This is a genomic window from Pseudomonas sp. PGPR40, from assembly GCF_022014505.1.
GTDB lineage: Bacteria > Pseudomonadota > Gammaproteobacteria > Pseudomonadales > Pseudomonadaceae > Aquipseudomonas.
The window spans coordinates 230289-416020 of the sequence record NZ_JAKLSP010000001.1 but is presented as its reverse complement, the minus strand read 5'-3'; the positions used below and the strand labels follow the sequence as shown (position 1 = coordinate 416020).

151 protein-coding genes, 1 tRNA gene and 13 pseudogenes are annotated in these 185732 nt (G+C 54.3%); 86 read left to right on the top strand and 79 right to left on the bottom strand.

What is annotated here, in order from left to right:
- Positions 1–955 (bottom strand): annotated as a pseudogene (locus MEB48_RS01830) (lipase family protein); the annotation flags it as partial.
- A 243-nt stretch (positions 956–1198) separates the two neighbouring features.
- On the bottom strand, positions 1199–2047 hold the full coding sequence (locus MEB48_RS01825; protein ID WP_237881301.1) for a hypothetical protein: 849 nt from the start codon (positions 2045–2047) through the stop codon (positions 1199–1201).
- 255 nt (positions 2048–2302) lie between these two features.
- Here MEB48_RS01825 and selA point away from each other — a divergent pair, with 255 nt between their 5' ends.
- The 13 genes and pseudogenes from selA to MEB48_RS01760 form a co-directional block, all read left to right on the top strand.
- On the top strand, positions 2303–3733 hold the full coding sequence (gene selA / locus MEB48_RS01820) for an L-seryl-tRNA(Sec) selenium transferase (RefSeq protein WP_237881299.1): 1431 nt from the start codon (positions 2303–2305) through the stop codon (positions 3731–3733).
- Positions 3730–5649 (top strand): selenocysteine-specific translation elongation factor, encoded by a 1920-nt coding sequence (gene selB / locus MEB48_RS01815; RefSeq protein ID WP_237881297.1) that lies wholly within the window; start codon positions 3730–3732, stop codon positions 5647–5649. Before selA ends, selB begins: the two co-directional genes overlap by 4 nt.
- Before the next feature lie 6 nt (positions 5650–5655).
- A tRNA-Sec gene (locus MEB48_RS01810) sits at positions 5656–5751 on the top strand.
- Positions 5752–6412: 661 nt separating this feature from the next.
- Positions 6413–7822, top strand: coding sequence for a circularly permuted type 2 ATP-grasp protein (locus MEB48_RS01805; RefSeq protein WP_237881295.1), 1410 nt, complete (start codon positions 6413–6415; stop codon positions 7820–7822).
- Between the two features lie 3 nt (positions 7823–7825).
- Positions 7826–8776 (top strand): alpha-E domain-containing protein, encoded by a 951-nt coding sequence (locus MEB48_RS01800; protein WP_095053949.1) that lies wholly within the window; start codon positions 7826–7828, stop codon positions 8774–8776.
- Entirely contained in the window at positions 8773–9570 is a 798-nt protein-coding gene (locus MEB48_RS01795) for a transglutaminase family protein (RefSeq protein WP_237881293.1), read from the top strand. The genes MEB48_RS01800 and MEB48_RS01795 overlap by 4 nt, the downstream gene beginning before the upstream one ends.
- A gap of 316 nt (positions 9571–9886) precedes the next feature.
- On the top strand, positions 9887–10852 hold the full coding sequence (locus MEB48_RS01790; protein ID WP_237881291.1) for a tripartite tricarboxylate transporter substrate binding protein: 966 nt from the start codon (positions 9887–9889) through the stop codon (positions 10850–10852).
- A gap of 1 nt (position 10853) precedes the next feature.
- Entirely contained in the window at positions 10854–11345 is a 492-nt protein-coding gene (locus tag MEB48_RS01785) for a tripartite tricarboxylate transporter TctB family protein (protein ID WP_237881289.1), read from the top strand.
- A gap of 24 nt (positions 11346–11369) precedes the next feature.
- A complete protein-coding gene (locus MEB48_RS01780; RefSeq protein ID WP_237881287.1) occupies positions 11370–12878 on the top strand; it encodes a tripartite tricarboxylate transporter permease in 1509 nt (502 codons plus the stop codon).
- A 450-nt stretch (positions 12879–13328) separates the two neighbouring features.
- Positions 13329–13955 carry a hypothetical protein gene (locus MEB48_RS01775; protein WP_237881285.1) on the top strand — a complete coding sequence of 209 codons (627 nt, stop codon included), beginning with the start codon at positions 13329–13331 and terminating at the stop codon, positions 13953–13955.
- A complete protein-coding gene (locus MEB48_RS01770; protein ID WP_237881283.1) occupies positions 13955–14398 on the top strand; it encodes a phage holin family protein in 444 nt (147 codons plus the stop codon). Before MEB48_RS01775 ends, MEB48_RS01770 begins: the two co-directional genes overlap by 1 nt.
- Entirely contained in the window at positions 14395–15225 is an 831-nt protein-coding gene (locus tag MEB48_RS01765) for a DUF3618 domain-containing protein (RefSeq protein WP_237881281.1), read from the top strand. Before MEB48_RS01770 ends, MEB48_RS01765 begins: the two co-directional genes overlap by 4 nt.
- A gap of 113 nt (positions 15226–15338) precedes the next feature.
- Positions 15339–15611, top strand: a pseudogene (locus MEB48_RS01760) (hypothetical protein); the annotation flags it as partial.
- A 45-nt stretch (positions 15612–15656) separates the two neighbouring features.
- Here MEB48_RS01760 and MEB48_RS01755 read toward each other — a convergent pair.
- Positions 15657–16214, bottom strand: coding sequence for an ATP-dependent Clp protease proteolytic subunit (locus tag MEB48_RS01755; RefSeq protein WP_237881277.1), 558 nt, complete (start codon positions 16212–16214; stop codon positions 15657–15659).
- A gap of 287 nt (positions 16215–16501) precedes the next feature.
- Here MEB48_RS01755 and MEB48_RS01750 point away from each other — a divergent pair.
- Positions 16502–16660, top strand: a pseudogene (locus MEB48_RS01750) (general stress protein); the annotation flags it as partial.
- A 329-nt stretch (positions 16661–16989) separates the two neighbouring features.
- The gene (locus tag MEB48_RS01745; protein WP_237881275.1) at positions 16990–17331 is read left to right on the top strand and encodes a hypothetical protein; all 342 of its coding nucleotides are present in this window, start codon (positions 16990–16992) and stop codon (positions 17329–17331) included.
- Between the two features lie 153 nt (positions 17332–17484).
- Here MEB48_RS01745 and phaC read toward each other — a convergent pair whose 3' ends face one another.
- The 3 genes from phaC to phbB all read right to left on the bottom strand — a co-directional run bounded on the left by phaC (position 17485) and on the right by phbB (position 21255).
- Entirely contained in the window at positions 17485–19185 is a 1701-nt protein-coding gene (phaC, locus tag MEB48_RS01740) for a class I poly(R)-hydroxyalkanoic acid synthase (protein WP_237881273.1), read from the bottom strand.
- An 87-nt stretch (positions 19186–19272) separates the two neighbouring features.
- On the bottom strand, positions 19273–20451 hold the full coding sequence (locus MEB48_RS01735; RefSeq protein ID WP_237881271.1) for an acetyl-CoA C-acetyltransferase: 1179 nt from the start codon (positions 20449–20451) through the stop codon (positions 19273–19275).
- 57 nt (positions 20452–20508) lie between these two features.
- Positions 20509–21255: an acetoacetyl-CoA reductase gene (gene phbB / locus MEB48_RS01730; protein WP_237881269.1), complete on the bottom strand. Its 747-nt coding sequence runs from the start codon at positions 21253–21255 to the stop codon at positions 20509–20511.
- Between the two features lie 258 nt (positions 21256–21513).
- Between phbB and MEB48_RS01725 the strand changes: the two genes are divergently transcribed.
- Positions 21514–22551: an AraC family transcriptional regulator gene (locus tag MEB48_RS01725; protein ID WP_269137348.1), complete on the top strand. Its 1038-nt coding sequence runs from the start codon at positions 21514–21516 to the stop codon at positions 22549–22551.
- Here MEB48_RS01725 and MEB48_RS29305 read toward each other — a convergent pair.
- Positions 22500–22619 (bottom strand): hypothetical protein, encoded by a 120-nt coding sequence (locus MEB48_RS29305; protein WP_442969045.1) that lies wholly within the window; start codon positions 22617–22619, stop codon positions 22500–22502. The genes MEB48_RS01725 and MEB48_RS29305 overlap by 52 nt on opposite strands.
- A 351-nt stretch (positions 22620–22970) precedes the next feature.
- Here MEB48_RS29305 and phaP point away from each other — a divergent pair, with 351 nt between their 5' ends.
- Positions 22971–23540, top strand: a complete 570-nt coding sequence (gene phaP / locus MEB48_RS01715; RefSeq protein ID WP_237881265.1) for a TIGR01841 family phasin — start codon at positions 22971–22973, stop codon at positions 23538–23540.
- A gap of 35 nt (positions 23541–23575) precedes the next feature.
- Here the strand turns inward: phaP and phaR are convergent, their stop codons facing one another.
- The 6 genes from phaR to MEB48_RS01685 form a co-directional block, all read right to left on the bottom strand.
- On the bottom strand, positions 23576–24088 hold the full coding sequence (gene phaR, locus MEB48_RS01710) for a polyhydroxyalkanoate synthesis repressor PhaR (protein WP_237881263.1): 513 nt from the start codon (positions 24086–24088) through the stop codon (positions 23576–23578).
- A gap of 178 nt (positions 24089–24266) precedes the next feature.
- Entirely contained in the window at positions 24267–25535 is a 1269-nt protein-coding gene (locus tag MEB48_RS01705; protein WP_237881261.1) for an OprD family porin, read from the bottom strand.
- Positions 25536–25664: 129 nt separating this feature from the next.
- On the bottom strand, positions 25665–27437 hold the full coding sequence (locus MEB48_RS01700; RefSeq protein WP_237881258.1) for an acyl-CoA dehydrogenase C-terminal domain-containing protein: 1773 nt from the start codon (positions 27435–27437) through the stop codon (positions 25665–25667).
- Positions 27438–27501: 64 nt separating this feature from the next.
- Positions 27502–29172 carry a cation acetate symporter gene (locus MEB48_RS01695; protein ID WP_237881256.1) on the bottom strand — a complete coding sequence of 557 codons (1671 nt, stop codon included), beginning with the start codon at positions 29170–29172 and terminating at the stop codon, positions 27502–27504.
- Positions 29172–29498 (bottom strand): DUF485 domain-containing protein, encoded by a 327-nt coding sequence (locus MEB48_RS01690; protein WP_237881253.1) that lies wholly within the window; start codon positions 29496–29498, stop codon positions 29172–29174. The genes MEB48_RS01695 and MEB48_RS01690 overlap by 1 nt, the downstream gene beginning before the upstream one ends.
- A gap of 123 nt (positions 29499–29621) precedes the next feature.
- Complete coding sequence (locus MEB48_RS01685; RefSeq protein WP_237881252.1) at positions 29622–31244, bottom strand: acyl-CoA synthetase; 1623 nt, start codon at positions 31242–31244, stop codon at positions 29622–29624.
- Positions 31245–31473: 229 nt separating this feature from the next.
- Here MEB48_RS01685 and MEB48_RS01680 point away from each other — a divergent pair, with 229 nt between their 5' ends.
- The 3 genes from MEB48_RS01680 to MEB48_RS01670 all read left to right on the top strand — a co-directional run bounded on the left by MEB48_RS01680 (position 31474) and on the right by MEB48_RS01670 (position 35773).
- Entirely contained in the window at positions 31474–33750 is a 2277-nt protein-coding gene (locus MEB48_RS01680; protein ID WP_237881249.1) for a PAS domain-containing sensor histidine kinase, read from the top strand.
- Positions 33751–33754: 4 nt separating this feature from the next.
- Complete coding sequence (locus tag MEB48_RS01675) at positions 33755–34390, top strand: response regulator transcription factor (RefSeq protein ID WP_095053974.1); 636 nt, start codon at positions 33755–33757, stop codon at positions 34388–34390.
- A gap of 198 nt (positions 34391–34588) precedes the next feature.
- On the top strand, positions 34589–35773 hold the full coding sequence (locus MEB48_RS01670; RefSeq protein WP_237881322.1) for a patatin-like phospholipase family protein: 1185 nt from the start codon (positions 34589–34591) through the stop codon (positions 35771–35773).
- Between the two features lie 9 nt (positions 35774–35782).
- Here MEB48_RS01670 and MEB48_RS01665 read toward each other — a convergent pair whose 3' ends face one another.
- Positions 35783–36433: an MliC family protein gene (locus MEB48_RS01665; RefSeq protein WP_237881247.1), complete on the bottom strand. Its 651-nt coding sequence runs from the start codon at positions 36431–36433 to the stop codon at positions 35783–35785.
- Positions 36434–36674: 241 nt separating this feature from the next.
- Here MEB48_RS01665 and MEB48_RS01660 point away from each other — a divergent pair, with 241 nt between their 5' ends.
- From MEB48_RS01660 to MEB48_RS01650, 3 genes are read left to right on the top strand one after another with little or no spacing between them, the layout of a single operon-like run.
- Positions 36675–37130: a YMGG-like glycine zipper-containing protein gene (locus MEB48_RS01660; RefSeq protein WP_237881245.1), complete on the top strand. Its 456-nt coding sequence runs from the start codon at positions 36675–36677 to the stop codon at positions 37128–37130.
- A gap of 51 nt (positions 37131–37181) precedes the next feature.
- The gene (locus MEB48_RS01655; protein WP_237881242.1) at positions 37182–38645 is read left to right on the top strand and encodes a DUF3300 domain-containing protein; all 1464 of its coding nucleotides are present in this window, start codon (positions 37182–37184) and stop codon (positions 38643–38645) included.
- A gap of 26 nt (positions 38646–38671) precedes the next feature.
- The gene (locus MEB48_RS01650) at positions 38672–39559 is read left to right on the top strand and encodes a DUF2950 domain-containing protein (RefSeq protein ID WP_237881240.1); all 888 of its coding nucleotides are present in this window, start codon (positions 38672–38674) and stop codon (positions 39557–39559) included.
- 25 nt (positions 39560–39584) lie between these two features.
- Here the strand turns inward: MEB48_RS01650 and MEB48_RS01645 are convergent, their stop codons facing one another.
- On the bottom strand, positions 39585–40592 hold the full coding sequence (locus MEB48_RS01645; protein WP_237881238.1) for an AraC family transcriptional regulator: 1008 nt from the start codon (positions 40590–40592) through the stop codon (positions 39585–39587).
- A 121-nt stretch (positions 40593–40713) separates the two neighbouring features.
- Here MEB48_RS01645 and MEB48_RS01640 point away from each other — a divergent pair, with 121 nt between their 5' ends.
- Entirely contained in the window at positions 40714–42465 is a 1752-nt protein-coding gene (locus tag MEB48_RS01640) for an alpha/beta fold hydrolase (RefSeq protein ID WP_237881236.1), read from the top strand.
- A 137-nt stretch (positions 42466–42602) separates the two neighbouring features.
- On the opposite strand, the gene MEB48_RS01635 is transcribed toward MEB48_RS01640, so the two are convergent.
- Positions 42603–47435: a M10 family metallopeptidase C-terminal domain-containing protein gene (locus MEB48_RS01635; protein WP_237881234.1), complete on the bottom strand. Its 4833-nt coding sequence runs from the start codon at positions 47433–47435 to the stop codon at positions 42603–42605.
- A 665-nt stretch (positions 47436–48100) separates the two neighbouring features.
- On the opposite strand from MEB48_RS01635, the pseudogene MEB48_RS29210 reads away from it, so the two are divergent.
- Positions 48101–48157 (top strand): annotated as a pseudogene (locus tag MEB48_RS29210) (DUF4823 domain-containing protein); the annotation flags it as partial.
- Between the two features lie 150 nt (positions 48158–48307).
- On the opposite strand, the gene MEB48_RS01625 reads toward MEB48_RS29210, so the two are convergent.
- Positions 48308–49111 carry a helix-turn-helix transcriptional regulator gene (locus MEB48_RS01625; RefSeq protein WP_237881320.1) on the bottom strand — a complete coding sequence of 268 codons (804 nt, stop codon included), beginning with the start codon at positions 49109–49111 and terminating at the stop codon, positions 48308–48310.
- Between the two features lie 68 nt (positions 49112–49179).
- On the opposite strand from MEB48_RS01625, the gene MEB48_RS01620 reads away from it, so the two are divergent.
- From MEB48_RS01620 to MEB48_RS01590, 7 genes are all read left to right on the top strand, one after another.
- Positions 49180–50664, top strand: a complete 1485-nt coding sequence (locus tag MEB48_RS01620; protein WP_237881230.1) for an MFS transporter — start codon at positions 49180–49182, stop codon at positions 50662–50664.
- 309 nt (positions 50665–50973) lie between these two features.
- Positions 50974–51645 carry a dTMP kinase gene (locus MEB48_RS01615; protein ID WP_237881228.1) on the top strand — a complete coding sequence of 224 codons (672 nt, stop codon included), beginning with the start codon at positions 50974–50976 and terminating at the stop codon, positions 51643–51645.
- A 633-nt stretch (positions 51646–52278) separates the two neighbouring features.
- A complete protein-coding gene (locus MEB48_RS29205) occupies positions 52279–54126 on the top strand; it encodes a Mu transposase C-terminal domain-containing protein (protein WP_237881226.1) in 1848 nt (615 codons plus the stop codon).
- A 197-nt stretch (positions 54127–54323) separates the two neighbouring features.
- A complete protein-coding gene (locus tag MEB48_RS01605; RefSeq protein WP_237881224.1) occupies positions 54324–55274 on the top strand; it encodes a TniB family NTP-binding protein in 951 nt (316 codons plus the stop codon).
- Positions 55265–56083, top strand: a complete 819-nt coding sequence (locus MEB48_RS01600; RefSeq protein ID WP_237881323.1) for a hypothetical protein — start codon at positions 55265–55267, stop codon at positions 56081–56083. The genes MEB48_RS01605 and MEB48_RS01600 overlap by 10 nt, the downstream gene beginning before the upstream one ends.
- Before the next feature lie 1032 nt (positions 56084–57115).
- Complete coding sequence (locus MEB48_RS01595) at positions 57116–57712, top strand: hypothetical protein (protein WP_237881222.1); 597 nt, start codon at positions 57116–57118, stop codon at positions 57710–57712.
- Between the two features lie 30 nt (positions 57713–57742).
- Positions 57743–57982, top strand: a complete 240-nt coding sequence (locus tag MEB48_RS01590; protein WP_237881221.1) for a hypothetical protein — start codon at positions 57743–57745, stop codon at positions 57980–57982.
- 411 nt (positions 57983–58393) lie between these two features.
- Here MEB48_RS01590 and MEB48_RS01585 read toward each other — a convergent pair whose 3' ends face one another.
- Positions 58394–58861, bottom strand: coding sequence for a helix-turn-helix domain-containing protein (locus MEB48_RS01585; protein ID WP_237881219.1), 468 nt, complete (start codon positions 58859–58861; stop codon positions 58394–58396).
- A 318-nt stretch (positions 58862–59179) separates the two neighbouring features.
- Between MEB48_RS01585 and MEB48_RS01580 the strand changes: the two genes are divergently transcribed.
- The 4 genes from MEB48_RS01580 (at position 59180) to MEB48_RS01565 (ending at position 61290) form a co-directional block, all read left to right on the top strand.
- Complete coding sequence (locus tag MEB48_RS01580; protein WP_237881217.1) at positions 59180–59668, top strand: hypothetical protein; 489 nt, start codon at positions 59180–59182, stop codon at positions 59666–59668.
- A 17-nt stretch (positions 59669–59685) separates the two neighbouring features.
- A complete protein-coding gene (locus tag MEB48_RS01575; protein WP_237881215.1) occupies positions 59686–60414 on the top strand; it encodes a metallophosphoesterase family protein in 729 nt (242 codons plus the stop codon).
- Between the two features lie 66 nt (positions 60415–60480).
- Positions 60481–60882 carry a DUF6957 family protein gene (locus MEB48_RS01570; protein WP_237881213.1) on the top strand — a complete coding sequence of 134 codons (402 nt, stop codon included), beginning with the start codon at positions 60481–60483 and terminating at the stop codon, positions 60880–60882.
- Positions 60883–60933: 51 nt separating this feature from the next.
- Positions 60934–61290 carry a hypothetical protein gene (locus MEB48_RS01565; RefSeq protein ID WP_237881211.1) on the top strand — a complete coding sequence of 119 codons (357 nt, stop codon included), beginning with the start codon at positions 60934–60936 and terminating at the stop codon, positions 61288–61290.
- Positions 61291–61651: 361 nt separating this feature from the next.
- Here MEB48_RS01565 and MEB48_RS01560 read toward each other — a convergent pair whose 3' ends face one another.
- On the bottom strand, positions 61652–61993 hold the full coding sequence (locus tag MEB48_RS01560; RefSeq protein WP_237881209.1) for a hypothetical protein: 342 nt from the start codon (positions 61991–61993) through the stop codon (positions 61652–61654).
- A gap of 340 nt (positions 61994–62333) precedes the next feature.
- Between MEB48_RS01560 and MEB48_RS01555 the strand changes: the two genes are divergently transcribed.
- Both MEB48_RS01555 and MEB48_RS01550 read left to right on the top strand, forming a co-directional pair.
- A complete protein-coding gene (locus MEB48_RS01555) occupies positions 62334–62831 on the top strand; it encodes a 3'-5' exoribonuclease domain-containing protein (protein WP_237881207.1) in 498 nt (165 codons plus the stop codon).
- A 232-nt stretch (positions 62832–63063) separates the two neighbouring features.
- Positions 63064–63312, top strand: a complete 249-nt coding sequence (locus MEB48_RS01550; RefSeq protein ID WP_237881205.1) for a type II toxin-antitoxin system PrlF family antitoxin — start codon at positions 63064–63066, stop codon at positions 63310–63312.
- A gap of 95 nt (positions 63313–63407) precedes the next feature.
- Here MEB48_RS01550 and MEB48_RS01545 read toward each other — a convergent pair.
- Positions 63408–63706, bottom strand: a pseudogene (locus tag MEB48_RS01545) (DUF4113 domain-containing protein); the annotation flags it as partial.
- Between MEB48_RS01545 and tnpB the strand changes: the two are divergent.
- The 4 genes from tnpB (at position 63690) to MEB48_RS01525 (ending at position 73527) form a co-directional block, all read left to right on the top strand.
- Positions 63690–64052, top strand: coding sequence for an IS66 family insertion sequence element accessory protein TnpB (gene tnpB, locus MEB48_RS01540; RefSeq protein ID WP_269137347.1), 363 nt, complete (start codon positions 63690–63692; stop codon positions 64050–64052). The pseudogene MEB48_RS01545 and the gene tnpB sit on opposite strands and share 17 nt — an antisense overlap.
- A 295-nt stretch (positions 64053–64347) precedes the next feature.
- Entirely contained in the window at positions 64348–65373 is a 1026-nt protein-coding gene (locus MEB48_RS01535) for a hypothetical protein (RefSeq protein ID WP_237881203.1), read from the top strand.
- Between the two features lie 346 nt (positions 65374–65719).
- Positions 65720–66724 carry a hypothetical protein gene (locus MEB48_RS01530; RefSeq protein ID WP_237881201.1) on the top strand — a complete coding sequence of 335 codons (1005 nt, stop codon included), beginning with the start codon at positions 65720–65722 and terminating at the stop codon, positions 66722–66724.
- Between the two features lie 167 nt (positions 66725–66891).
- Entirely contained in the window at positions 66892–73527 is a 6636-nt protein-coding gene (locus tag MEB48_RS01525) for a DUF3320 domain-containing protein (protein WP_237881199.1), read from the top strand.
- Positions 73528–74136: 609 nt separating this feature from the next.
- Here MEB48_RS01525 and MEB48_RS01520 read toward each other — a convergent pair.
- The 3 genes from MEB48_RS01520 to MEB48_RS01510 form a co-directional block, all read right to left on the bottom strand.
- Positions 74137–75285 (bottom strand): flavin monoamine oxidase family protein, encoded by a 1149-nt coding sequence (locus MEB48_RS01520; RefSeq protein ID WP_237881197.1) that lies wholly within the window; start codon positions 75283–75285, stop codon positions 74137–74139.
- Complete coding sequence (locus MEB48_RS29200) at positions 75282–75956, bottom strand: cupin domain-containing protein (protein WP_237881195.1); 675 nt, start codon at positions 75954–75956, stop codon at positions 75282–75284. Before MEB48_RS29200 ends, MEB48_RS01520 begins: the two co-directional genes overlap by 4 nt.
- Before the next feature lie 75 nt (positions 75957–76031).
- Positions 76032–76805, bottom strand: coding sequence for an SDR family NAD(P)-dependent oxidoreductase (locus tag MEB48_RS01510; RefSeq protein WP_237881193.1), 774 nt, complete (start codon positions 76803–76805; stop codon positions 76032–76034).
- Positions 76806–76989: 184 nt separating this feature from the next.
- Here MEB48_RS01510 and gcvA point away from each other — a divergent pair, with 184 nt between their 5' ends.
- Together gcvA and MEB48_RS01500 are read left to right on the top strand one after the other, a co-directional pair.
- Complete coding sequence (gcvA, locus tag MEB48_RS01505) at positions 76990–77901, top strand: transcriptional regulator GcvA (protein WP_237881191.1); 912 nt, start codon at positions 76990–76992, stop codon at positions 77899–77901.
- Between the two features lie 325 nt (positions 77902–78226).
- The gene (locus tag MEB48_RS01500) at positions 78227–78592 is read left to right on the top strand and encodes a histone-like nucleoid-structuring protein, MvaT/MvaU family (RefSeq protein ID WP_237881189.1); all 366 of its coding nucleotides are present in this window, start codon (positions 78227–78229) and stop codon (positions 78590–78592) included.
- A gap of 53 nt (positions 78593–78645) precedes the next feature.
- On the opposite strand, the gene MEB48_RS01495 is transcribed toward MEB48_RS01500, so the two are convergent.
- Positions 78646–79524: a LysR family transcriptional regulator gene (locus MEB48_RS01495; protein ID WP_237881187.1), complete on the bottom strand. Its 879-nt coding sequence runs from the start codon at positions 79522–79524 to the stop codon at positions 78646–78648.
- A gap of 99 nt (positions 79525–79623) precedes the next feature.
- Here MEB48_RS01495 and MEB48_RS01490 point away from each other — a divergent pair, with 99 nt between their 5' ends.
- The 4 genes and pseudogenes from MEB48_RS01490 to MEB48_RS01475 form a co-directional block, all read left to right on the top strand.
- Positions 79624–80793, top strand: coding sequence for a mandelate racemase/muconate lactonizing enzyme family protein (locus tag MEB48_RS01490; protein WP_237881185.1), 1170 nt, complete (start codon positions 79624–79626; stop codon positions 80791–80793).
- Positions 80794–80895: 102 nt separating this feature from the next.
- Positions 80896–82203: a C4-dicarboxylate transporter DctA gene (gene dctA / locus MEB48_RS01485; protein WP_237881183.1), complete on the top strand. Its 1308-nt coding sequence runs from the start codon at positions 80896–80898 to the stop codon at positions 82201–82203.
- Between the two features lie 123 nt (positions 82204–82326).
- Complete coding sequence (locus MEB48_RS01480; RefSeq protein ID WP_237881181.1) at positions 82327–83199, top strand: isocitrate lyase/PEP mutase family protein; 873 nt, start codon at positions 82327–82329, stop codon at positions 83197–83199.
- Positions 83200–83222: 23 nt separating this feature from the next.
- Positions 83223–83774, top strand: a pseudogene (locus tag MEB48_RS01475) (NAD(P)-dependent oxidoreductase); the annotation flags it as partial.
- Between the two features lie 243 nt (positions 83775–84017).
- Here the strand turns inward: MEB48_RS01475 and MEB48_RS01470 are convergent.
- Positions 84018–85067: an EthD domain-containing protein gene (locus MEB48_RS01470; protein ID WP_237881179.1), complete on the bottom strand. Its 1050-nt coding sequence runs from the start codon at positions 85065–85067 to the stop codon at positions 84018–84020.
- Positions 85060–86256: an MFS transporter gene (locus MEB48_RS01465; protein WP_237881177.1), complete on the bottom strand. Its 1197-nt coding sequence runs from the start codon at positions 86254–86256 to the stop codon at positions 85060–85062. The genes MEB48_RS01470 and MEB48_RS01465 overlap by 8 nt, the downstream gene beginning before the upstream one ends.
- A gap of 139 nt (positions 86257–86395) precedes the next feature.
- Between MEB48_RS01465 and MEB48_RS01460 the strand changes: the two genes are divergently transcribed.
- Positions 86396–87322, top strand: a complete 927-nt coding sequence (locus MEB48_RS01460) for a LysR family transcriptional regulator (RefSeq protein ID WP_237881175.1) — start codon at positions 86396–86398, stop codon at positions 87320–87322.
- Between the two features lie 29 nt (positions 87323–87351).
- Here the strand turns inward: MEB48_RS01460 and MEB48_RS01455 are convergent, their stop codons facing one another.
- Positions 87352–88056 carry a substrate binding domain-containing protein gene (locus MEB48_RS01455; RefSeq protein WP_237881173.1) on the bottom strand — a complete coding sequence of 235 codons (705 nt, stop codon included), beginning with the start codon at positions 88054–88056 and terminating at the stop codon, positions 87352–87354.
- Positions 88057–88530: 474 nt separating this feature from the next.
- Between MEB48_RS01455 and MEB48_RS01450 the strand changes: the two genes are divergently transcribed.
- From MEB48_RS01450 to MEB48_RS01415, 8 genes and pseudogenes are all read left to right on the top strand, one after another.
- Complete coding sequence (locus MEB48_RS01450; protein WP_237881171.1) at positions 88531–89490, top strand: MBL fold metallo-hydrolase; 960 nt, start codon at positions 88531–88533, stop codon at positions 89488–89490.
- Positions 89491–89943: 453 nt separating this feature from the next.
- Positions 89944–91236: a homogentisate 1,2-dioxygenase gene (hmgA, locus tag MEB48_RS01445; protein ID WP_237881170.1), complete on the top strand. Its 1293-nt coding sequence runs from the start codon at positions 89944–89946 to the stop codon at positions 91234–91236.
- A 20-nt stretch (positions 91237–91256) separates the two neighbouring features.
- Positions 91257–92555: a fumarylacetoacetase gene (gene fahA, locus MEB48_RS01440; RefSeq protein WP_237881167.1), complete on the top strand. Its 1299-nt coding sequence runs from the start codon at positions 91257–91259 to the stop codon at positions 92553–92555.
- Positions 92552–93190, top strand: coding sequence for a maleylacetoacetate isomerase (gene maiA / locus MEB48_RS01435; RefSeq protein ID WP_237881166.1), 639 nt, complete (start codon positions 92552–92554; stop codon positions 93188–93190). The genes fahA and maiA overlap by 4 nt, the downstream gene beginning before the upstream one ends.
- A gap of 51 nt (positions 93191–93241) precedes the next feature.
- Positions 93242–94603, top strand: coding sequence for an MFS transporter (locus tag MEB48_RS01430; protein WP_237881164.1), 1362 nt, complete (start codon positions 93242–93244; stop codon positions 94601–94603).
- A 477-nt stretch (positions 94604–95080) separates the two neighbouring features.
- Complete coding sequence (locus tag MEB48_RS01425) at positions 95081–96427, top strand: OprD family porin (protein ID WP_237881162.1); 1347 nt, start codon at positions 95081–95083, stop codon at positions 96425–96427.
- Between the two features lie 247 nt (positions 96428–96674).
- A pseudogene (locus MEB48_RS01420) lies at positions 96675–96863 on the top strand (histone-like nucleoid-structuring protein, MvaT/MvaU family); the annotation flags it as partial.
- A 412-nt stretch (positions 96864–97275) separates the two neighbouring features.
- A complete protein-coding gene (locus tag MEB48_RS01415) occupies positions 97276–97902 on the top strand; it encodes a TetR/AcrR family transcriptional regulator (protein WP_237881160.1) in 627 nt (208 codons plus the stop codon).
- Positions 97903–97945: 43 nt separating this feature from the next.
- Here MEB48_RS01415 and MEB48_RS01410 read toward each other — a convergent pair whose 3' ends face one another.
- The 6 genes from MEB48_RS01410 to MEB48_RS01385 all read right to left on the bottom strand — a co-directional run bounded on the left by MEB48_RS01410 (position 97946) and on the right by MEB48_RS01385 (position 103878).
- Positions 97946–98512, bottom strand: coding sequence for a c-type cytochrome (locus MEB48_RS01410; protein ID WP_237881158.1), 567 nt, complete (start codon positions 98510–98512; stop codon positions 97946–97948).
- Entirely contained in the window at positions 98499–99800 is a 1302-nt protein-coding gene (gene soxC / locus MEB48_RS01405) for a sulfite dehydrogenase (RefSeq protein ID WP_237881156.1), read from the bottom strand. The genes MEB48_RS01410 and soxC overlap by 14 nt, the downstream gene beginning before the upstream one ends.
- A 222-nt stretch (positions 99801–100022) precedes the next feature.
- Positions 100023–100910 (bottom strand): DMT family transporter, encoded by an 888-nt coding sequence (locus MEB48_RS01400; RefSeq protein ID WP_442969044.1) that lies wholly within the window; start codon positions 100908–100910, stop codon positions 100023–100025.
- 304 nt (positions 100911–101214) lie between these two features.
- Positions 101215–101919, bottom strand: coding sequence for an OmpW/AlkL family protein (locus MEB48_RS01395; RefSeq protein ID WP_237881154.1), 705 nt, complete (start codon positions 101917–101919; stop codon positions 101215–101217).
- A 164-nt stretch (positions 101920–102083) separates the two neighbouring features.
- On the bottom strand, positions 102084–102857 hold the full coding sequence (locus MEB48_RS01390; protein WP_237881152.1) for an SDR family oxidoreductase: 774 nt from the start codon (positions 102855–102857) through the stop codon (positions 102084–102086).
- A 109-nt stretch (positions 102858–102966) separates the two neighbouring features.
- Positions 102967–103878: an alpha/beta hydrolase gene (locus MEB48_RS01385; protein ID WP_237881150.1), complete on the bottom strand. Its 912-nt coding sequence runs from the start codon at positions 103876–103878 to the stop codon at positions 102967–102969.
- A 65-nt stretch (positions 103879–103943) separates the two neighbouring features.
- Between MEB48_RS01385 and MEB48_RS01380 the strand changes: the two genes are divergently transcribed.
- A complete protein-coding gene (locus MEB48_RS01380; protein ID WP_237881148.1) occupies positions 103944–104588 on the top strand; it encodes a TetR/AcrR family transcriptional regulator in 645 nt (214 codons plus the stop codon).
- A 266-nt stretch (positions 104589–104854) separates the two neighbouring features.
- Here the strand turns inward: MEB48_RS01380 and metC are convergent, their stop codons facing one another.
- Positions 104855–106045, bottom strand: a complete 1191-nt coding sequence (gene metC, locus MEB48_RS01375) for a cystathionine beta-lyase (RefSeq protein WP_237881146.1) — start codon at positions 106043–106045, stop codon at positions 104855–104857.
- A 381-nt stretch (positions 106046–106426) separates the two neighbouring features.
- On the opposite strand from metC, the gene MEB48_RS01370 reads away from it, so the two are divergent.
- The 7 genes from MEB48_RS01370 to MEB48_RS01340 all read left to right on the top strand — a co-directional run bounded on the left by MEB48_RS01370 (position 106427) and on the right by MEB48_RS01340 (position 112353).
- Complete coding sequence (locus MEB48_RS01370) at positions 106427–107911, top strand: amino acid permease (RefSeq protein ID WP_237881144.1); 1485 nt, start codon at positions 106427–106429, stop codon at positions 107909–107911.
- A 106-nt stretch (positions 107912–108017) separates the two neighbouring features.
- A complete protein-coding gene (locus MEB48_RS01365; RefSeq protein ID WP_237881142.1) occupies positions 108018–108581 on the top strand; it encodes a TetR/AcrR family transcriptional regulator in 564 nt (187 codons plus the stop codon).
- A 385-nt stretch (positions 108582–108966) separates the two neighbouring features.
- Entirely contained in the window at positions 108967–109521 is a 555-nt protein-coding gene (locus MEB48_RS01360; RefSeq protein WP_237881140.1) for an OsmC family protein, read from the top strand.
- A 96-nt stretch (positions 109522–109617) separates the two neighbouring features.
- Positions 109618–110391 carry an SDR family NAD(P)-dependent oxidoreductase gene (locus tag MEB48_RS01355; protein WP_237881138.1) on the top strand — a complete coding sequence of 258 codons (774 nt, stop codon included), beginning with the start codon at positions 109618–109620 and terminating at the stop codon, positions 110389–110391.
- Between the two features lie 175 nt (positions 110392–110566).
- Positions 110567–111190 (top strand): TetR/AcrR family transcriptional regulator, encoded by a 624-nt coding sequence (locus MEB48_RS01350; protein WP_237881136.1) that lies wholly within the window; start codon positions 110567–110569, stop codon positions 111188–111190.
- A 65-nt stretch (positions 111191–111255) separates the two neighbouring features.
- The gene (locus MEB48_RS01345; RefSeq protein WP_237881134.1) at positions 111256–111951 is read left to right on the top strand and encodes a DsbA family oxidoreductase; all 696 of its coding nucleotides are present in this window, start codon (positions 111256–111258) and stop codon (positions 111949–111951) included.
- 72 nt (positions 111952–112023) lie between these two features.
- Positions 112024–112353 (top strand): thioredoxin family protein, encoded by a 330-nt coding sequence (locus MEB48_RS01340; RefSeq protein WP_237881132.1) that lies wholly within the window; start codon positions 112024–112026, stop codon positions 112351–112353.
- Positions 112354–112390: 37 nt separating this feature from the next.
- Here MEB48_RS01340 and kefC read toward each other — a convergent pair whose 3' ends face one another.
- The 6 genes and pseudogenes from kefC to MEB48_RS01310 form a co-directional block, all read right to left on the bottom strand.
- Complete coding sequence (gene kefC / locus MEB48_RS01335) at positions 112391–114217, bottom strand: glutathione-regulated potassium-efflux system protein KefC (RefSeq protein WP_237881130.1); 1827 nt, start codon at positions 114215–114217, stop codon at positions 112391–112393.
- Position 114218: 1 nt separating this feature from the next.
- Positions 114219–114740: a glutathione-regulated potassium-efflux system oxidoreductase KefF gene (gene kefF / locus MEB48_RS01330; RefSeq protein WP_237881128.1), complete on the bottom strand. Its 522-nt coding sequence runs from the start codon at positions 114738–114740 to the stop codon at positions 114219–114221.
- A gap of 164 nt (positions 114741–114904) precedes the next feature.
- Positions 114905–115123: a tautomerase family protein gene (locus MEB48_RS01325; protein ID WP_019579167.1), complete on the bottom strand. Its 219-nt coding sequence runs from the start codon at positions 115121–115123 to the stop codon at positions 114905–114907.
- Positions 115124–115649: 526 nt separating this feature from the next.
- A pseudogene (locus MEB48_RS01320) lies at positions 115650–115922 on the bottom strand (hypothetical protein); the annotation flags it as partial.
- Positions 115923–116209: 287 nt separating this feature from the next.
- Positions 116210–117334, bottom strand: a complete 1125-nt coding sequence (locus tag MEB48_RS01315) for an alkene reductase (protein ID WP_237881126.1) — start codon at positions 117332–117334, stop codon at positions 116210–116212.
- Positions 117335–117378: 44 nt separating this feature from the next.
- Complete coding sequence (locus tag MEB48_RS01310) at positions 117379–117711, bottom strand: carboxymuconolactone decarboxylase family protein (protein ID WP_237881124.1); 333 nt, start codon at positions 117709–117711, stop codon at positions 117379–117381.
- Positions 117712–118025: 314 nt separating this feature from the next.
- Between MEB48_RS01310 and MEB48_RS01305 the strand changes: the two genes are divergently transcribed.
- A complete protein-coding gene (locus tag MEB48_RS01305; protein WP_237881122.1) occupies positions 118026–118610 on the top strand; it encodes an acyl carrier protein phosphodiesterase in 585 nt (194 codons plus the stop codon).
- Between the two features lie 103 nt (positions 118611–118713).
- Here MEB48_RS01305 and MEB48_RS01300 read toward each other — a convergent pair whose 3' ends face one another.
- On the bottom strand, positions 118714–119028 hold the full coding sequence (locus MEB48_RS01300; RefSeq protein WP_237881120.1) for an EthD family reductase: 315 nt from the start codon (positions 119026–119028) through the stop codon (positions 118714–118716).
- 25 nt (positions 119029–119053) lie between these two features.
- Entirely contained in the window at positions 119054–119929 is an 876-nt protein-coding gene (locus MEB48_RS01295; protein WP_237881118.1) for a TauD/TfdA dioxygenase family protein, read from the bottom strand.
- 288 nt (positions 119930–120217) lie between these two features.
- On the opposite strand from MEB48_RS01295, the gene MEB48_RS01290 reads away from it, so the two are divergent.
- A complete protein-coding gene (locus tag MEB48_RS01290; protein ID WP_237881116.1) occupies positions 120218–121816 on the top strand; it encodes a phytoene desaturase family protein in 1599 nt (532 codons plus the stop codon).
- A gap of 21 nt (positions 121817–121837) precedes the next feature.
- Here the strand turns inward: MEB48_RS01290 and MEB48_RS01285 are convergent, their stop codons facing one another.
- Positions 121838–122932 carry an AraC family transcriptional regulator gene (locus MEB48_RS01285; RefSeq protein ID WP_237881114.1) on the bottom strand — a complete coding sequence of 365 codons (1095 nt, stop codon included), beginning with the start codon at positions 122930–122932 and terminating at the stop codon, positions 121838–121840.
- Between the two features lie 481 nt (positions 122933–123413).
- Positions 123414–124427, bottom strand: coding sequence for an AraC family transcriptional regulator (locus MEB48_RS01280; RefSeq protein ID WP_237881112.1), 1014 nt, complete (start codon positions 124425–124427; stop codon positions 123414–123416).
- 223 nt (positions 124428–124650) lie between these two features.
- Here MEB48_RS01280 and MEB48_RS01275 point away from each other — a divergent pair, with 223 nt between their 5' ends.
- The gene (locus tag MEB48_RS01275) at positions 124651–126321 is read left to right on the top strand and encodes a GMC family oxidoreductase (RefSeq protein ID WP_237881110.1); all 1671 of its coding nucleotides are present in this window, start codon (positions 124651–124653) and stop codon (positions 126319–126321) included.
- Positions 126308–128800, top strand: coding sequence for a flavin-containing monooxygenase (locus MEB48_RS01270; protein ID WP_237881108.1), 2493 nt, complete (start codon positions 126308–126310; stop codon positions 128798–128800). Before MEB48_RS01275 ends, MEB48_RS01270 begins: the two co-directional genes overlap by 14 nt.
- Here MEB48_RS01270 and gorA read toward each other — a convergent pair.
- From gorA to MEB48_RS01215, 12 genes and pseudogenes are all read right to left on the bottom strand, one after another.
- Entirely contained in the window at positions 128797–130155 is a 1359-nt protein-coding gene (gene gorA, locus MEB48_RS01265; protein WP_237881106.1) for a glutathione-disulfide reductase, read from the bottom strand. The genes MEB48_RS01270 and gorA overlap by 4 nt on opposite strands.
- Positions 130156–130564: 409 nt before the next feature.
- Positions 130565–131197 (bottom strand): response regulator, encoded by a 633-nt coding sequence (locus MEB48_RS01260; protein ID WP_154862804.1) that lies wholly within the window; start codon positions 131195–131197, stop codon positions 130565–130567.
- Positions 131198–131281: 84 nt separating this feature from the next.
- The gene (locus tag MEB48_RS01255) at positions 131282–132037 is read right to left on the bottom strand and encodes an alpha/beta hydrolase family protein (protein WP_237881104.1); all 756 of its coding nucleotides are present in this window, start codon (positions 132035–132037) and stop codon (positions 131282–131284) included.
- A complete protein-coding gene (locus MEB48_RS01250) occupies positions 132034–132192 on the bottom strand; it encodes a DsbA family protein (RefSeq protein WP_105347569.1) in 159 nt (52 codons plus the stop codon). Before MEB48_RS01250 ends, MEB48_RS01255 begins: the two co-directional genes overlap by 4 nt.
- A 71-nt stretch (positions 132193–132263) precedes the next feature.
- On the bottom strand, positions 132264–133607 hold the full coding sequence (locus MEB48_RS01245; protein ID WP_237881102.1) for a 2-hydroxycarboxylate transporter family protein: 1344 nt from the start codon (positions 133605–133607) through the stop codon (positions 132264–132266).
- 14 nt (positions 133608–133621) lie between these two features.
- Positions 133622–133878: pseudogene (locus tag MEB48_RS01240) on the bottom strand (oxidoreductase); the annotation flags it as partial.
- 70 nt (positions 133879–133948) lie between these two features.
- On the bottom strand, positions 133949–134281 hold the full coding sequence (locus MEB48_RS01235) for a carboxymuconolactone decarboxylase family protein (protein WP_237881100.1): 333 nt from the start codon (positions 134279–134281) through the stop codon (positions 133949–133951).
- A gap of 198 nt (positions 134282–134479) precedes the next feature.
- On the bottom strand, positions 134480–134659 hold the full coding sequence (locus MEB48_RS29300; protein ID WP_442969043.1) for a DUF7693 family protein: 180 nt from the start codon (positions 134657–134659) through the stop codon (positions 134480–134482).
- Positions 134660–134681: 22 nt separating this feature from the next.
- On the bottom strand, positions 134682–135284 hold the full coding sequence (locus MEB48_RS01230; protein ID WP_237881098.1) for a hypothetical protein: 603 nt from the start codon (positions 135282–135284) through the stop codon (positions 134682–134684).
- A gap of 378 nt (positions 135285–135662) precedes the next feature.
- The gene (locus MEB48_RS01225) at positions 135663–136148 is read right to left on the bottom strand and encodes a hypothetical protein (RefSeq protein WP_237881096.1); all 486 of its coding nucleotides are present in this window, start codon (positions 136146–136148) and stop codon (positions 135663–135665) included.
- Positions 136149–136232: 84 nt separating this feature from the next.
- A complete protein-coding gene (locus MEB48_RS01220) occupies positions 136233–137027 on the bottom strand; it encodes an NYN domain-containing protein (RefSeq protein ID WP_237881094.1) in 795 nt (264 codons plus the stop codon).
- A gap of 214 nt (positions 137028–137241) precedes the next feature.
- A complete protein-coding gene (locus tag MEB48_RS01215) occupies positions 137242–138591 on the bottom strand; it encodes a hypothetical protein (protein WP_237881092.1) in 1350 nt (449 codons plus the stop codon).
- Positions 138592–139094: 503 nt separating this feature from the next.
- Between MEB48_RS01215 and rmuC the strand changes: the two genes are divergently transcribed.
- The gene (gene rmuC / locus MEB48_RS01210) at positions 139095–141209 is read left to right on the top strand and encodes a DNA recombination protein RmuC (protein ID WP_237881090.1); all 2115 of its coding nucleotides are present in this window, start codon (positions 139095–139097) and stop codon (positions 141207–141209) included.
- Between the two features lie 154 nt (positions 141210–141363).
- Here the strand turns inward: rmuC and MEB48_RS01205 are convergent, their stop codons facing one another.
- From MEB48_RS01205 to MEB48_RS01180, 5 genes are all read right to left on the bottom strand, one after another.
- Positions 141364–141573, bottom strand: coding sequence for a hypothetical protein (locus tag MEB48_RS01205; RefSeq protein WP_237881088.1), 210 nt, complete (start codon positions 141571–141573; stop codon positions 141364–141366).
- A 41-nt stretch (positions 141574–141614) separates the two neighbouring features.
- On the bottom strand, positions 141615–142520 hold the full coding sequence (locus tag MEB48_RS01200; protein WP_237881086.1) for a plasmid partitioning protein RepB C-terminal domain-containing protein: 906 nt from the start codon (positions 142518–142520) through the stop codon (positions 141615–141617).
- Positions 142517–143428 carry a ParB/RepB/Spo0J family partition protein gene (locus MEB48_RS01195; RefSeq protein ID WP_224790381.1) on the bottom strand — a complete coding sequence of 304 codons (912 nt, stop codon included), beginning with the start codon at positions 143426–143428 and terminating at the stop codon, positions 142517–142519. The genes MEB48_RS01200 and MEB48_RS01195 overlap by 4 nt, the downstream gene beginning before the upstream one ends.
- Positions 143425–144918, bottom strand: a complete 1494-nt coding sequence (locus MEB48_RS01190; RefSeq protein WP_237881314.1) for a recombinase family protein — start codon at positions 144916–144918, stop codon at positions 143425–143427. The genes MEB48_RS01195 and MEB48_RS01190 overlap by 4 nt, the downstream gene beginning before the upstream one ends.
- Positions 144919–146003: 1085 nt before the next feature.
- A complete protein-coding gene (locus tag MEB48_RS01180) occupies positions 146004–146969 on the bottom strand; it encodes an endonuclease (protein WP_237881084.1) in 966 nt (321 codons plus the stop codon).
- Between the two features lie 151 nt (positions 146970–147120).
- Here MEB48_RS01180 and MEB48_RS01175 point away from each other — a divergent pair.
- Positions 147121–148339 (top strand): annotated as a pseudogene (locus MEB48_RS01175) (IS3 family transposase).
- Positions 148340–148592: 253 nt separating this feature from the next.
- Complete coding sequence (locus tag MEB48_RS01170; protein ID WP_237881082.1) at positions 148593–148958, top strand: hypothetical protein; 366 nt, start codon at positions 148593–148595, stop codon at positions 148956–148958.
- A gap of 525 nt (positions 148959–149483) precedes the next feature.
- Here the strand turns inward: MEB48_RS01170 and MEB48_RS01165 are convergent.
- A complete protein-coding gene (locus MEB48_RS01165) occupies positions 149484–150350 on the bottom strand; it encodes a patatin-like phospholipase family protein (protein WP_237881080.1) in 867 nt (288 codons plus the stop codon).
- A gap of 409 nt (positions 150351–150759) precedes the next feature.
- On the opposite strand from MEB48_RS01165, the gene MEB48_RS01160 reads away from it, so the two are divergent.
- A complete protein-coding gene (locus tag MEB48_RS01160; protein WP_237881079.1) occupies positions 150760–150975 on the top strand; it encodes a hypothetical protein in 216 nt (71 codons plus the stop codon).
- 504 nt (positions 150976–151479) lie between these two features.
- On the opposite strand, the gene MEB48_RS01155 is transcribed toward MEB48_RS01160, so the two are convergent.
- Positions 151480–152100: a LysE family translocator gene (locus MEB48_RS01155; RefSeq protein WP_237881077.1), complete on the bottom strand. Its 621-nt coding sequence runs from the start codon at positions 152098–152100 to the stop codon at positions 151480–151482.
- 164 nt (positions 152101–152264) lie between these two features.
- Here MEB48_RS01155 and parS point away from each other — a divergent pair, with 164 nt between their 5' ends.
- Positions 152265–152711: a type II RES/Xre toxin-antitoxin system antitoxin gene (gene parS, locus MEB48_RS01150; RefSeq protein ID WP_237881075.1), complete on the top strand. Its 447-nt coding sequence runs from the start codon at positions 152265–152267 to the stop codon at positions 152709–152711.
- A 158-nt stretch (positions 152712–152869) separates the two neighbouring features.
- Here parS and MEB48_RS01145 read toward each other — a convergent pair whose 3' ends face one another.
- The 3 genes from MEB48_RS01145 to MEB48_RS01135 form a co-directional block, all read right to left on the bottom strand.
- Positions 152870–153097, bottom strand: coding sequence for an AbrB/MazE/SpoVT family DNA-binding domain-containing protein (locus MEB48_RS01145; protein ID WP_237881073.1), 228 nt, complete (start codon positions 153095–153097; stop codon positions 152870–152872).
- 77 nt (positions 153098–153174) lie between these two features.
- Positions 153175–153456: a hypothetical protein gene (locus tag MEB48_RS01140; protein ID WP_237881071.1), complete on the bottom strand. Its 282-nt coding sequence runs from the start codon at positions 153454–153456 to the stop codon at positions 153175–153177.
- A 287-nt stretch (positions 153457–153743) separates the two neighbouring features.
- A complete protein-coding gene (locus tag MEB48_RS01135) occupies positions 153744–154199 on the bottom strand; it encodes a VOC family protein (protein WP_237881069.1) in 456 nt (151 codons plus the stop codon).
- A 270-nt stretch (positions 154200–154469) separates the two neighbouring features.
- Between MEB48_RS01135 and MEB48_RS01130 the strand changes: the two are divergent.
- A pseudogene (locus MEB48_RS01130) lies at positions 154470–154914 on the top strand (hypothetical protein); the annotation flags it as partial.
- A 77-nt stretch (positions 154915–154991) separates the two neighbouring features.
- On the opposite strand, the gene MEB48_RS01125 reads toward MEB48_RS01130, so the two are convergent.
- Both MEB48_RS01125 and MEB48_RS01120 read right to left on the bottom strand, forming a co-directional pair.
- Positions 154992–157160, bottom strand: coding sequence for a hypothetical protein (locus tag MEB48_RS01125; protein WP_237881067.1), 2169 nt, complete (start codon positions 157158–157160; stop codon positions 154992–154994).
- 85 nt (positions 157161–157245) lie between these two features.
- Positions 157246–157428, bottom strand: a complete 183-nt coding sequence (locus MEB48_RS01120; RefSeq protein WP_237881065.1) for a hypothetical protein — start codon at positions 157426–157428, stop codon at positions 157246–157248.
- Between the two features lie 886 nt (positions 157429–158314).
- On the opposite strand from MEB48_RS01120, the gene MEB48_RS01115 reads away from it, so the two are divergent.
- Together MEB48_RS01115 and MEB48_RS01110 are read left to right on the top strand one after the other, a co-directional pair.
- Positions 158315–158545, top strand: a complete 231-nt coding sequence (locus tag MEB48_RS01115; protein WP_237881063.1) for an AbrB/MazE/SpoVT family DNA-binding domain-containing protein — start codon at positions 158315–158317, stop codon at positions 158543–158545.
- A 126-nt stretch (positions 158546–158671) separates the two neighbouring features.
- Positions 158672–159106 carry a hypothetical protein gene (locus tag MEB48_RS01110; protein WP_237881061.1) on the top strand — a complete coding sequence of 145 codons (435 nt, stop codon included), beginning with the start codon at positions 158672–158674 and terminating at the stop codon, positions 159104–159106.
- 410 nt (positions 159107–159516) lie between these two features.
- Here the strand turns inward: MEB48_RS01110 and MEB48_RS01105 are convergent.
- A pseudogene (locus MEB48_RS01105) lies at positions 159517–159692 on the bottom strand (endonuclease); the annotation flags it as partial.
- 204 nt (positions 159693–159896) lie between these two features.
- On the opposite strand from MEB48_RS01105, the gene MEB48_RS01100 reads away from it, so the two are divergent.
- Both MEB48_RS01100 and MEB48_RS01095 read left to right on the top strand, forming a co-directional pair.
- Positions 159897–160196, top strand: coding sequence for a hypothetical protein (locus MEB48_RS01100; RefSeq protein WP_237881059.1), 300 nt, complete (start codon positions 159897–159899; stop codon positions 160194–160196).
- Positions 160197–160210: 14 nt separating this feature from the next.
- A complete protein-coding gene (locus MEB48_RS01095; RefSeq protein ID WP_237881057.1) occupies positions 160211–161695 on the top strand; it encodes a hypothetical protein in 1485 nt (494 codons plus the stop codon).
- A gap of 393 nt (positions 161696–162088) precedes the next feature.
- On the opposite strand, the gene MEB48_RS01090 is transcribed toward MEB48_RS01095, so the two are convergent.
- Complete coding sequence (locus tag MEB48_RS01090) at positions 162089–162406, bottom strand: DUF7693 family protein (protein WP_442969040.1); 318 nt, start codon at positions 162404–162406, stop codon at positions 162089–162091.
- Positions 162407–162813: 407 nt separating this feature from the next.
- Here MEB48_RS01090 and MEB48_RS01085 point away from each other — a divergent pair, with 407 nt between their 5' ends.
- Genes MEB48_RS01085 through MEB48_RS01070 form a run of 4 tightly spaced genes read left to right on the top strand, consistent with a single transcriptional unit; the run spans position 162814 to position 166186 of the window.
- The gene (locus tag MEB48_RS01085) at positions 162814–163353 is read left to right on the top strand and encodes an AAA family ATPase (protein ID WP_237881053.1); all 540 of its coding nucleotides are present in this window, start codon (positions 162814–162816) and stop codon (positions 163351–163353) included.
- Between the two features lie 3 nt (positions 163354–163356).
- Complete coding sequence (locus MEB48_RS01080) at positions 163357–165036, top strand: adenylosuccinate synthetase (protein ID WP_237881051.1); 1680 nt, start codon at positions 163357–163359, stop codon at positions 165034–165036.
- Between the two features lie 3 nt (positions 165037–165039).
- Entirely contained in the window at positions 165040–165690 is a 651-nt protein-coding gene (locus MEB48_RS01075; RefSeq protein WP_237881049.1) for a DUF7002 family protein, read from the top strand.
- Positions 165644–166186: an NUDIX hydrolase gene (locus MEB48_RS01070; protein ID WP_330932682.1), complete on the top strand. Its 543-nt coding sequence runs from the start codon at positions 165644–165646 to the stop codon at positions 166184–166186. Before MEB48_RS01075 ends, MEB48_RS01070 begins: the two co-directional genes overlap by 47 nt.
- A 489-nt stretch (positions 166187–166675) precedes the next feature.
- Here MEB48_RS01070 and MEB48_RS01065 read toward each other — a convergent pair whose 3' ends face one another.
- The 7 genes from MEB48_RS01065 to MEB48_RS01035 form a co-directional block, all read right to left on the bottom strand.
- Positions 166676–167599: a Kiwa anti-phage protein KwaB-like domain-containing protein gene (locus tag MEB48_RS01065; RefSeq protein WP_237881047.1), complete on the bottom strand. Its 924-nt coding sequence runs from the start codon at positions 167597–167599 to the stop codon at positions 166676–166678.
- 3 nt (positions 167600–167602) lie between these two features.
- Entirely contained in the window at positions 167603–168181 is a 579-nt protein-coding gene (locus tag MEB48_RS01060; RefSeq protein ID WP_237881045.1) for a hypothetical protein, read from the bottom strand.
- 662 nt (positions 168182–168843) lie between these two features.
- Complete coding sequence (locus MEB48_RS01055) at positions 168844–169653, bottom strand: hypothetical protein (protein WP_237881043.1); 810 nt, start codon at positions 169651–169653, stop codon at positions 168844–168846.
- A 170-nt stretch (positions 169654–169823) separates the two neighbouring features.
- The gene (locus MEB48_RS01050; protein ID WP_237881041.1) at positions 169824–170258 is read right to left on the bottom strand and encodes a hypothetical protein; all 435 of its coding nucleotides are present in this window, start codon (positions 170256–170258) and stop codon (positions 169824–169826) included.
- 181 nt (positions 170259–170439) lie between these two features.
- Positions 170440–172800 carry an RNaseH domain-containing protein gene (locus MEB48_RS01045; protein ID WP_237881039.1) on the bottom strand — a complete coding sequence of 787 codons (2361 nt, stop codon included), beginning with the start codon at positions 172798–172800 and terminating at the stop codon, positions 170440–170442.
- The gene (locus MEB48_RS01040; RefSeq protein WP_237881037.1) at positions 172778–175918 is read right to left on the bottom strand and encodes a hypothetical protein; all 3141 of its coding nucleotides are present in this window, start codon (positions 175916–175918) and stop codon (positions 172778–172780) included. Before MEB48_RS01040 ends, MEB48_RS01045 begins: the two co-directional genes overlap by 23 nt.
- Positions 175906–176940 (bottom strand): restriction endonuclease-related protein, encoded by a 1035-nt coding sequence (locus MEB48_RS01035; RefSeq protein ID WP_237881036.1) that lies wholly within the window; start codon positions 176938–176940, stop codon positions 175906–175908. The genes MEB48_RS01040 and MEB48_RS01035 overlap by 13 nt, the downstream gene beginning before the upstream one ends.
- 417 nt (positions 176941–177357) lie before the next feature.
- Here MEB48_RS01035 and MEB48_RS01030 point away from each other — a divergent pair, with 417 nt between their 5' ends.
- The 3 genes from MEB48_RS01030 (at position 177358) to MEB48_RS01020 (ending at position 182314) form a co-directional block, all read left to right on the top strand.
- A complete protein-coding gene (locus MEB48_RS01030) occupies positions 177358–179427 on the top strand; it encodes an ATP-dependent nuclease (protein ID WP_237881034.1) in 2070 nt (689 codons plus the stop codon).
- Positions 179424–181427 carry a UvrD-helicase domain-containing protein gene (locus MEB48_RS01025; protein ID WP_237881032.1) on the top strand — a complete coding sequence of 668 codons (2004 nt, stop codon included), beginning with the start codon at positions 179424–179426 and terminating at the stop codon, positions 181425–181427. Before MEB48_RS01030 ends, MEB48_RS01025 begins: the two co-directional genes overlap by 4 nt.
- 77 nt (positions 181428–181504) lie before the next feature.
- The gene (locus MEB48_RS01020) at positions 181505–182314 is read left to right on the top strand and encodes a hypothetical protein (RefSeq protein WP_237881030.1); all 810 of its coding nucleotides are present in this window, start codon (positions 181505–181507) and stop codon (positions 182312–182314) included.
- Positions 182315–182659: 345 nt separating this feature from the next.
- On the opposite strand, the gene MEB48_RS01015 is transcribed toward MEB48_RS01020, so the two are convergent.
- Together MEB48_RS01015 and MEB48_RS29295 are read right to left on the bottom strand one after the other, a co-directional pair.
- A complete protein-coding gene (locus MEB48_RS01015; protein WP_237881028.1) occupies positions 182660–183958 on the bottom strand; it encodes a tyrosine-type recombinase/integrase in 1299 nt (432 codons plus the stop codon).
- A gap of 1249 nt (positions 183959–185207) precedes the next feature.
- Positions 185208–185728, bottom strand: a pseudogene (locus MEB48_RS29295) (cupin domain-containing protein).
- Positions 185729–185732 lie beyond the last annotated feature (4 nt).

The following is a 185732-nucleotide window of genomic DNA, read 5'->3' as shown; positions in this document are numbered from 1 at the left end:
TGATGATTTTTTGACCCGTATGAAATTTATCCAGATAACGCAAGACGAACGCTTTCATCGCCTGAAACGCACTGTAAAAACCCTGATGGACGCTCCCGACACCTTCCTCGAACGGAACCTGAAGCGCGTGCACATCACGTAATGCATCTTTCAGACTGGCCGTGCCGCGCACCGAAATCAGCACGACTTCGTCGTGATGACACATGAACGCCTGGGTATCGCCGCCATCTTCCTGATCATCGAAAAAATGCTGGTTGGCCGGGTGTTCCTGGTCCTTGCCTTTGTCCGGGTGATTTTGCTGATACAGCGTCGGGTCGAACGGCAGGATTTCCAGCCGCTTTGAATAGGGCACGTCTTCGTACAGCGGGTAAAACCTTTGGGTTTGGCTCCTATCGATTCGCCAGTTCTCCCGATAGCTGGCCAACGCCTCGCCGAACAGGTTGCCGATGCTCGGGTCCTCAGGAAAGCGCACTTTATCCAGCGGCTTTTCGCGCGGGTCCTGGGCGAAGTCGGTGTAACTCAAGGTCGCCATCAGGGCCAGTTGATAGAGATTCAGCGCACAGAATTTGTCATCGGTGGACAGCAGGGGCCGCAAGGCGCGCATCGGCCGCACTTCCAGCACATTGTGTTGGTTGGGGCTCAGCGCAATGCCGAACGAATGCTCGGGGCCGAAACCCAGTTCGCTCATGGCCCGAAGCAGTGTGCTTTGGGGTTGGTAGAAGCGCTGGACCACCGGTGGCAAATGCGCGCCATCACGGACCAGGTCCCGCACCTCGACCTGGACGAAGACATCGGCGTCCTTGATGGCCGGGTTGTGTTCACGACGAAATCCATCTTCGTGGAAGAAACGGGTTTGTTCGGCGCGGTACTGGAGTTCGGTGATGGGGAGGGGGTAGTGAGTCCGATCCATCAGGCGAACATACAGTTCGTTAATCCGGGAATGCGGCGCGTCCATCGTTAACACCATAGGACCACGGTAGTGATTGTCCAACCTGGTAAAACCCTCACCATTCAACCTTCCGGTGTATTCCTGACCCACGCTATCTCGAAGGGTGTAAGGCAAGCCGCCATAGGGTTTTCCGTCGCCAAATTCATCCACCAATCGAAAACTCGTCCAATGCCCTCGCAGCGGACAGACCAGTATTTTTCCGCTGAAACAGCTGTCGTCTTGTTCCTTGATTGTCACGTTGTAGCTCCCTTATTCAGTGCAGTTGGGGTAGACGGTGCAGCTTCTGCCATCAGGCAATTTGAAATCCGTAAATTGAGCAGGCTCCATGCACCACTCTTCGTTGTTAGTTCCCCAACGGCCTGTGCATGGTTTCCAGCCATTGGGTGTTTCTAACCACCATCCGCGGTAATACGGTTGCTCCTGCTCCGCCATCCCGAACACCATCCTCACCGTCCTGCCCGGCAACTGATCGCGCTGCAACACCCCGCCTGCCATGCGTTTCACCATCTGTCCACTCGCGTCGACGGCCCGACAGTGCAGGATTTTCCGAATATTGCGTTTGGGTCCCACAGTGCGAAACAGCCACTGGCATTGCCCTTGAAATGCCTGAATACCGGAGGCTGGAAAACCTGGGGGGACATCTGCAAGTTCGTCGTAAAAGGACAGGCTGGCGAAGTCGCCGCCAATGTCAGACCAGCGCGTTCCCCACTTCGCGTCGAGATTCAGTTTCAAGCTACTCAACACCAACGGACAGCCGCCCGCGCGCGTCGTCAGTGGGATCTGAAACTCCGCCGTGCGCGCAACCATCTGGTATTCACTGGTGAAAAACTTGCGATTCGGCGCCACTTTTCCGCGCTGGCGCGGCGGCGCCTCACAGGTTTCGCCGCTGGCCGGCTCGTAATAGGCATCGGCCTTGACCCTGAAATCGGCCGGGACTTCGGCCTGCAAGGTAAAGCTCTCGGCCGGTGCAAAAACACAACCGCCCGCGGCAAGCGCCAGCGCAATGATTGTCAGTACGCGAGCAAATGGCCGACTCGCAAAACACGACGATGGACCGTTATTGAGAACTGGCTTATCCCATTCCTGGCGTGCCGTCACTTGATGCTCCTGCCAACTGACTCCGTAGAAAACGAAGTATCAACAGAGGTATAGCCGTCATCCAGAACGGTTTGAGGGGCCAGGAAGCGTTTGGGACCGCGCCTACGCCAATCTCTGAAATATCTGACATTTGCAGCCATGCCGGAAAGATATGCAGATACCGACGCACATGGAGGCAACTGAGCTTATCCCTTCGAGCAATGAGCCCAGCGGCTACACTCAGACGCGACGGTCAATCGCTTCCGGGAGCCTCTGATGCCCGCAACCTCCGCCAGCCAAACCCTGCGGCTGCCCTCCATCGACAGCTTATTGCGCCATCCCGCCTGCCAACCGCTGGCCGAGCGTTACGGGCATGACGCGCTGCTGACTGGCCTGCGGCAACTGCTCGATGACTTGCGCGAATCGGTGCACAAGGGCGAACTCAATGCCATTGAAATCGCCCCCGACGTATTGGCGGGCAGGGCGGGCGAGCGTCTGGCGATCCAGCATCGCAGCCAGATCCGTCGGGTATTCAATCTCACCGGCACAGTGCTGCACACCAACCTCGGGCGCGCGTTATTGCCAGAGGAAGCCATTGCCGCCGTGGAACTGGCCGCCCGCTATCCGCTCAACCTGGAATTCGACCTGCACAGCGGCAAGCGCGGCGACCGGGACGACCTGATCGAAGGCCTGATCCGCGAGCTGACCGGCGCCGAGGCAGTGACCGTAGTCAACAACAACGCCGCCGCCGTGTTGCTGACACTCAACAGCCTGGGCGCGCGCAAGGAAGGCATCATTTCCCGTGGTGAACTGATCGAAATCGGCGGCGCTTTTCGCATACCCGACATCATGGCCCGTGCCGGGGTGCGGCTGCGCGAAGTGGGCACCACCAACCGCACCCATGCCCGGGATTACGAGGCCGCTATCGGTCCGCGCAGTGGTCTGGTGATGCGTGTACATGCGAGCAATTATTCCATTGAAGGCTTCACCGCCCGGGTGCCGACGGCTGAATTGGCAGCACTGGCTCACCGCCACGGGTTGCCGCTGCTGGAAGACTTGGGCAGCGGCAGTCTGCTGGACCTGACTCGCTGGGGCCTGCCCGCCGAACCGACGGTGCGTCAGGCACTGCTCGAGGGTGCGGACATCGTTACTTTCAGCGGTGACAAACTGCTCGGCGGTCCCCAGGCCGGGTTGATTGTCGGCCGCAAAGACCTGATCGCAAAGATCAAGAAGAATCCGCTCAAGCGTGCGCTGCGGGTCGACAAACTGACCCTCGCCGCCCTCGAAGCTGTATTGGCGCTGTACCGCAATCCTGATCGGTTGGCCGAGCGTCTGCCGAGTCTGCGCCTGCTGACCCGGCCTCAAGCCGACATTTTCGCCCAGGCCGAACGCCTGCAACCGTCACTGGCGCAGGTGTTGGGCGATGGCTGGAACGTCAGCGCGGTGCTGGCGCTGGGCATGATCGGTAGCGGCAGCCAACCGGTGGCTCGACTGCCTAGTGCGGCGTTATGCCTGCGACCGAACGTTTCCAAACGCCTGCGTGGACGAACATTGCATGCCTTGGAAGCTGCAATGCGCGCACTGCCGATACCCGTGCTTGGGCGCATCGACGGCGATGCGCTTTGGCTGGACGTGCGCCAACTCGATGACGAAGCTGCCTGGTTGGCGCAACTCGATCAATTGCAGGAGGAGGGCCGGGACGGGTGATTGTCGGCACGGCGGGGCACATCGATCACGGTAAAACCTCCTTGCTCCAGGCACTGACCGGCCAGGCCGGCGACCGTCGCCGGGAAGAACGCGAACGCGGCATGACCATTGACCTGGGCTATATCTACGCGGCGCTGGAACCAGGCGCCGCCCTGACCGGTTTTATCGACGTACCCGGCCATGAGCGCTTCACCCATAACATGCTGGCCGGGGCTCAGGGCATTGATCTGGTGTTGTTGGTGGTGGCGGCGGATGACGGTGTCATGCCCCAGACCCGTGAACACCTGGCGATTGTCGAGTTGCTGGGCATCCCTCGGGCACTGATCGCAATCAGCAAGTGCGACCGCGTCGATCCTGCTCGTGCGCAAGCCGTTCGGGAACAGATCGAAGCATTGCTGGCACCCGGTCCTTATGCCGACGCGCCGCAAATCGCGCTGTCGAGTGTGACCGGCGAGGGGATCGAGACACTGCGTCAATCTTTGCTGGATGCGCAACATGAGGTGCTTCAACGCAGCGCCAGCGGTGGTTTTCGCCTGGCGATTGACCGGGCCTTCAGCGTGGCCGGCGCGGGTATCGTAGTGACCGGCACCGCGTTGTCCGGCCAGATTGCTGTGGGCGATACGCTGATCTTGAGTCCGCTGGGCAAACCGGTGCGGGTGCGCGGCCTGCATGCACAGAATCAGGCGGCTGACAGCGCAACGGCCGGGCAGCGAGTCGCGCTGAACCTGAGCGCCGACCGTTTGGCCCTGGAGCAGATTCACCGGGGCCACTGGCTGTTGGCCGAATGGCTGCACGCGCCGACCCAGCGTCTGGATATCGAGATGACCTTGTTGCCCAGCGAGGCGCGAAGCTTCGAGCACTTTCAGCCAGTGCACGTGCATCTCGGTACTCAGGACGTGACCGGGCGAGTGGCTTTGCTGGAAGGCGCCAGTCTCGCGCCGGGTGAGCAGATGTTCGCGCAACTGTTGGTGAATGCGCCGGTGCTGGCGGTGAAGGGCGACCGTTTGATCCTGCGCGATCAAAGCGCTCAGCGCACCCTCGGCGGTGGCCGCGTGCTCGACCCGTTCGCCCCGGCCCGACACCGCCGCAGCCCCGAACGATTGGCGCAGCTACAAGCGCTGGCCACCACGAACAGCCTGGAAGACGCACTGCCGGCGCTGCTGGCCAACAGCGACACCGGGCTCGACCCGCAACGTCTGGAGCGCCAGTTCAACCGTCCGCGCGAAACTTGGGAGCTGCCCGACGATGTTCGGCTGGTTGAAACGCGGAAAGGGCCGTTGCTGTTCAGCGCTGCCCGCTGGGAAGCCCTGAAAGCGCCGCTGCTGGAACACCTCGCACGCTTTCATCAACTCGAACCGGATCAAATGGGACCGGACAGGGATCGCCTGCGGCGCTTCGTCGGCACCGCGCTGGATCGGCCGACCTTTATCAGCCTGCTCGACGAATTACTGGCCAGCGGTGCGATCGTCGCCAGCGGCCCCTGGCTGCATTTGCCCGATCATCAAGTGCGGTTGAGCGAGGACGACGAAGTCCTGTGGCAGCAATTGCAGCCGCTGTTCGAACAGGCGGGTTTCGATCCGCCATGGGTGCGTGATCTGGCTAAAGTGACGGGCCATGAAGAGGCCACCGTGCGCCTGCTGCTGCGCAAGATGGCGCGCTTGGGGCTGGTGCATCAAGTGGTTCGTGATCTGTTTTACACCGACACGCTGCTGCGCCGATTGGCGGCTATGCTGGTGCAACTGACAAGCGACAATCCGGTGATTCAGGTCACCGCGTTTCGCGATGCCGTGGGCCTGGGGCGCAAGCGCAGCATTCAGATTCTTGAATACTTCGACCGGGTCGGCCTGACCCGACGCTTTGGCGATCGGCGCCACCTCCGGCTCGACAATGCACTGGCTCAACAGACAACAGACTGAGTTCAAGGAAGGCAATCGCGCCCGGTGGCGCGGCCGGGCTTCAAACCCGGTTGGGGACGGCATCCGTTCCCGGGCAGGTTCGACTCCGGCTGCCTTCCGCCATTTTTTCTCGCGATATTCCTTTGCATCACTACTTGGCATTTTCGTGTCGTATGAAGTCCTTTGGTGCATTTTGTTGAGCATTAATAGTGCGCCAAACATTAACTGACGCACCAAGCAGGGTGCTTTGTATTACAAGGGCAATAAAAAGTAATGAGTAGAAATTTCACGCTTATAGGGCAAAAAACGTACATGAGTTGCTAATCGCACCATTTTTGTTCGCTCCAGAATTGGGCAAGTTACAAGTGGAGGAAATGTTTATATATTTTTGTCGATTTAAGTCTCAAAAATGAAAACAAATGTCGCTCAGGTGTTTTTCTCGTAGCGATTTCGGTTATTTGCCCTTGGTAACAAGAGTGGGCACAGCCCTTGCAAAAGTACTTTCAAACCACCGAAGTGTGGTTTTAAACGAAAAAGAATAACGGGGAACGTTATAAATTGGGGCGCCAGACATCAAACCGCAAAGGCCAGACTTCTGGCGTCGGAACGCGTCAAGCGATTGCCGAAATCATAAGGAATTTAATTCCGAATGTAACAGGAAGTTAACGACGCACACTGAGGTGCTCAACAGAAACAGTACTCACTAAAACAACGTAAGGCCTGAATGTATTGAAATAGCGAAGTGATAAGAAAATGCCGTCTGTATCGCGGCAAGGAGTAGGGTATGTCCCGAGCTTTTTTTAACGAAATGTATGATGCGAGTGGTGGCTGCCGCCCACATTACCAGGAGTTCGCGCGTTGGTTGGCGGACACCCCTCTGGAGTTGCTGGATCAACGTCGTCGCGAAGCCGACCTGTTGTTCCATCGAGCCGGCATCACCTTCACCTTATACGGGGACGAGCAGGGCACCGAGCGGTTGATTCCGTTCGATATCATTCCACGCAGCATCACAGCCTGCGAATGGCAAACGGTCGAGCGTGGCTGCATTCAACGGGTCCAGGCCTTGAACATGTTCCTGGCCGACATTTACCACAGCCAACACATCCTCAAGGAGGGCATCATCCCGGCCGAACAGGTTCTGGCGAACGAGGGTTATCAGGTCGCCATGCAGGGCCTGAATCTGCATCGCGGCATCTATGCCCACATCTCCGGAGTCGATCTGGTCCGCGACGGCGATGGCAGCTACTACGTACTGGAAGACAATCTGCGCACCCCCAGCGGCGTCAGCTACATGCTCGAAGACCGCAAGATGATGATGCGGTTGTTCCCTGAACTCTTCGCCGCCCAACGTGTGGCGCCCATCGATCATTACCCCAACCTGCTGCTGGACACCCTCAAGAGCTCCAGCCCCCTGGACAACCCCACTGCCGTGGTGCTGACCCCGGGTCGCTTCAACAGTGCTTACTTCGAACACGCGTTCCTGGCCCGTGAAATGGGTGTGGAGCTGGTGGAAGGCGCCGACCTGTTTGTCCGCGACGATCACGTCTACATGCGCACCACCGCCGGCCCTAGACAGGTGGATGTGATCTATCGCCGTCTCGACGATGCGTTCCTCGATCCGCTGTCCTTCAACCCGGACTCCATGCTCGGTGTGCCCGGCCTGATCGCCGCTTACCGCTCGGGCAATGTGGTGCTGGCGAACGCCGTCGGCACCGGTGTGGCCGACGACAAATCGATCTATCCCTATGTCGACGACATGATCCGCTTCTACCTCAGCGAGGAACCGATCCTCAAGAACGTGCCGACCTGGCAATGTCGCAAACCCGAAGAGCTGTCCCATGTGCTGGCTCATCTGCCCGAACTGGTGGTCAAGGAAACCCAAGGCTCCGGCGGCTACGGAATGCTCGTCGGCCCGGCCGCCACGGCGGCGGAAATCGAGGACTTCCGCCGCCGTCTCAAGGCCCGCCCTGAAGCCTATATCGCCCAGCCGACGTTGTGTCTGTCGACGTGCCCGACTTTCGTCGAAAACGGCATCGCTCCACGCCACATTGACCTGCGCCCGTTTGTGCTGTCGGGCAGTGAAACCCGTCTGGTGCCCGGTGGCCTGACCCGCGTGGCATTGCGCGAAGGCTCGCTGGTGGTGAACTCGTCTCAGGGCGGCGGCACCAAAGACACTTGGGTAGTGGAGGAGTAAGACATGCTTTCAAGAACCGCTTCGGACCTCTACTGGATGTCCCGTTACCTGGAGCGCGCCGAAAACCTGGCGCGCATGCTCGAAGTCAGTTACTCGTTGTCGCTGATGCCCCACGCCGGGCGCACCGACGGCCGCGCCGAGCTGGCGATGTCGCTATTGGCCGCCGGCACGCTGGACGACTACAACGAACGCTACGGCGAACTCAATACCGAGCACATGCTGCATTTCTTTGCGCTGGACGAAACCAACCCCGGCAGTATCTATTGCTGCTTGCAAGCCGCGCGGGCCAATGCGCACGCGGTGCGAGGACGCATCACCGCCGACATGTGGGAGAACATCAACGCCACCTGGCTGGAGATGCGCAACATCGCCAGCAACGGTCTGGGCCGTTACGGCATCAGCCATTTCTGTGAATGGGTCAAGGAACGCTCGCATCTATTCCGCGGGGCGACCTCGGGCACGATCATGCGCAACGATGCCTATAGCTTTATTCGTCTGGGCACTTTCCTCGAACGCGCCGACAACACTCTGCGCCTGCTGGATGCGCGCTATGAAATGTTCGGCGAAGAGTCGGAGGAGGTCAGTGATAACTCGGCCCGCGGCTACTATCAGTGGAGCGCGTTGTTGCGGGCGCTGTCGTCGTTCGAGGCATTCAACGAGATCTACCGCAATGCGCCCTGCGCCAAACAGGTTTCCGAGATGCTGCTGTTGCGCGCCAACGTGCCGCGCTCGCTGCACGCCTGCGTCGAGGAGCTAGACCAAATCCTCGCCAGCCTGCCGGGCAATAACGGCCGGCCGGCCCAGCGCCTGGCTGCAGAACTGAATGCGCGGCTGCGTTATACCGGGATCGACGAGATTCTCGGCTTGGGTCTGCACCTGTGGCTGACTGATTTCATCTCCCAGGTTCGCCATCTCGGTCAGACTGTTCACGAGTCCTATCTGGAGGTCGTATGAAACTGTCCATACGCCACGACACCACTTACAGCTACGCCGACGAAGTCTGCACCAGCATCCAGTTCCTGCGTTTGACGCCCAAGAACACCGAGCGTCAGCACATTCTGGAATGGCACCTGGAGTTGCCGCGCCTGGTGCGCAGCCAGCTCGATCCTTACGGCAACGTCCTGCATGTATTGACGATGGACGAGCCCCACGGCGCTCTGGTATTGACGGCCTATGGCCAGGTTGAAATCGATCAGACGATGGACGTGGAGCACGACACTCAGTCGCCGCTGCCGTTCTTGCGCACCAGCCATCTGACCAAGACCGATGACGCCCTTAACGCTTTCGCCCTGCAACACTGCGGTACGCGGCGTGATCGAGGGGCGCTGATCGACCTGATGAATGGCCTGGCAGAGCACATGGTCTACAGCCCGGGGGCGACCTCCGTGGACACTACTGCTGCCCAGGCCTTTGCCGCCGGGGTTGGGGTCTGTCAGGACCACACTCACGCGTTCCTGGCGTGTGCCCGCAGCCTGGGGATACCGGCGCGTTATGTCTCCGGTTACCTGTGCACCGAAGATGAAAGTCATCTGGCCAGCCACGCCTGGGCCGAAGCCTGGCTCGATGATGGCTGGTACAGCTTCGACGTCACCAACCGACTGGCCCGCCCCGAGCGTCATTTGAAACTGGCGGTGGGCCTCGATTACCTCGACGCCTGCCCGGTACGCGGGATGCGGCGCGGTGGTGGGGCCGAGCAGATGCTGGCACAGGTACAGGTGACATCCCTGTTTCAGATGCAGCAGCGATAGACCGCGCGCCTACATACAGTTAACGATTCACCTCTTGTTCAGCACCGCCCGATTCAAGGGCGGTTTGCTGGCTGCTGCCCGACTTGACCTCAGGCGCGAAGAAGTTTCGGGTCTGCGCGACCAACAAACACAACTATGACCTACGCTTATTCCCAGACGCATGTTCAACGAGCAGAGGCTACGCCTAATGCCGTAGGAGCCAGGCTTGCCGGCGAAGGCGTTCTTAAGAGCGCCTTCGCCGGCAAGCCTGGCTCCTACTGGCATCAGGGCTTGCCCCTGATCCAAAACAACAAGAACAGCTATCCGGAGACGACTCATGTTTGCATTGGCCCGTCGATTCAGCAGCAACCTCGCCGTTTTAGTTACCGCCGCCGCGCTCGCCTCACCGGTTTTTGCGCTGGACACCGTCAAGTTCATGGCCCCGGGTTCGGTCGGTGGTGGTTATGACCAGACTGCCCGCGTCCTGGGCAAAGCCATGGTCGAGGCCAAAACGGCGAAATCCGTCACCTTCGAGAACAAGGGTGGCGCAGGTGGCACCTTGGGGTTGGCGCAATTTGCCAACGGCACCAAGGGCGACCCCAATGCCCTGATCGTCGTCGGCGCGATCATGGTCGCGGCCATCGAGCAGAACAAACCGCAAATCACCTTGAAGGACGTGACACCGATCGCCCGGCTGTTCACCGAATACAACGTGATTGCCGTGCGTGACGACTCACCGTACAAAACCCTGGACGACTTGCTCAAAGACTTCAAAGCCAACCCGTCCAGTATCAAGTTTGGTGGCGGCTCCAAGGGGTCGATCGACCACATTGGCATCGCCGAACTGGCGAGCAAAATGGACGTCCCCGTCAACAAGGTGAATTACGTCGCCTTCGCTGGTGGCGGCGAAGTCGTCGCCGCGACGCTGGGGGGCCATATTACGGTGATTACCGGCGGCTACGCCGAGCTGGCCAAATACGTCCAGTCCAAGCAATTCCGCTTGCTCGCCATCGGCGCGCCCAACCGCGTTGAAGGCATCGACGCACCGACCCTCAAAGAGGCTGGCTACGACGTGACGATCGGTAACTGGCGTGGCGTATACGGCGCAGGGGGCCTGACGCCTGAGCAGCGCAAAGAGCTGACCGAAGCCGTCTTGACCGCGACCAAAAGCAACGTTTGGCAAGAAAATGTAAAAACCAATGCATGGTCACCGAGCATTCTGACCGGGGATGACTTCGGCAAATTCGTCGAGGAAGAACATGGGCGCCTGCGTGCGATGCTGGTCAAGGTCGGGCTGCTTTGAGATGGCCGGGCGGTGGAAAGTCATGCCGGCCCAACTGGCGATTGCCATAGGTGTAGTCGTCATCAGCGCGGTATTGGCGTTCGGCGCCTCGCGGTTTCCGCCCGAGATGGGCTTCGTCATCATGGCGGCCTACGTTTATCCCTATGCTGTCGCGGTGTTTCTGGGCGCCGTCGGCCTGTTGATGTGCTATCAGGCGCTCACCGGTGGTTTTCGCAACCTGCCCGATGACCACGAGACCACCCAAACTCAGCCTGGCGGCAAGGCCGGGGCGACCTGGGTCACCGCGGGGCTGGTGGGGGTTGCCTTGCTCATTTCCTACATCGGTTTCGTCTTGGCAGCCTCATTGCTGTTTGCCTGTTCGGCACGCGGGTTTGGCAGTCGTAGCCCGATGCGGGACCTGGCCATCGGCATCGCCCTGACGTTGCCGATTTACTGGCTTTTCACTGCCGGGCTAGGGGTTTCCCTTCCGCCCTTGATCAACGCCTGGATCTGATCCGGGCTGAAGGAGGTCGACAAGGTGGACATTCTCTCGAGTCTGGCAACCGGCTTCGGCGCCGCGTTGGCGCCGATCAATCTGATGTGGGGTTTTATCGGCTGCCTGCTGGGTACCGCGATCGGTGTTTTACCGGGGATCGGGCCGGCGCTGACCGTCGCCTTGCTGCTGCCGATTACCGCCAAGGTCGATCCTACCGGGGCGCTGATCATGTTCGCCGGCATCTATTACGGCGCGCAGTTTGGCGGCTCGACCACCTCGATCCTGCTCAACACCCCCGGGGAGTCGTCCTCCATGGTCACGGCCCTGGAAGGCAACCTCATGGCGCGCAACGGGCGGGCAGGCCCGGCGTTGGCGACGGCCGCGATAGGTTCATTCGTGGCCGGAACCATCGCGACGATTTTGCTGACCCTGTTCGCCCCCCTCGTTGCGACGCTGGCGCTGAAGTTCGGGCCAGCGGAGTATTTCGCGATTCTGGTACTGGCCTTCACCACAGTGTCGGCGGTGCTCGGTGCATCGATGTTGCGCGGCTTCGCCTCGTTGGGGATCGGGCTGACCATCGGCTTGATCGGTCTCGATTCGACCTCAGGCATTGCCCGCTACACCTTGGCGGTTCCCGAGCTGGTCGATGGGATCGAAGTCGTGCTGGTGGCAGTCGGCTTGTTTGCCGTCGGTGAAGCTTTGTACAGCGTGCTCTACCAGAAGGAAGAAACGGCCCGTCGACACCGCTTGACCTCGCTGTGGATGACCCGCGCCGACTGGAAACGCTCGGTTCCCGCGTGGTTGCGGGGCACCTTGATCGGCTTTCCCTTTGGCTCGATTCCGGCCGGTGGCGCGGAAATTCCGACGTTCCTTTCGTATTCGACCGAACGCAAACTCAGCAAGTACCCGAAAGAGTTCGCGGCCAGCAAAGGCGAGGGCGCCATCGAGGGTGTCGCCGGCCCCGAGGCGGCCAACAACGCCAGCGCCACCGGTTCGCTGGTGCCGCTGCTGACGCTGGGCATACCGACCTCAGCCACAGCGGCGATCCTGTTGGCCGCGTTCCAGAACTACAACCTGCAACCGGGGCCGCTGCTGTTCCAGACCTCGGGCGAACTGGTCTGGACGCTGGTGGCCTCGCTGTACATCGGCAACGCCATCCTGCTGGTGTTGAACCTGCCGTTGGTGGGCCTGTGGGTCAAGCTCCTGCAAATCCCCCGGCCGTACCTGAACGCCGGCATTCTAGTGTTCGCAACCATCGGCGTGTACGGCATGCGCCACTCAACGTTCGACCTGTTTCTGATGCTGGGCATCGGCTGGGCAGGGGTGTTGATGCGGCGTTTCGATTTCCCCGTCGCCCCGGTGATTGTGGGCATGCTGCTGGGCCCGATGGCGGAAAAACAACTGCGCAACGCCTTGTCCATCAGCCAGGGCGACTGGATGGTGTTTGTGACACAACCCATTGCGGCCTCGCTCCTGGTGCTGACGCTGTTGGTGTTGCTGGTTCCGTACGTGCTGCATAAACGCGGTATCAAATTGCATGAGGATGATTGAGTGCTTCCCGAGCCGGTTTGATGATGCTTTGCCCTAGGAGCATGGCTCAAGAATCCCCACGTAGATCGTTCCCATGCTCCGCGTGGGAATGCCTCAACGGACGCTCCGCGTTCGGCTCCGGAAGGGACGCGGAGCGTCCCTGGCTGCATTCCCACGCAGAGCGAGGGAACGATCATCGAGCTACCACAAAATTTTCGGAAGTGATTCAGGCTCGGGTGTTGCAGCGGGAGGAGGGGTTCAAGACTGCTGTTTAGCGATGTTTGATCTGACGCTATCGCGAGCAGGCTTGCTCCCACAGGTTCCGCCCCGCGAGTCCCACCGCTGCGCTTTTCATCACTTCATCATCTGCTTGGAACTCCCTGCCAGACGCCTCGTCATCTGCAATGAAGCACCACCGCGGGCATGCCGCGGCCACTTCCTGACGTATTCACTACGAAGGCGAGGGATGACATGACTATTCCAGACAGCAGAACCGGACAACCGGATGCCCCTCGGGATCCCGCAGGCTCCGAACAAAACTTTCAGCATATAAAGGAGGAGGTTACCGATGCGATAGGCGGTGCCCGGCATCAGGCCGACGAGCAATTCGGCCAGTATCGCGATACCGCAGCGGATCAGATTGAAGCGTTGGCCAGAGGCGCCCAATCGGTCGTTTCCGAGATCAGGACGAACGATACGTTTGGGATGTCCGACTACCTGGCGGACATGGCCGACAGCATGAGCAACCTGGCCGGAAAACTGCGCAGCAAAAGTGCCGAAGAGCTTTTGCACGATGGCGCTGATCTGGCACGCGACAATCCAGGGTTGTTCATTGTCGGCAGCATCGCGGTGGGGTTCGGTCTGTCGCGGTTCCTGAAAGCGGGCACGGCCACCCTGCCGACAACGACCGCTCAGAGCAGCACACCCACATTCAGTGGCGATGGCTCGCAAGGACTTTATGAAACGTCGATGCCGCAAGGAGGCGATCTATCGCCCGGTTTGGCCACCGGCATTACGCCGTCCTCGCCGAGCGCGCCCGACCATCGTGGCGATGGTTCCTCAATGCCGGGGTCCACCCCCTTCTCAGGAGAACGGTGATGAACAGAGACAATCCAGAACTGCAACGCACCCCACCCGTCACACCGTCTGTCACGACGGTTGATCATGACGCTTCCGTGGTCGGTTTATTGCGGCAGTTAGCCCGCGAAGTCCCGGCGTTATTCACCAAGGAGCTGGCGTTGGCCAAGGTGGAATTGCAGGCCAGCCTGACGACATTGAAAGCAGGGATTGCCGGGGTCGCCGGTGGCGCCATTGTGTTGCTCGCCGGGTTCATCATGCTGCTGATGGCTGTGGTCTATGCCTTGAGCCTGGTGATGGCGCCCTGGCTGGCCGCGCTGATTGTCGGCGTCGTGGTGATGGTCATCGGGTTCGTGATGTTGCAGGCAGGCAAAAAACAATTCGAGCCTTCCCACTTCAAGCCTGATCGCACCCTGGACGCGTTGAACAAAGACCAGGAAGCCCTGCGGAGGAAAGTGTCATGAACCGTGAGTTCAAAACCGAAGCGACCAAGAGCCCGGAAACCATCGAGCGTGAAATCGATGCACAACGGGAGAACATCGGGCATATCGTCGACGCGCTGGAAAGCAAATTTACCCCCGGCCAGATGTTCGATCAGGCGCTGTTGCTGATGCAAAGCAACGGCTCGACTTTCATGACCAATCTGGGCACCAGTGTGCGCAACAACCCCGTGCCTGCGGTGCTGACCTCGGTCGGGCTGATGTGGTTGATGATGAGTCAGAATCGGCCACCGACGCCCAGGGAATATCGCGTCGAACCGGAGCAGGATATCGACTGGACCGATGATTTGGGCGAAGGGCTCTCCGAGAGTCTGGACAGCGCCCGTCAGCGTCTTCACACCACCACCGATTCGCTCAAGGACAGTTATCAGGCGGTCAAGGGCAAGGCGGCGCACCTGGGCGACAGCCTGCACGCGACGACCGATCACCTCAGTCGCACGGTCCATGACACCAGTGATCGCCTGGCGCGCAGGACTCATGAAATGGGCGACCGGTTCAGTCATCTGCTCAAGGAGCAACCACTGATGATGGCTGCGGTCGGTGTCGCGGTGGGCGCGTTGCTGGGCGCGGCGTTACCGACCACTGCGACGGAACGCCGTTATCTGGGCAGGACCAGCGCAAGCCTCACTGGAAAGGTCAAACAGCAAGCACGGGAGGGCTATGAGGCGGTGCGCGAAAAGGTGATGGAAACCACGGAGCCCCACGAGTCAATCGCGGGAGAAACGGGCGAGATGCGCAGGACCGCGTCCGAACCCCCAGCCGATCTGTCGCGTGGCCTGGGGACTTCTTGACAGGTATCAGGGCAAGGCGGGAGGTCTGAGGCACAGACGTCCCGTCGAGCCCGGTTTGTCGACGCCTTGAAACAGGCAGGGCGCCAAGATCAGGCAATGACGAGGTACGCAGCATGATTGATGAATCCACAGGAATGACCCCCGGCGTGCGCTACGAAATCGAGAATCGGGAAAGGGTAGAACCGTTTGCCGGTTTCTTTCTGGATGGCAAATATTACCTTACGCCTGAACTGCAAACGGCCATCGGCTGGCTCGAGGGCAACCGCTTTATCTACGATGAACTTGATCCCGAGGGCGAACCGGTTTTCAAAGAGCGTGTGGCCGGCACTATCAGGGATTTGAAACTCACGTTGAGTGATGGAATGACGCTGGAGATTCACCCCATTGCTGGCACTTGATTCATTGGTAGCGAAACCGTCTCGGAACAGGCGTCAACCGCCACTGATTTTCCAGTGTTTGACGTTATCGGCAAACACCATCTGATGCATTTCGTGGGCGATTCCATAGGCCAGGGATTCATGCGCCGCGATTACTTTCTCTTCCGCTGAAAGGCAATGGAAAATATCCAGTTTGGTATCCGCGTGGGCAGTTTCCAGGGCAAAAATTTGCACGTAGCGCGCGAGGTCGTTATCCAGGCTCAAGAGGTATTCGCGCAGGCGTTGATGGTCGACCGAGCTTTGGGGGAAGTACCAATTCATGGGGTGAATCAGAAACCGCGAATGGGGCGCGGTGATCCGTCGGCCGGCGGCCAGGTACATGATGATGCCCATCGACTCGATGTTGCCGGCATTAATCGCGCACAGTGGCACCGGCAGGGATTTAAGGAAGGTGTAGAGGGCGAAGCCAAAGTTGGTGCTGCCGCCGCTGGTGGAGAGATTCAGCAGTAAGGAGGAGGCGCCCTGGTCGATGGCGTCGAGGCAGCAGTCCCTGAAGCGTTCCATCGTGCCCTGATCAATCTGGCAATGAAAGTGGACGATGTGCTCTGTCATCGACGTACCTCCATACGGGATAAATTAGAGAGCTGATCGCTCGGCGTACCTGCTTGAATGATGCCAGACCTCAACGCGCTTTTCTTTGATGAATTTGTATAAGCGCAACCCATTTTATATTCGTTTGATTCACCCCCCATTAGTCGCCGCGTCAGGAGTTTTCTGGAACTAATCATCCCAATCCGCCTGTCGCAAGAACGATGGATCAGTTCAAACTTTCAACCGCAGAAACCCTCGGAATTAGACGGGCCGACAAAGGTTCGTGAGTAACACTGAGGAGAACGAAAATGGCTAACACCGGAAACAAGAACCCAGGCAATTTTGCCAATGACCCTGAAAAAGCCTCCGAATCTGGCAAAAAAGGCGGGCAGTCGGGCGGCGGGTTCATGAATGATCCGCAACGGGCCTCCGAAGCCGGCAAAAAAGGTGGACAGGCTTCTGGGGGACGTCAATCCAGCGATACCAATCGTCCCGGCAGCGGACAAGGAGCAGGGCGCCAAGGCAACTCTGTCGAAGACAGAGAGAGAATGTCTGATGCAGACAAAAAAGGAGGAGGGCAAACTCCCGGCGGTGGGCGTAAACCCTGATGCCGTGTGAAATACATCAAGCCCCGCTTCTGGCGGGGCTTGTTTTTCGATAGTGCGGCGCAACTATCGGTTCAAGTAATAGTGACAATCAAGAAACGCAAGTTCTGCTTTGTCGGGCAACGTCGGAAAATCGCTTCCATCGAAGACACTGCTCAACGACCCCGACTTTTATTTTCAGGACTTCACCGATGCGCCCTTTATTTGCTCCTGTCATGGCTTTCGCCTCCTTGCTGCTGACCGGTTGCGCCTCCGCGCCGAACGACCCGACGCTGACCTTTCAGACGAAAAAAACGCCTGCCGAGTACGCCGACTGCGTAGTGCCGAAGTTGCAGGGCAGCGCCCTGAACCCGACGGTCTCGCAAACCCAGCGCAGCTACCGGATCGTGGTGCCGAGCAAGGTCGCGGCAGACAACGTTCTCGAAGCCTACAAAGCCCCGAATGGCGGCAAGGTGTTTTTGTATGAGCGCCACTTGCTGGCATCGAGTTTCCTGCCTTCGAGTTTCGAACGTGCCGCGCAGGAATGCCTGTAACCGGTAACCGCTTTTGAAAATGCTCCTTTGGTTGGCCGCAACCAGCCAATTTTTTGTCCCGTGGCTCATTCGGTCGCGGGACTTTTTTTGCGTGTAGATAGAAAGCCTCAGAGTGATCTGAGGAGTTCGCCCATTTAACCGGACGGGTTCCTGTCATTGCATCACATAACGCCCCGGTGCCGACTCAAGTGCCGGGTATTTAGCATTCCCCGTGCTCAGCACTGAAGGCTGGCGTTCCCCGGCATGTTCGGCCAGCCAGACAAACCAGTCATTCCACCAACTACCCGGATGCTGCTGGGCATTCTTGAACCAGGTTTCTGGATTCTTGGTGACGCGATTGTTGGTCCAGTAATGGCGTTTTTCCTTGGCCGGTGGGTTGATCACCCCCGCGATATGCCCTGAAGCGCCGAGCACGAAACGCTTGGTTCCAGACAGTAGCTCGGTGCTGGCGTAGGCGCTTTTCCATGGCACGATGTGGTCGTCATGGGTGGCGAGGATGTACGCCGGGGCGTCGATGGCGCGCAGGTCCAGCTTGACCCCGCAGCAATCCAGCTCGCCGGATTTCAGATCGTTCTGCAGGTAGGTATGGCGCAGGTACCAGCAGTACATCGGCCCGGGCAGGTTGGTGCTGTCGTTGTTCCAGAACAGCAGGTCAAGGGGTATCGATTTCTGCCCCTTGAGGTATTTGTCGACGTTGTAGTTCCACCACAAGTCATTGGGGCGCAGCAACGAGAATGTATTGCCCATGTCCTCGCCCTTGAACAGGCCGATGGGGCCGTTTAGGCCGCCGATGGTGCGCTCGCGATAAGCCACCAGTTGCTCGTCGACGAAGATGTCGATGGGGCCGGTATCGAGGTAGTCGAGGAAGGTGGTCAGCAGGCTCACGCTGGCGATCTCTTTGTCGCCACGGGCGGCCAATACGGCCAGCGCCGAGCTCAATAACGTGCCACCAATGCAGAAACCCACGCAATTGGGCCGTTGCTCGCCGCTGATTTCACGGGTCAGCTCAAGCCCTTTGATAATCCCGGTTTCAATCAAGTCATCCCAGGTGGTGCCGGCGTGTTCCTGGTCGAAGTTGCGCCACGACATCAGAAACACCGGGTGGCCTTGCTGCAACAGATGGCGAACCATCGAATTGTCGGGGCGCAGGTCGAGGATGTAGTACTTGTTGATCGATGGCGGAACGATAAACACCGGGCGTCGGTACTGGGTTTCGCTTTGCGGATAGTACTGGATGAGCTGGAAGAGTTCGTTCTCGAAGACCACTTCGCCGGGGGTGTTTGCCAGGTCGACGCCCACTTTGAACGCGCCGGCGTCGCACTGGCGCATCTTGCCTTCCTGCAGATCGCTGGCCAGGTGCATCAGGCCTGTGAGCAGGCTGCTTCCTTGGGTGTCAACGACCCGTTGCAGCGCATCCGGGTTACTGGCCAGAAAATTGCTCGGCGCGCCGGCGGCGATGGCTTGCTCCGCCAGATAGAGCAAGCGTTGACGCGGCTTTTTACCGTCGATCGGCAGCTGATCGAGCAGCTTCAGCAGAAAGCCGGCATTGAGCAGATAAAACGCCGCGAGGGAACCGAACAGCGGTTGGCTCCAGTTGCCGCTGGCGAAACGCCGATCTTCGAAGCTGAAGGGCTGGCCGGATAATAGACGCTGGCCGAGTTCACACCATTGTTGCTGGTAGTCCGATTGGAGGCTATCCAGGGTTTCGCGTGACAGCTCGAACCAGGCGTTGTAATCCTGCCCGGTAAACCAGGGATTGGTGCTGACCCAGAACCTTAATTGTTGAACTGCAAAGGAAGCAATGAACGGAACCTGGCCCGACCAGAGTGTGTTTAAGGTATACGCGTTGTCCATGGAACTCCTTGCCCACATGAATAAACCGGACGGAAAAAAACGCGGCGCCGGACGTCGGCGCCGCATCTGACAACTCAGCCTGTGTTTCTAACGCTCGATGACCAGGCTGACGCCCTGGCCGCCACCGATGCACAAGGTCGCCAGACCTTTTTTGCCATCGCGACGGATCAGTTCATGTACCAGCGACACCAGAATCCGCGCGCCTGATGCGCCGATCGGATGCCCGAGGGCAATGGCGCCACCGTTGACATTGACCTTATTCATGTCCCAGCCCAGTTCCTTACCGACGGCCAGTGACTGCGCGGCGAACGCTTCGTTGGCTTCGATCAGGTCCAGGTCGTCCAGGCTCCAGCCGGCTTTCGTCAAGACCAGACGGGTAGCGGGCACCGGGCCGATGCCCATGATCGACGGGTCTACCCCGGCGCTGGCATACGCCTTGATGCGCGCAAGTACCGGCAAGCCCAGAGCCAGGGCCTTGGCGGCGCTGGCCAGCATCAACACGGCGGCGCCATCATTGAGGGCCGACGCGTTGCCCGCGGTTACGCTGCCGTTTTTCTGGAACGCGGGTTTGAGATTGCCCAGTGCCTGGAGCGTGCTGTCCGGACGCGGTTGTTCATCGGTGTCGAAGACCAGCGGCTCGCCCTTGCGCTGGGGAATCAGGATCGGGGTGATTTCACCCTTGAAGTAACCCGCCTCGATGGCCGCAGCGGCTTTCTGTTGCGAGGTCGCGGCGAAGGCGTCCTGATCTTCGCGACTGATGCTGTATTGATTCGCCAGATTCTCGGCAGTGATGCCCATGTGGTAGTCGTTGAAGGCATCCCACAAACCATCCTGAATCACGCTGTCTTGCAGTTGCGCATGTCCCAGACGCAGACCGGTGCGCGCCTTGGGCAGAACATAGGGCGCCAGGCTCATGTTTTCCTGACCGCCGGCAATCACCAGTTCGGCGTCGCCGCAACGGATCGCCTGGACCGCGAGCTGGACTGCCTTGAGGCCTGAACCGCAGACTTTGTTCAGGGTCAGGGCAGGGGTGGTATGGGGCAAGCCGGCCTGGATCGCGGTCTGGCGTGCCGGGTTTTGCCCGGAGCCTGCAGTCAGCACTTGGCCGAGGATGACTTCATCAATCTGCGCAGGGGCGATCCCGGTCTGTTCAAGCAGGCGACGAATCACCGCCGCGCCCAATTCGGTAGCTGGAATGGCGGATAGCGAACCTTGAAAACTGCCAATGGCGGTGCGAGTAGCGGCAACGATTACGACTTCGTTCATGCATGACCTCATTAGGATTCTGTCGAGCGGGAGCAGGGCATTCATGCCCTGACAGACTTACTGCATGTTCATGCCGCCGTTGACCGAGAAGTCGGCACCGGTGCTGTAGGCCGATTCATCGGACGCCAGCCAGGCGACGATCGAAGCGATTTCTTCGGGTTGCCCAAGGCGCCCGACCGGTGTGGCTGCAATCATGGTGTCGAGAATGTCCGGGCGGATGGCCGCGGTCATGCTGGTCTGGATGTAGCCGGGCGATACGGTATTGACGGTCACGCCCTTGCCCGAGACTTCCCGGGCCAGTGCCATGGTGAAGCCATGGATGCCGGCTTTGGCAGCGCTGTAATTGGTCTGGCCGAACTGGCCGCGCTGACCGTTGATCGACGAAATGTTGATGATCCTTCCCCAGCCCTTGGCCAACATGCCTTCAATCACCTGTTTGGTGGTGTTGAACAGGCCGCTGAGGTTAGTCCCGATCACCGCGTTCCAGTCTTCTGGAGTGAGTTTGCGAAAGGACGCATCCCGAGTGATGCCGGCGTTATTGACCAGCACATCGATCGGGCCGAATTGCTCTCGTGCCATCTCGAAGGCCTTGCGGGTCGATTCCCAATCGGTGATGTCGCCGAAGATGCATTCGAACTGATAACCGGCCGCCAGTTGGGTGGCTATCCATTCGTTCTTGCGGGCGGAATCCGAGCTGCAGCCGACGATGACCTTGAATCCTTCCTTGTACAGGCGTTGGCTTATCGCAGTGCCAATCCCACCCATACCACCCGTGACCAACGCAATACGACCAAGCGACTCCATACAATCCCTTCCTTTCTTTGTTTTGCGTTGCAAGATGGGGGGGATTGTTCGGTATTGGCCGGGTGTGCGGAAGTGTTGAGAGGTGACTGTCTGGTGTCCAACGGTGCCATGCCCAGGTTAATGACGGGGGGCGAAAAACGCTGGTTACCTATACTGGGATCAATATTGGCAACTGAAGAACCCGTTAGACTTTGATTCATTGCAGATCAGTTTTGGCTGCGGACAGGATGTTCGGTTCCACAGGTCATTGAGGACGCCATGTATAGAATGAGTTCTGGCTATGCCAGCGTGCTGGTAAATACGCTCTCGGCTCAAGGACTGGATGTTGCCAGTCTGTGTCGGGAGGCTGGACTAGACATGAAGCTTGCGAACAAACCAGGAGCGTTTTGCGAGCGAAGGGCGATTTATCGATTATGGGATCTGGCCGCTCAGGCCTCGGGCGATCCGGACATAGGCCTGAAGGCCTATGGAAGTTTCCACCCCGGCAGCTTTCAGATCGTCGGCTACACCATGATGTCCAGCCTGAATCTGAAAAAAGCCCTTGAGCGCCTGGTCCGTTTCAGTCCGTTGATTGGCACCGGATTCAGCCTTTTCTTTACATCGGAACCGCAGGGTTACCGACTTTCCGGCCTCGATCATCACCAAAAAGGTTCGGTCAAACCTCGCCAATACACCGATGCAGCGCTTACTTCGTTGCTGGGCTTCTGCCGTAAGCTGGCGGGCGGTAACTCACCGCAACCCTTGAGTGTGGAGTTCACCTATCCCGAACCTGAAGACACCTCCGAGCATCGACGGTTGTTTGGCTGCGACCTGCGTTTCGACGCGACTTACGACAGCATTTTGTTTGATGGGCAGGAGCTCCTGCGTCCGTTGAGCATGGCCAACGAAACGCTGGCGGTGCTGCATGACAGTTTTGCCGAGGCACAACTGGATCTGCTGTTTGGTTTTTGCATAGTCGGCAGGATTCGCGCGCTGATTACCGAGCGCTTGAGTCAGGGCCAGAGGCAATGCGATATGGAGTCGATCGCGGCGGCATTGAACGTTAGCAAGCGCACGCTGCAACGCGCGCTGGAAAAGGAAGGGACGCAATTCAAGGACGTGCAGAACGCTGTGCGCCGGCAATTGGCCGACTTCTACCTGCGCCATTCTCACTTCAACATGAAGCATGTCGCGTATCTCCTTGGTTTTCATGATCACAGCAGCTTTAACAAAGCCTGTAACCGCTGGTTTGGCATGACACCTGGTCAGTATCGGGCCGATGAATCGTTGGCAATCGAGGAAACCGCGCCGGTCTGACACGCATTGATCGCATCGACCGAACCTAGCAACTCACGGTGCTCACGCCGCGCCACTTCACCGGACATGAAGATACCCAGATGACCGATGCTCGCATGTCGCAGGTAAACGATGGGATCGCTACGCTCGTCATCTTGCAGCGCAACATTGACTTCCTCACCCGTGGTGATCTCCTGCTGCTATGCATGGGAACCTGCGCATCTAAACCCTTTAGTTAAAGAGGGCTAGGCTGGCCGTTCGATGAGCAGGAGTCTACAGCGAAGAAGGAGGGCGTTAGCAATGTTTATTTTGCACTGCACAAGAATAGGCATTGCCAAATAGTTTTGTGCACTGCAATATCAAGGCTAACGCGATAACTGACCGGATCGCTATCGCGTCCTCAGGCTCTTCAGGGCCATCCAGTACCAGGAGATTCAAGCATGTCTTTTTTCAATTCGGAAAAACTGCAGACCGCTCAGAAAGCCAACCTCGACCTTTTGCAGCAAATCAGCAGCAAAGTCTTCGCCAGCGTTGAACAGCTCAGCCAGTTGCAGTTCAAGGCACTGCGCGACTCCACCGAGGAGCAGTTCGAAGGTGTTCGCAAGCTGCTGGCCGTCCGTGATCCACAAGGTTTCGCCGAGCTGCAGGCTTCTTTCATCCAGCCGAGCGCGCAAACCGAACGCCTGGCCGAGTTCAATCGACAGGTTCAAGCATTGATCGTGGGTACTCAGTCGGACATCGTCAAATTGACCTCGAGTCAGGTCGAAGCGGGTACCCAGCAGATGCATGAGTTCGTGGAAACGATCAGTAAGAATGCACCGGCCGGCTCCGAGCCTGTTGTGGCCGCGTTCAAGTCGGGCCTGGCGAATGCCGGTACTGTGTTCGAAAGCGCACAGAAAGCCGTAAAACAGGCTGCCGATGTGGCTCAGAGTGGTTTCGAGGCAGCGACTGCCGCGAGCACTAAAGCTGCTCCAGAAGCAAGCACCAAGGCTACCAGCGGTAACAAGTAAGTCACACTGGATCAGCGGCACCAATGGCGATGGATTTACTCCCCATCGCCATTTTTTTTCTTTCCGTTATCGGCACCGGGCTTGCCGCCGAACATGCCGAACAGGTTCTGGGTGTTCAGGTACAGTGCCTTCGACTGGTCGACATATTGCCGCATCAAATCCTGCATCACCGGCGCTTGCTGGTGCATGAAGGTGCTCCAGGCTTCGGAGGATTGCGCACCGGTCTGGGACTGGATGTCGATCACGGTCTGAATGCTTTTGTCCAGGTAACTGGCGAGTACGCCCTGATAAGGGCCGTAGAACTGGATAATCCCCATCAGCATGTCGCTGGTGAAGATTGGCTCACCGCCGCTTTCGGCTTCCAGAATCACTTGCAGCAAGATGCTGCGCGTCAGATCCTCGCCGCTCTTGGCATCGACCACCTGAAAGGCAATTTTGTCGAGCACCAACTGGCGTATGTCCGCCAGCGTCAGATGACTGCTGGTATGAGTGTCATACAGTCGGCGATTGGGGTACTTCTTGATCAGGCGGGGGGTGGTATCAGTCATGCGGGGCGTCTCGCGCGGGCCTGGTTTGCAGGCATCTTAACCTACTCTGGCCATGCTCCGCGTACCGATCGTTCCCACGCTCCGCGTGGGAACTCATCCTCGGACGCTCTGCGTCCGCTCTTGGGACGCGGAGCGTCCCGGGCTGCATTCCCACGCGGAGCGTGGGAACGATCAGGTACTACCAGATCGGCAAGGTGTAGCTGACGATCAGGCGGTTTTCATCCAGGTCGCTGCCAAAGTGGGTCGAGCGAACTGTCGCGTTACGCCATTTCACCCCGACATTCTTTAATGGCCCGCTCTGCACGACATAGCCAATGTCGGTATCACGTTCCCATTCCTTGCCTTGCGGGCGGTTGCCGCCCAGATCGATGTTGTCGCCGGTGAGGTAACGGGTCATGAAGGTCAGCCCCGGAATGCCAATGGCCGCAAAGTTGTAGTCGTAACGCGCCTGCCAGGATTTTTCGTCCTTGCTGGCGAAATCGCCGATCTGCACGAAGTTCACCAGGAACGCATCGGTGCCGTTGACGTAGGCGTAGCCGGTGTCGCCGCTCATGCCTTGATAACCCAGGCCCAACGCATGCCCGCCGAGGCTGTAGGTGAACATCGCGCCGATGGCATTGTTATCGACATTACTGCCACCGTCGTCCGTGGAGCGGGCGAAGCGCAGATCCGTCTTCAGCGACTGGCCGGTTGTGACCGGCAGCACGTAGGTCAGGTTGACCAGGTGCTGGCTGTAGAAGTTGTCGAGGTGACCATAGCTGTAGCCCGTGGCGAGGTTGCTGGTCCATTTGTAGTTCAGGCTGGCGAAATTGAAGCTGTCGCTATCGAGATGACCTGTGGTGATGCCCTTGGCGCCGGTGCGGGTGATGCCCATATGCTCATAGTCCGAGGAGTCGCGCTGATTGACTTGCGTCAGTCGCCCGGCATCCACCGTCAGGCCTTCGATCTCCAGCGATGTCAGCTGACCGCCCTCGAAGGTTTGTGGCAACAACCGTGAGTCGTTGGCCAATACCGTCGGCAGTTTCGGCAGTAGCGTGCCGAGCTTCAGCGTGCTTTTGGAGGCCCGCACTTTGGCCGTCAAACCCAGTTCGCCGTACTCGTCCTGAGCCCCTTTGCGGGTGTCGCGATGGCGTTTGAGTAGGCCGGAGCCTGCGCGATCGGGGCTGGAATCGAGCTTGACGCCGAGCAGGCCAATGGCATCGAAACCCACGCCGATCAACCCTTCGGTGAATCCCGATTCATAGCGCAGCAGGAAACCTTGCGCCCATTCCTCTTGTTTGGATTGCGGGGCGTTGTTCTGGCGGTAGTCGCGATTGAAATAGAAGTTGCGCAGCTCCAGGCTGGCCTTGCTGTCTTTGACAAAGTCAGCAGCGGCGGGGGCCGAGAGGCTGATGACGCCGCCGGCCAGCAACAGTCGGATAACGAGGATGCGGGTGTTGCGGTCCATGGTGAAGCCCCTTTGTTTTTATTATGGAAAAACAGGTTCCGCGGCCCTCGCCGGATGGGCGAGGGCTGATCAATAAAAAAACGCGAACGCCAAAAAGAGAGGAGCGGGGCGCCGCGTTCGGTTCAATCGTTAGAATTGTTCGGCGCGCAGGCCAAACAACGAGGCACTGCCCGCGAGGATGGATTGTTCCAGGCTCAAAATGCGCGGCAGCAGGCGATGGATGTAGAAGTCGGCGGTGGCGATCTTTGCACCATAAAACCCTTCATCTTCGTGCAGCTTTTGCTTGGCAACCTGTGCCATGCGCGCCCAAAGCCAGGCATAGGCGACGTAACCGAACAGGTGCAAATACTCCACCGAAGCAGCGCCGACTTCGTTGCGATTGGTGGTCGCCTGGTCCTGCAGCCAGTCGCTCAGGTCTTCCAGACGCTGCACGGCATCGAACAGTTGAGCGGAGTAGGGCGCGTCGGGCTGATGGGCGAAATGGCGGATCTCGCCGGTGAACTGGCGCAGCGCGGAGCCCTTATCGGCGAGCACTTTGCGTCCAAGCAAGTCCAGGGCCTGAATGCCGTTGGTGCCTTCGTAGATCTGCGCGATGCGCACGTCGCGGACCAATTGTTCCTGACCCCATTCGCGGATGTAGCCATGGCCGCCGAACACTTGCTGGCCGTTGATGCAGCTTTCCAGCCCCGTGTCGGTGAAGAATGCCTTGGCCACCGGCGTGAGCAGTGCCACCAGGATCTGCGCGCGGTCCTGTTCCCTGGGGTCATCGGAAAACTTCGCCAGGTCCAGTTGCTGCCCGACATAACTGGCGAACGCACGGCCGCCCTCGGTCATGGCTTTCATGCTCAGCAGCATGCGGCGCACATCTGGGTGGACGATGATCGGGTCGGCCACTTTGTCCGGAGCAACAGCACCGGTCGGCGCGCGACTCTGAACGCGTTCACGTGCGTAGGCGACGGCGTTCTGATAGGACGCTTCGGCGCAGCCAATGCCCTGAATGCCGATGGACAAGCGCTCGTAGTTCATCATGGTGAACATCGCCGCCAGGCCTTTGTTGGCTTCGCCGACCAGCCAGCCGCTGGCGCCGTCGAAGTTCATCACGCAGGTGGCCGAAGCCTTGATGCCCATTTTGTGTTCGATCGAACCGCAACTCACAGCGTTGGCCTCGCCGAGGGAGCCGTCGACATTGACCAGCACTTTGGGGACGACAAACAGCGAGATGCCTTTGGGCCCCGCCGGTGCGTCCGGCAGTTTGGCCAGCACCAGATGCACAATGTTTTCAGTCAGGTCCTGATCACCACCGGTGATGAAGATCTTGCTGCCGGTGATGCTGAAGCTGCCGTCGGCCCGGGGCTCGGCGCGGGTGCGGATAATCCCCAGATCGGTGCCGGCGTGGGCTTCGGTCAGGCACATGGAACCGGCCCAGCGGCCTTCGTACATCGGCGGCAGATAGAGATTTTTCAGGGTGTCGCTGGCGTGGGCATCCAGCGCCAGGCAGGCACCGGAACTCAACGCCGAATACAGCGCGAAGCTGGAATTGGCGCCGTAGAGCATTTCTTCGAACTGCACGGCGAGCATCTTCGGCATGCCCATGCCGCCAAAATCGGCGTTGCCGGACAGGCCCACCCACCCGCCTTCGATGTAGGTGGCATAAGCCTGTTTGAAACCGATTGGCGTGCTGACCTGGCCGTCGGCCCACTGGGCGCCTTCCTCGTCGCCGCTGCGATTCAATGGCGCAATCAGGTGCGAGGTGACTTTGGCCGCCTCCTCAAGAATGGCGTCGGCGGTGGCGGCGTCGACACTGTCGGCCAGGGCCGGCAAGCGTGCCCACAAGGCCGGGGCATCGAACACTTCATGCAACACAAAGCGCATGTCGCGCAGCGGGGCGTTGAATTCGGGCATAACGTGAACCTCAAAAGGTTGTGCGATGGGCACGGCGCCGCTTGAGCAGGCCGTGCCCTTTCTATCAATGACTGGAAGCGCTGGCTGCACCGAGGCCGGTCTGGGCGCGAACGAACTGGTCGGCGTAAGCGTCACGCTCCTTGTCGGCCCGCACGCTGCGGTCGAGTTTGGATACGACGACTATCACGAAGAACGCCAGTGGCATGGAGAACAGCGCCGGGTGGTCGTACGGGAAGATCGCATGTGCATGGCCGAGCACGGTGACCCAGACCGCTGGCGAGAGGATCACCAGGACCAGCGCGCAGATCAGCCCGGCGAAACCGCCGATGATTGCGCCTTTGGTGGTCAAGCCTTTCCAGTACATCGCCATGATCAGCACCGGGAAGTTGGTCGACGCAGCAATGCCGAAGGTCAGGCCCACCAGGAACGCGACGTTCATCTTCTCGAACAGAATGCCCAGCACAATCGCGATGATGCCAAGGCCTACGGTGGCCATGCGGGTCACGCGCATTTCCTGTTTCTCGCTGGCTTTGCCCTTCTTGAACACCGTGGCGTAAAGGTCATGGGAAATCGCCGAAGCACCGGCCAGGGCCAGCCCGGAGACCACCGCAAGGATGGTGGCGAAGGCCACGGCCGAGAGGAAACCGAAGAACAGATTGCCACCGACCGCTTTGGCCAAGTGCATGGCGACCATGTTGCCGCCACCCATCAAGGTGCCGCCGACTTCGCCATTGACGTAGTACTGCGGGTCAGTGCCGATGATCACCATCGCGGCGAAGCCCAGGGTGCATACCACCAGGAAGAAGAAGCCGATGAAACCGGTGGCGTAGAACACCGATTTGCGCGCTTCCTTGGCGTTAGGCACCGTGAAGAAACGCATCAGAATGTGCGGCAGGCCGGCAATCCCGAACACCAGGCCCAGCGACATCGAAGCGGTGTTGATCGGGTCGGCGAGCATTGAGCCAGGGCCCATGATGTTCCAGCCACTGGCGTGCGCCTGGACGGCTTTGTCCGCGAGGGTTTCGTAGCTGAAGCCGAACTGCGACATGGCCATCAATGCCAAAGTCGTGCCGCCGGCAAGCAACAGCACGGCCTTGATGATCTGCACCCAGGTGGTGGCGATCATGCCGCCGAAAATCACATACACAAGCATCAGTGCGCCGACGATCACCACGGCTACCGGGTAGTCCAGGCCGAATAGCAATTTGATCAACTGACCCGCGCCGACCATCTGCACGATCAGGTAGCAACACACCACGGTCAGCGAACCGAAGGCGGCGAAGATCCGCACTTTGTTCTGGTCCAGGCGATAGGACACGATGTCGGCAAAGGTGTAGCGCCCCAGATTGCGCAAGCGCTCAGCCATCAGGAAGGTGATGATCGGCCAGCCAACAAAAAAGCCGATGGTATAGATGAAGCCATCGTAGCCCTTGGCGAACACCAGGCTGGACAGCCCCAGCAACGTGGCGGCGGACATGTAGTCGCCGGCAATTGCCAGACCGTTCTGGAACCCGGTGATGCCACCGCCCGCGGTGTAGAAGTCCGAAGTGGATCTGGTTTGCCGCGCGGCCCACCAAGTGATGGCCAATGTGCCCAGTACGAAGACGAAGAACATGCCGATCGCATGCAGGTTGAGCGGCTGTTTTTCCACCGCACCCAGCGTGGGTGCAGCCAGTACAACGGAGGCCGGCAATAGCCCGGCAGCGGCGAGGAGAAGTTTACGCAACAGAGTCATCACTTGCTCTCCTCGAGAATGGCGGCGCCCAATGCATCGAAACGCGTGTTGGCGCTGTAGACGTACCAACCGGTCAGGAGCCAGGAAAAAATGATGATCGCCGCGCCAACCGGCATGCCCAGGGTCAACATCCGATGCTCGGCGATCGGCGCATGCAGCCACTGCGGGGCAAACGCCACCACCAGCATGAACGCGTAGTAGGTGCCGAGCACGGCAGCACTCAGCGACCAGGCCAGGCGCGAACGGCTGCTCACCAATTGAAGGAATTTGGGGTTGGACCGAATGCGTTCACAGCGCTTTGTATCGGTTGAATGGATGTCGATCATGGGTGGCTCCACATTGTTTTTGTTATCAGTGTGTAGGTCAGGGGCAGGGCCAAAATTCAGCCTGCACGAGCCCGAAGCGGCAGGTAAAACACCTGCCGCCTGGTGGGTACAACGTCGATTCGGTTAGAGCGCTTTGGCCCTGTCGCGCAGAACGTACTTCTGGATCTTGCCGGTTGAAGTCTTCGGCAGCAGGGTGAAAATCACGGTGCGCGGGACTTTGAAACCGGCAAGGTGTTCGCGGCAGAAACTGATGATGTCGGCTTCGCGAACGTCCTGGTGATCAGCCTTCAATGTGACAAAGGCGCAGGGCGTTTCGCCCCATTTCTCATCGGGACGGGCGACGACGGCCGCTTCCATGACGGCTGGATGGCGATAGAGCACACCTTCCAGTTCGATGGTGGAAATGTTCTCACCGCCGGAAATGATGATGTCCTTGAGTCGGTCCTTGATCTCGACATAACCGTTGGGATGACACACCGCCAGGTCGCCGGTGTGGAACCAGCCGCCGTCGAACGCTTCGGCCGTAGCCGTCGGGTTCTTCAGGTAGCCCTTCATCACGGTGTTACCGCGCATGAAGATCTCACCGATGGTCTGACCGTCTCGCGGGGTCGGCTCCAGTGTCTTCGAATCGCCAACCATCACACCTTCGAGCGTCGGGTAGCGCACGCCCTGACGGGATTTGATTTGTGCTCTTTCGTCGAGCGGCAACTCATCCCATTCGGCATGCCAGGCGCAGAGCGTCACCGGGCCATAGGTTTCGGTCAGGCCATAGACGTGGGTGACCTTGATGCCCATTTGTTCCACGGCACCGATCACTTTGGCCGGCGGTGCGGCGCCAGCGACCATCGCGTTGACCGGATGATCGATCGCCGCTTTAGCCGATTCCGGCATGTTGACCAAGGCATTGAGCACGATCGGCGCAGCGCACAGATGGGTGACCTGATGCTCGCGGATCAGCGTGAGGATTTTCTGTGGATCGACGCGGCGCAGAAACACATGCACACCGGCCATGGCGGTGATGATCCACGGGTAGCACCAACCGTTGCAATGGAACATCGGCAAGGTCCAGAGGTACACCGGATGGTTACCCATGGCCCAGGTCATCTGGTTGCCCAATGAGTTCAGGTAGGCACCGCGATGGTGGTAAACCACGCCTTTGGGGTTGCCAGTGGTGCCGGAGGTGTAATTCAGAGAGATGGCTTGCCATTCATCATCGGGCCACTGCCAGGCGAAGGCAGGGTCGCCTTCGGCCAACAGCGCTTCATAGTCCAGATCGCTGACAGCCTGGCCTTCGCCGTACTCCAGATCATTAACGTCGATGACCAATGGCGGGTGATCCAGCATGCCGATCGCCGCGTGAATCACATCATGGAACTCACGGTCGGTAATCAGCACCTTGGCTTCGCCATGCTGCAGCATGAAGGCAATGGCTTCGGCATCCAGACGCACGTTGAGCGGGTTGAGTACCGCGCCAATCATCGGCACGCCGAAATGCACTTCGAGCATCTCGGGAATGTTGGGCAGCATCACCGCCACCGTGTCGTTCTTGCCGATACCGCGACCGGCCAGCGCCGAGGCCAGACGGCGGCAGCGGGTATAGGTCTGCGCCCAGGTGCGGCGGATCGAGCCATGGATGACGGCGGGATAGTTTGGGTAAACGCTGGCGGTGCGCTCGATGAAGCTGAGCGGAGACAAGGCAATATGATTGACAGCCGCAGGGCCTAGCCCTTGTTCATAGATCGACATGTACGGGTACTCGGTGGCTGATTGTTAGCTCTATAGGTGACCTTGCAGCGTAGTCGCTGAGGTCGCCTTTTATGTCCGGGTTGATTTATATAACATTCAGCTACCGATATGGAAGTACAACCTACGTCATATAGGATATGTACTATATTTTATTCTTGCGGGCTAAATGAATACAGTGGCACCGCCAAGGCCGGTATATCCTTGGCCTCCCCAACGAAGCGGACCTGTGATGACCCTGACTCCCGTTCGATTGCACAGCTGGTTGCGCCTGCAGCGCGAGGGTGTGTCTCTGGCCGCCCGGGCCGATGCGTTGTGCCGTGCGCTGCAGGATTGCCCCGAGGTGCGCCGGGCGGTTTATCTGAGTTGGCAACCCACTGCGCGGATTTACAGCCACGAGGGCGCCGCCCAGCATTTTCCACCGGGGCTGGGCGACCCTTCGCTGGCCAGCGATCAGCGGCTGTTTGAGCGGCTGGCCGAAGCGGGGCGGCTGGATCTGGCTCAAGTACGTCAACTCGATTGTTGGCTGGCCGGCCGACTGCGCAGGGCCGCTATCAGCCATGGCCAGGTGTTTGATCTGGCCTTGCAACCGGGGCAGGCGGGGTTGTTGCTGGTGGAAGTGTGTGAGGGCGTGAGTCTGGATTGGCTGGGTTGGGTGCAGGACTTGCTGACGACGTTGCTGAGCAGCATCAACGGCATGCTGCGCGGCTCACCGCTGTTGGGGCACGACCCGCAACCGAGTCTGTTGCTCGATGCGCAGGGCCGGCCGCTGGAGTTCAACGCGGCGTTGCTGGCGTTGCTGGCCGAAAAGCCGCTGACCGATGTGCTGGGTTTTTTGCCGGTGAATCACCGGGTGCTGGTACGCGCCTGCCTGGACCAGCAACGCGCCATCGAAGGGGTCGAAGCCCAATTCGAAGCACAGATCCTGATCTGGACGTTTATCCCCGATCCGCAGGACAACCGTGTGCTCGCCCGGTGTCGCGATGCCACGGCACAAGTGCTGGCCGAGCGTGAAGCGGCCACGGCACGTCGGCTGTACCGGCTGATCATTGAAAACACCACCGACCTGATTTCCCGACACACTCCCGACGGGCGCTTTCTCGATGCCTCGCCGGCGTCCTGGACATTGCTCGGCTACTGGCCGGAGGAGTTGCGCGGGCAAATGGCCCAAGGCTTGTTCCATGGTCAGGACCTGGCCAGCCTGGTACAGCGCGCGCGGGATGCCCTGGAGCAGAACGGTTATCACACGATGACGTATCGGATTCGCCATCGGGATGGGCATTACCTGTGGTTTGAAACCGCCAGCCGGGCGATTCGTGAGACCTATACCGGGACGGTGGTGGAAGTGGTCAGCGTGTCCCGGGACATTACCGCCCGGGTGCACGCCGAGGAGAACAAGCGACGCCTGGCGGAAGTCGTCGAGGCCAACACCGATCCTGTGTTATTCATCGACCCCGAGGGCCAAGTCACTTACCTCAATCCAGCGGCGCGGCGCATCCTGGGGATCGATGAGCAACAACAGATGCCAGCGCTGGCAACCTTGTTCGCCAGCGGCGACCTGGCACGTCTGCAGCGTGATGGCTGGAGCAGCGCCGAGCGCGACGGTGTCTGGAGCACCGATGCGAGATTGCAGTCACCGGGAGGCGGCACTTCAGTGCCGGTATCGCTGGTGCTGCTGGCGCACCGTTCGGCCGGTGGCGAGCGCTATTACTCGTTGGTGGCACGGGACATGACCGAGCGTGAACTACGTGAGGTGCAGCAGCGCCGCCATCAGGACGAACTGGCGCACACCGCGCGGTTGGTCACCCTGGGTGAATTGGCCTCGGGCATCGCTCACGAAATCAACCAGCCATTGGCGGCAGTCGTCAATTACGCCAATGCCAGCCAGCGCTATTTGCAGACGCTGGATTCCAATCCCCAGGCCGCCGCCAAAGTGGCGCAAGGGCTGGAGCGCATTACCCATCACGCCACTCATGCTTCAGAAGTGATCAGACGTTTGCGGGCGTTTCTGCGCAAGGGGCAACGCCGCATGCAGGCCTTGAACTTCACCGAAGTCGCCCGCGAGGCCGTGCGTTTATGTGCCTGGGAGGCGAGCAATTGCCAAGTGACAATCGAGGATCGCCTACCGGATAATCTGCCGCCGATTTATGCCGACCGAGTGCTGCTGGAGCAGGTCCTGCTCAATCTCTTGCGAAATGCCATCGATGCCAACCGCGAACAACATCCGGGGCAACCCTCGCTGATCGTGATGGCTGCGGGGCAGGGCGCGGGTGCAACCGTGGAAATCAGTGTGCAAGACCAAGGGCCAGGCGTCAGCGAGCCCGAGCTGGAGCAGATATTTACCCCGTTCTATACCAGCAAGACCGATGGCCTGGGGCTTGGCTTGTCCATGAGCCGCAGCATCATCGAAGGTTTCGGTGGCGAATTGCAGGCCCGACGCCAAGCTGTCGGGCTGCTGATGTGCTGCCGTTTGCCGCTGGCCGGCCCAACAAAACAACAACAGGAATAATGTAATGGCAGGTGTGACGGCGCACGTGGTGTATGTGGTCGACGATGACCAAGGCATGCTCGATTCAACCGTCTGGTTGTTGGAGTCGGTAGGGCTCAAGGCCTTGCCGTTTACCAGCGGCGTGGAGTTTCTCAATGCCTGTGATGCCAGTCTTGATGCCTGCGTACTGCTCGATGTTCGCATGCCCGGCATGGGCGGTTTGAACGTGCAGGAAGAAATGCGTGCACGTGAGCTGAACCTGCCGATCATTTTCGTCAGCGGGCACGCGGACGTGCCGATCGTCGTTCGCGCTTTCAAGGCGGGCGCCCATGACTTCATCGAGAAGCCTTACAACGAGCAATTGCTGCTGGACAGCGTGCAACAGGCGCTCAGCAACTGCGCGGCAAATCGTTCGGGCAATCAGGGGCACGAAGCCTTGCAGGCGCGCTTGCTGACACTGACCCCACGGGAGCGCGATGTTTTGCTGCCGCTGGTCCAGGGTTACACCACCCGTGAGATCGCCGAGCAACTGGGCGTCAGTGCGAAAACCGTCGACCTGTATCGTTCACGGGTGATGAAACGCATGCAGGCCAATACCTTGCCGGACCTGGTGGGCATGGCCATTGCTGCTGAACTGGTGGATCCGCTGAAGCTGCGGTGATTGCTCGCGTTTTCTAATGAGCGTCTATGGGGTGGAGGATCAGCCGCAGGACAGACCGGATGTCCCACCAACGTTATGACTGCCTGAGCCTGCGCTAGCATGAAAGATGTTCAGGCCACTCGCCATTGAGAGACTGGTGATGGGTGTATCGGGTGTGCGTGACGGGCTCTGTCAATTGCAGGAGCCGGAGGAGGCGTGTTGAAACCATTCCAGCTCAGACCTAGCGCCTCAACCTTGAACATGTTGCGTCAAGCGTGCCTGCAACGCCGTGATGCTGTGCCGCCAACGTTAACGGAAAAAGCGATCATTCCGGGCATTCCAGATGCTCGCTACTGGCTGGACCAGGATCTGACGCCGTTCATTCGGGATGTGAGTCAGGCCAACCTTCGAGAGGCTGAGGTGCTCGCCAGCGCAGGGCTACCGAACGACACCCTGCCGCGGGCAAATTTGCTGGCCGTTTCGGGCGGCGGCGACGCCGGCACATTTGCGGGAGGCATCATTGCGGGATGGACCCTGCATGGGACTCGACCTGTGTTCAAAGCTGTCACCGGCATTAGCGCTGGCGCCCTGGTCGCCCCGTTTGCCTACCTGGGGCCCCAGTACGACGATGTCATTTTGCGTATCTGCAATGCAGTCGGTCCAAAAGACATTTTCCATGCGCGCAATGTGCTGACCCGTCTTGCCAGCGATGGTATGGCGCACAGCAAGCCACTGTCGCGGCTCATTGCACAGTACGTCACTGCCGAGATTCTTGCGGCGATCGCGGCGGAATACGCCAAAGGACGGCTCCTGATGATCGGTACAACGGACCTTGATTCAGGGCGCCCGGTCACCTGGAACATGGGCGCTATTGCCTCCAGCCAGGCACCGGGAGCGCACGAGCTGTTTCGCAACATCATGGTCGCGTCGATGAGTATTCCCGGAGCGGTCTCACCCGTCATGATTGATGTGGACGTTGACGGCCAACAGTTTCAAGAAATGCACGTGGACGGAGGTGTCCTTACGCAGGTGTTCCTTTACCCACCCGGCACCGTGATGGCGCTGAACCAAGTGACCGGGGCGCGTTTGCGTCGTGAACGGCATTTCTATGTCATTCGCAACGGCAAGCTGGAACTGCAATGGTCCGGAACCAAGCGCCGAACCTTGAGCATCGGCGGTCGAGCCATCAGCGCATTGATCCAGACTCAGGGGATCAGCGATCTGGATCGGATTTATCGAATTGCCCAGCAGGATGGGGCGGACTTCAATCTGGCGTACATCGGCTCCGACTTCCACGTCTCTCGCCTCCATAAATTCGATGGCGAGTACATGAAGCGCTTGTTCGAATACGCCTTTGAACTCAGTGCCAAAGGCTATCCATGGCATAAATCGCCGAGTACGTGAGAGACGGTCTCAGCCAACCGGCTCGGCCGTGCAACTCATTTCCCCTGAGCCTGGTTTCTGGAAGAGCACCCTGTCACCGTTTTGCCAGAAGCGGTAATTCCCCTGGGAATCCTTGCCAATGTATTGGGTTCCCGAATCATTCTGCACCTGGTTCAGTGTGATCGAAGTGTTCGCCCATTTCAGGTACACGACACCAGGCTGCGTGTTAAAGAAAGTGGCGGCAATCAGCGGGTTAAACCCTGTACAACGAAACGCCAGGGGGCCTTCGGTGAGTCTGTCTGGATCCTTGGTTCTCACAATGGCCGAGCCTTGACGCAGCTGGTGCGCACGCTCGGCATAACTTCGGATCGCGCACGCCTTGGGCGCAGGCTCGGAGGCGCACTGATTGCGGGCCTCGATCCAGAACTGCTGGTCGATCATGACTTTGTCGGGACGCGGTACTGAATGATTATCCGTGAGCGCCAGGCGATAAAGACGTGTCAGTTCAATATCCATCTGCGTCAGTTGTGGATCACCACAGATAAGCTTTTCGACGGATGCCCTGGCCGTGGCGCAGTCGAAGCTGGTCTGGAAGATGGGCGAAGGGGACGCAGCATTACTCGTCGTCGCACACACGCTGACAGCGAGTAGACAGGTGAAAAGGGCCATGACCGTTTTCATGTTGGCTTGATCATTACGTGATACCCGGATTGCCGTGGGATCTACCGATCCGTTGAACAGTCATTTCGCACTGGGTGTATCGCAGTGTAAGTCAGTGCCCAAAACTTGCCACAGCCGTTCGAGGGGTTAGAAAGCACAAAAGGAATTAGAGATTGCATCATAAGAACATTGTTCCAGGGTTAGTCGCCCACACTGAACTAGACTGAAAGATCCAAAGCACACTGATAGCAGTGGAGTCTTCATGAAAAAATCCATCCCCCCCTGTCTGGCGACGATTGTCTCGATATTCTGCCTTTGCGCTTCAGCCGAAACCGTAACGCCGCTCAAAGGGCAGTCTCCCGAAGTCATTCAGCAGGACATCAGTTCATGCCAGGCTCAGGCCGGCAACACAGCAAGCACCAGCTCAACGCCTCAATCAGGTGGACGTGCCCGTGGTGCCGCGACTGGCGCAGTGGCAGGTGCGGCGGTTGCCGGAGCCCGCGGTCGTCAGCATGACGAGCTTTATGACAAGGTAGACGACGATGTCAAACAGGAATATCGACAGAACAAAGCCAAGGATGCGGCTGTGGCAGGTGCGGTTGTAGGTGGATCGCGACAACGTCAGGATCGTCGTGAGGATCGCCGGGCAGAACCGGCTGCTACTACTTCTGCCTACAGCAGTTGCATGCAACAACGGGGCTACCAGATAACCCCTTGAAGGGCGGAATGATCAAGACGCTCAAGCTTGCCTGACCACATGGGGGGTGCAATGCGCATTCCATTGTTTTACGCGGTGTCGGCTGTACTGTTTTTGAGCGGAGCTTCCTGCCTGGCGCAGCCATTGGATGCGACCGCCAACGCTGCCGATACAGCGCCCGTCACCGCAGTGGCCAAAGATGTCGTGTTTACCCAGGAACAGCTGGATCAAATGCTGGCACCCATTGCGCTTTATCCGGACCCACTGCTGGCACAGGTGCTGATGGCCACCACGTACCCCGGGGAAGTCGTCGAGGCGGTAACCTGGTCTAAAGCACACCCGGATGCCAAGGGCGATGATGCGGTCAAACAAGTGGCGAGCCAGCCTTGGGATCCGAGTGTGCAGGCGCTGGTCGCCTTCCCTCAGGTTCTGGCAACGCTGGGGCAGGATCCCGTCTGGGTACAGCGCCTGGGTGATGCCTTTCTGGCGCAGCCCGACGATGTCATGGGGGGCGTGCAACGCTTGCGTCATCAGGCGCAAGCCGCAGGCAACCTGCAGAGCAACCAGTATCAGAGCGTGACGGTTCAGGCTGTTGCGGCACCTACGCCCACCGCACCGGCACCGGCCCCCACCAGCAGCACTTCCACCATCATCATTCAGCCCTCCGATCCGCAGGTGGTGTACGTACCCAGTTACAACCCGACAACCACCTACGGCACCTGGCCCTATCCTGCATCGCCTCCCGTGTACTATCCACCGCCGCCTGCCTATTACCCCGGTTCGGCATTGATGGCCGGGCTGGCGTTCGGTACCGGTGTGGCGATCATCGGCTCGTTGTGGGGTGATTGCGACTGGGACAACAACGACATCGACATCGATGTCGATCGTTATAACAACATCAATCGCAACAACCAGATCACGAATAATCAGAACAAGTGGCAGCACAACACCGTTCACCGCGATGGCGTTCCCTATCGAGACACCAAGAGCCGCGAACAGTACGGCCGACAACTGGGCGGTGCCAATCAGCGTGAGGCTTATCGAGGGGACAATGCCCAACGAGTCCAGGCGCGTGAAAAAGCCCGTAGCTCAATGGACAAGCACGGTATCGAACGACCAGCCACCAGCAACCGCGAAGCCCGTGATCGAGCACGAGAAGCCCAGTCCGCAACCTCGGCCAGCAATCGGATGCAAGCAGGTGCAGACAGACCGAAGTCGTCTGACAGAAGCCAGGGCACTGCCAGAAACACTCGGGAGAGCCAGCCGCCCGCCAGACAGACCGCTCAGGTGAATCAGCGCGCACAGGGCTCCTCGCAGACGCGCCAAGCTACACAAAACAGGCCGTCCGCCCGTACGGACAGTGCCCGCAACAATGCATTCGCCGGCGCACGCACACCGTCCCAGACCAACGCACAAGCCAGTCGTGGCCGGACCAGCCAGGCATCCGCCCAGCGCCCAAGCGCCTCGCGATCAGCCGGCCATCAGGTCAGTCGCCCCTCCAGTCCACCAGCGCGTCAAAGGGGGGGCCGTCGTTGAAAAACAATCTTCGAGTGAAGGCACTCATGGGCTTGCTCCCTCAGGTCCTGGCGATAACTGCCGGCTTGGCGTGGTCGTGCATCGTTACGGCACAGCAGGCCTTTCCAACGCCAGAAGAAGCCGCTCAAGCGTTCGTGGAAGCACTGGGTACGGAACACGCCGATCAGGCACGCCTGACAGCGTTGCTGGGGAAGGAATGGCACAGCTTCATTCCGCTCGAAGGTGTGCAGCGCAGTGATGTGGATGCGTTTTTGAAGCAATACCGCGAGCAACACCGTATTGAAAAAACCAGCGACAGCAAGGCGCTTCTGGCGGTGGGCAGTGACCACTGGACACTGCCAATACCCATGGCAAAAGACACGAACGGTTGGCGCTTCGACATCAAGGCCGGTAGCGCCGAAATCCGTGCACGTCGAATTGGCCGCAACGAACTCACCGCGTTGCAATCGGTGCTGGCCTATCACGACGCCCAGATGGACTATGCGTCAGTGGATCGTAACGGTGACGGCGCACTCGCCTATGCACAAAAAATCTTCAGCACCGCTGGCAAGCACGACGGCCTCTATTGGGCGGACGACGATAGCGGTCAGATCAGCCCGTTGGGGCCCGAGTTCGGTAAAACCATTGCCGGCGAAGACTGGCATGGTTACCACTTCCGCATTCTTGAGGGCCAAGGTCCTTCGGCACCCGGTGGCGCCTACAGCTACCTCATCGGTGACAAGATGAGCCGTGGCTTTGCACTGATCGCCTGGCCGGCGAAATACGATGACACCGGGGTGATGAGTTTCATGATCAGTCATGAAGGACAGGTGTTCGAGAAAGACTTGGGGCCCGGTAGTGACAAGTTGGCGCAGTCAATGAAGCGCTTTGATCCAGATGACAGTTGGAAGCTGGTGACTGTAGATCAAGAGTAGCAAGACGGCATACGCAGGGAATTTGCTAAGAGCGATTGGACTGGCGAGCTCGCCAGGTTGATGGACTGCAATCGAAGTGCCGATTGAACCAGCGGGAGAAGGCGCTAAGTTCGGAAAACCCCAGCACCCCGGCTATCTCACTTAAACGTTGATTGGAATGTGCCAAGTGACGCATTGCCAGCTCTGCACGCACCTGATCCAGCAGCGAGGAAAATGTTTCACCCTCCTGCGCAAGCTTGCGATGCAGTGTTCGCCTGTCCCATCCCAGGTTGGTCGCCACTTGCTCCACCGAACAATGGCCCGTGGGCAGCACCGTCCAGATCAACTGGCGCACCTGTTCAAGTAAAGCTGTTTTGGATTCTTCACGGAGACTGTCCAGATACTGATGAACATACCGCGCCCTGTCCGGATCGGCGCTGGGCAGGGCCCTGTCAAGGTCGGTACTGCGGCAGACGATGGCATCCATCAGGCTGTTGAACTGCACCGAGGTGGCGAATACGCGGCGGTGTCGACTGTCGTCCAGCGGCGCCGCATGACGAAAGCACACCACTGAAGGATGCCAATGCTTCCCCAGCAAGGTTTTCAGCAGGCGGTGGGTCACCCCCACTGACAGTTCCATCGCCTGGCGCACCGGCAGGTTACCCACCGTGACCTGTTCCATGCGCAAAACCACCACGCCGCCACTTTCCTCGATGTTCAACACCAGACCCTGATTGTGCAGATAGAGGCAATCGCGAAACGCTTCCAGGGCCGACCGGATGGTCGGCTCGTCACGCCACAGCAGCGCCAGAGGCCCCAGGTTGGAGAGCTTGCGGGTTTCGGCCATGCGCAAGCCAAAATCGTCCACACCCGCTTCACACGCCGAACTTTCGAGCAGACGGGCTACAGCTTCGTTGGGAATCTTCAAGTCTGGTTGAAGCAGGCATCGGGGATCGAGGCCGACGAGGCGCAATTGCTGCAGGTGATCAACGTGTAGCGATCGGGCTATTTGCGCGTAGTTGGTCAAGCTGGCACTGCGAACGAGGCCACTCATGGAGGATTTCTCAGTCCGGGACAGCGATTTATCAGCTTAGCAGGTGGATGTCCCGCAAAGTCAAGGTGAATGCCGGCGGCCGCGCGACACTGCGTCAGCGTACAAAAACAAGAGAACGGCCATGAATAAACCACCTCGTATCACTCGATCAACAGACACACCTGCCAAGCGTCGCCGCGCCGCGCCAAAAGCTCCTCAAGAGCAGCAACAGGAGTTAGCGGTCGTTTCAGCACAAGTTGCTACGCCTTTGCTCAAAGTGCGCCCAGTCGATCTGCTTAGCGCCTCCGGTGCCCTGTTCAAGGCTGTGCGCAAGACGCCAGTCAAGGCTGCACGGCATGTTGGCAGTTACCTCAAGACGTTGGGCAGTATTGTCGCCGGCAGCTCCAGCGTGGCACCGAATCCCAAAGACAAACGTTTTTGCGATCCGGCCTGGAAATCCAATGCCCTGTTGCGCGGCTTGTTGCAGAGTTACCTGGCTGGCAATGACGAGCTGAGCCGTTTTATCGAGCAGGCCCATCTCGATGCCAGAGACAAGGGCCGTGCCCGGTTCATTGCCGCACAATTGTTTGATGCACTGGCGCCGAGCAATCTGCTGCTGACCAATCCGGCAGCGTTGCGCAAGTTGCTCGATACGGGCGGCATGAGCGTTGTCAAAGGGATCGGGCAGTTCTCCCGGGACCTGCGCCACAACGGCGGGTTGCCGATGCAGGTGGACAGCGCGCCGTTCAAGGTGGGAGAGAATGTCGCCACGGCCAAGGGCGAGGTGGTGTTGCGCACCGAGATGTTCGAACTGCTGCAATTCGCCCCCACCACGAAAAACGTGCATGCCCGCCCGTTGGTCATGTCACCACCGCAGATCAACAAGTACTACGCCATCGACTTGTCGCCCGACAAGAGTTTGATCAAATGGATGCAGGACAGCGGTATACAGCTGTTCGTTGTCAGCTGGCGCAATCCGACCAGCATGCACCGCGACTGGGGTTTGTCCGAATATGCACTGTGCCTTGACCAGGCGGTCGATGTCGCGCGAGAAATCACCGGTAGCGCGGATGTCAATATGTGGGGTTCCTGCTCCGGTGGCCTGACGCTCGCGGCCTATCTCGGCTGGCTGGCGGCGCGCGGTGAAGGTGCCAAGGTGGCGAATACCAGTTGGGCGGTGTGCGTGCTCGATATGCCCGCGCTCTTCGGCGACACCGCCATCGGCCTGTTTGCCACTCCGGCGGTACTACGCGCGGCGAAGGCCAGCTCGCGGTGCAAGGGAACACTCAGTGGCCAGGACATTGCACGCATGTTCGCCTGGATGCGGCCTAATGACCTGATCTGGAACTATTGGGTCAATAACTATCTGCTTGGCAACAAGCCGCCGGCATTCGACATTCTTGCCTGGAACAACGACACCACGCGTCTGCCGGCAAAACTGCATGCCGACTACCTCGATCTGGCCCAGCACAATCCCTACAGCAACCCGGGGGCACTATTTATCGCGGGTGAGCCGATCGACATGAACAAGGTCAAGGTCGGTGCCTATGTGATCGGCGGCACCACCGACCACATCACACCATGGCAAGGTTGCTACGGCACCGCCCGACTGTTCAGCGAGGACAGCACCTTCGTCCTCTCCAATGCCGGCCATCTACAGAGCTTGATCAATCCGCCGGGCAATCCGAAGTCGTATTTCTACGCCGCCGCTGCCACCGCCACAGATCCAGAAAACTGGCTGCAAGACGCAGGCGAGTGCCACACCGGCAGTTGGTGGCCGCATTGGCGGCAGTGGATTCAGCAACGGTCGGGAGCTAGCCGGCCAGCACCGCGCAAACTCGGCTCGCGCAAATATCCGCCTTTGTATGCTGCCCCTGGCCATTACGTATTGTGAAAAAGCTCCTGGAAAGCGCCTGTAGGAGCGAGCTTGCTCGCGAAAGCGGTATATCAGGCGGCATCAATGTTGACTGTACCGCCGTCTTCGCGAGCAAGCTCGCTCCTACAGGATTCCATGTCCCACAGGATCTGGGCCTAACTCAAACCTGTGAAATCGCTGGCGTGCAGCGCCTGGACGCCCACCAGTTGGATTTCGATCTCGGGGGTGGCGCCGGCGTTGACACTGCCGTAGAGAATGCCATCGGCAAAGCGCAGTTGGCCGGTGGCGTCGGCAGGGTCGAAGGCGTTGCTGCCGATGAAGGTGAAGGCGTCGACAGCAGCGGTCTGCGGGTTGGCGTCCAGGCCGGTGAAATCCAGAAGATCGCCCTCGGTGCTCTTGAAGCCGTTGATCACATCGCGCAAAGCCCCGGCGCCCATGTCCGACAGCGCACCAAACGCGTAGGTATCCGCACCAGTGCCACCGGTGAGGTTGTCGGTGCCTGCACCGCCGATCAGCCGGTCATCGCCCGAACCGCCCACCAGCGTATCGTTGCCCGCACCACCATTCAGAACGTTCGCGGCGCTGTTGCCCGACAGACTGTCGGCGTAGGCGCTTCCCGTCAGGTTTTCGAAGAATTTCAAGGTGTCGAGCCCGGAACTCACGGTGTTTTGTTGCGCTGACGTCGAGAGGTTTGCGGTGACGCCGGACAGGGCGCGCTCAAAGGACACCGTGTCATTGCCATCGCGCCCGTCCAGCACGTTGTTGCCGGCTCCGGCGAACAGCGTGTTGTCCAGCGCATTGCCCGTGCCATTGGCGGCGCCAGTGCTATCGACATACAGACGCTCGACGTTGTTGCTGAGGGTGTAGGCCGCCAAGCCACTGTGCACACTGTCGACTCCTCCAGACACTGCATTGCTGTTGGTCTCGATCACGATGTCGTCGGCGTTGTCGACAGAGTAGGTGTCGTTGCCATCGCCGCCGCTCATGCTGTCGTCCCCTGCGGCACCATTGAGCACGTTATTGGCGGCATTGCCGGTGATGAAGTTGTGCCGCTCATTGCCGGTGCCGTTGATGTCCGACACGCCGGTGAGCACCAGATTCTCAAGGTTGGCGCCCAGGGTCCAGCTGACCGAGGCCTGCACTGTATCGATCTGCGAGGTCGAGGTGTTGGTTTCCACCACGCGGTCGGATGCGGTATCGACCACATAGATGTCGTTGCCATCGCCACCGGTCATGGTGTCGGCGCCCAAGCCGCCATCCAATGTGTCGTTGCCCGAACTGCCCACCAGGGTATCCGCCTGGTCGGTACCGGAAATCATGTTCCGGGCGTTGTCGAAAATGTCCTGCACGCTGTTGTTGTCGTTGGGGTTGCCCTGGAAGCCAAGGTCATCGGCAATGTAGTCGGCCAGGCGCTGGCCGACGATCTCCGCCGACTCCTCGTGCAGGTGCCAGACGTCATCGGGATACGCCAGCGGATCGACTTCGTAGCGCAAGGGGAGGTCGGTGTAGTCCACCGCCAGCTTGACGTCGGCGCGCTCGGCGGCGATGGCTTCCTGGGCGGCGCGGACATAGCCAACCCCCTCTACGATGGAGGCAATTTTCTCTTCCGAGTAACCACGGGCACGTGCCGCGTCCTGTTCGTAGTGACCGGTTTCCATCAAGTACACGTTGAAATTGCCGAACTGGGCATGCAGGTAATCAAACACCTTCAGGGTCGCGGCCTTGTAGGCCGCTGCGGCCGCTGCTTTGTCCGTGGCGCGGCCGATCTCTTGGGCGGCTTCCTCGCCCTGGCCCCAAATGATGCCCAGGGTGACGTTATCGATGGATTGCAGTTCGGTGAGCTGGTCGCGCAGCAGCGTCACGGCACGCAATAGCGCAGCCCCGGGTTGGTTGGTGTCAGTCAGCCACCAGCACAACTTGAGTTCCTCGGCGCTGAGCGTCGACAGGCCGGTGACCGTGCTGCCGCCCACCGCGATGTCGATGCCGTTGCCATTGGCATCGGTGAACTGGCTGCGCACGTCATAGGGGGTGTAGCGGTCCAGGTCGTTGACCAGCATCGAGGTGCCGGACTGACTGTCGTCCTCCGTCATGCGCAGCAGGCGCGCATTGGATTGGCCGAGGGTGGGCAGGTAGAGGATGTCCTGCCGGGTGCTCTCGCCGAACACGAAGTCGCTGGCGGTCAGGGTGTTGAGGTAGTTACCGTTGAGGGCGATTTCAAAACGATTGCCATCGGCATCCGCTTCGGCGGACTTGATGTAGGTCTTGTCGCCGGCCGCGTTAAGGGTGATGTACAACGTGCCATGGCGGCCATCGCCGAGGCCGACAAAGCCCAAGCCTGAAACATCGATCTTGTCGACGCCCACGGTGAAGTCATAAATCGTATCGGTGGCCGTGATACCACCAGTGTCGTAGTCGCGGTAGCTGTCGAGCGCGTTGGTGTAGCGGAAGGTGTCGGCACCGTCGCCGCCGTACAGCGAATCTCGTCCGGCGCCGCCGTCGACGATGTCCGCGCCGGTGCCGGCCTTGATTGTGTCGTTGCCACCGAGTCCGAGGATCAGGTCTGCGCCTGCCGTGCCGTTGAGGCTTTCGGCGTTATTGGTGCCGGTGATGGTGTTGGCGGGCGCATCGGCCACGACCAGGGCGAAGCTATCGCTGACCGATGCACCGGCCGGGTCCGTGGCTTTGACCAGCACGTTGTAATTGCCGGACGCGGTGCTGGTCGGCGTGCCGGTGAAGGTCAGGTTGGTGGCATTGAAGCTCAGCCACGCGGGGAGGGCGCTGCCATCGGTCAGGGTCGCGGTGTAGCTGAGGCTGTCATTATCCGGATCGGTGAAGCTGGTGGCCGGCACCGCGTAGCTGAACGGGGTATTTTCGGTCGCGTTCTGATCCAGCAGCGGCGTGGCCAGCACTGGCGCCTGGTTGGTCGGTGACGACGTGGCGAAAACGAAGTTGGCGCTGGTCAGCTTGCCGAGGTAGTTGCCGTCCAGTGCCACTTCGAAGCGGTTGCCATTGGCGTCGGCGGTCAGGGTTTTGATGTAAGTCTTGGTGCCGGCACTGTTGAGCACCACGTACACGGTGTTGTTCTTGCCATCCCCCAGGCCGGTGAAACCTATGGCCGAGAGGTCGATCTTGTCGGCGCTGATATCGAAATCGGTAATCAGGTCGCCAAGGTTGGCGCCGCCGGTGTTGTAGTTGCGGTAACTGTCCAGGCGATTGGAGAACACAAAAATGTCCGCCCCGGCGCCACCAGTGAGGGTGTCCATGCCTGCGCCGCCGTCGAGCTTGTCGTCGCCCGCGCCGCCACTGAGGCTGTCGTTACCCGCCAGGCCGAGCAGGGTGTCGGCCGAATCGCTACCCAGCAGCGAGTCGCTGCCGCTGGTGCCGGTGATCACCCGATTAAAGATGAAGTTATTGGCCGTCAGTGTGCTGGTCAGGTTACCCGAGAGGATCAGCTCGAAACGATTGCCGCTGGCATCGGCATCGTAGTCCTTGATGTAGGTGCGATCGCTGGTGGAACTGTAACTAACCTGCAAGGTGCCGCCACGGCCGTTGCCCAGGCCAGTGAAGCCGAGGCCGGCGAGGTCAATCTTGTCCTGGGTGACGTCGAAGTCGGTGATGGTATCGTCAAAGCTTGCGGTTGCATTGCGGTAACTGTCGGCCTGAGCGGCGAAACGGAACGTATCGGCGCCGGTACCGCCGGTGAGTTTGTCGATGCCTGCACCCCCCACCAGAATGTCGCCACCGGCCCCGCCATTGATGGTGTCGTTGCCGGCTCCGCCATAGAAAATCTCGCTGGCGACACTGCCCAGCAGAGTGTCATTGCCAGCCGTACCTTGCACGGTGATCATCGGCACCGTGGCGCTGACGTAGCTGCCGTCGCCATAGATCAGCGTGGCGCCCTTGCTGGTGTGACTGATGGTGTTGCCAATAATGGCGTTGCGATCAGTGCCGTCTTCATTGCGCTCGGCGACGCCGTAGGTCGACAGGTCGCTGCCAATGATGATGTTGCCCTGGATGGTGTTATCGCTGCCGTTGAAGTATTTGCCAGACACACCCAGGGTGTCGTTGTAGGACTGGATGATGATCTCCGGTACGGGGTTGGCCAGAGAATTGTTGTTGAGCGTGTTGTCGATGATCTCGACGTGGTTGCTGCCGTAGATGCGGATCCCGGCGCTGGCGTTGTCGTGAATATCGACACCGCTGACCGTCACCTCGCTGGACATTTTGATCAGCACCCCTTCGGCGCCGTTGCCGTACACCTCGCCACCGGTGATGGTGATGTTTGTGGGGGAGGGGATGTCCTCGCTGCCGCGCTGGATCACGATGCCATTGCCGCCGTTGTCGTAGGCGACGTTATTGGTCATGGTGAAGTCGTGGGTGCTGGTAACGATGTTGAAACCGTGGCGGTCGTTGTCGTAGGCGACGTTGTTTTCGAAAGTGCTATTGCTGAGGAAGTCAGCCACGAAGCCGTCCAGGCCGTTGCCGTGGGACACGCTGTTCCTGATGACCATGTTGACGGTCTGCTCGTGGGGGTCGAAACCGTACCCGGAGCAATCCTTGATCTCGACGCTGTCGAGGGTGACGTTGGAGTCGTAGCCGGCTTCGCCGGGAATGTAGCCGTTGAACCAACCGTCGATCTTGCCCGTGGTGCTGTCACGGTTGCCGTCGATGGTGAGGTTGCTGACGCCAAAATCGTGGGTTTCCTCGCCATAGGCGGAGCGGATGACTCCCGTGATTTTGGTGTCGGAGCCGTCAGCCACCTTGACGGTGGTTGCGCCCATGCCGTCGCCGTACAGGTAGACGTTGCTCTTGAGCATCAGGCAACCGTCGGAAGGTTCCTCACCTCCCGAAACGATATAAGTTCCGGTCGGCATGTACACCTGCCCACCGCCTGCGGCGGCCGCCGCATCAATTGCGCTTTGTATCGCCGCCGTGTCGTCAGTGATGCCATCTCCTTTGGCGCCAAAATTTTGTACATTGAAAATCATGAGCTTATCTCCGTATCAGGCGAGAACCTCGGTAGATGCCAATATTCCATCGACAGCCACCGTTTATGACCCAACGGAGAGCAAAAGTTGTGACCGTGTATCGGGGAAGCGTCAAAAAACCGAACTAACTGATTAGCGGTTGTGAAGGTTTTTTGAAGTATTACGAAAAAATAACGTTCTGTTGACGCTCGCTCAGGTAGCGAACGATGCCTGTTGGAGAGCGGGCGCGAAGGCGGTGATTCAGGCAGCATCGATGGGACACCACTTCCGTGAGCAAGCCCGCTTGCTGGGACTTGAAGGGAGGAGGGTGAGGAACAAAGCCAGATAGCGGTTTCATCAAGCTTCAGCAGGAATATCGACGATTCAATTTTGCGCACAGGCAACACGATGATGCCGCTGAGGCTATTTTGTCAGGGCAAGTGTCCCGATCGGAAATTCACAAGCATGTTCTGGCTGCGCAGAGGTTTCCTCACTGGGGCGGACTCACACTGCTGGTCACCACAACAAAATGGCTCGGCACGTATTACGGCAAGCGAGCGGATCTTTGTCACGACGCCTGCAGTCGGCGAATACGGTGAAAACGTCTACAGCGGCTCTGGTCGTAACATTACGAAGATCATTTACAACGCCACGAGCGCCAAATCCCGTTTCGTGCGCATGGCGGTTTGGCTGAAAATTTTGAGGATGCCATCGCCCAGGCTCAGCGCTCAGATCAAGACATCTTGATCTTCCCGACCATCCTGCACTGGGAGGATCGAGCGACAGAAACTTATCAAATCCCGTCATTACGGACGACACCGTTCAACGTTTCCTGGTCGTGGCTCGCCCGCAAGGCCGAGCGGTTGCCTATCAAGCAGCCGATACGGCTTCAATCAATGCTTCTGCGCCGTTTGATCTTGCGACCTGGCATAGACCACCAGCCGCAAGTGCCGGTCTTCGTCGATGGTCAGCGAGGTGTGCTCGAACGGCTCGGCCTTGCCGTCGATCATCAGCTTGCGTACGCCATTACAGGGGGCGTAAACGTCGTGCTTGCGCCACCACGTCTTGAACTCCGGCGAAATCCGTTCCAGCTCATCCACCAGTTCATGAATGTCGGCTTCTTGCGTGGCGCGGGCGAAATCGCGGCGGAAACTCGACAGCATCAACGGCGCCTGTTCATCCCAGGCGTCCACGCGCTCGCGCAGCACGGGATCGGTAAACAGCAGCCAGAGCAGATTGCGCCGCTCGGGCGCGTGCGAACCAAAAGCAAAAAGCTGATCGGCGGGCGCATTGAAGCCCAGCACATCCCAGCGCAGGTTGAGCACAAAGGCCGGATGCGGCAGGTCGTGCATCAGGCGCCGTACCAGCGGCGGCAGCACGCACCATGTCTTGCCCGGTTCGGCGGGCGGCCGTTCGTGGGCTAATAGAAACAGGTGCCGCCGCTCGGCGGCATCCAGTTTCAGCACTCGCGCCAGGTTGTCCAGAAAGGTGGCCGACACACCTATGTCGCGCCCCTGTTCCAGCCATGTGTACCAGGTCAGCCCGACGCCGGCGAGTGCCGCGACTTCCTCGCGCCGAAGCCCTGGCGTGCGTCGGCGGCCACCGCTGGGCAGGCCCACGTCGGCGGGCGACAAACGCTGGCGATGCGCCAGCAGGAAGGCGGCCAGATCGGAGCGCGTTCGTTCCAAGGTTCGCATCATTTATCTCATTGCTTTCAGTAATAGCATAAATAGTTAAATTGTAATTGTTTAAAAAGGATTTGAGAATGATCGCGTCTTTACCCTGGATACGCGACATGAACTCAAATTCCTACTCTTCGGTACTGCCTGCGCGCGCCGTCAATGGCCCGCCCTGGCTCGGCCTGTCCGTGCTGCTGTTGGCGGGCTTCGTTACGATCTTCGACCTGTTCGTGGTCAATGTGGCCATCCCCAGCATGCAAGCAGGATTGGGCGCCAGCTTCGCGCAGATTGGCTTTATCGTGGCCGGCTACGAGCTGGCGTTTGGCGTCCTGCTGATTACCGGGGGGAGGTTGGGCGACCTGTTTGGGCGCCGCCGCATGTTCGTGGTCGGCATGGCCGGATTCACGCTGGCCTCGGCGCTATGCGGGCTGGCGCCCAGTGCCGGCTTTCTGATCGGTACGCGGGTACTGCAGGGGCTGGCGGCCGCATTGCTGTTCCCGCAGGTCTATGCATCCATTCGCGTCAATTTCGATGGCGACGACAGCCGCCGTGCCTTTGGCCTACTGGGCATGACGCTGGGCCTGGCCGCCATAGCAGGCCAGGTGCTGGGCGGATGGCTGGTTCACGCCGATCTGTTCGGGCTGGGCTGGCGCAGCATCTTTCTCATCAACGTGCCCATCGGCCTGTTCGCCATTGCCGCCGCGCGGTGCATTCCAGAATCCCGCGCGCCGCAGCGTCCGGCCCTGGATTGGACGGGCGTGACGCTGGTCAGCGCCGGGTTGGCGCTCCTGCTGATACCGCTGATCGAGGGGCCGGCTCAAGGCTGGCCATCCTGGAGTCTATGGTCGTTGGGAGTGGCAGTGGTGCTGCTGGCTCTGTTCCATCGGCAGCAGGAGCGGCGAAGGGCGACCGGTGGATTGCCGCTGGTGGACATGCGACTGCTGGCCCAGCGCTGCTTCGCGCTGGGCGCATTACTGGTACTGCTGGTCTATTCCACGTCCAGTTCATTCTTCCTGTGCTTCGCCTTGTTGGTGCAGACCGGGCTGGGGCTTGATCCCTTCGTGGCGGGCAGCATTTTCGCGCCATGCAGCGTGGGATTCGTTCTAGCATCGCTGGCCGCGCCGAGGCTGGTGGCGCGACGGGGAACGCGCGCCATCGTCGCGGGTGCATTGGTTTACGCCGTCTCGATCGGGCTGCTGATTGCGCAGGTTCGGATGGCTGGCGCAGAACTGGTGCCCACGCGGCTGATTCCCGTGTTGATCGTGGTGGGTGCCGGCCAAGGCTTGATCATGACGCCACTGCTGAACCTGGTGCTGGGCTTTGTCGATGAAGCCCAGGCGGGCATGGCGTCGGGCGTGATCTCGACTGTCCAGCAGGTCGGCGCGGCGCTGGGCGTGGCCGTGGTGGGCATCCTGTTCAGCACGGCGCTTGTCGCAGGTGATGGCGAGGTAGCGCAAGCAGACCAATACGCCTCGGCCTTCGTGGCGGGAATGTTCTACAACCTGGTAGCGGCCCTGCTGGTCTGCATGCTGTTGCTGATGCTGGCGAGAACGCAGCGGTCGGGAGGCTGACAAGGGGGGTGCACAATGGAATTCTGGTATTCACGATTCGTGCGCTTCTTCCTTGATCCAGTCCACGAGCGTTTTGACTTCCGGGCGCTTATTGAGTTTTCCATTTCAGGTCTGGACTTGTACCAAATGGCACCGATGTTCATAAGCGGCTGTAACCCTGGATTTTGAGACCCGTTAGCCAGCAATCAGGTTAGAGTGTTCATCAATGTCTGTTCATAAGGGCCCTCCACTCGATTCGCGTAGTCGCGCCAAGCGGTTCCAGCGAACAAACAGGGCAAAAAAAACCGTATATCAATCGTTATGTGAAGAATGAATCGTCCGCTGTTTGTTTCTCTAGATGGGCCCAAGGGAGCCGGCAAAACCACACTGTTGGAGGCCGTTACGAAAGCCCTGAGGGCAGACAACAAAAAGGTGATCCGACTTTGCGAGAAAAAAAGCGATCCCTATAGGGGTAAAACAATGACCCTCGTGAACAAACTCGTCAGAAATCCCACCCGGGATTTGGAGTTGGAGGTTTGTGAGCGCTTTGCTGATAGCCGTACCTGGATTTCCCAGCACGTGCTGGCTAAACAGCCACCAGGCAGCATCATCTTGATCGATCGCTGGTATCCGTCTGATGCCGCGTTTCGCCGGATAGTCCCGTTTGCAGAGATTCTACAGTTGAATATGGATCGAAACGTGCGAGTGCCAGACCTGCATGTGGGGGTTGTCACCGCCCCTGAAATTTCATGGGCGAGGGCTGCGGCACGACGGCGTGGGCTGAGCAGTACTGTAATCCATAAGCTGGAAGAACATGTCGCGTGTACCAAGGCGTTCGAGCGAGCGATTGCAGATCATGGCTGGGTTTTATGCCGTAATGAAGGAACGATCGAAGACGCAACGATGCAGGTGATTTCTGAGATCTATAGAATCCTTCGATGCCCTGTAGTTCGCTGCGCCGGCCTTGATGCGGTTGAGATAGCCGTAGATATAGATCGTTAACCGGATCGGGTGTGAGCGTTGCGAATTGCGGACAAAATCCTAAATCATTGTTTTTAATAGGTATTTAAGTTATCAAACTCTATTGCGGACACAAAAAATCGGTTTTTGTCCACGTTATCTCAAAAAACCAGTAGGTTTTTGTCCTCATTTCCCGCACGCACCTTGTCCGACGCATAGTGGAAAGGCTCCTCCCTCAATGCGCAAAAAAAACAGCTCCAGCAAACTAAAAATCAAAATATTTTGCAATTTCACATGATATGAATTCATAGAAAAGAAGAATCTAGATTAGTTCTAGTAATAATAAGCTCTATGGAATGGTGTGCGATCGTCAATATACTCTAATTGTTGACGATGGTAAAGCTGCAGCTGAGTAAAAAAAGTTGTTATAAATCAATGGCTGCAATTTATGTATATTGTTTCCGGCAATATTCGTAATTGTTTTGGGTGTAATATTCGATAATGAAAAGTGCAAAGTGATGTCATTTTAACATTGTTGACCTCGCAGTTTCAGGAAGTAAGACTAGCTGGGCTGTTGGTAACACCGCTCTTTAAAAACATGAAGTGATAGTTAAAGCCAGCCATCTACTATCGAAGTTTGTATCCGGAAGCTTTCGTTAAGAGGCAGTAATGTAAGTGGCAAAAAAATTTAGAAGGAACGAGACTGGCAAATCCAAAAAAATTGGATTGGAGCAAGACAATACGCTCCTTAATGTAAATAGCTCGCAAAAAGATATAGAGAGACAGCTTGTTGGATCCGAACGAATCCCGACGGTGGAAGCATACCTAACTAAACAGATGGATGCTTTCACTGCGGCAGAAGCACTTGGAATTACGCTATCTGGTTTTTATAAGATAGCGAGGCGAGTACAGGCGAACAAGGGGGATCTGGGAGTCGTTGTAGCAAAGAAACCAGGCCCTAAAGCGAGTTTGCCAGTGTTTGAACCCAATATGGAGGCAATCATCATCGAGAGCCTCCTGCACTATACGGGGAAAGCAGCAACTATCGAGAAAGTTTGGGAGCAGGTCTGCACTCTTGCAGATGGACAAATGCTTCCACGGCCTAGTTATCATTTGGTACGCAAAAGGCTTCAAGCATTAGGGAAACGAGTTTTGGCCAAGATGAAGCTTGGCAAAGCTACTGCGGATGATATCTACGAAGCCCGTCCTGGGTACAAAGATACGACCCGCCCGCTCGAGTGGGTACAGATCGACCATACACGTATGGATCTGATAGTGGTCGATGAGGATGACCGTACCATTATTCTAGGGCGTCCTTGGATTAGCTTAGCAATCTGTATTCATACAAGAGTGGTCTTGGGGTTTTATCTGACCTTGCTACCACCGAGTGCAATATCAGTAGCGATGCTCATCGAAAATTGCGTGCTCCCAAAAGCTGGCTTCCTTGCCTCATTAGGGCTGGATCCAAGACTATGGCCGATGCATGGCGTTCCAAGTGTGATCCATGCCGACAATGCAGCAGAGTTTCGCTCCGATTTAGTCAAGGTGAATCTAAAAACTTTTGGCGTAACCATGGAGCATCGTGATGTAGGCAAGAAACACCAAGGTGGACACATCGAGCGCCTGATCGGAACGATGATGACTTCGAAAGTGCATTTTTTAAGGGGTACGACCTATTCCAATACTTTGCAACGGGGGGATGAAGATAGCGAGGGAAAAGCCGTATTTACCCTACCCGGCCTTCGAAAGTTTATGGTATGTGCGATTCACTCTTATCATGAGCGCAAGCACAGCGGTATTAGGATGAGTCCGGCTGATAAATGGAAAAAATACTACGCCCAGCACACGCCACCAAAGCAAATTGAGGAGGCGAGGCATGAAAACTTTAGATACGTACTCTATCCAGAGAAAATGAAGGTGATTCGAAATGGTGGAATAGAAATGCACAACCGGTTTTATTATGCTCCAATTTTACAACAGAAAATTCGAGATTCCGTGTTGGTCAAATATGACCCCTATGATGTCAGCTCCATCTTGGTTGACCTTGATAGTGACGGCAAGTATGTAAAAATTCCGTGTCATCGAAATCCGTTCAAACGGAGTTCTAACTATGAAATCTATCGTGCGCAGCGCCAGCAGAAGGGCGAAAGGGATGGAACACTAACTAAGGACGGAACGGCTTCAATTGCGTTAGCTCAAGATATTGAGAATGAGGAGGCTCGACTAACTGCCAAAAGCAAAAAGGACAAAGCACGTGAAGCGGCAGCAGTCAAAGATTACAAAAAAAACTCCAAGGGCACTACTGTTATACCTAAAGAGTCAGAAGTAAACACGTTGATTGACCAGGCAGAACACCTTGGTACTCGATCAATTCCAAATCGCACTGCAACACGTCACAATAAAAATAATAAACGTATCACGAGCAAAGCCACTCGTGCACAAAATTCTGATTCGTTTGTTATACGGGAGGATTGGTATACAACGAAGGAGATTAACTATGATCAAGCTCCTATGATTTATTAATCGATTTAGGTTGGTAACAAATAATTGTTCTGGCATAGGCTATCACTTTAATTTTGAGTGATTACTAATATTTGCGAACGCTAACTATTTTTCCGAAATCTTACTGGGTTTCGCGGTCTCGCTCGGATTTCAATAACCTTATCATAGCGTAACCGAGTAGAGCAAAATTAATACAAATGTAAATAGGATGAGTAACTGTGAGTCAGTACGAACAAATAACTGTAGGGCAAGCTGAACAAATAAAAGCAGATCAGTATCAACACGTGCATTCAAGTCGTCATCATTTATTCGGTCTTTCTGATCCTGAAAGGGCAGAGGCGTGCCAGACTGATTTTTGGGTGCCTCATCCTTCGGCAGAACGCCTGTTTAAAAAAATTGATCTAATGATGTCAATGAAGGGTAAGACTGTTGCTCCATGTTTGCTTTGTTTAGGAGCTGGAGGTCTCGGGAAAACGAGTGCAATCGCCGCATTACAGCGTCGCAACGCCATGTCTTCACAGAAGATTATCTTCGTCACCATGCACCAGAATGCTGATAGCTACAATCTCAAAGAGCTGATTTTCGACAAAATGGGACTTGACGTGTCTCGTCGTGCGCGTCAAAGCAGGAAGATCACACCAGAACTTCAATACATTATCAAATCACAGAACATCAAGGCTATTGTGATCGATGAGGTGCATGACGCTTTCACTCTGTCACCATTTCAAAGACGCGTAAACCTTTCTCTGATGAAAAACCTATCGGGAGAGACTTATGGTTTGTCTGTATTCGCGTTTGGCGTCCCCGATGCCGCACGCCATTTACGAGAAGACCCGCAATTAGCGCGCCGCTATTCAGTACATCAGTTGGAATCATGGATAAATGGAGACTCTTTTAGAAATTTTGTATTCAGCTATATTCACCGCCTGCCGCTGAAAAAACCTACGGACTATCGCGATCAAAGGCTTTTGCTAACTATCATGGAGAAGGCGCTGGGAATCACTGACAACATCGTAAAGATGTTGCAGGCAGCCGCTTGGGCTGCAATCGCTGACGGCACAGAGAGAATCACACTCGACCATATCATGAATATTGAGGAAATCATGAGCGATCTTGGCTACGGTCTCCAGGGGTTAGACGAAGTGGACGTGCAGAAACTGTGGGCATAAACAAACGCCACGCACTTCAGATGGGGCGATTGGTATTGGAAGCCGAAAGTGGCTTCCAATATATGACGCCTTCTTATCGCGCGATATACAACCAGCTTCAGTCCATTGTTCAATCTAGGATAAAGGGCGCGATTACAATGATTACGGGAGAGCCAGGATGCGGGATATCGACTTTGCTATCGCACGTCGTGAAGTGTCATTCCGCTCAAGTTTTGCTGCTCAGTGGTAATGTTTTCGTGGGCGAAACTAACATTGTCGATCATATCTGCGAAGATTTTCACTTAGAAGGAACTAGAAAAGCAGGCGTCATACCTGCTTACCTTCCAATCTTTGCTTCAGCTACGGGGCGGCAGACTTTAGTCATTGATGATCTGGATATTTATATCGAGCGGGAGCGAGATTTAACGGAGGTATTCGAGTTTTTTCAGGTGATCGGGAAAGGAGCACATGCACTATCTGTGATTTTTTCCACGCGCAATACTCGACTTGTGCGTAATTTCCATAAGCATTGCCTAACCAACTGGCAGGTCTACAATCTTGCGGATAACCTAGATTTTAATGATTTAAATAGTATGGCTATTCGTGAATGGGAGGTCTGTAATCAACAAGTAAACATGAAAATTCCGACTCCGTCAAACTGGGGGCAGACAGTAGTCGATTGCGGAATGCGACTCCATCTAGTTCAAACAGCATTGCGTATCTGCTATGTAGAAAACCTTCTGGGCAGCGCCGGGGTTATCGTACCTGATCGCGACAAATGGGCGTTGAAAGACTATGAGCTTGAGCTACTCCAAATCTGTTATTCCTAAACCATACCCAGGTGAGGCACTGTCTTCATGGATGTTTCGTGTGCGAGAACTGTTACCCCTACCTGTCTTATACGCACTGAGCAGCTCGAAATTCTACGATAAGCTGACTACTCATTGGGAGTACGAGCGAGATGAGAAGCTTGACGCGTTAAAAACGCCTTATCAACCTTCCGGTTCTTTCACCCACAAACCTTGTGACGATTTAGATTTTTGCTTGGGTGGTGAGGAAGTCCAAGCTTTCGTTAAGGCATATGCTTTATCAGAGAGTTGGTTAAAGCGTGTGTTCGCGGCCCCTGATGCCCCAATAATCCCCGTCGCTTACAGACGTGGCTATTGCTATAGGTGCATGGAAGAGGCGATAGCTGCTACAGGATTCCCTATATATTTAAAGTGTTGGAGATATCTGTTGCAACCTTACTGCATACGCCACTGCAGTTTACTTCGAGATGGAAACGACCTTTTGTTTGAGCGAATAGATTTCGGTCGAAAATTGTTTCAACAACACTGGGAGCAGCATAGAGAGCAGCTTCGACAAGAGCGCATCGACGAGGAAAATCGACATGTGCTGGCTCTAGGCTTGCGTGTGCAAAAGCGTCTACAGAAGCTATTGAAAGAATGTAAGGACTCTGATGTACGCCATGATATGTTGTCATTCGTAACAACCTTAATGCGCATAACATTTTTGCCTAGCTTGAGGTTTTGCTTCGACGACACGAAGGATATTACTGTTCAGGGGTTTGATGAGGGGCGTATAAATAGATTTAACAATATAATGGATTTTTATCATACCGTTCGTCGCTCGACATCCGCCGCGCGGGGGCGGTCATTTTACCTCATTGGTCTCATGTTAGATTGGATCAACGATGCGGAAGCTGAGCGAGCACGTATTGCTCATTGCCATTTTCTACCTACATCTCCTGAGCTGATTTGGGTAAACCTTAATAGGAGCGTTGGAGCATCTCAAGCAAAGTCCATGCTAAAACTATTTAGTACGATAGATTTATCTGTGAGCATGCTTAAAGGTGGGCTAGAGTGTTAAAAACAGATCGTAAACTTCGCTATATATCATCGTGTTGTTTTACACCAAAATTTCAGGTTCTCGACATCCAGACAGGAAGGCGGAAAAGCTGCTTTGTATTTTTTGCTATTGACAGTGTAACTGGTCGCATTCTCCACTATGCACTCGGTTACGATGCGACAGTAACAGAAACCATAGATGATCTTATTTTTGTTAAGCATGGGATTTGGTGTGTTACCGATAAACGTTTGCCCCCCTTGGATACAATAAAGCTACTTCGATCTCATAACCTCAAGGCAAGTAAGTGCTTCATGCCAGCGCTTAATGAAAACATAAATGACAAGGATGCAAACGAAGCGTTTTTACCTTCGTCTAAATTGATTGCTAGAAGTAGAGTGTCGCGCTTGAATCTACTGGATTTTAAGATGCTTGAGTCGTTTGTGATTCATTGTATTTATGACTGGCCACAAAACGTACTCTGTCGAATCTGCAAGCCGAATGAGATCGCGTCAGATGTCGTGAACGACATAGTCGAATTGGCAGTACAGCGCGTCAATGCACTATTGGAGAGAAAACCGACTATTTTTTGTACCCGTGCACCGCAATCCTAACCGACGATATTTTTTTAGAGAGGCCACGATATGACTAAATACTCCATCTCTAGCCCTGCTTTCACCATCAATGGTATCAAGAGTAAAGCAAGAGTGATAAAGCGAGAGCAAAACGTTAGTCATTGCGAAGCATTAAACATTGCAGCTAGAATATTCGGGTTCCTCAACTACAACCACGCCCACCGCGAACTGCAAAAAGTTGGTATCGATGGTGAAGGCATACGGGAAGTGGGGCATGCGAACCAGCAACCATTAACGAGCGAGTGGTAACTACATTGTACGAGGACTTAAATCCTTGAGCTCAATGATTGCGACAACTGATTGAAATGCTCCTGGTTTGCGTCGCGATCTCTAAAATGGGCCCGTATCAGAAATTTGGCTGCGGATCACCAATCCACTCTAGATATGCATATCTGCAAACTAATCTCGCGAGCGACCCAAGTGCGCCTCGGGGTTCGTCATTGCGAGTCGCGATCGAGTTGTTTGGGTGATTTAAGAAGAGCTATCGAATCGTCACCCGCTTCGACAAGCTCGCGAAACGCTTTGTCGCGATAGTTTCATTAGCTGGTGCCATGCGCTATTTGCGACATCGCTTTTCGTGCAAAACCTAGGCTTGATATGCTTGGCATGCTGCGGCCCGTGGCATACCCCGGGAAAAGGGGTATGCGGGTAGGTTTCTTTCTAAGCCTTCCAATGCCCATATACCGTAGACCTGGAAAGCCCGAGCTTTTCCATGACGTCTTTTCGGCTAAATCCTGCCGCCTTGAGCTCCTTAATAGCCTGAGCATTTTTGGAGCCTTCCGGCTTCCCTCGTGAGCGCTGCACAAGCGTGTCGTCAACGATCTGCGTTGCAAGAAGATCCAAACCTCCTTCTGATCGGAAACTCTCCAACTCGACACGGGCTCGCTCCAAAGCCGCTTCGGGGGGTTCTCCATTGCTTAGGGAGATGCTGATGGCAAGAAGGGCTACAGGGTCAAGCTTCAGAAATGTGGATAGCTCGCTCAATTTATCTACGGTGATGTTGATCTTTCCGCGTTCGAGCGCACTGATGTTCGTGCGCGCGGTGACAGGCGCCAAGTCTTCGTATGCCAGCCCGCGCACCGACCGGACTACCCGGATCGTTGCGGCAATCTCTTTCTTGAGCGACATGATCGTCCCTAAAAAGCGAGGATAGGGCCACACTCGAAGTGTTTAGATAAACGTCGATTGATGTTATTATTCTGGACGCAGCCGATTGAAAGCCTGGTGAGCTGCCGTTGGATCTGCGTCCAGGCGTCCTATGGAACCTCGCATTGACCCAATCGAGTCCGAAGGATCGTAAACGTATTCGATGTATTGACGCGATCTAATCCAGCAAACGTAGGAATTTCTGTCGGTCATGGAAGCAGCGAGCTGATCACTAAATGGGCATGGAAGCGAAAATTCAAGTGGGTTGCCGCACGTGCGTACCACAGACGAGTATCTAAAATGTTTATCTCAGATGAGTCTTACTCATTTCGTTTTCCTGGGCTTTTTGGACACGGGCGATCGGCTTGGCGAATGCTTGAGCGGCAATCGATGGATCCTTGGTATCAAGTCGTTCGCCGGATCTGCGAAGGATCAGGGCACCGCATTGAGAAATTGATATCGACTAGCGCCTCTGTTTTGGTCGAAATTCTCGCGGATAGCAAAACCAGTTCGGTAGAGGTCGTACAGGTCATAACACCGCCCTGGATGAACGCCACTTCTTTGGATCGTATGGAGACTTTGATCGAGTTGACCGCTGGATACGACCATAGCGGCGAGTATGTATTGCTTCACAAAGTCGAGTGTGGAGCGGTTTACAGCACGTCTACTGATGGCACGAGCGACACGAGTTTGCTCACGGAAGTGAAAACCATCTACGAAGACCCCAAGCGTAACGCATCAATGGTTCCGGAATATCCCACAGTACTGATGCCTAAAATTCCGGAATAGTCCGAGGCGAACATGCTATGAAGTTTCAAATCTACTCAGATCTGCACCTCGGTTTCGCTCAATTCGAACCGGCCCAAACCGACGCGGACGTAGTCATTCTCGCTGGTGACATTGATATCAAATCTCGCGGCGTGAACTGGGCAAACGACACATTCCAGTGCCCGGTGATCTATGTTTGTGGCAACCACGAGTACTACGGTGGCCACATAGATCACACGTTACGCAAGATGAAAGAAGCAGCACTACCGCACGTGCACGTGCTGGAAAATGAGGTACTGATTTTGGGTCAGACACGTTTTCTGGTTACCACGGGGTGGACGGATTACAGCTCGACGGGAGATGTTGAGGCCGCAACCCGTACTGCCTGGGAGTGGATGGCTGACTTCCGCGTGATCAGAACTGACGTGAGTTATCGACGCTTACGGCCTGCTGATTTAATCGCCAAATCAAGGACAGCCTACATCTGGTTGGCTCAGGAATTAGGAACGACCTTTGACGGCAAAACCGTGGTGATCACCCATCACGCGCCAACGGCGGACTATCTCTCTGAAGACCATGCCGGCCACTTGGCGGCTGCCTATGCGAACGACTGGGCCGAGCTCCTGGGGATGGCTGATCTTTGGATCTATGGGCATACCCATGTAGCAGCGAACTTCACCAAATGTGGATGCCGCGTGGTTTCAAATCCGCGTGGGTACCCAGGCCAGGACACCGGTTTTGATCCTGATTTATTGATCGAGCTTTGATTGACAGTGATTGGTCAAGGACACGCTTGTGTGGCTGGCCGCGCTCAACGGGATGGAGGATTTTTGATGGTTACGTTGGAAGAAATCTCATGTCTGCTTTACGGCGCAGGGGAGGAGATGCCTGGCTGGCAAGGCACCCAGGATGAGCTGATCGCATTGGCCGCAAAAGCGTTTCCGGGAAGAGCATTTTGCGTAGTACGGCAATGGATTTTGATCGATCTCACGGTTAACTCGGATGAGAAAGAAAAGTTAACCGGGCTTGGTCTACTTCCCGCGACGCTTTTCGCCCACGAAATTGTCCTCGACAGCCAAAGTCGCTTCCAGCCTTCCATGTGGGTGCGCAGTAATTTCGGCATATCTTCCAGCCCTTACATGTTTGAAACCAAAAAAACTGTCTATCTCCTGCTTGGGCCAGGACTGAGAAAAGAAGCTAGCATTGGTGCGGCTTTCTCAATGAAAGCCGGCTAAGCAGTGACCGCCGCACATACATATTGAGTCATTTTTTGGAGCATTGGCCGGATGGCTGAAGTAATCGAACTGGAGTTTCATAGTAAGGATGTAAGCGACTTTCAAATGAGGCGCTTGGTGCGAGCAAGTCTTCGAAAATACAGCGTACCCATCACAGCTTTTATCAGCGACGCGATGATCGCAGATGACACATGCTTCGGGGTGTGCTTCGACCATTCGAAGCATGACGATGCTTACCACAGAGCGGATGGTTCCATTCTCCTCACAGGTAAAATTCAGTCAGCGAGAAAAGAAAGCCGTTTTTGGCTGCTCGAAACTCAAAATGGTAATTACGTCATTGCTAGCTTCAGGCGAGGCCTCGGCAGAGCTAGCTTTCTCAAGCTTCTTGCTTCCGCCGACCGTTTCTAAATCGTGGTTAGAAATCCACTTTGATGTCTCGAGATAGGGGCTGGCGCATGGCGGATGCAAGATGGTCACTTGTTCAGGCATTAATCTATTTCGACGAGTTGTTCGACCAGGTGATCACGACCCGCAAACCAGTTTTCGTTGATGGAGAACGCGGGACTGCGGTGCTCGTTTCAATGGAGGAGTGGGAGTCGATTCAGGACAAGTTGATTGCTCGAGCTCCGTCAGACCTATGAAAAATCGCTTGCTAGCCGGCTTACGGTTTTCATCAGAAGCGCTCCGAGTTACCCCTGCGAAGCGCTTCAAACTGGCTTTATCCTGTGACGCTGGTTTTGCCATCGGACGGTTCACCGCTGGCCTTGGCTTAGTAACGGTACTCGTTCAGCAATTTCTGCAAAAAATCACGCCGCCGTTGGACGATGCTCAAAATGAGATAGTCGCGGTCGATGTCTCTCGGCGACAAATGCCCAGCGTCCACAAGGCCATGGATGTAACCCTCAGCTTTTCCTCGCGCCTCCAGCAGGGCCTCCATGGACGCGCTTCTGTAAATGTCCCCAGCGATGAGCTCCCACCGCTTTTTCTGACGGTGCCCAATGGGGTCATCGGAAAATTTCGGGGCGTGGATCAGGGTGTTGAAATCGGCATGTGCGTTTGGTGTGTTCAAAGCAGATTCTCGGAACAGTGATAACTGAGCGGAGGCTATCATGCGCACACTATATCGCTTGTTGTTGGCTGGTTTTTTAGGCGCTGGCGCGAAGGGACGACTTCAATGTTGGTGCCCGCGATCGGTGGCACCTTTAAACATTGCGGAGCGTCAGGCAGTGCTACTCAGCGAGTACATTCTTAGCCCGGAGTTGGTATGGGGACAATTTCGATCCCTGGGGGGGCGACTGACAGACCACACGTCCAATCACCAATGCAGCGCCTCATCTTACTCGGCCGACCTGGTAGTCAGGCTCCTCGAAAATCCATCGGTACTGTAAATAGTGGGACGTACACGGGCTCCGATGACAGGTAAGCTAACAATCGTTGAAAAGGATAGGGCGTTGAAGATATTCCTAGATTGCGAATTTACTCAGCTCAATCAGGACTCGAAGCTGATCTCCCTAGCGTTGGTATCGGAGTCAGGCGAAGAATTCTATGTTGAGCTGACGGATACCTATTCGGTCGAGGACTGTAGTGATTTCGTCATCCAGAACGTTCTCCCGCAACTCGATCCTCTGCGATATGGTCAGTCGCTTGTCGAAGCTCGAGCCTCGCTTCGAAAGTTTCTAGGCTGCTTCGACGAGGAGCTTGAGGTGTGTTCAGATGCGCCACATTGGGATTGGGAGTTTTTCCGTGATCTCGTTTGTGCAGATCATCAACCCTGGCCTGCCCAGGTTGTGAATGAACCGACCAACCTTACAAGCTTTTTCAATCAGGTGAATGCGGAAGCTCTCGAACAGGTAGAGCTGTCTGATCCGCCACACCATGCGTTGCTAGATGCGCGAATGCTTGCAGAGCTTTTCAAGATCTTGGCCTCCCGGCTTATTTTGTCACCATAGAGGCACATCCCGACGTAGGTCGACCAGCTTTGGACGGTGTACTGCAGGTGATTCGAGTTTCACCAGCGGTGGGGAAGCGGAAAAACGGGATTATTCCAAATTATGGCTCAGCCATAATTATTGCTGAGCCATAATTCTTTACTGTCTAGCCATCGGAGCAACATGTTGTCAGCAAAATGGGCAGGACAGTCCCGCAGTTGCTGCAACGTCGAACTGCAGATAAGGTTTGGTCATGAATGATCCTCTTATCCCCAACTTCACGTCTGCGAACCGCGTTCAGAGCGAGACCGCGTGGGCGCTTGCTGAACCGATGGCCGCTCATCTCTCCGTATCTCGAACTCTCAACCTACTGGCTGCTGACATGAATGTGCATCCGGAGCTCATTCAGCCCGTAGATACGCGTCTGGTCGATCGCATCATTGCGCTAGTCGGTCAGGTCGATGTTGACCTCAATTCACCACTCTCAGCGGAAGACGAATAATTCAGGCAGTCAATCCCGGCTCGGCTGTACGGAACTCCAAGCAGCCGGTAACGATGACCCGCTACCGTAGAATGCCGTCAGCTAGTGCTGGCCTGCTATTTAGTCTTAACCGTCCACAACTGATCTACCTTCGTCGTGTAGCTCTGACTCATCAGATCTCGGCGCATGGCCCAACCAGGCGCGGCTGGCACACTGGTTAATCGGACAACTCCTTTTCCCATCGGCTGTTGATCTCATCCAGAACACTCATCACCTTGTCCGCCATCGCAGGCTGCGAATGCGCAAATAGATCGTCAGTAAATTCGCCAGGCTGCCGCAGATCCATCAGCAGAACTTCGGCCTTGCTGTACTTGAAGCCCGCTCGAAACAGACGATTGATGGCTTCGGTTGCAGCCCAACCGAAAGTGCTGCTGCCTGCGCGACCTTTCTTCGAGACCAGCTGCGATGATTCGCATCGATTCCATCTGGCTCGCCATCGAGCCTACATGCGCGCCGGTACCGAGACGGCGTTTGCCAGAGTGATCGCGGTGTTTGGTGCGGCGAAGCCGCACTGTGCTTATCTGTTCGCCAACCGCCGCGCCACTCGAATGAAAGTTCTGATGCATGACGGCTTCGGGATCTGGCTGGCTGCTCGCCGGTTGAATCAAGGCAAGTTCCACTGGCTGTGTGGTAGTAATTCGCGAACGTCCGTAGCCCGCTACGTCGGCAGGCGCGTAGTCATAACACATGGGCTAGGATGATCCAATCACCTACCAATCACCAAGTGCCTGCTATGGAAAACACACCAAAGGCTAAAATTTCAGCCGATGATTCGTCCGAAGATGTCGTGACAAGAGAGTCACTTTACGATCAGGCTTGGTCGATTCCGATGACCAAAATCGGCGAACGATATGGGGTGTCTTCGAGCTACCTGGCGCGAGTTTTTACCAGCTTAAATATTCCTCGTCCCCCGGTGGGGTATTGGGCTCAAGTGTCAGCGGGAAAAGGTAAAGCTCGTCCATTGTTGCCTGAATCTCAGCCCGGCGATTTGACTGCGTGGAGTCGAAATGGAGCGCCTCTTCAGGTTTCCCGATCGTTGCCAAAAGTACGTCAGAAAGCGAGCCGAAAGACGTCTACTACTCCGGCGCACTGCCTCGAAGGCACCCACTTTTACTGAGTATTGAAGAGTACTTTAAGAAGATTCGGGAAAACGAGAACGGATATTTACGGCCCACAAAACGTTCCATGGCGGATTTAATCGTGAGCCGCACCGGGATCGCCCATGCGGTCGGCTTTGCAAACCAGTTGTACTTGGCTCTGATGAAAGAGGGCCTTGCAGTAGCGCTGAGCGATCCTGCTACGCATATGAACCGTGAGACAGTTGACCATAGGGAAAAGGCCTCGACGAGGTACATACACCCTTCACTTTGGCAGCCGCAACGTCCTACGGTGGTTTACATCGGAACCATAGTTCTTGGTTTGACCATCTACGAGATCAGTGAGTACGTAGAGGTCAAGCACGTAGATAAGGAGTACGTTCGGCTAAGTTCACTTCCAGCCAGCCAGCGTCGCTCTCCCTATCGTGACGGGTGGGTAATGAGTGCCGACATGCCCAGCGGTCGCCTATGCCTCCAGGTTTATTCCCCCTACTACCGAGCAGATTGGATTCATCGCTGGAGCGAGGACAAGCCTGGCGATTTGGTCAGCAAAATACCCAGCATCGTAAAACTCTTGATTGCCGAAGCCCCCGAGCTTGCCAAAAAAGTCGAAGTTAAGCGAAAGAGGAGGGAACTCGAAAAGCAGAAACACCAATTGGAGGTAGCTGAGTGGCAAAGAAAAGAAGAAGAAAAACGTCAACTCATGGTTGTCCAGGATAGCCGCGATCGGCTAGAGGCTGTGATCCAAACTTGGGCAAAGGTAAACAGCATTCAGGCTTTCTTTGACGACATTGAGAGATCCGCGCATAAGCTAGGCGATGAAGAACGGAAAGTCGTTATGGAGCGGTTGACTAAAGCGAAGGAACTGATCGGGGACTTGGACGCGTTGAAACACTTCAATGGCTGGGAGCCTCCAGCGTTTTAAGTCTATCTCACTGCTCTGGCTTATGAACTAGCGCCATAATCATTGGTGCAACTGGCAACTTCCGTACTGCAAGCCCCATCCCGAGCGAAACGGCAACGTTCAGGCCTGTCACTCTACTCGTAAGCCATGTCTAGTGCTTCGATGGCCAGAGCCGCATCTGGATCGTTCGACATCGACGCATACCAGATGAATTGCCGGACGCTTATATGCACAACCAAGTCGAGCTTGCATCATATTCGCCAGGTTCATCTCCTTTCCAAATCGAGTCTTGGTGCTAAGCTGCCATCATCATCCGAGGCTGTTCGTGGTCTGAAACCGCTCAGCCAATACTTCGAAGGAATGAGATATGGGCTGGAAAGGAGCGTTGCGTTCGATGCAGGCTGCTTCACGCAAAGCTGATCGTAACGCCCAGCGTAGGCAACGTGAGCTTCAGTCTCGCCAGAAAGAATACGCCAAGATGGAAGCGTTAGAGCAGGCGGCTTACGAAGTCGAAGTCTATGAAAATCAGATCGATGTTCTGCTTTCTGTGCATAAAGAATGTGGTGAGGAGATTGACTGGCATTCGTTCGTTGAGAGGGCTGAGCCAGTAAAACCTGCTTTCACAGGCACACGGGAAGCGCATGCGAAATCTCTCGAGCAAACCTATGCCCCTGGCTTTTTCGCACGCTTGTTCAAGCTCGAAACGCGTCAGCGTAAAAACTTGGCTATCGCCATCGAGACGGGGCGACTTCATGATGGCAAAGAGCATGAAGCGGCTGTCGCGAAGTGGCGAGTCGAGCATGACTCTTGGCACCAGGAATACACCATCGCGCAAGGTGTGCTGTCTGGGATAGGCAAGGCGAAGCTTGAAGCGATCAAGTTAGTCGACCCTTTCACAGACATCTCTCATCTCGGCACATCGATCAAATTCACGATAGGGGACACGGGGCTCGTGGAAGCGAACCTTGGCGTTCATGGTGTTCGGGTTATCCCTGCCGAAATCAAGTCTTTGCTACAGAGCGGAAAGCTTTCAACGAAGAAGATGCCGGCAGGGAAGTACAACGAGCTTTTGCAGGACTATGTGTGTAGCTGCGTTTTGAGAGTAGGTCGCGAGCTTTTGTCGATGCTCCCTGATGACCTTGTGATCGTAACGGCGGTCGACGACGTCCTTAATTCGGCGACCGGACATATAGAAGAGTTACCCATTCTAAGTGTTGCGGTGTCCCGGCGCACGTTGGAATCATTGAACATGGACTCGATTGACCCTTCCGACTCCATGAAAAATTTTGTTCACAACACGTCCTTCAAAAAGACAGCCGGATTTCAACCTGTGAAAGCGCTGGATGCTCGACAGTTCGTCACAAACGTCTAACAGATAGACGGTATTGGTGAACCGGTTTTGCATAGGCAAATACAGCGGACTCACCTTTGGAACCCGTTATAAGATGAGGATCATTTCCGGCGCTACTTGCCGCGTTGAGCCCACTCACCATGCTCCGCGTTCATGTGCGCCACCATAGGCAGGGATAGGGGAAGCACATGGACGAGGCCGCAGAAATCACGGTTGATGTTGAGGTAGAAGAAGTCAAAATTGTACGCATTCACAGTACCGTCGTTGCAAAGCTAAATCTCGCGGACTATCAAAACGCAGTTCCAGTCATTCGGGAACTGAGAGTCGTCAATGAAACGTCCACCAAGTACAGCGACTTGGTATTGACCCTGACGGCCTATCCTGAAGTTTTCAAACCCAAAACCTGGCGCATTGATGCGCTGATGCCGGATGCATTCATGCCCATCCCCGGTCATGACCTTGTGCTGGATGGCGCATTGCTTGGTCGACTCACTGAGTCGGAGAACGCCACGCTTACCTATACGTTGACTGCAGCGGATGCTTCTGCTGAAGAGGGTCGAGCTGAGATTGCTCGCCTGGAATTGGCATTGGAGTTGCTGCCTCGCAATCACTGGGGCGGCCTTTCCCATCTCCCTGATATGACCGCAGCGTTTGTTCAGCCGAATGATCTCGCGGTAGAGCGACTGCTGAAGCAAGCGGCTGATGTTTTGCGTCAAAGTGAAAAGAACTCTGCCCTTGATGGGTATATCGGTGGAGCGAAACGAGCTTGGGAGCTGACATCGGCCATTTGGGCTGCTGTCGCACGTATGAAGCTTGATTATGCTCTGCCTCCGGCCAGCTTTGAGCAAACTGGGCAGAAAGTACGCAGTCCTAGCCACGTCACGGAACATGGTCTGGCAACATGCTTCGATCTCTCATTGTTCTTCTGTGCAGCAATAGAACAAGCCGGCCTAAACCCTGTCTTGGTGTTCACCGAAGGACATGCTTTTGCCGGTGTTTGGCTTAAAGCTGAAGAGTTTTCTACGACCGTCATCGACGACATCACAGCCGTGCGCAAGCGCATCAAGCTCAAGGAGTTGATGCTGTTCGAGACGACGTTTGCGACGCAGCATCCGGTGCCGTCTTTCACTTATGCCACTGATCGTGGCGAGCAGCTGATTGCTGAAGGACAGGATGAAAACTTCCACCTGCTGCTGGATGTCCGAAGAGCGCGTTTGCAACGTATTAAACCTTTGGCCAGTGCTGACGCGCAGCTCTCTACGTTGCCGACGGACGATGCCCATTCCGGTGGCTCGGAGCTGTTAGTCGGTATTGCGCCGGCGCTGCCTGATGAGGCGGTTACGGTCGAGGTTGATGAGCGTTTGCTCGACCCAAAAGATCGCCTGGGACGGTGGCAACGCAAGCTATTGGACTTGTCGCTTCGCAATAACTTGCTCAATTTTAAGGCCGGGAAAAAGTCGCTAAAGCTTGAGTCGCCGGATCCTGTGGCGCTGGAAGATATCCTGGCGAGCGGTCAGAAGCTGAAATTGCTGACGCGTCCCGACTTGATGGATGGTGCTGATCCACGTGATCAGGCGCTGTACGAGTTGCGTGAGCGAGAAGATGTTCGTCGTCTCCACGCCTTGGACGCCTTAAAGCGGCGTGAGGTGTTTGTCGGTCTTTCCAGCACTGAAATGGAAGCGCGGCTGATCGAACTCTACCGTGGCGCACGAACTGCCTTGCAAGAGGGTGGCTCCAACACTCTTTACCTTGCCCTAGGCTTTCTCAGCTGGGAGCGAGCGGACAGAGGAGGGCAGAAGTACCGGGCCCCGCTTGTCTTGATCCCTGTGACGCTTGAACGCAAAAGTGCGCGTTCTGGTTTTTCGATGGTGCTGCATGACGACGAACCTAGGTTCAACCCGACACTCATCGAGATGCTTCGCCAAGATTTCGAATTGAATCTCGGGTCGCTTGAGACCGAGCTCCCTCGGGACGATTCGGGCCTGGATATTGATGCTATCTGGAAAGCGGTGGGCCGCGCGGTTAAGGACATCGCAGGCTGGGAAGTCGTGGAGGATGTCGTCCTGTCCATGTTCTCCTTCGCAAAATACTTGATGTGGAAAGACCTCGCTGAGAATGCCGAAGCGCTTCGTGAAAGTCCGGTCGTTCGGCACCTGTTGGATACTCCGCGAGACGCCTTCCCTTCCGACATTACGTTCCCCGAAGATCGACGTCTGGATATCGACTTCAACCCACGCGAAGTGTTCTGCCCACTGCCGTCTGACTCCTCGCAACTGTCAGCCGTGATGGCGGCGTCGAAAGGAAAAGACTTCGTCCTGATCGGCCCGCCCGGAACCGGGAAAAGCCAGACCATTGCCAACCTCATTGCGCAATCGGTGGCTCAGGGGCGACGGGTGCTTTTCGTCTCTGAAAAAATCGCGGCACTGGATGTTGTTTACCGACGTTTGCGCGAAGTCGGCTTGGGTGAGTTCTGCTTGGAAGTCCACTCCAGCAAAGCACGCAAAACCGACATCTTGGCCCAGTTGCAGTCAGCCTGGGATGCGAAAGGGGTTGTGGATTCTGCGACGTGGCATGCCGAAGCTGATCGTCTTCAGGCATTACGTGAGGGCCTGAACACTTACGTAGAACGACTGCACCATCGTTATACGAACGGGTACAGCATCTATCATGCGATCGGCGTGGTCTGTGCCGGCGCAGCCATCACTCCAATGAGTATGTCCTGGTCATCGCCACATGCTCACACTCGGGAGGATATGGCTGCATTGCGGGAGTTGTCTGATCGTCTGGAAGTGAATGCACAGGCCATTGGATATGGTGCGCTATCGAGTCATCCACTGAGCCTGGTTGGTCAGGGAGAGTGGTCGCCTTCATGGCAGCAACAACTGATTCAAGCTGCGCGAGAAGTACTACCTGCCGCGCAAGCTGCAATCCGGGCCGCGGAGAAATTCAGTGCTGCTACGAGTTTACCTGTCGCGAGTCTAGTGCCTTCAGTTTGCAACGGACTTTCGCTCCTCTCGTCGACATTGCCGTTAGCGGCGGGTCATGATTGGCGGTTCGCACTGCGCCCAGACGGTCGCATGATTGCGCAGCGACTGACTGAAAGCAGCACGCTTGTAGAGAAGCATCGTGCACTCTGCCAGCAACTCTCACCGGTGTGGGCCATTTCGACAGTCAATGCTGCTGAAAAAGGCCTCAGTCTTTTGGCGAGACGCAGGGCACTGATGTCGCAACTCAGTCCCGCATGGCCAGTACAGACGTTTGAGACGTTGAGCCAAGCAATAGAAATGCTTGAGCTTATCGCTGAGGTCACGCAGGAACTCTCTGTGGCCTACACCGATATCATCGAAACACTTGATGTGCGTGAGTTACTCGGGGATTGGCAAAGCGCAGAGCGGTCGTTCTGGCCCAAGTCATTGCTGGGAACACGCAAAGTCACAAAGACCCTCTCAACAGCCGTCTCTGATGATGCAGAGCCTGATGTGGCCAAAGACCTGCACGCCTGGATTCAAATCCGTGACCTGCGCGATAAACTCGACGCGTTGGAGGTGGGGAATTACTGCGCCCAAATCTGGAACGGTGCACTATCGATCGCGCAGCACCTTAAGGCGGCAATTCAGCTACGTCAGGCAATGTTGTGTTTGGCGTCGGACGAGCCTTGGACAGATATCGGGTTTGATGTGGTCGCTGAAGGGCATTGTGGCGAGCAGCTGAAATCAGACCTCGCTCATATGCGCTCCATTGTCCTGCTTGACCAGGAGCTTGCATCCCTTCACTTGGGCGACCTTACAGAAGGATTGTGGGCTGGGCTCAATACCGATTCTGAACCTTTGTTCGCGGCTATCGCTTTTCAAACCGAGCGTCGTCCAGTGAGCGAGCACGGTGGAGTTGAGGGTGATCATGACTCAGTGGCAGCCGGCCAATGCGGCAAGACCATGCAGGCAGATTTTGCAGTGCTCCAGCAACGACGTCTCGTTGAAAAAGCGCTTTCGGAATTTGATGATCTGAGTGCCGTTACCTCGGGGCTGTGGGCGGGCCTCAAAACCAAAGTGGACAAGGTCTCGGACGCGATCGCATTCCACGGCAAACTAGCGTCTGCCCTTGCTCAGCTCGGTACAACGCCTGAACTTGTATCTGCTTATCGTAGTGCGATACAGGTACTGCTCGGCGACGCCAATTCACTGCTTGAACCGGAAGGTGTGGTTTGCCAATCGGGTGCTGAACTGCGTCAGTGTTTTGAGTCACTTCGTCAACGCGTGGATACTCTGGCGACAGCTGGGCGCTTCACTGAATCAGGGCAGTCGGACATCCAGCAACTGACGCTCGATGCGCTACTGCATCATTGCGAAGCCATCGTTCGATCTGAACCTGGTGTTCGTGCCTGGTGTGCATGGCGCAAGGTGCGGGAGGAGGCGATCGGCGCCAGTCTCCCAAGCCTGATTCATGCGATGGAGGGCAATCTGGTAAACCCTGGCGAAGTCCGCCTATCTTTTGAAACCAATTACGCTCGATGGTGGTTGAACACGGTTGTTGATAACGAACCTGTCATTCGTGGTTTCGTCAGCGTGGAACATGAGCAGCGAATTCGAGATTTCAGAGCCCTGGATGATCGCTTCACCGCATTGACCCGCGATTGGCTACGGGCGCGTCTATGCGCTGACTTACCTAACCCGGAGACGGTCAGCCGCTCCTCAGAGTGGGGGGTGCTCCGGTATGAAATGGGCAAGAAGACTCGTCATTTGCCACTTCGGGAGTTGATGTCCAAGATTCCAGATGCGTTGACGAAACTGACGCCGTGCATGCTGATGAGCCCGCTGTCCATCGCCCAATACCTCACACCTGGCGCGAGTGCATTTGATCTCGTCATTTTCGACGAAGCCTCGCAAATCCCCGTGTGGGATGCAGTTGGGGCCATGGCGCGAGGTAAACAAGTTGTGATGGTCGGTGACCCCAAACAGCTACCTCCAACGTCATTCTTTGATCGCGCAGAATCAACCGCCGATGATGAAGATGTTGAAGCCGATCTTGAGAGTATTCTGGATGAGTGCATCAGCGCGAACCTTCCAGTTCGCCATCTGAATTGGCACTACCGCAGTCGCCATGAAAGCTTGATTGCGTTCTCAAACCAACGCTATTACGAGTCCAAGCTCGTCACGTTCCCATCACCTGTGACGAACGATCGTGCCGTCAAACTGCACGAGATAGCAGGCGTTTATTCCAAGGGCGGGTCGAGGACTAACCTGATCGAGGCGCGTGCAGTCGTCACTGATGTGGTTGCTCGCCTGCGCTCGCCAGGTTTCCGGGAAAGCAGGTTGACTATAGGGGTGGTCACGTTCAACGGCGAGCAACAAAAGCTCATTGAGGATTTGTTGGACGAAGCACGCCGCAATGAGCCTTCACTTGAGGCGTACTTTGCTGACACCGAGCTTGAGCCCCTGTTCGTGAAGAACCTTGAGAGCGTTCAGGGAGATGAGCGAGACATCATTTACTTCTCGACCACCTATGGCCATGATGCAACAGGCGCCTTGGCAATGAATTTCGGCCCTATTAACCGCATTGGTGGCGAGCGTCGATTAAACGTTGCAATCACGCGTGCCCGGCACGAGCTATGTGTTTTCGCTAGCTTGCAACCTGAGCAAATAGATCTAACGCGAACCCAAGCGATCGGGGTACGTGACCTGAAGCACTTCCTCGAGTTTGCCCAGCGAGGGCCTCGCGCATTGGCTGAAGCAGTCACCGGCAGCGTTGGCGGCTTTGATAGCCCTTTCGAGGAAGCTGTTGCCCGTGCACTCACCAGCCGTGGATGGCAAGTGCATACTCAAGTCGGCGTTTCAGCATTCAGAATTGATTTGGGAGTGGTCGACCCTGATGCGCTAGGTCGTTATCTTGCCGGTGTAGAGTGTGATGGGGCGACCTACCATCGCAGCGCCACCGCGCGCGATAGAGACAAACTGCGTGAGCATGTATTACGTGGTCTTGGATGGGAGATTCTTCGCATCTGGTCTACGGATTGGTGGATCAACGCCGTTGGCACCGCTGATCTCATCCATGAACGCCTGACCGCTTTGCTTGCTTTAAGCCGTGCTCAACGGGCTGAGCATGAAGCTCGTGAAGAGGCCGCTCAGCTGTTGGCAAATGCTGCTGTCGTGGAAGTGATCGAGGTGATCGAAGAGGTCACAAGTTCAGTTGCAGAGTCGATGACGGTCGAGAGCGCCAATGACGAAAATAGCGCTCCAATGAGTCAGCATTACGCGGCAGTTGCTTCGCTACCTCAAACTGTGAGCGGCACTCAATCGAATTTCTATCCGGGTGAGGTCATTTACTACCTAGAGTCTGATCCCGCCTCCAGCATGCAAGGGGTAGATCCAGATGCGTTTTTTGAACCAGGCTATTCAGGTGTTTTGAGCGCACTCATCGCTCACGTGATCAATGAGGAAGGGCCTATTCTCGATGTAATACTTGCTCGGCGAATCGCGAGAGCCCATGGCTGGGTGCGCACGGGCTCCAAGATCCGAGAAAGGGTCTCGTTGATGGCGCAGAGCACTCACCGTAAGACTAGCGAGGACATAGGGGAGTTCTACTGGCCGAGCCATATTACTGACTCCTCAGCCGTTGTATGTCGGCGTCCAGGAGATGAGGCGAGTATTCGATCGGTTGATGAAGTCTGTGGTGATGAATTGGCAGCACTCGCCCGAGAGCTTCGTGCCAAGGGCAAAGCAGGGGAAGCATTACTCCATGCAATGGCAAGAGAACTGGGACTTCAGAAATTGACTGCATCCAGCCGGCTGAGACTTGAAAAAAAGAGCCAATTAGAGCAGGGAAAATAGACTTGCTGTAAACCCAGGGTTAATGCAGTGCTGTTGACTCTGGGGGCGCTCAGTCAAGCTGATTTCCATAAACAGTTGCTCTAAGGTTCCGTGCTTCTGCTGTTCGTTTTCCCCTGCTCATTTTCCCTCTGATGTTCTGGGGCTTGCGGCATTCAAGGCGCGGTACCTTTCGACCTGACGCCTTTTGAGGTCAGGACTGAGCGGCCCACGCTCTCCGAAGTGGTTCTCAGCTGCCTGCGCTTGGGGCGTCTTACAGAGGCATTTTCAGTAGCTCACTCCGCGCCAGAAACGGTTAGCACCAAACAAATGAGTCAGTGAGCATACTTAGCAGTTCAGGCTATACAAGACCGACAAACGAAAGAATAACTAGGACAACCACAATTGCCCCGACGATGTAGATAATATTGTTCATGAAAGCCACCTCTCGAGCTCTACAGGTTTGCGACACCAACGTGCCTAATACGAATGACACCTTCGCTTCCAGTTCTGTTCCGCAAACCAGTCTCAGAGTCGGCGCTATCGCAGCAAACGAAGCTTGATTCGGATATTCATAGCGCCCGATTGAAATATCCAAATCGATATCGTCAGTGAATACTGTATGTTTTCCAATTAAATAGATGGCCTAATCGTCGAGGGTGGTAATCTCTTTTTTTCGAGCATCAGGCGCACGCCTAATGCAGCTGCTTCGATTGCGCCTTCGATGTATCCCGGAAATTGCGGTGACCATTCACTTCCAATCCCAATCAACCGTCCCATCCAAGGGAAGGAATCGACTGTCGCTTCTACGCTAATCGAAGGTTCCCCTGCGTCCAGTAAATCTTGAGCAACAGCAGTGAGATGATCCTGAGCCCAATCTTTGAGGAATTCCGCCATAGGCTCACCCGCCTTCGGCCCGAAAACTCGCACCAACTGAGCACGACACAGTTCCTTCAGTTGCTTATCAGGCACTACTTTGCGCGTGTGTGCCGGTATGCCGATAAAGCCAAACAATGCGGCATGTCCTCCTGGGGACGAGGCGTCATGAATTTCTACCAGAGGGCCTAATGCGCTACGCGCGTGTCCGGACAATCCGGATTGGCTCCAAAATGCGGATTCGAATACAGCAATGTATTTGGCGTGAGGAGCCATCCAGGTAGAGGTATTTCGCCATCGCTGGGCAACCGAAGGAGGGAGTCTCGGTAAGAACTCAACGTCTTGGGCCAACAATCGCGGTGGGGCCGCTAGCAGAACTTGTTCGACTGTCCATGACTCTCGGATACCATCAGCGTGTTCACACTCTACATGCAGGTGCTGCTCGCTGGTGTGGATAAGACGAACTGTCCGCCCTATACGCAAATTGTCGGGATTTACCCTGAAGGCAAGCGCATCGACTAATGCAGTCATGCCTCCAAGTAAACGTACCGAAGCTGGCGACGAAAAATAGCCCTTTGTGCGTGCAGGCTTCACTCCGGGAATCCGCTCAATCAACATGTCGCCCTGTACGGGCTGCGCAAACCGCTCCAGGCAAAGTTCAGTGACCAGACGATCCAGCTGTGGTTGGGAATCGGGCCAAAACCAGGAGGGCCCCAGATCAAAGCGGTTGGTCTGATCTGGAGGGGCTGTGCCCGTACTCACAAGTCCAACGGATAGCGCCCTTCCTCCAAGCCTCTCGCGGGCTTCAAGCAAGACGTAATCAGAAATGCCTTGGGATTGGAGTAGATACGCTGCGTATAGACCACTTATACCGCCGCCGATGATCGCAATCCGAGCTTGGTTCATGGTGCTTCCTTGCTTGAGAGACCGGTCAAATTCCCATCTCTGAAGTAAACCGTGCATCCCTTGGTCGATGCATGTAGCTGCGGGTATTCTCCTGGCGGAAAACGCAACCAGCTGCCAGCTTTGTGATGCCGTCCGTCTTCAACCAGACCTCCGAACAAGACCAGAACTTCGGCGTTCTCAACGATGGCACTGAACATCTGACCACCTGCAGGGAGGCGCACCAGAGAAACAGTCTCGGATGCACTGGTATGTAGCGGGCAGACCTCGCGGTTGCCTTCTTGTTGCCATGCATCTGGCCGTCGCGTATCAATCCGCACCTTGACCTGCTCATCCGCAGACATCTGCCAAAGCTTCACGAAAATGACTGTACCTTCAGGGCTGGAAGGTGCATGGCTGGAACCTGGAGGGTTGCGCAGATAACAGCCTGTGGGATAGCTGTCATCGTCGTCTGCAAACGTACCAGAGAGGACAAGTATTTCCTCTCCGCCAGAGTGTTGATGAGGAGCGAAACTGGCACCTGCTGAGTAGCGAACAATACTCGTTGCACGAGCTCGTTCGCCGCCGACTCGATCAAGCATGACGCGCTCAACGCCTGGCTGTGACGATGCCACCCAGTCGTAGTCATGAGCAGCGACGGTAGCGCGCTGGGTGAAGTCAGCATTGATGAGCACGGGTGCGGTGTCTCCAAGGAATTAAAGGGCTAGAAATCGAGCATGCCGGCTTCAGCAGGCATGCCCGAATTCATATTAGTTGCGACCGGCCATAACACCGCCATCGACGTCCCAGATAGCACCTGTGACCCAACTGGCCTTGTCGGAGAGCAGGAAAGCAACCACTTCGGCCACCTCTTCAGGAGTACCTACTCGTCCGATTGGGTGGAAGCTATTGAAGCCCTGCAGCGCTGTATGAACCTCAGCTTTCGGAATGAAACCTTCGTAGATTGGGGTCTGCACCACCGCAGGTGATACGGCATTGACGCGGATATGCTTGGATGCAAGTTCCATCGCCAAGTGCTGAGTCAGCGAGTGCAGGCCCGCTTTTGCCATCGAATAGGCAGAGGACGGGGTGGCGGCGATTGCTTGTTTGCCCCACATGGAGCCGATGTTGACGATAGCGCCGGGATTTCCCTTGGCGACGAGGTTGGCAGCGACTTTTTGCGTGATGAAGAAGGAGGCTTTGTTCAGTTGCATGTACTGATCATAGTCAGCGTCCTGGTGCTCCAGAAAAGGCTTGGGGAAGAATACGCCCGCCGCGTTCACAAGCAGATCGACGTCCGCGTGGCGTTGATCAATCTCCTGCAGCAGCGTCGCGAGGTCTTCTGGGTCAGTCAGGTTTGCTGTGAGTGCGCTTACAGTCCCTATTGCGGCTAGCTCTTGGCGAGCCTGTTCGGTTTTTTCTGCGCGGCTGCCCACAATAACTACGTTACCGCCTTGCTGTAAGACGAGTCGGGCGGTTTCAAACCCCATACCACTGGTGCCGCCGACGACTAACAATTTCTTGCCGATGAATTGATTACTCATTTGAATGCTCCAAAAAGTGGGGGAGGCCATGCAGGAAACCGAGAACCTATTGCCAGCCTTTAAGGCATGACCTCTAACGGTTCAGCCACCGCCTGCTGCTGAAGTACAAGTGAATTATTGGCTTCTACCGGGAGCTGAACAAACGAGATAAAGTGTCAGTACGATAAAGAAAAGGTTTACCGCTATGGTCGCGCCCATTCATCTCAACGCACTGAGGGCCTTTGAAGCCAGTGCCCGGCATCAAAGCTTTTCTGCTGGTGCGGAGGAGTTAAATGTCACCCCGGCAGCCGTTGGGCAGCTAGTACGCACTCTTGAGCATTGGCTAGGCACGCCTCTGTTTCATCGAGGCACCAGCGGCAAGGCACGGTTGGTCGCTACTGATGCTGCTGAGCGTGCGCTTCCCGACATTCGGGCCGGATTCGAGCGGCTTACGTTAGGGGTAGAACGGATGAGAGAGGGCTCGCCCAACGGGGTTCTAACTGTCACGGTCAGTCCCGCCTTTGCTGCCAAATGGTTGTTACCAAGAATCGAGCGCTTCCATGCCGCCTGGCCAGATACCGACGTCCGCCTTGATACACAGCTCAAAGCGGTGGATTTCCTGATTCAACGAATAGATATCGGCGTCCGATATGGTGCCGGCCAGTGGCCTGGCCTTATTGCAGAAAAACTGATGGATGAGGATATCTTCCCTGTTTGCTCACCTCAGTTGAAAAACACGCCGGATTGTTTGAACACTCTGGCCGAGCTGGCCAATCAAACGCTGATCCACGACCTATCGATGGACAGTAGCGCCGGATTCACGACCTGGGATACCTGGCTGAGTAGAGCAGCGATGAAAAATGTATCGACGCTCCGGGGCATGAAGATCAACAACAGTGCAGCTGTGCTTCAAGCAGCGATAGATGGGCAAGGAATCGCGCTTGCTCGCAGCGTTATGGCCCGAGATGATTTGGCCGCTGGCCGGCTAATCCGCTTGTTTCCAGACATCCAGGTTGTCTCTCCATTGGCCTACTACGTTGTCTATCGGACTGAATGTGCAAGCTTGCCGAGAATGAAAGCGTTTCGAGATTGGTTATTTGAGGAGGCTAGAACCTAGTCAATGGCCTGCAATGTTCATTCCCCATGTATCCAAGAGGTTGTATGCGATAGAAAGCTCAGAACGAGTCATTGAGGCTGGTTTTTTCTTGAGAGCTTGCATACGCTTCTTATGTGTTGCTCGTATCTGAGGTGAGCCGAGATTTATGGGGTGATTCCAATCACATACATGAAGTTGAAATGCTGCTATTTTCGCTGGCAGATACTGGCATTTATGCAGACGTGTTTAACAGGCTTCCTATCCTCGCTGTAGAATAATGCAGAATCAGTATTAGCCATCTTCATATGGCTGACTCGTGTAGCCCAAAAAAGCCTCGGAGGCTTCAATGTCCAAGCTCGCAGAATTCCGTCAACTCGAAAAACACTTAGCCGAACAGCTCCAAGCTCTCGAAGCACTGAAAGGTGATGCTGGCCTTCAAAAAGAAATTGATTTCGAAAAGAAGCTGCGCGACTTGCTTGCCAAGTACGGCTATAGCTTGAAAGACGTGATCAACCTGCTTGATCCACAAGCCGGTCGTCGTGCTCCCGCTGCCCAGTCTCAATCGGGCACGCGCAAGCCACGCCAGGTGAAGGTCTACAAAAATCCGGAGTCTGGTGAAGTTGTAGAAACCAAAGGTGGCAACCACAAAACCCTGAAAGAGTGGAAAGCGAAATATGGTGCCGACAAGGTTGAGTCCTGGCTGACCAAGTGATCTTGGTTTGAGTACAAGGGGCCCTTCGGGGCCTTTTTTTATTGGATGCGTTATCAGTCGCTGCCCACCCTGGCCCAGAATTCTTCGGCAGATGTACTGAGTGGTGCTGCTGGACGGGTCAGGTGAATTTCCAGAGGGATATCCCAGCTTTCGTCTAGTGCTCTGACTAAGCGTCCATCCATTATTTCTTGCTCGGTGAGGCTCTTAGGCAACCATGCCACGCCTTTGCTTTCCAGGGCCATAGACATCAGCACCGCCGCGAGGTGGCTGCTGAAAAGTGGTTTGAGGTGAAGGTAATCTTCCTTGCCATGCAGTCGGTGAGCGACGATACGCCCCAGTCCGGACTCATGGGTATAAGCGAGGTAGGGCAATGCCGCTGGGGAATTGCCGAAGTTGGCGGAAGCGCTCGCCAGAGGAACGAGAACGTCCTCGCCAACCTTCTTGCCGATGAACTGATCAGGGGCTAGTAATGGTGGAACATCGGGGTGGCGGTGGCAGAGCAGAAACTGAACTTGGCCGTGTATCAGCATCTGTTCACAGACAGCCATGCTATCTGAGTGCAGCTGTACAGCCTCGATTGGGGCACCGTTTTCTGCGCTTCGAAGCCACCTTGGAAAAAAGGTAAACGACAGGGAGTGAGTCGCAGCGAAGTGCAACGATTTAGCGGCCATTCCCGCCACCTCTTGAGCTTCGTTGCGCATCCTGTACAAGCGCCTGGCTGCCTCCTGAGCACTTGGCAAAATTTGCCTCCCAGCTTCGGTCAGGGTCGCCCCTTGAGGGGTGCGAACGAACAGCTGTACCCCCATCCAATTCTCTAGAGAGCGGACTCTGCGGCTGAATGCAGGCTGAGTAACGTGCCGTGCTTCAGCCGCGCGAACAAAGCTGCCGTACTCCGCAAGGGCTGAAAAATCCTCGAGCCAAACGAGTTCCAAGGGCCATGCCTCCTGTGCATAGGGTGCGGCATTAATAGCATTGGGCGGGTGTCATCGCAAAGCATAACGTGGGGCCACCAACAACAAGAGGAACCCGCCATGCGTATCGTAGACATCCGTGAAAAAACTGTTTCCATTGCCTCGCCAATTGCCAACGCCTACATCGATTTCTCCAAAATGACCTGCTCAGTTGTGGCTGTCGTCACGGATGTGATTCGCGATGGTAAACCTGTCATCGGTTACGGTTTCAACTCCAACGGTCGCTATGGTCAGGGCGCACTGATGCGTGATCGCTTCTTGGCGCGTATCACGGAAGCTGATCCAGATACTCTCGTCGATCATGAAAACAACAACCTGGATCCGTTCGCCATCTGGAAAACCCTGATGACCAACGAAAAGCCAGGTGGCCACGGCGAGCGCTCAGTCGCAGTTGGCACCATTGATATGGCTGTATGGGATGCCGTTGCCAAAATTGAAGGCAAACCTCTGTATCGCCTGCTGGCCGACCGTTATCGCGACGGCGTGGCAGATGACAAGGTATGGGTCTATGCAGCAGGTGGCTACTACTACCCAGGCAAAGACCAGACCAAGCTCAAAGCAGAAATGCAGAGCTATCTGGATCGTGGCTACGACGTTGTCAAAATGAAGATCGGTGCGGTTCCTCTGGATGAAGATATCCGTCGCATCGAAGCGGTACTTGAAGTGGTGGGTGATGGTCGTCGACTGGCGGTCGATGCCAACGGTCGTTTCGATCTGAAGACAGGTATTGCGTACGCGGAGGCCATCAAAAAGTACAACCTCTTCTGGTACGAAGAAGTTGGCGATCCGCTGGACTATGAACTGCAAGCTGAACTTGCCAACCACTATGAACTGCCCATGGCCACCGGGGAAAACCTGTTCTCCCATCAGGATGCTCGTAACCTTCTGCGTCACGGCGGTATGCGCCCTGATCGCGATTACCTCCAGTTCGACTGTGCACTGTCCTACGGGCTCGTGGAGTACATGCGCACCCTGAAGGTGATGGAAGAAATGGGTTGGTCTTCCCGCCGCGTAGTTCCTCACGGTGGTCACCAGATGTCCCTGAACATCGCAGCAGGTCTGCACCTGGGCGGTAACGAATCGTACCCGGATGTGTTCCAGCCTTTCGGCGGCTTCGCTGACGGGATCCGCGTGGAAAATGGCTATGTAGGTCTGCCGGGTATTCCAGGTGTCGGCTTCGAAGCCAAGTCCGCTTTGTACGCAGTAATGCGCGAACTGGGCGAAGGCTGATAGCGCTCGAGCGGCGGCTTCTTGCAGGAGGCCGCCGTTATTAGGCGTCACTCACTGACGCCACGCCACACACCCATCACAAAAATAAAATGAGGTGCTCCCGTGGAAATCTCCAAGTCCCGCTGGTACAGCCAACTGTATGTGCAGGTGCTGATCGGTATCGTCATCGGTGCAGCAATTGGTCACTTTGAACCGCAATTCGGAGCCAAGCTCCAACCTTTTGCGGATGGCTTTATCAAACTCATCAAAATGCTGTTGGCGCCTATTATTTTCGGTACCGTCGTCGTTGGTATCGCTAAGATGGGCAGCATCAAGGAAGTCGGGCGGATCGGCGTCAAAGCGCTGCTCTACTTTGAAATCCTTTCAACCATTGCGCTGGTCATCGGCCTTATTGTGGTCAATATCGCAAAGCCAGGCGCGGGGATGAATATCAACGCTACCACGCTTGATACCAGCGCTATCGCCAAATACAGCCAAGCCGCCAATGAGCAGGGCGGAACAATCGATTTCTTTCTCAACATAATCCCGAGTACCTTCATTGGCGCATTCTCGAATGGCGTCATGCTTCAGGTCATCTTGATTTCGGTTTTGATGGGCGTTGCCCTCGTTCAAATGGGCGAAACCAGCAAACCGCTGATCAACACCATCGACCTGTTTCTGCAAGGGCTGTTCAAGATCGTGGCAATGGTCATGCGTCTGGCTCCGATTGGTGCCGGCGCTGGGATGGCTTTCACTATTGGCAAGTACGGAATTGGTACCTTGCTGTCACTCGGCCAGTTGCTGGTCGCGCTCTACATCACGACATTGATTTTCATCGTGGTGGTGCTGGGTACGGTTGCTAGATGGTCGGGCATGCCGCTGATGCAATTTCTTCGTTACTTCAAAGATGAAATTCTCATCACGCTTGGCACCTGCTCTACCGAAGCCGTGCTTCCGCGAATGATGGTGAAACTTGAAAAGCTGGGCTGCAAGAAGTCAGTGGTGGGCATGGTGCTACCAACTGGATATGCCTTCAATGCGGATGGCACCTGCATTTATCTCACCATGGCGGCGATTTTTATCGCACAGGCAACCAATACGCCACTGACGTTTATGGATCAGATGATTCTGTTGGGCGTCTTCCTGCTGACCTCAAAAGGCTCCGCTGGCGTGGCGGGTGCCGGGTTCATAACCCTTGCGGCAACGCTCACAACCATCCACTCCATTCCGCTGGTAGGCCTTGTCCTGCTTTTGGGCATCGACCGATTCCTCAACGAAGCGCGAGCCGTGACTAACCTGATCGGCAACGGTATCGGCACCATCGCCATTGCAAAATGGGACAACTCCTTTGACGTCGAAGCCTGCGAGCGTGAGATTGCCGCAATGAAACACGAAAAGGCAGCGCGAAAAGCATTGTTGGCGCAAAAGTAATTAGCAAAGTTTACCGGTCATTTCCGCTTCAACCACGGCCATGACCGGTAGTGATTTCCAGTACTCGTTCAACGCGGAACGATCCCAAAGAAGTCCTCGAATGAATTTGATGGAGCCGAAAAAATGATTGAGCGATCTCATCATGAATTGCGCACGGCGTTTGGTGATTTACTTCATGGAGTAGACTGTAAATTTGCTGCCTCCGTATTCGATCCTATCTCGGTTCGTATGGCATCCGACCTTGGTTTTGAGGTTGCAATCCAAGGTGGTTCCGTCGCCTCGCTTCAAGTGCTCGGAGCTCCGGACATTTCTCTGCTCACGCTTGATGAATATGTCGAGCAGGTTTCCAGAGTCGGGCGGGCCAGCCAAATCCCAATCATTGGGGACGCTGATCATGGGTTTGGTAACGCACTGAATGTAATGCGAACAGTGACCGAGCTGCAGAAAGCCGGTGTTGCTGCCCTAACGCTGGAAGACACCCACTTACCCGCCAAATACGACGAGCAGTCGCACGTGCTTATCGAAAGGGAAGAAGCCGCAGCCAAGATTTATGCTGCGCGATTTGCCCGTTCAGATGATGCCCTTAGCATCATTGCCAGAACGAATGTGGCTGCTACCACTTTGGAAGACTCCATCGCTCGTACTGCGGCTTATCAGAAGGCTGGAGCAGATGCTATTTGTCTGGTTGGCGTTAAGGACTTCCAGCACCTGGAAGCACTCACGGCACACCTCAGCGTGCCGATCATGCTGATCAACTACGGCAATCCGGCTCTGAGCGATGTCGAGAAACTGAGTGCAGCCAATGTACGAATCGTGGTCAATGGGCATGCCCCTTATTTGTCCGCAATCAAAGCGACCTACGAGGCGCTGCGCGAACAAAGTGGCACAGACGGGAGCGAGCTTTCCCTGCCTGAGCTGCTTAATAAATACACACTCTCGGACAACTACCGAGAGTGGGCAAAGACCTATTTGAAGTCAGAAAACGATTCGAATTGAGTTTGAAACAGGTGAAATAAAGCGTCATGAGTCCCGAGCTTGGTGACATGGATGCCCAGTTTGAAGCTGCCATTTTCAGCGTCCACGGGCTGATCGGCGGCAATCGTCGTTTGGGTGAAGCTGAGCTGGCTTCAGCTAAAAATCTTGAGATCATCTCGAGCATATCGGTTGGTTACGACAACTATGACCTCAGATATCTCAATAGCCGAGGGATCATGTTGACCAACACACCGGATGTCTTGAACGAGACTACAGCTGATCTGGCTTTTGCCCTGATCCTCGCCACAGCGAGACGCATCCCTGAGCTTGATGCCTGGACGAAAGAGGGAAACTGGACAAAGACCATTCACGCATCCCATTTTGGGAATGACGTGCATGGAAAGACCTTGGGCATTATCGGGCTGGGCAAAATCGGAGAAGCCATCGCACGTAGAGGTCGGTTTGGTTTTGGCATGAACATTTTGTACAGCGGCAACAGTCGTAAACCACAGCTTGAACAAGAACTCGGTGCGCGGTTCGTCCCGCAAGAGAAGCTTTTAAGCGAGTCTGATTTTGTCTGTCCGGTCGTGCCGTTGACGGACGGCATGGCAGTCTCAAGTGCGAGGGTTTCGGGAGCTTCTCCAGGCAAAGATGATCCAACACAAGCACCGGCTGCGAAGCCTCCCCGGAACCGCGTGATTGACTGAAGTCGATCAATGCCCAGGCTCTCAGCCTGGCGCGCAGCAAATGCGTGGTAAGCCGTGCGGGGCTGAAAGCATGAACTCGGGTTGGGCGCAGCTTTACCGGCACCAATATATTTTGTGCGAGATGTCTACCGATCAAAGCATTTTGAAGAAGTCGAACGGAGCTCGAAAGTCGTCAAGCGATGTCGTCTTCTCTAAGATGATGCGATTGACAATTGTCAGTCCGATTGACGTCCACCACTCTCCCAAGCTTGTGTCAATCATCACTTGTTCATGCCTCGATATGGCCAAGTAGTCATCGCAGCGCAGGAAATCTTCCAAATCGTTGAGGCTTGCAAAGTTCAACAAGCTTACACCGTCGTACTTGCACGCATCAGGGTGATAGAACAGCTCGCCTGGTTCCATTGGCCCGATGCTGTGGAGCTGCACATAGCGCTTCACCAGTCCACCTGTATGCCTCGTAACCACCGGAGCATGTTCGTGCAGCCACCACCTCTGGAACTCCTCACGCGTCGCGTCCTGCTTGCGAACGTGAAGCTTCACGAGCGTAACGGGTTCGTTTCCGGAGTTGCTGGGCAAAACGATGTATTGCTTGGCCGGGATGGGGGCGATGTTTCGGAACATCGCGTGATCTTCGGGGGCAATCTTTTGGCGGATCCGGTCATTGCCGAACACCACACCCATGTCTTCCATTCGGGCGAAATTCAAGTAGGCCACACCATCCCATGCAGGTCGTTGATACGGTGGTACGTGGCCGACAATCGTGGGCCACAACTTGCCGTGCTCATCGACCGGGAATCGGTAGGGAGGGGCGTTGTAACTGGTCGGCCCAGGAGCAAAGCGATGCAGTTGATCGTATCGCAGCAAGCGCTCCAGAGACTTGTCGTCTGACTCTTCAACATGCACGAATCTTGGGCCATGCACTTTTCGCCAATACTCGCCCCAATGCTCGAAACTCAGATTCGGGCTGCGCTCCAGGGCGTTAGCTGATGGATCCGCTGCCGGATCTACGATGACCTGCCCTTCGTGATCTAGGCCATAGCCTTCGGCGCGGCTGCGCTCATTCAGTGGTGTGCTGTCAGAGCGTGAAAGCAGCGAAAAGAGGACGGTCAGCGGTGCGTGATCACCCAGCTCGGGTTTGATGTAGGGCGTTCTCAGAGGATGATCGTGCATGGTGTTAGACATAACGCTGTTCCCGTTTTGGTGCATGGTGAAGATAAGTTACGGCGAGTGCAGTGATGCCGGCGAGTCCAGCAAACGTAAACACGCCATGCGCTCCAAAGTGTGTGAATGCCCATGTACCTACTGCAGCGCCCACGGCCATTCCCGCCATCGCACCAGCCATCATCAGGCCGTTCAGGCGACTGCGGGCGTATGGATCGAGACTGTTGATGATGCTTTGATGCGAAACGAGCCCAGCCTGTACGCCTAGATCAAACAACACTGCACCGATACCCAAGACTGCCAGGCTTGGGGGCAATAATGTCATGCCCACGAACGAGACAATCACTAAGCCACAACCAGCACGGATGGCGATTAGCGGCCCGCGACGATCAGCCAATTTGCCAAAGAGTGGTGCAGCCAACGCACCAGCAGCACCTGCAATACCAAACGATCCAGCTATGGCAGCCCCCATGTGAAACGGTGGTGCTGCCAATACCAGTGATAGACAAGACCAGTATGCTCCGAGTGTTGATGCCAGCAATCCCTGAACAATCATGGCGAGCTTCAGTGATCGATGTTCCCGCCACAACGTCCAAAGGCTGGCCAACAGTTTGGTATACGGCGTGCGGAGCGCTGGAGGTGTGGGCGCTACAGTCAGCCATGTGATCAGGATTACTACCAGCATCAATCCGGCTGCAAGGAACTGCATCTCGCGCCAGCCGAAACTGTCTGCCACGAAGCCACCCAAGGTTCTAGATAATAGGATGCCAGTCAAAAGCCCCGTGGTTACCATGCCCACGGCGTGGCCTCGGGATTTCTCCGGCGCGATTTGAGCAGCGACAGGGATAAAGTCCTGGCCGACGCTACCCAGGAGTCCAACAACCATACAAGCCATCAACATAACGTTGAGACTCGGCGCTGTAGCGGTGGCAATTAATGCACCCACCAGGATCAGCGACTTCATGATGATCAGTCGTCGTCTCGAAATGACGTCGCCCAGCGGGGCGAGCAGCAGCATGCCCAGCGCGTAGCTGATTTGTGTGAGGGTCGGAACCCAGCCAATCTGTTCAATGGTCGCACCCAAATCAGACTTGACCAAATCCAGGCTTGGCTGGAGGTAATAAACGTTTGCTACGCCTAGGCCTGAGCACACCGCGAGCAGAAAAAGCTCAATATTCAGGGGTAGCTTGGAGGGGGTTGTAGCGTTCATTAATGCTTCGGTACTCGCCAAATTGTGACGCCCCAATGCAGGACGTCTCCATCTGCATATGCTATTGACGATTTCCGTTTAGATATAGGAAGCTGTGATCGCAAGAGAGTTGACTCTTGGTCGTCAATGGGGAACAAGAATGAATGCGCCCGATCCGTTTCGTGGGATTTCAATTTTTTTAGAGGTAATTGAGGCTGGGAGCTTCACCATAGCCGCTGAGCGCTTGGACATGAGTAAGTCCGGAGTTGCGAAGAGTATTTCTCGCCTGGAAACCACCCTCGGCACTCGACTGTTTCACCGAACTACGCGAAGCCTAACTCTGACGGACGAAGGAACTCGATTTAGCGAGGGGTGCCGCCGATCGCTCAATGAGCTGAAGCAGGCTCAGACCAAATTGCTGGCTCAGCAACAAGAACTGAGTGGGCGTCTTCGGGTCACGTTACCAATGGTGCTGGGGAAAAAATGGGTGTTACCCGCTCTTTTGGAAATTGCCCAACGCCATCCTGCACTCGAGTTGGATATCAATTTGACAGATAGGTTGGTTGATTTGGTAGAGGAGGGGGTGGATCTTGCAATAAGGATCGGCCCGCTGCATGACAGCGCCACTTTGATTGCAAAACCCCTGGGAGTTCAGCGCGCCGTTCTCTGCGCTGCTCCGGAATATCTGGAAGCTCATGGTCATCCGCAATCGCTGGACGAGCTGCATTCCCATGCCTGTGTCACCTTCGGCAGTGGTGGGCAATCGCGCTCGTGGCACTTCCTGGATGAAAATGGCCACAACCACTCATTGGCAATCCGAGGGCGAATTGGTCTCAACGATAGCGAAGCAATTCTAGTTGCGACGCTTGCAGGGTTCGGTATTGCACTGATCGCCGATTGGCTGGTGAGTGAGCATCTGAAGGCGGGCCGGCTTGTGGCCATTTTGCCAGAGGTTAGGACAGTAGGATTTCCGATTCACGCCGTCTGGCAGCGCAACCAGCTCCTTTCTCCAAAAGTTCGTCATGTCGTGGATTTGCTCGCCGAGCGCTTCGTTCCCGAGCAGCCTTGGGAGGTCAAGTCAGCATAGGGAGAGGACAGATGGGCGCCAATCTCTTGCTACACTTGTTCCCAGTATGGAGGAGTGCCAATTTCTTTCAAAAAAAATGCTGACACCTCCCTCACCTTTCTTGATCGGAGCCTGTTTTGGGGGGAAAGCAGTTGGACGTACATGTCCTCCGCTGAAGCAGACAACTTCCATTCCGGCAGTAGTTTAATGAGGCATTCTTCTTTGAAGCTCGCTGGACTGAATAGCCAGCTTGGGAATAGCACAATGCCCTGACCTGCAAGGGCGGCGGCGACCAAAACTTCTGCGTTATTACTCTTCATGGAACCGCGCAGATCCAGCGTTCTGAACGCCTCGTCTGACGTTGGCTTGAAGTACCACCGTTGCGCTCCTTGTTGCCCCTTGTAGAGCAGGCAGCTGTGCTGTAGTAAATCTAAAGGCGACTCAATGGGCTGATGGCTCGCGAGATAGTCGGGACTCGCCGCGAGTAGGTACCGATGCCCGCTGACTACCCGACCTATTAGACCTGAGTCGATGACTCTGCCCACTCTCACTATGATGTCGGCGCCTTCCTGGACGGGGTCTATCAGCGCATCGGTAAGCGTAAACGCAAGGGTCAATTCAGGATATTTGGACTGCAGTCTTGAGAGCAGTGGCGCGATGTGTAGCCTGCCCAGGGGGACGGGGGCATTGATTTTGACTAGGCCTTCTAATGCAACATCGCTCTGAGTGAGCTCGCTAGCTGCGTCGTCCAGCATGCTGATGGCCTCTTGGGCCTGACGGTAGAGCCTCAGAATACCGGCCCACTCATCATGTGCATTTTCTGTGATCAGTTTGACTTTCGCTTGGAGTGCGCATGCTGGCGGCCGTCATCGGAGCTGAAGCGATTTTGACCCAGACTGCTGATTTTTGATTGCCGCTATCCGCATACGAATTCAGCGGAAGGTTGTCATTCTTAGGGGGCTCGGATGGGCCAAGGTTTTTGACGGCTTGAGTCAAAATCGCATCGTCGTCGACACTGAGTTGTCAAAAAGGGGGTTATCAGACGACAACGCTCCCTATCGACGACTGGCAGTCAACTCTCTTGCGATGGAGACCCTATATATCTCTTGAAGCCTGCTCATTAGGATGGCGTCAGGACACTCAGCCAGGCTCGCTCCCGCGTCACTGCACGCTGCACCGAGAGTCACTACAAAACCGGCGTGTTCCTAAAACATTCTAAGGAGAAACCCATGGCCAAAGCCTTTGCCTCGTCCAATGACACTGCTGAGAAAAAAGAAACCCTTGAAGTCCTCGCAGACGGCGTATACGCCTATACCGCTGAAGGGGATCCAAACGTAGGTGCTTTTGAAGGCGAAGACTTTGTTGTCTGCTTCGACGCGCGCGCTACCCCAGCCTCTGCTCAAATCTGGCTAGACGAGCTGCGCAAGCACACCACCAAACCGGTCAAATACCTTATATTGAGCCATTACCATGCTGTTCGGGTACTGGGAGCAAGCGCTTTCAATGCTGAACATATTCTGGCTAGCACCAACACTGCCAAGCTTATCGAGGAGCGCGGCCAGGAAGACTGGGATAGCGAGTTCGGTCGCATGCCACGGCTTTTCAAGCAACCCGAAGGGATTCCCGGGCTGACTCGGCCAACTAAGATCACTGACGACTACACAATTGACCTAGGTGGTGATCGCGGCAAGCTTGAAGTCAAGTTTGTTGGTCGCGGGCACACTGCCGGTGATCTTGTGGTGTGGCATGAAAAGAGTAAGACCCTTTTTGCTGGGGATTTGGTTGAAGCCGAGGCGGCTTTGTATACCGGTGACGCGTTCCATTATGACTGGTCAGGAAAGACATTGGATGCGGTGAAAGCGTATCGCTCTGAATTCTTGTTAGGTGGCCGTGGCCCTGTAGCAAAGACCGTAGCCAACACTGACGCTGCCATTGAGCAAACACGTAACTTTATTCAGAGCATGATCGAAGAAGTAGAGAAGGTTCATCAGCGCGGCGGCTCCTTGAAAGAGGCTTTCGAAGCAACCCACCAAAAGTTAAATGCAGAATATGGCCACTGGCCAATTTTTGAACATTGCCTGCCCTTTGACGTCAAGCGCGTATGGGACGAATGCTCCAAGATCGACTGGCCAGTTATTTGGACGGATAAGCTCGACAAAGAAATTTGGGCTGAGTTGCAGAGCGATTGATCGATTCCCATCCGATCTGCACGGCAGTTTTTATTGCGTAGTTAATATGTATACGGTTTGAACATCGTGCTTTAACTGAAGCGAGCGGCTTCGGCCGCTCTTTTTTTGGGGTTTAACATTGCGCGTTACCACCCATTGTTCTAGTCGAGCATAGCCGAAACGTTGGAGTCGATTTGGTTCACTGCGAAACCTCAGAAGTAAAACGACTTCCACAAGATCGGGGATGACCATTTAACAGAGAGCTGTTTTTTGTCGGAAATGAAATTTCGCTACCGGCAATCGTATTGGCTCCTTCCACCGGCGGATGAGTTTTATCTTTCAGTAAACGACATGAGGCGCCGTGCGTCGCTGATACCTGTCGCTGCCTCATGTCTCCTTGATGGCGTGATTATATGAAATTGCGATTGGCGTAAACCTGTTACGAATAAAAATTTAGTAATGGCAGGAATTATGATGAACATTGACGAGCAAGACTTACACTATCAATCCGGATTCGGAAATGAGTTTTCCAGTGAGGCCGTTCCAGGCTCACTGCCGGTAGGCCAGAACTCACCGCAACGTGTGGCTCACGGTCTCTACGCCGAGCTTTTCTCCGGCACTGCTTTCACAATGCCCCGGCATGAGAGTCGCCGTACCTGGATGTACCGCATCCGCCCATCGGCAGCCCATCCGACTTTCAAACCGCTCAAATCACCCATTCCGCAAGCCGGTCTCGCTCCTGCCAACCCGAACCGTATGCGCTGGGACTCTCTTGATATACCCGTATCGCCAACTGACTTTATCGACGGCCTGCGCGTGATGGTGGCGAACTCCAGCCTTGACCGACCTAGCGGGATCACCATCTATCACTACCTGGCAAACCGCTCGATGGAGCGCGCTTTTTACAATGCTGATGGAGAAATGCTGGTCGTGCCTCAGTTGGGTGGGTTGCTGATCACAACTGAGCTTGGGCGTTTGGAAGTCAAGCCATTGGAAATCGCGGTAATCCCTCGCGGCTTGAAATTCAAAGTGGAGCTCCTTGAACAATTTGCTCGTGGCTACATAGCCGAGAATCATGGTGCTCCTTTGCGTCTTCCTGACCTTGGCCCGATTGGCAGTAATGGTCTAGCCAACCCTCGTGATTTCTTTACGCCGAATGCTTGGTTCGAGCAGCGGCAGGCGCCAACTCGTCTGGTGCAGAAATTTCAAGGAAGTTTTTGGGAGGCCGAACTGGATCACTCTCCTTTTGATGTGGTCGCTTGGCACGGCAACAACGTTCCGTACAAATATGACCTGCGTAACTTCAACACCATTGGGTCTATCAGTTTCGATCATCCTGATCCCTCGATATTCACGGTTCTGACGTCTCCGACTAGCGTGGCTGGACTGGCGAATCTGGATTTCGTGATTTTCCCACCACGCTGGTTGGTGGCCGAAAACACTTTCCGTCCACCATGGTTTCACCGCAACCTCATGAACGAGTATATGGGCCTGATTGAGGGCGAGTACGACGCTAAAGCAGATGGCTTTACTGCCGGTGGTTCGTCTCTACACAGCTGCATGAGTGCTCATGGGCCTGACGCACTCACCTCAGAGCGCGCAATGGCTGCTGATCTTGAACCCCAGAAACTGGATGGCACGATGGCCTTCATGTTCGAAACAAGCCAAGTCCTGCGCCCAACCGAATTTGCTCTCGCCAACCCCGCGCTGCAAAGCAACTACGACGCGTGCTGGGATGGAATAGCAAGTAATTTCGAGAGCAAGTAATCTTATTGAGGGAGTAGTGAATGAACAGTTGGGTTTCTTCGGCCAATGGTCATCCTGATTTTTCGCTGGCGAACTTGCCGTTTGGTGTATTCAGCATCCAAGGTGGTGAGCGTCGTACTGGCGTGGCGATAGGGGAATCGGTCTACGATCTGCAGGTGGCTCTAGATGCCGGCTTGCTCGTCGGCTCTGGAGAGCAGGCCGCGAAAGCAGCTGTCGGCGGCTCACTCAATAGTTTCTTCGGCCTGCCACGTGAAGACCGTCAGGCACTGCGCGATAGGCTGATTGCGCTGTTGAGCGCGGACGGAATCGAACTTGAGCTGCAGCGCCAGTTGGGCGACCGCTTGGTGGTTGATGCCTCCAAGTGTGAATTACATGTGCCTGCGCGCATCCAGGATTACACAGACTTTTACGTTGGCATCCATCATGCCGAGAACGTGGGTAAGCTCTTTCGTCCTGATAATCCACTGCTGCCCAACTACAAGTACGTGCCGATTGGCTACCACGGTCGAGCATCTACCATCATTACGTCCGGTAAGCCCTTGGTTCGGCCGTCTGGACAGATAAAGCTTCCTGACAGTGAAGCGCCGATTCATGCGCCATCGCGTCGTTTGGATTATGAGCTTGAGCTAGGGCTGTGGGTAGGCAGTGCGAACGAGCTTGGAAACCCAATCAGCATCCGCGATGCACACAAGCATATTGCGGGTTTCTGCTTGCTCAATGACTGGTCTGCGCGGGATATCCAAGCGTGGGAATACCAGCCTCTAGGCCCATTTCTTTCAAAGAGCTTCGCTTCGACGATTTCGCCTTGGGTGGTGACCACGGAGGCACTGGAGCCTTTCCGCTGCGCACAGCCGGCAAGGCCTGCAGGCGATCCTACTCCTCTGTCTTACCTGCTGGATGAAGAAGATCAGCGCGCTGGAGCGTTCGATATTTGCCTTGAGGTATTCCTGCTCACTGCTCGCATGAGGGAGGAGGGTATGGCTCCGTTTCTGCTCAGCGTCAGCACTACCCTAAATATGTATTGGACGTTCGCTCAAATGGTTACCCATCACACGGTGAATGGTTGCCAGCTCAGTCCTGGCGATCTCTTTGGCACGGGGACTCTTTCAGGCCCTACTACCGAATCGATGGGGTCGTTGCTGGAAATGACTGAGGGCGGTAAACAGCCATTCACGCTTCCCAATGGTGAGACGCGAACGTTCCTGGAGGACGGTGATGAAATCATCTTAAAGGCCCGAGCCTCCCGAGAAGGTATCGCCTCTATAGGCTTTGGTGAGTGCCGGGCTGTAGTACTCCCCGCTCGGGAGAGTCGCCGGTGATTCTGTATTCCTACTACCGTTCAACCTCGTCATACCGAGTGCGAATCGCACTGGAATTGAAAGGTGTGCCTTACGAGATTGAGCCAGTCAATCTCGTAAGGCATGGCGGTGAGCATCATGGCGCTGCATATCTGGAAATCAATCCCCAGGGACGCGTGCCGACACTGGTTGATGGTGACGTTCGCATCCTGCAGTCTCCGGCCATCATAGAGTACCTTGAGGAGGTTTTCCCGAACCAGCCATTGCTTACCGGTAATGCGGCGAATCGGGCGTTGGCTCGTTCGATTGCCGGCATCATCGGATGCGACGTACACCCCCTTCATAACGTTTCTGTGCTGAACAAGCTCCGAGCGACGGGGCACGAGGACGAATTCGTCAATTCATGGATCCTGGCCTGGATCTCTGACGGATTCAAAGCGGTTGAAGCGCTGATTGGTAGCAACGGATGGGCCCTGGGTAATGAGCCCGGTTTGGCTGATGTTTATCTGTTGCCTCAGATCTACGCAGCTCGCCGATTCGGTCTCGATGTGAGTGCTGCGTTCCCAAGAATCGCTCGCGTCGAGCAACTGGCGGCTGAGCATCCTGCATTTCAACGCGCCCACCCTGCGAGTCAGGTTGACACCCCACCGTCGTAGAAATAACGACGAGTTCTTACGTGGCCTCACAAAAATAATCGGATTGCCATGATGAATAACCAAATTGACGCCTTTCGTGCTGCACTTGATCAACGACCGCTCTCGCGGTATCAGATCCAAACACTTGTACTCTTGATTCTGTTACTCATCTGTGACGGATACGATGCTCAGCTATTGGGCTTTGTTGTCCCAACCCTAGCGCAAGAATGGGAAACGCCAAAAGCTGCATTTGGTGTTGTTTTCACCTGCAACCTACTTGGGCTCACCGTTGGATCTTTGTTGCTAACCCCCTTAGCTGATCGCTTCGGCGTCAGAAAAACTCTTCTGAGCTGTGTGCTGCTATTCGCTGGTCTGACGCTTTTGTCGGCTTGGGCTAATGATATCTACACCCTTGCGGCCATTCGCTTTTTATGCGGAGTAGGAATGGGAGGGGCCATGCCAAGCGCAATGGCCTTAATGGCAGACTATGCGCCGCCCAGGATGAAGACGTTCTTTGTGACAATGGCGGCCGCCGGGTTCGCATTTGGCGGGGCGGTGGGTGGCTTCATCGCGGCAAGCATCATGCAAATTTACGGCTGGCATAGCATTTTTATCGTCGGAGGGGTCGCTCCTTTGCTATTGCTGCCCTTTTTGTATCTCTGGCTCCCTGAGTCTCTGTCCAGGCTGTTCAGAGCTAAGCACATGAGCGCTGCGCTGAGCAGGATGCTCGATAAATTCGTGCCGCAATGGACGCCACCAGCTCCTGTACTAGAGGAAGGAAAGCCGCAGAAAGTAACGATCGTTGATCTTTTCCGTTACGGATATCTGAAGCCAACCATTTTTATCTGGGGCTCATGTATTGCCAGTTTTACTCTGCTGTATTTCACCGTCAGCTGGTTGCCGACTTTATTAAGAGATACAGGCTTTTCTTCCAGCGCCGCTAGCCTCACAACATCTGCCTTCCTGGCATCCGGTACGCTAGGAGCTGTCACGCTTTCGTATCTAGCGGACAAGGTGAAAAGCAAAACCTGGTTGGTGGGTAAAGTCATGGTTGTCTGCGGTCTTGCCACTGCTTCAGTAGGTTTTGAACATGGAAACGCTACTTTCACGATTCTTGCCGTTATGGTGGCCGGGTTCTGTCTGATCGGGGGGTCGCTTACATTGAATGGTGTAATCAGCAACTTCTACCCGCCGCATATTCGTGCAACTGGAGTGGGTTGGGCGCTAGGTGTAGGTCGACTAGGCGCGGTTTCAGGCCCTCTCGTTGGAGCAATGTTGATTGCCATGCAGATTCCTTTAGTTGGCGTAATGCTGCTAGCAGCGATCCCTGCAATATTATCAGGCCTCTGCGCCATTAATATTACTCACCCAGATACAGGCACCACCAAACAACCTGGGCAAGCGTTAGGCACTAACCAACTGCCTAAGGTGTAAGGGAACTATCAGGCGTCTCAGTAGGGGGCGGTGATTTTTCACGGCACATATAAGTCCGTAGCGCTTAAACCGTGCTACGGGTTCTTTTTCGCCCCAAGGCTAACTACGGCGACACTTCTCACTCTTGGATGTCTGCAGGTATTGTCGTAGAGCTCGTACAGACTTTGCTGCCGCGCATGCGTCGCTAAAATTATATTAATTATAACCTGGCCTTAGATTGGTCTTATCTAAACTTGATCCTCAAGGCGTCTGATAGGCTTGCTAAGTCAAGCTCCCATATCATCAGCGGAGTAGTGCACTTTGATATGTGCGTTACCCCAGTGATGTTGTTCAATCTATATATGTCGCGCTCAAAATTTATGTTGTTAAGTAGCTATTGGCGTTAGAACTGCATGTGCGTGGGGGCGGTTATCTGCCCAGCGCTGATTCTCACAGCTGCACGATCTTCATTATAAAAACAATATTTGGAAGATAGACATGATCGTAAAAAAAATAACTTGTGCTGCATTGCTTTCTGTTGTTTTCTTCGAGGCTCGATCTGATGAAACCGTTTCCCCTGAGTTTATTGACGACAGTAAACTTACGATCACATCCCGAAATTTCTACTTTAATCGAGATTTTCGACATGGAATGAGCAATGGTGCAGGCACGAATGCTTTCAAAAGTGCGGATGAGCGAAATGGTTATGCTGAGGAATGGGCGCAGGGGTTTATGGCCAATTTCTCATCAGGGTTCACGCCGGGTGCAGTGGGCTTGGGTTTTGATGCCTATAGTTTTCTGGGTTTGAAGCTCGACAGTGGCGGCGGCCGAGCGGGAGTGCGTTTGACGCAGTTAAGTAGTGATGGCGAGCCACGTGACCACTTCAGCAAGTCAGGTGGTGCTTTGAAGGTGCGCTATGGTGAAGGATTGTTTCAATACGGCAACCTCTTTCCAAGTGTGCCTGTATTGTCGGTAAATACCGTAAGGCTTTTCCCTAGCTCTGCTACTGGAGGGATGCTTGCATGGGATATCGATAAACTGCATCTAGATGCGGCGCATTTTTATGGGCAAGGCGGTGTCGACTCATCGAATAATCACGATAAATTTACCACTGACTATGGTTTGCCGATTGCTATTAAGTCCGTTAGTTATACGGGTCTAAAATATAATTCTGGACAAGCATTAAAGGCGTCAATCTATGCGTCTGAGGCGAAAGATACTTGGAGGCAGTACTATGTCAATGGCAGTTACACTCATGCAATCAGTAATAGTAAGTCTATTAATTTTGACGCCAATTTATACCGTACGGTGGATACTGGGCGCCAACTCGCAAGTGTGATCGATAACACTACTTGGTCGTTATCAATGGCCTATAAATATCAAGCTCATACATTTATGTTTGCTTATCAAAAGGTTGAAGGAGACGAGCCTATGGATTGGCTGGGATTTGGTACGGCGCCTGGTGCCGTTACTCTAGCAAATGCAATTCAGTTCTCGACCTTCACCGAGCCAAACGAGCGCTCTCTTCAGCTTCGCTATGAAATCGATATGGCATCGTTTGGCGTACCGGGCCTTTCCTTCATGACGCGTTATGCGAGAGGGGACGATGTCCGCAATCGGGGCAGCGACAACACGTTCTACACGCGCCGATACGTCTATCCCGAAGGCGATGACGTGCGCCATTGGGAGCGAGATATCGAAGCTCGGTACGTCGTACAGTCTGGCCCGGCTAAGGCATTGTCCATTCGTGTGAGGCAAGCTACACACCGAGGATCGACCGGCTATCGATATGCCGATAACAACGAAGTTCGCGTGATCGTGGACTATCCGATATCGATCTTCTAAACGAGGTGCCTTCCCCAAGCAACTGAGAGGGGCAAAGGACTGAGCCAATTCGATAGGGGAAGGGGACAGACCGGAAACGGCCTGCCTCCTTTATTCATTTATCAGATTTATTGGTGATAGAGAGGCGATGATGTAGTCGCCGCGATCAGGAGATTGTCGTGTATCCCCTGCCGTCACTAGGACGTATTGCTTACCGGTCTTGGGAGAGATACGTAGCTCATTGGAGTGGCTTGCGAGCCAACGGGTGCCTGACGCTGGTCGCCGTGCTCCGGCTGCCGAGGCTAAATCTGTCGGCCGTAAACCCCGCCAGGTGAAGGTCTACAAAAAACCGCACACCGGCGAAGTCGTCGAAACCAAAGGCGGCAACCAGAAAACGTTGAAGGAGTGGAAAGCTAAGCACGGCGCCGACACCGTGGAGTCCTGGCTGACCAAGTGAATTTAGTTTGAGTACAAAAGGGCCCTACGAGGGCCATTTTGTATTTAGCAGTAGCGTATTACCCCCGCTTTAGTCCGCTCTGTCGAAGGCTATCCTGAGAGGAAGCAGCCGCGCACGAACCAGCTAATTGCCGTTAGGTATGGTTGTTTTCGTCTTAACAGCCATTAGCTGGTAATTGTCCTGTATTCAATACGGATGCTCAGCTTGTTCAATATATTCTAGATTCCGACGCTGCTTCTTTTAATTAATGCCATCCTCAAAGGTCAAAAACACCTCACCTGTGATATAAATTGTGTACCGACCGGTCGAGTCGCTGGTCGTATCAGATCAACCGTACAGCTGACCTCACTGTAATGCCCGCTGAATAGGGTCATGATCTAGTGAAAAATTTGTATCAGAAGGAAGGAAGCGCATGGCAAAGGCTGAAACGGCTGGCCAGTTGCCCATTGCCGAAGGTGGCACTAAAGAACGCATTCTGCGTATCGCAGCGGAGCTATTCTCCACCCGAGGCTACCATGCGACCGGAATGGCCGAGCTTGAAAAAGCAACCGGGTTAGGTCGAGGAGCGCTTTACCACCACATAGGTAGTAAAGAGGAGCTATTGTTCGAAATCACGAGCCGTTACCTGAGGGTGCTGATCGCGAAAGGTGTTCCATTAATTGATACCGATCTCCCCGCAGAGGAGAAGTTTAGGCGTTTCTCGTCGGTGGTCATGCGCGCCATTGTCGATCATCTTGCTGAAATGACAGTTTGTTTCCGAGAGGTCTATTCAGTGATTGGCGAACGTAAAATAGAGTTGCTTGACCTTCACCGCCAGTACGAGCAGATCTGGTTGGCAATACTGAAGTCGGGCGTTGAGGAGGGAGTATTCATTACAGCGGACTCCTTAGCCGTCAAAGGGATACTCGGAATCCACCACTACAGCTACTTATGGATCAAACCTGGTGGCCGGCGCTCGCCAGAGGCAATCTCTGATTTTTTCTGCCAGATGTTACTCCCTGGGTTGAAGACTCCTACTCTTGTGCCTCATCGGGTGTGAGGTCAGCCTCTAGACCTCAGAAGCTGACGCTCCAGCTCTCGGACTATTGACAGTCCTTGTAGCAAGGCTTCACTTTGACATCGGGCCTATCGTCGACGTAGAACGCGTCGCGATTTGGCATTTTGACCTTTATGAGAGTCTCCGCATTAACCGTAGCGTTCGCTTCCAGAAGCTCGTTTTTGTTCAGAATATAACCAACCACTGAGTACACCTGATCATTGCTCAACGATTGAGGCTGTTGGAACGGCATAGCGCGCCTGACGTAGTCGTATAGTGTGGTCGCGTAGGGCCAATAGCTGCCTACTGTTTTCACCGGTTTTTTAGAGGTTAGAGTGCCTTTTCCGCCCATTAGCGCTGGCCCCATGCCACCCTCGAGGTTGGCGCCATGACAGGCAAGACAGGATGTCTGATAAATCTTCTCTCCGTCCATGACTGTACCTTGACCGGCGGGCAGGTTCTTACCATCGGGGGCAACGTCAATATTCCAACTTGCGATTTGTTCCTCTGTCACTGAATGTCCCAAACCATGCTTCTGGTCAGCCGCTACATTCGCAACAACACAAATACTTAATACCCCCAGCTTCATGACTATCATTTTATGCACGGCCATTTGTCACCTCCCCATTGGAGTTGATTCGCCAAGGCTGGGTAGCATTGTTGTGGTAGAAAGAGACCTCTCCGCGCACTTCCTTCAATTGTTCGAGGCTTGGTTGAACGTACCCTGTCTCATCAATAGCGCGGCTCATAATGACCATTTCCGTTCCTAACCATTCGAATGGAGCGCGGAATGCCGTCAGAGATTTATTGAGTACAGGTTCTTGGAGCTTCGCTTCATACCAGTTACGCCCGCCGTCGACGGACACATCCACTCGCATAATTTTTCCGTTTCCGCTCCAAGCGATGCCACGCATTTCATGGAGGCCTTTGCGTGTGAGTTTATGCGTACCTGAAGGGGAGGTGATGAGCGACTTGCATTCCATCACAAATGAGAACTTTCTTGATCGTCCATCGGCCATGAGATCGGTGTATTTGGCCGTTTCTTCACGGCTATAAGCAGGAGCATCGGTCACGTGTAAACGCCGTAACCATTTGATGTGGGTATTGCCCTCATATCCAGGTACTAGCAAGCGTATTGGGTACCCTTGCTCGGGGCGTAGCCTTTCACCGTTCTGGCTATACACGACCATTACGTCATCCAAACATTTCTCGATCGGTATGCTTCGAGTCATGGCTGCACCATCTGCCCCTTCAGCGATAACCCATTTCGCCTCAGGCTTAAGACCTGCTTCTTCCAATAGTGTTTTTAAGGGCACACCAGTCCATTCGGCACAACTTACCAAGCCAGCTACTTCAGCCGCAGTTTTGCCCCATGGCGGTAAAAAGGAGGGATTTCCTGAGCATTCGATGAAGTGAATGCGTGAGACGGATGGAAATTGCCTTATCTCATTCACAGTAAATAGAAGTGCTGCTTTCGTCAGTCCATGAATCACCAGTTGGTGATTCGCAGGATCGATGTCTGGAACCCCTGCGTGATTACGTTCATAGAACAGTCCGTTGGGTGTGATGATTCCATCCAATTCTTGGAGTGGGGAAGTGCTATAGGCTGACATTGGTTCCTTCAGCCCAGGGTACATATTGCGTACTGCATTAGTCTCAAACTTAGAAGGTTTACCGTAGGGTACAGCTGTGGGGCCGCCTAAAGTTTTTGTCCAGGCCGGCACCTCCAGCTGCTTGCCTCCAACGGCACTACTAACAGAGGATTCTGTAGCTCGTACAAGAGGTGCAAATGTTGCACCGAGTGCCGCTGTGCCGACGATCATGCCTGTTCTGCTAAGGAAGTCTCGACGAGCCAAGGTTGTGGCAATCCCAGTTTTGTCATCTGTTGAGTCATTCTTCATTTTTGTTCTCCTGATCAACAAGTATGGCGGCCCACCGGCACCTCACGCTGTACCGATCGGTCGGTATTCAGTGTTTCAATGGCCAGCCTAAAAATCAACCTTCAAAGTGCCGAACGGCCAGGCCATTCGATTCGCTTGCTGACCAGGGGCTCCAACTCATAGCATCTGCATCGAGGAGTCCGCCCCCGCGAATGTCACCTGTGGCGATTGAGATCCCGGAAATCAATTAGCTCCATTTGCTAAACGCTTGTCGCTAAGCACCAAGCCAATTCCTCCTAACACTGCCAACGATGTCAGCGCTAAGCGAACGGTGAGATGCTCACCCAGAATGAGTACCCCAGCGAGAGACGCTAAGACAGGAACACTCAATTGGATGGTTGCTGCTCGAAACGATGAAAGCGAACGTATCGCTGCGTACCAGATGGCATAACCAACACCTGAGGCAATTGTCCCAGACGCAATGGCACAAAGAGCCCCCCAAAAATCGATCGAAAAGTCATTAACGAAGGGGATCGATGCCAAAAGCATCATAGGGACGGCTCGCAAGAAATTTCCTGTAGTCGATGCGAGTGGGTCGTTCGATTGCTTGCCGATTAATGAGTATCCGGCCCATGCAATGCCTGACAACAGCATAATTCCAGCGCTACCAAGCGCAGGCGCACTTGTCCCGGGTAATAACAAGGCCACAAGACCTCCAATAGCAAGCAGTAGCCCTACAACCGCGACTCCCTGCATCCTCTCGCCTTTGCAGTAGCCGTAACCAAGCATGGTGAGTTGTACTGCGCCGAACAAAAGTAACGCGCCAGTTCCAGTTTCCAGGTTCAAATATGCGTATGAAAAAGCAAACGCGTAGGCGAACAGCGTGAAAGCGCCAAACCAGGTTCCTGATGGGCGGGAACTAGAACTTTTAATTGCTAGGAGCCCCCAAAGCATGATAGCTCCGCTCACCAAGCGTATTAGTGTGAAGGAGGTAGGATCAATTTCTGTATGACGAAGTGCAAGTCGGCAAAGCACCGAATTAGCTGCGAATGCCAGCATTGCTAAAGCAGTAAGTAGCACCACTTTTCTGGTGTTTTTTAAGTTTGACGGGGCAAATATTGTTCGTCTCACCAAGCGCCTCCAAAAAATAGGAATCTCTTTTACTGTCCACTTCCGGTGGCGTGTGTGGTATTTAGCTAAAATTCAAGTATCACGTTTGATTTCTTGAAACATAATATACCATCCAGTAGGTAGGCTGTAAACTGAATTCGTGCGACCTTGCCGAGGGCTCTAGACTCGGTCGTTGAGGCATTTTATGGTGATGGATTTGCCTAAGCCGATCAACCGGAACTCAATGTCAGTTGATCGGTACAGAGCAAGGGGAAGGCTTTTGAACTTGTTGAGTGTTATTTTTTGATATTTACTTATGGTATATTTAGAACTTGTATCCGATCAACAAGCCAAATGCATCCGGATTAGCCTTGGCTTGGATAGTTCTTTCAATCCTGCCGACGCCCGGTGTTTCTGTGGCAATAGTGGCCTTCGTTTTTATCCAATAATGAGAGTACCCCACGTCAAATACCCAGTTGTCTGAAAGAGGGAACTCCGCACCGAACTTCATCACGCCGCCCCAAGTGTCATCCAACTTCGCTGAACTCGATATGCCACCAAACCCGTTTGTATAAGCATCAGTCATCCGCTTGTCAGTATAGAATGAATAGTTCACTCCAGCTCCAACGTAAGGACGAAAACCAAAAACGTCGCGAAAGGTGTATTTCAGAATGATAGCTGGGAACCAAGCTTTCGCAGTAGCGATTTTACCAAGCGACTTCGCGGTGCCAGCAGCATCAACTTTCAAAGTTGGAGGTAGGCCACCTTGTAAAACTATAGACCAAGGCCCGGAAATTTGACGCTCGTAGATTATTGCTAGCGTTTGGGTGTTGTTGATATTTGCTGTAATTCCTGTTGGTGTCGTGCCAGCGGGGCCTTCTAAATCGCTTGTGCTGGTATGAAAGTGAATATCAGCAAATCCTAATTTCACAGCATTCATCGGCTGATCGGATTCCGCGTGGGCTCTTGAACAGAAAAATACAATAAAGAGCAGGGTCACCAAGATATTATTTTTATTTTTGCTGGTCATAGTTATCTCCCAAGGCTAGTTTGAATAGCCTTTTATTGGATTTATTTTTTGGGTGGCTAACATCGTCTATTGCAGAAATATAGCGTTCGGCGAATACAGTCAGACAGCCGATCGCGCCGAAAATATTTTACGAGTCATGCAAGTTCGCAGTGTGATGAATGAGCTTAGTAGCCACTTAGGTGTTTCATAGCGGCTCTGCGAACATTTTTTGGTAGCAGTTTATTAATGGCGCGGAGTAGGCGCGGGCGCCAGGTGTCTACTTCCCAGTGGACGTGTTTGCGGTTCTGCACTGCTTTCCAGATGGTAGCGCTCACATCATTGGCGTTAAGCTTTATGCCAATTGATTGTACAATTTTTCCGTCTAGGTTTTGCATCATGGGGGTCGCAACAAAATTTGGCATTACATCGCATACGTAGATACCATGACGATCCCATTCGATGTTAATCGCCTCAGTAAATCCCTTTACCCAAAATTTACTTGCTGAATATGAGGCCTCACTTGGCACGCCATACTCTGAGCTTAGAGAGCACATGCTGATCATTGATGGCTGTGAACTTTTCTTTAAATATTGAAACGCATGAAAGGTTCCGATTTGCACCCCCTTAACATTCACATCTGTTAACGCAAGGTGTTTTTCAAGTGATACTTTTTCAAAATCATCAATAAAGGCTATCCCTGCATTATTGATCAGTATGTCAATTGCTCCGCCGTTTTCTACAGCAAACTCCTTTAATGTCGCTGCGAAGTCCTCAGAATTGGTTACATCCAGTCGACGATAGAAATGATCGTTTCCTAAAGTTTTCTTTAATTTTTCCAGATCTCTTTCGTTGGCGTCAGTTGCGGCTACACGATATCCCTGCTTGGAAAACATTAAAGCAGTTTCCGCGCCAATGCCTTTGGCTGCGCCAGTGATGAATACAGTAGGTTTGATAGTCATTATTATGCCTTCATGTGAGAATTCATAAGCCAGTTACCTAGTCTGCGTTCGGCGACTGTTAGTTATCTTGGGAAAACGTTTTTCTTTTTTAGGGGATACGTTTACTCCGTTATGCAAGGCGAAAGCTTGCTGCGCCACGTGAGACGCGGCGTTTGAGAAATGCAATTTCCTTTTCGATAACTTGCTCAAAGGCCTCGCCGACATAGATATCGAAGTGGCCTTCTTGGCAAATGTGAATCTCAGCATCCATAGTTCGTTTGGCGTAGTGCAGTGTCGGGCCAGCAGGGGCAACGGTATCTGTCTCGCAGATGCAGAACAAAATGGGACAAAAAATCTTTGGTGTTTTCTTTCCTGGCCGATAAAACGCGATGGACAGCGCAAAACGCGCAGCCACGTAATTTTTGAAAGGGAATTTGTCTGGTACCAATCCGAGGTAACCAGATTCGGCATCCTTGGCCGTCATAAGTGCAGCGGAGCCCTTTGGCCCTGCAATTTTTACCGGCACTGGCGCAATACCAAGTATCGAGCAGACCACGTCTGCCACGCCTAGCATGGTCAATTTGAGCGAAGTCAGCAGATTGACTTTGAAAAACGACGCTAGGCCGTCGGTGAAAGGGCACTGGGCGATTACCGCTGCGATTTTTTCGTCAGCAACGGCAGTGTGGATCACATGGCCTCCACTGAAAGAGGATCCCCACAGAATTACCTTTGCCGGATCCAATTCCTTTTGGGTGCGGGCATAGGCGACGGCTGATCGCCAATCTTCCTGTTGGCTCGCTATATCTAGGAGTTGCCGAGGTTCACCTTCGCTCGCTCCAAAGTTTCGGTAGTCGAATACCAGACAGGCATACCCGGCCTCGCAGAACCGCTCAGCAAAAGCATCCAAGCGCATTTCTCGTACTCCACCGAGACCGTGAGCCATCACGACCACCGGGTGCGGGGAGGGCTCTTGCGGTAGGTACAGCCAGGCGGCGCAGCTTGCACCCTTGGACGGAAACGATACATCTAGACGTTGGGGCATGGTGGAGTCCTTATTGTTTTTTTGATCCTATTCCAAAATTGGAATGCCTTACAATAAAGTTCTTCATGTATACTCGCGCCATGACAAAAATCACCTTTCCCACACGCACCCAACGCAAGGCTGAGGCCACGCGGCTAGCAATTATTGAAAACGCCGAAGCCTTGATACTGGAGGGTGGAGCAGTCGCCTTGACGCTCGAAGCCGTCGCGGAACGAGCGGACGTTGCGGTGCAGACCATCTACAACCGAATTGGTGGACGATCAGCATTGCTTATGGCAGTTGCTGAAAGGGCCTTTGAGGAAAACAAGGCCTACATGGATGCCGCTTATGCCGCAGCTGGGACGCCTTTGGAGCGACTTCAAATGGCCGCTAAAGGTTACTTTCGGTTCGCTTTTGAACGCCCAAATGAGTTCCGACTGCTAGCGGATCCTCCTAATGAGCCTGAAGCTTTATCGCGTGTAAGCGAGTTGGTAAGGCACCAAAACAGCAAAATGGAAGCCGCCATTGCCGATGGCATCTCTGACGGTTCGATTGATCCGGCTGTTGACCCATACCTTGCCACTACCTCCATGTGGGCAGCAGCTAATGGCGTCCTGAGTTTAATGTGGCGAGCGGATTCAGTTCCGACAAGTCCGGAATTGATGGAGCAGTTATTGGCGCAATGGATGACTATCGTTATTAAAGGCCTCACTTCCCATGGAAGCTTATAATGCCGGAAGCAGTGTTTTCAATATAGGGAAGGGAATCGACCATGTGCTATGGTCAACTATCAGAAATGATCAGCAACCATCGTCCATGCCTCTGATCGCAGTTGGTGTTAGCACAGAGCTTTCTATATAAAAACGCTTGCCCCCAGATTTTGTTGCAGGAGAACGACTCCTGCTGTCCCGACACCAGGTCGAGTAAAATGTGAGAACCGAGTACCTCACCTACATACGGCAAGCACAGCCCATAAAGGGCTGTGCCTAATGCAGTTTTATGAATATTTGGCAGTGTGTTGGCTGCGTAAAATATTAAATCTCGCAAAGCCTTCTTCGAGATCGGCGATAAGATCAGATGGATCTTCAAGACCAATATGAAGTCGCACAAGGTGCCCATCAACTTCCCAAGACGTCGCACTTCTAACGGGTTTGGGATCGGCGATCATCGCCAAGCTTTCAAAACCGCCCCAAGAGTAGCCTATTGAAAACAACGATAGGTTATCCAAGAGTGCATCTGCCGCTGCTTGTGTGGAAGGTTTGGTCACGAAGGATAGTAGGCCTGATGCTCCTTTAAAATCCCTTTTCCATAGCTGGTGCTGGGGGTGAGACTCTAATGCAGGATAATAAACTGCTTCCACTTCCCCGCGTGTCTCCAGCCACTTGGCGACAGTCGTAGCGTTTTTGTAATGACGTTCCAGTCGCACATCCAGCGTCCTCATTCCTCGTAGCGCCAATGTCACATCATCCGGACTAGCAAACAAGCCCATGTTGAAATGGAATCGCTTGAGGTTATCCCACGCACGCTTGGAGGCTGATACGGTGCCAAGAACGGCATCGGAGTGGCCGACGATATATTTTGTGGCCGCCATGATGGACAGATCGACACCAAGTTCCAATGAAGGAAAGTAAAGCGGTGTACCCCAAGTATTGTCTGCAATAACCAGGATGTCATGTTCGTGGGCAACCTTGGCTATTGCAGGGATATCTTGTATTTCCAGAGTCAAGGAGCCAGGAGATTCGGTATAGATGGCTTTAGTGTTTGGCTTGAGGAAATCTACGATTCCGGCACCTATTGTCGGATCGTAAAACGAGACCTCGATTCCAAGGCGGCGACCCACCTGCTCACAAAAAGCCCTTATCGGCGAATATACGTTGTCCGCAATTAGCAGGTGATCCCCAGCTCCCACCACAGACAGTATGGCAGTCGTACATGCAGAGAGCCCTGAAGGGCAAAGAACCGTGCCTTCCGCCCCCTCCAAGTGCTGGAGGGCCTGAGTCAATGCCTCCGTCGAAGGGTTATTCCATCGGCCATACATATATTTTTGGCGTCCCTCGCGCATCGATTCACACGTAGGGAAAGCCACAGTGGAACCCCGGTAAACCGGTGTATTCACGAAGCCATGATGCTGATCAGGCTCGATAGACGCGTGGGCGAGTAGGGTTTGTACGTTTTTATATTTTTTCATACCGAATCCAATTCTTACCTTGGTGAGTTGGGTTGCGCAGCTACCGCAGATTCAAGATTAAAATGCCATTCACATTAAAAGTCTACCATTAGGTTGGCATGTAGTAAAAAAACGTTTAAAAACAATGATTTGAAAATATAGAAAAATAGAGTTTGCATGGCTCCCATGTGAATGGTAGGTTTTTGGTGTCTCGGGATTTCGCTACCTGGTCGACCTAAAAGCGATGATCTGAGCGCGCTATGGCATTAAGCGGGAGAGGTTTAGTGTCGTTGACGACATTGGAGCTCGAGGCGTTTCCCGCACTTCCCATGGGATGGGAGGAAGAAGTTAAGTTTGCAAGAGATAAGAAAAAAAACTGCAAATAAATCGTTCGGGTGAGACATGAAAAAACAAAAAATTCAATCCCTTTCAGAAGTTCAGTGCAGTAACGAACTGAAAGATAGGTCGAACTGGCTTGATTCCCATGAAAGCGGATACTCAAAACACTTAAAAAAACGTCACGTACAGATGATGGCGTTAGGTGGGGCAATCGGCACCGGGTTGTTTTTGGGGGCGGGAGCTAGACTGCAAATCGCAGGGCCTGCACTTGCAGTTGTTTATTTAATCTGTGGCATCTTCGCTTTTTTCATCTTAAGGGCGCTTGGTGAGCTGGTAATGCACCGTCCAAGCAGTGGTAGTTTCGTATCCTATACCAGGGAATTTATGGGAGAGCGTGCTTCCTTCGTTGCTGGCTGGATGTATTTTCTCGTTTGGGCGTTAACAGGGGTTGTTGATATAACCGCGATTGCTATTTATATGAAGTATTGGAGCGTTTTTTCAGACGTTCCTCAGTGGATTTTTGCATTAAGCGCCTTGGGCGTAGTTACATTGATGAACATGGTTGGTGTTAAGTGGTTTGGTGAAATGGAGTTCTGGTTTGCCGTAATTAAGGTCGCTGCTATCAGTGTGTTCTTGGTGATTGGTTCGTTCTTCTTTGCTACGGGCCATGAGGTTGCCGGGCATATTCCAGGCTTACACCTGATTACAGATAACGGGGGAATGTTCCCGCATGGGCTTCTGCCTGCAATTATCATTGTACAAGGCGTGATCTTTGCTTATGCGAGCATAGAGTTGGTGGGGACTGCCGCTGGCGAGACGGCGGATGCTAAAAATGTTATCCCTAAAGCAATCAATGGTGTGATCTGGAGAATAGGTCTGTTTTACGTAGGGTCAGTATTTTTACTCGTTACTGTTCTACCTTGGACAGCTTATAGCGCTAACGTTAGTCCTTTCGTAACGTTTTTTGAGGCGCTGGGGATTCCTGGGATTGGCTCCGTTATGAACATCGTTGTAATGACGGCGGCGCTCTCAAGTCTTAATTCTGGTTTGTACGCAACTGGTCGCGTATTGAGATCGCTTGCCATGGGTGGGTCAGCGCCAAAAATGTTTAAACGCATGAGTACCCAAGGAGTACCCTATATGGGGATCTTGGTCACCATGGGGATTAACGTATTTGGTGTTGTACTAAATTTTCTGATTCCATCGCAATTATTTGAGCTCTTACTGAACCTGGTATCGCTGGGGATTCTTTCGACTTGGGCATTCATTGTTTTATCGCAAATAAATTACCGTCGTGCTGTCAAAAGAGGTGAGGTCGAAATGGTCTCATTTAGAATGCCCGGAGCGCCGTTCACCTCTTGGCTAACCCTTGTTTTCTTGCTTGTGGTATTGATTCTCTTGGCGTTCGATTATCCCAACGGAACTTACACCGTTCTTTCTATACCGTTAGTCGCTGGAGCGCTGATGCTGGGTTGGTCGAAGGCCGTCCGTTCCAAAGCAGCGGGCTTGGAAGAGATTGAGGGTACTTCCAGCCATGTAGGAGTCTAGCTTAATAGCGATGAGGGCACGTTTCACGACGTTCTCTCATCGTTTGAGTTGAACAATAGTTTTAAGACGGTTAATATGCTTTTATCAAAAATTCTAGGTAGGCTTTATGAGTACGCGTTCCGACCTTTTAACCACTGCCGAGATGTTGCTGCGCACCAAAGGCTACGCTGCATTTAGCTATGCAGATTTGGCTGACGAAATTGGTATAAAAAAGGCGAGTATTCATCACCACTTTCCTACAAAGGAAGGGCTCGGAATTGCCGTCATTGAGAGTTATCTTTTTAGGTTTTCCAAGAGCTTGGAGTTAATAAACGAAGAAAGCTCCGATACAATCATTCGATTGAAAGAGTTTTCGGCGCTGTTTGTCGATAGCTCAAAAAATGGAATGCTACCTCTTTGCGGTGCGCTTGCTGCTGAACTTTCTGCTCTACCGGACAGCCTTAAAGAGCTGACCAAAAAATTCTTCGAAATACATATTGCCTGGTTGGAAAGTAACTTAGTAATAGGTCAATCTCAGAATGTGATAAAAGCAGAACTCAATCCCAAAGAGATTTCACGAGCGATTTTGAGCTTGCTTGAAGGTAGCAGTTTTGTTTCCTGGGCGCTCAACGACAATGTGGTTGATCAGTCTGGGTTTGATTTGATTTTAAAAAATATTATCGTATCGTAATTTGCACTTAGAACATCTTGTTGTCATTTAGCTAGCAGATCCCTCTTTAAGTTTTTGATTCTGCCCATCTTTTTAGGTGGGCCTCTCTCGTTATCCCTCAGATGCGCTAAAGATATTTTCTCCTTAGCGGTATCCCTTCGCCCAAACACAAAATGTTACGTGCGCATGCCTGTTCAGATGCTGCCTCCGTCTGTCCGGTCGGACAGGCAGTGTTTTGCTATGCGCTACGTTTAATGAGGCTTGAGAGCCGGTTGCGTCATTAGCAGCTTGGGTGGCTCATGCGATTTAACGAAAATTCTATTGCAACCCATCCTACCAGTTGGTAGAGTTGTTTCGTAGAACCTTTAACCCACGCGCAAAAACGCATTCACAGAGGACTTATCAGATGACGAATAACCTGAACGGTATTGACGTAGCCGCCCTGCAGCAGTTTGCCCAAGGTGTTGCTGAGGATGCAGGCAAGCGCCACGCCAGCTTTAACGTCAAGACCCAGTGGAAAGGCCAGACCCGCTCTGTGGCGAAAGTCAGCCGCTATAGCCTCGCCGGTGAAACCTATTCGCGTGATTTTGAAATCGCCGCCGATGAGCCAAATGAGTTGCTGGGCCAGAACACTGCACCTAACCCTCAAGAACTGCTGATGGCTGCTCTCAACGCTTGTATGTCGGTGGGTTATGCGGCCAACGCCGCCATGATGGGTATCAAGATCCACAGTCTGGAAATTGAGACGGACGGTATCCTCGACCTGCGCGGTTTCTTGGGCCTCGACGAGAGTGTCAACCCAGGGTATGACGAAGTGAGCGTCGTGATTCGCCTGCACACCGACGCACCTCGTGAGCGCGTGGAAGAGCTGCATAAAAATGTGATTAAGACTTCGGTCAACTACGCCAACTTCTCGAAAGCCATCCGTATGGTGCCGACCCTCGAGGTTCGCGAGGACTGATTTTCAACGGTTTGATTCTCTGAACCCTAAGAGCGCCAGCAGACGAATGATCTCTGGCGCTGCGATTTTCGAAAACTTGGTTAGCTGGAGTATGAAATGAACGATTTTTTTAAAGGTAAGAAACTGCTTGTGGTAGGTGGTACCAGTGGCATGGGTCTGGAAACTGCCCGCATGGTGCTGAAAGCTGGCGGCAGCGTAGTGTTGACAGGCAGTAAACAAGACAAGGCAGACGCCGTTCGTAGCGAGTTGAGCGCGCTTGGCCCGGTTTCCGTGATAGTCGCAAACCTCATGACTGAAGAGGGTATGAATTTCGTTCGCAACGAAATCAATGCCAACCATAGCGATATCAGCCTGATGGTGAATTCCGCCGGCATTTTCATTCCCAAAGCCTTCACCGAGCATGACGAAGCTGAGTACGACATGTACCTGTCTCTCAATCGTGCGACGTTCTTCATCACCCAAGCGGTGGTAAAGAACATGCTCGCCGCCAAGCGCGAAGGATCAATCGTCAACGTCGGCTCAATCGGTGCCCAGGCTGCACTGGCAGGCTCGCCGGCCTCTGCCTACTCCATGGCGAAGGCAGGTCTGCATGCGCTGACCCGTAACCTGGCAATTGAATTGGCTCACTCGGGTATCCGTGTCAACGCCGTCTCGCCAGGGATCGTTCACACCTCGATCTATGAAGGGTTCATGGACAAAGAGGCAATTCCAGCAGCCATGGAATCGCTTAACGCATTCCATCCGCTGGGGCGTGTGGGTGTTCCGGAAGATGTCGCCAACACCATCCTGTTCCTACTGTCGGACAAGACGTCCTGGGTGACAGGCGCTATCTGGGACGTGGATGCTGGAATTATGGCCGTTCGTGCCTGATTTCAGCTAACGCTGTCTGATGGAAGTCGTCTAAATCGACTTCCATTCCCTCACTAAGAGTGCTGGGAGGTGCAACGGCTCGAACGTTAATCCAAGGCCATTTGACTGGCCCAGTTGGCAGCAGCTTGCCAGCTTTTGGTGTAGGGCGGCTGAACCCTAGCCGCAGGAGTTTTTAATGTCCGTTTCGACAAGAGCAGCGCTGTTAAAAGTCGCGGAAAACCAGATGAGGTCTAAGGGTTACTCAGCATTTAGTTACGCTGATCTAGCCGCGACGATTGGTATTAGAAAAGCCAGCATTCATCATCACTTCCCGACCAAAGAGTGTCTCGGTCAAGAGTTGATCAAAGACTCAATCAATCGCTTCGAAGCGACCATTAGGTCAATTGAAGACACTGATAAAGATCCTTTGATGCGGCTTCGAGCTTTTTCTCGTCTGTTTATCGTCAGTGCGAATGATGGGCTTCTACCTTTATGTGGCGCACTGGCGGCAGAAATGGCTGCACTACCTTCATCGCTTCAAGTGCTTACTCGAGTCTTTTTCGAGACGCAACTTGACTGGCTCCAAAGAGCCATCAGTGAGGCAGCTATTCAGAAAGGCTGGTTACTGGCCAAGCCCGCTCAATCCTATGCATTCATGCTGTTGAGCGCATTAGAGGGGGCGAGTCTCATTGATTGGACATTGGGCAGATCAGCAGATCCTTTAGCTGGGTTCGACTGCTTGCTCGAATCGGTGGAGCGATCAGCCGCAATGGCTGCTCGTGAGATCAGACATACCAGTGGGCATCAACAGAGTTGTTAACAATCGCTTTTAGCCTTCCCTTAATAGCGACGACTTCTTCTACTTCCTTTAAAACAGAGTGATTTATGAGCAGTGTTTCGAAGAAATTTGTAGTAGATATTTGGTCTGATTACGTCTGTCCTTGGTGCTGGGTCGCTAAGCGTCGTTTTGAAAAAGCGCTTGAAAATTTCCCTCACAAGGACAGCGTTCAAGTCAACGTTAGAGCTTACCGTCTAGCCCCGAACCACGTTGCTGAGCCTATGGTAGGAGCCCTCAAGCGTAAATTGGGTAGTCCAGCCGCTGCTGTAACCATGATGAGTACGGTGAAGCAATATGGCCAATCTTCGGGGCTTGATTACCGTTTTGAAACCATGCTGTTTGGTGACACTGCGGATGCGCACGTATTAGTCAAAGCAGTCGAAGATGAAGCAGTGAAGAAAAACCTGGTGGAAGCGCTCTATGAGCAAAGTACCACCCAGGGTAAATCGCTCTTTGACAGAAAAAGTTTAGAGGCGATAGCAAAGTCTGTAGGGGCATCTGATGAGTCAATTCGACTCGCATGGTCATCCCCGGATCTGCGTCTTCAGATGCAGGTAGACGAGCGCACAGCGGCCCGATTCGGCTCAGGCGTTCCGTTTTTTGTGTTTGACAATGCATTTTCCATCTCGGGTGCTCAGCGCCCAGAAGACTTTCTTCAAGCATTGAATCAAATGTATTTGGAAGCAAAGGGCAAGGAGGAATCGTTCAGCGGTCAAGTCTGCGGTATTGATGGATGTAATTGATGCTAGAGACTTTGCGATACCTATTGGTGCTGCAATCTCTAGATTTGAAATGGCGTTGTGGGTGAGGTGCAAATGAACCGTATCGTAGACTTGAAAGCCGAACAGTTCGCCAAATTCGTTGCAAAAGGCAGCAGCGTCGTGCTGTTTTCGGCGTCTTGGTGCAAGCCATGCCAAGAAATGAAGCCGGTTTTTCACGACCTGGCAGACAAGCTGCATTCTCGCGCCGACTTCGGAAGGATTGATGTGGCTATTTCGCCGACGATTTCCCAAATGTACGGTATCCGGTCAGTGCCATCCTTGGCGATTTTTCACGAAGGGCGGTTACGCTTGGTTCTGGCCGGCTCTCGATCGGTTGGCGCGTTGAAGAAAGCAATCTTGGCTGACTTAAAGGACATCCTGTAGGCCGGTCTCAAAATGGCTTTAAATCGTTCGAGCTTCGTTAGCTATCTTTCTCCTCTGCCTTGGCTCGACTTTGCTCCGGCCAGTGAATGATCGGATGAGCTCTATCTTCATTGAAGATTTCCGTTAGCAGGGCGTTGGCCCGCTTGTATGCGTCGTACTTGAACTCGGTGTCGTCTCCGGGCTGCGTGGCCATTTCTTCAAGCATTTCCTGGTTCAGGCGGCGGAATCGATCCGCTCGTTCACGGGCCTCGTAGCGCCCGACGCCCAGTAGTTCCAGCGCTTTGCGTCCAAGGGACAAAGCGCTCTCAAAAGTCTCCCGCTCGACTGCCTCTATGCCCATCTGGCGTAGGGTAATGATGTGCCCCATATCGCGAGCGCGCACTACCAGTTTCAGGGAGGGAAAGTGCTCTTGGGCCAGCCGGGTGAGTGCCAGGTTATCGTCCTGATTGTCGATGGCGTTGATCAGCACCACTGCTTGAGCGGCACCGGCGGCGTGCAGCAAATCAAGACGGGTCGCGTCGCCATAGAACACCTTGACCCCGAACTTACGCAACGTCTCGATATGATCGGGATCGTGATCCAGCACCACTACTTCAAAGCCACAGGACATCAATAGACGGCCCGCGATTTGGCCGAATCGACCAAAGCCGGCGATGATTACCCGAGGATTGCGTTGGTCGATGGTGTCCGCTTCCTGATTGTTTTGTTTACTTGCGGACTCCAGGCGATTGAGCATAAGGATCAGCAGAGGTGTGACGCACATGGACAGTGCTACCGCCAAGGTCAGGCTTTTACCCCAAGGGTCGACCAGGATGCCGGCAACCGTTGCTGCGCCAAACACGACGAAGGCGAACTCACTGCCTTGACCGAGAAACACCGCTTGCCAAGAGCGTTGTTCGGTAGGAACACTCAAGAAGCGGCCAAGGAGTTTGATCACCAGCAGCTTGATCAGGATAAAACCCAAGGTCAGCGTAAAGACTTTCAGTGGCGCATCGGTCAGCGTGCCGAAGTCGATCGACATGCCGACGCCGATAAAGAACAAACCGAGCAGCAGCCCCTTGAATGGCTCGATGTCACTTTCCAGTGCGTGCCGGTATTCCGAGCTGGCTAACAGAACGCCAGCGAGAAATGCTCCCATCGCCATCGACAATCCTGCCTCTTCCAGCAACAACCCGAATCCAAACACCAGAAACAGCGCGACGGCGCTGAAGATTTCGCGCAAGCCCGAGCGCGCGACAAAGCGCAGAACAGGGCGAGAAACGTACTGGCCCAAGAGAACCACCGCGACGATCGCACCAACGATTTTTACGATGGACAGCGCGAGTTCAGCGCCGGAGGGCGTACCACCATTTGCTGCTAACAATGGAATCATTGCGACCAGCGGAATCGCCGCGATGTCCTGGAACAACAGCACGGCAAAGCTGCTGCGACCCACGGCAGTTGGGATCATGTTTCGCTCGTTCATGGCCTGCATGGCAATGGCGGTCGACGACAGACTCAGCGTTAATCCCACCAATAATGCTGCTGTCCAATTCAAGCCAAGCGCGGCGCAAAATACGGCAATTGCAACACCGCAGGCCAGCATCTGCAATGCGCCGCCACCGAAGACCATTCGGCGCATAGCCCAAAGACGTTTGGGATCAAGTTCTAGACCAATGATAAACAACATCAAAACTACGCCGATTTCAGCAAAGTGCAGGATGGATTCCACATCCGTTACTAGCTTCAGGCCCCACGGGCCGATCAGGCAGCCGGCCAACAGATAGCCCAGAACCGGGCCAAGTCCTAACCGAACGGCGATTGGAACTATCAAGGCAGCCGAGCCCAAGTAAATGAGCATTTCAATCAGACTGTGAGTCTCCATATCAATCTTCCTTCCAGGAGGCCAAGCGCGCGCAATAGTGCTCGATTTGTGAGTCTAGGGCGTCGGGTACAGCTGCATACGCGCCGTGCACCACGACTGGGTTCAGCCAGCGCATGTTGCAATAGATTGCTGTTGCGTGGAGGGGTTGAGCCAACACCGAGAAACCCGGGTGGTCGCCTATGTGGAAATGATCGTGCTCGCCACCCGTCGTGACGGCCCACATCAGACTCTTATCTTTGAGGGCCACAGAGCCTTTGCCGTATGCCCAACCGTGAGTGAATACTTTATCGATCCACAATTTCAAAAGGGGCGGGGAGCTGTACCAATACATCGGATGTTGCAATACGAGCATCTGTGCTTGTTCGATCGCTCTCTGTTCAGCCTCAACGTCGATGTTGAAGTCCGGATAAAGGTCATATAGGGATCGTATGGCGATGTTCGGATTGCTGGATGCGCGTTCGAGCATTGCTCTATTGACGAGTGATTTTTCGGGGTGTGGATGAGCGTAGATGATAAGAATCAAGATGACCTCCAGAATGTCCATTAGGTCGACGAGTGATTTTTCATTCAAGCACTTAGAGGCCCATTAATGTCTTTTGAATGAAAAAGCCCTCCCTCGAGAAGATGCCAAGTCCCAAGGAACAGATGCATCAAATCCAGAAAAGGCTTGATTATCAGGGCAGCGCTTTATTCGCCAGCTTGTAGCTTAAGTACTTTTTCTGCGGTGATTGGCTCTCCTGCAATACCCCAGCTGCCGCTTTTAACTTCCTCGAAAAGAACCCACGTGAGGGCACGCATGTTTTCACCCTCGACTGATACCATGGCCTCGGTAACTTTATGAATTGCCTCGGCTTTTTGTTCTTCCGTGAAAACGCCTTCGATACCTTTAATGATGACTAATGGCATAGTGTGCTCCATTCAATGAGGGCTTAAGGTCAGTGTCGAAGACGCCCATATCTTCGTGACGTTAGGAAAGCGGGTGGCAATGCACGCTTTGCATATACGCGTGAGAGGCAAAGCCTGCGTTATGACAGGCCGGCCCACGCACGACTGAAGGTAGGCTTTGTCTTAGGGCAATTACGCTTCAGCCGGAGCAGTCTGGTCAGCGCTGACATAAATTGGGTAGACATCACTACCTAGATGAAGCGACCGCATCGGAGCCAATACCACCGATCCGAATTTTAGTTTCATTGGAAGCTACTTGATTACTACCCACGCGATCCGAACTGTCAGCGGCCAAGCGGTTTGCCCTGACGTGATCGGCGCCATCAGCGGCATGGCGGTTTGCCCCGACATGATCAGCGCCATCAGCGGCCTGGCGGTTTGCCCCGACATGATCAGCGCCATCAGCGGCCAGGCGGTTTGCCCCGACATGATCAGCGCCATCAGCGGCCAGGCGGTTTGCCCCGACATGATCAGCGCCATCAGCGGCCAGGCGGTTTGCCCCAACGTGATCGGCGCCATCAGCGGCCTGGCGGTTTGCCCCGACATGATCAGCGCCATCAGCGGCCAGGCGGTTTGCCCCGACATGATCGGCGCCATCAGCGGCCTGGCGGTTTGTCCCAACGTGATCGGCGCCATCAGTGGCCAAGCGGTTTGCCCCAACGTGATCGGCGCCATCAGCGGCTTGGCGGTTTGCCCCAACATGATCGGCGCCATCAGCGGCTACCTGACCTGTGCCATGCTCAGCCCCGCTTCGTACCAATGCACCGACGCCGACTTTATCAGCACTATCAGACGCGACGGCGGAAGGTGTGGCTTGGCCATCAACAATCAATACAGAGTTTGCAGTGAACGGTTCTTGTACCTCTGCACGTAACGGCGATTGAGGCCCTAAGATGTATATTCCAATTGCTGATAGAAATAACCCAGAAACAATTTTACGGTTCATAACTTCTCTCCCTAACACTTTCAAATTCATTTTTAAGCTTGGTTAAGGTTCAAAACAGGCCAGCCCACGCATAACTGAACGCAGGCTGTGCCTTAACGCAATTACGCTTCAGCCGGAACAGCTTGGTTTGCGTTAACGTAATTCGGGTAATCGGTATACCCTTTGTCAATCGAATCGCTGACGCCGTAGTAAGTCGAGCGGTCACCCTCTGCCAATGGCCAGCCGTTCTGCATACGCTCTACCAGATCAGGGTTGGCAATGTAGAGGGTGCCGAAGGCGATCAGGTCAAGGTCACCTTTGGCCAGCTCAGACTCTGCGATCTCTTTGGTGAAGCCGCCGGCAGCCATCAAGGTGCCTTTGTACGCTTCACGGAATGCTGCGCCGAAACCCGGAGGTGTTTGCGCGGCGAGGATGGTTGGTTGGTAGTTCAGGTGAACGAACGCCAGTTCCCGTTCATTGAGGGCTGCCGCCATGCTCATCCAGGTTTCTGCTTCGCCTTCGTACACACCAAAGTCATACAGGCGGCCAAACGGCGAGAAACGCACGCCAATCTTCGAGCCACCGATTTCAGCAGCAATTGCGTCTATGGTCTCCAGCAAGAAGCGCTGGCGGTTGGCAATGGAGCCACCGTACTGGTCGGTTCGAGTGTTCAGGGCGCTGCTCAGAAACTGATCGAACAGAAAGCCGTTGGCAGCCATGATTTCGATACCATCAAAACCGGCGTCCATAGCCATGCGAGCAGACTTAACAAAATCCGCGATGACGCGTTTCACTTCGTCAGTTTCCAATGCACGAGGTGCGCTGGGTTGAACCGGGCCTGATTTGCCAGACTCGATCCAGGCATACACCGTGGTATCAACCGCAGGCACCGTACCCGAGGAGACCGGCACCATGCCATGCACCGAGAGATGGGACATGCGGCCTACGTGCCACAACTGCGCAAAAATCTTCCCGCCTTTGGCATGCACTTCTTCGGTGACGTGACGCCAGCCTGGCAAGTGTTCTTCGGCATAAATGCCCGGGGTGTAGAGGTAGCCACGGGCCTCGTCGGAAATAGGCAGACCTTCAGTGATCAACAGGCCGGCGGAAGCACGTTGCGTGTAATACAGTGCGGTGGAATCGTTAGGAATGTTGTCCAGCGTTCGGGTGCGAGTCATTGGCGCCATGACAACACGGTTTTTCAACGTAATACCGGACAGCTCGTAAGGGGTGAACAGCTTATTCATGATTAATCTCGACTTCGTTGAAGGATAGAAGATCGGCGCTTGATTCAGGACTTGTCGAACGCGTCGAGCACGTGAGTGCTGTAAACCAATGCGGCACCGGCATTCATGTTGATGGCTACACCCAATGCTTCGGCTACCTCTTCACTGGTTACACCGAGCTTCTTGGCTTCAGCTGCGTGGAAGGCAATGCAGCCATCGCAGCGAGTGGTCACGGCCACTGCCAGGGAGATCAGCTCGCGAGTCTTGGCGTCCAAATGATTGGTCTTGCCGCCGGCGGCGCCAAGCGCAGCCATGCCTTTCATGGTTTCCGGCGACAGAGCATTGAGTTCCATCAGGCGGGTATTGATGTCTTTACGGGTCTGCTTCCAGTCTTGCATGGGGTTCTCACGTGGGGCATTGACGCCCTGTAGTTTCGCGGGGTTATTTAAAATCTAGATACAGGCTACCATCTAGTTGGTAGGTATGCAATGGGCGATGCGACATTCGGCATCATCATGTCATTCTGAAGGTGACTGCGGGCGACACGTAGCTGGAGGATTAGGGTGGCTGGGCGGCTTTAATTCTGGTGTTGATGGCCTACCTAGTGAATGGTAGTGTTTCTGTTGATGGGTGATTTCGGACAGGCGGAGTACCGCTCAATCAATCCGATGGATGACCATTCAGAAAGTCATATAGCTAGTAGGAATCGCTGATGAACTACCTCGCACATCTTCACCTAGGTGGTCAGGAGCCTCAGCAGTTGCTGGGGAGTCTCTATGGGGATTTTGTAAAGGGGACGTTTTTAGGACATTTCTCTGCACAGACTGCAGAGGCAATCGTGTTGCATCGCAGAATTGATGCTTTTACGGATTCCCATCCATTGGTTAGAAGGGCGCTTGGGCGATTTCCTGTAACAAGACGTCGCTATGCGGGAATCGCGCTCGACATGTTTTTCGATCACTGCCTGGCGCGAGATTGGGAGCGCTACGCCGATGTGCCCTTGGATGTTTTCTCTAAAAAGGTCTACCAGCTTTTAGAGGGCGAGCCCGCACTACCGGAGCGATTGGCTCGGGTCGCACCGTTGATCATCGCGGAAGATTGGCTTGGAGCGTATAGGGATTTTTCGATGATCGGTCATGGGCTGGAAGTCATCTCCCAGCGCCTATCTCAACCAGAAGGTTTGCACGGTGCATACGAAGAGCTGACAGCGCTGTATGAGCCGCTAAGTGCGGATTTCCTAGAGTTCTATCCGTTGCTTTGGCAGTACGCTCAGGCTGATCGCGTCAGCGCAGGGTAATCCGGCTGCATCACATTACGCGCCTTTACTCAAAAAAAGAGGCACTAGGTACGCAAAAAGACAGGTGCCTCCCGTTAAGCCTCCCGCAGTTACTCTGGATGCATCAACCGACCAGCACTTCGCTGACCTGAATGATGGGCTTGAGATTGGTGTAATTAACGATGTCCGCCCCGATGGCCTTGGCATGTGGCCCAAATGCGACTGCGAATGAGTCGAGTGAATCGAAGAAAAGATGACCTATTGCAATGTAGGTTGGATCGCTTCCAGGCACTGGGCCTTGAAGGCCTTTTTCAATAGTGAAGTGACTGCAGGCCCCGGCCATCTTCTGCTGAATCATCGCCATATGTTGATCACGATAGTAATCGAAGTCGAAGGTTGCGCCAGCTTCATTCGGGTAAAGAATGCTTACGTCAATCATTGGGTGTATTTCTCTGGTTTATTGATTAAATGGCGGCAACACCAACAGGGCGTTCGCCTGAGATGGTTGTTCGATGCATAAGGCGTAGGTAGCCGTCGTAGCCACCGTCTGCGTTGTGAAGCGTGCAGCGGTTGTCCCACAGAGTAAGCATGTTCGGCGCCCATCGGTGACGGTAGACATATTTGTCCTGCACCATGTGCTGATACAAATAACTCAGCAGCGCCGTTGATTCTCCATGGGTCAAACCCTGAATACCCTGCGTGTAGACAGGGCTCACGTAGAGGGATTTGCGACCCGTTACGGGATGCACGCGTACCAGCGGGTGTGGCCAGGTTTTATCGGCGTCTTCACTGACCACAATCTTCATTGAGCGTGCTTCAGTCTCTTTTGCGAACAGGCCGTTTTTACCATAGGGCATGCTCGCAGAATGTATCGCGACGAGATAATTCAGGAGTCCCTTCATCGTTTCAGAAAGGTCATCGTAGGCACGATAGCCGTCGGCAAATAGCGTGTCGCCACCCACGGGCGGAGTGATCTTGGAGTGAAGGATGGTTCCCGCCGGCGGCTGTTCCTGAAAGCTCCAGTCTGAGTGCCACTGGGCACCGAAGTTAACCGCCTTTTCATCAGGCTCGCGCCTGAGTTCGAGAATGTGCGGATGAGCCTCCATCGGGACGATATAAGGGTCTATTCCGAACTCACCAAACTGAAGCGTGAACGCCTCCAGTTGTGCGTGGGAGAGCGGCTGATCCGGGAAGTAAATTACCGAATGCCTGGCCCATGTGTCCTTCACCTCTCCTAATACAGCTGCCGTGAGTGGCTTATCTATCGAGATACCGATAATCCTGGCTCCAAAACCGTGAGCCTCGGGTTCCACCTGAATATGCCTAAAGTTGCTGTCCATAATCGCAGTCCCTTCTTTCGTTTTTATAAATAAATCACAGGAAGATCGTGGAGGGATTCTCCGATGCCAGTCCTCTGCTGTCGTTGCTACCGTGCGACAGAGAATTGATTTGGGATGCCAATACCTTGGGCGGTTGTTGTTCCTCCTTTTAAATTGTCGTGTCGAAACAAATCTTTGGCGTGTGGTGCCATTCACGCCGATTCCCCACGTACCCACACTCAGGCTGCGTAGCGACTGCGCACCAATGATCAATAAAAATCCCGGAAAGGGTAGGGAAGGGGACGAACGATGAGCGATTACGATCTGAGTTTTAAGCGCGCGTTGGCTCGTGGAGAGCTAAACAGCAGGTTCGACACGATTGTCATAGGTTCTGGTGCTGGCGGCCTAAGTACAGCCGCATTGTTGGCCCTCGAAGGACAGCGCGTTTTGGTACTGGAGCGCCACGCAGTGTTGGGTGGTTGTTTGCAATCCTTCAAACGCCAAGGCTTCGAGTGGGATGTAGGCCTGCACTATATGGGTGAGGTACATCGCAAAACGAGTGGCCTCTATCGGCTGTTCGACAAAGTCTCAGGCGGTCAACTTGAATGGGCGCCCATGCCCGAAAACTACAATCGCATCATCATAGGTGCCAATAGCTACGATCATATGGCCGGTGCACAAGCCTACAAGGATCGACTCAAGGACTACTTTCCGAAGGACGCACGCGCGATCGATCGTTACGTGGAGCTGGTGGGGGAGACGAGCCGGGCTGCGAAATCCTTCTTCGGTGAGCGGGCCTTGCCACAATCCATGTCTGACGCAGCGTTCTCCAGGGCTCAGACTGCATTCATGCCACTTGCACAGCGCACAGTGCAGGATGTTTTGGACGAATTGACTGACAACGCTGATCTTAAGGCAGTCTGGTGTGGGAACTACGGCGACTACTGCAATTCCCCTGCGGAGGCCTCTTTTGCGATCCATGCCATGGTTTTCAGCCATTACATCGATGGCGCTAGCTACCCCGTTGGCGGCTCGCAACGCATTGCCACAGCAATGGCCGACACTGTTCGTGCTGCAGGAGGCGCTTGTCTGGTGGCTGCGGAAGTTGTGAGCATCGAAATGTGTGATGGTTGTGTGATGGGTGTACAAACCGCTGATGGAAGCCAGGTTCGCGCGGACAGAGTCGTCAGTGCGATTGGTATCTCTCAGACCGTACCGCTTCTGGCTCATGCTGATCCTGAATTGACCCAGCCTTTGGATGAAGTAACTAAGAGCATTGGTACCACTCAATGTTTTGCTGTGCTAAACCTAGGCATCGACATCGCAAATGCTGATCTGAATATCCATCCAGCCAATTTGTGGGTGCACCCAAGCAACGATCTCCCGGCGAACCTAGCACGGTACAAAGCTAATCCAGTGGGAGAGCCTATGCCCCTGCATTTCATTGCCCACCCATCACTACGAGATCCAAGTTGGCCTGAACGCCACCCCAATCAGAGCACGATGGATATCTGCGGCCTGACAGATTGGTCAGTGTTCGAGCGTTTCACTGGCACGAAGTGGAAGCAGAGAGGTGCAGAGTACGAGAACATGACTGCAAGACTGAGCGAAGACCTCTTGGCCGTGGCCTTAAAACATTATCCTCAAATCGGCGGACGCATTGCTCATGCCGAGCTGGCTACGCCTCTAACGTTCAATCACTTTCTAAATCGTAGTCGCGGCAATTTCATGGGATATGAGCAAACGCCACTTCGTTTTGCACAGCGCTGGATGCGTGCACATGGCCCCGTAAAAGGTCTGTTTTTTGGTGGACAGGATGTGACCGCTGCCGGAGTCAGTGGCGCGATGGTCAGCGGGCTGGTCGCGGCAAGTGCCGTTCTTGAGCGTGATCTTTTCCGAGAGCTTTAGCCCCTCAAGATCTTACTGGGTCTAATCGGCTTCACAAGTTGAACTCGGATTATCAGAACTCTCGTGGCTGCTGATTCCAAGCGCCTTACCTCTTGCAGACAAGTCGCCTACCAATTCATCGCGCAGAGCTCTGGGGGCCTTACCGAAGTGACTTCGCACAGCATGCGAAAACGCGCTGGGTTCAGCGTAGCCCAGTCGCTCTGCGAGCATCACAAGCGGCAGAGCGGGATCAGCGAGACCTTCCAATGCTTCGCTCATACGCACGGCTTCCAGTAATTGGCGAAAAGATGAGCCGCGCTCAGCTAACCGACGCTGAAGAGTCCGCCTGCTGAGATCCAGGGAACGCGCTACGCTGTCGCAATTTGCTTCCGAAAACCCCTGTGCGGCGATGGCCGCAGCCACGTAATCAACGAGCGTGTCGGAGCGCCCCTGGGTTGTAAGCAACGCCTCAGCGCGACCGAGTAAAATGCGAAGCAGAGTTGGGTCGGCAGCTTGCCATGGTGAATCCAGCGTTTCAGCGTCGAACAGGATACGGCTGTGTTCTCCTCCCAGGATGACCCGACATTCGAAATATGTCTCATAGTGATCAGTCAAGTGCGATTCAGTGCCTGGTAACTCCACACTCGTTGGCCTTCGGTTAGCCTGCATACAGCGGTAAAGAAGTCTCAAATACGCTGCAAACAGCGAGTCGATCTGGGCGGGGTGCATGGCGACAGGGCTAGGTGTCACGCGGTAAACCAATTGGAGACCATTATTAGCAGCGGGTTCAGTCAAAAAACGACCAGAGTTGCTGACCAATTGTTGCAACCTAACCGTGTGGCCGAGCGCCTGGCGCAATGAACCGCTGTGCATTAACACCAGTGCAACGACATTCATCGATTGCAACGGTAGCGCCACGCCAACCTTCAAGCCGAGAAGGGGATCTCCCGAGAGTTGCATAGCGCGTTGCCAAAGTCTTCTCACCTGCACCAGTTGCAGGTGTCGCGTAGGTGCCGCCACGTCCTCTAAGTGTTGAGCCCAGGGAGCTCCCAAACGGGAAGGATCGATACCTTGCCGAGTAAGCTCCTCGATTACGCCTACAAGCCAGGTAGCGCTGACGGTGAGAGGTCGGGTCATCGTATGTCCGGTAGCCGAAGCGCGTTGCTTGATGAAAAGAGACGGGCCCCTAACCAGTGCTGTATCTGGATCGAATGCTCAAGGTCAGCTAAGTGTTTCGACAGATTATGTAGCACGCCTGATAGGCATATTCCATCCCGAATTGATGAATACCGGGCGAGACGGAATGACACGCCCATATGCACTTCTGCCTTCTTCAGCGTGCCAATTGATTCTGTCCGCAGTTGCGGCGACTTTACCCATCGCCTAGGCTATGGCCTTCCATGCTCAGCGGTGAGGGTTAGGGCAATTTTTCTGCGCGCTCACGAATCCGACTTGGGCTTTGTGCATAATCGTTGCGCGATTGAGCGCAGAAACCTGCTTCAGGTGGCGAAACCTTTTCCGCAGCGATCGTCGCATCTTCAATGTCAGCCAAGCTAGCTTTCGCAATGAGTCCGATCTGCTCTTCAGCTGCACGGGATCGATTCACCGGGGATGTGTGTTACGTTTTTTTGAGTCGCCGAAAATTAGTTGGTGCGACTCCATGCCACCGCTTGAACGCTTGAGAAAAGCTCGACAAGTCACTAAAGCCTAGTCGCTCAGCGATCCTGGTCAGGCTCAATCGCGAGTCCTTAAGCATCTCGATGGCACTATAGCTGCGGGCCTCAGCTAACAGGGCCCGAAATGTGGTGCCTTCATCGTTTAATCGGCGCTTGAGGGTTCGCGTGCTTATGTGGGTCAGACGGGCTATTTCGGTTAGATCCGGTGGCATGCTTTCGGCAGTAGCAAGGTAGTGCTGCACCAAAGCGGTCATACCCGAGCGAGCGATTCTGCTTTGCATCAACTTCGTGCACATCTGCTCGCACATGTTCACTGTGACGGTATTGGCCTGGGGCAAAGGGTGAGACAAGAACGAGCGATTGAAGGACAAGCTATTGCGGTTTGCTGAGTAGGTGGGAGGAATGCCTATGAGGTAATCGTTGGCTGGTCGTGTTGGCGCAGTGGCTTTGAGCGTAAAGCGCGACAGCGCGAAGTGTTCACCCGCCAACTCCTTTAGCAGCACCGCCGCCGCAGCCATGTCCCGTCCCAGCAAAAAATCGCGTAAGTCTGACGCTAGCCCGGGTGCAGTGAACGTCAACACGCCATCATTGCCTTGCTCTTCATAGGAAATGACGGTGAAAGCATAGGTGAGCGGCAGAAAGCGCAACGCCAGTGCTAGGGCATCACCTGTAGTCGCACTGCTAATCAAGCCGTAACCGAACAGGCCATAGGTGGAGAAGTGATAGCGTGTACCAACTTCAAATCCCAAGCCGGACGGATTCCCCAGATGCGTCAGCAAATTGCTGATCAAGCGTAGCTCCTGGTCGGCGGTCAACTCGACATTCGGATCACTCAATTGCGCCTGAGTCAGCCCAGAGCCCGCAAGAACTTTAGTGACTGACAGGCCTTTTTCACGACCGAATTCGAGCTGTAACAAGGCGCTGGCGGGGCCGCGCGTAAAATCCCTAAAGCTCATGCCTCTTTGCCTATTGCGAAAGATTGGCCCAAATAATAAAGCAATTGGCCCTTTCCAGCATTGGTCTCTTCCCTGATGGGCGTCACCATCATCCGTGTTCCGTTAGCCGTTTTAACAAAAATAAAAGGCCTTCGCGATGCTTGGCGTGAATCAGAACTCGCTTTTATAGGTTTTTGATTGGACGTTTGGGACTTCGCACTGTCTTGTGCGTGAGAAAAGAATAATGAAAAAGACCTTCGATTACATCGTTGTGGGTGGTGGTTCCGGTGGGTGTGTGGTTGCGAGCAGGTTGACCGAAGATCCAAACGTCAGCGTTTGTGTTCTGGAGGCGGGGGGAGGCGGTCAATCCAGTCTGGTCAATGTCCCAGCCGCCGTCGTGGCCATGGTGCCGACCTCGGTGAATAACTGGTCGTTCGAAACCGTTCCACAATTAGGTCTCGCTGGCCGTAAAGGCTACCAGCCTCGTGGTAAGACACTGGGCGGTTCATCAGCTATCAACGCCATGATTTATGTGCGCGGGCATCAATGGGATTACGACCATTGGGCTTCATTGGGTAATACCGGCTGGGCGTTCAGAGACGTGCTGCCTTATTTCCGCCTCAGCGAACACAACGAGCGAATTGACAACGAATGGCACGGTCGAGGCGGGCCGTTGTGGGTAAGCGATCTTCGTTCCGACAATCCATTTCAGCAGCGATTTCTGGACGCGGCCCGCCAGACCGGGTTGCCGCTCAACGACGACTTTAACGGTGCCGACCAAGAAGGTGCAGGTATTTACCAAGTTACGCAAAAGCATGGTGAGCGTTGTAGTGCCGCGCGAGCCTATCTTCTCCCTCATATCGGTGTGCGTAACAATTTAAAGGTAGAAACCAAGGCACAGGTTCAACGCATCCTGTTTGAAGGTACTCGCGCCGTGGGTGTAGAAGTTCTTCAACATGGCCAGATTCACGTTCTACGGGCACATCGGGAAGTAGTCCTTGCTGCCGGAGCCTTTCAGACGCCACAACTGTTGATGCTTTCTGGTGTGGGGCCGGAAGCAGAACTGCAGCGCCACGGCATCAAAGTCCTGCTGAATCTTCCTGGTGTAGGTCAGAATCTGCAGGATCACCCGGATTTCGTCTTCGTTTACAAAACACGCAGCCTCGATGCAATGGGCATCTCCCTAGGTGGCGGTGCCAAGCTGCTGAAAGAGGTAGTCCGTTTTCGAAATGAACGTCGGGGCATGTTGACCTCGAACTTTGCCGAAGGCGGGGCGTTTCTTAAAACTCGCGAGACTTTGGATAAGCCGGATATTCAACTGCATTTTGTCGTTGCCCCGGTCGAGGATCATGCTCGTAAATTGAGATTCGGCCATGGATTTTCCTGCCATGTTTGCCTTCTGCGGCCGCGCAGTCGCGGCGCGGTGTCGCTGGCCAGCAATGACCCGCAAGCGGCGCCACTGATTGATCCGGCCTTTCTTCAAGATCCACAAGATCTTGAGGACATGGTGGCGGCATTCAAACTCACCCATCAGCTTATGCAGGCTCCCGCTCTTGCCAGTTGGATCACTCAAGATCTGTATACCGCAGATATCGACACCGATGAGCAGATCCGCGCCATCCTGCGACGTCGCGCCGACAGCGTTTATCACCCAGTGGGCACCTGCCGGATGGGTGTTGACGCACTTGCTGTGGTGGACTCGAAGCTGCGCGTGCATGGGCTGCAGGGCTTACGCATTGTCGATGCTTCAATCATGCCGACTCTTATCGGCGGCAATACCAACGCGCCGACAATCATGATCGCTGAGAAAGCCGCTGATCTTATTCGGGGGATTCAACGTGTGAAATCGTGCGTTGCGCCAGAAGATTCGACCATTGCCAATAACAAGAATGAGGCACCTTATGTTGTTGCATGATTTTGATGTCGACCCTGAGTCCGCAATGCCCCTGACCGCGATCATTATCGGAACTGGTTTCGCTGGCATCGGCATGGCCGTTGCGTTGCAAAAGGCCGGCGTCGAGGACTTCGTCATTCTGGAAAAAAAACATGACGTAGGCGGTGTCTGGCGGGACAACACATATCCTGGCGCAGCGTGTGACGTGCCTTCGCACTTATATTCGTTTTCGTTTGAACCCAACCCGGACTGGAACCGGGTGTTCGCTCCGCAGGGTGAGATTCATAACTACCTGCAACGCTGCGCCGACAAATATGGGTTGAGTAAATACATCCGTTTTGGCGCCGAAGTCGCCTCTGCTGAATTCGACGAAGCGACTTCGTTGTGGCGGGTCATACAGAAGGACGGAACTGTACTGAGTGCTTCGTTGTTGATCAGCGGAACCGGACAGCTGAGCCGTCCGGCATTTCCAAAATTGGCGGGCATGGAGAACTTCAAAGGCCACATCTTTCACTCGGCCACTTGGGATCACAGCTACTCGCTAGCTGGTAAGCGGGTAGCGGTAGTCGGCACCGGGGCCTCTGCGATTCAGTTTGTGCCGGCCATTGCCGGCCAGGTGGAACACTTGAAGATTTTTCAGCGCTCACCCGCGCACGTGATGCCACGTCCCGACCGTGCATACTCCGAACGAGAAAAAACACTGCTACGCAATGTTCCCTGGTTGATGAAGGCATACCGCGCATCAATATATCTCCGGTATGAATCACGAGCAGTGGCGTTTACTCGGTTCAAGTCTTTGATGAAATGGGCGGTCGGTATTCCATTTCGCAAGCTGCTGACCAAGCAAGTGACTGATCCTGAACTGCGGCAGAAGCTTACCCCTGATTATCCATTCGGCTGCAAACGCATTTTGCTGTCTAGCGAGTACCTCAAGACAATGAGCCGGCCCAACGTGGAGTTGGTCACCGACGGTATTGTTCGGGTTACGGAGGATGGAATTGAAACCGCAAACGGCAGACGACATGAGGTCGATGCGATCATTTACGGCACGGGGTTCGCGGCCACTGAATTTTTGTCTCCGATGCGCATTGTCGGGCGCGGCGGAATAAACCTTAACCAGGCTTGGCGCGACGGTACCCGTGCTTATCTTGGACTAGCGGTTCCGAACTTTCCCAATTTCTTCATGCTCTACGGCCCAAATACCAACCTCGGCCACAACTCGATCGTGTATATGCTTGAAAGCCAAATTGCCCACATCATGCGATGTTTGCGCACCTTGAAAGCAACAAAGACGAATACAGTTGAGGTCGATCAGAGCGCTTATGACCGTTTCTACCAACAGATCCAGAACCGCCTGGCCAACACCGTGTGGAACGGCTGCAGGAGCTGGTACGTCGATGAAGCCGGCAACAACAGCACTAATTGGCCAGGTTTCACCTTAAGCTATCGCTGGCTGACGCGACTCTCGACTTTGCACGTGTATCGTTTTAGCCGTCAGTTCGAAAGTGGCACCACGATAGCGGAATCACCAGATTGGTTTGAAGTGCTGAAAGCTCGTTTTTTGCGGGACTTCTTGCGCACCACATTTCGGTCGTTGATCGGGCCGGGATTGGGTGTTGTCGCGCAGAGAAGGGTGGTCAGGGGACTTTCCCTGCTGATGCCCGGTACCACTGGCGTGATCCGATATCGCAAGCAGGTCAACGGCGTTCCCGTGCAAGTGGTTGCTCCCAAGCAAGGCGAGAACGGTGGTGTCATTTTATACCTGCACGGAGGAGCGTTTTGCCTCGGCTCCTCGGACACGCACTGGAGCATCACCAGTCGTTTGGCCAAAGCATCTAGGATGTCGGTATGGGTTGCGAATTACCGATTGGCTCCAGAGCATCCCTGTCCAGCAGCACTGCATGATGCGCTGGCATGCTATGAAGCCTTACGTGCTCAAAGTTATGCCGCCGACCGGATTTTTCTCGCTGGAGATTCGGCGGGCGCTGCGTTGGTATTGGCCTTGGCCCTCAAACTTCGAGATCGTTACGAGCGTTTTGCCGCTGGGCTGCTGCTGATGTCACCTGTAACCGACGAGCATTTGACCGGAGTCTCAATGACCTCGCGACTGAAGGAAGACCCCATGATTCGTCGCGGTTGGCTTGAGCAGGGATTGGCTTGGTATGCCTCCGATGAGGCGACGACCAGTCTATTGCGAGTGGATCTGCAAGGACTGCCTCCGATGCTGGTTCAGGTTGGTGACCATGAACTGCTGTTATCCGATTCGATACGTTTAGCCGAGCACGCAGTCAACAGTGGGGTGAATTGCCGGCTGGAGATTTACGCGGCACGATGGCACGTCTTTCAGCTTCAAGCCTTCTACCTGCGTTCGGGAGCTAAGGCGCTGAATACGATGGGTGAGTTTGCCCGTGAGCAACTTTCATACGTGGCACCAATGGGTGAAAACGTGCGTCTGGCTGTTGTCATTGCAACAGAGCCAGACGCACTGATGAGCGATTAACTCGCGACCGGTGTGCGCATGGTGACGAACTCTTCAGCGGACGTCGGATGCACGGCGATGGTTTCGTCGAAATCGCGCTTGGTCGCGCCCGACTTCAGCGCAATCGCCAAACCCTGCACGATCTCGCCAGCATCCGGGCCGACCATGTGGCAGCCCAATACCTTGTCGGTCTTGGCATCCACCACCAGCTTCATCAAGGTGCGCTCCTGGCATTGGGTCAGCGACAATTTCATCGGACGGAAACGGCTTTCAAAGATCACTACTTCGTGCCCAGCCCCTCGCGCCTCTTCTTCGGTCAACCCGACAGTACCGATGTTCGGTTGGCTGAACACTGCCGTGGGGATCATTCTGTAATCCACCGGGCGATACTGCTCAGGCTTGAACAGGCGACGAGCAATAGCCATGCCTTCAGCTAGTGCGACTGGTGTTAGCTGCACGCGACCAATTACGTCCCCCAAGGCCAAAACTGAAGGCTCAGCTGTTTGATATAGATCATCCACCTCGACAAAGCCTTTCTGGTTGAGCTTTACGCCGGTATTTTCCAAACCCAGATTGTCGAGCATTGGACGTCGACCGGTAGCATAGAACACGCAGTCTGCCTCAAGCTGACGACCATCTTTGAGCGTAGCTTTCAGGCTGCCATCAGCTTGTTTGTCGATGCGTTCGATGTCGGCATTGAACTGCAGATCCATGCCACGCCTGGTCAGCTCTACCTGCAAATGATCACGTACCGCACCGTCGAAACCGCGCAGGAATAGATCACCGCGATACAGCAGCGTGGTCTTAGCACCTAGGCCATGGAAGATGCCGGCGAACTCCACTGCAATGTAGCCACCGCCGATCACGAGAACGCGCTTGGGCAGCTCTTTGAGGAAGAATGCCTGATTAGAGCTGATCGCATGCTCGTGTCCCGGAATCTCGGGGATCTGCGGCCAGCCGCCGGTAGCGATTAGGATGCTTTGAGCTGTGTGACGCTCTCCGTTGACCTCCACGGTATGCGGATCAACTATTTTGGCATGCCCTTCATGCAGGGTTACACCGCTGTTGACCAACAGATTGCGATAGATGTCGTTCAGGCGATTGATCTCGCGATCCTTGTTGGCAATCAGCGTCGACCAATCAAACTTCGCCTCGCCCGGAGTCCAACCAAAACCCTGTGAATTCTCGAAGTCGTCGGCGAAATGCGCTCCATAGACCAACAGTTTTTTCGGCACGCAGCCGACGTTGACGCAAGTGCCGCCCAAGTAGCGACTTTCGGCCACAACCACTTTCGCGCCAAAACCGGCGGAGAAACGCGCAGCCCGCACACCGCCGGAACCGGCACCAATTACGTAAAGGTCAAAATCATAGGGCATTTTCAATCTCCGTGGCCAACCAGCGTGATGACTTGGTTGGCTAATATTGGGCCGGACTATCGTAGGAGGTCAGCAACTCAACGAGCGCAGCTGCATAGGTTTACCTGGAAATTTCCAGAGGGCGCCCGAAAATTACCATCCGGTTGGTAGGTTGACAATAGCGAGCCGACTTGTTTCATCGTATGAGGAGTTTGGGGGCAGGAGGGGGAACGGGCTGCGAACTTAGAAATCAATTAGCACTCGAATTCGCCGACGGTCGTCGATCTTTATATCGAGCATTAGCACGAGCAGTGATACCCACATCAGGTGGACACGTTAGGTGGCTTTTGTCCCGGATGAGCGATACAGTTCCGATGGGATGTTATAAATATGAATTGAATGACACGCCACAACCACTGGCTAAAATTCCCTATCTCGGAATTATTCCATGGTCTATTGCATACTTTACCAATGCAGCAGGTTTATCGATGTTGAGTTTGCGTCGAATGCTCAGACGATGGGTTTCTACAGTCCTGACGCTGATGTCCAGTTCTCGTGCCATTTGCTTGTTGTTCAGCCCTTGGGTCATTTTATATAAAACTTGGCTCTCCCGGGGCGTTAGCTCGTTGATAGTACCATCCTCAAGAAGGAGCTTTTGTGCGATTTCAGCACTGTAGAAGGTACCTCCGTTTTTAATTGCTTCAATCGCAGCGACAATTTCTCTTGAGGGTGCATTTTTCAATACATAGCCACTCGCACCGGAGCGTAGGGATTCACTTACATACTCTTTGCTATCATACATGCTGAGCACGAGCACCTTCAGGGTGGGGAACCTGTCACGTATTTTTCGCGTCAGCTCAAGACCGTTTATGTCGGGAAGATTGATGTCGACCAACAGAAGATCTGGATTGCAGTGCTCAACCATCACCATAGCATCCGCACCATTTTCAGCCTCACCAACTACAGTCACAGTCGGAATGACGGATAGTAGAGCCTTGATCCCATCGCGCACTAAGGTGTGATCATCGACTAAGGCTAACCGGATTTGTGTTGATAAGTTCATTAAGGGTGCCCACTGTTATCGATGTAGGATAAGTCAGATTTTCTTACAGGGAATACTCATCACGATATCCAGCTCGCTCCGGGATTACAGATACCTAGAGCTCCAGGCGGTAATGCATGACGCTACATAATCCGCATCCTGACTGTTAGTAAGCAAGTGGTCAGCAGAGTCGAGCGAAATGAAACTCTTGGGGTGTTTAGCTGTGAGGTAAATTTTCTGGGCTTGCTCTATTAGTACAACGCTATCTGCTGGGGAGTGAAAAACAAGCAATGCGCGACGTAGGTTAGCGATATTTGTATCCTGCTGTTGGGTTTCAATATCATCGAGGAACTGCCTTTTTATAGTAAACTCTCTTCCTCCCAGCATTACTTTATATTCACCAATGTCTCTGATCGCTTCTACGTGACCTTTGAACTGCTTCAGGACATGGGTCGCGTCAGCAGGGGCACCGATTGTCACCACGCCTTTTGCCTCTGGGATGTGCTTCGCCGCTGCTATAACTGCGGCTCCACCCAAACTATGGCCAATCAAGATGGATGGAGCTTGATAGGTATCACGCAAAAACTCCGCCGCTGCTACCAAGTCGGCAACGTTGGAGGAAAAATTGCTGTTGGAGAAGTCGCCTTCACTGCTGCCTAGACCTGTGAAATCAAATCGCAGTACAGCGATATTATTGTCGACTAGCGCCTTAGCAATTCTCGCGGCAGCTTTAATATCCTTCCCACAGGTGAAGCAGTGGGCGAACAATGCATAGGCTCTGGGCGCCTCCGGCGTCTCAAGCAGACCTGACAGGCTTATACCCTGGGCGTTTCGGAACGTTATCTTTTGTTTGCTCATCATGAATTTTCCTTGAACGGCTCTGATACCTGGCCTGGTGCGAGCCGGTAGGCCCGCAGGTTTATCTCTACCAGATGTTTGTGCTCAAACTGCTCAAGGGCTGCTTTAAAGCGCCGTTTAGCAATCCAGCACCAAGGGCAGACGAAATCTGCCCTCACATGGTGTTCGCTAGAAAGTGAAAACCATTGGGTTTATTGAGGGGTTGATGATGAGTGTCCTGCACTCGGCATCAAGCAAAAATACGCAAAAGAATACTAGCAAGGATCACCGTCGAAGCGCCGCCGAGGCGGGTGGAGATCTGAGCGAATGGCATCAGCGACATACGATTGGAGGCTGAGAGGATCGCAACATCCCCGGTACCGCCAAGGCCGCTGTGGCAGCAGGTCACGATGGCTGATTCGATGGGGTACATTTTCATCTGGTTGCCAATGAAAAAACCTGCGATGGCCATTGAGGCAACGACGGATACGCAGACTAGGACATAACTAATAGAGAAGACTTTTACGACGCTATCTAGAGGGACATACAGCATGCCCAAGCCGATCATTACCGGCCAAATGAAGGCGGAAGAAATCAGCTTGTAGAAAGCGTTTGTGCCTTTCTCCAGGTTTTCCGGCAGAACGCGAACGTACTTAAAAAGTACAGCGGCCAAGATCATCAGGACAGGGCCAGGAATACCCAAGACTTTCTCAAGCAGACCGCCAAGGACGAAGAATGCACAGATGACCAGAATGCCTGCACCTATCACTCTGAAATCGATAGTTGAGCCGTTATCTTCCTTGGCTTGGAATTTATCATTCTCGTCTTTGGCACGGATCAATGAACCCTCGCCATTGAGATGCGGGCGTTTTAGCGCCAGCCGGGCCAGGTAGCCGGCACAGATAATCGCCGCGATATTGCCGACTACAGCGGCAGGCACCAATTTAGCAACGTAGATATCCGGCGTACCGCCGAGAATAGCTGAGTAAGCAAGCGATAAAGGCAGGATTCCCTCACCAATGCCCCCGCCAATAATTGGAACAATGATAAAGAAGAAGGTGTGGTAGAAACTATAGCCGACGAGTTTTCCCACAATGAGTCCGCTTGCCACGGCAGCTAGGGTTCCGACGAGAAGAGGTATGAACATCCTCATCATGCCCTGAATCAAAATAAATCGGCTCATCCCGAGAATACTGCCGACTACCAGGCTGGCAATCACGAAGTACAAAAAGTTGGCTTCTTTCATCAGCATTTTTGTAGCGTCAATCGTGGCCGGCCCGAAGAAGCCGTAGAACACCAAAATCGATGGCAGCATCAAGCACAGAATGGCTCCTCCTCCGATTTCCTTCAGAATCGGAAGACGCGAACCCAGTTGGCCGAAGAACATGCCCATCGTCATGATGACGGCGAGGCCACCGATCATGTTATTAGGCAAAAAACCCAAGTGTGCCGAGAGATATACGATTACGGCGATGCCGAGAAAAATCGGGAGTGGGATTACCCCTATTTCGTAACCGCACAGGCTACGCAGTTGACGCAACCCGCCATCACGGGGAGCATCGATTTTCAGGGACTGCTCATAAGACTTGTTCATGTCGCTATTCCTCATACAGCATCACTGACTTGGCGCCAGCCTCAACATGTTCCGCAGTGTAAATACCCGGGGCATACAAATAGCCACGGCCCTCCTCGGAGATTGTCAGTCCTTCTGTGGTCAGACCGGCAGACGCTCGCTGCGCGTAGTAGAGAGCGATAAGTTCATTTGAATTGTTTTCCAGCGTTCGAGTGCGAGTCATGTGGGCTAAAACGACACGGTTGGCTAATAGCGTTCCGCACAGATCGTAGGGCGTGAAAAGCTCATTCATGAAAAGTCTCGCAGTTTATTGGCTGGGCGGAAGGCAGCAATTAGTTCTGATATTCCCGCAGTGCCTTGTATTAAGGTTTGTCGAACGCATCCAAAACGTGAGTGCTGTAAACCAATGCAGCACCGGCGTTCATGTTGATTGCTACACCCAATGCTTCAGCAACCTCTTCAGTAGTTACACCAAGTTTTTTGGCCTCAGCAGCGTGGAAAGCGATGCAGCCATCACAGCGGGTGGTCACCGCTACGGCGAGCGAAATCAGTTCACGAGTTTTAGCGTCGAGGTGGTTTGTTTTTGCGCCGGCGCTCCCCAGAGAAGCCATACCTTTCATGGTCTCTGGGGACAGGCCATTCAGCTGCACTAGGCGGGTGCTGATGTCTTTACGAGCTTGCTTCCAATCTTGCACGGGATATTCACCTGGGCGGGGCGCCCTGTAGGTTTACGGGAAAATGTGAATCCGAGCAGAATCTACCATCTAGTTGGTAGGTTTGCAAGAGTGTGAGATAGCAGGCTTCATCGTATGTGAGTGAAGGCGTTGCGAAGGGGGAAATGGGCGTGACAATTCAGTCGTGGTAGGAGAATTTGGTGGGATCGTGTCATTGGGCTATTGATGGTCGCACAGAGTCAGAGCGCATTCAGCAGGCCGCTCAAGTCGCTCACATTCCCATCCACTCAATAGGTTGACTGGATCCGTGCCGTAGCGTTGCCAGTCTTCAACAGTCCCGACGCGACGACCTGGCGCTCTACAATCCTCGCAGTAATCCAAGGTACTGCTGTCATTCATCCCTAATCTGATAGGGATATAACTAGAGCTGACCCCAGTACGCAGAAACATAGGCCATCTCGGCATTAATCATTGAGAGCAGTTTGGGATCGGCATGACCTGGGCCAGAGAAGAGGCGGCTGTTCTTTACGTCCAAAATCGACATGCTGCATCCGTCTGGGGCATCTTGCCTGAGAGAGTGCTCCATTAGCGCGAGTACGACATCCATCCTTAGTTTTTGAAGTTTCTCGTCTTTCAGGTAAAGCTTGACGAGGTGAGGCCGACCGTCAATTAGAAGCCCAAGCTCAGGTTTCACTGTGACGTCCACGTCCATGAAATGGTAGTTAGCAGAGTAGGGGGCGTGCCATCCAAGCAGTTTGCGCCCCCACCATTTTTCGTAGCCTCTGATTGCACGTGGGTAGTGGGTTAGCTTCTTTTGGTCGGTCAGGTTCGCCAAGATGGCTTTGAGCTCGCTTTTTTCTGCGCCTTGCTCGTGAATCGTTATGATCCCTTCCCGAAGCGGTTTGTAGAAGTCGGTGACGGGCGTGTAGGGCAGCCTGTTTTTTATTTCAGCGACCTTGTTGGCTTTTGGTGCTCCTGCTCTGGAAACTACATCTACAACATCCCCCAGTGTCATTCGTGGCATAGCGCTCTCCTAGCGAGACTTTCCTGAAGCTGTGGCGGGTACAGGAGCCGCCCGTAATCAGGCGCCCAATGCTAAAGATAGCTCGTTTATTAGAGGGAGTAGTAACTTGGTGGCCTGGGTGCCGACAAGACCGAGACTCTATTCGGTGTATCACATGCTGATCGAAACTTTCTGGCGAGTGATCACCAGGAGGCTAGAGGTCTGCATGCGACCTTATCGGTCGACTGGAGAGGGGAGTGCTCGCTTAAGCTTTGTCACGCGTGTCACCCAGCGACAGCACCTGACGTTGATCGTTGTTATCGCTCCTTCGGGCAAGACCCGGCTCGACGTAATGCTTTCAGAAGTTCGGAGCACTGTCTTGAGTCCGCATCCCCCCAACTAATAACGAGACTGCGACAGCAGCCAGGCGTCCACCTTTTCTTGCTTACTCAGCATACAAAGCTTTGGCCTCCCAACCTCTAGGAGGTCGAGCAACCGTTGCCTGTCCATCTCTGCGGGAAACCACTCGTTGACCTCGACATTGCAGTACTGGGACTCGCTTAGTGCCCATCTGATTATCATGTCCGCTGCGGCTCGGTAGTGATCTGCCATGAACAGAGGCCGCTCTTCTGAAGCCCATCCGTGCCGAGCGAGCAGGTCAGTGCCATCGAAGATCCCCGTTGCACCAAAAAAACCTGTGGTATCCGGGTAATGGATACCTGCCAACGAGACCTTGGCAATGCCTGACTCTCGATCAAAGTACGACAGGAACTGCCATCCACCCGTAGTGCCTCCAGTGGCTGGAAAATTGATTGCGGCTTTCCCGGTGATGTAGTGCTCACGAGAGACACGCTTGAGGTCAAGGTCGAACAAGGGTTGGCTCATTGGATCAACTTAGCACGGCGGGCCAGAGTGACCGTGAAGCTTGCCGGTCACGGGACAGTTGGCGTCCACCAGGAGGTATGTCTGTCATTTGCTTGGCTGCTTGTGACGAGCGTACATCACTGCCGTGCCACCTGATGCGCCTCTGGCCTGCAACTCAAACGACTGCGGGTAGCCTTTGATGAGGTCGCTCAGTTTTTTGTAGCCATGAGTGCGTGGGTCAAAATCCGGACGTAGTTTCGTAATGTTCGCGCCCAGCGCGCCTAAATGTGCCCAGCCATCCTCGTCAGCAATGTCGTCCATGATCTTGGCGATAAAGCCCACCGGTGCTTTAGGCTTTTTGGAAGGCTCAGCAACTGCTGGTTTGGCCACATCAGGGGGCGCAACGGAAGCCGTACTAGGCTCACCATTGGTAGGCGCAACGACATCTTCACGGAGTAACTCGATGTAAATGAATTTGTCGCATGCGGCCACGAACGGCTTGGGTGTCTTCTCTTCGCCGAATCCGTAAACGGTCAAACCCTCTTCACGTAATCGAGAAGCTAATCGAGTGAAATCGCTGTCGCTCGATACCAAGCAAAATCCGTCAAAGCGGCGGGTGTATAGCAAGTCCATGGCATCGATGATAAGCGAGCTATCGGTGGCATTTTTGCCTTTGGTGTAGGCGAATTGCTGGATGGGTTGAATCGAGTGATCGAGCAGGACTTTCTTCCAGCCGCCGAGATGGGGGCCAGTCCAGTCGCCGTAGATGCGCTTGACGCTGGCGACGCCGTACTTAGCAATTTCTTCAAACAGGCCTTCGACGATTGCTGCTGGGGCATTGTCGGCGTCGATCAACACTGCGAGGCGCTTCTGAGCGTTATTAGAGGTATACGTGGCCATGGTTCATCCTTGAGTGAAAGCGTAACCATACCTGTAAACGAGGGGCTAATCTTGGCTTCGGTCGCTCGTATCCCCACCCACTAAGGGCCCGGATTAGCGTCGTAGCTGCCAGATTTAAAGTGTTCCAACTCGTCCCTCGGGTGACCTGTAATCCTCGCAGTAATCCAAGCTGTCGCAAGTCATTGAAAGGCGTAAGCATCTACAGCTCTTAACCTTACTTCCAGTCCAAGCCATTTACCACGAACTCCATCGTGCGATTGCCTTCCTGGTAAAACTGAGCCTCGATATAGATCTTGTCGACCTTACGCAGTTCGCTGACGAAGCTGTTGTAGCCGTTGATGAAAATGTAGGTGCTGTCGTTGTCGCTCGGCTCTCCTGCCGAAAATTGCTTAGGCTTTCCGTTCCCGAAGCGCACCGACACACTGCATCCGTTGTATGAGTTGCAGAGAAACTGGCCTTTTTGGATCCGCAGAATCACGTCTTGGCCCCAGCGCGGGTGCTTGCGCAATTTAAGTATGGCTTGTTGCGCTCCGCCGTAAGGGAAGTCGAACGACAATCTGTTGGTCGACCCAATGAAGGCTGTCGTGACCGGCTTCTGGCTCATTGAATCCTGCGTGGTCTCATAATCCCAAGCTTCTCCGGCTATCCTGCGCTGCTGAAACTCACTGGCCTTCTTGATCTCATGAGAGGCCGCCGCGAGTTTGTCTGTGTACTCCTTGTTGCCTGGGTAGAGCGCCAGCAGGGCCTTGTAGGTCGTCTCCTGGCCGGCGTAGTCGTCCTTGCCCAGTTGCGCGAGCTTGGCCTTTAGAGAGGCGGTCTGCTCGTCTCTTGCGATGTCCTTAACCTTTGCATCGACTTTAGCGAACATGGCGTCCACGTCGGTATCACCCAGGCCCTTGTACTTTTGCAGCAGATTCCTGGCTTCAATGATCTTCTTTGCATCCAGCAACTGCTGAAACTGGGTAGTGATGGCTGGCTTGTTTGCAACCAAATAGTCCGTATCCGTTTTCTTCTGCTCGACCTTCTTTTGAGCCGCTGCCAACTCCGCCGCCGTATTTTGCACAGTGATTTCATTTCTCATGTGATTGGAGAACAGGAGCATCCCTGCGACTCCGAGCACAACGGCGCTGATCACGCGAACAGAGGGCTGGAGATCAAACTGAAACTTCGCCATGAGCATGTTGCATAGCGGTGGCAGCAACAAAACGGTCGCGATTAGTAGTGGGATGGCAGCCACCGGAGCCTGGAAGATAACCGTCAGCGTCCAGGTAGCGAAAAGCAGACCGAAGATCCAGTAGAGTAATGTGCCAATGAACGACTTGGCCTTATCAGCCAATGGCACAGGTTTAGGGCCAGTCGGCCGCACCGGAACATCGACCTTCGCCAGGCCTTCAACCCAGGAAATCGGCTTACCATCCTGGGCATCCGTCTCGTCGATATCGAAAACCATTGGGGCCGGTACTATCAACGGCGATGCGCAATGTGGACATTTGCCTTGCTTACCGGCCATCTCTTTAGAGACCTGAATCGGATTGCTGCACTCATCGCATTTGAAATTGATCATGGTCATCCTTGAGTGGTACTAAACCCAACAGTTCAGGTTAGGTGACGGCCATAAGCCGGTCAATTCTCACTTCGAGTCGAGCCATCGCCAATTTGATAGGCGAGCTCCGCACAGAGATGGTCGCGACGAAAGTCTCGTTTGCTTAATTGGCTCAGAGAGCCGTCACCAAACGTTCAAATTGGTCACCTTCCTCTGGATCAGTGCAGTAGGGCTGTCAGACTTCAAGTTTTCCAACTCGCCCTCTCGGGTGACGGGTAATCCTCGCAGTAATCCAAGCTGTCGCAATCATTGAAAAGCGCGAGCATCCTGCCATTGATTTCAACCAGCATGAGACCGTTATAGGTACGTTTCAGGACTTATTGCAAGCGCTCATCATTCGCGTATCAAGCGCGACATCCTTCAGCATCTTGTAGAAGACATTTTTATCCTTGGGGTCAGCTACGCTAAAGACCTGAGAGCTCATTCGCCTTAAATAATTACAACTTGGACGTAGGAGAATGGATATGGAAAATTTGGTGATTCTCATCGTATTACCGTTGGTGGCCTTCATTGTTGCCTTCATCGTGGCTTGGGTGATCGCCAGTTGGCGTGCCCAGCGCAACAACCAGCAGTTACAGACTGATCTGGATGTGACACAGGCCGATCTGAGGCGTGTTCAGGCAGAGTTGTCGGAACATCAGGCCACACTTGGCAGCCTGTCTGGAGAGAAAGCAGCACTGGATATTGCTTACGGACGGTTGGAAACCGAACGGGATAGCGGCAAGGCCCGAATCGAGCGCCTTGAGGGTGATTTGGTCACCCAGCAAGCTGAGATAGATCGCTTGCGACAATCCGAACAAGTGGCCAGAGAGACGAGCTCGAAAGCACAAGAGGCGGCCGACAAGCTGCAAGACCAGTTAGCCAGTAACAATACTGCCTTCAAAGAGCGCCTCGAAGAGAAGGATCAACGCATTTTAGATCTGGATAGAAAGCAGGTCGCCGCAGAGCTGCAACAAACCAACACGGCGAAGCTGCTGTCCGAAAGTCGCGAGGCACTCAAACAAGCCCAGACCCAGCTCGAAGAGAAACAGGTAGTTCAAGAGCGTTTTGAACGTGATTGGGGTACCCAGAAAGCCGAACTCGAGACCCTGCGTAAAACAGAAAAGCAGGCACGTGAGGTCGGAGCTACGGCACAGGAATCGGCGAACAAGTTGAAAGAGCAACTTGTCATTAACGGCACGACCTCCAAGGAGCGTATCGAAGAGAAAGATCAGCGCATCGTGCAGTTGGATGAAAAACTGGCGACCGCCGACGTAGCGCAAAAGCACACGGCTGCTCAACTGGCTGAGATTCGCGAGACGCTGAAGAAAGCGCAGACGCAACTGGAAGAAAAGCAGGAAGCACTCACCAACTACAAAACGTGGTGGGAGCAGTGCAAGATCGAATTGAAGACCACACAGGACAGATATGCGGAGCTGGACAACACCCATGGCCAGCTTAAAACCTCCTTGGCCGAAAAGCAGCAGCACTTTGACGCGCAGTTGAAGCTGCTGCAGGAGAATCGCGAGGAATTGACCAAAGAGTTTGAACGACTCGCCAATGAGGTACTGGAGCGCAAAGGCAAAGCGTTTAAAGAGCTGAACCAGGAGAGCATCACCAACCTGCTCAATCCCCTCCATACTGAAATGAAAGGCTTTAAGGCGAAGGTGGAGGATATTCATGCTAAAGATGCGGAGCAGCGCATCGAGCTCAGAACCGAGCTGAAGAACCTACAAACGCTCAACAAGGAAATCACCGATCAGGCCGACAAGCTGACTACCGCCCTGCAAGGCCAGAAGAAGGTGCAGGGTAACTGGGGTGAGCTGATGCTGGAGAACGTACTGGACAATTCAGGCCTTCGACTCGGTATCGACTACAAACGGGAAGTCAGCTTCACCACTGAAGAGGGCCGGCAACGTCCCGATGCGATCGTCTATTTGCCACAAAAACAGCATCTGATCATTGATGCCAAGACGTCGTTAATGTCCTACACCCAGTATGTAAACGCCGATAACGACTTGGAACGCGGTCAAGCGTTGGCAGCCCATACCAAGGCGGTGAGTGACCGGGTCAATGAGTTAGCCGATCGAGATTATTTCAAGCTGCCTGGCCTGAACTCACCTGAGGTAGTGATTATGTTTATCCCTATCGAATCCGCCTACGTCGAAGCCCTTAAGTACGACGAAACCCTGTTTCAGCGGGCTATCGAGCGTAACGTGCTGGTCGCCACGCCCACCACCCTGTTGACCAGTCTTAACATCGTCCGCCAGCTGTGGCGGTTCGAAGATCAGAACAAGCACACCGCCGAGCTGGCCAACCGAGCAGAGAAGTTTTACAACAAGCTCAATGGCTTCCTGACCAGCATGCAGGGCGTAGGCAACCAGTTGAACAGAGCTCGTGAAAGTTACGACAAGGCCTTCGGTCAGTTGTACATCGGAAAAGGGAATCTGATCAAACAAGCCGCCGAGTTTAAAGATCTGGGTGTGTCTGTCCAGAAAGAGCTGCCAGTCGATCTGGTCGAACGTGCAAATTTAGAGCTAAGCAGCGCTGTCGCAGAACTCGCAGAGATTGAAGCTACAGTATTGATAGCCTCATCATGACTCCATCCGCCCCGGGGCGGCAACCGACTAGATCGCCTTGCGCCCCCAATCTTCGACATTGCTGCTATCGAACACTAGCGATGAAGCGCAGGATTTACCGCTCTATGACCCCGGCTGCTCGAGCTCGCACTACCAAAAGCAGTTTGCAGGGCCTTTACTCCGGCGCCATAAACACAGCAAGCGTCATGTTGATGAACTCTTCATTTGTTCTGATCGTGTCCAACGCACCACGCACGTTGCCTCCAACCTCACCTGATCCACGCTGCTCGACCCAGAGTGTCAGTTCCATGATGGCAGCCTCCAGGGCTTGTTGGTTTTCGTTGATCTTGAATAGCAGGGAAGGGAGCAGATCAGAGTTTGGCATCGCGATTCCTCCATGAAAGAGGACAGCGTAGCAGGTGGGTGCTATTCCCGTTCCAGCTGCCTGGCATCTGAGGTCACCGCCTCCATGATAGAAACCAACTCCTCAAGTAATTCTGCATAGTAGCGAGTGAGATAGCCGGCAATGGCCTCGTTGCGAAGGAGTCGCACGAGATAACCTTTGGCCACAACCAAGACCAGCATCGTCTCGCCTAGCGTGTCTTCAACTTGCTTGTAGTCATGCTGCAGGTTCTCCATCTCTCGTTCCATACGGGCAATGTCGACGGCACTGACGTCACTCGGCTTTTTCTTAATCTCCACCAGCATCTCCGGTCGCGACGCGGCCAAAACCATTCGTGCATAATTTCTCGTAAAGCAGTTGGCTGAAATCATCATTTCAACCGTTTCTATTTGTCGGATGGGCTTCATCAGTCGAAGGGCACGGAACACGTCCTGCGATACCATGCGAACCTTCAGCATCTCCGCAACCTCAGGCGCTATGCCTTTCAGCAGATTCTCTCTTTCGTGAACTCTATCCACATTGATCCCAAGCACCGCCGCAATGCGAGAGGCTTCAATGCCTTTTTTCAGAGCGGAAATGATCATTTTGTGTTCTTGGATGGGTGTTAGTCGGTTGATTTGCCGGTTGTAGGTAAAGCCCTCATCGTCGGTGGATATCAGGCATAGCGCCTCGGTTGCCCCCAATGCCTTGAGTGCTTCTAAACGAAAATGCCCATCCAAAAGCATGAAGGAAGTCACTCCATCGGCGACGATAGGCTTGGGGTGAACCACCAACGGCTCAACAACGCCGAGCTCTTTTATTGAGCTCAAAATGCTGGCGTACTTTTTACTTCCGGGGATCAGTTGTTCGACCTTACGTGAGGGTAGGATTCGCTCGAGGGGAATCGCAATGACACGCTGCTCGAATGCCTGCTTGACCTCTGTAGTCACGGCGTCTCTCCCAATATCCGGTCAGCCAATGGTTTGGGCATGTCCGGAATTTCTTCGTTACGAAGCAACGTTCTGAAATAGTCATCGGTTAGCAGTTTGCGCATCGCGGTGACGATGATCAGCAACCGTTGTTCGTTGATGTCCGACTTTTTGATCATGACCTTCTGGCGTCGAACCTCAACTTGATAGGCGTGTAGAAGCTTCTGAGGTGTCGGCTTCTCGGTACGAGGTGCTTGCTGGCCATAGCGCTTGCCGAAAGTTTTTCGTTTATCAACGAGGCGGCGTACCCTCATCAGTTGTTCGCCTTTCAGCACGCCGCTTTCGTAGGCCTCCAGCATGGCCTGCTGTAGATCAACATCCTTAGAGCGAGCGATTTCCGTCGCCAATTTTATCGATAACCAGCCTTTCTCCACCGCCGCGATCAGGCGCTCTTCTCCCTGACGCAAAAGCACAAGGATTCCGTGTATATAGCCTGCATCCAGGCAGGTTTTCTCGGCGATCTGCTGGCAGGTATATCCACGATCTGAAAGGATTTGGATTGACGTCAAAAGATCACGGTTCGAATGTTTTCGGCGCGCTAGATTTTCAACCAAACCGATCAGGTATCGATCCGCTTCGCTTGCACTGACCACGATGCAGGGAATTTTTTTCTCCCCCAACGCTTGCAATGCTTCGAAGCGACCTTGGCCACAAACAATTTCGTAGGACTCGGTGCCGCCAGTCGCGGGAGCGACAGTGATGGGGCGTTTGAGACCTAACGCCGATATGTTCTCCACCAGCCTGGCAAAGACCTGCTTGTTACGCGCTCGTGGATTGAGCACCCGAATATCTTCAATTGGAATGAGCCGAATTGTCGTCTCTTCCGCGACATGCATCAGAGCTCTATGATGGGTCTCGATAGCTGTCATGCGACCCTCCTAAAATCACTGCGGCGTGACAGATCAGAAAGAATCTCCAAGGTGTCGAACCGGTAAATCTCGAGGTTGGCCTGGTTACTTTCTGCTAGTCGCAGCTTTGATTGTTCAATGTCGATGGTGGGCAGGATGTAGTAGTCCAGTGCAGCTTCTTCTTGCTCCTTCATGCGAACCGCAACAGTTAGATCCGGGCTCAAGCCATAATCGAAACGGATGTTCCATCGCTTGTTACCCGTGGGGGACACCTGACAACGGCTCAGTACAAGAGAGATCGTCACTTCCTGGTTTACCAGCATGAGATCAGTGCGCGGGTCTACCGAGACCTTTCCGCCTACCTCCTCAATCATCTGAGTCGTTTGCTGAAGGAGCAACGGATGCATTTGCCGTAAGCGTTTATTGGCCTCGATGTACTGGTAGTCACGTGCGGGGGAGTACCCGATTAGGGAGTAACAGCGAAGCAAGCTCCCGAAGCGGTGCTGATAAGCGCTACTTGAGGGACACCCCTCAGACTCGTCAATCACAAGTCCCGATAAATATCCTCGGCGTTTATAGATCGCCTTCAGTACCTGGAGCATTTCCTCGTCAGGCATGCGGTAGGAACGCGTTTCTATGATCGACTGAGCAGCTTTGAATAGGAGCACGCTGACGATTGGAAGGAAGGCTCCATCCGCTCGAATCCATTCTTCAGGTGGGTTCTGAGTATGCGTTTGCTTCAATTTGAAAGAGGTGTGGTTCCAGACGTTGTTGCCAATGTATTTTTCGTTGATCAGCACTTGGTGCACGGTACCCCGAGACCACGCACTCGAGCGGTCATTCAGTACGCCTTGAGCATTCAACCAATCAGCAATTTCTCGCTCGCTTCGACCTTCCTCAACAAAAAGCCGATAGATGTGCCGAACCATCTCGATCTCATGTTTCGGGCCTGGCACTAAAATTACCCGGTCTGTTTGAATGCTTTTATGCTCGCCAAGGCTCAGTTCATTTTTGGGCGTACCGTTGCCATCGACTAGCTGACGTCTAAGCCCAAACCCTGCCGGGCCACCTTGGCGATACCCCAACTCGATAAGTCGGGACTGCCCTGCAAAAACTTTCACAGAGAGTTCACGGCTGTACTCTCCAGCCATCATCCGCTTAACACTTTTAACTATGTTGGAGACCGGTGATCCGTCGTTGGTGAATTGCTCCGCACAGTATTGAACGGACACACCCGCCTGCCGGCAGCGAACCTCATAGCTCGCACTGACGTCTGGATCCTGGAAGCGACCCCAGCGGCTTACGTCGTAAACCAGGATTGTCGAGTAGTCGGCTAGCCCTTTCTCTACATCGAAGAAAAGTTGTTTGAGAGCGTCACGACCTTCCAGGCGCAGGCCACTTTTACCTGCGTCGGTGTAAACCTTGGTGATGTCTAGGGCGTGGGTCGCGGCATAAAGGCGGATCGTATCGAGTTGGTTTTCTGTCGAATATTGCTGATGCTCGGTGGACATCCGCACATAAGCCGCCGCCATGGCTGCGCTTGAGCCATTGTTATAGGTGCTCGCGCCAATGAGAGTTTGCATCGGCAAGTCCTCAATCTGATCGGGCAGCCGCCGAAGGCGATAGCCGGAAGCCGTGATCAGTTACTTCGTTTTTTTTAAAGTGGTTCTAAAGAAGGTAGAAGACCGGGGAGGGAAAAAAGTTCACGAAAACGGGCAATTCTTTTCTGGCTCAAAAACAGTACGCGGTCGGAATCGCCAAAGCTCTGCATATGGAGCTTGGAGCCACGCATCAGGCGACCAAAACCTTGATGCGTTGGACTAATGCGAATGAAAGGACGGTGAAGAACTGGCTGGCAGGAAGCAGCGGGCCGAGGGGTGAGCATTTGGTGGCGTTGGTCAAACATTCTGACCTGGCCCTTGCTGCGTTCCTTGGCATGGCAGAGAGGCCGCATGCCTTAACCGCATCGGAGCTTCCGTTACTCCGACAGAAGCTTCAGTCGGTGATCGAGGGAATTGACTCTTATCTTTGTATCGGAGACACGTAGGCTGGAGTTGATCCGCAGCCACGCTCGTACGCAGTCGCGGAGGGGGGAGGTTCAGGCCGCGCATAATCAACAATGAATTACCGATGCACCACCGACGACCGTACAGCACTATAGAAAGTATTTGATCACAGCGATTGTAATTGCTCCCACCGTGGTGACAAAGCAGAGGGCCAAAGCCATTGTCTGGCAGAAATGTATAAGCGGCACAAACGCAGGTACGCTGGCAGTGCTGTTACTTTGGGTACTGAGGCGCATTGTCTCGGCCCTCAGCTGAGAAATCTGAGCGTGAATCTCTTCAAGTTCACCGGGAGCGAAAAGCGAGGGAAACATAGCGACTACCACGCAGTTGAGTTGGGTCGTGACGGCATTATATCGCTCATTCGTTGTAAATGATGCGCTGTTGCGCTGGCGGGCCTAGCTTCATCGCCCGCTTCGGGATGGCAGCTCAGGTTGATTGTTGCTATCGCTCCTTCGGGCCTCTGGGGCCCGGCTCGGCATAACGTATTATTGAGCCGGACACTCCATAAATTCCCCACTAGGCAAATCCGGCTACTTGCAATTGCCCGCTTTACGATATCCCGCCGCCTGCGCTTCAGATTCAGAATCAAAAGTTATTTGGTTTTTCGCCGACACTTGATCGTAGCTTGGACAGCCGTTTGAGAGGTGATACACCTGACTTTTACGGTTGCCAATAATCAAACCTGCCTTGGTCACGCTTGCTAGGGTTGGCTGGGCTGCTGCTCGTGGGGGTTTAACAGGAATGGGGCTAACTACGCCGTCACCAACCGCCTTGTATCCTTGCGTCCATCGACGATCACCGGTTACGAACGGATTGGAATACCCCATGATTGCCGCAATGCGCCTGTCACGCTCTTTTTCCCAAGCCGAAACCGGATGCTGTTTGTCCCAAGCCATCAGCAGCTGTTGCTGTTGACGCGACATGTTCAGTTTGTATCTGTCGAACATGTAAAAGGTTGTCCTGGCGACCAGCCCTTTTACCTCGTCACGCGGTTCCGCAGCACGTTGATCGAAATCAACCCGCGTCTTGCATTGCCCATACTGCGGCGCTACCCCGGAGGCCATACCGTAGTTGAAATTGCTACGGTCACCATTCACCTCCCCAACTGATGGGTAGAGGTTGAACAGGTCTGCCTCCATAGCTCGAAACACGGGGTCATCGTCCACGCAATGCTCTCGACCACCGTTTTGCCAGCATTGGCGTTGGTGGCCGAATGTCCAGGCAGGAACGATGTGTTCCCACTCAGTCCGTTCCGCGCGGCTCTGTTGTTTCCTGGTTTGATAGCCGCAAGATTCAGCATCAATCCGGCCACCCGACTTACCTACCCATGTCCATTTGCAGCCGCAATACAGCTCGCCCATCGGACTGTTTGCCTGGTCGAGGTAGATCTTTTGCTTTGCGATGACCTTGGCTTCTGAAAAAGTCGATGGAGGACTTGAAAAGGCGGGAGTAATTATCGAGAGGGTTAGCGCTACTATGGAAAGCAGTTTTTTCATTGGGCAGCTTAAGCAATTGAGAAATAACGCATTATACGCACGACTTCACGGCTGCCGATGGAGAGGGGGGGCCTAAGATCTGGCTGAACGACCCCCATGAAACAGGACACGGTTCCCCCTTACGATAAGGGATAGGCAAACGGTTATGTTTATGACTAACAGCAACGATAAGAGTGGGGAGCTTTTGGGCCAGGAGCGGCGGCGCCGCTGGAGTCCAGAGCAAAAGCTGCGATGGTTCGCGAGAGCCTTGAGCCAGGGCAAAGTGTGTCGGTTGTCGCTCGGCGCAACGGCATCAATGCCAACCAGTTATTCCTTTGGCGCAAGCTGTATCAGGACGGCAGCTTGTCGGCGGTCAGTGCCGGTGAAGCGGTGGTGCCGGCGTCCGAGCTGAGCGATGCGCTCAAGCAGATCCGTGAACTGCAACAGATGCTGGGCAAGAAAACGATGTAAGCAGAAATCCTCAAAGAGGCCGTGGAGATCGCCCGGTCGCGAAAATGGATTGCGCATTCACCCTTGTTGCCGGGGGACGACCAGTGAAGCTGGTCAGCGAATGTCTCGGTGTGGCGCGCTCGCAATTAACGGTTCGAATCAAGCAATCGGCATCGCCCAAAGTACGGCGAAGCCGGCCTGTGAACGATGCTGAGCTGGTAGTTGAAATCCAGCAACAGGTCAACGAACTGCCCAGCTACGGCTACCGTCGGGTCTGGGGATTGCTGCGCCGTGCCCGTGAACGCCAGTTGCAGCCCCCGATCAACGTGAAGCGGGTTTACCGGGTCATGCGTGATCACAATTTGCTGCTGGAGCACCGAATCAAACAGCCCGGTGTACCGCGTCGGCACGAAGGCCGCATTGCGGTGAAAACCAGCGATACGCGATGGTGCTCGGACGGCTTTGAGTTCCGCTGCGAGGACGGCGCCAAACGGAGCGTGACCTTCGCCCTGGATTGCTGCGATCGCGAGGCCATCGGCTGGGTCGCCAGCCCGACCGGGTACAGCGGCGATGACATCCGCGACTTGATGCTGGAAAGCGTGGAGAAGCGCTTCGGTGATCAACTGCCTACAACACCGGTGCAGTGGCTCAGCAATAACGGTTCGGCGTACACCGCCGAGCAGACGCGCCTGTTTGCTCGGCAGATAGGCTTGCAGCCGGTGACCACCCCGGTACGCAGCCCGCAGAGCAACGGCATGACCGAAAGCTTCGTGAAGATGATCAAGTGGGACTACGTGGCGCACATATCCAAGCCGGATCGAGAAACGGCGCTGCGCAACCTGGTCATTGCCTTCGAGCATTACAACGAGCAGCATCCGCACAGTGCTTTGAACTATCGCTCACCGAGGGAGTTCAGGCGCTTGGCGGCGGCATCAATTTAATGGGGAGTTGGTGTCCGGTTTTGTAGGGGCAAGTCCAGTTTTGAACTCTTGACGCTGTATCCATTGGCTCGTAACGCACTTTTCTGTTGGTAACGCTGCGACAGTTACTATGCATAAAATCGCGATACACCAAGCTGTTGTGCACGCTGCCGGAACGATAGGTCTGTCAAAAATAGGTGAGCGATACTTGACTGAAGCCGAGGCCTGATCGAAGACTGAATTGGAACAACTCAACTGAAGGACGCGACATTTTATGGATATCCCTTTTTCTCAAATCAGCGAGCGTTTGAACAATCGTCGATTTACGGTAGCGGATAACGCCAATGGGCTATCCGGTGCAGGCACAGTATTTCATTACCATGTGGAGGGAAATGCCATTTCGAGCACTTACCAAGGCGGCCGGATCCGCATGGGTAATCAAGTTGGACGCGTGACAGGCCCCAATACCATTGAGCTTCTTTTTCACTGCTTAACTACGGATGGTGAAATGCTTGCCGGCTGGTCTCGTGGAAAAGTAGGCGTTGATCACGCAGGACGTACCACCCTGACCTTCGTATGGGGTTGGATGTCGGGCGCGACTGGAGGAGGGGAGTCGAGCTACGTCGAGTTCGCCGCGTAGCTGTTTAGAGTTTTTTGATCATTCCGCGTCCATCTTTACGGTATCAACTCGGAGATTTCATTCGCCCGCTGCATCGACAGGAACGTGAGAATGCCCTTCAAGAGCGATGAGACTGGAAACGAAATCCGTCTTCGCTCGTATCGGTCGGCTGGAGAGGGGAGTTGTCGTTTGAATTTCGTCACTCGCTTCACTCAAAGGTGAATGCTGACCGTTTTATTCGTTTTATTCGTTTTATTCGTTTTATTCGTTTTATTCGTTTATTCGTTTATTCGTTTTATTCGTTCATTCGTTCATTCGGGCAAGGCCCGGCTTGGCTTAGCTCTTCCAGGAGGGGAGAGACAAATTTTGAGGTGTCAGTCAATGCCCCAGTGGCTGGAAATTGATCGCGGCTTTCCAGGTGATGTAGTGCTCACAGGACACTCGGCATAGGTCAAGATCGAAGTGGGGCATGCTCAACCTCTCCTAGGTACTCTCGCAACATTGCACGGAGTGTTGAGAGCCTCTTTTATAGATAATTCACATCACTCAATGCTCATGGGCATGTGAATGGATGGTCAGGGCACCAGGTACCTTAGTGCGTTCGAGCCCCCCACGTTCCAGCCACCGGAGGGTCTGCTCATAGGCACGCTGCAGCAAAGACTCGGTCTGGTCAAAGTTGAACACCGAGACATCCACAGGGCACAAGGGCGGGACGATGTGCAGGCTGGTGAGAGTGCGGAAGCGTTCGATGTCACTCACCAACTGGCGCATGCTCATCAGGTTGACGGTATGTAGGGCTAAGGCGATCAAGCCTCGGGGCGGTTGTGGTAGGGCGCAACTCACTCCTGTAGGAACCACCACTACGTTGGTGGCGCCCAAGGCTACGGCAGTTGAAATAGGTGTATTGCTTGCCACGCCACCGTCAATCAGGAACTGATCGGCAATTTGAACGCAGGGGAACACCAGCGGGATGGCAGCGCTGGCCAGTAACGCCTGCCCGAGTTCGCCACTGGACAGAACGGTCTCGGCACCGCTGAGCAGGTCGGTGGTGACGATGTGCAGGGGTAATACCGCATTCTCAATGCGGTGGATGGGTAGTGCCTGTCCCAGCAATCGGTTCAAGGCCGCCGGCTGCAACAGAAAGCCACGCCGATTGATCAGTCCTCTACAGGTATCGAGCCAAGACAGGGGAAAGATGTCCGTTTTACTCAGGCCACGCCAGAAACCGGCAAGTGCCTCGACGCCTTCGGTATCGGGTCTTGCAGCAAAATAGGCACCGTTGATGGCGCCCACCGAAGCGCCTACCACCATGTCGAATCGAATGTTGGCCTCGACCAAGGCCCGCAACATACCCACTTGGACAGCACCCAAGCTGCCGCCGCCAGCGAATACGATTGCGGTTTTGGTAGCCATGGTCGAAGTCTCTGTGCAGAAATGTATCGAATCAGTGTAGCTGGCGGGTCGGCGTTACTTCCGGGTGCTCGCCAGATGATCGAGACGTCGCAAGCTTGGAGTTCCGGACGATGCTGAATCTCAATGGAAACGGGATCAATGCGTAACGGAGCGCGGTTCTACTGCGAGACTGCGTCCATAGGAATGAACGTCTATGACAACGAAGAGAAACTACGTCTCAAGAACACCTATCAGGCTCAAGAGGAAGCGGAGGTTGAGAGTCAGCGACTTAACCTGGAGCGCCTTCAAAACGTACTTTTGGAAGGGGAAACCAGCCGGAGCCGGTGATTCAAGCCAGTTCGTGCAGCTGAAATACTGACGAAACATTCTGGCCATATGATTCGCGTCACTGAAATCCAGGGAGTTGGAGATGAATCGACCATCAAGAAGCATGCGCAAACTGCTCGACGCCGTTGCCACCAACAATGAGGCAGCGGCGCTTGATGTGATGCGTGCTGCTGAGCAACTCCAGGATGAGGTGTTGCGCCAACGATTGCTGAACCTGATTCATCGGCTCAACCAAGACGCCAATGACTTGCGATTGGCGCGGGACGATATCCAAGGCGGGGCCATCAAGCTCGCGTGACCCGCATCCACCACTTAAAGCCAGTCCGCCTAAGCCACGCTTTGGGTGGCGCGATGAACAGCTTTACTTCAATCCCGGCAGCGCTGAGCCCTCCATAACTTACAGCCAAAGCTGCTGCTAGGCAGAACGCTTACATTTGCTCGGAATCTGTTGTTCCTTGAGCGAATGAACTAGATGCGGCTTCAATCCGTTCCTGCAACTGAGTCACGTAGTCTTCGCTTCCTCCAGGTTCTGGAACGACACTGCATTGTTGTCGAGCCAGACCGTGCATCCACTGCCTTCCTCATGCGCTTCAATTCTGACGTTCATCTGCAATCCCTATGCGTTTTGGTGCGGCGGATCGTAGCGTACTTTTCAGATGTATAAAAATGAAACAAAGGCTCTAGATCAATGCTTTGGCGAAGCATCCTGTTCAGGTCGCTTGAAAAAACAGTAGGAATACTGCCTCGGCAGGTATCACCCCAATCATTGATGAAAATGTGATAGCAGGGGGAGATGCCGTTCTCAACGCTTGCTGAAAGCCAGCCGAGTGGCAAACAAAACAAAGACCATACCGGTGGTGCGATCCATCCACTTGGTCACATTTTCACGCCGCAAAATGCCAGCCAGTGGTTGAGTGGCGCCAATCAACATTGACGACCACAGTAAACCGAGCGCCACATGGATGCTGACCAAGCCAAATGTCCAGGCAATCAAGAAGTGCCCTTGGGGAATGAACTGAGGTAGAAAAGAGACGTAGAAAATGCCAACCTTGGGATTAAGGACGTTCCCCATCATTCCCTTCAGAAACCAGTTTGCATTTGGCTTTCCGTCGGTTTCAGCGGGCGACAGTGAGGTACGTGGACGCAAAAGCATATTCAAACCAAGCCAGGCTAGGTAAGCGGCGCCACAGTATTTCAAGAGATTGAATGCCAGCTCAGAAACTGCAATCAACGCACCCAGACCAAAGGCGACAGCGGCGCCCCACAGCAGGCAGCCAGCATTGATGCCCAACGCAGCTCGGAATGCCTGTTGTTTACCTTCCACAGTTGCGGTTCTCAAGACCAATGCGGTATCGAGGCCTGGCGTCAGCGTCAGTAGAGTGGCTGCGAAGGTAAACGCTAATAGATTTTCGGCGACGGACATGGGACTTAGAGGCTGCTAAGTGAACACTCGCGCACGTTAGCACTTTCGCTCCAGCCTGACTGCAGATGCCTTCTCTTTACGTTCTAATAGACCTACGCTGAGGGCAATGGAGATGCCGCTGGTTCGGGTCAACTGGTGGTAGGTTTCAGATGGAGGTGAAAGTGATGTCATCGATCAAGGAATACCAACCCGTGCCCCAGATCTCACAGAGCATTTGGATGACCCTCGGGCTGCCGTCACGCGGTACCAGTCTTCATGACCTGATTCGCGAAGGGCTGCCCTTTGAATTCCTCGACCGGATAGCGAGCCTACTGGAGATGCAGCGAGGGGATATCTCCAAGGCTATTTGTGTGCCGCCCACAACGTTGGCGCGTAGAGCGGAAGCAGGGCGGTTTAACACCGTAGAAAGCGACCGCCTCATCGCATTGATAGCTGTCTTTGAAGAAGCCCTTTCCCTGTTCGAAAATGATGTCGCCACTGCAACGGAATGGATGAGCACGCCAGTTCGTGGGCTTGGTTCGAAGCGTCCTCTGGATATGATGAGGACGAGGGTGGAAACGAAGGCCGTCTTCGATCTTATCGGTCGATTGGAGAGGGGAGTTCTTGTGTGATATTCGATAGCGACTCGTTGAGCTGCGGAGCTAAAGCTACTTTGGCTATCGCTCCTTCGGGCTTAAGCCCGGCTAGGCCCCAAGTCTTCACATGCCCTGGGCGAGTCACTCCACAGTTGGCCCGTCATGATTAATTCAAGAAGCGTATTACGGATGCCTTATTTCACCTCGGCGTTGCTTGGCTGTCCGCTAGTCCAAGCTTCAGTGAGCTCGTCTATTCGATCCGCAATCTGAGGCGTTTTTGATAGGACAAGGCAGCGCGTGTTGCCGACAAATTCCTCTATCAAATACAGCGTGTCGCCAACATCAAGCTCCAGTTCCTGCAACGCCTCATCGGGAATTCGAATCGCCCCGTCACCATCCCATTCTTCGATCAGGATTTTCATAGGTGGCTTTCTCACGTGTGGCCTCCGTTGCTATGAGCCCGCAAGCCGTTTTCGCCTGTAGATTCTCAGTGGTACGTTTACAGATCCGGATAATCATCAAGCTTAAGACTAGGAACGCCTCCGTCCTCCGGCTCGCGCTTAGGCGTATGAATCACTCCAGCTTCGGCGTCTGCACGCATCTGCTCGAGCTCTTTGTGAAATGCCTTGTCCTGAACCGTGGGTTTGCTGGTGTACGGTTTTCGGTCAGGTACAGGCTGGGCCGCATAGGTCGTTACCGCGTCTGGGTCGTGCTGTAGTATCTCTTGGACTTGCGACTCCAGCATTGCACGGAGCGCGTTTTTGTCGGGACGGTTTAGCATTTTCATACTCCTTTCGGTCGCCCAGATCCTCCAGCAAATGGTTGGGCAAAATGGGGCGGTGGTAAGAACAGATTCGATCAATAGGTCTTTGGGTGCTGAAGGTGCGGATGGCTCCGGGCGCACTCTGTAATTGACTATAAAGTCTTTTTGAACCCACCAGCTAGCGAAGCCAGAGTTCTTTGTTCTGGGAAGCGAAAACGATGATGCCTGTCGCTCCTTCGGGCTTAAGCCCGGCTCGACGTCTTCACGTCATTTGGTCTGCTCACGACGCCCACTGCAGAATTTTCTCAGGAAAACGCGGCCTCGATAAATGCCTCTAGCGCTTTATCTTCCAGTATCTCAATAGAGAAGTGCCCGAAGCGTTTGGGCAACCAAATGATGCGTGCCCCTGACGGGGATTGCAGGTTCGCACGAGCCAATGGCTTTCCATTTTCGTCTTCTGGCTGAACACCGGCGGCCATCAATTCGTCATAGGATTTCTCGATGTCCGGTGTCGAGTAGCAATGGCGGTAAATCATCCCTTCACCCGACGTATCCAATAGCTCTTTCAGATTCCCCGCCAACGGCTGTACCAGCATGAAACGCTCCTGGCCCATCAGCGCAATCGCGTAGCGCACATGCAGACCATCTCGTTCCCAGACGAGCGTTTTGGAGATCCTGGCGTTAAGTATCTGCGCGTAGTAAGCACAGGCTTCGTCGAGATTTTTTACCAGTACATCTACGTGACTGAATTTCAGATCCATTTGCAGTCCTCCTGTTGAAACGGCGTCCATGGTAAACACGACATCACGTTTTCCTCGATGTGTCGCTGATCGAACACGTTTATCCAAAGTCGTAGTGAAATATCAAAACGACGCTGGTAATGTCCCGGCCCACGTTCGCCAAACCATTAAGGGATGGAGGCGAAAATAGAAGCCCTGGAGCCGCGAACCTCCGGGGCTTTGTTTTTTCTAATCTGTGGCTTTTTCACGTACGGTTTCCATTGCTACTGCACCGGCAATGGTTACGTGCTTGAGCAAAAAGCTACGGCAGACGTTAGGACGCCCCCATGGGAATCCAGAGAAAGTCGTGGAGTTTCACGAAGCGATGGAGAGCACACCTTCCAATCATCGTGACCTCTGGAACCTTGCGATTGATCGACTGAACGACCTGAAACACGACCTTGAGAATGGTGACTCGAGTATCGCGGAGATTCTGATTCCTTTTAGCCAAGAAACCTCCATCCGCAAATTCATAGGTAACTGGTGCCGGGATCGTGCTGCTGGGATATACATCATTCCGCAGGAAGAGCAGCTCGCAGACGATAAGCGCCCAGATTTTAGAGTTCAGAGCAGTTTGTTTGATGGGCCCGTGCCCGTGGAACTGAAGCTCGCTGATAAATGGACTGGATCGCAGCTATTTGAGCGCCTTGAGAATCAGCTGTGCGGTGACTATCTGCGAGACATTCGATCGAGCTGTCGATGAGGTGTATGCCCTCGAACACCTGCGCAGGTCGCCCAAATTCATTGCGGCGCAGGTGCTTTCGAAGTGGCTCGCTATGCCGGTTTGGAATCTTGCTCACTGGCAGCAGGAGTGATGATGGTTGTCGTCCCGCCAGCTTGGATCACAAAGACTTCCTTGGGGAAGAATTGCTGGAACTTGTACAGGGCGTTCTGCAGTAGGTCATCCTTGTTGGGGTAGTCCCCACTGTACCGACCTGATTTGGAGTTGATCTGCCAACTTCCCTTGCCAGCCTTGTGCATTTCGCCTGCGATACGGGCTGGCTTGAAGCCCGTAATGCTCGGATGACCGCATTTTTCCACGCGCTCTCCGATTTTGAAGGTGAGCTCTTTACCTATGATCAACGCGCCGTCCTTGGATATTGCCCAGATCAGGTACCTAGCACCTTTTCCGAATTTCTCGTGCAGATCCACAATGGGTAGGCGTGGCGAGTCGTACAGGGGAACGGCAGTGGGGTTGTTGAAGATGTTCTTCCCCCTGATCTCCTGTTCCTTGAGGTAGAGAGGTGCCCTGAGCTCGCCATACGTGGTGTCCAGGTACTTCTCAACAGAGTTGTCTTCCTCAACCAAACGGTGCATGAACGACGGAAAGAACTGACCGTCTTTGGCTTTGAACCGTTTTGCTGATGGATTGAGCCGCAGGAGGTTCAAGACGGCGTTACCGTAGAAGAGGTCGTCGGTGAACACAGCAGATACCGCGTCTCCCTGCGGAACGTCCGTAGCGTCAATAAACATTTTGAATGTGGGCGTTCGCCCATAGAAGAACTGCGACTCCCACTGGAACCGGGCGAAGCCTTTGGTGAGGAAAGCTACTTTGGATTTCTCCCACCGATCAATTTGCTCTTTCGTCGGCCCCTGTTGGTCTTCTTCAGCGGTGCTCTCGACCCCTTCGCACTCAGCGGCATTACTAGTCTCTTCATTTACCGGTAACGGCATGGGAGCGTTGTATGCATAGGAGAGTGACCTGATCTCCTGGCGAATATGGGAAACCTCCCGCAACCGAATCCTGAAGGAGATGTCTTCCGCGATGTTACCTTCCTCCGACGGGAACCAGATTTTCCAATCTTCGGCCACCTGCTTCTTGATTCGACCGCAGGTCTCAAGCGCGTAATAGAAGGGTAGGTGCACCTTCTTGTCGGTGGGGACGATGAGGACGTCGGGCTCAATCAGCTCGACCGGTTCACTCCAGGTGCCATCCTCATTCATGGTCTGCAAGCCGAGCGCCCAAGCTTCTCGCATGGTCTTGCGATTAATCAGGTAGCCCGCGGTTGGCACAAGCTTGGCTCGGACATAGGGGCCCAGGCGGTCATCATGGATATACAGGATCTGTTCCTCATCCTGCTTGTATCCGACGATGCAGATTGCGTGGTTGCCCTCATGCACGGCTCTTGTCTTTCCTGGGCCGCGGAGGGTATGTACGTCGCCGATGAAAATCAGCGGCAGCTTGCTGTCGATGTGGCTGACGACGGTCTCGAAGAATCTCTTCTCATCAATGCCGCGAAGACTCTCTTGGTGGTGCCTGAGTCCTTCAGCGTCGATGGAGCGCAGCATTTGCTCGGCATTGAGCTCCGTGTTCGGGAAACTGTTCGAGGAGCCATTTCGGTCATTGAGCGCATTCATGGTGATCTCACTGCAAGAATGGACGCTTCGAATGCTGTGCCATTGGAGTGCATGAAGCGCTGACCAGATAGCGGTTGTCGCACAAGCCGCGATGACTTTGTCCTGTTCTTGAAAAGCCAGGGACTCGACGCTCAGGTTGATCCCGAATAGATCGACCTGATATTCGCGGCTGAGCCTACGCTTGCGTTTCTCGTCGGTTGACTCGTCTTCCATCACCTTCAAGCAGGTCTTGCCAATGAAAGTTTTGGGCAGCGGCTTGATCACCATGAAACCCAGGTAATGGTCTTGCAGCTCCTTGACCAGCGCGTCCGCATTGGGGCCGCCGGCCAAGATCTCAGAAACGATACCGTGATCGAGGGGGCAGGCAAAAAAATGCATTCGGGCGCATTTATGGCCATCGTTGCCAAACCGTTTGGCGTAGTAGCGCGAGAAATCTTCCAGGAAATCCTTGTCCACGTACTGGAATTCGAGCAGCACGGTTTTCGCGTTGAGCCGGTTCAGGTAGTTGAAGATGTAGCTGACCTGGCGCTTCGTGAGGATGTCCGGAAAATCGTAACCAAAGCATTCGCGTACCAGGTTGGTCATGGTGGATTGGGCGAATTGGGATACGAGATACGGAGTCATAGGCATAAAAAAAGCAGCCTCACGGCTGCTTTCCTTGAAATGGGGGTTAGAGGCTGCAGGTCTTCGCCAGCTGCTCGCGAGTCACTGCCTTAGCAGCGATACGGATCTCGATTTCACGGTCGTAGATCTCCATCTGCCGGCGCGATTGCTCCAGGCGCTTAGAGACATTTCGATCAGCGTCAACCTTGCTAGGGCTGCGGGACAGGGAAATCAGTGCTTGCAGGCTCATGGCTATCTCGTCCAAAGGGCACGGAAGATTCGCATTCAGGGTGCGAGCTTCGAAGGCATCATCGAACACAATCTAACGGTCGGTAAGGGTGCTTCAGGTGTCACGGTACTGAAGCGACCGGCGATTCTACTGGTGAATGATAAAAAACTCATCACCAGAATTCACTTTCCTACGAACTGCTCGACGAATGCAACAAAATTCATCGTTCGGCAGCGCATTCGTTCTTGGGTTTGATCCGAATACGTACACTGAGGTGAGTCAAGCACACGATTTCGCATTCGCAACCCAAAATCACCACGAAAGCTGTCTACGAACAGGTTATCGGCAACAAATAGCGTAGCTAAAGCCGAATCGTGCTCCGAATCGTTGAAGTCATCGCAACAGGCTCCTTTTCCTTATTAAAGACACTCCAAGGGCTTCAAACACCAACAAACTCGCGTGCATCAACTGTTCTAAGCAAAACCATCATCAAAATCTTATGGCGAGCACCAACCGGGATCAAAATGCGACGGAAGGTCACTCAAATGGGCGTTAGGCGCTTGGAAGTTCATCACATCAATCACAGGTATTCCTGCAGCATGCGCAGCCTGAACACCTTGAGAGGCTGTCCTCAAATACTAGGCACTGCCGCGGCTCGATGCCAAGCACCCCGCTCGCAGGAACAGATCGGGTTCAGAGTTGGGCTTGAGCACATCGTCGAAATTAATGATGGTGTAGAAGACGAGAGTGGGCTGGTTCAGTGGGGTTCTGATGTGCATCACCACGCACCTTATATAGGGACTCGGCCTCGCTGCAGCAGGGCTCCAGCTTCTCGTAGGTGAACGGCCAGGCAGGGAACACGCCCTCCTGGTGAACCATCTCGGCGATGTCTTCCTTGCGATCCCTCATGGCTACTGCCACTGTGAACGCTAAAGGCCAAATCACCATCCCTCTACAGGTACGGGCTACTCTTGGCCTGCGACCAGGAGATGAAATCGAATTCGTCGACCTGGAGAATAGTCAGTTCTCCATCGTGGCAGCAACGTATTCCGTTAAGCGACTGAAGGGCATGATTCGCAAGCCGAAGGTCAACGTGAGCATCGATGACATGAACGCAGTTTTTGCGTTGAAGGAGTAAATGCTCAACTGGGATTCCCAGAACACACTGAGCTTCAGCCGTAGATATGTTAATCCGACAAAAAACTGGTTGTAGTTCCCAAACGGGCTCGTTATGTTGGATGGGTGTCAATAAATGAGAATCCGTATGGACGATCAACTATCAACAGTACAACTTCCGGCCGAAGCCTATGAGGTTAATGCCGTCATCGAAGAGCTGAGGGCTGAATTTGACAGGCTTGAGCGCGAAAGTGTTCAGGCTGATACTTATGCAGTTCGACGGGCTAAGGTCGCGCTTGACGCTCTTGACCTCGCTGAGGGCTTGCACGATAACAGGATGATCAGCTGCAGCCTCGACCGTGTGTTCTTGGCACTGGAAGCGATTGACCATGCCTTCGATGCCTTTGGCCCATCGTCCGTTTTATCCCGCCAGTACAAATACTGGATCGGCGTTTTAGCGTTTTGCCTTGCCGCCCTGGCTAAGCTCAAAGCCCTACTTGCTCGCTCTCTACGAGCAACTCTGCGCGTCCCACTCTTTATGGACGGCCCAGAACTCAGCGGATACAAGCACCGCCTTCGTTAATCCCCCTTTCGAAAAATTTTCATTTTTCCTTTTTTCGATTGGGATCGTTCCTATGACCTCAGAAAACCGTCGTGCCTGTACCGCTTGCTCCGAAAAGGGCGAGCTGAAATGCGTTTGTGTGCCTGCAACTCAAGCCTCCAACAACACATCGTCAGTAAATAAACTCTCTCCAGAATCAACTCGTATCGTTACTAGCGAGCGCCTCTGGTTTGACCGGATACTTGATCTGCTGAAAATTGGCATAGGCGTGGCTAACCTGATCTTGGGGCTCAGCAAACACTAAAACTCCAGCCACATCCTCGCAGCGAGTCAGCGGCGCTGCCAAGGGCCATGACTTTGATGGATCCGGGTAATCGGTACGAATTGGAAACGGCCTCGGTTTCGCGAGGCCGGCTTTCAACAAGAAGCAACTATTTGCAGTTGCCCGCCTTTCGATATCCCGCCGTCTGAGCTTCAGACTCTGACGCGAGGAAAACTGATTCTTTTCGGACACCTGACAATACCCAGGGCAGCCCATCGAGAGGTGGTAGACCTGGCTTTTCCGGTTGCTAATGATTGAACCTACTCCGGCTGCGGTTGCCAGAGTTGACTGGACTCAAAGGCTATTTGCGTGTCGCCCACAACGTTGTTGCGTATGGCAGAAGCAGGGCGGTAGGAATGCCAAAAAATTTCGCGGGAGTTTCGTTGTTTCATCGCTTCAGCCAATTTGTGAGAGTTACCCCACCCGAGTCTCGGGTATCGTGACGCCCATTTCCGGGGTGGCACGTCTCACAGTCATCTGGAGTGAAATATGTACAAAAAATCGCAAGGGTACCTGGCAGAGTCCAAGCTGGTTATCAGGCAGGGCGAGCAGCTCTGGCACCTTCATCAAGCACTGAAAGAACGCTCTGAGCGAGAAGTCGTAATAGAAATGGCGCAAGGTTACGTTGACGCCGCGCGGGCTCCGACCTTCTCGGACGGGCTTATGATAGCTGGCGGCGTAGTCAACGCATACCGTAGCACTGAGGCGGGCGAACGCGTCATCCAAGGGGCCCGCACGCGGCTCAAGAGGCGCAACGACGAAAACGGCATCCTGGTTGCACTGACTTAACACAAGGAGAGAACATGAGCCGCACATTCAGCGTTAACGAGTGTGCGCTCAACGAGGAGATCCGCCACGTTGCGCGCCAGTTCCAAGATAACAACAAGATGCTATTGACGATAGAGCCGTTCACTTTAACGCAAGCCATCGTCGATATTCTTTCTCTCGACTCCAAGTCCGCGATCCCAGGTACGGAAGGGGAATTGCTGCTGCTCGATAGATTGTATTGCCTGATGAGCATGAAAAATCGCAAGTGGCTGACTGAATCGCATGTAAGTCTCCCCTACGCTCAGATGATCTCGCCGGACGGGCCAAGGGAGGCGGAGCTGAAGTCCAGGCTGTACGGGATCGAAGAGCGTGACGAGCCTACTCAACCGAACGGCGTTCCAACGGGCATCGAGCTGCGGAATTATTTTTTCCAGTTGCTCAAGAAATGCCTGCCTGAGCAAGACATCGCAACCTTCCCTCACTTGCTGACGCTATTTGACAATAGCTTTTCCAATAAAGAAGGACGAGTGCCTGTTCTGGATCTAAGGGCCTGGAGCACCCTGACGCTGTTTCAACAGCTGATTTTCCGGGCTGAACGGCAGACGCGCCCCCTCCCACCAAAGGGTCTAACACTTGAGCAGGCCGCGACTCCCGAATACATAGAGCCCATTCACGCCAAAATTCGCGATGAACTCCCAAGACTGGTAGCTATCAGCGCTTGGCGAACAGTTGTTGATGGTGAATCAGAAAATACCGACAGCCTATTCGTCCGTCTTGGTCTGAACGCAGCTGTCAATCGGTTCGTGCTGGAGCAATGGGCGTATAACCGCCGAGTCCAAGCAGCCGCGCAGATTCAAATCAGTTTAGCCAGAGAACTGGAAAAGACAGCACCAAAGGGGTTCCTTCAGCTTCTGACAGATGATCTGGATAACTTGGATGGTCTTATAGACTACCCAAAACTTGTTCAATCGTTGCTTGGCTCAGCCCTCGAAGAGCGCGGCGTCACCATTACGTCCAACATCTATGAGCGCATTGACGCACAAGTCGATCAGCTCATACAGAGCTGCGTTCTGGACGAGTTCATGGGGGACGAGGAGATCAACCGGGCCTTGTCATCATACCCTGTACTGACGAAGGCTCTGGGATACTTGGCATTGGCATGGAGCTATGCGTGCAAGGGACGTTTTCCAGAAGATGATCCTGGTATTCACACCGTAGTCACCAGATTGATCTCCAGCCGCTCTCCGTTAGTGACTTCCGGCCAGCACATGGTCAGCCTCAGGCGACTGATCTCAACCCTGATGAATACGCAGGCATTTTGCTTCCCATCCGCCTACAGAATAGAAAAGCACATCGAGCATGTCATTTACGTAAGAAGATTTTTGATCGACGAAATGCTGCGGACATTCAAAACGGCCTCACTGGAGCAGTGGGACAGCGTTCTGCGTGCCGGGTTAAGCGCTGATGAGCTTTCAGAGTTCATGGTAGGCATACAAGGTTGTGCTCAAGCTTCACCGTGAAGGCATTCATGTAGAAGTGGTAGGGCAGCACATCCATCTCTGCTGATTACGGAGGATCAGCGACGCTACCTAGGGTCATGATCTCGATGGAGCCGGGCCTTCGGTACTAATTGGAGACGGCCTCCTGTTGAATCGACGTCCATGGTAAACACGACATAACGTTTTCTTCGATGCTTCGCTGATCGAACACATTTATCCAAAGTCGTCGTGAAATATCAAAACGGCGCTGGTAATGTCCTGGCCACGTTCGTCAAACCATTAAGGGATGGAGGCGAAATAGAAGCCCTGGAGCCGCGAACCTCCGGGGCTTTGTTTTTTCTACTCTGTGGCTTTTTCACGTACGGTTCCCATTGCTACTGCACCGGCAATGGTTACGTGCTTTTACGTGCAGGCTCAGAGTGCGGCGAGCAAACGTTCGAGCTGCTCACGCTCCCGGGCACTCAATAGTTCGACAGGATCAAATCCTTCGCACTGCCAGAGTTCAAGTGTCCCGACTCGGCCATCAGGCGACCTGCAGTACTCGCAGTAGTCCAGGGTGTCACAGTCATTGAAGAGTGTGAGTCGCCAGCCATCAGTGCTCACGGGCATGAGGCCATGATAGATCTCGCTCCAGGACTGGATAGAGCTTCGCATCATGATGCGTTTGCCGAGCGCGACGTCCGTCAGCATCTGGCAGACCTCGCGGGCGGTGAGAGGGAAGGTTGTATTCAAATCATTCTGCGCTCAAGTCATCGCATGCCCATAGCTGAGCTGCGATGTGAAGTGGCGTCAACGGGGAGGTCGATCCTTCGGGCTAATGGGCCCGGCTAGCCTACCAAACGCGAGACCCACTCACTCAGTCGTAATGAGCACCGCTATCCGCGCCACGCCGTTAAACCCAAAGCGTAAGCCTTCCATGATCGCGGCTTCGAGGGTTAGTTGGTTCTGTTGATCTCGAAGAGTACGGAAGGTAGTAGGTCAGCATTCGACATCGTTAGGCGCGGTAACAGTTCGCATTCCTGAACAGTGAACTTAAAAGAGTGGTTTTGCTGCGATTTTTTCTTAAAAGTCCTATCAATTTGACCAACCAAGCTACGCTTCGGGTGACATCGAATATTCCAGACAGGGATCGTCATAACGTGAAGCGACTACTTTTGTTAAGTGGCCCGATGGCCAGTGGCAAAACATCAGTTTCTGCAGCGCTACAGGAGTACTTTGAGTTTTTTCCAATCAGCAGTGGTGCGTTTTTGCGAGGACAGCTAGCTGCCCGGAACGAGCCACCTGACCGTCATAATCTTCAGGAATTCGGCGACAGCTTGGACAGAGCCACCAATTTTTCCTGGCTCATAGAATCAGTGACAAAACCGGCAATTGATGGTCGACCGGATGCAGACAATTGGTTGCTTGATGCTGTCCGCAAGTCCCGACAGGTGGAGCTGTTCAGGCTCAATTTCGGGAATGCTGTGATGCATGTGCACTTTGTCGCGGCGGAGTCTGTTTTACAGCAGAGGTACGCTGAGCGTGGCCCAAGTCATCTCGCGGAATATCAGGCAAGCGTGGGGCATCCTAATGAGCAAAATGCGCGTTTGCTGGGAAGAATGGCAGACAAGGTGTTTGATACCGGAACACATACTGTCGCTGAAATCGCAAGTCAGATAATGGAACTCTGGGAGAAGTAGCGCATGGAGACTCGGCAGATCGTAGTGATCAGTGGCAAGACCTGTAGTGGCAAGAGTGAATTAGCCCGCTTGCTGGAAAAGGAGTTTGGCTTCGCCGTGGTTAGCGATCGACGAGCCTTTCAAGATGTAGAGTGGAGTTTTCGCATGGATCAGCCGGCCATTCTTGACCGGCGACGTGAGTTGGATAAGGCCGAGCATGAACAGTGGATGCTTCTGGAAACCAAGGCGATATGCTCGAAGGAGAAAGATGACCGACCGTTGGTCGTCGATAACCTGGATACGCTGGCACAGGTACTGAAGTTTCGACAGGCCTTTGGGGCCAACCTGGTGCATGTTCATCTTTACGCGAGTGACCCCACGCTTCATGAGCGTTATGCGAAGCGAATAGAAGGTGAAGCCAATCCTTTGCCCTATGACGAGGTCAATCAACTCAAGGATCGGGAGGAGATTAAAGCGCTCAAGGAAGATGCAGACGTTCGCATTTACACCGAACGTTCCGATTCCAATGACACGCTTGTGCGGGTCGCCGCCCGTTTGCATCTGTACATGCCACCCGAAATCAGATGCGTGGATGTGCTAATTGGTGGGCAGTATGGGAGCGAAGGTAAAGGCAATATCGTCGCCTACCTGGCTCGCGAATACGACGTGATGGTTCGCGTCGGTGGCCCCAACGCGGGGCATACAGTGGCGAGTTCCAACGGAACATTTACCTACCATCATCTTCCCTCAGGATCGCGTGAAGTGATCGCACGGCTACTCCTTGGCCCTGGCATGACGATCCGATTGTCAGGGCTTATGAAGGAGATTGAAACCTGCGGTATCGGCGTAGATCGGTTGTTCATCGATCCTCAAGCAACCATCATTGAAGATGAAGACATCGAGACGGAAAAGGGACATCTGGTTTCAACCATCGCCTCTACCGGAAGTGGAAGTGGAGCTGCTGCCGCACGGAGGATTTTGAGTAGAGGTAAGGCAACGATCAGGTTGGCAAAAGATGTTGAAGAGCTGCGCCCGTATGTTGGCTCGCCAGGAAATTACCACGGTTGTACATCAGCTAGACTCGAGGAGGCCTATCGTAGCGGGCACTCTATTCTGCTGGAGGGAACCCAAGGCAGCGGGCTGAGCATTTTCCACGGGGACTATCCCCATGTGACGTCCAGAGACACCAATGTTGCAGGATGCCTCGCTGAGGCCGGGATATCACCCAGCAGGATCCGCAAAATTCTTATGGTCATTCGACCCATGCCTATTCGTGTTGGCGACCCTGATGGCGACAAAGGTCATATTTCTGGAATACTCAAGCACGCCACGACTTTCGATGAGATCGCAAAGTTTGCGGAACTGGAAGCCGATGCCTTAAACGCTGCCGAGAAAACATCTACCACTAACCGCAACCGTAAGGTCGGCTGGTTCGAGTGGGATCAATTCCGAAAAGCGTGCGCGCTCAATGCACCGACCGATATCGTCCTGACATTTGCGGATTACCTCAAGGCGACAAACCGCAATGCTCGCCGGTTCGAGCAGCTCGATCCTGACACGATCAAATTCGTAGAGGAGCTTGAGCGCGTTTCCCAAGCGCCTGTCTCGCTAATCAACACTCGGTTTTCCCGCGATCCAGATCCCAGCGATTTACGATCACTGATCGATCGCCGTAACTGGACTGCACGTTCTGGCAGGAGATGATAGATGGATCTGGACAAGCTGATCGAGCTTCACCCTCGGGTTTACCACATGGCTGAGCGCGGAGCCTGGGAAAGCATTCGTATGCGCGGACTTATGAGCGCGACGGCAGTCCTTGATCATCTCGCCATCGAAGGTGGCGACCGCGCTCGGTTCGAGAGCGAGCAACGCAATCAGAAAATGGATGTGAGGGCAGGGCACCCTTCCAACATTGTGCTTCGTGATCAGAGACCCATGCCTGAGGCCCGGTTGATACAGGCTCTCAAGGATGGGACAACGCCACGCCAGTGGTATGAATTGATCAACCACAAGGTCTTCTTTTGGGCTGATGAAACAAGGCTTCATCGTCTGCTCGGGGCTCGCGATTATCGCAGGCTCGAACACGATGTCCTGACGCTGGATTCGGCGACTTTCATTCCGGCTTATGCCGAAGCCATTTGGCTGTGCCATATGAATTCGGGAAATACCTGGCCTATGCCGCACCGTCGCGGTAAAGACATCTTCTGTAGAATTCCAAATTACCCTGTGAAGCGTTCAGGCAAGCCGGTAAAAAATGTTGTCGAACTAGTTGTCGATTACGCCGTCCCCAACATCGCTAAGTATATAGTGGATGTTCGGCGGATGCAGGGCAGTGAGGTATTGGACGTCATCGGTTAGCGCTCGTCCATCCATCGGGGGAGTTATGCCGCGACACCGTTTAGCTGCCCGAATTATGCTTGTCAGTCCCTCCCACCGACTGTTGCTTTTCAGGATCCACTACAAGACTGGGGCCTTGGAGGGGAAAAGCTACTGGGCGACCCCTGGTGGAGCGCTGAAAGGTGATGAGTCTTTTGAGGCGGCGGCAGTGCGTGAGCTTCACGAGGAGACCGGCATCGATGTTCAGTCCATTGGACGCTGCATGGCGCGCAAGGAGTTCCTCTGGCAAATGTCAGACGGAGAGCATGTGCTCGCGGTCGAACATTACTATGTGGTGAATGTAGGTGCAGAGCATTGCTCGACTACAAGATGGAGCCCTCAGGAACGCGACGCCGTCTGTGAAATAAAGTGGTGGTCAGAGAGTGAGTTAATGGCTAGCACCGAAGAAATTCTGCCACCTGATCTGCCGATCTTGTTTGGCCAGGCATTACTCATGGCGCCTGGTAAATCCGGATAGGTAAAAATCATCCCCATCGCACCACCTGCTGCGAATAAGCACCCGCGCAGCAATGCCATCACGTTGTGTTCATCTATGGAGAAGCTGGTAGTGCTGACACAAGACCGCAATGATGCGTCGACGATGCTCTGAAATGTCACCGAAGATGCTCTGCTGGTTCTCGAATATGAACGCATGCTCCAGAGCTTGTGGCTCAAAGAGGCCCCATCAATCACATTCGAGCAATGAGCGTTGATGACTGTAAGGAGTTCACTCAAGCATGCAGTGCGAGCATTCCAGCGAAGAACGCTGTCTTTATTACTAGAGTGCCTGCACTCACCAAAATGGAGGGAGGAATCGAAACGGGGAGAGCAGGGTTTAGCTAGTTCTCAGTAGTCATTTGAATATCTGTAATTAGACATCGCTTGAATTCAGTAACCTTTGATCTGTAAGTGCGTCTACTCGCGAATCTTTACGTGGTGGATACCTAGCCTGCCCTGCCGCAAGCTCTCATGCGATAGGGTTAGCCGAGGGTACGTCAAAGTCGTGCCCGGTCAGCTCCGAATGAAGCCGGTGATTCAACAGCACTTGAATGATTGCGCGCACTGACTCGTCGGATGGGACAATCTTGCCATTGTCATCGAATATTATATTCCACTGCCGCTCATGGTTGACCAGACGCAGCTTTTCCATGAAGGCGACATCGTTGTAATACCCACGCTCCTGTACCACCGCCATCCTGCGTAAATGCATAGTATTGCTGCCCACATGGTCAATCAAAACGGCCATGTCAGAGAAGATTGCTTGAAAGCCTGCATCAGCCCGTAGCTCGGTGAACGAAGTTACATAGGTTTGTTTGTACTCCAACACCGATTCGAAATGACCTTTGTTGGTGACCAAAATGTCGGTATTGAGTACGAAAAAATCAAATCGTTTGGGAATAATGAATGCTTCATCACTAGCTAGGTCGAGTTGGTTGCGGTTAAGCACAAGGTTGAGAACATGTGCGCGTTTTTTCACCTTCCAGTCGTTTCCAAGACGGCATACGCAATCGAGCGTGTCCGTGCCGATGGTCAGGCGAACGAGATAGCCTAGGCTTCCCTCCAGATCCGAGATGGCCTCAATGAGATGCTCCTCGGATGGGTTGCTGACGAGATCCTGCAACTGCGGGAAAGTCGTCTCATCGGATTCAAGATAAAGGCAGGAGCTCTCGTTGATCGTTGCGATGAGGCTGTAATCCTCGACCTCGGTGCACCGATCGATCCATTGTCGGGCAATCCGCTTGAGCTCAATCTTCAGCTCGGGCGTTGCAACCACGGAGGATGCTCGGAATTTGGCGGTTCTGCTGGCGCTCTTTTTGAACGCCCAAACGCTCACTGTAGCGTTTACCAGATCTAGGCCCCGTAGCCTGTTCAACGCTTCAACTGCAGCCATCACTTACTCCTTTTTTGTGAGAACGTATATTCCGTGGATGACACAAGAGCTAAGTTTGTCCCCAGGGTAGACTTTGGTCTTGGCGAGCGCGATAACACTGCGCTGCTTGCCGGAGGTAATCACCTCCAGCTCATGTAGTTGCCAGCCAATTGCCAAGAGCAACGGATTCATGAGGATTTGTCCTGATCGATAGGTGATGAGAAACATCCAGATCAAGAACACAAGAAAGCCGTAGAACTTGCCATCGTTGCCTAGGTCAAGGCCCATGAACGAGACAACGTAGGGAAAGACGTAATTGATGAGGTCATTGGGAACAGTCTTCGCTTCCTTGACCGTTAGCTCATGGTCGGCCGGCAAGCTTTTGAGCACCCAAGTGAAGAAAGCGAGGCTGATCAGGCAAATGATGAATAGGGTCAGCGAGCGACCTGGGGTCATCAGGGCGGGCAAGGTGCAATCGTGAAGCGACCAGCAGATTGATTTCTTCCAAGTAGCATCAGAGACGTCTTGGAGCAGCAGGATCACGCTCAGCGGAAAGTAGGAGCCTAGGAACAGGAATATAGCCGGAAGGATCTTTACCTTCATTTCGCCCGCTCCTTGGTGTGCTGATCAGTGACGCTCGATTACTTACTATGGCTCTGTGCCACCGAAAAGGAAAACGAAGAATCACTATTCCCATGCCGTGCCAGCTGAGCCCGGCTAAGCTTGGTTTTCAAGCTGGAGGTAAAAGTGCTGTCATCGATCAAGGAGTACCTACCTGGCCCACCAATTCTTGGAAGCATTTGGGTCACCTTAAGGCTGCCCTCGCGCGGCACAATAATTCATAGCCTATTCGCAATTGGCTGCCTGTTGCGCTTCTCGACCGGATAGCAGGCTGCGTCAGTTGTAGCGCGGCACCTGGTAGGCATCACGGGCGGTGAGAGGGGAGCTTTGTGTTCAAATCATTCTGAGCTCGAGTCATCGCATGCCCCCCAGCATAAAGGGAAAACCAACGTGGAGGATTTAGCGCTGCTATGCGCGAATTGCCACAGACTCGCTCACACGTTGGAGTCACTGTATCTAACGGAGGCATTGCACCAATACTTGCTAGGGAAGGTTGGTAAATAATGGTTGCCTCAGCGCGACTTTAGAGTTGCGCTGAGCTCCTCCCTGCATGCTCCCATTCCTATCTCTGGGAGATAGCAGGCGTCAAATCTTCTGAGGTCAACCCATGCCTATCAGGTGAGCTCTGCTCTGCGTATGCGTTCTCATGCTCGATTGTAAGAGGGAGAAATATGGTTCATTAGCTCTTCAAATTCTCCTTCAGAGGCCGAATACAGCGGCTCGAATCGACCCTCATCTCCCGCAAAGACATATTGAGAACAGCGACACGCGTCAGCGTCCTCTTCACAGTTTTTGCAGGGGGAAGAGCAAATTTCAATCATTCGATCGATTGCCGTCGAAGGGTCAAAAGGATCATAGGTGTCGGGATAACTCCCATGCCAAATGATCACTTCGCCTTTGGCAAATTCCAGCACGCTCTCTGCGCTGTTGAATTCCCAGTTAGCCAAAGCCCTTAGCGCTGGCAGAAGCACAACCCGGCAATAATCGAATCGGTAGTTTTCCAGATGACATAGCACGCGCCCTTCATCCTCCACTAAGCTCTGAAAAGAAATCTGCCCGTAGCGCTCACCAAGGCTCTTGTATCGCAGAGGATCAACTCGAATATGTTTGAGCGCATTGTTGATCGCGTCGATCAACTCCATTTTGCGGTTACTCAGATACGCACCCGATACCGCGAATTTTTCGTCAAAGGACTTCACGAGGTCGGTGCGATTTTCTTTTACCCCAGCGGCCGATCGGATGGCCTGCAAGTAGTCAACACTGTGGGCCACAATCAAATTCACTCCAAAGGCCTGATGGAGCAAAACCGCGTTGTTTCTTACTTTCGCCTCCAACTCTTCCTTCGCAGGCTCAAGGATGAATTCAATGTAGTGCTTGTAATCGTCGCATGCGTCTCGGATAGAGGAGGTCATTTCGATCACTGGCCGCGACTTCGAATTATTGATGATTGCCATTGAGTTTCCTTGTTTCTGCGAGGTCAGGCGGCATCAGTGGGCGCCATCCACCTTATCCAGTTACCTCGGTCAGATGCCGTTGACTGCCCACTGAACGATGTTCTTTCGAAAGGAATGAGAGGTGCTGACTCTATCCTCAAATACGAATGGACAAATTGTGCTGTGAAATTTCAGTGGGTATTCATGCGCAGAGCTTTTGCGATGAAGCCCATTGATATTGCCATCCTCTTGACCCAGCGATAGGTGAGCGTCGGGTTGGTCACTAGATGGTAACGATCATTGAGATCCTGAATTCGAATCAGGATCTGCTGACGTTCAGTAGCGGAAAGATTCCCTTGCATCAGATGTGCTTCCAATCTAGCTAGCTTAGCTTCGTACTCACGTGTCCAAGCTGGCCTTAGGTAGTTCTGAATCTTTTCCAGGTTCAGGTAGAGGACTCCAGCGGCCGACAGAGTGATGGAACTCGTCACGATTGTCAGGTCACCTTGATTCCACAAGGTGGCGAGTACAATACACGGCGATAGTGCAACCAGGCTTAGGTACAGCAGACGCTTCGGAGGATCTTTCCTGTCTTCCGGAGCCGTGCGCAGCAGAGCAGTGAGCATGGATTCGTCCTTCAGTGGATTCGAAGTAGATGCTCTCACAAATTATTGGGCGGGAGAGGCCAGAATATGTTAGCGGTTTATGCGTGACCGCCACTCTGTCAAAGCTCCACTCGCGGTATTTTGAGACCGCTACGCCAGCTAGATCAGGCGAGCCGCAGGCCGTGCAGAGCCATAGACTCAATCAGAACCGACCCTTCCTCAGCTTCTCGGCAACCGGATGATCCTCTGCAATCTGTCGGGCCGCGTGAAGTGGGGAGGGAAGCCGAAGAAAACCATCCCACAATGGAGCATTCTTGCACCAGTATCCGGCCTGCAGCGCCAGCTGGTCTTTGTTCGCAAAACTCCCTTCCTGGATCATTACAAACTCCGTCACTCCCAGCTGCTGCCACGAATCCTTGAGCTGCGACGGAGTGACGTCGTAGCGGGTGTGGTAGCGGTGAGAGCGCACCTTATTGAAGGTCTTGGAGTAGGACGTGAAGTAATACACCAGCTCCTGGTGCTCAGCTTGGTGCACACCGATTCGATTCCCTATGTACATCGGCGCCAGAGGCGAAAGTGAGTGCACACCGGTCATTTGAGCTGTTTGGTAATCAGACCGCGTGCGTATCAACCAAGCGTTTTTCGGAACGGGAGGCAATCCATGGCCTGCGCCATCATTCATGCCTGGGTACAGCCGCTTCGCACCGGCGTTGATGTACACAATCAATGGGCTGTCGGCCACGGCAGTAGGCGCGAGGAGTGCTTGTCTGATCACCAGCTTGGCAGTGTCCTGATCCAGCAACTTCGGGCTTGCATGGATGGCACAGAGTCCTTCACTGTAGCTTTTCCACTGACCTGGTTGACCACCAGCACCATCAACGTAGACCTGTAAATACCGCGTATTGACAAAGGAGCGCGTGATCACGGGCAGGTAAGCGTTGGACTTGTGGAGGTAATCGACATAAATCGAAACGACGGTCGTATCGGCCGGGATGCCTGCGGTACGCTCCAGTGGTAGCGGTACATAGCCGGTACCACGGGTCGCATCGATGAGGCTGTTGATGGCTGGGTAATCCTCAGGCGGATCAGACTCCTCAGTCTTGGCTTTCCGCAGCCGGCCCTTCAGTCCTGGAGCAATGCCCTTCGATGACGTAGCTCCTTCGCCTTGAGGCGGCAGGTGGAAGATGAACTGCGTGGAGATCCCATGTTGGGCGCAGAGTGCCCGCAACACATGCTTCGGATCGTTTTCGTCCTTCGTGGCCACCTCGGGGGCTGTCTCGATAATCGCAGCGTCCGGCGCCAGGCTGGTCAGCCGTGGCAGCAATTCATGGGTAAACCAGTTCTGAATGTCCGTAGAGGTTGTCTTGGAAGTCAGTACCTGCTGCGCATCCTTGCACTGGATCTGCTGGAGTAGGACTTTAGGCTTGGGCTTTTCCTTGAACACGGGAGAAAGAAACTCCAAGTTCTCGTAGGCCGTGTTGATGCGCATCATGATGTCCGTGTGCGCGGTCACCACTGCGATCCGGATTGGCCGCACTGGCTCGCCTGGCGTTTTGTCTCGCTGGGCGATGAGCCGGCCCACATAGCGGGTCAGCATGGGCTTGGCTGAGGTCAGGGTCTTCTGGACGTGAAAACTTGCCTGATCGAGGATGACCGTCCCGACACCACTGCCAATGGGCGAGGCAATCGGCGTGTGGGCATGAATCGGCCGGAGGGCCCCGGCCATAGAAATCTCATCGCCCCCCAGCGCCGGCAAGCTTCCTTCGCCCATGTGTTGGATGAGTTCGGCGGCAGGACTGGTATAGACGGTCTGAAAGTGACCATCATCTGTTGGCAATGTGCGGATCTGGAACTTGGAAATTCCGCGAGCGGTTTTGATCCAGGTTGAGTGTGTGGTGTGGCGCCACTCGGGCAGGATATGGCTCAGGTGAACCGTGACGGACGCGTACTGACGGGGCACCTTGTGTAGCAACAACAAATTCGTTGAAACGGAGTGCATGGCCACTGCGCGGCGATCGCCACGTTCGTAGAACAGCGGGTTGTCCCACGCAAGCAAGGAGCCATCGCTGCAGACAGAGAGGTTCAAAGGGACGGAAGACTCCATCGGTTTGCTCGATAATTGCTGCGCGAGCATCCACGGTACGACCTTGTAAGTTACCATTGACTGTCGTGGGTCGTGCATGACATCAGATGCATGAATAGGAACTGGGCGCTCTGGCACGAGCAGACCGAGGAAGTCCTGTTGGCCTGGCGCTGCTTTGCGCAGGATGTGCTGAGCCCATACGCTGATTGCCCGGTTCAGTTTGCCTGGGTCGATGGGCTTGAGTGACGCGATTGCTGGCGCATCGTTGCTCTTCAGAAGTTGTGCGTTCACCCAGACCGGGCCGCCTGACAGGTAACTGAGGATCTCTTCAAGTGACTCAGTGGGCAAAAAGGGTTTACCAAAATGATTGGTGAGCAGTTGCCATCCATTCACGAAGTCCCGTGAAGCGTGGTACTGAATGACGGGAGGAAGCTCGTCCGGGTCGAATCGGAACAGGTTAGTCCTCAGGGAAATCGTCATCAGGTAGCCCCTCTGTCTCTTGAGTGCCTGCAGTGGCTTGCGAGCCTGCCGCTTCGATGTAAAGCGTCATGGCTTCCACCAGGCCCGCATGGTGCGTTGAAAATTCGCTCCAGTGGCCATCCTGCTTGAGCTTCTCGATCGTCCGATTCAAAAGCATCGCCCAAGTGTAGCGGCTGTCGAAGAACGCCGCGTCAGCTAGGTAGCAGGTGACGGGCGTGCCGCCGCGCCTGGCGCGCCCGACAAGCTGGGTGAGTGTCACCAGGACGTTCATGATGGTGAAGAACCGTATGGCTTTGGGCTGGCTGTAAAAGTAGGGGGGAGCCAGCCGGATGCCATTGAGTATTCGGTTCGCCATGGCACGCTCCTTCAGTAGTGCCAGCCCCGGGCTTGGGGACGCTTCCACGCTTTCGCCAACACTGTAGCAAAGGTGTGCAAGGTTGTTGCCTGGCTGATCGGAAGAGGGCAACGGTCGCACACAAACGACTACTCCACCCAAGGCCGACTTCCCGTCCCTAGTCACTATGTTGTGACCACGCGCCATTGGGTAGATGGAGCTGACCATCAATTGCACATCAGCATTGGGGCCGTCAGCGAACTCCACGAGGTCGTCGTAGGTGAGCTTGTTCGCCAGGGGCAACCGTTCCTGGCGATCCGCTTTCTTGCCTCCCCGTATCCATGCGACCTTGCGCTGGCCCGTTGAAATCTCGTAGAGCGTCGAGGCGAGCTGCTCTGCCTCGGCATCACTCCCCGTGACCAACAGCAGACGTGCTCGATGGCGCGTGCTGTCATCTTGCTCCAATGCTGCTAAGCGACTGGTAAGCCATGGCCACAGCTCATAGGCCAGATCCCGGACATGAATGAGTCGAGAATCAAGCGATGCCCCCGATACATGCACTGAGACATTGACGTTTTCGAAGCGAATGTTCCCCTTGGCATCCGGTACGTCAATCAGCGTCTTTGCGTTCAAATCGAAACAGCTGGCGCCAGGGAAAAACGCCGTGGCACTGAAGCCAATAAAGGTGCGATTCACGCCGGCATGGATTTTCGATGTCAGGTTGGGCAGGTATTGAAGCGTCCGGTGAGGGTCGCCGGACATCGCCACTACCTGGAGCGACCACGTGTCCCGTCCATCCTGCTTGCGTTTGAAGCCGTAAACGACGCGCTGAAGCGGGCCAAGCGGCGTTGGACTGAAGGGCGCTGAACCTGAGAGATCCTGCTGCACCCTCAGTGCTGCGGCTACCTTGGCGCGCGCCAGCACGGGGACATCTGCATAGAGGGTGCGAAGGCTGCTCTCAATAAAGTGCAAACTCGTCCTGATGACCAATGACGACCTGAGCCTTTCGAGCTTTTTGTCGTTCAGCCGTTGCCCCAGGTTTTTCCGCTTCGCCAGGGTGCTGAGCAGCGCGCCGATGCTGACGACTACCTCAATCGGGCTCGGCAGTGGGTCGTTGTGTGAGAAGGCTTGCAAGAGTTCGCGCAGCGGCGCCAGGTGGGGAGGGATGGCCTGCTCACCATATCCGCAGACGCCGTCTAGCACCAATGGATCGACGCCCAGATAATCGGCAATCATCTGATCTTCTGCCCGCTCCCACACGGTCTCGCGGTCAGGCCAAGTGAGATGCTTCAGGGCCAACTGGAGCAGCCGTGTGGTATGGAGAATCACTGCATTGCAGGCCCGTTGAGCACGGTACAGGGTAGACGCGTCGACGTCTGGAATGCTGTCTCGCCCAAAAATTTCCATATGCAGCTCAGCAAGGCTGCTGTGCTCGATGTGATTACTCAAAGGGAGCTCGAAGACGCTGGTATCGATCGCACTCAGCAGCAGCCCATCGATCTCGTCGACCATGAAGAGCGAGGCCGAACGGAGCAGCAGCTCGAGCAGGCTTCTCGACTCTCCGCCTTCACCTTCTACAGCGATGCGTGTGGTGCCGGAAATCAAGGCATGGTGGTTGACCACAACTATGTCAGCCGCCAAAGCTTGTTCGAGCATGGTGCGCTTGCCACACTGATTCAAAAACGGACAACTACGAATGCGCTTGAACGTCTCCCGCCCCCGGCGCTCGCCTGGAAGCTGCAGGTTGAAGCAGGGCTCCTCATCGCGCGGGCTCACGCTCCCGTCAGTGGCACAGGCATCGAGCAGGCATCGATAGTCGTAGGGATGATCCTCCCTTGCGCGGGCAAAGTAGTAATCACCCGATTTGGCTATCCGGCGCTGGGAGTGCAGCGGGGCGATCTTCAGATGAGGGGCCACGATACGTACCGAGCGCTTCAAGGCTTCAACCATGTTGCGTACGTCAGTCAGGTTGGGCACCGCGATCACCACGCGATGGCGCTGCAAGGCGGTGTGAATGCCCATCAACTGCATCACAACAGTTTTCCCTGTCCCCGTCGGCGCATTAACCCGATAGAACTTCCCTGCATGGGCTTCTACGTAACCGTCGTTGCGCACGATTGAATTCAAGGAGCCTCGGTGGCTTTGGTGCAGATGATTCGCGGGGTCACATCCAGCTCGATCCAGCGCACTGGCTATCTCGTACAGCGAAGCCTTCTCCCAGGAGAACGTCGTGACATCCGAGGCCACTACCAAGGGTAGACGGGTATCATTCAACACCAACCGGGAACGCTGCGCCTCGGAGATCACGAAAGTGCGGTAGCCATCAGATTGTGCCTCCCGAAGGAGAATCTGTCCTTCAGTGGGCCATTTGGTGCATGACGGGGCAGTGGGCTCAGTCTTGATGGCGTAGAGTTTCTCCTCGATCAGACCATCCAGGTCGAAACCCATCTGGAAATAGTAGACATCAGTCTCCTTGAGGCGCGGAGGGGCTTGCTGGTCACTTAAGAGATCAGCCGCCGCTACTCGAAACGGCGCACCACCACCGAAGATTATTCGCCCGGCCTCTTCAAGAAATCGCCCAGTCTGGTTCAGGTCAACAGGGCGATACTGGATGAGCGTGATGATCTGGTCGCGCACCATCTCAGAAGCACTTTCCCAGCCGCTCCAGAGATGGGGGCGCCCCACCAGGAACACTTCGGCGTCAGCAAGGGTTGGCTCCTTGCTGATATGCTTGATGGCCAACCCAAGCGCAAGGACGGTGGCATTTTCAGTTAGCGTTGGCATAGCTTTTTCACCCAACGCAGGCACTGGGACTCAGACATGATCTGCCTGGGCAAGCACTGCTCATTGAGCGTGTGCAGGAATTGCGTCTGGTAGTCAGGGATGACGATGACCGTCTCCGTAAACGGAGTACTGGCCAGGTGTAGCCCAAGGTTCTTGGTGGAATGCCATACCTTGGCATCCAGCGAGTAGGTTCGATCACCGAGGGTGAAGCGCAGGTCAGCCTGATCAATGTCTGGCCACAGTTCGGCAAATACCCCCAGCCGACTGATGCCATCAAGCAGGCGCAGCTCCAGCAGCCCCGGAATCAAGGTAAATGTCCACAGAGGTGGGGTGAGCCGGTACTTGTTTTTGGCGGGGTGTGGTTGGATTACCTTCGCGTTTCTAACGCTCACCAGTTCGCCATCCATCCACTGAAAAATTCCGACCGTTTGTTCACACCAGTGCGCGCCACAGGACACAGCGTGGCGGTGAATTTCCATTGGCCATCCACAGCCCGGGCACAGGTAGACCTGACCCAAACGGATCAGATGCTCAGGTATCGGCTCGTACAGCGAGTTGAAGCTAACTAGCAGCGGGATCAGAAAGTCAAGGCTTCGGTCAGCATCCACGACACCATGGTCGATCAGAAAACCCCGGAACAGACGGTACTCATCATCCCCGCGGGGTCGAGTTCTGCAGAGGTCGCGAACGTTCTTCACGATCTGCTGAACACGCTCCCAGCCCACGCGAGGATTAGTTTCCAGCGCGATCGCGTCGCACAGCATGGTGGGCTCGTCGGCAAACTGCAGCGCGCCTTGGTACCCTTGCCTGAAACGGCTATCAAGCCAATGCTCAAGTGGCAGGCTTAGACAGGAGAGCAGGTTGGCGATTGTGCGGGGAGGGGATCCAGGCTCCAGCCACCAGAGCAATGCACTGGCCTGGCGCAGAAGGTCGTGCCGCTCGGCGTGCTGATGGACATCGAGCTGCGCGGCCTTCACGATCAGGCTAAGCAAGCGTTGGGCGTTGCTGTCCACTGAGTCCATAAGCCCCCCCTTGAATTGGAAGCATGCGTCCCTGCGGAGCATCGTGCTCGAACTTCCTACTACCTGATCAAGCAGGCTGGCCCAATATATCGGCTACCGCAAGACAACCGGTCGGGCCGCGTTTTGTGGGCTAGCCCCAGCGACCTAGCGCAAAGCCTATGTTGCCTGGCTTGCTGCCCCGTTTCGGTTTCATGTCGGGAGGGTAAGTTCCGATAAATGGCGAGGAAGCATGTTGCTGTATGTTCGCCAGACGCCAGGACACTGCATTGTCTTGGGCTAGCAGGATTCAACGCGGCCGAATCGAATAGCCTTCGCCAGGCTTTCGTGGCATTAACACATCCAGGGAAGAATGATTTTAGCCAGGCCGGCGCTGGGCGAATCCTCTCCCTGCCACGGAATCAGGATGGGGGCAGCGCTGTGTACCTTTCGGCTTTGAAAATCGAAAATTTCCGCCAGTTCGGCCATGGCAATCATGCGTTGAACATCCAATTCAACGAAGGCGTGACTGCCCTCGTAGGTGAAAACGATGCGGGTAAAACTGCCGTCATCGATGCGATCCGTTACGTTTTGCAGACCCGGGATGCTGAGTACCTTCGATTGCAAATCGAGGACTTCCACATTGCCAACGATGGCACCCAGGCTGAGACCATCACCCTCAGATGCACCCTGGAAGACCTAAGCCTTGTGGAACTCGGCGCTTTCGCTGAATACGTGACCTACACCGGTGGTGTGGGGCGGCTGTACGTTCACTGGTCGGCTCGCCGCGTCGTTGCATCGGCCTCAACCCGCAAATGGGTCGATATTTCGGTTCGATCGGGTAAGAACGGAGAAGGCCCGGCTTTGGATGTGGGTGTACGGCAACTGTTAGCCACCGCATACCTGAAACCACTGCGGGACGCTGAGCGGGAAATGTCCCCTGGCCGCAATTCCAGGCTGTCTCAGGTATTAAGCAGTTTCCCTAATATTGATACGGGCAACTCGTTCGATCCCGCGGCACTCCCGGCCGACCTCCCTGACGCAGAAGAACTCAGCATTGCCGGTATGGGCGATTTCCTTCGCCACCTTGTGAACCGTCACGGCGCCATCGTCTCCGCTCAGAAGGAGATCAACGAAACTTACCTTCGCCCACTATCACTCGCTGGCCAGCCCCTCACGAGTCGCATCGGCTTTGGGGAGGCCGGAACTGATCCAGCCAAGCTCAAGCAGATCCTGGAACGATTGGAGCTTGGGCTGCTAGATCATGCCACTGGAGAGGCGCGAGGTATCTACGGGCTGGGGTCAAACAACGTGTTGTTCATGGCCTGCGAATTACTGCTGCTCGGTAAGGAGCCGGACGGACTCCCGCTGCTCCTCATCGAGGAGCCAGAAGCGCACTTGCATCCGCAGCGTCAGCTCCAATTGATGGAGTTTCTCGAAGCAGCGGCGAGGCCTTCCGCAGGCTTGAGGCCGGTTCAGGTCATCCTCACCACCCATAGCCCCAACCTGAGCTCGAAGATACCGTTGCAAAACCTGGTGCTGATGCAACGGCAACAGGCCTTCTCGCTCGCACAGAGTCAGACCTGTCTGGCGCCTGATGATTATCGCTTCCTCGGCCGCTTCCTGGACGTCACTAAGGCAGGGCTGTTCTTCGCAAAGGGGTTACTTGTCGTAGAAGGTGATGCGGAAGCAATCTTGCTGCCTTCGCTTGCTCGATGGTTGGGTAAGGATCTCACCAAACACGGCGTATCAATCATCAATGTGGGCGGTGTGGGGCTGCGGCGCTACTCAAAAATCTTGCAACGCAGAGATCCTTCAAAGGGCGAGATCACAGTACCTACGGCATGCATCACCGACATGGACGTGATGCCGGACTGCGCGCCCGAGATTACGAGTCTGAAGGGGGTGAAGGGATCGGTCTGGCCAGACAAAGCTGACCGGCGCTGGCGCGCCATGAAAGACTTTGGTATCACACCGGCCGAGCTTGAAAAAGGTCTCAAGGAGCATCGCGACAAGCGAACCGAGAGTGATGGGCAATGTGTGCGCACGTTCGTTGCCGACCACTGGACGCTCGAATACGACCTAGCGTTCCAAGGCCTTTCGAAGGAAGTCCATCATGCCGGATACCTGGCCATCAATGAGGACAAGATCGATGAGGGCAAGGAAACCAAGGACAGCCTGCTGAAAAAAGCAGGCACGGCCTTCGCTAAAATCCAGTCCACCCATGCCACCGAGGACGCTCGGTGCTCCGCGATCTACAAGCTGTTCAAAAGGGCCTCCAAAGCGATCGCAGCACAGCACCTGATCGACCTGATTGACCAACGTTTCGAAGACCGCACCCTGGATGCCATAACGCTGCGAGGGCTGCTGCCCACCTACGTTGTCCACGCGATCGAATATGCGACGCGAGGTTCCGCACTGGCCACGTCCTCCAGTTCGGCTCACACCGTGATCGTGCCCGCCGCACCGAATCCAGGATCGGCTGACGCGGTGGAGGAGGTCGCCAAATGACGCTCAGCCAACTGGTTGCCCCCATCACTGACGCCGATGTGGACTGGGTCATGGAGCTGATGGGGCTTGAGGCGCTAGACGAGCCTCGTCGAGATTTTCTGAAGTCGATGGATACCGTTGATGTTGCGGCCTGTCCCGGCAGCGGCAAAACGACCTTGGTAGTGGCGAAGCTGGCAATTCTGGCACGCCATTGGAAGAGCCGTATGCAAGGAATCTGCGTGCTATCGCATACCAACGCGGCTCGCGAAGAGATCGAGAAACGGTTAGGCGGCACTGAGGTGGGGCAACGGCTGCTGCGTTTCCCTCACTACATCGACACCATTCATGGTTTCACCGGCCGATTCCTGGCCTCGCCATGGTTACGCTCGAAAGGGATCGCGTTGCAGGCTATTGACGATGAGGCCACGCATAAAGCACGACGAAGGGAGCTGACGTACCGCGAGCACTTAGGTGCACAAGCCGCCTTCGAGAAAAAATTCAAAAATCTTCACAGCTTGCGGATCCGGTCTGCCGATTTCGATCAACCGCTCGGCGATGAAGATATTGGGTTTGCGCCGCACACGGCCACCTACAAGAGTGTGGTGAAATCACTCAGTGGCGCAGCCAAGGCCGGCTACTTCTGCTTCGATGAGGTGTTCGTGCTGGGCCACGCCTTACTCAATCAGGAGGCGGGCGTGGGCGCCGCATTACGCCTGCGTTTCCCTTGTGTCTTGATTGATGAGATGCAGGACACCCAACCTGACCAGGCGAGCGTGCTCCAGTGTGTCTTTCCCCACGATGACCCAGACGTCCGAGTCATTCGCGTCGGCGATCCAAACCAGGAAATCTTCGAGAAGAAGACGCCACTGCAGGATCCGTTCCCTGACCTGGGGCGACAGCTGGAGATCGCCAGCAGCTTCCGTTTTGATCAGGCCATTGCATCGATCGCCAACCCCTTTGCGTATGTCCCCATCACGAATGGTTTGGTAGGACTTCGGACTCCGCGTGCCCCACACAGTGTCCCCAACACGATCATCGTCTTCCCTGACGAAGATGCGACCCAGGTTTTGGATGAATTCGCAAAGCTTGTGCTGAAGCATCTGCAGACGGAAACCCGCAGGGCGGGTGTGTTCGCCGTCGGCGCCGTGCACCGGCTTGAAAACTTCAAAGCGAACCAGTATCCGAAGGCTCTGGAGCATTACTGGCCACCCTATCGGTCTGATACGACCAAGACATCGTTCAAGCCTCGCACGTTTGCTGAAGGTGCACACGTTGCTCGGCGTTACGCGATGCGACAACCCACAGCCGCTTCAGCCGTTGAGCTGCTGGCTTCCTGCCTGGCCAACCTGGGCGTATTAGCGTTTCCTGACAGCCTGGTGCAACTGAGAGGCCGGCACAAAGCCTCAGTTGAAGAGAAACTCACGACCAAACCTGAAGCGTTCGCTCGGTACCGCGAGTGCATCCAGCAGATTCTGTTCGTGCCATCGGAGGTCACAGAGCGGGATTGGGTCAAGGTCATTTCACCCAAACTCTTGCTGCTGGCAGCTGTTCTTCATGATGCCGATGGCGTAGCAGCTGATCTTCAAGGCCATCAGTACCTCGCCTGGGAGCCTGCCCCCGCAGCCTCTGAAGCCGGAGAAAGCGGCGGATCGCTGATCAACACCTACCGATTCCAGGAGGGCGCCGACGGCGTCGATATCCGGATGTCATCCATTCATTCAGAAAAGGGCAAAACCCACTCTGCGACGCTGATCCTGGAGACCTTCAGGAAGACCCACTTCATTCAGAAACTCATGCCGTGGCTTGAGGGCCAAAAGGCCGCCGCCAAGAGACCACCGGACAGCGCTAAGAAAGACATGATGCTGATGTACGTGGGGATGACCCGACCGACTCACATGCTGTGCCTCGCCATACGGCAGAGCACCTTGGGGGAGGGCGCCGCTGGGGAGAAGCGCAGGGCGGCGCTCAAAACAGCCGGGTGGTCGATTTTGGAGCTAACAGCTCAGACTCCAGTGCCATAGCTACTCCGCTGCTCCCGTTACGCGCGGGGCACAAACGCCTTTCGCTATGAATGATTAAGAGCAAGGACGTAACAGCAATGAAACCCGAGATGTCAGAGTTTTCCTATGGCTTTGCCTTTACCAACGAGCTAATTACTTCACCAGGCGGCCATGTAATAGCCGCCCCCGAGTTTCCTTCGTTACAGAAGGAGGGGAAGCCTGGCGGCGGTTACGACGTCAAAATTCCATTCGGCTCACCACTTTTCCTACAATTCAAGCTAAGCCATTACCTGGAGCGCACAAATTGCAAGGAATACGGCCTGATGGGGGGAGCCTACTACCGCTGGCACCTCCATGCATTACGGCATTCTGCCCAGCATGATTTGTTACTGGAGCTCGAAAGCAGAGGCAACGAAATCTACTACGTAGTCCCAGCATTCCATCAAACCGCAGAGCTCAATGCGCATTACCTATCAAAGCAAATCGTCGAAAGGTCGGTTAGGTTCCGCCCGAGTGATATCGGCGTCCTGCCCGATGATGATGAGCACTATGTCGTGTTCAACAGCCTCCCCCTGGCATATCGATGCTCAGACGACCCATCCCTGATCAAAGCCCAGCTGATGGGTGATCTGCTCGGTGCAACTCAGGATCGACGAGTTCCTCGCGATCTCAATGAGGCTGGGATTCACCAAATTGGCCAGACAATCGTCGACGCGCTTCGTGAAAGCAGAACCCGGCGTTCACTTGTTGGGCACAAGTCGGTCAATCCGGATGAGGTCGCACGGGCAATTGATGACCAGCCTACATTGCGAACGCTTGCATTTGTCTCACGCACCGTCCTGGACTCTGAACTGCTCATTGTAAGGAGAGAACCAAGGGTCAAACGCATCAGCCGTAAGCGAGGGTGAGGGGGTCTATCTGGCCCTGCCAAAGGGTTTCTTTGCGTAGGCTCCTCTTGGCAGACATCTGATCCTTTCCAAAAACGGTTCGTTGTGGAGGTGAGGCACGACAGGGCTGGAAAAACTGTATATATATACAGCAAGCGGTCTAACCCCGGATTTGAGTGAATCATCACAGCACATTTGAGGGGAACCGGTCACTAACGCCGACTTGATGAAAATAGGCTAAAAGTCCGGAATCATGGGCGTTGTAGGCCTGAGAGGCGCTCGTCACTATCTGTTCTTAGAAGATCTGCCCGATACCTCATAACATCTCGCGCTGGTACGCATTGGCACGTTTGAAGCTAAAGACGTTTAACCACGATCGCGTATACCTAGGCGCTTAACTGAGTGTGCCCGCTCCTGATCGTGTGAGTGGTAATACGTGTTCTGAGTCGTTGCCAGGTTTGAATGCCGAAGATCACTCTGCAAGTCTTTGGCGTTCCGAAACGGCGCATCAAACGTTGCGGAGGTATGGCGCAACCAGTGCGAGGAAGCCGCTCTCAGGCTGTCCATCTCATAAGCTTCACGGCCTTCAGTGCGCATGCGGTTCAGGGCGTTGTCAAAAACCGTCTGGAGGAGGGCGCGCACTTGTCGATCGGAGAGACCTGATCGACCACTCAGGGTGGTGATCAGCGGCGTCTTCTCTTGATACTCCGGCAATGGCGAAAGCCCCAAAAATCGACGGTACCGGGTGAGGTAGCCGGTGACATAATCGTCCCGCACGGCGATCTTGGCAGATTTATTGCCTTTACCGATGACATGGAACCACCAGTTACCTTCTTGGTCACGGCGGAAGTCGCCCATCGTCGGTTTCCAGTTACTACGACCTGCAATATCTGAGATCCGGAGATACATACTGAACATCGTAATCAAGATAAACAACGTGCGCTCATGTTTATTGGGCGCAGCGGCCGCCATGGCCTCAGCCGTATCCACTACATAGTCCCATTGTAGCGGCGTCAGTGCACGCGTAACTGCCCCATCATCAGGAGTTGCGTTGTACTGATTCTTTTTGGTGACTTTACGGAAAGGATTAGTCCCCGCCAGATCTTCCTCAATCAAGTACTCATAAAAGCCGCTGCAAATTTTGAAGACATTCCCCATCGAGCCTTTGGAGGAGTGATACCCTTGAGACGCTTGGTCGTCGGAACTAACTAAGTCATCCCGGAATTGTTTCGGCGTCTTTTGCGTAAATGGCCTCCATTTGGGGTTCATTACCACAGGATGCGTCAGTGCAGTTGTCGAATCTTCATTATCAAGAAAGCGGTTACGGATAATGGGCCCAACCCAACTAGTCGGCGGATTCTTACAAAACGCCAAAAACGCCTCAGCATCAAGGCGTTTGAGTTCGGTGATCGGCTTTTTTAGAACATTCAACGACCATAGCAAGAGGCGCTCGACTTGACAGCGATAGGTGCTAAAAGTCAGGGAGTTTTCCGCATAGTGCCGTAGATACGCACGTGCAGCCAGGTACCCGTCGACGGCCAGAAGCTCTTCATCGAAGCTTTCCAAGTAGTCATTGACGCTGCGTATAGATGACCGACCCACAGTAAAATCCTGATCTACAAAATCATCATGGGATTCAAAAATTGGGTAGGTGGAAATGGTCATACAAGCAACAGCCCAGCACGAATGAACGGCCTGACGAGAACTTCCTATTCTGACTGTTCTAGGAAGTTTCAATCCTCCCTTCCCAATCCAGCGTCTCTTCATACCGACATTACAGTTAATCGGAAACCCGATACTACCTTCATCTTTACAGCCCCGCAACTATCCACCATCTATCTGGCAGATCGCCTATCTTACTTGACACACTTCAGATTGTTGCCTATGCGCACGCGAGCATTCATTTCTATGTCGAATTTTGCAACCATGAGATCGCATCAATAAAAACATTAGTCGGCGCGCCGCGCGCCGACAATTAAAGCAATACGTTTACCAGCTCCCCACAAACAAATAGCCAATAATGACTGGATACTTAAGTCGCGAATAAGGGGCAGCAAAGCAAGGCAATTTCATCCATATATTAAGTGACCCGTTCCACGATCGGATTTTGTCCTTAATACGTGAATGAAATCTTCCATTCGGTTTTTGTCCTTAATTCGCCCAAATAGATGAATGTCCCGTCGGTAGGGGCTTCGCCTGGTCAGGCAGCGTCCAAGCGTTGCGGTTTTTGTCCTGAATTCGTCAAACGAACGCCTTGGGACAGGCCGCAGATCAATACAACCCAGATTTCCGTGAGAATGCTTCCACGGCAGCTGAACATTTAAGAAAAATGCTGAAAGCCCCGAAAACAGCGGCTTGTCAGCATTGTAAATGTGATTTTAAGGCCTTAAACGAATCCCAACGGTTTCCAGTCATTTTTCGGTTTTTGTCCTAGATTCTCAAAGTAGGCCTGCGCCTCGGTTTTTGTCCTCAATCCTCAAAAAACGGCTACAGGCCCCGGTTCCATGGGGTTTCGAGGGCCCAGAAACGTCGCGTACGCCAGGCAGGTGTGTCCGTAATAACGCCAGCATGGAAGAAACGCCTCATACAATCGTTTGAACGTGACTCGTTATAAATCAATGTGTTACAGACACATAACCAGTCGACCTGTGTCCGGAATTCGTAATAAAAAGTGAGTTTTTGAGAGGAGTGAAATTGGCTGAACACCTTTATTTTCGGGGCTTACAGGGCAGTGATGACTCGTTTTGTCCACGATTCGCAACGGTCACATCGGGGATTGGTAGCTTGAAAGAACCTTTGGTAGAAGTTCCGCTCTGACATATGATTTAACATAATATACATTACACGTAACAACATATTTCAAGATTAAGCCGGTTGCACGTAGATTTTGAAACCCTGGATTCACTCAAGCCTCTTATCCTTGCGTCAGCTTTCCAAGCAGCTCCGCATGCTCGGGAAACTGCTCTTTAAGCTTCTGCCGATCACCCATTTTCAGATCTGAAAAATCAAACCCTGATGAAACTGCTTCACTGATCAAACCGTATTTCGCCAAACCATTCATTAGCTGCGAAGCTTTGCAGACACCACAAAGTACATGCAGCTGCAAACATTGCCCGGCCATAATGTCGCTGCCCATCACCAGTATTCAACGTGGCATCTGGAAAAAATCAGGCTGTGTTGAATCGGGTTTCCCAAATGGTAGTAATGAACGACGTCCGATTGATTCAGGTGAAAATGACCGATCGGCGAATCCTTGGTCAGCAAGTAATAAATTGAAGTCATCGAGTGACGTTGACCGCCATTGATCTCGATAACGTAGCGATCAGATTGAAAGGTTCTTCGGTAGAAACCGCCTTCCATGTGAGCCTCCAGAGCCAATGCGGCGATTACTGCTTCAGCGTTGGGAATTTGAATGTTGAGCTCACTGTTAGTCATGGGG

Bases quoted from the DNA above. Each gene is read 5' to 3' on its own strand.
- MEB48_RS01665 (WP_237881247.1), bottom strand. From the start codon at position 36,433: ATGAAAACGGTCATGGCCCTTTTCACCTGTCTACTCGCTGTCAGCGTG.
- gorA (WP_237881106.1), bottom strand. From the start codon at position 130,155: ATGCCCTATGATTTTGACCTTTACGTAATTGGTGCCGGTTCCGGCGGT.
- MEB48_RS01490 (WP_237881185.1), top strand. From the start codon at position 79,624: ATGCGTATCGTAGACATCCGTGAAAAAACTGTTTCCATTGCCTCGCCA.
- MEB48_RS01300 (WP_237881120.1), bottom strand. From the start codon at position 119,028: ATGATTGACGTAAGCATTCTTTACCCGAATGAAGCTGGCGCAACCTTC.
- MEB48_RS01190 (WP_237881314.1), bottom strand. From the start codon at position 144,918: ATGTCCACCGAGCATCAGCAATATTCGACAGAAAACCAACTCGATACG.
- MEB48_RS01225 (WP_237881096.1), bottom strand. From the start codon at position 136,148: ATGAGCCAACCCTTGTTCGACCTTGACCTCAAGCGTGTCTCTCGTGAG.
- MEB48_RS01700 (WP_237881258.1), bottom strand. From the start codon at position 27,437: ATGCCCGAATTCAACGCCCCGCTGCGCGACATGCGCTTTGTGTTGCAT.
- MEB48_RS01165 (WP_237881080.1), bottom strand. From the start codon at position 150,350: ATGGCTACCAAAACCGCAATCGTATTCGCTGGCGGCGGCAGCTTGGGT.
- MEB48_RS01685 (WP_237881252.1), bottom strand. From the start codon at position 31,244: ATGTCGATCTATGAACAAGGGCTAGGCCCTGCGGCTGTCAATCATATT.
- MEB48_RS01795 (WP_237881293.1), top strand. From the start codon at position 8,773: ATGAAACTGTCCATACGCCACGACACCACTTACAGCTACGCCGACGAA.
- MEB48_RS01790 (WP_237881291.1), top strand. From the start codon at position 9,887: ATGTTTGCATTGGCCCGTCGATTCAGCAGCAACCTCGCCGTTTTAGTT.
- MEB48_RS01040 (WP_237881037.1), bottom strand. From the start codon at position 175,918: ATGCCAACGCTAACTGAAAATGCCACCGTCCTTGCGCTTGGGTTGGCC.
- MEB48_RS01690 (WP_237881253.1), bottom strand. From the start codon at position 29,498: ATGATCGACATCCATTCAACCGATACAAAGCGCTGTGAACGCATTCGG.
- MEB48_RS01195 (WP_224790381.1), bottom strand. From the start codon at position 143,428: ATGACAGCTATCGAGACCCATCATAGAGCTCTGATGCATGTCGCGGAA.
- MEB48_RS01560 (WP_237881209.1), bottom strand. From the start codon at position 61,993: ATGATAGCCTCCGCTCAGTTATCACTGTTCCGAGAATCTGCTTTGAAC.
- MEB48_RS01590 (WP_237881221.1), top strand. From the start codon at position 57,743: ATGACTAAATACTCCATCTCTAGCCCTGCTTTCACCATCAATGGTATC.
- selA (WP_237881299.1), top strand. From the start codon at position 2,303: ATGCCCGCAACCTCCGCCAGCCAAACCCTGCGGCTGCCCTCCATCGAC.
- MEB48_RS01575 (WP_237881215.1), top strand. From the start codon at position 59,686: ATGAAGTTTCAAATCTACTCAGATCTGCACCTCGGTTTCGCTCAATTC.
- MEB48_RS01705 (WP_237881261.1), bottom strand. From the start codon at position 25,535: ATGGACCGCAACACCCGCATCCTCGTTATCCGACTGTTGCTGGCCGGC.
- MEB48_RS01305 (WP_237881122.1), top strand. From the start codon at position 118,026: ATGAACTACCTCGCACATCTTCACCTAGGTGGTCAGGAGCCTCAGCAG.
- MEB48_RS01315 (WP_237881126.1), bottom strand. From the start codon at position 117,334: ATGAATAAGCTGTTCACCCCTTACGAGCTGTCCGGTATTACGTTGAAA.
- MEB48_RS01430 (WP_237881164.1), top strand. From the start codon at position 93,242: ATGAATAACCAAATTGACGCCTTTCGTGCTGCACTTGATCAACGACCG.
- MEB48_RS01615 (WP_237881228.1), top strand. From the start codon at position 50,974: ATGAATCGTCCGCTGTTTGTTTCTCTAGATGGGCCCAAGGGAGCCGGC.
- MEB48_RS01680 (WP_237881249.1), top strand. From the start codon at position 31,474: ATGACCCTGACTCCCGTTCGATTGCACAGCTGGTTGCGCCTGCAGCGC.
- MEB48_RS01220 (WP_237881094.1), bottom strand. From the start codon at position 137,027: ATGGCCACGTATACCTCTAATAACGCTCAGAAGCGCCTCGCAGTGTTG.
- MEB48_RS01770 (WP_237881283.1), top strand. From the start codon at position 13,955: ATGAACAGAGACAATCCAGAACTGCAACGCACCCCACCCGTCACACCG.
- MEB48_RS01360 (WP_237881140.1), top strand. From the start codon at position 108,967: ATGACGAATAACCTGAACGGTATTGACGTAGCCGCCCTGCAGCAGTTT.
- MEB48_RS01170 (WP_237881082.1), top strand. From the start codon at position 148,593: ATGGATATCCCTTTTTCTCAAATCAGCGAGCGTTTGAACAATCGTCGA.
- MEB48_RS01025 (WP_237881032.1), top strand. From the start codon at position 179,424: ATGACGCTCAGCCAACTGGTTGCCCCCATCACTGACGCCGATGTGGAC.
- fahA (WP_237881167.1), top strand. From the start codon at position 91,257: ATGAACAGTTGGGTTTCTTCGGCCAATGGTCATCCTGATTTTTCGCTG.
- MEB48_RS01290 (WP_237881116.1), top strand. From the start codon at position 120,218: ATGAGCGATTACGATCTGAGTTTTAAGCGCGCGTTGGCTCGTGGAGAG.
- phbB (WP_237881269.1), bottom strand. From the start codon at position 21,255: ATGGAGTCGCTTGGTCGTATTGCGTTGGTCACGGGTGGTATGGGTGGG.
- MEB48_RS01215 (WP_237881092.1), bottom strand. From the start codon at position 138,591: ATGATCAATTTCAAATGCGATGAGTGCAGCAATCCGATTCAGGTCTCT.
- MEB48_RS01675 (WP_095053974.1), top strand. From the start codon at position 33,755: ATGGCAGGTGTGACGGCGCACGTGGTGTATGTGGTCGACGATGACCAA.
- tnpB (WP_269137347.1), top strand. From the start codon at position 63,690: ATGGCTTCGGTTGCAGCCCAACCGAAAGTGCTGCTGCCTGCGCGACCT.
- MEB48_RS01520 (WP_237881197.1), bottom strand. From the start codon at position 75,285: ATGAACCAAGCTCGGATTGCGATCATCGGCGGCGGTATAAGTGGTCTA.
- MEB48_RS01100 (WP_237881059.1), top strand. From the start codon at position 159,897: ATGTACAAAAAATCGCAAGGGTACCTGGCAGAGTCCAAGCTGGTTATC.
- MEB48_RS01015 (WP_237881028.1), bottom strand. From the start codon at position 183,958: ATGACCATTTCCACCTACCCAATTTTTGAATCCCATGATGATTTTGTA.
- MEB48_RS01480 (WP_237881181.1), top strand. From the start codon at position 82,327: ATGATTGAGCGATCTCATCATGAATTGCGCACGGCGTTTGGTGATTTA.
- MEB48_RS01075 (WP_237881049.1), top strand. From the start codon at position 165,040: ATGGATCTGGACAAGCTGATCGAGCTTCACCCTCGGGTTTACCACATG.
- MEB48_RS01470 (WP_237881179.1), bottom strand. From the start codon at position 85,067: ATGTCTAACACCATGCACGATCATCCTCTGAGAACGCCCTACATCAAA.
- MEB48_RS01380 (WP_237881148.1), top strand. From the start codon at position 103,944: ATGTATACTCGCGCCATGACAAAAATCACCTTTCCCACACGCACCCAA.
- MEB48_RS01350 (WP_237881136.1), top strand. From the start codon at position 110,567: ATGTCCGTTTCGACAAGAGCAGCGCTGTTAAAAGTCGCGGAAAACCAG.
- metC (WP_237881146.1), bottom strand. From the start codon at position 106,045: ATGAAAAAATATAAAAACGTACAAACCCTACTCGCCCACGCGTCTATC.
- phaP (WP_237881265.1), top strand. From the start codon at position 22,971: ATGTCTTTTTTCAATTCGGAAAAACTGCAGACCGCTCAGAAAGCCAAC.
- MEB48_RS01275 (WP_237881110.1), top strand. From the start codon at position 124,651: ATGAAAAAGACCTTCGATTACATCGTTGTGGGTGGTGGTTCCGGTGGG.
- MEB48_RS01370 (WP_237881144.1), top strand. From the start codon at position 106,427: ATGAAAAAACAAAAAATTCAATCCCTTTCAGAAGTTCAGTGCAGTAAC.
- MEB48_RS01415 (WP_237881160.1), top strand. From the start codon at position 97,276: ATGGCAAAGGCTGAAACGGCTGGCCAGTTGCCCATTGCCGAAGGTGGC.
- MEB48_RS01155 (WP_237881077.1), bottom strand. From the start codon at position 152,100: ATGTCCGTCGCCGAAAATCTATTAGCGTTTACCTTCGCAGCCACTCTA.
- MEB48_RS01390 (WP_237881152.1), bottom strand. From the start codon at position 102,857: ATGACTATCAAACCTACTGTATTCATCACTGGCGCAGCCAAAGGCATT.
- MEB48_RS01660 (WP_237881245.1), top strand. From the start codon at position 36,675: ATGAAAAAATCCATCCCCCCCTGTCTGGCGACGATTGTCTCGATATTC.
- MEB48_RS01500 (WP_237881189.1), top strand. From the start codon at position 78,227: ATGTCCAAGCTCGCAGAATTCCGTCAACTCGAAAAACACTTAGCCGAA.
- kefC (WP_237881130.1), bottom strand. From the start codon at position 114,217: ATGGAGACTCACAGTCTGATTGAAATGCTCATTTACTTGGGCTCGGCT.
- rmuC (WP_237881090.1), top strand. From the start codon at position 139,095: ATGGAAAATTTGGTGATTCTCATCGTATTACCGTTGGTGGCCTTCATT.
- MEB48_RS01355 (WP_237881138.1), top strand. From the start codon at position 109,618: ATGAACGATTTTTTTAAAGGTAAGAAACTGCTTGTGGTAGGTGGTACC.
- MEB48_RS01385 (WP_237881150.1), bottom strand. From the start codon at position 103,878: ATGCCCCAACGTCTAGATGTATCGTTTCCGTCCAAGGGTGCAAGCTGC.
- MEB48_RS01625 (WP_237881320.1), bottom strand. From the start codon at position 49,111: ATGCGAACCTTGGAACGAACGCGCTCCGATCTGGCCGCCTTCCTGCTG.
- MEB48_RS01765 (WP_237881281.1), top strand. From the start codon at position 14,395: ATGAACCGTGAGTTCAAAACCGAAGCGACCAAGAGCCCGGAAACCATC.
- MEB48_RS01585 (WP_237881219.1), bottom strand. From the start codon at position 58,861: ATGTCGCTCAAGAAAGAGATTGCCGCAACGATCCGGGTAGTCCGGTCG.
- MEB48_RS01565 (WP_237881211.1), top strand. From the start codon at position 60,934: ATGGCTGAAGTAATCGAACTGGAGTTTCATAGTAAGGATGTAAGCGAC.
- MEB48_RS01735 (WP_237881271.1), bottom strand. From the start codon at position 20,451: ATGAACGAAGTCGTAATCGTTGCCGCTACTCGCACCGCCATTGGCAGT.
- MEB48_RS01050 (WP_237881041.1), bottom strand. From the start codon at position 170,258: ATGCTCACTGCTCTGCTGCGCACGGCTCCGGAAGACAGGAAAGATCCT.
- MEB48_RS01080 (WP_237881051.1), top strand. From the start codon at position 163,357: ATGGAGACTCGGCAGATCGTAGTGATCAGTGGCAAGACCTGTAGTGGC.
- MEB48_RS01280 (WP_237881112.1), bottom strand. From the start codon at position 124,427: ATGAGCTTTAGGGATTTTACGCGCGGCCCCGCCAGCGCCTTGTTACAG.
- MEB48_RS01650 (WP_237881240.1), top strand. From the start codon at position 38,672: ATGGGCTTGCTCCCTCAGGTCCTGGCGATAACTGCCGGCTTGGCGTGG.
- MEB48_RS01525 (WP_237881199.1), top strand. From the start codon at position 66,892: ATGGACGAGGCCGCAGAAATCACGGTTGATGTTGAGGTAGAAGAAGTC.
- MEB48_RS01285 (WP_237881114.1), bottom strand. From the start codon at position 122,932: ATGACCCGACCTCTCACCGTCAGCGCTACCTGGCTTGTAGGCGTAATC.
- MEB48_RS01745 (WP_237881275.1), top strand. From the start codon at position 16,990: ATGCGCCCTTTATTTGCTCCTGTCATGGCTTTCGCCTCCTTGCTGCTG.
- MEB48_RS01205 (WP_237881088.1), bottom strand. From the start codon at position 141,573: ATGCCAAACTCTGATCTGCTCCCTTCCCTGCTATTCAAGATCAACGAA.
- MEB48_RS01140 (WP_237881071.1), bottom strand. From the start codon at position 153,456: ATGCTAAACCGTCCCGACAAAAACGCGCTCCGTGCAATGCTGGAGTCG.
- MEB48_RS01345 (WP_237881134.1), top strand. From the start codon at position 111,256: ATGAGCAGTGTTTCGAAGAAATTTGTAGTAGATATTTGGTCTGATTAC.
- MEB48_RS01785 (WP_237881289.1), top strand. From the start codon at position 10,854: ATGGCCGGGCGGTGGAAAGTCATGCCGGCCCAACTGGCGATTGCCATA.
- MEB48_RS01230 (WP_237881098.1), bottom strand. From the start codon at position 135,284: ATGCCACGAATGACACTGGGGGATGTTGTAGATGTAGTTTCCAGAGCA.
- MEB48_RS01035 (WP_237881036.1), bottom strand. From the start codon at position 176,940: ATGGACTCAGTGGACAGCAACGCCCAACGCTTGCTTAGCCTGATCGTG.
- MEB48_RS01725 (WP_269137348.1), top strand. From the start codon at position 21,514: ATGTATAGAATGAGTTCTGGCTATGCCAGCGTGCTGGTAAATACGCTC.
- MEB48_RS01340 (WP_237881132.1), top strand. From the start codon at position 112,024: ATGAACCGTATCGTAGACTTGAAAGCCGAACAGTTCGCCAAATTCGTT.
- MEB48_RS01530 (WP_237881201.1), top strand. From the start codon at position 65,720: ATGGGCTGGAAAGGAGCGTTGCGTTCGATGCAGGCTGCTTCACGCAAA.
- hmgA (WP_237881170.1), top strand. From the start codon at position 89,944: ATGAACATTGACGAGCAAGACTTACACTATCAATCCGGATTCGGAAAT.
- MEB48_RS01805 (WP_237881295.1), top strand. From the start codon at position 6,413: ATGTCCCGAGCTTTTTTTAACGAAATGTATGATGCGAGTGGTGGCTGC.
- MEB48_RS29300 (WP_442969043.1), bottom strand. From the start codon at position 134,659: ATGAATGACAGCAGTACCTTGGATTACTGCGAGGATTGTAGAGCGCCA.
- MEB48_RS01460 (WP_237881175.1), top strand. From the start codon at position 86,396: ATGAATGCGCCCGATCCGTTTCGTGGGATTTCAATTTTTTTAGAGGTA.
- MEB48_RS01410 (WP_237881158.1), bottom strand. From the start codon at position 98,512: ATGGCCGTGCATAAAATGATAGTCATGAAGCTGGGGGTATTAAGTATT.
- MEB48_RS01110 (WP_237881061.1), top strand. From the start codon at position 158,672: ATGGACGATCAACTATCAACAGTACAACTTCCGGCCGAAGCCTATGAG.
- MEB48_RS01260 (WP_154862804.1), bottom strand. From the start codon at position 131,197: ATGAACTTATCAACACAAATCCGGTTAGCCTTAGTCGATGATCACACC.
- MEB48_RS01310 (WP_237881124.1), bottom strand. From the start codon at position 117,711: ATGCAAGACTGGAAGCAGACCCGTAAAGACATCAATACCCGCCTGATG.
- MEB48_RS01510 (WP_237881193.1), bottom strand. From the start codon at position 76,805: ATGAGTAATCAATTCATCGGCAAGAAATTGTTAGTCGTCGGCGGCACC.
- MEB48_RS01635 (WP_237881234.1), bottom strand. From the start codon at position 47,435: ATGATTTTCAATGTACAAAATTTTGGCGCCAAAGGAGATGGCATCACT.
- MEB48_RS01060 (WP_237881045.1), bottom strand. From the start codon at position 168,181: ATGAAGGTAAAGATCCTTCCGGCTATATTCCTGTTCCTAGGCTCCTAC.
- MEB48_RS01570 (WP_237881213.1), top strand. From the start codon at position 60,481: ATGGTTACGTTGGAAGAAATCTCATGTCTGCTTTACGGCGCAGGGGAG.
- MEB48_RS01180 (WP_237881084.1), bottom strand. From the start codon at position 146,969: ATGAAAAAACTGCTTTCCATAGTAGCGCTAACCCTCTCGATAATTACT.
- MEB48_RS29305 (WP_442969045.1), bottom strand. From the start codon at position 22,619: ATGTCCGGTGAAGTGGCGCGGCGTGAGCACCGTGAGTTGCTAGGTTCG.
- phaC (WP_237881273.1), bottom strand. From the start codon at position 19,185: ATGGACAACGCGTATACCTTAAACACACTCTGGTCGGGCCAGGTTCCG.
- MEB48_RS01325 (WP_019579167.1), bottom strand. From the start codon at position 115,123: ATGCCATTAGTCATCATTAAAGGTATCGAAGGCGTTTTCACGGAAGAA.
- MEB48_RS01695 (WP_237881256.1), bottom strand. From the start codon at position 29,172: ATGACTCTGTTGCGTAAACTTCTCCTCGCCGCTGCCGGGCTATTGCCG.
- MEB48_RS01465 (WP_237881177.1), bottom strand. From the start codon at position 86,256: ATGAACGCTACAACCCCCTCCAAGCTACCCCTGAATATTGAGCTTTTT.
- MEB48_RS01455 (WP_237881173.1), bottom strand. From the start codon at position 88,056: ATGCTGGACGACGCAGCTAGCGAGCTCACTCAGAGCGATGTTGCATTA.
- gcvA (WP_237881191.1), top strand. From the start codon at position 76,990: ATGGTCGCGCCCATTCATCTCAACGCACTGAGGGCCTTTGAAGCCAGT.
- MEB48_RS01095 (WP_237881057.1), top strand. From the start codon at position 160,211: ATGAGCCGCACATTCAGCGTTAACGAGTGTGCGCTCAACGAGGAGATC.
- MEB48_RS01800 (WP_095053949.1), top strand. From the start codon at position 7,826: ATGCTTTCAAGAACCGCTTCGGACCTCTACTGGATGTCCCGTTACCTG.
- MEB48_RS01145 (WP_237881073.1), bottom strand. From the start codon at position 153,097: ATGAAAATCCTGATCGAAGAATGGGATGGTGACGGGGCGATTCGAATT.
- MEB48_RS01115 (WP_237881063.1), top strand. From the start codon at position 158,315: ATGGCTACTGCCACTGTGAACGCTAAAGGCCAAATCACCATCCCTCTA.
- MEB48_RS01160 (WP_237881079.1), top strand. From the start codon at position 150,760: ATGAATCGACCATCAAGAAGCATGCGCAAACTGCTCGACGCCGTTGCC.
- MEB48_RS01295 (WP_237881118.1), bottom strand. From the start codon at position 119,929: ATGGACAGCAACTTTAGGCATATTCAGGTGGAACCCGAGGCTCACGGT.
- MEB48_RS01620 (WP_237881230.1), top strand. From the start codon at position 49,180: ATGATCGCGTCTTTACCCTGGATACGCGACATGAACTCAAATTCCTAC.
- MEB48_RS01245 (WP_237881102.1), bottom strand. From the start codon at position 133,607: ATGAACAAGTCTTATGAGCAGTCCCTGAAAATCGATGCTCCCCGTGAT.
- MEB48_RS01425 (WP_237881162.1), top strand. From the start codon at position 95,081: ATGATCGTAAAAAAAATAACTTGTGCTGCATTGCTTTCTGTTGTTTTC.
- MEB48_RS01270 (WP_237881108.1), top strand. From the start codon at position 126,308: ATGTTGTTGCATGATTTTGATGTCGACCCTGAGTCCGCAATGCCCCTG.
- MEB48_RS01120 (WP_237881065.1), bottom strand. From the start codon at position 157,428: ATGAGCCTGCAAGCACTGATTTCCCTGTCCCGCAGCCCTAGCAAGGTT.
- MEB48_RS01125 (WP_237881067.1), bottom strand. From the start codon at position 157,160: ATGACCAACCTGGTACGCGAATGCTTTGGTTACGATTTTCCGGACATC.
- MEB48_RS01255 (WP_237881104.1), bottom strand. From the start codon at position 132,037: ATGATGAGCAAACAAAAGATAACGTTCCGAAACGCCCAGGGTATAAGC.
- MEB48_RS01135 (WP_237881069.1), bottom strand. From the start codon at position 154,199: ATGGATCTGAAATTCAGTCACGTAGATGTACTGGTAAAAAATCTCGAC.
- MEB48_RS01645 (WP_237881238.1), bottom strand. From the start codon at position 40,592: ATGAGTGGCCTCGTTCGCAGTGCCAGCTTGACCAACTACGCGCAAATA.
- phaR (WP_237881263.1), bottom strand. From the start codon at position 24,088: ATGACTGATACCACCCCCCGCCTGATCAAGAAGTACCCCAATCGCCGA.
- MEB48_RS01755 (WP_237881277.1), bottom strand. From the start codon at position 16,214: ATGACAGAGCACATCGTCCACTTTCATTGCCAGATTGATCAGGGCACG.
- MEB48_RS01775 (WP_237881285.1), top strand. From the start codon at position 13,329: ATGACTATTCCAGACAGCAGAACCGGACAACCGGATGCCCCTCGGGAT.
- MEB48_RS01580 (WP_237881217.1), top strand. From the start codon at position 59,180: ATGTTTATCTCAGATGAGTCTTACTCATTTCGTTTTCCTGGGCTTTTT.
- MEB48_RS01020 (WP_237881030.1), top strand. From the start codon at position 181,505: ATGAAACCCGAGATGTCAGAGTTTTCCTATGGCTTTGCCTTTACCAAC.
- MEB48_RS01395 (WP_237881154.1), bottom strand. From the start codon at position 101,919: ATGACCAGCAAAAATAAAAATAATATCTTGGTGACCCTGCTCTTTATT.
- MEB48_RS01365 (WP_237881142.1), top strand. From the start codon at position 108,018: ATGAGTACGCGTTCCGACCTTTTAACCACTGCCGAGATGTTGCTGCGC.
- MEB48_RS01065 (WP_237881047.1), bottom strand. From the start codon at position 167,599: ATGGCTGCAGTTGAAGCGTTGAACAGGCTACGGGGCCTAGATCTGGTA.
- MEB48_RS01055 (WP_237881043.1), bottom strand. From the start codon at position 169,653: ATGGCAATCATCAATAATTCGAAGTCGCGGCCAGTGATCGAAATGACC.
- parS (WP_237881075.1), top strand. From the start codon at position 152,265: ATGTCATCGATCAAGGAATACCAACCCGTGCCCCAGATCTCACAGAGC.
- MEB48_RS01045 (WP_237881039.1), bottom strand. From the start codon at position 172,800: ATGACGATTTCCCTGAGGACTAACCTGTTCCGATTCGACCCGGACGAG.
- MEB48_RS01640 (WP_237881236.1), top strand. From the start codon at position 40,714: ATGAATAAACCACCTCGTATCACTCGATCAACAGACACACCTGCCAAG.
- MEB48_RS01450 (WP_237881171.1), top strand. From the start codon at position 88,531: ATGGCCAAAGCCTTTGCCTCGTCCAATGACACTGCTGAGAAAAAAGAA.
- MEB48_RS01070 (WP_330932682.1), top strand. From the start codon at position 165,644: ATGTTCGGCGGATGCAGGGCAGTGAGGTATTGGACGTCATCGGTTAGC.
- soxC (WP_237881156.1), bottom strand. From the start codon at position 99,800: ATGAAGAATGACTCAACAGATGACAAAACTGGGATTGCCACAACCTTG.
- MEB48_RS01550 (WP_237881205.1), top strand. From the start codon at position 63,064: ATGAATGATCCTCTTATCCCCAACTTCACGTCTGCGAACCGCGTTCAG.
- MEB48_RS01655 (WP_237881242.1), top strand. From the start codon at position 37,182: ATGCGCATTCCATTGTTTTACGCGGTGTCGGCTGTACTGTTTTTGAGC.